We start from the raw sequence: 230,686 nt of genomic DNA on the forward strand, positions 1-230,686 counted from the left end.
AAAAGATCCGCCATGCCGCTGCGATCAGCCAGATCTAATTTAATAAATTCAAAATTTGAATTATTCGTCAGAAGCTCAAGACGGGATAATTTCAGATTAACGTCATAATAGTCATTGAGATTATCAATGCCGACGACCTGATGCCCCTCTTCCAGCAACCTTTTGGCCACAAAGCATCCAATAAATCCAGCAGCTCCTGTCACTAAAAACTTCATATACTCCCCTATAAAACTGGATTAATTGAGGCGCCACGGCCAATCGCGTAGTAAGTAAAGCCACGCTTAAGCAAACGCTCAGGGTCAAACAAATTACGACCATCGAAAATAACCGGATTTTTTAACGCGTCTTTTAACACGTCAAAATCTGGCGCGCGGAAGTTTTGCCATTCGGTACAAATGACTAAGGCATCGGCCCCATGAAGCGCTGCTTCTTTGGTTCCCATTAATTCTAAATCGTCACGATGACCATAGATGCGCTGAGTTTCATTCATCGCTTCGGGATCATAAGCCTTAATTTTTGCACCTGCCGCCCACAATTGCTCCATCAGCACCCGGCTTGACGCTTCGCGCATGTCATCGGTATTAGGTTTAAATGAAAGCCCCCACAATGCGAAGGTCTTACCCTGCAGGTCTTTACCAAAGTGGCGATAAATAAACTCAGGAAGCTTATATTTTTGCTGATAATTAACTTGCTCAACGGCTTGTAATATTTTCGGCTGGTAACCAATCTGTTCAGACGTGCGAATAAGCGCCTGAACATCTTTTGGGAAGCAGGAACCGCCATAGCCGCAGCCAGGATATATAAAGTGATAACCAATGCGGGAGTCTGAACCTATGCCCTGACGCACTTTTTCAATATCGGCACCCAGTAACTCAGCCAAATTAGCCATTTCATTCATGAAACTAATTTTAGTCGCCAACATACAGTTAGCGGCATATTTGGTCAGCTCGGCGCTGCGGATATCCATCAGGATCATGCGATCATGATTGCGGTTGAAAGGTTCGTAGAGTTCGCGGATAGGATCGATGGCGTTGGGGTTATCTGTCCCAATAACAATTCGCTCAGGACGCATACAGTCGGCAACTGCCGCACCCTCTTTCAAGAATTCTGGGTTGGAGATGACGTCAAATGCAATCTCACAGCCACGCGCGACTAAAGCAGCACTCATCACTTCGCGAACTTTATCCGCGGTGCCGACAGGAACGGTGGATTTATCAATCACCACTTTTGGCGATGTCATGTGTTCAGCAATAGTGCGGGCCACCGCGGTGACGTATTTCAGATCTGCCGAGCCATCTTCATCCGGCGGCGTACCCACGGCGATGAATTGGATCTGGGCATGGGCTACGCCCTCTTTGGCGTCAGTGCTGAAACGCAGACGCCCAGCTTCATAGTTTTGCTGCACTAGTGGGGTCAGACCTGGCTCAAAGATCGGGATTTGGCCATTCTTCAGGTTTTCGACTTTTTTCGCATCAACGTCAATACAGAGAACTTCATGGCCAACTTCAGCCAAAACCGCAGCCTGTACCAGTCCAACATAACCGATACCAAATACAGTAACTTTCATTGGAAAATTCCTAGCGTAAAAATTTTTAAGGGGATTCAGAACACCCGCTATTATTACTGCCGCGCAGTATAACAGGTTCGCTGTGTAGCGCGCCTTCAAAGGCATACCTTGGATGACAAAACAGCGGACTAGAATGAGAAAAACCAGAAAAGCAGGCGTTCAAAATCCATTATTTGGCTACTGAACAGGCTCTCAAAAGCAGTCATCTTTCTCCAGCCTGTTATTCAGTCGAAAGCATTAACCTTAAGCGGCCACCGGCGCCCCACACCTGACACTGGAAGGCATCACAGCGCTGGCTTATTTGATTCGAAAAGGTCGAGCCGGTGGTGCCCAAAGGCACGCCATTGCTCAATTGAATCTGATTACTGCCGGTATTTACGTTGGCATGCAGCCCGGCGCTCACCAAAATAAGGTTCTTTTGCTCGGCGTGATAATACCCCAACAGCAGCGGAAACTGACCTTCAAGTCGTGCCTGTTTGAACACTTGATTAACTTGTTTAAGCAGCGTTGACATCTGGGGAAGGCGTTGGTGTTGGTTACTCAGGTGCTCGCGCAATAAACCGTTGAAAATCGCCCGCAGCAGTAAAGCCGCCAAGACGCCGTTTTCTTTCGCCCGTGTCACATCGAGACAGTAAAAACCGAGATCTTTAGAAGAGAGAGCCGCGATGTCCAACACCAAACCGGCATTTTCGGCCATCGTCAGCTGGCGATAGTTAACCCGGCAGCCAGCCAAGGTTTGTTGCACCGGAGGCTGTAATTCTTGCAGCAGCCTTGCGGCTTCATTGGGGTTGCGACACAAGGCTTCCCAGTCATTCATCAGATCGCTTTTTTGCAAAACGTCGGAAGAGAAGAGTTTTGGATAGAGGCTAGTCAGCAAGGCATCGCGCAGCCGTTGGAGGTCATTGATTGGCTTTAGCAGCACGTCTTCCACGCCCAGTCTGAGCATGGTGGCGACGTCGGTCATTTTGTCAGTGGCGGAGATAACCAGCACGGGAATTTTGATCCCCTGCAATCTCAGGTTTTCAACAAACTCAATGCCGCCCATCTCTGGCATCGCCAAATCGCACAAAATCAGGTCCGGGGGATGGTCCTCTACCAGCTCAAGCGCATCAAGGCCGTTAACTGCTTCCGTGTAGGTTGCCCCCAACGAGCTCACGAACCCCGCCAGCACCGACCGGAAAACGGCTTCGTCTTCGACGATCAGAATGTGCTTGCTTGTAAGTGGCTTATCCATCGGGGTCCCCCTGCATATCTTCTCTTAATAGTGGCCCATAAAACCCGATTTTGCTTGTCAGAATTGTCAGATTCGTGCAAGGACGAGTTAATGACCGAGGAACAACCCTCAGTAAGTGCGTTGTCAGCCAGCGAGGTTGTTAGGTAACATATCGCCAACTTGCATTCAATAGCGCGCCTTGCGCTGCCAACGCCATTCAGGAGTTATTTTGTCACAGCCTTGCCCTTGCGGGAGCGGAGAAGTATTCGAAAAGTGCTGCCAGCCTTTTTTACTTAACGCCCAAATTGCCCCGACGCCTTCAGCCTTGATGCGCTCGCGCTACAGTGCTTATGCCATGCAAGACGCTGACTATTTGATTGCCACCTGGCATGCAGACTGCCAGCCAGAACGTTGGAGAGAGAGTCTCGAAGAGGGTTTTAAAAATACCCATTGGCTGGGGTTGAACGTCATCGACGCACAGCCGGGTAAGCAGGCAGATGAAGGTTATGTAGAATTTGCCGCTCGTTTTAAAGAGCCAGATACAGAAGAGATTCATTTAGTTCACGAGCGTTCGCGCTTTCTTCGCGTGAATGAACGCTGGTACTATATTGACGGAATTAAACCCCAGCCGGGCAGGAACGACAGCTGCCCCTGTGGTTCAGGTAAAAAATATAAGAAGTGTTGCGGTCGCTGATTCTGCCCGCACTATTTTAACGATATCCAGTAGACGCTTAGGACAGGATCCACACCCCCATGCCGCAACAAAATATACAAACTAAGGTATTACGCACCATTTGCCCGGATGCTAAGGGCCTGATCGCCAAGATCACCAACATTTGTTACAAGCATGAATTGAACATCGTGCAAAACAACGAGTTCGTTGATCACCGCACCGGGCGTTTCTTCATGCGTACAGAGCTTGAAGGGATTTTCAACGATAATACGCTATTGGCCGATCTCGACAGCGCGCTGCCGAAAGGCTCAGTGCGCGAGTTGCATAGCACCGATCGCCGTCGCATTGTGATTTTGGTGACCAAAGAAGCCCACTGTCTGGGCGATTTGCTGATGAAATCGGCCTATGGCGGTTTGGATGTTGAAATCGCCGCAGTTATTGGCAACCACGACACGCTGCAAACGCTGGTTGAGCGTTTTGATATTCCGTTCCACTTAGTCAGCCACGAAGGCCTGACGCGCGAGCAGCATGACAGCGCAATGATGGAGCAAATCGACCAATATCAGCCGGATTACGTGGTGTTAGCGAAATACATGCGTGTGCTGACGCCGGGCTTTGTACAGCATTATCCGCATCAGGTTATCAACATTCACCACTCCTTCCTGCCCGCCTTTATCGGCGCGCGCCCTTATCATCAGGCCTATGAGCGCGGCGTGAAAATTATTGGCGCGACGGCGCACTATGTGAATGACAGTCTGGACGAAGGTCCAATCATCATGCAGGACACCATCAACGTCGATCACACCTATACGGCAGAAGATATGATGCGCGCCGGTCGTGACGTGGAGAAAAACGTGCTGAGTCGCGCGCTGTATCGCGTACTCGCCCAGCGCGTGTTCGTTTACGGAAATCGCACCGTTATTCTGTAATTCGCCTAAATTGGCGGTGTTTTTTGTTCAGAGAAGCACCGCCAAGGGCAAAAAAACAACAAACGAACATTTTTAGCGGTTTCAGGGCTTTACACCGCAGTTTCATTTGGTATTATGCGCCCCGTTCACCGCAACAGCCGAAGCGTTGAATGCAGTATGTAGTAAACAATTCGAAATCCACGAATTTCGTGGTGGGGTTCCCGAGCGGCCAAAGGGAGCAGACTGTAAATCTGCCGTCATCGACTTCGAAGGTTCGAATCCTTCCCCCACCACCATCTTAAATACTCCTGCATTACCTCTCAAAAAAACAATCTAAAATAGAATACCGCACTGGGAAGGATGGAGAAGCTTCGATTGAAGGTTCGAGCCGAGCGAAGCGAGACAGCGTTGCGCAGCAACGACCCGAAGGGCGAGGCCAGCGGCCGAGTAATCCTTCCCCCACCACCATCTCCAAGCATCATGTCTGAGTTCCTTCTCGATAAAAAAACAATCTAAAACAACAACATTTATCTTTTATTGTTTTAATTCCAACCCTATTCTAGACCTTAAACCAAGCCTTCCCCCCTATCCCGAAGAGAAGACCTGATTCAATCCCTACCCGAGCTTAATTACCCGATCTGCCGTTTCTATGGTGGATGGCCGATGGGCGATGAAGATCCTGGTGATCTCCAGTTCGCTGATGGCCTGATTAATCTTGGATTCATTATCCAGATCTAAATGGCTGGTCGCTTCATCAAGGAACAGAATCGCCGGGCGACGGTAGAGCGCGCGGGCAATCAATAACCGCTGTTTCTGGCCGCCAGACAAGCTGTTGCCCAGTTCGCTGATCAGCGTTTCATAGCCCATCGGCATCTTTTCAATATCATCATGAATGTTGCAACGGCGAGCACAATCCACAATGCGCGCCTCATCCTTCTGCTCATCAAAGCTGGCAATGTTCTCGCCAATTGAACCGGCAAACAGCGTGTCGTCCTGCAACACACAGGCAATACAGCTGCGGTAATTGTTCAAACCGGCGGTAGTAATATCCATGCCGTTAATCAACACGCGGCCCTGCGTAGGCGACAGCAGCCCGGTCATTATCTTCATCAGCGTGGTTTTACCCTGCCCAGACGGCCCGACAATCGCCACGCTCTCTCCCGCCGCCACGGACAGGTTCAGGCCGTTGATTAATGGCGCGGACAGGCTGTCATACTGGAACACCAGGTCGCGCACGTCGAGGGACGCCGCCTCGCCGCCGCGCAGCAGTTCGCGCTCGGGCAGGCTCTTCTCGGTGTCGGTCAGCGCGATATCGGCGATACGATCGCGGTGCAGCGAAAGCATCCTCAGCTGTAAAACCATATTGAGCAGGTTGGCCGCGCGTTCGGAGAACTGCCCGCGATAGGTGTTGAAGGCGACAAACATCCCTAATGTCATATGGCCGTCAATCACCTGACTCGCCCCCAGCCACAGCAACGCCACCTGATCGAGAGTGGCAATCAGCGTATTACCGCCGGCAAACATCATCTCAAACTTAGTCTTGCGCACCGTGGCATTGGCGTTATCAATGTTCATATTGAGCCAGAAGTTGGCGCGCGTCTTCGACAGCCCCAGCGCCTTCAGGGTACTTATGCCATACAGGGTTTCCATAAAGTGGGAACCGGCACGGGCGCTTTTGACGATTTGCTCCTCGGACACCTGCCGATAGGCGTTATAGGTCGAAAGCCTAAAGATGACGTAAATCGCGGTGAAGCCAAGAATGACCCAAATCAGCCAGCCGCCGTACAGCACCATCATCACAATCAGGCCGATGGACATGATGCCGTCGATAATACTGTTGACCACGTTGGTGGTCAGCGTAGTGCGTAGCGTGTCGAGAGAGGTAAAGCGCGACTGAATATCGCCCAGTTTGCGCTTCTCGAAATAGTCCAGCGGCAGCTTGAGCAGGTGGTCAAACAGCCGCGCTTTCCACTGCACGTCAATCAGCGTACTCATCACCAAAGAGGTCCAGGCGCGCAGCATGCTCACGCCGGTGCGGAAGATGATGAAGAACAGCAGCCCGAGGCAAATCAGGGTCAGCAGGTCGGGGTCTTTGGCGGGGATCACGTGGTCCATGACCAACTGCATGCCGACCGGCAGTAGCAGGTTGACCGACTCAATCATCAGCGATAGGCAGAAAATCTTGGTCAGCGCGGGGATTAAGCCACTGACGTTGCCCATCATTTTGCGCAGATTCAGGCGAACGCGCGGCTTTTCCGAGGTAAAGCCGCTGTCCGGCCACAGCTCCAGCGCCACGCCGGTGAAATGTTCAGACACCTCGCGGATACCCAGCGAGCGCTGACCAAAGGCCGGGTCGTGAATAATCACTTTGCCCTGCTTCACTGCCACCAGCACCACGAAATGGTTAAGATCCCAGTGCAGAATGCAGGGGGTTTTCAGCGCATTCAGCTCATCAATGTCGAGCTTAAGGGCGCGAGACTTCAGCTCCACCGAGGTGGCAATATCCATCAGGGTGCGCAGGGTCGCGCCACGAGATGAAATGCCAAAACGCTGGCGCAGACTCTGCAAATCAACATGCTTGCCGTGATAACCGCAGACCATCGCCAGACAGGCCAAGCCGCACTCAGCGGCCTCGGTTTGGATGATTTGCGGGACTTTATGCCGGAAGCCGAAATGCAGACTGTTTGCCAGTTCGCGCACGTTATCGAGATTCATTGATCGGCCCCACCACACTTTTCTTCATGCTGTAATACGGAGATAGCATCCACTGATAGAGCGGGCGTTTTTCGAGGAACATCGTAGACTCCGCTTTCATGCCACTGGATAAATTGAGCGTTTCGCCATGCCAGTTGAGCTGGCTTTTATCTAAGGAAACAATCACTTTGTAATAAGGCCCGCTGACCGTGCCATTAGGGTTCTTCGGCGCGCTAGAGTAAGAGTTCAGCTCCTGCTCGGACACCGGCGCAGAGGAAACGGACTCCACTCTTCCGGGGAACTGGCCATATTTTTCAAACGGATAGGCTTCGTAGCGAATATTGATCTCCTCCCCCGGCTTGACGTAAGGCACGCTTTCATTCGGCAACCATGCCACCAGGAAGAAAGGTGAATTCTTGGCCGGAACCAGCTGCGCCAGACTGTCACCGGCATTGACCATCTGCCCCGGCGTCACGCTGAGTGAGGAGATCTTGCCGTCGGTCGGCGCGGTGATCAGCAGCGAGCCTTTAGCATCGGCCTCGGCCAGCTGGCGGTCTAAGTCATTGCGCTGCACGCCGTACTGCGAAATCTGGTTGTCGAAATCGGCGGCGCGGGTCACCAGCTCGCTGCGCAAGTTGGTTATCTGCAATGACTCTTGGATGGATTGCGTATTAAGGCTTTGGAAGGAGGTTTGCTGTTGATAGAACAGATAGCGCTGGTTATTCAGCTGATCGGTATTAATTAATCCCTTGCGCTGATACGCGCCATAGTTCTGCATGCTTTTTTTCATCGCATCCAGCCCTTGCTGTGCCGACGCTACCATGTCCTGCGACACCATGTGCGCCTTCTCATACTGCTCGAGCTGCTGCTGCAAATTGTCCAGCGTAGTGCGCTTGTTGTTTTGCAACTGATTGATGATGGTGTCTATCTGGTCACGCTGTTTATTAATCGCCGACAGCGTGGTGGTGCTGACATTACCTGCCTGGGTCACCCGGCTGACGTCAATCTGATACAGCGGCTGGCCCTTTTTGACCGTTTTGCCGGTTTCCACCATCAGATTAGTGATCACACCCTGCTCCGGACTGAATAAATTAATGCTATGAGGCTGGGTGATCACTTCGCCACTCACATTAATTCGGCGAGTGTAATTGGAGAAAATCAAGAAACTGAGCAGCGCGATAAGAAAGAGAGCAGTCAGCGAGGTGACCACCCAAACCGGCCACCCCGCTAACAGAAGTGCCTTACCGGCCCAGTGGTTCTGTTGATGTTCATTTACTTCTTTACGAAAGAGCATCTAGCTTAACCCTCAATGAACATGATGTTGAAACCTCTGGATAATGTTCATTGAAAGATAGTCAGGGGTGGGTTAAGTGGCAACTGTGATTCCTCTGAAATAGATGAATTTATTGATAAAGTTGACCTCTGCTTTATTTATCACCAATTTAAAAGTATCGGCTCTAATATTCAATCACGCTGCGTGAATATTTCCTTTGCTGATTATCTGCTAAGCAATAGCAAAATAGTTATATCAATCTAGGCTTTAAATAAACAAAAACTAAACAGGTTGATCAGCGGGAAATAGACATTTTCGCAATGCTCTCATCAGCTTATTTAATAATCACTAAGAATGATGAATGACGGATAAATATAAATATCAAAAAAAATAAAATTTTAATTATTTTAAAATCAAGAAATTACATAGATATTACATTTATGGAGATTATTCCTAATCCCCTCAGCCGCTGAGTGTCCTAGGCTTAAGTCACATGAAGACATGAGTACGAAACAAATATCTTTCTTACTCCTGTATTCATCGGATCTCAGGACGTCGGGATCTCAGTTTTCACAAACTAAGAGGATGACCCAAGATGAAACAGTTAACAGAACGTGACATTGAAATGGTTAATGGTGCTGGTTGGTCGGAAGATGTAAATAAATTTGCTGACCGCCTGTCAAACTTTGGTCAAAAAGCGGTAGATGATACCAGTAATGCGGTAAATAAGGCTTATGGCCAAATTTCAGACGCGCTGGGTAAAGCTAACGACTATCTGACCACCTAGTCTTGGCAGTAAAGAGTATCTAACCTAATAGCTCACAACCTGAGTTTATGATTGGGTTCATACAGGCGCTCACCTCGGTGAGCGCCTTCTTTTTGCCGCATCTTTTTTACCGAAAATCAATTAGCTACACCCCAACATTGCGCTTATCGGTTTTCACCATGCTAGCCTTCAGCTTGCCGATTAACTCACTGCGGAAATCTCCCAGCTTCGGCTTGTCCCCTTCCAGCCAAGGCAGCGGGCGGCAAAGCTCCATGGTCTTAATACCTAAACGGGCGGTCAGCAGCCCGGCACCAATCCCCTGCGCCGCGCGGGCCGAGAGACGAGCCGCCAAGTCCTGCGACATCCAGTCCATACCCACTTCGCGCACCAGTTCAGACGCCCCGGCAAAAGCGATATTCAACAGTACCAGTCGGAACAGGCGCAGGCGGCTGAAATAGCCCAACTCAATGCCATACAGCACGGCGATGCGATTCACCAGACGCAAATTGCGCCAGGCGATAAAGGCCATATCCACCAGCGCCAGCGGGCTGACGGCGATCATCAGCGCCGACTCGGCCGCCGAATTGCTGATTTCGCGCCGCGCCTGAGCGTCTAATACCGGCTGGACCAGCCGGGCATAAAGCTCAACCACTTCGCGATCATTCTGGGTTTCGTGCAGAGAAGCCTGCCAACGCTGCAAGGCCGGATGGCTTTTATCCAGCCCGGCCTGCCCGGCCAACTTCTCACAGAAAGCGCGCCCCTGCCCTAACCCATGGCTGTGCAGCAAATCGCGAGCAACGTCGCGCTCGTCGGCACGCTGGCGCAGGCGATACAAACGCCGCCATTCGGTGAGCAGTGAACCGACGCCCGCCACCACGATTAGCCCGCCCGCGGTGCAAGCCCCCAGCGCGACCCAATCCTGCTGGATCCATGCGGTATGCACCCACTGCACGCCCTGAGCTATCACGCTGACGCCAAACACGGCGGCGCCAAGACGCACCATTTTGCCCCACAGGCTGCGACGCGGCTTCAGCGCGCGGTTAATCACCGCCTCGGCTTCGCCCTCTTGCTGCTCAATCTCGGCTTCGCTGGAAACCGGCAGAAAGCGCTCGGCCTGAACGCCGTCAAAGGCCTGACCGGCGCGCAACACGGGCTGTTCCGGCTCCTTGATGCTCTGTTCGAAATCAATACGCGGTTTGATAGGTTCGCTCATCGCATTTTATCTCCCAGTAAAAACTCCATCACGGCGTCCAGCCGAATGTGCGGCAAAGGCGCGTCCACGCTGGTTTCGCGCGGGCGGAATTCATCAAAATGGAATCCCTGCTGCTGCCAAAATGCCGCGCCCGGCAGTCTGGCAGGCACTTCTCCGGGGAACACAGTGAGCGGCGCGCCGTCTTGCAGACGATGCCCCTTCAAGGCAGGCACTGACTGGCCCTGATATTCCACTATCCCGGTTTCGGTGGCCTGTACCGAGGCTAAACCCGCGCAGTCCATGCTGATGCCTTCAAAGGCGGCGTTCTGCCACGCCTCCTGCACCAATTGCTGGAGCAGCGACACCAGATTGGCATGCTGGTCGCCAGTAATATGGTCAGCCTTGGTGGCGGCAAACATCAGTTTGTCGATACAAGGATTGAACAGCCGGCGGAACAGCGTGCGCTTGCCATAGTGGAAACTCTGCATCAGCTGCGTCAGCGCCAGTCGCATGTCGTTAAACGCCTGCGGCCCGCTGTTTAAGGGCTGGAGGCAGTCCACCAGCACAATTTGGCGGTCGAAACGGACAAAATGGTCTTTATAGAAGCCCTTCACCACCGACTGGCAGTAATAGTCAAACCGCGCGCGCAGCATGCCCAAATTACTGTTCTTGTCGGCCTGCGCCAGCTGGGCGTCGCTGTACTTTTGCATTTCCGGCCACGGGAAGAATTGCAGCGCCGGTGCGCCGGCCAAGTCACCCGGCAGGACAAAACGCCCCGGCTGAATGAAGTGCAAACCTTCCTGTTTGCAGCGATGCAGGTAGTCGGTATAGACCTGAGCGATGGCCGCCAACTGGTTTTCGTCGGCCGGGGCCAGTGGGTCACACTGCTGACAGAGTTCCAACCAAGGCTTGGCCCATTCGGCGCGATCCCCTTGCAGCAGGCCCGCCATCTGCCGCGACCAGTCGAGATAGTTCTGCTCCAGCATTGGCAAATCCAGCAGCCATTCGCCAGGGTAATCGACAATTTCTAAATAGAGCGTGGAAGTATCTTTGAAGTGGCGCAGCAGCGACTCATTGGAGCGATAGCGCAGGGCCAGGCGGATTTCACTGACGCCGCGCGTCGGTGTCGGCCAGTTCGGCGGCGTACCGTGCAGCTGGGCAATGCCTTCATCGTAAGTAAAGCGAGAGATACCGAGATCGCGCTGAGGCACACGCTTGACGCCAAGCAGGCGCTCTTCGCGGGCGGCGGAGAAAAGGGGTAAACGTGCGCCGCTGTGTAGGTGCAGCAGCTGATTGACGAAGGCGGTAATAAAGGCGGTTTTGCCGCTGCGGCTAAGACCGGTCACCGCGAGGCGCAGGTGCCGGTCCATACCGCGATTGACCAGTGAATTAAACTCGTTTTGTAGTCTTTTCATTGCTCTCCGTGGCGTAGCGCCCAAATAACGCGGTCAATATTCTTTTGAACAGGGGCTCTAATAATAGTGCTAAAACATAACGCAGTGGACCTTTTCCTACCACGCCCAGGACGCGAGCGGCCATACCAGCAGGCACAAAAGTCAGTGCAATCATAACGGCGAATCTGAACACTTTCTTCAGCAGGCTGCGATTACCCGGCAGCGAGGAAGTCAGAGTACGCATAAATAAACTCCTTAGCGGGTGGAGGAAAGGGTCCGAAGCCGCACAAGGCCGCTTCGGCAAATAGGGGTGTTATAACTGGTGGAAACGGCTGCGAACGCCAAAGGTTTCCGAGGTCACGTAACGCTCAACCTGGCGCAAACGCTGCTCGCTGGCTTTCAATTCGCGGTCTGCTTCATCCAGCAAATTTCTTGGCGACGGCTGATTTTCATCATCAAACTCATGGGCCGGAGCCGGTTCAAGCACAAAGCACAGCACGATGTAGGCCACGACGGTAAACATAAACAGGCCGAAGAAAATAGACAGCACGGCCATCACGCGCAGTAACATCACCGGCACGCCAAGATAGTGGGCAAGCCCGGCCAGCACGCCTTTAAACACGCCCTCTTCCGGCACGCGGTACAACTTTCGTTCTGAAAGACTCTTCGCCATTATGACTGCCTCCAGCTTGGGTGCTCGGCATCCAGAATCTCTTCTAGCGCCTGAATACGTTCGCGCATGCGGCGCGCGTCTTGTGTTAACTGAGCGAGGTTTTGCTTCTCATGCTGGGTTAACTGATTGCCACTTTGCGATCGGTTGCTGTAGTGCAGCCACAACCAGATAGGTGCGACAAACAGCACAAAGATGGTCAGTGGAATGGCTAAAAACAGGAAGCTCATTGCATCTCCTTATGAGTCTTATTACTGCCGGGAACGACATTTATCCTGCAACAACCTGCCTGCGAACAGGCAGGTTTCTCAAGCGAATTACGCGTCCTGATTGCCTTGCATCTTAGCTTTCAATGCCGCGATTTGCGCACTGATTTCATCGTCAGCTTTCAACTCAGCAAACTGCTGGTCCAGTGACTTCTTTTTGCCGATGCTAACGCTTTCAGCTTCAGCTTCCATGTGGTCGATACGGCGTTCGAACTGCTCGAAACGCGCCATGGCTTCATCAATCTTGCCACTGTCTAGCTGGCGGCGAACGTCGCGTGAAGAAGACGCCGCCTGATGGCGCAAGGTCAGCGCTTGCTGGCGAGCGCGGGTTTCGGTCAGTTTATTTTCCAACTCACCAATTTCCGACTTCATGCGATCCAGCGTTTCTTCAACCACCGTCACTTCATTTTTCAGCGTGGCGACCAGATCAGCCAGCTTTTGCTTTTCAATCAGCGCGGCGCGAGCCAAATCGTCTTTATCTTTACGCAGAGCCAGCTCGGCTTTGTCCTGCCATTCGGCCTGTTGGGCTTCGCCTTGCTCGATACGGCGGTTGAGCTGTTTCTTTTCCGCTAAGGCGCGAGCCGAGGTAGAACGCACTTCCACCAGCGTATCTTCCATTTCCTGAATCATCAGGCGCACCAGCTTCTGTGGATCTTCAGCTTTGTCCAACAGGTTATTGATGTTGGCATTTACGATGTCAGCGAAACGAGAAAAAATACCCATAGTCAAAATTCCTCTTTGATTCTGTTGGCCTCCGGCAACTCCGGGCAACAAGTCTTAAAACGTCCGGCTACATGTTACCGGTGAATACTGCCAGCCATTCAAAACGACTGCGTGTAATACCTATATCAAATCCCGTGCCAACTTTTTTATTTCAATATCCATATGATTTATATCTATTTTTATTTTTAGATCGATTTGTGGTTATTTGACGTATGATTAAATTAACTAAAAATTAGTTTTTTTCACCACCCATTTTAGCCGCTAAATCACCGTACATGGAGAAATAATGACCGAGACCACCGACAACCTATTGGGCGAAGCCAATGCGTTTATCGAAGTATTGGAGCAAGTTTCTCAATTGGCGAAGTTAAATAAACCTGTGCTGGTCACCGGCGAGCGCGGCAGCGGCAAGGAGCTGATCGCCCACCGCCTGCATTATCTGTCTCCGCGCTGGCAGGGACCTTTTATCTCTTTGAACTGCGCCGCGCTGAATGAAAACCTGCTCGACTCCGAGCTGTTTGGTCACGAGGCGGGGGCCTTTACCGGCGCGCAAAAGCGCCATCTTGGGCGATTCGAGCGCGCCGACGGCGGCACCCTGTTTCTTGATGAGTTAGCCACCGCCCCGATGCTGGTGCAGGAAAAGCTGTTGCGAGTGATTGAGTATGGGCACTTGGAACGCGTCGGCGGCAGCCAGCCGCTACAGGTGGATGTGCGCCTGGTGTGCGCCACCAATGACGATCTGCCCGCCTTAGCCGCCGAAGGTAAATTCCGCGCCGACCTGCTCGACAGGCTGGCTTTCGACGTGGTCCAGCTACCGCCATTGCGCGAGCGCCAGCAGGACATCATGCTGCTGGCCGAGCACTTTGCTATCCAGATGTGCCGCGAGCTGTCACTGCCGCTGTTCCCCGGCTTCACCCCTCACGCGCAACACACCCTGCTAACCTATCGCTGGCCGGGCAACGTGCGTGAGCTGAAAAACGTGGTGGAACGTTCCATGTATCGTCACGGCAGCAGCGACGTCCCCCTCGACAACATTATTCTTAACCCTTTTGCTCGCCATAACGCGGCCTCTGAGGAGCCTGCACCTGAGACTTCCTCCGCCAGCGCTTTACCTACCCTGCCGGTGAATTTGAAGCAGTGGGTCAACACGCAGGAGAAGCAGTTAATTGAGCAAGCCTTGCAGCAGGCGCGTTTTAATCAGCGCAAAGCCGCCGATTTGCTGGATGTGACTTATCACCAACTGCGCGGAATGCTGAAGAAACATGATATTCAGGTGAAGGGCGAGGAGAACGGCTAAAAAGAGGCAAAAAAAAAGCCAGCACCCGAGCTGGCTAAGTAATACTGGAAGCAATGTGAGCAATGTCGTACCGATTAAGAGAGGCCCAAGCAGGTCTCCCTCAAGCGATGAAAGGATGATAATGGTTATCAGTATCGTCTGTAAAGTGGTTTGTTGAGAATTTTTCTCATTACCACACTAACCATGCAACTACTTGTTTCTTTTGAACTAATAGCCCTAATGTCCCTGTGGATCACCACTCAGGGAAGGGATCGGCCATTTCTAGCCATCTATCAATACCTTCCGCCATTTGCTCGACGCTCAACAGGCAGTCGTCGAGCCTTCGCACGATCTCTTCTTTATTAAGGTTCTGGCCGATAAACACAATTTCTTGGCGCATATCGCCGAAAGGCTCTTGCCACTTTTCCATAATATGGGAGCGGGTTTCTTCGTCTTGCGGCCAGTCGCGTTCGGGCAAAGCTTTCCAGAAGGTCCCGGCCAGACCATAGCGCGCGATGCCCCCGGCCTGACTCCAGTTCCCCGCGTGGCGCGGGCGAGTGGCAAGCCAGAAGAAGCCTTTGGAGCGCAATAAGGTGCCGCCGCCCCAGTCGCCGTGAACCACGCGATAAAACTTGTCGGGATCAAACGGGCGGCGCGCGGTGTAGACAAAGCTGCTGATACCGTACTCTTCGGTTTCCGGCTGGTGCTCGCCGCGCAGCTCTTTTAGCCAGCCCGGCGCTTGTTGCGCCTTGGCAAAATCAAAACGATGGGTGTTGAGCACGCGATCCAGCGGCAAGGTGCCCGGCGCAATCGGAATAATGTCAGCTTGTGGATTGAGACTTTGCAGCAGCGCAATCACTTCGCGCTGCTGGAAGCTGTCGAGCAGGTCGGTTTTGCTCACCAGCAGCACGTCGCAGAATTCGATTTGATCGATAAGCAGGTCGGTCACGCTGCGCTCATCATCTTCGCCGAGACTCTCCCCGGCCTCCTGCACGCTACGCGCCTCTTGATACTGCTGCATAAAGTTGACGCCATCGACCACCGTCACCAGCGTGTCGAGACGGGCAAATTTCGACAGGCTGTTGCCCTCTTCGTCTTCAAAGGTGAAGGTTTCAGCTACCGGCAATGGCTCAGAAATGCCGCTCGACTCAATCAACAGATAATCAAAGCGCCCGGTTTGCGCCATCTCGCGCACGGAAATCAGCAAATCTTCGCGCAGCGTGCAGCAGATGCAGCCATTGCTCATCTCCACCAGCTTCTCCTGCTGGCGGTCGAGGGTGATTTCATTGGAGACCAGCGCGGCATCAATGTTGACTTCACTCATATCATTCACGATAACCGCCACGCGCAGCCCCTGACGATTATTCAGAATATGGTTAAGCACGGTGGTTTTACCTGCGCCAAGAAAACCTGACAGCACGGTAACGGGTAATAACGCCATAAAGACCTCAGTAGAAATGAAGCAGGCCGAAACGGCTCAGCCTACCTCACGATGAATTGTTATATTATAACATTACAATTGACGCATAATTTCAAGGTCTTTATTTCACGCCCTTGCATCAAATTGCGTGAAGTCTCGACAGATCAACCGGAGTTTTGCGCAATGGATTGGGGAGGCTGGCAGAGTACGGTACACTTAAGGCATTGCTACTTAACATTGAAGCCCTTATGCGTCGTCTAACATTGTGGATGCTATTACTGGGTGGGTTCGCGAATGCGGCTGTTTCAGCCACACCGCCCGAACAGCCCCCCGTCACCAGCCCGCGCCCCGTGGTGCAAAACGCCGATATCCGCCAGAGCGGTTTCGTCTATTGCGTGAACGGCATGGTGAATACCTTTAACCCGCAGAAAGCCAGCAGCGGCCTGATCATTGATACCCTTGCGGCGCAGCTGTATGACCGGCTGTTAGACGTTGACCCTTATACCTACCGGCTGATCCCCGAGTTGGCACAGAGCTGGGAAGTGCTAGATGACGGCGCAACCTATCGCTTCCACCTGCGCAAAGACGTGCCTTTCCAGACCACGGCGTGGTTCACCCCGACGCGTAAAATGAACGCGGATGACGTGGTGTTCAGCACTCAGCGCATTATCGATCCGCAGAATCACTATCACAGTGTCAACGGCGACGATTACCCCTACTTCGACAGTCTGCAATTCGCCCACGCGGTGAAAAGCGTCAAAAAGCTGGATGACTACACGGTGGAGTTCCGTCTGAACAAACCGGACGCCTCTTTCCTGTGGCATTTAGCCACCCACTACGCGCCGATTTTGTCCGCCGAATACGCCGATGATTTGCAGAAAAAAGGCAATGAGGAGCAGATTGACCGCCAGCCAGTCGGCACCGGTCCCTTCCAGCTAGGGGAATACCGCACCGGACAATATGTGCGTCTGGCGCGCAATGGCCAATACTGGAAAGGCGTGCCGCGCATGGCGCAGGTGGTGATTGATATGGGCGTCGGCGGCACCGGGCGCCTGTCCAAATTGCTCACCGGCGAGTGCGACGTGCTGGCCTATCCGGCGGCCAGCCAGCTCTCTATTTTGCGCGATGACCCGCGCCTGCGGCTGACCCTTCGTCCCGGCATGAACGTAGCTTATCTGGCCTTCAATACCAATAAAGCGCCGCTCAACGATCCGCGCATTCGTCAGGCCATCGCGCTATCGATTAACAACCAGCGTTTGATGCAGTCGATTTACTACGGCACGGCGGAGACGGCGGCGTCCATTTTGCCCCGCGCCTCTTGGGCTTATGACAGCAATGCCACGGTGACGGAGTACAATCCCGACAAAGCCCGGAAAATCCTTAAAGATCTTGGTCAGGACAAACTCACTCTGCGCCTGTGGGTGCCGACCGTCTCCCAGTCCTACAACCCTAGCCCGCTGAAAACCGCCGAGCTGATTCAGGCGGATTTAGCGCAGGTGGGGATCAAAGTGATTATCGTGCCGGTCGAGGGGCGTTTTCAGGAAGCGCGCCTGATGGAGATGAACCACGACCTGACGCTGGCGGGCTGGGCGACGGACAGTAATGACCCGGACAGCTTCTTCCGCCCGATGCTCAGCTGCGCGGCAATTCGTTCGCAGACCAACTATGCTCATTGGTGTGATCCCGACTTCGATCAGCTGTTGCGCCAAGGGCTGCTGTCTCAACAGCTTTCCCAGCGCATCGAGTATTATCAGCAAGCTCAGCACATCCTTGAAGAGCAGCTGCCGGTGCTGCCGCTGGCCTCTTCTCTGCGCCTTCAGGCCTACCGCTACGACATAAAAGGGCTGGTGCTGAGTCCCTTTGGTAACTCCTCATTTGCTGGGGTATTCCGCGATATCGAAACCAAGGAAGCGCCATGATTATCTTCATTTTACGGCGTTTACTGCTGCTGATTATCACCCTGTTCCTGCTGAGCATGGTGGCCTTTAGCCTGAGCTATTTTACGCCGAATGCCCCGCTGCGCGGCGCATCGCTATGGGATGCCTACCACTTCTATTTCACTGGCCTGTTCCAGTTTGACTTCGGGGTGTCGAGCATCAACGGTGAGAACATCAGCACCCAGCTCAAGGCGGTATTCCCGGCGACCATGGAGCTGTGCGTTCTGGCCTTCACGCTGGCTTTACTCGTGGGCATTCCACTGGGGATCACGGCGGGCGTGATGCGCGGGAAATGGCCGGACGTGGCGATCAGCACCCTGGCCCTGCTCGGCTTCTCCATTCCGGTGTTCTGGCTAGCCCTGCTGCTGATGCTGTTCTTCTCGCTCCAACTCGGCTGGCTGCCCGTATCCGGGCGGCTGGATTTGCTCTATCAATTGAAGACGGTGACCGGCCTGACGCTGGTTGACGCCTGGCTTTCCGACTCGCCTTATCGCCATGAGATGATAGTCAGCGCCATTCGCCATATGATCCTGCCTATCGCCGCGCTGGCGGTGGCGCCGACCACCGAAGTGATTCGCCTGATGCGTATCAGTACCGACGACGTGCTGACCCAAAACTATGTCAAAGCCGCCGCCACTCGCGGGCTGTCGCGCTTCACCATTATTCGCCGCCACGTGCTGCACAACGCCCTGCCGCCGATTATCCCTAAACTCGGTTTGCAGTTCTCCAGCATGCTGACGCTGGCGATGATCACCGAAATGGTCTTTAACTGGCCGGGAGTTGGCCGCTGGATGATTAACGCCATTCGCCAGCAGGATTACGCCGCCATTTCCGCCGGGGTGATGATTGTCGGTAGCCTGGTGATTGTGGTCAACGTCCTGTCTGACATCCTTGGCGCATTAACCAACCCATTGAAACATAAGGAATGGTATGCCCTTCGATAATGTATACCGTGAAAAACAGATGCCAAGCCCGTTCCGCCAAATGTGGGGGATCTTCTATCGCGACACTTTGTCGATGATTGGCTTCTATGGCGTGTTAGGTTTGCTGTTCCTATGTGTTTTTGGCCACCTGCTGGCGCCTTATGCTCTGGACCAACAGTTCTTAGGCTCACAGCTGTTGCCGCCATCCTGGTCGCGAAACGGCAATGTGGCCTTCTTCCTCGGCACTGACGATCTGGGCCGCGATTTGCTGAGCCGTATTCTGACCGGCGCAGCGCCGACCTTTGGTGGCGCGGTGCTGGTGACCCTGGCGGCGGCATTCTTTGGCGTCATTATCGGCGTGCTGGCTGGCATCACCCGCGGGCTGAAATCGGCAATTCTCAACCATATTCTCGACACCTTGCTGTCTATCCCGTCGCTGCTGCTGGCGATTATCGTGGTGGCCTTTATCGGCCCGAAACTTGAACACGCCATGCTTGCGGTTTGGCTGGCGCTGTTGCCACGCATTGCCCGGACTATCTATAGCGCGGTGCACGACGAGTTGGAAAAAGAGTATGTCATCGCGGTGCGTCTGGACGGCGCTTCAACCTGGCAAATCCTGCGCTACGCGGTGCTGCCGAACATCGTGGCGGTGCTCGTCACCGAGTTTACCCGCGCCCTGTCCATGGCCGTGCTGGACATCGCCGCGCTGGGCTTCCTTGATTTAGGCGCGCAGCTGCCGTCGCCGGAATGGGGAGCCATGCTCGGGGATTCGCTGGAGTTGGTCTATGTCGCCCCATGGTCGGTGATGCTGCCCGGCGCGGCGATTTTGATCAGCGTGTTGCTGATAAACCTGCTAGGTGACGGTATGCGTCGGGCAATTAATGCGGGAGTGGAATAATGCCGTTACTCGATATCCGCAATCTGACCATTGAATTTATGACCTCCGACGGCCCGGTGAAGGCCGTTGATCGGGTCAGCATGACGCTCAGCGCGGGTGAGATTCGCGGGCTGGTGGGTGAGTCTGGTTCAGGCAAAAGTTTGATTGCTAAAGCCATCTGTGGTGTCACCAAAGATAACTGGCGCGTCACCGCCGACCGTATGCGTTTTGACGACATTGACCTGTTGCACCTGTCGCCGCGCGAACGCCGCCGCCTGATTGGCCAAAACATTTCGATGATTTTCCAAGAGCCGCAGTCCTGTCTCGACCCGTCCGAAAGCATCGGCAAACAGCTGATGCAGGCGATCCCCGGCTGGACCTACAAAGGCCGCTGGTATCAGCGTTTCGGTTGGCGCAAGCGCCGAGCCATTGAGCTGCTGCACCGCGTGGGCATTAAAGATCACAAAGACATCATGGCCAGCTTCCCCTATGAGCTGACCGAGGGCGAGTGTCAGAAAGTGATGATTGCCATCGCGCTGGCCAACCAGCCACGGCTGCTGATCGCCGATGAACCCACCAATGCCATGGAGCCAACCACCCAGGCGCAGATTTTCCGCCTGCTTTCGCGGCTCAATCAGAACAATAACACCACCATTTTGCTTATCAGCCATGACCTGCAAATGATGAGCAAATGGGCCAACCGGGTTAACGTGCTCTACTGCGGGCAGACGGTGGAGAGTGCCGTTTGCGAAGACCTACTGGTGGCGCCGCATCACCCTTACACCCAAGCCTTAATCCGTGCCATGCCGGACTTTGGCCGCTCGCTGCCGCACAAAAGCCGCCTGAACACCCTGCCCGGCGCCATTCCCTCGCTGGAGCATCTGCCAGTGGGTTGCCGTCTGGGGCCGCGTTGCCCTTATGCACAAAAGAAATGTATTGAGACACCGCGTCTGCGAGTGGTTAAAACTCACGCCTTCGCCTGCCACTTCCCGCTCAACATGGAGGAGCAATGATGGTTGAGACCCTGCTTGAAGTACGCAACCTGAGCAAAACCTTTCGCTACCGCACCGGCCTGTTCCGTAAGATGGACCTTGATGCCGTGAAGCCGGTGAGTTTCACCCTGCGCGAGCGGCAGACGCTGGCGATCATTGGCGAAAACGGCTCGGGCAAGTCAACGCTGGCGAAAATGCTCTCGGGAATGATTGAACCGACGGGCGGCGAGATCCTGATTGACGATCAGCCGCTGAACTACGGCGATTACCGTTTCCGCAGCCAGCAGATCCGCATGATTTTTCAGGACCCGAGCACCTCGCTCAACCCGCGCCAGCGCATCGGCCAACTGCTGGAAGCCCCGCTGCGCCTCAACGGCGAGCTGGACGGCCCGCAGCGCGAGCAGCGCATCAATCAGACTCTGCGCTTAGTCGGCATGCTGCCGGACCACGCCTACTACTATCCGCACATGCTGGCCTCCGGTCAGAAACAGCGTGTGGCGCTGGCCCGCGCGCTTATCTTGCAGCCAAAGGTGATTATCGCCGATGAGGCGCTGGCCTCGCTGGACATGTCCATGCGTTCGCAAATCATCAACATGATGCTTGAGTTGCAGGAGAAGCAGGGTATCTCCTACATCTACGTGACCCAGCATCTGGGCATGATGAAGCACATCAGCGATCAGGTGATTGTGATGCACGGCGGTGAAGTGGTGGAGCGCGGCAACACCGCCGAAGTGCTGGCCGCCCCGCTGCACGACCTGACCAAAAGGCTGATTTCCAGCCACTTCGGTGAAGCATTAAGTGCTGACGCATGGCGACGGGATGGTGGAAAAAGCTAGATTAAATTTCATTGCCAGTGAAATTAAGTCAAAATTTGGATTAAAAAAGAACCGGCGGTAGATTTTTACTGGCCGGTTTTTTTATTCTCTGCCAGCAGAGAACCCCGCCTTATGGCTTTCTGTCGCGATTCCTTAGCTTTCTATTCTTTTTAGCTATTATTTATCGCTTAACATTATTTTATATGGCAACGCGTATCAGCAAGGATAGGGTCTGAAATTTTGCCTCATGCAAAGGACCCGATCATGGAACAACAGCGCCGAGCCGTTCATAACGGCTGGTATCACGAAACACAATCCAGTCAGCATGGTCATTTGCCGCATGACCCGCACGCTGCTCTTGTGCAAGATCGTTTTCTTCTTGGGCTAGATGCCCAACTCGACCCATCACTGCGTCGCCTTTTTGCCGAACATTCTGGCCTGCTGGAAGCTTCTCGCGCTGCTTATGACGCGCTTTTTCCGGAAAAAGTCGTTTTATCGCGCACTGAAACGCTGTCACTTTATGACCGTTTAAGCAGTGCGCTCACCGTCGCTCAGGTCACGGGGGTACAGCCACTTTGTAGCCATTACGCTGCCCGCCTCGCCCCGCTATCCAGCCCTGATGCCTCCCGTGAAAGTAATATCCGCCAAACCCACATTACCCAGTTCGCTCGCCTCTTGGCGACGCATCCGACGCTTATCACCCCGCCGATGCTGGCCCAGCTCACCGAGGTTGGCCTGAGCACCAAGGACATCGTCACCTTTACCCAATTGATTGGCTTTGTCAGTTATCAGGCGCGGGTATTAGCTGTGCTGGGCGCCCTGCGCGGGCGCGTGGCCGCCGTGCTTCCCGGGTTCCCGGCACCGGAGAGTGGCGCGCAAAACGGCTTCTCTTTGACTTTGCGCCAATGGCAATCTCGCCTGCCAGAAGTGGATTTAGAAAAAGCTAACAAGTATCAGTTGGACGTGCTGGACCTGATCGCCCCTGACGCGCGCTCGTCGTCCTTCTACCGGCTTTTAGTGCAGGATGCCCCCTGTCTTAGTGAGTTTTCGGCCGTGTTCAATCACGTTATGCACGCGCGGGAGCAACATAAGGCCACGTGGCGCGAACTGGCGGCGGTCACCACTTCGCGCCTGAATGGCTGTTTATATTGCGCCAGCATCCATGGTCGTTTCTATCTTGAAGCGGGGGGTGAGAAAGGGCTTATTGAGTCGCTATTTGGCGCGGACAGCGATGTCGCCAAGGCCGGGCTTTTAGCTCTAAAAGCGCCGTCGGACGCCGCGCCGGAGCAAGTCTTGTTGCATACCACGGCGGCGTTAACGCGCACGCCAGAACGCTTTAATGTCGAAGCTCTACAGGCCCTGTCCGATGCTGGCTACAGTGCGGCGCACTCTCTGGATATTCTGCTGACCAGCGCCCTTTTCGCCTGGTCAAACCGACTGATTCAGACGCTGGGTGACACCACAGAGCAGCTTTAAGACTCCGTTTCATCCCCTCGCTATTTTTAAAGCTACCGGCAGAGTTTTAACCTGCAGGTAGCTTTTTTGTTACAGCCTTTTCCCTTCATAACCGCTATAAGTCGTATTAATCTTATTTCCTAGCGAAAATTTAGTGTTAAAAAGTGAAGTAGATCACATTACAATCGCCGCCGCCTTTGTAAAGCCCCACCCCACACAACCCCACAATTACAATAAACTGGCTATAAAACCCTATGCGGCGTTTATGCTTGGTTTATTCATTAAAAATCAAACACATTCACCATAAGAATTAATAAACCCCATACATTAGGTGGTGAAATTCTTAGTTTGTTATTTGAACGATATAATCATTTGAATCATGACAAAAACATAATTTTTAATTCTGCATAACATTTCGAACACAGTTTCATCAGCACGGGTCGGTTATATGTAACAGAACATGTCAAACTCCTTGCCTCGTTTACGAAGATAGGGAACATTACCCGCCGTCATCCCATCTTATAACAATGCAAAGGGTGCTTATTTCGCGCCACTTATGTGTCTCCTGTCGTTCAGGGCAGGGAGTGATAAACCGAGGTTCTAGTGTCAACAGCAAACAAAAACACATCCAAAGAAGAAAGCGTCAGTTTGAACGCTTTTAAACAGCCTAAGGCGTTCTACCTGATCTTCTCTATCGAGTTGTGGGAGCGTTTTGGTTACTACGGCCTGCAAGGGATCATGGCCGTCTATCTGGTCAAAATGCTTGGCCTAAGCGAAGCGGACTCCATTACCCTCTTCTCTTCCTTCAGTGCGCTGGTCTACGGTTTCGTGGCTATCGGTGGCTGGTTAGGAGATAAAGTTCTCGGCTCGAAACGTGTGATTGTTCTCGGTGCTATCGTGCTGGCGCTAGGCTACTCATTCGTTGCCTACTCTGGGCACGACATCTTCTGGGTCTATCTGGGTATGGCGACTATCGCCGTTGGTAGCGGTCTGTTTAAAGCAAACCCATCCTCATTGCTTTCAACCTGCTACGAAAAAGATGACCCGCGTCTTGATGGCGCATTCACCATGTATTACATGTCGGTGAACATCGGCTCCTTCTTCTCTATGCTGGCGACCCCTTGGTTGGCAGCGACTTACGGCTGGAGCGTGGCCTTCTCCCTGAGTGTGGTCGGTATGTTGATCACCCTGCTGAACTTCATGTTCTGCCGCAAATGGGTTAAGCGTCAGGGTTCTAAACCTGACTTCCAACCGCTGCAATTCAAAAAATTGTTGATGGTGCTGGTTGGGGTGGCAGCGCTGGTGTTTATCTCTAGCTGGTTGCTGCATAACCAAATGATTGCCCGTCTGGTGCTGGCAGTGGTGTCCGTGGGTATCATTATTGTCTTTGCCAAAGAGACTTTTGGTATGCAGGGCATTGCGCGCCGCAAAATGATTGTGGCCTTCATTCTGATGTTAGAAGCCATTGTGTTCTTCGTGCTCTATAGCCAGATGCCGACCTCTCTGAACTTCTTCGCTATTCACAACGTAAATCATGACCTGCTGGGCATTAACTTCCAGCCGGAGCAGTTCCAGGCGCTGAACCCGTTCTGGATCATGGTAGCCAGCCCGATTCTGGCAGCGATTTACACCAAAGTTGGCGACAAAATGCCAATGCCGCACAAGTTTGCGATTGGTATGGTGCTCTGTTCCTGTGCATTCTTGGTGCTGCCTTGGGGCGCAACCATGGCCAACGATCAGGGCATCGTCTCTGTTAACTGGCTGGTGATGAGCTACGCGCTGCAAAGTATTGGCGAATTGATGATTTCTGGTCTGGGTCTGGCAATGGTGGCACAGCTGGTTCCACAGCGCCTGATGGGCTTCATCATGGGTGCCTGGTTCCTGACCACGGCAGCGGCGGCGATCATTGCCGGTTATGTTGCAGGTCTGACTGCCGTTCCGGCGACTGACATCACAGACAGCCACGCTTCACTGGCGATTTACAGCCACGTGTTTATGCAAATCGGTATTGCGACCGGCGTGATTGCCCTGCTGATGCTGCTGACGGCTTCTAAACTGCATCGCATGACGCTGGATCGCGAAGATGATAACAAAGAGCACGAGTTAGAGGCTGCACGCTAAGCGACGTACTCTTTATGCAGATGGTTGACGAACGCCTCCCCAGGGAGGCGTTTTTTATTGTCTGCGCCTCAGCTCACATAGAAATCCGCCACCGCGCGGAACACCTGCCAGCGGTTTTTCTCCATCAGCATCATGTGCGTCGCCTCGCCGATTTCCACCCAGCGCCTTTCCGGCGACGAGGTAAAAGAGGTGAAGTAAGGCGTCATCAGCCGCAGCGGCACGTCGGCATCCCACTCGCCGTGAACCAGCAGCACTGGCCGGGTGATATCCTGCGGGCGATAAAAGGGTCGGTTCGCTCCCCAGTAGTCACGCACATCCTGAATCGTGCCGTTAACCGCGCGCAGCGTCGGCGGTTGGGTCTGCTGGCTTTGCGGATCTTCAGCCAGCGAGGCCGCTGCCCAGGCCTCAAACCAACCTTCTGGGATCAGGTCATGGCGATGCGCCTCGGGCGCGGCGTTGACCCAGCGCGGCCTGCTCTCGCCCACCGCCACTCGCCGATAGGCTCCCAGTTGCCCGCCTTCGTCCAGCCGCGAGCCCCCTTCGTTCACCCACTGTGGTGCCAGCACCACCAGCCGATTCACCTTGTCATTATTCTGGCTGGTGTAGACCGCCGCCACGCTGCCGCCCCACGACATGCCAAACACCTGTACTCGCTCCAAGCCCAGCTTTCTGCGCACCCAGTCCACCGCGCTGGCTAAGTCGCGCACGCCGGTTTCAGTCCCAAACAGCGGCGGGTTGTCGAGAGGCGGCGCGTCCATTTCCGCCGGGCGGGTAGAATGGCCGTAGCCGCGCACGTCGACGGCGTAGACATTCAGACCGCGCAGCGCCAGCGCATCCATAAAGGAGACGCCGTCCAGCCTGACGTCATACAAACTGCCGGAGGAGTAAGTCGCGCCGTGTACCATTACTAGGGTGTTGTCGGCGGTAAAGGCGTTTGGCGACGGCAGATATTTGTGGCGCAGGTGCAGGCTAATCCCCGGCGTGTCGCTATCAATCATCAGGGATTCGCTGTGGATCTCATCCACCCACGCCTGACTGTCTTGTTGTGATTTCATCTTGTTGTTCTCAGTGATTAGGCTTGAAGAAAAGTCCATTGGAAATCATTCCCCCGCTGGGTGATGCGCCCCACCGAGCTGTCGGCGAAGTGGGTTGAAAACCACGTCACCTGATTTTCAGCCGCGTGGCGCAGCGCCCACAGGCGCGAGGCCCGCGCTGGCCCATCGAAACCGCAGTACATTGAATTCAGCTCCGGGTAGTAAACCTGTAGCGGATGGTGCAGCAGGTCACCGGCGAAGAAGGCATCTTCCCCCTGTGACAGGATGCTGACCGACATATGGTCAATGCTGTGGCCAGGCGTGGGCGTATAGCGAATGCCCGCCAGCACTTCCCCGCCGCCCGGGGGCACCAGCTGGAACTGCCCGGCGTCGATAATCGGCTGCACGCTGTCGGCAAACACCTGCCGATTATCCACGACCGCCGGGCTATCACTTTCGGCATCGCCATAGAAATCAGCTTCGGTCTGCGAGAAGAAATAGGTGGCGTTGGGGAATGTCGGCTGCCACTTGCCGTCCACCAGACGGGTGTTCCAGCCCACGTGGTCAACGTGCAGGTGGGTCAACAGCACATAATCGACGGACTCCGGCGTCACCCCCGCGCGCTCCAGTTGGGCGAGAAAGTCAGTCTGTAAATGGTGAAAAATGGGTTTGTTCCCGCGCTCTTTATCATTGCCCGACGCCGTATCCACCAGCAGAGTAAAGTTTGGCGACTGCACCAGCCATGCGTGGGTGCTCTGGATAAGCTTTCCCGTGGTGAAATCGAAGTTTTGCGGGCTGAGCCATTCCCGGTGCTGTTCTAGCGCCTCGGGCTGCCAGTCACCGTTAAATAATACTTCAGGAGCCGAGCCGGTCAGGGTTAACTCATCAAGGCGGGTTATCTTTAAATCGCCGACGTGGAACACAGAGTTTGAACGTTTCATTGCATACCTTCACTTGTGGAGTCAGTAAAAGCATCGTATAAACAGTAGAACCATTACTCAAATCGATACCAAGCATGAAGACTATCGACCATTTCAATTTACGCAATTTTGACCTGAATCTGCTGATTGCTTTCGACGCGATGATGGAAGAACTCAACGTCACCCGCGCCGCCGCCCGACTGAAGATCCAACAGCCGGCCATGAGCCACGCCCTGAAAACCCTGCGCATGCTGTTTGATGACGAGCTGTTTGTCCGCGTCGGGCAAGTGATGAAGCCGACCTCGCGGGCGATAAGCCTCGCCAGCCGGGTGCGTTCGGTGCTGCAAAAGGCAGAAGATGCTCTGTCATTCAGCGAGCAATTCTCGCCACTCACCGAGCAGCGCACCTTCCGGCTAGGCTTCTCCAGCGAGCTGGAAGTGCACCTGCTGCCGGAGCTGATGGCGCATTTGCGCAAGGTGGCACCCGGCGTGCGGGTCATCGCCAGCTATGTCGGGCGGCAGACCCTGCACGGGCTGCTGGAGCGCGGGGAGATCGATTTGGCGCTGGGCTGCTTTGGCGAACAGGCCCAGTGGCATCGTAGTGAAGAGTTGTTCGCCGAACAGCTGGCCTGCTGCTTCAATCCAGAGCTGATGCCCTTCGGAACGCCTTTGTCGCAGCATGACTACCTCAGCCAGCCTCACGCGCTGATGTCTTTTTCGGGTAACCTGATGGGCTGCGTCGAGAATGCGTTTAACCGCGCGGGAGCCACGCTGAATGCGGTATTTTCGGCACAGAACTTTTTGGCGCTGCTCTCTTTTGCTCAGCATTCGCCAGTGTTGGTGACTCTGCCCAATCGCATCGCGCGCCGCTACTGCGCCATGTTCGGGCTGGTCTATTGTGAAGTGCCGCTTCAGCTTGAAGTCTTCCCAAATTCGATTGTCTGGCCGGTGAATGCCGAGAACGATCCGGCGCTAGAGTGGTTAAGAGAGCAAATAAGGGCCGTTAATCAACGAATTGAATCCGCTGACGTCATGTTACATTAATGCGATAATGAGACGTTTCTATCTGCGCTCGTCCCAGCAATAATTAGCCAAAGTCAGTTGCAATGTCATGTCGGATGCAGCGTTGCATCTTTTCTCCCAACGAATACCAGGAAGCCGTGATGGAAAAAAAGAATGTCCTGGATGAAGGGCGACAATTAAAACGACTTAATGCGGAAATTCGCCGCCAATCGCATATGCATAAATGGTTTGCCATGGTGGCGGCGTTAGATTGCGTGCTGGTTATTTTTTATGACCAAGATATGCGCAATATCGTTTTTTCCGCAGGCGTTTGTATTGTCTGCACCTATTTGTGGCTTAAAGGCCGCCGCCAGTCGCGCAAATATCGCCGCGAGTGGGACGAAAAGTATGGCCCGAAGCCATAGCACTTAAGTGGTTGTTATATCGCCATATATTATGCCGACCAGCGCACTTAAGTCGTGATTATTGATTGAAATAGTCAATTTCAAAACAAGCGTAATCTTCCTACAACAATGTAGGCAATAATCAGAATTCTTAACGATTTTTAGGTCACTCTTATTTTGCGTTGGTCTTATTAAACGCCACGATCTTTTCATTTTCCGTTCAGGGTTTTTAACTCATGTTTACTGATATTGCGATATGCCAGGCAGTTCTCGACGCGCTTACCGAAGCGACCGTCTTGAAAGATGATCAGCGCAAATTGGTCTTTCTTAATCAGAAAGCCTGTGAGTTATTTGGCCGGCGGCGTGAAGATCTTATTGGCCGCGACGTCTCCTTTTTCACCGAAGAAAATCAGTCGGCGCGCCAGCGAGAGAGAGATATTGAAGTGCTGACCAGCGGCATTAAAAACGTCAGCGAAGAGATGCTAATTGATGCCAATGGCAAAATTCGCAATGTATTGGTGCGCAAATCCCGCGTCACGCTGGAAAGCCGCCACTATATTTTGACCTCTATTATGGATATTTCATTGCAGCGCAGCTCAGAGGCGCAAATTCGCTATTTAGCGCGCCACGACGTGCTCACCGGCCTGCCAAACCGCACTGCCCTGAACGAAGATCTCAGCCAAATCGCCGCCCAGCGGATGTACCGCCCCGAGCCTTACGCCCTTTTTCTGCTCAATTTGAATGAATTTAATTACATCAATGACACCTACGGCTATCAGGCCGGGGACGCCATTTTGTGTGAGTTTGGCCAGCGCCTGCGCAATGAGCTTGGCAGCAGTGGCACGGTGTCGCGCATCGGCGGCGATGAGTTCGCTATTATTTTGCGCAATAGCCCGACCCATGAACAAGCCAATAATCTGGCGCTCGAGATTCTGGTGATGATGCGCCAACCCTTTAGTCTGACGCGCGCCAACCCGATGGTGACGCTCTCGCTGGGTATCGTCATGTTTGGTGCGGAAAATATTACCGCCGGTGAAATCATGCGCCGGGGCAATACTGCCCTGCTGGAAGCCAAGCAGCGCGGCAAAAATATGTTCTCGTTTTACTCCGAACTGCTGGATGCCAGCAGCGTGAGTAAGCGAATTATGGTCAAAGCGCTGGCGGAATCCCTCTCTCGCCAAGGGGATTTAACCTGCGTGTATCAGCCAATTTTGCGCAGTTCCGATGAGAAAGTGGTGTGCGTCGAAGCCTTGGCCCGCTGGAATCACGGCGTGCTGGGGGCCGTCTCTCCGGTGCAGTTTATTGCGCTGGCAGAGGAAACCGGGCTGGTTATCCAGCTGGGGGAAATCATTCTGCGCCAAGCCTGTCAGGATATTCTGAGCCTCAGCGAGCTGAATTTGGCGATTAACGTTTCCGCCGTACAGCTGGGCGAAAGCAATTTTGCCGACCGAATTTTGACCCTGCTGGAAGAAGAAGATTTCCCGGCCAGCCGCCTTGAACTGGAGCTGACTGAAACCTCGGTGATGAATGCTAACTGCACCAGCCTGACCCATCTGGTTGAACTGCGGAAAGCCGGGGTGAAAATCTCTCTCGACGACTTCGGCACTGGCTATTCCAGCCTCAGTTTGCTGAAAGACATTTCCGTGGATAGCGTGAAAATCGACCGTTCTTTTGTTCAGTACGTCACAGAAGTGAATGATACTGCGGCGATTGTTTCAGCCGTTTCCCAATTGGGAAATAAGATGAAATTAAACGTCATTGCCGAAGGCGTGGAAAATCAGCTACAGAAAACATTTTTAATATCAGCGGGATGCTCACATCTTCAGGGCTATTTGTTCTCTCGCCCGGTGCCCATCGAGGTACTGCGCAGTTTGCTGGATAGCTCACTAAATATGCAAAACGAATCCTGATATTAGCCTGACAAATAACTCAAAACCCGCGATAAATTCTTTCAATTGGCGTCGCCCCCCGATCTCCTGACATGATCGCGGGTAATAATCACGCCGTCGAAGGAAGTAAATCATGCCATCGTTTTCAGGTATTTGGGTTCCGCTAGTCACACCTTTCCATCAGGGAGATATTGATTTCCCCGCTCTGCGCAAGCTTTGTGTTCATTTGCTGAAACAGGGGGTGGATGGCGTTGTGGTTTGTGGCACGACCGGCGAATCCCCGATGCTGACCAAAGACGAGCAGCTGCAAGTCCTCGATACCGTGTTAGAAATCGTGCCGGGTCATCAGGTGATGATGGGCCTGTCAGGCACTCACCTGCCGACCGTCAGAGCGATGCAGGATGCCATTCAGCAGCGCCCTGTTGCCGGCGTCTTACTGCCAGCCCCTTACTACATTCGCCCGTCACAGGCCGCCCTCAGCGCCTGGTTTACCGAGCTGGCTAACCACTCCAGCGTGCCAATCGTGCTGTACAACGTGCCTTATCGCACCGGAATTCACCTCGAGCTGGCCACCCTGCGTGAACTGGCCGCCCACCCGCGCATTGTGGCAGTGAAGGACTGCGGCGGAAGCTGGGACCTCACCTTGTCGCTGATTGCCGACGGCCAGCTTGACGTGCTGTGTGGCGAAGACGCGCAGATCCTCGCGACCCTCAGCCACGGCGGCACAGGGGCGATTGCCGCCTCTTCCCATTTGTACACTGATGAATTCGTGCGTTTGGTGGAAGAGGTGAAATCCTCCGATCTGGCCGCCGCGCGTCAAACCTTCTTCACGCTGTTGCCGATGATTCGTTTAATGTTCAGCGCGCCTAACCCGGCGGCGATAAAATACGCGTTATCCCTCTCCGGCATGATGCACAACGAGCTTCGCGCCCCGCTGCTGCCCGCGCCGGAAAGCGTAGAACGCGCAGTCCGTGACCACTTAAATCAGCATTCTCGCTAACATCACGATTCTGTCACTGACATTTGTCAGCGGTAGATCTAGGATAGCGGCAGCTTTATTTTTCCCGCGGCGCTGAGCCTTTTTTCACCTCAGGCCGCGGGTCTGCATGCTACTCAAGGTAACCTCACGGAGTCACTATGAAACTTTATTACAAACCCGGCGCTTGTTCCCTTTCTCCGCATATCGTTCTGCGCGAAGCCGGCCTGGATTTCAGCATCGTCAAAGTTGATTTGGCGACCAAGAAAACTGAACACGGCGATGACTTTTTTGCCATCAACCCTAAAGGCCAGATCCCAACTCTCGAACTGAACGACGGCACCTTGCTGACCGAAGGCGTGGCTATCGTGCAGTATCTGGCCGACCAGAAGCCAGACCGCAACCTGCTGCCAGAGTTTGGCACTATTGCGCGCTACCACGCGCTGGAGTGGCTGAACTACATCGCTACCGAGTTGCATAAAGGCTTCAGCCCGCTGTTCAATCCGAAAACGCCAGACGAATTCAAAACCGTCACCCGCGAAGCGCTGATGAAGAAATTCGCCTACGTCAACCAAGAGCTGCAAGGCCAGCAATTCCTGCTGGGCGCGCGCTTTAGCGTGGCCGACGCTTACCTGTTCACCGTGATGGGCTGGGCCAAAGCGCTGAAGTTTGATTTGAGCGCCTTCACTGACTTGAACAGCTATCTGGATCGCGTTGCAGCACGTCCGGCAGTTGACGCCGCGCTGACCGCCGAAGGCCTGAAGTAATAGACTAAGCCTTAAGCGAAACGCAATAAAAAGCCCCGCCCAGTAAGCACTGGCGGGGCTTTTTTACAATTTAAACGCAGCGAGAAATTACAGCTTTACCGCCGCAAAATGGTGCTCTGGCGTGACCATCTTGTCTTGCGCTGCGACCACCTGAAGCTCATATTCGCCCATCGCATGGGTCGCTAACATCACCTCATAAACTGCGGCAGTGACGTGCTCCAAGGCTTTATCCAGAGCTTCGCCTTTCAGCAGGTTCACCAGCAGCAGGCCGCTGGTCAAATCACCGACGCCAACCGGCTGGCGCACGCCGAAATCCACCAGCGGGCGGTCGATGTGCCAGGCCTGATCGGCGGTCACCAGCAGCATTTCGAAACGATCGGTGTGATAACCCGCGCGGCTCAGATGCTTCACCAGCACGATTTTCGGCCCTTTAGCAATCAGCTCGCGCGCCGAGGAAACGGCCTCTTCGACGTTGTGCACCGCGTGACCACTGAGCAGCTCCAGCTCGAGCAGGTTTGGGGCAATAATGTCGCAGTTCAGCAAAGCCTGATTGCAGTGGAACTCCGCCACGCCCGGCGCCACGATGCAGCCTTTCTCCGGGTGACCCATCACCGGATCGCAGAAATACCACGCGTTGGGATTGGCTTCCTTCACCTGACGGACAATCTGTAAAATGCTCTGGCCCTGCTCCGGCGAACCGATGTAGCCGCTAAGCACCGCGTCGCAATCCTTCAGACGGTCGATATCGGCAATGCCCTGAGCAATTTCAGTGAGATGGCTGGCTGGCATCACGCAGCCGGTCCATTTGCCATACTGGGTATGGTTAGAGAATTGCACTGTATTGAGAGGCCAAACGTTTGCGCCCATGCGGCGCATTGGAAATTCTGCAGCACTGTTTCCGGCGTGTCCAAAAACGGTATGCGACTGGATAGAAAGGATATTTTTCATGTGAGGTCCCGATACTGACGTCATCGGCGGATGGCGCATATAAAGATGTTGAAACACGGCCTTTGGAATAGATAAAGGGGCCGTAAAGCCCCTTTTCTGACTGCTGCTCTCTTATTTCCAGATAAGCAGGCTGTAGTTCTTTTTACCACGGCGCATCAGGGCATAGCGGCCGAACAGGCGGTCACTGTCGCTGAAGCGGAACTCAGGATCGGTTTGCTTTTCGCCGTTCAGGGTGATGGCGTTGGAAGAGATCATAGTGCGAGCCTGGCCGCGAGAAGGCGCTAAGCCTGCAGCAACCAGCGCCTGTTGCAGATCGGCGTCAGCTTCCAGATTCACTACCGGCATGCCGTCTTGCTCCAACTGAGCCAGGTCAGCCTCGGTCATGTCGTTCAGCGCGCCGGAGAACAGGCTTTCGGTGATACGGCGAGCCGCCGCCAAACCTTCTTCACCATGAACCATGCCGGTGACTTGCTCCGCCAGCACGTACTGGGCGCGTGGCGCTTTGCCGCTGGCTTTGTCTTCCTCTTCCAGCGCATTGATCTCTTCAAGGCTCAGGAAGGTGAAGAATTTCAGGAAGCGATAAACGTCGGCGTCCGCGGTGTTGATCCAGAATTGGTAGAATTTGTACGGACTGGTTTTCTTCGGATCCAGCCACACTGCGCCACCTTCGGTTTTGCCGAACTTGGTGCCGTCAGACTTGGTGATCAATGGCACGGTCAGGCCGAATGCTTGTTGCTGGTGCAGACGACGGGTCAGGTCGATACCTGACGTGATGTTGCCCCACTGGTCGGAACCGCCGATTTGCAGCACCACTTTATGGCGGTTATACAACTCGGCAAAGTCATAACCCTGAAGCAGGTTGTAAGAGAACTCGGTGAAGGAGATGCCGCTGTCGTCACGGTTCAAACGCTGCTTAACCGCTTCTTTATTGATCATCTGGTTAACGGAGAAGTGTTTACCGATGTCACGCAGGAAGGTCAGCACGTTCATGCCGCCAAACCAGTCGTAGTTGTTAGCAGTGATCGCGCTATTTTCGCCACAGTTGAAATCCAGGAAAGGCGACACTTGCTGGCGGATTTTCTCCACCCACTCGTTGACCGTTTCGTTGGTATTGAGCTTGCGCTCAGTGGCTTTAAAGCTTGGGTCACCAATCAAACCGGTGGCACCGCCGACCAGCGCAACGGGCTTGTGGCCGTCTAACTGGAAGCGCTTCAGGCAAAGCAAAGGCACCAGATGACCCAAATGCAAGCTGTCTGCGGTAGGATCGAAACCGCAATAGAGTGCAATTGGCCCTTGCGCCAGTCGCTCTGCTAACGCTTGTTCGTCCGTCACCTGGGCAATGAGGCCCCGCTCTTGCAGTTGTTTAATCAAGTTGCTGCTTGCCATCAAAAACTCCATTAATTTTGTGCATCACGTCGATGCAACATCACGCCTGACATCATGCCGCGCATGTGCCCGTTCTCTCGCCTTTACAGGGGAATGGCATAGAATAAAGCGCCCGCGACGCGAGCGCTAGGATTTAGCATTTTTTTTCGTGGTTAAGGCGCGAGGCGGTCTACTTTCCAACCAGTTACCGGCTGGCCGGGGGCTGAAGCTGGTTCTCGCTGATAAATAAAGCGGTCATGCAGGCGATGCTCGCCCCCCTGCCAGAACTCCATGGAGTCAACGCTGACGCGGAAGCCGCCCCAGAAGCTCGGCAACGGCACTTCACCCTGACTGAACTTCTGCTTCAATTCGAGGAATTTGCTTTCCAGCACGCCACGGGCCGAAATGCGGGTCGACTGCTGCGACACCCAGGCGCCAATTTGGCTGTCCTTCGGGCGGCTGGCAAAATACTTCATCACTTCCAGCGTCGATAAACGCTCGGCGCGGCCAATCACCGCCACCTGACGGTCCAGCATATGCCAGGGGAACAGCAAGCTGATGTGGCTATTGTTGGCTAATTGCTGGGCCTTGCGACTGCCGAGGTTGGTGTAAAACACCAGCCCTTTTTCATCGTAATGCTTGAGCAACACGATGCGCTGATACGGCTGGCCGTTCTCGTCAACCGTCGCCACGACCATCGCCGTAGGGTCGGCGAGCTTGGCTTCACAAGCCTGCTTCAGCCAGTGTTCAAACAGCGGCAGAGGCTCGGCCGGTAAATCGCCACGACGCAGCCCGCCACGGGTGTATTCACGCCGCGAGGCTGACACATCAAATTCATTATTATCAGTCATATGAAGTTCTGTACGCGAGAAAGTGTAGTGGGGCTATTCTGCGCCTGACGCGTTGGGATCTCAATCACCCAACGCGTCAGTTAGGAGGGAATGCGGAGATTATTTTTGTACGCAGTCGTTAAGGATGATGTCATCGCCGCGCTGTACAAAGGCCTGCGGCCCTTTCGACCAGAAAGTGTAATGGCCGTCGCTATAGCGCGTGCCGGAGGCGGCGGCAACCTGTTTCAATTTAAGCTGATTGCCATCAAGCAGGAAATCGACCTGCTGCGCCGGTTTGTCCAGCGTGACGGTCAGCGGCGTGGTGCCGCACTGGTAGTGCAGTTGCTCGGTGGTGGCTTCCTGCTGATGGTGAAACTGGCTACAGCCAGCCAAGGTTAACGTCGCCAAAGCGAAAATCGCCTTTTTCATCCTGATGTTCCTCATGAGTCTCGATTTACTCCGTTTAGTACCACGCCTGACGGCGTAGCACATTGAGATTAAACCGATAACGTCATAAATCGCTCAGGCGAAGCCGCAGGCTTTAGCGCGGCCCCTTATTGGGCACGGGGTAAATCGCCCCCAGCACGGTTTCCTGCGATGCGCCGGTGACCGAGGGTAGATTGCCCGCCTTGCCCGACAGCGTGCGAAATGCCAGCCACGCGAAGGCCAGCGCTTCCATATCATCGCCGCTGATACCAAAGCTGTCGGTGGTGGAGACTTCGGTACCCGGCAGCATGGCTGACAGGCGCGCCATCACCAGCGGGTTGCGCGCTCCGCCGCCACAGACCATCAGGCGGTCGCAGCTTCCGGCCAGCTGCACCTGCTCGGCGATGCTCACGGCGGTCAGCTCGGCCAGCGTGGCCTGCACGTCTTCAGGAGCCAGCTCGTGAACCTTGCTGAGCTGCTTCTCCAGCCAGGCGATATTGAAGTACTCGCGCCCGGTGCTTTTCGGCGCCGGCTCGGCGAAATAAGGGTCCGACAGCATCTGCTGTAACAGCGTCAGGTTAACCCTGCCGCTGTTGGCCCACTCGGCGTTTTTATCATAAGGCTGGGCGCGATGACGCCAAATCCAGGCGTCGAGCAGCATATTGCCCGGCCCGGTGTCGTAGCCGCGAATTGGCTGGCCCGGCAGCAGTAAGGACAAGTTGGCGATGCCGCCAATATTCAAAATCATCCGGCGCTCGGTCGAGTGTGCTAACAGAGCCTGATGGAAAGCGGGCACCAAGGGCGCGCCCTGCCCGCCAAAGGCCATATCGCGGCGGCGGAAGTCGCCAATGGTGGTCACGCCGGTCATAGCGGCAATGCGATTGTTATCGCCCAGTTGCATGGAGAAGGTGGCGTCGCCCTTGGGCTGGTGCCAGACCGTCTGCCCGTGACAGCCAATCGCCGTCACCTCTTCGGCAGTGATCCCGGCCTTTTTCATCAAACCTAATACCGCCTCGCCAAATAACATGCCAAGTCGGGTATCCAGTTCGCCAACCTGCGCCAGCGTCACTTGCTGGCCCTGACACATACCCAAAATGGCGTTTTTCAATTCAAGAGGAATAGGATGAGAGTAGCTGGCCTGCTGCGCCACCATGCGCTCATCAATGGCGGCCAGAACCACGTCGACACCATCCAGACTGGTGCCGGACATCACGCCAATGTAGCGTCCTGATTTCATAGATAACATCCTCGAATCTCCCGTGAAAAGGCCAATAAAGGCGGCTCACTTAAATAAAAATATTACTGCGTCAACTTAACCAGAATTCATCTAGCAACGCTATGAGTTGAACAGGTTTTATTGCGCTATGTGATTGGTGTATTTGTTTTTTGTTAATCAGAGACTATTTTGGGAACCAACCGGAAATAAAAAGTGACTAACAGTGCAATTGACTCACCGACGGCCCGAATCCCAGACAAAGCTGTCTAAAACCTAAACCACCGTTTATTATTAGTTGAAGAGGCCTAATGTACTATGGGTCTTAAGTACCTTAGTCCTGGTTCGCTAAAAAGAAGACTCGACACCCTCGACAGGATGTTGAAATGTGGAATGCATCATCTACGCTATTGCTGGTTATATGATATGACGCTGCGATGACGTGACTTTAAACAGGAGCAATTTATGATTAAGCGTTTTCTGGCTGTCGCCCTTGCGGGTGTGACTCTTGCTGGTTGTGTCAGCGACAACACCGCCTCTGGCGATGTGTACTCATCCTCGCAGGCGAAACAAGTTCAACAAGTCTCTTACGGCACGATTCTGTCTACACGTGCGGTACAGATCCAAGGCGGCGATGACAGCAACATCATCGGTGCTCTGGGTGGTGCGGTTCTGGGTGGCTTCCTGGGTAACACCATCGGTGGCGGTGCAGGTAAAAGCCTGGCAACAGCCGGCGGTGCGGTACTGGGTGGCGTAGCAGGTCAGGGTGTACAGAGTACGCTTAACCGTTCTAACGGTGTTGAGCTGCAAATCCGTCGTGACGACGGCAGCACCATTCAGGTGGTACAGAAAGTCGGCCCAACCAAATTCAGCGTGGGCCAGCGTGTTAGCTTAGCCACCAGCGGCAGCACTGTGACGGTATCTCCAAGCGCCTGATAATATCGGCACGGAGTTAACCCAATAAAAAAGCCGGGAGTGAAAGCTCCCGGCTTTTTTTTTGGTTTGGCAACATCGTCGCATTACCAAAAAAGAGTGTGCTGTATGCAAAAATAAAACAGAAAGCCGTTTATTCAACGGCGGGTATTCGCGAATTATTGTGATTTACTTTGTAAAGAAGCGATGTTTTGTTCAAGGCGCGCCAACATTCCCGATAGCTGCTGGATATCCGCCGGGGACATGCCGCTGAGGATCTCTTTGCGCGTTGAATCAATCACTGACTCCATCGCATTGATGATCGGAGAGGCTTCCTCGGTCAATTTGATGCGTTTTGCACGGCGATCGCTGACGCACGTTTGACGGGTGATCAGTCGCTTTTCTTCCAACTGGTCGAGCGTTCTGACCAGAGAAGGCTGCTCAATACCAATGGCTTTTGCCAGCTGAATCTGCGACTGTTCAGGTGGTAACATGTTGATATTATGCAAAGTTACCCAATGAGTCTGCGTCAACTCCAGCGGTTTTAAGCGTTCATCTATCAACGAGCGCCACGCACGAACTAATCGTGCTAGATCTGATCCAAGGTTCGATTCCAATTATCCCCTCCTTATAATTAGCATGCTAAGATAACTCCCCAGAGTTTAGCCTAGTTTTCGGAATTTTAATCGTGTAATTACATTTCTATATATACTGGATCTTATTACCGTCAGTTAACGAGTTAGCTTCAACTCCCTGATTGACCTTGTTTATAACACAATCACCCGCAGAGATTAATATTGTGGATGCGCAAATCTTTCATACAGGCTACCCGCTCACGGATTTAGTCTTAGGGGCTTCGCTTTATTTCCCTCCGATCTTCAAAGCCATTTTACTGGGATTGCTTTTCTGGATTTTAATCCACCACCTTTTACGCGATTGGATCTATTCCGGCGAAGTGTGGCATCCGACCTTGATGGACTTATCTCTTTTCGTCATTTCTATTTGTGGTGCCCTGCTACTGCTGATCAACGAGTAAGAAAATGAAATTTAAAACGCTTAAATATTTCTCCACGGTGTTGGTCTTTGCGGTCGCTTTATGCGCGGGTTGGTGGATGTGGAATTACTACATGCAGTCGCCGTGGACCCGCGACGGCAAGGTGCGCGCCGAGTTAGTAGACATCACACCAGAAGTCTCCGGCCGAATTATTGGCATCAATGTGCATGATAATCAGCTGGTTAAGAGCGGTGACCTGCTGTTTACGCTCGACCCACAGCCTTTCCAGATAGCGCTGGATAACGCGCAGGCCGCGCTGGCCAAAGCCTCCGCCGACCTTGATAAAGCCAATCATGAAGCGCAGCGCCGCCGTGGGCTGGGTGCCGGGATTGTCTCAGCCGAAACGCTGGATGAGTCCAATATCGCCGCCAAGGCGATGAAAGCCCAGTATGAAGCCGCGCAGGCCTCTCTTGAGCAAGCCCAGTGGAATCTGAGCAAAACCAAGATCTTTGCGCCAACAGACGGCTATATCACCAATCTGCAAACCCGCCGTGGCAACTACGCCACTACCGGCACGCCGCTGGTGGGGCTGGTTGATACCCACTCCTTCTATATTTTGGGCTATTTCGAAGAGACCAAGCTGCGCCATATCAAAGAAGGCAGCCGGGCGAATATCACTCTCTATAACGGCGATATTCCGTTGCAGGGGGAGGTCGAAAGCATTGGGCGCGCCATCTATGACCAGAGCGTCGACCCGTCTGCCGACTTGCTGATGAATGTGAAACCCAACGTGCCTTGGGTCAGGCTGGCCCAGCGCGTGCCGGTGCGCATTAAGCTGCTCAATGTGCCCGCCAACGTGGTGTTAGTCGCCGGAACCACCGCCACTATTTCCGTGCACGACTAGGGCCGGTGACGTGAATCTCTCTTGGCTTGAATGGAAAAACACACCTTGGGGCAAAGCCACCGGCGGCCAGTGGCGCTACGCTCTGCGCAATTCGATCGCCATGTGCCTGTCGCTGTACATCGCCTTCGTGTTGCAGTTGGATGACCCTTACTGGGCGCTGACCTCCGCCGCCGTGGTGAGCTTCCCCACCGTGGGCGGCGTTATTAGTAAGAGCATTGGCCGGGTGATTGGCAGCCTGCTCGGCGCGTTGGCCTCGGTGCTGATTGCCGGACACTGCCTGAATGAACCTTGGTTATTCACCTTTGCCATCGCCGCGTGGCTGGGGCTGTGCACCTACGTTTCCAACCACTATCAAAACAACGTCTCCTACGCCTTCGCTCTAGCTGGCTACACCGCCGCCATCATCGCGTTTTCCACCGTTAACGTGACTGACACTGGCAAAATTTTCGACATCGCCCAGGCCCGCGTGTGTGAAGTGATCACCGGCATCCTGTGCGGCGGCTTTATGATGATGATCCTGCCGAGCACCTCCGACGGCGACGCCCTGCTCACTTCGCTGCGCAAGATGCATGCCCAGTTGCTGGATCACGCCAAACTGCTGTGGCGGCCAGATATCACCGAGCAAATTCGCACCTCGCACGAGGGCGTAATTGGCCAGATCCTCACCATGAATTTGCTGCGTATTCAGGCGGTTTGGAGCCACTACCGGCTGCGTCGGCAAAATAATCTGCTCAACTACCTGCTCCACCAGCAGCTGCGCATGACCAGTTACATCTCCAGCCTGCGCCGCATGTTGCTCAACTGGCCGCAGCCTCCCGAACATCTTTATGAAACGCTGGAAACCTTGATTGAGGCGCTGCGCGATCCGGAAAGCAACAAATACCAAATTGCCCGCATCCTCAGCCAAATCAAGCCGCACGACACCTCCGATTACCGTTATCAGGCGTTTTGGAAAAGGCTGCGCGACTTCTGCTGGCTCTATCTGCATAACGAGCGCTGGCTGCGTCGGGTGGAAAACACCAACGCGGCGCAGGTGGAGTTCTTGCAGCCGCCGCGCGCCAGCCGCCTCACCGAGCACACCGACACCTACGAGGCGGCTTATAACGGCCTGCGCACCTTCCTGTGTATCGTGATTGCCTGTGCGTTCTGGATGAGCACCCAGTGGAGCTCCGGCACCTCGGCGGTGGCACTGACCGCCGTCAGCTGCGTGCTCTACTCCTCCACCGCATCGCCAATTAGCAGCATTACTTTGCTGATTAAATCTCTGCTGTTGCTGTTTGTCGGCTGCTTCATTCTTAAGTTCGGGTTGATGATCCAGCTGAATGACTTCTGGGTGTTCTGCGCCTTTTTGCTACCGATTTTAGTCACCATGCAGATGATGAAATTGCAGTACAAAAAGTACGCCGGGCTGTGGGGGCAACTGCTGGTGTTCAGCGGTTCTTTTTTGGCGGTGACTAACCCACCGAGCTATGACTACGGCGCGTTTATCAATGATGGGATTGGCCGAATCGTCGGCGTAATGCTGGCAGGCGTGGCTTTCCAAGTGCTGCGACCAAGCTCGGATAAACGCAAAAGTCGGCGCATTATCCGCGCCCTGCGCCGGGACTTCATCGACCAGCTAAGTCGCAAGCCGCAGCTGAGCCATTTGCAGTTTGAATCGCTGATTTATCATCGCATCAACCAGCTCAATCAAAGTAAAGATCAGGTTTCGCGGACTTGGCTGCTGCGCTGGGGCGTGGTGCTGCTCAATTGCAGCCATATCGTCTGGCAGCTGCGCGAGTGGGAGATTCGCTCGGATCCGCTCTCTGCGGTGCGGGATGTCTGCATTCACTGCCTGAAAGGCATTATGACCGAACGCGGCGTCAGCCATACGGTGCTGGATTCAAGTTTGGCGGAGTTATCACGGATTAGCGAATCCTTGGCGCATCATCCTGATGAATCAGCGCGGGAACTGGCGGGGATTATTTGGCGATTGTATTGCTCGCTGTCACAGCTACAGCAGGCGATTTCTATCGAAGAAGTGGCGGCTAAGAATAATAGTCCACAGCCGACACAGGCATAACTCAGAGGCAATGGCGCTGTGGCAAAACGCCGCTACAGCGCCAAGGAAAAGCATTAATTAAGGTACATCGTAGCCCAAAGCCGCCTTGCGAATACGGAACCACTGCTGGCGCGTCATCTCCAAGGACAATGACTTCCACGCCGACTTCACGCGGTCGATTTTGCCAGAGCCAATAATTGGCAGCGGCTGAGACGGCAGGCGCAGCACCCACGCATAGACCACCTGCTCAATACTGTCCGCGCCAATCTCTTCGGCAACCTGTTGCAGCTCATCGCGCAGCGGTTGGAACTCAGCGTCGCTAAACAGACGGCCGCCGCCCAGACAGGACCACGCCATTGGCTTGATGCGCAACTGTTGGCAAAGATCTAAAGAGCCGTCGAGAATGGCTGGCTGATGGATTGGGGAGATCTCAAGCTGATTGGTCACTAGCGCGAACGGCAGGCGTGACTGCAACAGGGTGAACTGCGCCGGGGTGAAGTTCGACACGCCGAAATGCTTCACCTTGCCGCTTTTGTGCAAGCTGGTGAAGGCTTCTGCTACTTCGTCGGCATCCATTAACGGGTCCGGGCGGTGGATCAGCAACAGGTCCAGACGGTCGGTGTGCAGATTGGTCAGCGACTTCTCGGCGCGCTCAATAATGTATTGGCTGTCGGTGATGTAGTGGCCGATTTTATTCGCCGGGTCCGCCTTGGTGGCGATACCGCATTTGCTCACCAGCTCCATCTTTTCACGCAGCGCGGGCTTGAGGCGCATTGCCTCGCCAAAAGCCGCTTCACAGGCATAGCCGCCATAAATATCCGCGTGGTCCGCCGTGGTGATGCCCAGCTCAACGTGCTGTTCAATGAAGCTCAGTAGCTGTTGCGGGGTCATATTCCACTCCATCAGACGCCAGTACCCGCTAATCATGCGCGAGAATTCCGGGCCTTGGGTGGAGAGTAAGGTACGAGGATCCATGTTATTACCTCTATCGATAGGTTATTGAGTTATTAGTTGAAGACTGAATAGTTTAAGCATACAGAATTGCCAGCGGCCTGTATTGATCTCCGCCATGTGAGCAAGTTGAAAGGTGAGCTGGTGCTAAAAATTAAAAAAGAGTGGGTTGTTCGGGCTGGGCGTCGTCATCGGGTTTCTTGGCGGCGCGCTGCAAACGCAACAGGCGCTGATGACACAGGCGCAGCACGTGGCGCTTTTCAGTGTCCGTCATGGTCATCCAGCCAAAACGCTCTTCGCGACTGCGCAGGCAACCACGGCAGAAGCCGCGATTATCTGCCTGGCAGATACCACGGCACGGGCTGGGAATGTCAAAAAACTCTAACTGTTGAGCCACAGCGACTCCCTATCGAGCATTGAACTCTTATTGAAGACGCTTTAACGCTTTCCCGCAACCCCCATTTACACGTCGCCGGATTGCCCGGCGTCGCGCCAACGTGTCAAAATGTGCTCTACTCCACATTTAACATTGACCTAGACTGATCGGTCTAATACTCTCAGAAGCATGAACAAGATGACACATCCACATTGCGATACACGCGAACATTTGTTGGCAACCGGCCAGGAACTCAGTTTACGACTGGGCTTTAACGGCATGGGGCTGACTGAACTGCTGAAAAAGGCCGACGTGCCTAAAGGCTCGTTCTATCACCATTTCCGCTCGAAAGAGGCCTTTGGTGAGGCAATGATTCAGCGTTATTACGACAGTTATGATGCGCATCTGCTGGCTATGTTCAGCGCGCCGCAGGGGAATCAGCGTCAACATCTGCTGAACTATTACGCGCAGACTATTACCAACTTCTGCGCCAGCGAGAATCACAATGCCTGTCTGGCGGTGAAGCTTTCGGCAGAGGTCAGTGACCTGTCAGAGCCTATGCGCCATGCCCTTGAACAAGGCACCATTCGGGTGGTAGGTCGCTTAAAAGATGCGGTGGAAAAAGGCATTGCCGAAGGGTCGCTTCAGGTGCCGTTCTCCCCGGCAGCCACGGCGTCAGCGCTCTACTCTATGTGGCTGGGTGCGTCATTGCTGGCTAAGATCAAACGCTCTGTCACCCCGCTGGCTACTGCGGTAGAAACGATAGAAACGTTTTTGCAGGTTCCGAATAAGTCCTGATTGTCTTAAGACAGTCAGGGTAATGCGTCAACGGCGCGGTGAGTTGCCGCGCAGAAAACTTAATCAGGTCGAACTTTTGACCTCTTTTTTAAGATATGAATCAGACCGACCAGTCTATTACTGAGGAGTTTTAGAAAATGACCAAGCTTTTTACCCCGATTGTTGTCGGAAATAAAACCTTACCGAATCGCGTATTCATGGCTCCACTGACTCGTCTGCGTAGCATTGAGCCGGGTGATATCCCTACCCCACTGATGGGTGAATATTATGGCCAACGCCACACTTCAGGTTTGATCATCACTGAAGCGACTCAGGTTTCATTCCAGGCGAAAGGCTATGCTGGCGCACCGGGCCTGCATACCCCAGAGCAGACTGCTGCATGGAAAAAAATCGTGGCTGGCGTGCATGCTAAAGGCGGCCATATCGCCGTTCAATTGTGGCACACCGGCCGTATTTCGCACAACGATGTGCAGCCAGAGAACCAAACCCCGGTGTCGGCCTCGGCTATCAATGCCAACACCCGTACCAGCCTGCGTGATGCACAGGGCAACGCCGTTCGCGTTGACACCCCGACGCCACGAGCGCTGGAACTGAGCGAGATCCCAGGCATCATCAATGACTTCCGCCACGCTGCGGCCTGCTCTCGTGAGGCAGATTTCGACTACATCGAACTGCACGCCGCGCACGGCTACCTGTTGCACCAGTTCATGTCTCCGGCTTCTAACAACCGTACCGACCAGTACGGCGGCAGCATCGAAAACCGCACCCGCCTGACGCTGGAAGTGGTTGATGCCGCTATCCAAGAGATTGGCGCAGAGCGCGTGGGTATTCGTATTTCTCCACTCGGCCCGTTCAACGGTCTGGACAATGGCGAAGATCAAGAACAAGCCGCGCTGTACCTGCTCGATGAGCTAAACAAACGCAATCTGGCATACCTGCACATTTCTGAACCAGACTGGGCAGGCGGCAAGCCTTACTCTGACGAGTTCCGTGCAGCGATCCGCGCCCACTATAAAGGCGTGATTGTCGGCGCGGGTGCTTACACCGCAGAGAAAGGCGAAGACCTGATTGAAAAAGGTTTCATTGACGCCGTGGCGTTTGGCCGCAGCTACATTGCAAACCCAGACTTGGTTGAACGTCTGAGAAGCCATGCACCACTGAACGAACCACAGCCAGAGACTTTCTACGGCGGCGGCGCTCAGGGTTACACCGACTACCCGACTTTATAAAAACGGCGAGTCCGTATAAAACGAAGAGTAACTAACGGGTTGGTTTAAAAGCCATTAGTGCAAAAAATCGACCCTTGCGGCAGCCGCCCCTCCGGCTGCCGCTTTTTTTGCCTGAATAGCGAATATCAGTTAGTCTGTTATCTATTACTTACCCCTGCATTCAGAGGAATTTATGCGCTTACTTCATACCATGCTTCGCGTTGGCGACCTGCAACGCTCAATCAGTTTCTATACCGATGTTTTGGGCATGCGCCTGCTGCGTACCAGCGAAAATACTGAATACAAATACTCTCTGGCCTTTGTTGGTTATACCGATGAAAGCGAAGGTGCAGTGATCGAACTGACTTACAACTGGGGCGTCGAAAGCTATGATCTCGGCACGGCCTATGGTCATATCGCTCTTGGCGTAGATAACGTTGCCCAGACTTGCGAAGACATTCGTAAAGCCGGTGGTAACGTGACGCGCGAAGCCGGCCCGGTGAAAGGCGGTTCTACCATCATCGCTTTCGTCGAAGACCCGGACGGCTACAAAATCGAGCTGATCGAATCTAAACACGCGGGTCAAGGTCTGGGTCACTAATCCCGCCTTCCGCTATTAAGGGCGCATAAGCGCCCTTTTTTGTTGCCCTTTTTTCCTCCCCTCCTGCAACTGACAGAAAAATTTGTCATAATGCCGGCTGAATTCGATGAAGATAAGAAACTAATGGCCGAGAATAGTGACATTAACGCCCTGAGAGGCCGATTTCGTGGTTTTTATCCCGTAGTTATCGATGTTGAAACCGCAGGATTTAACGCCCAGACCGATGCGCTGCTAGAAATTGCCGCCATTACGTTAAAGATGGATGACGAGGGTTGGCTGGAGAGCGACGAAACGTTGCACTTCCACGTCGAGCCTTTCGAGGGTTCCATTCTGGTACCGGAGGCGCTGGCCTTTAACGGCATAGACCCGACCAATCCCCTGCGCGGCGCGGTGAGCGAATATGATGCGCTACACGCGATTTTCAAAGCCATTCGCAAGGGAATGAAAGAGCAGAACTGCAACCGGGCGATCATCGTGGCGCACAATGCCAACTTCGATCACAGCTTCCTGATGGCCGCCGCAGAGCGCGCCGGGCTGAAACGTAACCCTTTCCACCCTTTTGCCACTTTCGATACCGCCGCACTCAGCGGATTGGTGCTCGGGCAGACGGTGTTGGCGAAAGCCTGTATCAGCGCCGGCATGGTGTTCGACAGCAGCCAGGCGCACTCGGCGCTGTATGACACCGAGCAGACGGCCAAGCTGTTCTGTGAACTGGTAAACCGCTGGAAGCGTCTTGGTGGCTGGCCACTGCCGGTGGGCGATGAGACTGAAGCGCCGAGCGAGACAGACAGCCAAGCTGAATAAGTGGGCTTGGCGGAATTCGACAGATAAAAAAGAGCGGCTCAGATGGCCGCTCTTTTTATTTGCTCTGCTACTACAGCGGGAGCCTGAAATTACTCAGGTTGCTGCTCTTCAGAAGATTTGTATTTCTCAGCAGTTTCTTTGATCAGCTGCTGCAGCTCACCGCGCTGGTACATTTCAATCACGATGTCGCAACCGCCAACCAGTTCGCCGTCTACCCACAGCTGCGGGAAAGTTGGCCAGTTAGCATATTTTGGCATTTCAGCACGGATATCTGGGTTTTGCAGGATATCAACGTAAGCGAAACGCTCACCACAGGCAGAAAGAGCCTGAACCGCCTGAGCAGAGAAACCGCAGCTTGGCAGCTTAGGTGAACCTTTCATGTACAGAAGGATTGGGTTTTCGGAAACCTGCTTCTGGATCTTTTCAATAGTTGGTGTGGTCATTTCTTGCTTCCTCAAGCCAAAGCTGGCTGTCACGGTCATTACTCATTATGCGCAGGCTGCTTATGGGAACCCGCAGCCTTTGTCGCTTGTCTTCTATTGTAACGATGGCTGGCATGGGATAAAAACGCCATTTTTTGCAGGGTTTTTCTCCACTGCGCCATGCATTATTCAACTGCCTGTGCCATTTTTATTAAAATGACTTACAGGTCGCAAAAATAAACAGTCATTCAGAATAACATTTTTGCCGAACAAATTTAACTGCCGAATGAGCCATCTGCACGGCATAGAGCATTATTTCAACTCACTGAAATATGGTGCTTTTAAAACCGTTTAATGACTATTTTCTCAGCATTTAAAAAGCTATTAACTTTTTCTCACAATATGATCTAGAATCGAGGCATTTCGTGCTGTTTTGTCCGGTTCATTTGGGCAATACTCTGACATCTATGATGTTTAACTTTGGGCCAATATTGGTAACGACGCCATGCGTTTATTGATTACGCTTTCCGTACTGCTATTTACCCAGCTATTTCTTAATTTGGCGCACGCAGCGCCAAACGCTAACGTTTCCGCCGATCATAAGAAAAGCCACGTGAGTCAGGCTAAACCCGATGAGCGCCGAAAGCGAAAAGCCGTGGCCAAGACCAGTAAAAAGTCCAAGGCAGAGCCGGTAAAAGAAGAAAAAACCAAAACCACTAAAACGAAAGAATCGAAAGAAACGAAAAAGGCCGCACCGGCCAAGCTTGCTCACCATCAGCGAGCTGAAAAGAAAACCACCAAAGTCGCGTTACGCAAAACCGAAACCAAAAAAGAAAGTCGAACGCTGGCCAAGAACGAAACCAAAAAGAACGGCAAAAAAGCTTACGGGCGTCACCGAGGTGACAAAGACGTTCTGGCAAAAAACAGTAAACCCATAACATTAAGCGCCGCGCACAAAAAACGTTACCAACACGCGCAGCAAACAGCGATGACCAAGTTGATGCATCAGGTTGGCAAACCTTATCGCTGGGGTGGGACTTCACCGAATACCGGATTTGATTGCAGTGGTTTAGTGTATTACGCCTATAAAGATTTGATTCGCATTAAAATGCCGCGCACCGCTAACGAAATGTACCACCTTCGCGACGCGGCGCCGGTTAAACGCGGTGAACTGGAGAGTGGCGATTTAGTCTTCTTCAGGATCAGCAAGCGCGGCGCAGCAGACCACGTGGGCGTGTATCTCGGCAACGGCAAGTTTATCCAGTCACCGCGAACCGGTGAAGATATTAAAATCACCTCCTTGGGTGACGATTACTGGCAAGATCACTATGTTGGCGCGCGTCGCGTCATGACGCCTAAAACGATTCGTTAAGTCGGCCCCACCGCTAATCAGTCACTGAATAGCATTTAACGAAACGCTTATGAAATTGTTGAGTCAAATCCGAGCACAGCAAGACGAAAACAAAAAGGGCGATCCCAGTGATGGGGTCGCCCTTTTCTCTATTTGTTTAACGTTTCTAACTAGAACCGAACACGGTTTAACGCGCCTAAGCCCTACTCGCAATGAGAGGATTAGTGCATTACCGCCGTGAAGCTAAAGGCCAAAATCATTGCCAATGCGCCGACTGTCGTGATCAATGCGAATTTCAGATTGCTGTCCATGAAAACTCCTTGTGGATCAAATGCGGCCACGCCGTAAGCCATACAGTTTGTGTGCCAAAGCAGTTTCTCACAGTTTCCCGCTAAAATCTCGTGATCATTCCCTGCCTTAACAAGACTTTTTACTTCCCCTTTTCCGCGATATAAGAGAAAATTCGCGGTTACCACGCTGCGTGCCGGTCGATTCATCCCGATGTTCTTTCAGACAGCTGTCCTTTTCTGAAAAACCCACCAACGATTTCACTGCGCTTTTATTGTTCAGCAGTCAAATCCACGCAAGCAAACGATTAACATAATGCTAACGTGCCAGAGCACGTCGGTACAGGAGTCATTCTTTTCATGGCAACGATAAAAGATGTCGCAAAGCGGGCTGGCGTTTCCACCACTACCGTGTCGCACGTCATCAATAAAACACGTTTCGTCGCCGAAGAAACTAAAGCCGCCGTGCAGACTGCCATTAAAGAGCTGCACTACTCGCCTAGCGCCGTGGCTCGCAGCCTCAAGGTTAATAACACCAAGTCTATCGGCTTGTTGGCAACCTCCAGCGAAGCGCCCTACTTCGCCGAAGTTATCGAAGCCGTTGAAAATAGCTGCTTCGCCAAAGGCTATACGCTGATTTTATGTAACTCGCACAATAACCTCGATAAGCAACAAGCCTATCTGGCGATGCTGGCGCAAAAGCGCGTCGACGGCTTATTGGTGATGTGCGCCGAATACCCGGACGCCCTGTTGGACATGCTCGAAGAGTATCGCTCAATCCCAATGGTGGTGATGGACTGGGGCGAAGCGCGCAAGAATTTCACCGACAGCATTATTGATAACGCCTTTGAAGGCGGCTACATGGCCGGGCGCTATCTGATTGAACGCGGTCATCGCGATATCGGCGTGATCCCCGGCCAGCTGGCGCGCAACACCGGCGGCGGTCGCTTCCAGGGCTTCGTCAAAGCCTTAACCGAAGCCAATATTCCGCTGCGCGAAGAGTGGGTAGTGCAAGGGGATTTCGAGCCGGAATCTGGCTATCAGGCGATGCACAAGATTTTGATGCAGAAGCAGCGCCCGACCGCCGTGTTCTGCGGCGGCGACGTGATGGCGATGGGGGCAATCTGCGCCGCTGACGAAATGGGCCTGCGCGTGCCGCAAGACATATCGGTGATCGGCTATGATAACGTGCGAAACGCGCGCTACTTCTCCCCAGCACTGACCACCATCCACCAGCCGAAAGAGCGTCTGGGCGAGATGGCCTTCACCATGCTGCTCGACCGTATTGTCAGCAAGCGCGAAGAGTCGCAAACCATCGAGGTTCACCCGAAACTGGTTGAGCGCCGCTCAGTGGCCGACGGCCCGTATCGCGACTATCGTCGTTAATAGCGCGCCGCGAATAAAATAGTGAACCGACCAACGCCTGCTCCCATGCAGGCGTTTTTAATTGCGCAACCACTCCTGATTCATGGTTTCACTGTCGCCGAGATAGTCCAGCAGCCACGCCAGCGCGGGCGATTGATTGCTTTGGTCCCACGTCAGGCAGCAGGCGCTTTCCGGGAAATCCGTAGCCAGTTGCAAAACGCGAAGCTTATCCTGCTCAAGCCATTTATCCACCATATGGACGGGCATCATGCCGACACACAGCCCCGCGCACAGGCACTCAATGGCGCAGGTCCAGTCCGGCACCACCAGCCGACGCTGATTATCCAAGGTCCAGGTATCGCGCTTGGGTAAGCTACGCGAGGTGTCTTCCAGACATAGCGCGGGGTACTCTCGCAGCTGGTCGTCAATCAGCGGCGCGGGCAACGCCGCCAGCGGATGGCTCGGGCTGACCACGCAGTGCCAATCCATAAAGCCCATGTCGCGAAAGCTAAAACGCCCGCCGGTGGGCACCGCGCGGGTGGCGCCGATGGCGACGTCAGCGCGGCCATCAACCAGCGCGTCCCACACGCCGTTGAACACTTCGGAATGAATAATCAGCTCGGTGTCCGGGAAGGTGCGATAGAAATCCGTCACCAGCCGCCGCGCCCTTTCTGGCTTAACGATACGGTCAATCGCCACGCTGAGCTGGCCGCGCCAGCCGTTTGCCACCTGCTGGCACTGACGGCGGGTCGCCATCATTTTTTTGATAAGCAACCGCGCATCCTCAACAAAAACCTGCCCGGCCGGGGTTAATTCCACATCGCGGTGGCGGCGTTCAAACAGCGGCACGGCCAGCCACTGCTCGAGTTGGCGGACGGTATAACTCACCGCCGAGGGCACGCGGTGCAGTTCTGCCGCCGCCGCGCTAAAACTGCCGGTGCGCGCCACGGCGTCCACCACTTCTAACGAGTATTCTGACCACATTTCATTCGCCCTCGGCTTGCTTTCAATTTTTTTGATACATCACTGCAAATATTAGCGTTTCACAAGGGCTTTACCAAACACTTAAACTTCTAGGCGTTTTCCTGCAATTTTTGCCACCGCGTAATGTCATTGATACATCGCATTTAAGAAGAGAAAAATGAAACCCTCCTTTGGATTTATGCTCTACCTCGCCGGGCTGAGTATGCTGGGCTTTTTAGCCACCGATATGTACCTGCCTGCATTCAGCGCAATGCAAACCTCTTTAGTCACCACGCCGGGCCTGATCAGCGCCAGCCTCAGTATCTTCTTAGGCGGCTTTGCCATTGGCCAACTGGTCTGGGGGCCGCTCTCCGATCGCATGGGTCGCCGCCCGGTTCTGATTGCCGGACTGACCCTGTTCGCGCTGGGCTGTCTGGGGATGCTGTGGGTTGAAAATATTTATCTGCTGCTCGGTCTGCGCTTCCTGCAAGCCATCGGCGTGTGTGCTGCGGCAGTGAGCTGGCAGGCGCTGGTGGTTGATCGCTACTCGTCTGAAGTGGCGAAACGCACCTTTGCGACTATCATGCCGCTGGTCGCGCTCTCTCCGGCGCTCGCCCCGCTGCTTGGTGCATGGGTGCTTAACCATTTTGACTGGCAGGCCATTTTTGCCCTGCTGTTGGCCGTCGGCGTGCTGCTACTGGCCTTCTCTTTCCGCATTAAAGAAGCCAAAAAAGCCAGTGGCGAGAAAAAGGCTGACAACATCAGCTTCTTCCGCCTGATGGCTTCGCCAGCGTTTAGCGGCAACGTGATGATTTACGCTGCGTGTTCGGCAGGTTTCTTTGCCTGGCTGACCGGCTCACCCTTTATTTTGAGTGATATGGGTTACACGCCGGGAGTGATTGGTCTGAGCTATGTTCCGCAGACAATTGCATTTTTAGTGGGGGGCTTCGGCTGCCGTTTGCTGATCGCCAAAATTGACGGCAACCGCATTCTGCCTTGGCTACTGGCGGGTTACACCCTGAGCGTCGTGGCGCTTTATCTGGTGGCAACCCTCACTCACGCCACGCTAATCACCCTGCTCATTCCCTTCTGTTTAATGGCATTGGTGAATGGTGCGTGCTATCCAATTGTTGTAGCAAATGCATTAATGTCATTTCCTGCTAATACAGGCAAGGCTGCTGCACTGCAAAATACACTACAATTAGGTTTGTGTTTTGTTGCCAGCCTGTTGGTTTCCACTTTTATTGCCCTGCCACTTCTGGCCACGGTGACGGTAATGCTTGGCACCGTTGTCTTGGTTGGACTGGGATTTTTTATGGCCAAAAAAGGTGAGAAACAGGCGACTGCGGTAGCGGTAACTGCCGGAGGAGAATTATCGCGAAACGATGCTTAACATGCTAACGGATCGTCATAATTACCCTCTGTAACAATCACTTAAAGTATATGCTCGCCCCGCACGATTTATTATTGAGAATGCGGAAAGGCGGGCATATACTCAATCGAACCTAAAAAAATAACATTTTACCAAAACTTTTATCACAACTTGTTGTCGATGCGGGGAGTGCATCACACTTTATAAAATGGATTTTTCACCCATACTCTTAGTGGCAGTGGGTGTTCTTCTAATTATTTCCTCTGTTCATAGTCGCATATCAGACAAGGCGGATTAACCGTCTGTTCTCATAATGACCTGCATAAATTGCCTAATATTTTCTTGGCAGGTTAATAAGTCAGAAGAGAAAGTGATGGAGAAGCTATGAGTTCATCGTGTGTAGAAGACCTGAGTATTCAAGATAATCAATGGTATCGCATCGCCAATGAAATGCTCGGGATGGCCGATATCCAGATTAATGGTACTCGACCTTTTGATATAAAAGTAAAAAATCCTGATTTCTTTAAGCGTGTTTTACAGGAAGGTTCTTTGGGTCTGGGCGAAAGCTATATGGACGGCTGGTGGGAATGCGAGCGTCTCGATATGTTCTTCCAGCGGGTCATTAACGCCGGTCTTGAGACTAAACTCCCGCGCCATTTTAAAGATATACTCCGCATTGCAGCCGCACGGCTAACCAATCTTCAATCCAGAAAACGCGCCTGGATTGTGGGCAAAGAGCATTACGACTTGGGCAACGACTTGTTCAGTCTGATGTTAGACCCCTATATGCAATATTCCTGCGGTTACTGGAAAGAGGCAACAACTCTCGAACAGGCCCAGGAAGCAAAATTAAAAATGATTTGCGATAAGCTGCAATTGAAGCCGGGCATGCGCTTGCTCGACATCGGATGTGGTTGGGGTGGGCTTTCGGAATTCGCAGCGAAAAATTACGGCGTTAGCGTTGTTGGAGTCACAATCTCTGCTGAGCAACAAAAAATGGCACAAGAGCGCTGCAAGGGCCTCGACGTCACTATTTTGCTGCAAGACTACCGCGACCTGAACGATCAGTTTGATCGTATTGTGTCGGTGGGCATGTTCGAACACGTGGGTCCGAAGAATTATCAGACTTACTTCAACGTGGCGAAACGCAATATTAAGCCGGACGGTTTATTCCTTCTGCATACGATTGGTTCGAATAAAACCGACCTGAACGTTGACCCGTGGATCGATAAGTATATTTTCCCTAATGGCTGCTTGCCTTCCGTTCAGCAAATCGCGCAAACCAGCGAATCACTGTTTGTGATGGAAGATTGGCACAACATCGGGGCGGATTACGACAGGACGCTGATGGCGTGGTATGAACGTTTCCAGCAGGCATGGCCTTCTCTGGCAGAACGTTACGGCGATCGCTTCTACAGAATGTTTACTTATTATCTTAACGCCTGTGCCGGCGCCTTCCGCGCCCGTGACATTCAATTGTGGCAGGTGGTATTCAGCGCGCAAGGCGTCGAAGGCGGTATTCGTGTTCCACGCTAAGTGACAGACGAAAAAAAGCCGGACAGTGATGAGCTGCCCGGCTTTTTTATTGCGCTGTTTTTATTTTATAAATTAGTGCTCTTGCTGTTCGGCCAGCGCCTGAGCCGTGGCCATCGCGGCTTCGCGGCTTGCCAACACGCGCTCGACGGTGTCAACGATCGCCTGGGTCTGCGGGTCGATTTCAATATTGATTTTATCCCCCAGACGTTTCGCGCCTAAGGTGGTTCTTTGCAGCGTTTCAGGAATTAAATGCACGCAGAAACGGGTTTTGGTCACTTCACCGACGGTCAGGCTAATGCCGTCAATACCAATGAAACCTTTATGCAGCACATATTTCATTAAATCTTCGTGAGGCATGCGGAACCAGATTTGACGGTTATTTTCTGAGGTCAGGATTTTCGCCACTTCTGCCGTACAAATAATATGCCCAGACATTAAGTGGCCGCCGATTTCATCATCAAATCGCGCTGCGCGCTCGAGATTTACCTCCGCACCGGGCTGCAAATCACCCAGGTTGGTCAGGCGAAGCGTCTCTTTAACCAAGTCGAAGCTCACCAGATCACCCTTAACTTCCGTGACGGTAAGGCAACAACCATTGTGAGCAACCGACGCGCCAAGCTCGAGGTTGTCCAGCATATGGGCTGGCATTTTGACAACGTGGGTACGGAAGTTAGGTTTTTCATCGATGGACACTAGCGTTCCTGTGCCCTGAACAATACCGGTAAACATAGGTCATGCCTCATTAAATGCTTGTCTCTTATCCGTCAGTTTGCCGCAGAATTGAGGGAAAGCCAAATCAATGAATCTAAAATATCAACCCGATGTAAAAGCGCATTATTTAACTCGACATTAACAGCTTTATTGCTTAAAAAATCTTAAGATGTACAATCTTCGGGCTATTTCCCGCTATTTTAGCGTCATGTTTTCCATGACGTTTTCTTAATTTAATCACTGTCCAACGTGGTTGGAGTTTCGGCAATACAGCACGTGAAGCGCCCTTGGGAATGTTTACAGGAAATATTCCCCTCTCCGGCGTACGGCTCTCGACGCGATAACTTCAGGAACGAAGGATTAACCATATAAAGGTGTATACGTGCAGAAGTACCTTACAGAAGCGCGTGTCTTATTAGCGCTCGCTGTTCCCGTCATCTTTGCTCAAATTGCTCAAACCGCAATGGGCGTGGTGGACACCATCATGGCTGGCTCGGTCAGCGCAACGGACATGGCCGCAGTGGCCGTCGGTACCTCGATTTGGCTGCCGGCAATTCTTTTGGGTCATGGCTTGGTGCTGGCACTTAGCCCGACCGTGGCCCATCTCAACGGTGCCGGTCGACGCGATAAAATCGCCCATCAGGTGCAGCAAGGTTTCTGGCTGGCGGCAGGCGTGTCGGTGCTGATCATGGCCGTCATCTATAATTGCGAGCACATCATCGGCCTGATGCATAACGTGGATGAAGAGCTGAAAGAGAAAGCCATTGGTTACCTGCACGCCATTATGTGGGGCGCGCCGGGCTACCTGTTCTTCCAAGTGCTGCGCGTCCAGTGCGAAGGGTTGTCGAAAACCAAGCCGGGGATGATTTTTGGTTTTGTTGGGCTGATGGTTAACATTCCGCTCAACTATATCTTCATCTATGGTCACTTTGGCGCACCGGCGCTGGGCGGCGTAGGCTGCGGCGTGGCGACAGGCACCGTTTACTGGGTGATGTTCCTGATGATGCGTTACTACGTGAAGCATGCTTACTTCATGAAGGACATTGTTGCGCAGAGCCGTTTCGCCAAGCCGGATTGGGCCACCCTTAAACGCTTAACCTCGCTGGGCCTGCCAATTGGTTTAGCGCTGTTTTTCGAAGTGACGCTGTTCGCCATCGTCGCACTGCTGGTTTCTCCACTGGGCATTGTCGCCGTGGCAAGTCACCAGATAGCCCTGAGCCTCGGCTCGCTGATGTTCGTCATTCCGCTCTCTTTGGGCATGGCGACCACCATCCGCGTGGGTTCGCGCTTGGGTGAGTCCTCGGTGGAAGGGGCGCGCGTGTCGGCCCGTACCAGTATTTTCACCGGGGTGGTGATTGCCTGCTTCACGGCGTCTCTCTCGGTGATTTTCCGCGAACAGATCGCCGCGCTGTATAACGACAGCCCGGAGGTGGTGGCGCTGGCCTCCAGCCTGATGCTGCTGGCGGCAGTTTATCAGATCTCAGATGCCATTCAGGTGATCGGCACTGGCGTACTGCGCGGCTATAAAGACACGCGTTCTATCTTCTACATTACTTTTGTTGCCTACTGGGTGCTGGGGCTGCCGATTGGCTACACGCTGGGTCTGACCGACTGGGTAGTGCCGCGAATGGGGCCAAGTGGTTTCTGGTGGGGCTTTATTATCGGGCTGACCTTCGCGGCGGTGATGGTGTCGCTGCGGATTCGCTGGATCCAGAACCAATCTTCATTCGTCATTTTGGATAAAGCGCGCCGATAATCTGCTTTGCAGCACAACCTAGCCGCCGGACAACCGTTTCCGGCGGCTAAGCTGCCAGCATTAATGTTTAAAAAATCAACGCAATGAACATTAGCGCACCACTCAGTCACAATATCGTCGTAAAATGTTTTTTTTCCCTTGCCAGTCATCGGGTAGGTCGCTAATATTCGTCCCCGCTGCCGCACTGGCAGACAGAAAACGATGCGTCCGTAGCTCAGTTGGTTAGAGCACCACCTTGACATGGTGGGGGTCGGTGGTTCGAGTCCACTCGGACGCACCAAATTCTGCGCAGTACCTGTTTCATCAGATGTGCGTCCGTAGCTCAGTTGGTTAGAGCACCACCTTGACATGGTGGGGGTCGGTGGTTCGAGTCCACTCGGACGCACCAGATGAACACTCCTTCTCTTCCTAATCTTGCAGTGACTTCTTCGTATTCAAATCCCAACATTGTTCAATTTCAGTATTAGATCCTAGAACCCAAGCCACTCGTTAGCCTTTATCCTGCTCAAAATAGTACCTATAGTGATTTCTCCCCTGCCCGTTTCGGCGATTTGCGCAACGAACGCCTCTCAGATGCCAGAAGCTTGCGCAGCGTCATGTTTTTTATTTTGTTTCCCGCCGCTTACCCCCTATAATACGCACCGTCTCTTCGATTGAATGGTTTCAGCCCCTTGATCTGTCGATATCGTACGTATAAAAGCAGCACCTTACCCAAGACGATGATTAATCGTACAGAAAGCCATGCCTTGGCTGAACTTTACACACCATTTCTTCTCCAGTCGCCTACGCTTAGTATTGTTTTGAATCAACCAGGCACCACCCAAATTTCTCGTGGGCAGCAGCGCTGCCGGGCGAACATATTCCCAATCCATCACAACTTGTAGATAAAATCGTCATGAAAAAGACCAAAATTGTTTGTACCATCGGCCCAAAAACCGAATCTGAAGAAATGCTGACCAAACTGCTTGATGCAGGCATGAACGTTATGCGTTTGAACTTCTCTCACGGTGATTACGAAGAACACGGTCAGCGCATCAAGAACATCCGCAACGTTATGGCTAAAACTGGTCATAAAGCGGGCATCCTGCTGGACACCAAAGGTCCAGAAATCCGCACCATGAAACTGGAAGGCGGCAAAGACGCTGCGCTGGTTGCTGGTCAGACTTACACCTTTACTACTGACCAATCCGTGATCGGTAACAGCGAGCGCGTAGCGGTAACTTACGCTGGTTTCGCAGCAGACCTGAAAATCGGTAACACCATTCTGGTTGATGACGGCCTGATCGGTATGGAAGTGACCAACGTCACTGAAACCGAAGTAACCTGTAAAGTGCTGAACAACGGCGACCTTGGCGAAAACAAAGGCGTTAACCTGCCGGGCGTTTCTATTGCTCTGCCAGCTCTGGCTGAAAAAGACAAACGTGACTTGATCTTCGGTTGCGAGCAAAACGTTGATTTCGTTGCAGCTTCTTTCATTCGTAAACGTTCTGACGTGCTGGAAATTCGCGAACACCTGAAAGCACACGGTGGCGAACACATCCAGATCATCTCTAAAATCGAAAACCAAGAAGGCCTGAACAACTTCGACGAAATCCTCGAAGCTTCTGACGGCATCATGGTTGCTCGTGGCGACCTGGGCGTTGAGATCCCAGTAGAAGAAGTTATCTTCGCGCAGAAGATGATGATTGAGAAATGTAACCGCGCGCGTAAAGTCGTTATCACTGCGACCCAAATGCTCGATTCCATGATCAAAAACCCACGCCCTACTCGCGCAGAAGCGGGCGACGTGGCTAACGCCATCATCGACGGTACTGACGCAGTCATGCTGTCTGGCGAAAGTGCGAAAGGGAAATATCCGCTGGAAGCCGTGACTATCATGGCAACCATCTGTGACCGTACCGACCGCGTGATGCAAAGCCGTATCGACGGTCAGAATGAAAACCGCAAACTGCGCATCACCGAAGCCGTTTGCCGTGGTGCCGTTGAAACCGCTGAGAAGCTGGACGCGCCTCTTATTGTTGTCGCAACTAGCGGCGGTAAATCAGCCAAAGCCGTGCGTAAATACTTCCCACACGCCACTATTCTGGCTCTGACCACTAACGAAGTGACCGCACGTCAACTGATCCTGACTAAAGGCGTGATCACTCAGCTGGTCAAAGAAATCGCCTCTACTGACGACTTCTACCGTATCGGTAAAGAAGCTGCGCTGGAAAGCGGTCTGGCTCAGAAAGGTGATGTTGTGGTGATGGTTTCTGGCGCGCTGGTTCAGAGCGGCACAACCAATACTGCATCGGTACACGTTGTCTAATTAGAAAAGTGACATCGCTTTCTGCCAAAACGCCGCGTAATGCGGCGTTTTTTATTGGCTGCAATGTAAATAATTAGACAAGACAGTAAAAACAGCTAACAAATAAATGGGACAAGTCTCATGGAATCCGGCTGTTTTCGCTGCATTTTTTAACTTTTTCGCAAAAAAAGATGCTTCTTTGAGCGAACGATCAAAATAAAGCGATTGCGAGCAAAAATTTATTCTCATTAGAAAAAGGTTTGTGTAATACTTGTAACGCTACATGGAGATTAACTTAATCTAGAGGGTTTTATAATGAATCGCACTAAACTGGTACTGGGCGCTGTAATCCTGGCTTCTACTATGCTGGCTGGTTGTTCAAGCAATGCTAAAATCGACCAACTGTCTTCAGACGTTTCTACTCTGAACTCTAAAGTTGACCAACTGAGCAACGACGTGAACGCAATCCGTTCTGACGTTCAAGCAGCTAAAGACGATGCAGCTCGCGCTAACCAACGTCTGGACAACCAAGCTCACGCTTACAAGAAGTAATATTACTTCAATAGTTAAATGGCGCACTCAGTGCGCCATTTTTTTTGCCTGTCGTTCAGCATCTCTCCGCTCCCCTCTTCCACACCTGACATTCCCCGTCTAAATACCCTTAAAACTCGCCACAGCGCCTTCTACCAGACGAACATAAAAAAAGGAGCTGGTATCAGCTCCTTAATATGCAATGCCTCTATGGGCCGTACAGCGCGATTATTGGTTATCGGCGGTCTGGTAAGACTGAACCTGAGTAATAGAAGCACTTTGCGGCTGGGGGACTTGTGATGACGGCGCTTCTTGCGCTGAGTCAGCATCAGTGCCGTGACTCACAATCACCGGCATACCCGAGCGGCGCTCGATGGCCTGCTTCACCACATCTTCATTAGTCTCTTTGTTCTTGATGAACTTCTTCTCTGCGGCGGTCAGCGCAATCGGCTTGGTCTGCGGATCGTCCTTGTCGGTGTGCGACAGCGGCTGGTGCACCTCGATATAACGCTTACCGTCCGGCTCAACCGCCACTTTGATTGGCTGATTGATTATCTGCACGCGCGTGCCTTTCGGCACCATGTTGAACAGCGCTTCGATATCGTCCGGACGCAGGCGGATACAGCCCGAGCTGACGCGCATACCGATACCAAAGTTGGCATTGGTACCGTGGATCAGATATTGCCCGGTGCCCGCGGACAGGCGCATGGCGAACAGCCCCATCGGGTTATCCGGCCCGGCTGGCACCATGCCCGGCAGCTTAATGCCGTCTTTCAAGTAAGCTTTACGGATGTTGGCGGTCGGTGTCCAGGTTGGATTGGGGATCTTCTGGCTGACCGAAGTCACCATTTCCGGCGTATTACGCCCTAATTGGCCAATACCTATTGGCAGCACGATCACCTTATCCTCCCCTTTCGGGTAGTAATAAAGGCGCAGCTCGGCAAGGTTTACCACAATGCCTTCGCGCTTGGTGTCGGGAAGCAGCATCTGCGATGGAATGGTCAGCACCGTGCCCGGCTTCGGCAAATAAGGGTCGGTGCCCGGGTTGGCTTCCAGCATTCCAATCAAACCAATCTGATATTTGGCGGCTGCCGCTTCGAGAGGTTTGCCATCGTTTGGCACAACGTAGGTGGTGTTCTCACCGATAAGGCGGCTGTTATCCGGCGGCAGCGGATATTCTGCGGCGTTGGCCGCGCCGGTTCCGGCTGTTAGATAGCCAGCGAATAACATCCCCATCAGGGGTAATACACGTTTCATACTCATTCCTACTGATGATTATCGTAAGGGTTGAAACCCGATGCCAAGGCAGGTGCGCAGGCATCAACTTCCTGTTGAGTTTTAATAGTAGCAATGCCTGAAGTAAAGGCAATTAAAACGCTTAAAATCAAAGCGTTACAAAAGCTCGACGGAATGAAAATTAAGGCAAGAGAAGCGTTTTAAGCAGCTGAATTATCAGAATTAAATGGCAAGAGAGGATGGGAGAGGAAGAGAAATAACGTTGCTCATTAGCAGAACATTCCTAACGAGCAACGTGTCGTGATTAGCTCAATTGCTGGGCATTAGCACGAATAGCGCGGATCATCGCTTCAAGCCCTTGCGAGCGTGAAGGCGTAAGATGCTGGCTCAACTCAAGGGCGGTGAAGAAAGGACGCACGTCCAGTTCCACCACTTCCTGCGCTGTCAGACCTTGGTACAGGCTGAAGACAATCGCCAACAGCCCTTTAACGATGGCCGCATCGCTATCACCCGCGAAGCTCAGCTCACCCGCCTCGTTAATCTGCATTACAATCCAGACTTGGCTTTGGCAACCGGAGATCAGGTTTTTATCTTGGCGATGTTCATCGGCCAGCGCGGGTAATTGTCCACCCAGTTCAATCACGTACAGGTATTTCTCTTCCCAGTTCGGGCACCGGGAAAAGTTTTTCACTAATTTGTCTTTATCTGGCAAAGCCATAAAAATAGATCCTGATAATAGACTGCGGGTTAACCCAGCAGACGATGAATGCGTTGCAGCCCGGCGACTAAGCGATCGACTTCTTCGCGAGTATTGTACATGGCGAGCGACGCCCGGCACATGGCCGGCACACCGTAAAATGACATCAATGGCATGGCGCAGTGGTGGCCGGTACGGATAGCAATACCGTATTGGTCAAGGAAGCTGCCGACATCGTAGGCATGGTGCTTGCCCAAGTTGAAAGCGATTACGCCGGAGCGAATTGCCGGGCCATAGATGACAATATCAGGGATCTGAGCCATAGCTTCGAGTGCATAACTCATCAGCGACTGCTCGTAATCATGGATCTCAGCAATGCCCAGGTCAGTGACGTAGCTCATTGCCGCGCCCAGCCCCATGATGCCAGCCGTGTTTGGCGTACCCGCCTCAAAGCGCCAAGGCGCTGCGGCAAAGGTGGTGCCTTCGGTTAGGCTGACGTGTTTGATCATCGAACCGCCGCCTTCCCACGGTGGCATTTGATCAAGCAAGGCTTTCTTGCCATACAAAATACCAATGCCGGACGGCCCGTAGAGCTTGTGACCAGACCAGACATAGAAGTCGCAATCCAGCGCCTTCACGTCCACGGTGTGGTGCATCACGGCCTGCGCGCCATCAACCAATACCGTCAACCCGGCCGCTTTCGCCTGAGGAATGATGGTTTCGATTGGGTTCACCGTGCCCAGCACGTTAGAGACGTGGGCCAGCGCCAGCAGCTTAGTGCGCGGCGTGATCAGGGTTTCCAGCTCAGACAGGTCCAGCTCGCCGTTTGGCGTTAAGTGCCAGACGTCGATATGCAGATCGCGCTCTTTCGTCAGCATCTGCCATGGAACGATGTTCGCATGGTGCTCCATCTCAGTGATGATGATGCGATCACCGGCGTGCAGCAACGCGCGGCCAAAGGTGTTGGCGACCAGATTAATGGCTTCGGTCGAACCTTTGACGAACACGATCTCTTCGGCAGAAGCCGCATTGATGAACTCTGCCGCTTGCTGGCGGACATTTTCCATCTGCTCGGTGGCTTCAGCACTTAAGGTATGAATGCCGCGGTGAACCGCGGCATAGCCATGCTGGTAGAATTCAAGCTCGCGCTCGATAACCTGATGGGGTTTCTGCGCGCTGGCCGCGCTATCAAGGTAGGCCAGCGGCTGGCCGTTAACTTCGCGGCTCAGCAGAGGGAAATCGTTACGAACTCTTTCCAGAGGAAAACTCATTACTCACCTCGATTTAGTCGGCCAGCAATACGGGCAATGACTACATCGCGCAGGGTTTCGTTTTTGATGGCTTCGGTCAATTCCGCCGCGAAAGCAAAGATAATCATATGCTGTGCGTCCTGGCCGCTGATACCACGCGCGCGCAGGTAGAAAAGCTGTTCGTCATCGATACGGCCCACTGTCGCACCGTGGCTACATTTCACATCATCGGCATAAATTTCCAACTGAGGTTTGGTGTCCACTTCAGCCTGTTTGCTCAGCAGCAGGTTGTTGTTGGTCATTTTGCCGTCAGTTTTCAGCGCGTGTTTTGCCACTTTAATCATGCCGTTAAACACGGCCTTGGCGCGGTCACGCACGATCACTTTATGCAGCTGATTGCTGTTGCAATAGCCTTTGTTGTGTTCGAGATAAGTACGGGTATCGGCAATTTCTGCGTCAACTGGCAATACCAGACTGTTGATGTCCAGATTGCTGTTTTCACCGTTAAGCTGCGCGCTGGTGTTGTTACGGGTCAGACCCGCACCCAGCAAGAAGCTGTGGCTGGCAACGCGTGCGTCACGGCCAATCACTAAATCATTGTGCGAGAAGTGGAAGCTCGCCTGGCTTTCAAAAGCAAGTTTGTAGTGAGTGAAATCCGCGTTGTCGCCAACGTTAACCGTCATACGTGAGCCGGTGAAATGACCTTTGTCACTCAGGCTGACGTAGTGCTCGATCACTTCAGCATTGGCGCCGCTTTCAATCGCCAAGTGGTAGCGATGGTGAACGGTATTAATCTCACGAGCCTGCTCGCGACCGCTGCTGACGTGCAGCAAATAGAGCGGTTTATCTGCTTGCTTACCAGCAGGTAAACGCACAGACAGGCCGTCTTGCGCCAGACTTTCGGTCAGGTGCAGGAAGACTTCTGACTCAATCGGCTCAGGCAAAGTCTGCTGAACGGACGGGCTCAGTTTTTCAATTTCAAACGCGCCAGTTTGCACATCGCTAAGGTCAGCATCAAAGCGACCATCGACGAACACCAGGCGGTAAGCATCCAGCGGCAAAGCCAGCGCCTTTAACTCTTCAGCGCTCAACGCCTGTGGCTGCGGAGCAAAGAATTGATTACCGAGCAAAGAGGAAACCGGAGTGTACTTCCAGTTTTCAAGCTTGGCGTGTGGAAAACCGATACGCAGAACTTGCTGCCAGTGCGCATGCGCGTGGGCAGAGTTCTCGCCGCCTGCGCTTTCGAACAGGCGATACAACTGTTGCATGGCGTGCGAACTGCCCGCCGCAGGTACGTTACTCTTGGTCTGTAAGCCAGCCATAACCCTGCTCCTCTAACTGTTTAACCAAGGTAAAATCGCCGGATTTAACAATGCGGCCCTGCCACAAAACGTGCACGTAGTCAGGCTTGATGTAGTCGAGGATACGCTGGTAGTGGGTCACGATAACGAATGAACGTTTGCCGTCACGGAGGCTGTTAACGCCGTCAGAAACAATTTTCAGCGCATCGATATCCAGACCTGAGTCGGTTTCATCAAGGATACACAGATTTGGCTCAAGAGCCGCCATCTGCAGGATATCGTTACGTTTTTTCTCACCGCCGGAGAAGCCGACGTTGACAGAACGGGTCAGCAAATCTTCTGGCATTTTCAGCATGGCAATTTTTTCTTCGATGAAATCAGCGAAGTCAAAACGGTCCATGGGTGCCTGACCGCGGTACTTGCGTACGGCGTTAACGGCGGTTTGCAGGAAGAAGTGGTTGGTGACGCCAGGGATCTCAACCGGGTACTGGAAGGCCATGAATACGCCTTCGCCTGCCCGCTCTTCTGGGTCCAGGTCCAGCAGGTCTTTACCGTTGAATTCAACAGTACCGTCGGTGACTTCGTAGTCCTCGCGTCCGGCCAGCGTCGCGGAAAGCGTACTTTTACCGGAGCCGTTCGGGCCCATAATAGCGTGCACTTCCCCTGGTTTGATCTCGAGATCAAGCCCTTTAAGAATTTCCTTTTCTTCGACACGGACTTTTAAATTCTTGATGCTTAACATACGTATCCTTGAGTTTGCGCCTGCGCGCTCATAATTCTGTGGTTCTTTCACTGGTTCAGTCGTTCAATTTCCAGCGCTCGTCTAAATCGTCTTCTCACGGGAAAGAAGTGGGTGGACGAGCGGGAAAAGCGTCAGTTCTCTTTATATAGCGTTGTTATATAAGAGAAAGAGAATCACCCGACGCTGTGCTCAAGGCTGATAGCCAGAAGCTTCTGGGCCTCAACGGCAAACTCCAGCGGCAGCTCAGAGAAGACATCCTTACAGAAGCCATTAACAATCATCGAAATCGCATCGTCTTCGCTGATACCGCGTTGTAAGCAGTAGAACAGCTGGTCGTCGCCGATTTTCGAGGTGGTTGCTTCGTGCTCAAGCTGGGCAGTGTTGTTGCGCACTTCCACATAAGGGAAAGTATGCGCGGCACTGTCTGGGCCGATAAGCATGGAGTCACACTGAGTAAAGTTACGGGCATTCTCAGCCGTTGGCAGAATCTTGACCAGACCACGATAGCTGTTCTGGCTGTGACCGGCAGAGATACCTTTAGAGATAATGGTCGACTTGGTGTTTTTACCAATGTGGATCATTTTGGTACCGGTGTCGGCCTGCTGCTTACCGCTGGTCAGCGCGACAGAGAAGAATTCACCGATTGAGTTATCCCCTTTTAGGATAACGCTCGGGTATTTCCACGTGATCGCGGAGCCAGTTTCAGACTGAGTCCAAGACATTTTTGAACCTGAACCTTCACACAGTGCGCGTTTGGTCACGAAGTTCAGTATCCCGCCGCTGCTGTCTTTACTGCCGGAGAACCAGTTCTGCACGGTGGAATATTTCACTTCGGCATCTTTGTGCAGAATGACTTCAACCACCGCCGCGTGCAGCTGATAGGTGTCGCGCACCGGGGCAGAACAGCCCTCGATGTAGCTCACGTAGCTGCCTTCGTCGGCAATCAGAATAGTACGTTCGAACTGACCGGTTTTCGCCGCGTTAATACGGAAATAAGTGGACAGTTCCATCGGGCAGCGCACGCCTTTTGGTACATAAACGAAAGTACCGTCAGAGGCCACGGCAGCATTCAGTGCAGCAAAGAAGTTATCTTGCGCAGGCACCACGGTACCGAGGTACTTGCGCACCAAGTCCGGGTATTCATGAATGGCTTCGCCGAAGGAGCAGAAAATCACGCCGGATTCAGACAGTTTTTCACGGTAAGTGGTGGAGACGGAAACGGAGTCGAAGATTGCATCGACCGCCACTTCTTTGCCTTCACGAACCGGAACACCGAGCTGTTCGAACGCTTTTTCTACTTCGCTGGTCAGGTAATTTTTGCCGTCAACTGCAGGCACGCCCAGCGAATCTGCTGGAGGCTGCTGCGTGGCACCCGGCTGAGAACCACAGGTATCATCACAGCTGCCGCAGGAAGGTGCGGAGTAGTAGCTGTAATCCTGATAGTCGAGCGGCGTGTAATACGCTTTCAACCAGTGTGGCTCTTCCATTTTCAGCCAAGCATGATAAGCCTGCAGACGGAACTCCAGCATCCACTCAGGCTCATTGCGCTTCGCGGAAATGGCACGCACCACATCTTCGTTGATGCCAGATGCTAATTCATCGGTTGCCAGCTGAGTGAAGAACCCTTCCTTGTATTTCGTCTCCTCGCCGACCCAAGACTGCACATTGTCTGGAATTTCTACGTTGCTTCGTGACATGTTGGTTACATCGCTTCGTTTACAATAATGTTAGACACCAAAGCTCTCGCCACACCCGCAGGCATGTTGAGCTTTAGGATTATTGAATTTAAATATCTGATTCAGTCCTTCGCGGACGAAATCCACCTCGGTGCCATCAATGAAAGGCATTGCCTTCAACGGGATGAACAACTTGGCACCATCGTGTTCAAACACCAGATCATCGCCGGCTGGCTGCTTAGTCAGATCGAGGACATACGCGAATCCCGCGCAGCCTGACTGCTTCACAGAGAGCTGTAGCCCTTTAACTTCTGGATCTTGGTTGATGAGCGTTTTGACCTGCTTAGCCGCAGAGTCAGTCAACGTCACACCTTTCCAAATGTTCTCATCTAAAGAGAACGTGCCGACTGTTTCAGTTTGCATCTGTCCTACCTCATCGTTTCAGGGTCATAGACAAGACCTATTGTGCCTATTCTAGTGATAACAGGTATCACTTCAACCTCTTGTTTTAAGAGGGTATAGCGATTTAGCGTGAGGAACTTCACTCTACGCTTACGCTTTCCAAGGCTGGCCGCTGGCGGGTCTTCAACACCGCGACCATCAACTAATTGAATAAGTTGTCAATTTTTTGTTAAAAAAAATCTAATTGCCGATTTTCAATCGAAAAAAATAATGTTCCTGATCACTATTATAAAACATTCATCGGAAATACCTATTTATGAATTCGTTCTTTTATAGTCAGGAAATGCCTTTTTTCGCCCCCATTTCCGCACTTTTAACAGGGATATTCCGCTTATTTATAGGTCTACAAATCGACAAATAAAAATCCACTGGCTGATTGATCACCCGCCGCTTTGCAAATATGATAAGTTCCACTTTGATAATGGTTATCATTCACAAAATTGGACTGCTGCTAATGACTCAATCGGTTAATGCATGGCTGCAAACTAAAATCGACGAATACAAATTCAGCGTGCGTGATGCCACGGTAGATTTTTATATGGCGGAAGCCGCGCTGCAAAGAGTTGATGCCGAAATCAGCCAGCTCAAGCGCTTCAACAGTATCTGTCTGGACATGGCGAACATGTGCCTGCAAAACGGTGATGACCACAGCTACCTTCACGCGCTGTGTAAATTACATAACCGGCTTATTTTAGAAATAAATACCGCTCACCGTAATGAGCTATTCCGCGTGCAGAGTTATCACTTTGCCCGCCATACGTTAAAACTGATTTGTCACTATTATGCCATGATGGGCATCTGGGACAAAGCGACAGCCTTTCAAACTGACTTTGTAAAACGCGTCCCCTTTCAGCTTTAGCGTCAATTCAATCAATTAGCCCCATGGCTTGCCGCCAATAAAAAAGGCAGACATAGCGAAATATGTCTGCCTGATGCACATCTATTAACATTTCAGTCGATCAATCGATGATCATCGTGGTTAGCCGCGAAATGCAGCACAGCCTCTCCTGCTCGTCGAAAATCTCAATCTGCCACACCTGGTTACGCCTGCCGGTGTGCAGTGCGCGGCACACGCCCTTCACCCTGCCCTTGGTTGCCGAGCGCAGGTGGTTGGCGTTGATCTCGACGCCCACCACTTTCTGCTCGCCCTCGCTGCACAGGTAGCCCGCCATCGAACCCATCGACTCCGCCAGCACCACGGAAGCGCCGCCGTGCAACAGGCCGAACGGCTGGGTGGTCCTTTGGTCGACAGGCATGGTGGCCTCAAGGTGGTCGTCAGCCAGCAGCGTGAACTCAATGCCCACGTGCCCGACCATGCAGCCCTGCCCGCTGGCGTTTAGCGCCTCAAGGGTGGTTTGCCGTTTCCACAATGTCATAGGGTTTCCTTTCCGTTAAGGGATCATTTCCAGCAAGGCTTGCAACGGATGGCGCAGCCCATTGCCTTCAATACGTTTTACCTGACTGCGGCACGAATAGCCGGTCGCCAGACAGCGCTGGCGCGGCAGACGCTGTAAGGATTGGTGCCATGACAGCTCGTAAATACCTAGCGAGTTTTGGATATTCTTGCTCTCGTGGCCGTAAGTCCCCGCCATGCCGCAGCAGCCGACGCTGACGTTTTCCAGCTTGGCGCCGTAGCGGGCGAAAATATCCCCCCACTGCTTGCCGCTGGTTGGCAGCGCCGTGCTTTCCGTACAGTGGCCGAACAGATACCAAGACTCGCCGCTTTGCTGCTGCTCCGGGCGGTCCGCCAGCAAGGTGCTCAGCCACTCGTGGACCAATTGCACCTCAAACGAGCCGCGCGCTTCGCCCAGGATCTCTTTGTATTCATCGCGATAGCAAAGCACCAAGGCAGGATCGACGCCCACCAGCGGCATGCCCAACTGCGCCACGCGGTTGAGGAAGATGGAAGTTTTCTTGGCGGTTTTGGCGAAACGCTGCAAGAAGCCTTTGATGTGCTGCGCCTTGCCGTTCGGTGAAAACGGCAGCAAGACGGGCTTCAAGCCCAGCTTCTCTACTAGCCGCACGAAATCGGCCACCACCTGTGCATCGTAATAGCTGGTGAAGGGGTCCTGCACAATCAGTACATACTGGTTGCGCTGGGCAGGACTAATTTTCTCCAACTGCTCCAGCGTCATGGTGGTCGCGTTATGCCCCAGCAGCTGTTGGCGCAGGGTTGGCGTAGATAGCAGCGGCAGATCGACCATGCCGATGCTTTTGCGACTCATCTCTCGCACCCAAGGCTGGCTAAAGAAGAAGTTGAACACCTTCGGCGCCTTCGCCATCAGCGGCGTATAGCTTTCCACTCCGGCGACCAAATGGTCACGCATCGGGCGCAGATAGCGCGTGTGGTAGAGCTGCAAGAAGCGCGAGCGGAAGCCCGGCACGTCGATTTTTATCGGGCACTGGGTCGAGCAAGCCTTACAGGCCAGACAGCCGGACATCGCCTCTTTCACTTCATGAGAGAAATCGTACTCGCCCTTATTGGCATGCCAGGTATTGCGCGTCCGATCGATAAGCCCGCGGAAGCTCATTCCTTGCTGCGGCAAGGCATTTTCCAGCGCCAGCGGATCTACGCCCTGCTCTGCCAGCAGACGCAGCCATTCGCGCACCAGGCCGGCACGGCCTTTCGGCGAGTGAATGCGGCTGCCGGTAATTTTCATTGACGGGCACATCGGGCTTTTCACATCAAAGTTAAAGCACAGGCCGTTGCCGTTACACTCCATCGCGCCACGGAAGGACTGGCGAACCTCGAGAGGAATGCGTCGATCAAAGGTGCCGCGCTTGACCGCGTCCACTTTCATCATCGGCTCGTCGTTGTCTAAAGGCGCACAAATCTTGCCGGGGTTGAGCCGATTGTCCGGGTCGAAGACCGATTTAATGCGGCGCAGCTCGTGGAACAGCTCTTCGCCGAAGAAGGCCGGGCTGTATTCGGCGCGGAAGCCTTTACCATGCTCGCCCCACAACAGGCCGCCGTATTTGGCAGTTAACGCCACTACTTGGTCGGAAATCTGCTTCAGCAGGACTTCTTGTTGCGGGTCACACATATCCAGAGCCGGGCGGACGTGAAGCACCCCGGCGTCGACGTGGCCGAACATACCGTAACTCAGGTTATGACTGTCGAGCAGCGCGCGGAATTCAACAATATAGTCAGCCAGATGCTGCGGCGGCACGCAGGTGTCTTCGGCAAACGGCAGCGGCTTGGCCTGCCCTTTGGCATTCCCTAGCAGGCCGACGGCCTTTTTGCGCATATTGTAAATACGCTCAATGCCTGGCAGGTCGGCGCAAATCTGATAGCCAATCACCCCGGCTTCGCCGTCGCTGATTAAACTGTCGAGGCGTTCACAAAGCGATTCAACCTGACGCTCGATCAACACGCCGTCATCACCTGCGAACTCGACAATATTCAGCCCCTGCATGTCTTTGCCGGGGACGTCGGTAATGTAGTCACGCACGGTGTGCCAGACGATATCTTCCCGCGCCAGATTCAGCACTTTGGAGTCGACCGTTTCCACCGACAGGGCATTGGCCTCAACCATCAGCGGCGCATTGCGCAGCGCGGAGTTGAAAGAGTCATATTTAATATTGACCAGACGGCGCACTTTCGGGATTGGCGTGATGTTCAGCCGCGCTTCGGTGATAAAGGCCAGCGATCCTTCTGAACCCGTGAGGATGCGAGTCAGGTTGAAGTTTTGCAGGTCGTCGCTTAATACGTGGCGCAAGTCATAACCGGTGAGGAAGCGGTTAAGTTTGGGGAATTTTTCGATAACCAGCGCGCGGTTGTCGCGGCAGCTATCTAACACGGTGCGATAAATCCGACCAATCACCGAATTCTCTTCACCCAGCTTGTCAGCCAGCGCCGTCGGCATGGAGGTGGTGTCGAGCATCTCGCCGCCAATCACAATCGCCCGCAGCCCGAGAACGTGGTCTGAGGTTTTGCCATACACCAGTGAACCCTGACCCGAAGCGTCGGTGTTGATCATGCCACCCAGCGTCGCGCGGTTACTGGTCGACAGCTCAGGGGAGAAGAAATAGCCGAGTGGGCGCAAATAGTCATTCAGCTGGTCTTTAATCACCCCCGCTTCAACCTTCACCCAGCCCTGCTCGACGTTAACATCTAGGATGCGATTCATATGACGGGACATATCAACCACAATTCCCCGGTTTAACGACTGGCCGTTGGTGCCAGTACCACCGCCGCGCGGGGTGAATACCAGAGATTTAAAACGCTCCTGCCCGGCGAGACGCGCCAATAAGGCCACGTCAGAGGTCGCCATCGGGAACAGCACGGCATCCGGCAGCAGCTGATAGACGCTATTGTCGGTCGCCATCGTCAATCTATCGGCGTAGCTGGTTGTCACATCGCCGGTGAACCCGTCTTTTTTTAACGCTTCCAAAAAATCGAGCACCAGTTGAATGACGCCGGGTGCCTGTGAAATCTGTGGGATCATTTATTTCGACTCTATTTTGTTGTTGTTTGCCGGGCCCTGTTCATTACCCAACATAAAAACTAACATACTTCGTTTTCACGCGCTTCGTCTGCGTAAGGTTGACTATAATCATCCACCGATAGCGCCTGCACGCACAGATGTCTGGCGCAACAAAAAGTGCGATCTATTGTCCAAAAATGAAGAAATGCTCCATGCTTATCCAGTTATGAAAAGCAGTATTTGTCCGTAATATGTGGGCTTAAGCCTTGTTTTTACTATGAGAACCAAGAATGAATCTCCCGATGAAGCGTTATGATTTACCTCAAATTATGTTTGGGGTGCTGTTTATTGCTCTGATGACGGTGGCCAGTATTTGGGTTGTTCAACCCTTTATTTTAGGCTTTGCTTGGGCTGGCATGGTGGTTATCGCCACCTGGCCGTTAATGATCAAATTGCAAAGATTGCTCTGGGGTAAGCGTTTTCTGGCGGTGATAGTGATGACGCTGCTGTTAATTCTGCTTTTCGTTTTACCTATCGCGCTGCTGGTCAGCAGCGCGATAGAAAATGGTACACCACTGGTCGAACTCGCCAGCAACCCTTCAAGCCTACATATGCCGGACTTTAAATGGCTACAGGCTATCCCGCTGGTTGGACACAAGCTCTACAGCGGCTGGCACTCGCTGATTAACGGCGGCGGTAGCGCGTTGATGGGTAAGGTTCAGCCATATGTCGGTCAGACTGCCTCGTGGTTTGTCACTCAGGCCGGGCATTTGGGGCGCTTCATCGTCCACTGTTCTCTAATGCTTCTATTCAGCGCCCTGCTTTATAGCCGTGGCGAACAGGTTGGCATGGGCATCCGCCACTTTGCCATCCGCCTGGCAGCCGATCGCGGCGACGCGGCGGTTATCCTTGCGGGTCAAGCCATCCGTGCTGTCGCGCTGGGCGTAGTAGTCACCGCGATTGTCCAGTCCGTGCTGGGCGGAATTGGTTTGGCTATCGCCGGTATTCCTTACGCTACCGTGCTGACTGTGGTGATGTTCGTCTGCTGCGTAGCGCAAATCGGGCCACTGCTGGTGCTGATCCCGGCAATCGTCTGGCTGTACTGGACCGGCGACAATACCTGGGGCACCGTGCTGCTGGTGTGGAGCTGTGTGGTGGGTTCACTCGACAACGTACTGCGTCCGGTCCTCATCCGAATGGGCGCTGACTTACCGATGCTGCTGATTCTGTCAGGGGTTATCGGTGGCTTGTTCGCCTTCGGCATGATTGGTCTGTTTATCGGTCCGGTCGTTCTGGCAGTCTCTTATCGCCTGATTTCCTTATGGGTTAACGAAGCGCCAGAACCTGAGAAAAACGTCGATCAGGTGGTAAAAGCGCTCGACGAGTAAGACTTAAAAACGCCGCCTGCACGCGCTTTAACCAAGCGTTTTGCAGGTGGCATTTTCTCTTCTTTTACCCCCTCGCAATAAAATTTCCGCGCAATTTCTCTTTGGCATTTTTCTCATTCATAAATCCAGTTAATTAGTTAACTATCGAAATAATTACTATTAAGAGTATTCTTACAGACTGAAAGACTATGCAACCCTAGTATTGTTAACAGTTTGGATTTCAACCTCCTGATTTATATGTAAGCTTTCCCCTAGCTGGCATAAAACGAAATTGCTGTGTGTAGTCTTTGCCTGTCTCCAATGACGGGCCTTTTTTTGTCCATCATTCAGCAAATCGCTCGAAAAACCCTCCTCTTATTTACCCCCACTGATCCCTTATTTTGGCTCTTTGGCCATAAAAAAAGCCGTGGCTTAGGGCCACGGCTTATAAGTGTTGGGAGTTCAGCAATACTTGCCGATTATTTCTTTTCTGCCAGCGCCAGCCAGGTTTGCACTACGGTGTCTGGGTTAAGGGACAAGCTGTCGATCCCCTCCTCCATTAACCATTGCGCGAAGTCCTGATGGTCAGAAGGCCCCTGCCCGCAGATACCCACGTATTTGCCCTGTTTCTTGGCGGCTTTAATTGCCATCGACAGCAGTGCCTTGACTGCCTCGTTGCGCTCGTCAAAGAGTTCAGACACCACGCCAGAATCTCGGTCAAGGCCCAAAGTCAGCTGGGTCATGTCGTTAGAGCCGATTGAGAAGCCGTCGAAGTGCTCGAGGAATTGCTCAGCCAGCAAGGCGTTGGAAGGGATCTCACACATCATGATCACTTTCAGGCCATTTTCGCCACGTTTCAGACCTTGCCGCGCCAGCTCGGCCACCACGGCTTCAGCCTGCGCCACGGTACGCACAAACGGGATCATCACTTCAACGTTCGTGAGATCCATATCGTTACGCACTCGCTTCATGGCTTCACACTCGAGGGCGAAGCAGTCGCGGAAGTTGTCCGACACATAGCGGCCCGCGCCACGGAAGCCCAGCATCGGGTTCTCTTCGTGTGGCTCGTACTTCTCGCCACCCACCAGATTGGCGTATTCGTTAGACTTAAAGTCAGACAGACGCACAATCACGCGTTTTGGCCAGAAGGCAGCGCCAAGGGTGGCGATCCCTTCCGTCAAACGCGCCACGTAGTATTCACGCGGGCTATCGTAACCTTGAATAAGCTTGCTGATCTCTTCCTGCAATGCCGGTTCCTGCTGGTCGAATTCCAGCAAGGCTTTTGGATGCACGCCGATCATGCGGTTGATGATGAACTCAAGACGCGCCAGCCCCACCCCTTCATTCGGCAGACAGGCAAAGTCGAAGGCGCGGTCAGGGTTACCGATGTTCATCATGATTTTCAGCGGCAGCTCTGGCAGTTCGTTAACTTCCGAACTTTGCACGCTGAAGTCCAGCTCATCTTCGTAGACATAGCCGGTGTCGCCTTCGGAGCAAGATACCGTAACTTTCTGGTTCTCTTTTAGCCTCTCAGTGGCGTCGCCGCAGCCTACCACCGCCGGAATGCCCAGTTCACGGGCAATAATAGCCGCATGGCAGGTACGCCCGCCGCGATTGGTGACAATCGCCGAGGCTTTCTTCATGATCGGTTCCCAATCGGGATCGGTCATGTCAGTGACCAAAATGTCACCGGCTTTAACATGGTGCATCTCGCTGATGTCATGGATGATTTTCACCGGACCCGCGCCAATGCGATGCCCGATAGCACGCCCTTCCACCAGCACTTTGCTGCTGCCATTGAGCTGGTAGCGCTCCATCACCTGCCCGTTAGAACGGACGGTCTCTGGGCGTGCCTGTACAATGTAGAGTTTGTTATTGTGACCATCTTTGGCCCACTCGATATCCATCGGGCGGCCATAGTGTTTTTCAATTAATAATGCCTGACGCGCTAACGCCTGAATCTCTTCATCGGTCAGCGAGAAGCGATCGCTTAGCTCAGCGGGCACATCTTCAATCTGCACCTGCTTGCCGTGCTCTTGGCTGTCGGCATAGACCATGCGGATCTTTTTTGACCCCATGGTGCGGCGCACGATGGCCGGTTTGTTTTTGGCAAGCGTTGGTTTGTGGACGTAGAACTCGTCAGGGTTCACCGCGCCCTGCACCACCATCTCGCCCAACCCGTAGGCGGAAGTGATGAACACCACCTGATCAAAACCGGACTCAGTATCAATGGTGAACATGACGCCTGCGGCGGCCAAATCGGAACGCACCATGCGCTGAACCCCGGCGGATAGCGCCACGCCGCGATGGTCATAGCCCTGATGCACGCGATAAGAGATCGCACGATCATTAAATAAGGATGCATACACGTGCTTGATAGCCGTCAAAATGGCATCAAAGCCCTGCACGTTAAGGAAGGTTTCCTGCTGGCCAGCAAACGACGCGTCTGGCATATCTTCGGCAGTGGCGGAAGAGCGCACGGCGAAGGAGGCGTCTTTTTCACCTTCAGACAATTGCTGATAGGCTTGGCGAATATCTTTTTCCAGCTCTGGCTGGAAAGGTGTTTCCACAATCCACTGACGGATCTGCGTGCCGGCTTTGGTCAACTGGGCAATGTCGTCCACATCAATGCTATCGAGCAAATCGTGGATGCGCGTGTTGACGCCGCTCTGGTCCAAAAAGTCATTAAAGGCTTTTGAACTGGTCGCAAAGCCATTGGGTACGGATACGCCCAAATCAGACAGATTGGTGATCATTTCCCCCAAGGACGCATTCTTACCCCCGACCTTGTCAACGTCGTTCATACCTAACTGGTTGTACCAGATAACATTGCGTAAATCGGGTTCGAGATTGGCCATGAAACAATCCTTTCTTAATTTCAATAGGCTGCTGACGAATAAGCAGACTAATAGTTGATGTACGGAAATTGGCGTATTACTGAAAAACGGTCAGTTATTTCAGACTAGCATAGAGAACAATAATCTTTGGACAGGTGAATCGATCCAGCAACTGAAACTATTTCTGTTTAAGAAAATTCCAAAGCTGACACCATCCAGCTTGCTGTAGAAAACCAGTAATTCCTTACAAATCAGGAAGACATGCAACACATCCTCCTCTTGCCAACAACCTTACGCCTAATGCTGAAGCTCTGCTGAAGCAAATCAAAACTCTGCGTAACACCTCGGAAAAAATAAAATGTCATTTCATTTTTCTCAGTCAATTTGCGCAATATCTCGCAAAGTTTGCGCAATAAAATTCTTCTGCTTTTTATTTCCACCCAATAAGACTATTACTGTTTATCTAATGCGAAAGATAAATGAAAATGCTGGCTGAGCGAGCTTGCCGAATTAACGAAATTCAGGAGTTTGATGTGGATAGATGTGTATTTTACATTTCGGATGGTACTGCCATTACGGCGGAAGTGTTGGGGCACGCGGTCCTTTCTCAATTTCCGGTTAATGCGACAACCTTCTCGCTGCCCTTTGTGGAGAATGAAGGGCGAGCCAAGGCCGTCTGCCAGCAAATCAATGATATCTATGCAAAGACCGGCGCTCGCCCGCTGGTCTTTTATTCCATTATCTCGCGCGAAGTGCGCGATATTATTGCCAGCAGCGAAGGCTTTTGTCAGGACATCGTGCAGTCATTGGTTGCGCCATTGCAAAATGAGCTAGGCGTTGAACCTACGCCCGTTGCCAATCGCACTCACGGCCTGACGGCCAGCAACATCACTAAGTATGACGCCCGTATCGCGGCCATTGACTACACGTTGGCCCACGATGACGGCATATCACTACGCAATTTAGATCAGGCTCAGGTCATTTTGTTGGGCGTATCACGCTGTGGCAAAACCCCCACCAGCCTCTATTTAGCCTTACAGTTTGGTATTCGCGCGGCAAACTACCCGTTTACCGCCGATGACATGGACAACATTCAGCTTCCTCCGGCCCTTAAGCCTCATATGCATAAGCTGTTTGGCTTGACCATCAACCCGGAGCGCCTCTCCGCGATTCGTCAGGAACGCGTGGAGAACAGCCGCTATGCTTCGCTGCGCCAATGCCGAATGGAAGTGTCAGAAGTTGAAGCCCTGTTCCGCAAAAATCAAATACGTTATCTGAACAGTACAAACTATTCGGTAGAAGAGATTTCGGCCAAAATAATGGACAGTTTCGGCATGAGCCGCCGGATGTTTTAAGGGCTTTTAATGACGTAGACGGCATAACCTGCCGTCTACAGTTGAAATCATCTAGTTTTGCGTTATTGTGATCGCCATCACTTCCCGGTATTCCTGCCGTAGCGAAGAAACACATTTCGAGAATCACATGTCACAAACAGATGAACTGCGTACGACGCGCATCGACAGCCTGATCACACCTCAGGCACTGGCGGAAAAACTGCCAGTTTCCTCGTCGGTCGCCAACAGCGTGACAACGTCACGCAAGCGAATTGAACAGATAATTTCCGGTGAAGATCCCCGTCTTTTAGTGGTCGTCGGCCCCTGCTCTATTCACGATATCGAAGCTGCCATTGACTATGCCGGGAAGCTCAACGTTCTGCGTGAACGTTATAAAGACCGACTGGAAATCGTCATGCGCACCTATTTTGAAAAACCGCGCACCGTGGTCGGCTGGAAAGGATTGATCTCCGATCCCGAGCTGAACGGGACTTTCCGCGTCAACCATGGCATCGAGCTGGCGCGCAAAGTGCTGTTGGCGGTGAATGAGTTGGGAATGCCCACGGCCACTGAGTTCCTAGATATGGTGATCGGCCAGTATATTGCCGACCTGATTAGCTGGGGAGCCATCGGCGCACGCACCACCGAGAGCCAGATTCACCGTGAAATGGCGTCAGCTCTCTCTTGCCCGGTAGGCTTTAAAAATGGCACTGACGGCAACACGCGCATCGCCATCGACGCGATCCGAGCTTCTCGCGCCAGCCATATGTTCCTCTCGCCGGACAAAACCGGGCAGATGACTATCTACCGCACCTCGGGCAACCCTTACGGCCACGTGATCATGCGCGGCGGTAAGACGCCAAACTACCACGCGGCCGACCTACAGGAAGCCTGCCGCAATCTGGCCGAGTTCGATTTGCCTCAGCGTTTAGTGGTCGATTTCAGCCACGGCAACTGCCAGAAGCAGCACCGCCGCCAGTTAGACGTCGCTAAAGACATATGCCAGCAGATTCGCGCGGGTTCAACCGCCATTGCCGGTATCATGGCGGAAAGCTTCCTTGAAGAAGGCACCCAGCCGATTGTCGCAGGTCAGCCTCTCACCTATGGCAAGTCGATCACTGACCCTTGTCTGAACTGGGAAGATACTGAGACCTTAATCAACATGCTGGCCGAGGCGGTGGATAGCCGTTTTTGATAGTTATCCCAATTATCTGCGCTAAGTCACGCAAAAGGGCAACGCAGGTTGCCCTTTTCAATGAGCAAATTTTATCCCCACGGTAGAATATCTTTCGCCCCGTCCGCTGATTTTCCTCACAGTTTTTACCTTTCCCCTCCCCTAAATAGGGTTAACCCTCAGATAACTGACGATTTAACATCAGATTTCTCTTGATGTGTTGTGTCAATGATTTGATAATGATTCTCACATTGATATTAATTGCTATTAACATCTGTAACTATGAATGACAAAACTCAACCCATTTCGCCTCATGCTATCGGCAACTCGCCACTGGATAGCCATGGGGAAAATACCGAGGGTGCAATCTGCATTTCGAGTGCAGATCTGCTGGGTGATGCTGGCGTAGCGACCATTATCCATCAAGGGCAACGCTACCAACTGCGTCAGACCAAGGCCGGAAAACTGATACTGACTAAATAACCGGTTTACCCTTTTAACTTACCCGCCAGCCACCCAGGTCTAAGGATCAAGGCAGCCAGCAAATCTTATTGATATGTGAAAACATACGGAGAATTGCCCCATGCTTCATTCCCTTACCACACGGCTGCGTTTTTCAACTTTGAGCCTGGCGATTGCCTGCGCTCTGCCGATGGTAGCCCAAGCCGACACCACGCCAGTCACAGCAAAAAACAGCAAAGGTAGTACTGATACCAGCAAGAAAGTGTCTGAAGACACCATGACCGTTGCTGCCACAGGCAACCCGCGCGATAGCTTTGAAGCCCCTATGATGGTGACCGTCATTGATGGCACCAGCGCGGAAAGCCTGACTTCCTCTTCTTCCGCCGACATGCTGCGCCGCGTTCCGGGCCTGAGCATTTCCGGCACAGGTCGTACGAATGGGCAAGACATCTCGCTGCGCGGCTATGACCGTCGCGGCGTACTGACCCTGGTCGACGGCATTCGTCAGGGGACCGACACCGGCCACCTCAACAGCACCTTTATTGATCCGGGCTTGATTAAGCGCGTAGAAGTGGTGCGCGGCCCGTCGGCCTTGCTGTACGGCAGCGGCGCACTGGGCGGCGTAGTCTCTTATGAAACCGTTGATGCCGCTGATTTGTTGATGCCGGGACAGGACATGGGTTATCGCGTATTCGGCACCGGCGCGACGGGCGACCATAGCCTTGGCATGGGTGCCAGTACCTATGGCAAAACTGATAATTTCGACGGTTTGCTCTCTTTCGGCACCCGCGACGTGGGTGATATCAAGCAGAGTGACGACTTCAATGCGCCTAACGATGAGAACATCGGTAATGTGTTGGCGAAAGGCACCTGGCAGCTCGACCCGGCCCAGTCTCTGAGTGCAAATCTGCGTTACTACAATAACAACGCGAAAGAGCCAAAAAACCCGCAAACCCCGGCAGTCTCTAGCGGCAACGTGTGGACCGATCGCTCAACCATTCAGCGCGACGCCCAGCTGAGCTACAACCTGAAGCCGGAAGATCAGAACTGGCTCGATGCCAAAGCCACTGCTTACTATTCGGATATCAATATCAATGCGCGCCCTGAAGGCACGCCGGAAGAGAAGCGCAAGCAAACTACCAAGGGCGCTAAGCTTGAAAACCGCTCTCGGGTCTTCACCGACAGCTTTGCCGCCAACTTGCTGACTTACGGCACCGAGGCTTACAAGCAAGAGCAGACGCCGGGCGGCGCGACCACCAGCTTCCCGCAGGCGGATATCAACTTTGCTTCCGGCTGGTTGCAGGACGAAATCACCCTGCGCGACCTGCCGGTTTCCATTCTGGCCGGCACTCGTTATGACAACTATCGTGGCAGCAGCGACGGCTATGCGGACGTTGACGCCGACAAGTGGTCATCCCGTGGCGCATTAACCGTTAACCCGACCGACTGGCTAATGGTGTTCGGCTCCTACGCGCAGGCCTTCCGCGCCCCAACTATGGGCGAAATGTACAACGACTCGGTGCATTTCAGCATCCCAATGGGCCGAACCACCATCGTCAACAATTGGGTGCCGAACCCCAATCTAAAACCTGAAACCAACGCCACGCAGGAATACGGCTTCGGTCTGCGTTTCAACGACCTGATGATGGCCAATGATGATTTGCAATTCAAAGCCAGCTACTTCGATACCAATGCCAAGGATTACATCACCACGGCGGTAAACATGAAGCTTGGCGTTGGGCGCACCGGGCCTTACTGCATCGATTGCAGCACCTACTCCACCAATATCGACCGCGCCAAGCTGTGGGGTTGGGATGCCATGCTGAGCTACAAAACTGATCTGTTCTCATGGGACGTGGCCTACAACCGTACTCGCGGTAAAGATGAAGCCACCGGCGACTGGATTGACAGCATCAACCCAGACACCGTGACCAGCAGCCTCGACGTGCCTATCGCGCAGTCCGCCTTCTCCCTCGGCTGGGTGGGCACCTTTGTAGAACGCTCAACCCACGTCAATACCGGCACGGCGCAGCAGGCGGGCTACGCCATCAATGACTTCTATGTGAGCTATAAAGGTCAGGACAGTTGGAAAGGCATGACCACCGCCGTCGTGCTGGGCAACGCCTTCGACAAAGAATCCTATTCACCACAGGGCATTCCACAAGACGGCCGCAACGCTAAGTTGTTCGTCAGCTATCAGTGGTAATGGCACTGTAAGGCACCCCTAAAATCGCCCGGCCTCGTTCCGGGCGCTATCAATAAAAAAAATGAGGAGAGAGCAATGAGTTCATTAAATTACCAGAGTTATCTGCAAGCTAAAGAAGCGAATCCGGGCAAGTATGCTCGCGATCTGGCGGAGATTATGGGGATCAGCGAAGCGGAACTGACCTCCCTGCGCGTTAGCCATGATGCGGGTCGTATGGACGTTGATGCCAGAACCTTACTGACCGCCCTTGAAAAAGTCGGCGTGACCAAATCCATCACCCGCAATGAGTTTGCCGTCCATGAGCAAATGGGCCGCTATGAGAACCAGCACCTGAACGGCCACGCCGGTCTGATCCTCAATCCGCGCGAGCTGGATTTGCGACTGTTCCTTCAGCACTGGCAGCATATTTTCTGCATGACCGAGAGCCACCCGAAAGGCGACCGTCATAGCATTCAATTCTTTGATGCTCAGGGCAACGCGGTGCACAAAGTCTATACCACCGACGAAACCGACATGGACGCGTGGCATGCGCTGATTGCGCAATATCGCAGCGCTGAAAACCTGGCTCTTGAGCTGGTTCCTGCGGTGAAGGCCGAAGTGAAAACGCAAGCCGCCAGTGGCGATATCGACAGCGAATGGCGCGCCATGACTGACGTTCACCAGTTCTTCCAGTTGCTGAAACGCCACAACCTCAGCCGCCAGCAGGCATTCAAGGCCGTTGGCGATGACCTGGCTTATCGCGTGGATAACGGTTCATTGGCAAATATCCTCGAAGCCGCCCGCGACCAGCAGAATGAAATTATGATTTTCATCGGCAATGCGGGCTGTGTGCAGATCTTCACCGGCCAGATCAAAAGCGTCCGCCCGCACGGTGAGTGGATCAACATCTTCAACTCGCGCTTCACCATGCATCTGATTGAAAGCGCCATCGCCGAAAGCTGGGTGACCCGCAAACCGACCAAAGACGGTTTTGTCACCAGCCTTGAGCTGTTCGCAGCAGACGGCACGCAAATCGCGCAACTTTACGGCCAACGCACCGAAGGCCAGCCAGAGCAGAACCAGTGGCGTGAACAAGTGGCCGCACTGAGCAGCGAGGGCGTCGCAGCATGAAACGTCGGTTGAGTGCATGGGCGATCGCGCTGGCCGGGGCCTGTTCCCCACTGGCGCACGCGGCAGAGCGTTTGGTGAGTATTGGCGGCGACGTGACTGAAATTGTGTATGCGCTAGGCGCAGGCGATGAAGTGGTGGCGCGTGACAGCACCAGTTTGCATCCCGAGCAGGTAAAAAAGCTGCCGAACGTCGGCTATATGCGCCAGCTTAACGCGGAAGGCATTTTGGCGATGAAGCCAAGCGTAGTGCTGAGCAGCGAGCTGGCCGAGCCTTCTCTGGTCTTGCAGCAGGTAGCGCAGAACGGCGTCAAAGTGGTACGCATCCCGGGCAATACCACGCTGGACACCGTGCCGCAAAAGATTGAAGTAATTGCCGATGCCCTCAACCGCCAGCAAGAAGGCGAGAAACTGATTGCCACCTACCGCCAGAAACTGGCGGTAGTGCCTAACAGCCCTCTGCCAGTGAAAATACTGTTCGTGATGAATCACGGCGGCACCAATGCTTTGGCCGCCGGTCAGAATACGGCCGCAGATGCCATGATCACCGCCGCTGGTGCGCAAAACGCCATGCAAGGTTTCTCCCGTTATCGCCCTCTCGCGCAAGAAGGCATTATTGCCAGCGCGCCAGACATTTTGATGGTAACCACAGACGGCGTGAAGTCGCTGGGCGGCCTTGAACAAGTGTGGAAATTACCCGGCGTTGCCTTAACGCCCGCCGGTAAAAACCACCGCGTGCTGGTCCTTGACGATATGGCGCTGCTCGGTTTTGGCCTCGAAACGCCCGACGTATTGATTAAAATTCGTCAGGCTGCGGAACAGGTAAAATAATGAGCACCATGACCACCCTCGCCCACTCACGCGTCAGTACCCCGGTGCGGGTACTGGCGGGTCTGGCGATCATCCTGCTGATCTTAGCCGCCATCGCCATGAACGCCGGGGCGCTCTCCGTGCCACTGCGCAGTTTATTCAGCCGACATATGGATGACGGGCTTTGGCAAATATGGGTGACCATCCGCCTGCCCCGCGTGCTGCTGGCGGTGCTGGTAGGCTGCGCGCTGGCTTGTTCGGGCGCGGTAATGCAAGGGCTGTTTCGCAATCCGCTGGCGGACCCTGGCCTACTTGGCATCAGCAGCGGCGCGGCGCTGTTTGTCGCCATGTCCATTGTGCTACCCATGTCGCTGCCGCCAATCATCGCGCTTTATGGGCAGATGTTCGCTGCCTTCGCGGGCAGCGTGGTGGTGTCGGTGATTGTGTTTACCCTCAGTCGCTTCGGCCACGGCAATTTGTCCCGGCTGCTGTTGGCCGGTATCGCCATCAACGCCATCTGTGGCGCTATGGTTAGCGTGCTGACCTACGTCAGTGATGACCAGCAGCTGCGCCAGTTCTCCCTGTGGATGATGGGCAGTCTGGGGCAGGCGCAGTGGCCGACGCTGATTGTCGCGGCAACCCTTATTCTTCCAGCCTGTGTTGCGTCCTTCTTGCTGTCGCGTCGCCTGAACCTGCTGCAGCTGGGCGATGAAGATGCCCATTACCTCGGAGTGAATGTTCGCCGCACCCAGCTACAACTGCTGTTGATTAGCGCCCTGCTAGTGGGTGTCGCCGTGGCGGTGACTGGGGTGATTGGCTTTATCGGGCTGGTTATACCTCATCTACTGCGTCTAAGGGTGGGTGCGGATCATCGCTGGTTGTTACCCGGCTCGGCTCTCGGCGGCGCCTGTTTGCTGCTGCTGGCGGACACGCTGGCGCGAACGCTGGTCGCCCCGGCGGAAATGCCCGTCGGGCTGTTAACCAGCCTGATTGGCGGCCCCTATTTCCTATGGTTGATTTTGCGTCCGGGGACACCGCGATGAGCCACTCTCAAACCAGCCTGCGCGCTGAAAACCTGCGGCTCACCGCCGGGCCGCGCTGCCTGATCGATGATGTTTCGCTGCAACTCAATAGTGGTGAAGTGGTGGCGTTGATCGGCCCCAACGGCGCGGGCAAGTCCACCCTGCTGCGTTTACTCACCGGCTTCTTACAGGCCGATGCAGGGTATTGCGAATTAGCCGGGAAAGCCCTCTCCGACTGGGCACCGCAGGAGCTGGCTCGCAAGCGCGCGGTGATGCGCCAAAGTAGCGAGTTAGCCTTTAACTTCAGCGTGCGCCAAGTGATTAACCTCGGGCGCGCCCCCCACGGCAAGGGGCATCACGCGCAGGCGATGCAACAGGTGATGGAGCAAACCGACTGCCTGACGCTGGCGGACAGAGATTACCGCGAGCTGTCCGGCGGCGAACAGCAGCGAGTGCAGCTCGCCAGAGTGTTGGTGCAGCTTTGGCAGCCGACCCCCACTCCGCGCTGGCTGTTTCTGGATGAGCCAACTTCGGCCCTTGACCTCTATCACCAGCAGCACACCTTACGATTGCTGCGCAGGCTGACTCGCGAAAGCCCGCTGGCGGTATGTTGCGTGCTGCATGATTTGAACCTCGCCGCGCTCTACGCCGATCGCATTGTGCTGCTGCACGAAGGCAGAGTGGTGGCCTCCGGTACCCCGACGGACGTGCTAACCGCCAAGACGCTGGGCCAGTGGTATCACGCGGATCTCGGGGTGAATTTGCATCCTGAAAGCCCTGTTCCTCAGGTGTTTTTGCGCCAATAGCCGACTCGCCAAAGTATGAATATAAAAAGGGTTCAGCATGCTGAACCCTTTTTTATGGCGACTTGCCCGCAGATGTTAACTAGAGCAGGAAACCTCCAGATGCTTGCCCCAGTCCGGCGGCAGCGCGGCCATGGCGTCATACTGCGGCGCATCGCTGTAAGGATCTCGCAGCGCCTGATGCAGTTGAGACAGCACGCTGATGTCGTCGTGCTCGGCGCGCTCAATCGCCTGCTGCGCCAGATAGTTACGCAAAATCACCCGCGGGTTAGATTGCTTCATCGCCTGCTGACGCTCGGCGTCGCTTTGCTCTTCCAGCTGTAGGCGTTGGCGATATTGCTGATACCAACTGTCGAAGCCTTGACGGTCGATAAACTCATCGCGCAGCGGCGACAGCGACTGTTGCTGCTCCACCTCACTCAGCAGGCGGAAGGTGCGGGTGTAGTCCCGCCCCTCTTTCGCCATCATGCTCAGCAGCCCGGTCAGCAAATCATTGTCCTGTTTATTTTCAGTGAAGAACCCAAGTTTGCCGCGCATCAGCTGACCGTACGCCTTCATCAGTGCAGGCTCATAGGCATTTACCGCCCCTTGCAACTGCTCGGCGCTCATCAATCCCGACAGCGTCTGGGCCAGACGGTGTAAGTTCCAATAAGCCACCGCCGGTTGGTTATCAAAGCTGTAGCGCCCCTGATGGTCGGAGTGATTACAGATGAAATTCGGCTGATAGTCATCGAGGAAGCCATAGGGGCCGAAGTCGATGGTCAGGCCGAGGATCGACATGTTATCCGTGTTCATCACGCCGTGGGAAAAGCCGACGCTCTGCCACTGGGCAATCAGTTTTGCCGTGCGCTCCACCACCTCTTGCAGCCAAAGCGCGTAACGCGTCGACGGGTCGCTTTCGCTCTCCAGCAGGTGCGGCCAGTGGTGGGCAATAACATAATCCGCCAGCTGTTTCACCTGGTCGGGCTGCTTGCGATAATAGAAATGCTCGAAATGGCCGAAGCGGATATGGCTTTCCGCCACGCGCATCAGCATCGCCCCGCGCTCTGCCTGTTCGCGAAATACCGGCTCATCGCTGGTCACGATAGTCAGCGCGCGCGTTGTCGGAATGGAGAGATGATGCAGCGCCTCGGACGCTAAAAACTCGCGAACCACCGAGCGCAGCACCGCGCGGCCGTCGCCCATGCGGGAATACGGCGTCAAACCGGCACCTTTTAAATGCCAGTCAAAGCGGCGGCCGTCAGCCAGCACCTGCTCGCCGAGCAGAATGCCGCGCCCGTCGCCAAGCTGCCCGGCCCACACGCCAAACTGATGGCCGCTGTAGACCTGCGCCAGCGGCTTCATGCCGGGGAAGAAGGCCTCGCCCGTCCAGAATGGGCGGTGTTCGGCACTAAACAGACTTTCATCCAGCCCCAATTCTTGGGCCAGAGGTTCACTGTGATAGAGCAGTTTTGCGCCTTGCAGCGGCGTCGGTTGCAACTCGGTATAAAAACCCGCCAGCTGGTCCGCATAGTGGTGTTCAAACTGTGGCATAAATCCCCCTTTCTTTCAGTGTAGAACTGCCTGCGGGTGATTAACACGGAGTAAAAACAGGGAGATTAGGCTCCGGCAGGCAAAGAAAAACCCAGTAAAGCCTAATTTACTGGGTTTGGACGCATCTTATCTTTGATGATGGCGTTGTCTATTAATGAAATTGAGGGGGGCTCTCGAGCAAGGTGTCCAGCGCGGCGGCTTCAACACCCGGCCAAAGCATGCCCTTCATGCCCTGAACCTCAGTTTTATTTAACGCCTCAAAATACTCGCTACTGTCTAAGCCGTCGATCACCACATTGCGGCAGAATCTATTAAGATTTCTTAACAATGAGGGCAAAATAATGGTGAAATTTTCGCCTTGGTATAACTCCCAGAACAACGCCCTATCCAGTTTTACCCAGGTGAAAATATGGTCGAAAATCGGTGCCATATTGGCATTACCCGATCCCATTCCATCGAGCCAAAGGGTGAAATTATTTTTCAATGCCACTAATTGGGCATTCTTTTTGCCAGCAGAGAGTTGTGGAAAAGACTCATTGATACTGAGATGAATAAAGCTCAACTGCTTAAATTCATCACGTAATTCATCATTATCAATAATAATATTGGCTAACTTTTCTTCTACAGAAATATTGAGGATCACCTGATTTTTCTCAAACCAGGACGCATGTTCTTTTGCAAAGGCCACTTGTTCGGACAAAAAACGAGAGAGTTGCTGTGTGTTTAATAAGTTCAAAACCAGTTCAGTCGGCATAATAAGCTTGCTGTCTGTGCTCGCAAAACGACAAATTAATTCAACGGCTAATAGTTTGCCCTTGTTTGAATATATCGGCTGGCACAAATAGTTGCTGCTAAAGGCCGTATCGAATTGTATTTTCATTTTTTTCCAAAACATCAACGGCACTACACATTGATTAATAACTTTGTTGTATACCAATCAAACCAGAATGATGTTCTGACTCTATCAGCCGGTAATCACTCTTATTATCGATACCAAAAAAGTGCCTGTCTGGTGTTAAGTCTGCTGCTAAGTTCCCGCTTTACATCATGAAACTGATTTTAGAATTATACCCCCATATAACAGTCTGTTTATAAATGTTAGGGGGATGAAACAGGGCGTTACACTTCAATCTTATCGTTAGCGAACATTAAGCGCAACTTAGGAAATGAACCCTCTTTTAGTGAGTTGCTCAGCAAAAAGAAGGCTTATTAGAATGATTGTTTTTTACTGAATGCAGCTGACCAGCCACCGCTGCAATTCACTTAATTCTGCCTGAAGGGCCGGATAGCGCTGAATGATGCGTCGGCAGACGTTTTCTACCTCGGTGGGACGATACGGCGTATCAACCAGTTCAACCGCCAATTCGTTCAATGGCGCGGGGTGTAGGCTGTCGGTAAACACCTGCGCACGGCTGATATGGCCTTTTAATACATCAAAGTGGATATCCACGCCGCCCCAAACAAAACGCTCATTGAGCAGATGGCTAAAGGCCGGCGCTTTGCCGAAATTCCATTCCCAACTGCTCTGTTTGGCGAACTGTGCCTCGAAGCCGGGTAGATCCGGGAAAACATCAGGAGAGATGATTTCCGGCTCCACTTCCACGCCGTACCAATCAAAGAATGAGTCAATAATGGCGTCACACACCTGCTGATGATTTACCTCAGGAATTAACTCATTGAGATTAGCCACCCGCGAGCGCACCGAAGTGATGCCCTTGGCTTGCAACTTTTTTGGGTCAGGATTGAGGTAGTCGGCCAGACGGCTGAGATCGGCGCTGAGCAGCAGCGTACCGTGGTGGAAACCGCGATCCTGTGTCTCTTTATAGGCTGAGCCGGAGATCTTGCGCTCGCCGTCCGCCGTTTGCGCCACCAGATCATTGCGGCCTGAGGCACTGGCATTGACGCCCAGCGCGTTCAACGCATTGAGGATAATGGCGGTGGAGACACTTTTGTCGTATTCCGGCTTGCCGGCCATAAAGGTGAAACAGGTATTGCCTAAGTCATGAAACACCGCCCCGCCGCCGCTGCTGCGACGCGCCAGGCGAATCCCATCCTGCTCCATCCGGCGAGTATTGCACTCCTTCCACGGGTTTTGGGCCTGCCCGATGACCACCGTCTCGGCATTACGCCACAGAAAGAGAATCCGCTGGCTGGTCATCTGCCGGAAAATACAGTCCTCAACGGCAAGGTTAAACCAGGGATCATAAGAGTCGGAAAGCAGCAATCTGATAGGTTTCATCACGTTTCATCCTGAAAGAGTTTCACCCGATGATATCAGCAAAAAAGCCGATCAAATACGCAGAGCCTGCGAGGGAATAGACAATAAACGTCAAAAGATACCGCGAAATCTTCCACAACATTCCGCAAAATCATTCGAGTTGCGTCAAGGCGGCAACCGAGCGAAGCCATCTGGAGCCGTTCTCAGAATTCCGCTAAACCATTCGCGTTGTATTAAGGCGGCAACCGAGAGAAGCCCGGGAGTGGCCCCCAAAGAATTCCGCAAAATCATTCGAGTTGCGTCAAGGCGGCAACTGAGCAAAGCCTAGGAGCTTACACAAGTAAGTGACTTGGCTTTGTGAGGACAGCCAACGCAGGAGCAGCTTGAAGGATGAAGCGGAATTTTAGATGCGACGAGCCTGCCAATACACCTTTCGCCAATAAACATTATTTAGCGATGATCGCGTCACACCCTGACTGGTGGAGGCGTGAATAAACTGGTCGCCGGTGTCGTAGATGCCGACGTGCAGGCCGTTTTCACCACTGCCTGTTTTGAAGAACACCAAATCTCCCGGCATCAGTTCGTCTCGGGAGACTTTAGTGCCAATTTCAGTTTGCGCGCTGGTGGTGCGAGGTAACACCATGCCGAAGCGATCGCGGAAAGTGCGGAAGACAAATCCAGAACAGTCGACGCCGCTAGGTTGCAGGCCGCCGTAGCGATAAGGCGCGCCCCGCCACTGGCTGAGCTGATCGTTGAGCTGCGCCACCACGGCAATGGAGTCGGATAACTTGCCGCTCGGCGGCGGCGCGTGGCTACTACAACCATTGAGTACCAGAACAGCTAATACCAGCAGAGAATACAAGGTTCCGGTGGTCCAACGCATGGCAGTCCTTCCTTTCGGGATGACGGTCAAACGATATCAACAGGCAGAACGGTCCCTGTCAGATGTCGCCTTGCTCTAAGAGCAGGTTATTAGAGGATAAAAAGAATCTAACGCTATTTTATCCGTCATCCAATCGAAAATCGCAAATTCATTGGAATTTATCGCTTTCAGTGTGGCTGCTCGCTCGGCTTGCTGTGGATTAACCAGACGCCAAACATCACCAGTATCCCGCCGCAGGTTTTCAATAAATGGACGTTTTCATTGAACCAGGGCAGCGTTACCGCAGCCAAATAGACCAACGCATAGCTTAGGCTGAGCAAGGTATAGGCGCGGTGCAACGGTAAAATTCGCAGCGCGAAGAACCAGCAGAGCATGGAAAAGGCATAACACATGATGCCAATTGTCACCGCCGCCAGTGCCGTCAGGTTATTGAAAATAAAAGAAAGTCGCAGCTCTGACAGTGAGAACAACGGGATTTGCACCATTCCCCACTTCAATAAGAGTTGGGCGAGCGTCACCAGCAGCAGGCTGCCGACGCCCCAGCTGTATCCACGCTTGGTATCTGCCCGGGTCATGCGTTAATACTCATTAAGGCTATCCCCAGCATGATGAACCCGACGCCCAACCAGTGGCGGCGGTCAACATGCTCTTTGAAAATCCAGCGCGCGCACAGGGTGATCAGCACGAAATTCAGGCTTAACATGGGATAAGCAATGCTGAGAGGAATTTGTTGCAGCACGCGCAGCCAGAACAACATGGCCAAGCCGAGTAAGGCAATAGCCAAGATGAACCAGCGTATGGCAGGTTTGAAGGAGTCGCCGCCGACCTGTGCCGCCTGCTTCTGACAAAGCTGCCCGGCACAGGTCAGTATGCTGACCACTAAGACGAAGAAGTAACCAGTCATGGCAACTTACGGTAGAAGAGTAAGGCCAGACGATTCATCTGCACTCGCTGGTCGGCCTGCGGCAATTCAGACGTCGTGCTGATTTTGCTGTCGAGTTTGATCACCACTGAGACATCCCCCTGCTGGCGAGCCGCTTGCAGCCACGCCGGGAAGTTTGCAGCACTGATGTAATGCCCTTCCGCGTCGGGATAGCCCAGGCCGTATTCCACTTCGCCCTTCTCGTCATACATCAGAATGTCGCTGCGCTTGAGGGTCCAGGCCAGGCCTGTCGCCACGCCAACGTTATCCGCCAGAACATAACGGCTATGCTGAAGTAAGGCAAGATTGGTATCCATAAAGGCCTGTGGCTGCTTGGAATCCACCACTTTTTGCGGGATCGCCTGTCCCACTAGCAGCGCCAACACCACCGGGCAAACGGCGGCCCAGTACCAGCGGTCACGCAGCGAGGTCAGGCTCAGCGCCCCGGCCAAAGCCCAAGGCACAAAGCACAGAATGCCGATGGCAACGCGCGAGTGCTCTTCTGGCGTATACACCGGTTTGATGTGCAGAGGCGTCAGGCCGGAAATCGCCACCACGGCCAACACGGTGATAACACCAAAAATTATGTTAATAATGCCGTTGGCTTTTAGCGCACGCAGCCTGCCGGAGAGGCGGATCTGCTCAAGGTGATCGGCCATCAGCAGCGCCAGCGGCGCAAAGCACGGCAGGATGTATGTCGGCAATTTGCCTTTCGCCACGCTGAAGAAGATCAGTGGCATCAAGGCCCAGCTTAGCAGGAAGAACAGCTCCGGGCGCATCACGCGTTTGGTCCAGCCGCTGATTAATGCCCCCGGCAGCAGCCCCATCCAAGGTAAAGCCCCTAAGAACAGCACCGGAATGTAGTACCAGAACGGCGCTTTATGCTGGGCATTCTGCTCGGCGAAGCGCTGAATATGTTCCACCCAGAAGAAGTAGTTCCAGTAGTCAGGCTCGCGCAGAGCAATCGCCAGCACCCATGGCAGGCTTAGCACTAGCGCACTCAGTACCGCCAGCGGCCCCCAGCCAAACAGGGTTTTGAAGCGTTGTTCACGAACAATGATCGGCAGTACGGCAATAACCGGCAGCGCCAGCGCCAGAAAACCTTTGGTCATAAAGCCCATACCGCAGGCCAAACCGAGGGCGATCCAGCTGCCGACTTTTTGCTTAGTGGTGACGGCCTGCATACAGAAGTAGCTGGCAACCATCGCGGCGGTCATCCACAAGGTGATCATCGGGTCGAGAACGCTGTAGGTTCCGATGCTGAACACCAGTGTGAAAGAGAGATAAATCAGGGCAGCAATGCATGCCTTCTGGCGGTTACGCCACATCAGCATCGCCAGCCAGCCAATCAGCAAGGTGCTGAGCAGCGTACAAAAGACCGAGCCGAAACGTACGGCAAAATTGGTTTCGCCGAAGATCATCTGGCTAATATTGTTGAACCAATAGCCCGCCACCGGCTTTTCGAAATAGCGTAATCCCAACAGATGAGGAACCACCCAATCGCCGCGCTGCAACATTTCGCGGCTGATTTCGGCATAGCGCGTTTCATCAGGCTGCCACAGTAAACGAGTATTCAGAGGCACTAAATAGACCAGCGCGAAGAACACTAACAGTACGGTGCTCCACACACCTTTGTACGCTTTGGACATCAGGAAAGACCTTCTTTCTGGCAACCTAACCACCCTTCCCGTCCTGGGAAGGTTGAACGAACGACGCGGCCCACCGGCAAGGTGCTCAGGTCAGCGGGCAGTAACTCGCCCATGGCGCAGAACTGAATGCCTTCTTGCGCAGCGCGCGTCAGTAAATCGTCAAACATGTCTGCTAGCGACATCCCTTCCACTTCGGCGTGGATGGTGTACACCGGCACGCCATCGTCTTGCTTAATGGCGTTCAGAATAAAATCATTAAAGGTCGCGGTGGTCACCTCACTGCCGATCACTTCGTCATACGTCGGTAAAGTGACAGGTATTTGCACCGTGCCCGTTTGGCCGTTTTCCAATAAGGGCAGGAAGGGAAACTTACCCCGACAGTCGCTGTTGTAGCGAAAACCAAAGGTCTGTTTCACATCAATAACCCGTTGGTCAGCGCGCCAGCCCGCCACCGCAGAGCAATCAACCGGGCGTCCGATGCTGCGCTGCAAAGCATCAAGGCCGAGGCGAATTTGCTTCTCCAGCTGTGGCTTTGACCATTTGCCGACTTTCGCCTGCCACCCTTGGTGATCCCACGCGTGCAGCCCCACTTCGTGGCCCTGCTCGGCAGTCTGTTTCATCAATGGCGCGAAATCGCGATAGATTTGCTTACCCGGCCACGCCGTGCCCGCCAGCAAAATATCCAGTCCGTAAAGGGAAGCGGCATTGGAGCGCAGCATTTTCCACAGAAAGCGCGGACGCAAAAGGCGCCATAAATGACGCCCCATATTGTCCGGACCTACGCTAAAGAAGAAGCTGGCAGTAACATTGTGCTTCGCAAGAACTCGCAGTAACTGAGGGACACCCTTTCGGGTGCCGCTCCAGGTATCGACATCAATTCGTAATCCGACTTTTTTCATGCAGCCTTACCGTTATGCCTGATTGTTGTCTGGATTAACCGAACGCAGGAAGAAATCGAGGGTTTTTTCGACGGTTTTATCCATCGCGATTTCAGGGGTCCAGCCCAGCAAACGCTTGGCATTCTTGATGCTAGGCGTGCGGTGCTCAACGTCCTGATAACCTTTGCCGTAGTAAGTGCTGCTTTCCACGGATTTGAAACCGGCAAACGGCGGGAACTGGTCACGCAGTGGGTGAGCTTCAAAGCTACGCAGCAGCATCTCGGCCAACTCGCGAATACTGGCTTCGTTAGTTGGGTTACCGATGTTGATGATTTGGCCATCACAGCGATCTTCTTTGTTCTCAACGATGCGGAACAGAGCCTCGATACCGTCAGTGATGTCGGTAAAGGTACGTTTTTGCTCGCCACCGTCAACCAGCTTGATGGGAGAACCTTCAACCAGGTTGAGGATCAGCTGAGTAATGGCGCGTGAGCTGCCGATACGGGCTGCATCCAGGTTGTCCAGACGCGGACCCATCCAGTTAAATGGACGGAACAGGGTGAAGCGCAGCCCCTCTTTCACGCCGTAAGCCCAGATAACGCGGTCCAGCAGCTGCTTAGACACCGAGTAGATCCAGCGCTGTTTGTTGATTGGGCCAACAATCAGGCGAGAAGTATCTTCGTCGAACTCTTTATCGTCACACATGCCATACACTTCAGAAGTGGATGGGAAGATGATGCGTTTTTTGTATTTCACGCAGTCACGAACGATTTTCAGGTTCTCTTCGAAGTCCAGTTCGAACACGCGCAGTGGGTTACGGGTGTATTCGATTGGCGTTGCGATCGCCACCAGCGGCAGGATCACGTCACACTTCTTGATGTGATACTCGATCCACTCGGAGTGAATGCTGATATCGCCTTCAACGAAGTGGAAGTGCGGGTTATCCATGAAGCGGCTCACGGCATCAGAGCTGATGTCCAGACCGAAAATTTCATAGTTATCTTCGCGCAGCAGGCGCTCGCTCAGGTGGTTACCGATGAAGCCGTTAACCCCTAAGATCAGCACGCGAGTACGGCGTTTCATCACAGCCGTTGGCAGCGAGCTGAGTTTAACGTCAGGCATGATGCCCAGTTCCAGCGCCAGGCGAGAACCTTGAACGTAGAGACCGGATTCACTCTGGCCCGCCAGAATTTCCAGCGCGCCTTCGCCACAAGCCACTACCAGCGGATCGCTGGACAGCACGGTGCCCGGCTGTTTGTCGTGGGCGGTGGCCAGCGGACGTGAACGCCAGATAGTCATTTTACGCTGACCGAGGTAGGTGAAAGCACCCGGGTAAGGTTCGGTCACGGCGCGGATCAGGTTATTGATTTCAGTCGCAGATTTGTGCCAGTGGATCTCACCGTCAGCGGCGGTACGGCGGCCGAAGTAGCTCGCTTGAGACTCATCTTGCGGGGTCAGCGTCACGTTGCCCTGCTTGATTTTTGGCAGGACGTCGGTCAACAGCACTTTTGCCGCGTCACGCACTTTGGCGTGCAGCGTCAGCGCGATATCGTCGCTGCTGATTGGCACAGCAAGCTGGCCCACGATGTCACCCGCGTCAGGGCGTTTAACCATCTTATGCAGGGTCACGCCTGTCTCGCTTTCGCCTTTCAGCAGCGCCCAGTTAACCGGCGCGCGGCCACGGTAGCGAGGCAGCAGAGAGCCGTGCAGGTTGAAACCGCCCAGCGGTGCCAGCGACAGCACTTCTTCGCTGAGCATGTTGCGGTAGTAGAAGGAGAAAATCACGTCGGGCTGCAATTCACGGATACGATCAACCCACAGAGGGTGATTCACATCTTCCGGTGCATAAACCGGCAGGTTCAAACCCGCGCCCACGCGGGCTACGGAAGAGAAAAAGTTATTTTCGTCTGGCGAATCAGTATGAGTAAATACTGCTTGTACGTCATAACCCGCGTCAACTAAGGCCTGAAGCCCCACGCAACCAATATCATGGTAGGCAAATACAATCGCTTTCATTACTCTTCTTCCTGGCTGTTTTCGTCAGAACGTATTCCAACGACTTTTTGAACAAAATAACGGGGACGCGCACGAACATCGTTGTAGATACGCCCGATGTATTCACCGAGTAATCCCATACCCACGAACTGTGCACCAATAAACATAAATAAGACGGCAAAGAGCGTGAAGACGCCTTCAGCGGCCCAAACTGGACCATGAATCAAACGCATGAGGATCAGGAAGACCGCCAGCACGAATCCAAACAGCGCGATGGCGCTGCCCACAACACTGAGCATACGCAACGGTGTGGTGGTCAAACAGGTGATTAGGTCGTACATCAGGTTGATGAGTTTCATCAGGCTGTACTTAGAATCGCCGAATTCGCGTTCTGAGTGCTGCACCGGAATTTCCACCGTTTTGCGCGCAAAGGTATTGGCCAAAATAGGAATAAAGGTGCTGCGCTCGTGGCAGTGCAACATGGCTTCGATGATGTGACGGCGGTAAGCACGCAGCATACAGCCGTAGTCACCCATAGATTTGCCGGTGGCGCGTTGGATCATCATGTTGATGAGCTTTGAGGCGGACTTGCGGAACCAGGAGTCTCGGCGATTAGCACGCACGGTACCCACCACGTCATAACCTTCTTCGGCTTTGGCCACCAGACGCGGGATCTCTTCCGGCGGGTTCTGTAAGTCAGCGTCCAGAGTGATAACCAAATCGCCCGATACATGGCTAAAACCGGCCATGATCGCTGAGTGCTGGCCGTAGTTACGGTTAAGCAGCACCGCAACGACGCAGTTTTCAGGGACTTCAGCCGCTTCGGTCAGCATTTCAGCTGAACGGTCGCTGCTGCCATCATCGATTAAAATGATTTCATATTTTTGAGTCAGTTGGCGGCACGCTGCTTGGGTACGCGACAGCAATGCTGGAAGACTCTCTTCTTCGTTATAGACCGGAATAACGATCGAAACTTTACGAATGGGTTCAAATTGCGCCACTACTGCTTCTCCAGAAGTGAAAAAAGGGCTGCAACAACGCGATCAACATCGCTGTCCTGCATATCGGGGAACAGAGGCAAGCTGCACAGGCGCTCGGTGTTCCATTCAGTATTCGGCAGGCTAAGTTCTGGATAACGCTCGCGATAATACTTTTGCGTGTGGGCCGCACGGAAATGTAGTCCGGTGCCGATACCCTTGGCTTTTAAACGCTCCATCAACTGGTCGCGGCTAAAGCCCAAACGATCGGTGTCGACGCGGATCATAAACAGGTGCCAGGCGTGCAGGTGCGGGTAGTCAGGGGATTTCATAGGGATGAACGGTGAACCCTGCAGCTTCTCTAAATAGAGATTCGCCAGCTCGGTGCGTCGGGCATTGATCTCAGGCAGACGGCGCAGTTGCACCACGGCAATCGCGGCCTGAATGTCAGAAAGATTGTATTTGAAGCCCGGCTCAATCACTTCGGCCTGCGGCTTACGCCCCTGCACCTCACGATCAAAGGCATCGACCACCAGACCATGGAACTTAAGCGCGCGCACTTTGGCTGCCAGCTCGTCGTCGTCAGTGGCCACTAAACCACCCTCGGCGCAGGTCATGTTTTTAATGGCGTGGAAAGAGAAAATGGCCGTGCCCTGCGAGCCCACCCAGCGATCGCGATAACGCGTGCCTGCCGCGTGCGCTGCATCTTCTACAATGGCGATGCCGTGCTGTTTAGCCAGAGCGTAAATAGGGTCGAGATCCAACGGGGCGCCCGCGTAATGCACAGGAATAATCGCTTTGGTGCGTGGGGTAATTGCCGCCGCGACGTCGTCTGCGTTGATCATTAACGTATCAGGGTCAACGTCAATCATAACCGGCTCTGCACCAAGCAGAACAATCATGTTCAGGGTCGAAACCCAAGTTTGAGAAGGGGTGATGACTTCATCGCCAGGGCCAATGCCCAAGGCCATCAGGGTGACGTGCATCCCCCCCGTTGCCGATGCGACGGCGATAGCATGTTTACATCCGAAGGTCGCCGCAAAATCCTGTTCGAGCTGGTTCGCCTGTGGCCCGGTGGTGATCCAACCAGAGCGCAGAACCTGACTCACAGCCTCAATTTCTTCCTCACCCATTGACGGGCGAGAGAAAGGCAAAAAATTTTCCATGACACTATCCCAATCCCAAAGAGGTAATAACTCAGTTCAGACTCTAAAGCGGTTTGATTTAACAATAATTAAACGCCGAGCCGAAATAATCGGAAACATTGCCAGCACAAGCTTAATTTAACCTTAAGGCGCGTCAAGTTATCTGTAAAGAAAATAGGAAAAATGTGAATCAACCGATATATTCGATAATGAATAGAGTAATTATTTCAGTCACATAGCGGGAATTATTAAGAATTCTGAAAATTAAATACGCTATTTCTTAAGACTCAGCAGGGAAAATTATTGTTAGCCCGCGATCTATTATTGGAGAGCGATAATATTGTAAACAAGCATTACTTAAATAATAAGTTTGTCATATTAAGATGAATTAATGTGCAATAACGGCAGGGACCGCGCTCAGCCAGCGCTGATTTCCAACGTTATGCATTTGAAAATCCACGCTAAATACTTCAGAAAGCCTTTGAGGCTGCATAATGTCTGTACATTCTCCTGACGCCACCACCTGCCCCGCTTTCATCAGCCAAACCCGGCGGGCATGGTGCAAGCTATGGTTGAGGTCATGGTCGCTCAGAATGGCAATTCTGCCACTGGCGCAATAGTGATCGATAAGGCCGTCCAGTGCTTGCTGTTGAGCCACATCAAGGCTATTGGTCGGCTCATCCAACAATAAGAGTTGGCTTTGCGGATTGAGCGTCGGCCAGACCTGTAACAAAGTCGCCGCCAGCCTGACCCGCTGCCATTCACCGCCAGAAAGCCGTGTTACCGCGCGCTGGAGCTTATCATCTAAATGCAACTCGCGGGTTAAAAGCGTGATAGTGCCTTCGACCAATTTAGCCTCGGCCATGGCGGGCTGATGCAGGGACAAATACTGGAACACCGGCATCATGGATATCGGTGCAGACTGCTGACACAGATACCCTCTCCGCCTTGCCAATTCTGCCCCGGACAGGGTATCTAAAGGTTTTCCTGAAAGGCTGACGCTCCCTGCTCCCTGCAGCAAGCCCGCCATGCGGGCCAACAGGCTGCTTTTCCCCGCGCCGTTCGGCCCGATAATGTGGACGCGGCTTCCCGCCTCCACTTGAGTGGAAAAAGCCCGCAGCCGCTCGGCTACGCTCAGGTTATTGCATTCCAGCATCAGCGTTTCGGCCCCAAAGTTACTTGGCTAATGCTTGTTTAACGGCGTCAACCAGATGGGCATCTTCTGGCGTCATGTCTGGCGCGAAACGCTGGATAACCGTGCCATCGCGGCCAATCAAGAATTTTTCGAAGTTCCAGAGAATGTTGCCTGGCTGCGCCGGGGCGCGACCTTTGCTGGTCATACGCGCCAAGAACTCGCTACCCTCTGGCTCTACGGCCTTCGGCTGGGCAGAGATCAAAGCCTTATACAGCGGGTGACGGTTCTCGCCATTCACCTCAAGCTTGCTGAACATCGGGAATTTCACGCCAAACTGGGTGGTACAGAAGCTGTGGATCTCTTCTTCCGTGCCCGGCTCTTGCGCGCCAAACTCATTACACGGGAAGCCTAAGACTGCAAAACCTTGATCGTGGAACTCTTCATACAGCTTTTCCAGTCCCTCATACTGCTTGGTCAGGCCGCACTCGGAGGCCACATTCACCACCAGCAGCACGGAGCCTTTAAACTCGCCCAGGGTGGTTTTTTCGCCATTAATTTTCTTCAGTTCAACGTCAAATATTGCATTACTCATGATTATTTCCCGTTATGATTTGCAGGTTTAGTGACTCGTTTTTGAAATCTATTCGGTTTTCTCAGCCAGATCTAAGCAGTAGCCAGATAAACAGCGGCGCACCCAGCGTGGCGGTAACAACGCCAATTGGCAGTTCGGTCGAATAAAGTGCGATGCGCGCCAGCACGTCGGCGAGCAGCAGCACGCTGCTCCCGGCTAAGGCGCAAGCAGGTAATAAATGTTTTTGATCGGTGATGCCACACAGCCGCAATATATGAGGGATAACCAAGCCAACAAAGCCAATCACCCCGGCCAGCGCGACGCTCAGCCCCACCACCCAGCCGACGGCGAGCACCAGCAGGTTGCGCCACACGGCGACGGGTAAGCCTAATTGCTGCGCCTGCGCTAAGCCTAGCGACAGCAGATTCAGCGATTTACCTTGGGCACTCATCCATATCAGAGCAGGAAGTAACATCAGCCCCAGCCAATATTGCCGCCAGTCTACCCCGCCGAAGCCGCCCATCATCCAGTACATCAACTGGCGTAAATCCAGATTACTGCTGAAGTAGACCGACCAGGTCATCACGGCGCTGCACACGATGCCAATAGCAATGCCAACCAACAGCAAACGGGCATTTGCTAACAGCCGTTTGCTGGCGAAATAGAGCAGGATGAAGGTGGTGATCAGCGCCCCGGCGATGGCGGCCAGGCTTAAAATCCAAACGGGAGTTAACCCATTGCCCAGCATCACGCACAGCACCAGCGCCACGCCTGCGCCGTTGGCAACGCCCAGCAAGCCTGGCTCGGCCAGCGGGTTTTCAAACAGCGCCTGCATCACCGCCCCGGCTACCGCCAGCGCACTTCCGACCAGAATCACTGCCAGCGCGCGAGGTAAACGCAGTTGCCAGACAAACAGCTGGTTTTGAGCATCAAACCATTCACTCGGCCAAAGCCACTTCTCACCGGCGCACAGGCTGAAAATAAACACCAGCAGCAGAAAGCCCCCAAGCCCTCCTAGCCGCGCATAGGCGTAGCGACGCTGTTGGGACTCAAGCTGGCGAAAGGTGGGATTGTGGTTTAGCAAAGAGACATTATCCTGAGGCGATACACGGCACTCGGCCATCAATAAGTGAAAGCTATCCTACCGATATTAGTCGCTTAGCTCTATAGCCGCCTGCACGACGGCCTATGCTTTTTCTTTAGCAGATAAAAACCAATAAAAAAGCCGATAACTTAATCAGGTTATCGGCTTTAATGGCGATTCGCTCAGAGTGTGCGAATTAGGCGTTCAGCAGCTTCTGCCCCGTGCTGTCGACCAGCGCCAGCAGCACCTGAATGTCTTCCAGCGTCACGGTTGGGTTCAGCAGAGTCAGTTTCAGGCAGGTTACGCCATTTGACTCAGTGACGCCCACATTGGCGCGGCCAGAATCTAACAGCGCATCACCAATGCGTTGGTTCAGCAGTGCAACCGCTTCGTCGCCCGCACCGGCCAACTGCTCTGGACGGTAACGGAACAGCACGCTGGCTAACTGCGGCTTCATCACCAACTCAAGAGAAGGCTGCTCGGTAACATACTGAGCCACTTCCTGAGCCAGCGTCACGCCGTGGTCGATGATTTCGGCATATTGCTTCTGACCCAGAGCTTCCAGACCCATCCACAGTTTCAAAGCGTCGAAACGACGGGTGGTCTGCAAGGATTTGGACACCAGGTTCGGCACGCCCTGCGCTTCATCGAATTCAGAGTTCAGGTAAGCCGCCTGATAACGCATCAGTTCGTAATGACGAGCTTCTTTCAGCAAGAACGCGCCACAGCTGATGGTCTGGAAGAACTGCTTGTGGAAGTCCAGAGTAATGGAATCCACCAGCTCAATGCCGTCCAGATAGTCGCGATACTTCTCGGACAGCAACAGCGCGCCGCCCCAGGCTGCATCGACGTGAACCCAGATCTGCTGCTCGGCAGCCAGCTCGGCAATAGCACGCAGCGGATCGATAGCGCCCGCATCGGTGGTACCTGCGGTCGCCACGATAGCCAGAACCTGTTCGCCGTTGGCTTTCGCCTGCGCCAGCTTGTCGCGCAAATCGTTAAGATCCATGCGCGCAAACTCATCGGTTTTCACTAAGGTCACGGACTGATAGCCCAGACCCAGCAGCGCCATGTTTTTCTGCACGGAGAAATGGGCATTCTCAGAACAGAAGACTTTGATTTTACGCAGATTGCCGACTAAACCATCCTGCTGGATGGAGTGGCCCTGACGCGCGAAGAAGGCGTCGCGCGCCAACATCAGGCCCATCAGGTTACTTTGGGTACCGCCGCTGGTGAATACACCGGCGTCGCCAGCCTGATAACCGACTTGGGTGCGCAGCCATTCAATCAGCTTCATCTCAATGATGGTGGCTGACGGGCTTTGGTCCCAGGAGTCCATGCTCTGGTTGGTGGCGTTAATCAACACTTCCGCAGCTTGGCTAACCACCAGACTTGGACAATGCAAATGCGCAACGCACTGTGGGTGATGCACGGACAGACTGTCTTTTAAGAAATACTCGATCGCACGTTCAATCGCTGCCTGATTGCCAAGGCCTTCAGGGTTGAAATCCAGCGTGATGCGTTCACGTAGTTCAGCGACAGTTTTGCCCTGATACATTTCAGGCTGCTGTAGCCACTGCACCACGGCCGCGCTGCTCTGCGCAATGGCCTGCTGGTAAGCCTCGGTGCTCTGCACCGAGGACGCCAGAATTGGGTTTAACTTGGACATCGTGTTCAACTGCTCCATTTAGACAGGCTTGATGCCAGCGGCTAACAAGGCCTGTTCAAATTTATCCAAGAATACGCCCAGCTCTTCGTTAGTGATCAACAGAGAAGGCAACAGGCGCAGAACGCAACCGTTACGGCCGCCGCGTTCCAGAATCAAGCCTGCTTCGAAGCATTTTTTCTGTAGCAATGCGGACAACTGGCCGTCAGCAGGGTAGCAACCCATGTGGTCCTGAGGCTCGTTTGGCTTAACAATCTCGATACCCATCATCAAGCCCAGACCGCGGACATGACCAATCACCGGGTAGCGTTTTTGCATTTCGGCCAATCTTTCTTTCAGCCATTCGCCCTGCGCAGCCACTTTGTCAGCCACTTTCTGGTCTTTGAGGATCTTCAGCGTGGTCAGGCCGGTAGCCATCGCCAGCTGGTTGCCACGGAAAGTCCCGGTATGGTGGCCCGGCTCCCACGCATCAAACTGCTTCTTGATACCCAGAACGGCCAATGGCAGACCGCCGCCCACGGCTTTCGACATCACGATGATGTCTGGCTCAATGCCAGCGTGTTCGAAGGCGAAGAACTTACCGGTACGGGCAAAGCCAGCCTGAACTTCGTCGAGGATCAGCAGAATGCCGTGCTCTTGCGTCACTTTGCGAATGCGCTGCAACCACTCAACCGGAGCCGGGTTAACCCCACCCTCGCCTTGAACAGCTTCCAGAATGACCGCCGCAGGTTTGCGCACGCCACTCTCAACGTCATTGATCAGGTTTTCGAAGTAGTAGGTTAATGCTTTCACGCCAGCATCGCCGCCGATACCCAGTGGGCAGCGGTACAGGTGCGGGTAAGGCATAAACTGAACTTCTGGCATCATGCCGTTAACCGCTTCTTTCGGAGACAGGTTACCCGTCACCGCCAGCGCACCGTGGGTCATCCCATGGTAGCCGCCAGAGAAACTGATCACGCCGCTGCGGCCAGTGTGTTTCTTAGCTAACTTCAGCGCAGCTTCAACCGCATCGGCACCCGATGGGCCAGTGAACTGCAGGCAGTACTCTTTACCCTCTCCCGGCAACAGCGACAGCAGGTATTCTGAGAACTGATCTTTCAACGGCGTTGTCAGATCGAGAGTATGTAACGGCAAGCCGCTGGTAATGACATTTTGTATGCTTTGCAACACATCCGGATGGTTATGTCCTAAGGCTAGCGTTCCCGCGCCAGCAAGGCAGTCAAGATATTGATTATTCTCAACATCGGTGATCCAAACCCCTAGGGCCTTCGCAATTGCAAACGGCAATTTGCGTGGATAGCTCCTAACATTCGATTCAAATTCAGCTTGTCTCGCTAAATAGGCTTCATTGTTTCCGTTTAATGAATTCGCACCAAAATTATCAATACGGACTTTATCCGTCATCATATCTCTCCTACAACTGGGGGTTATCGCTAACGCCAAAGTTGAATAAATGAATAAAAAATCAATCACAGTGTGTAAAACGCGGCCAATATATGGCTTTTTACTCCTCGGCTCAATAATTTATTTTGTTAAGGTTTGTTTATAATTTTTATCATAGGAATCAATAAATTGGCCGTTAATTGACCATGTTAAATCTGATAACGCGCTGAGGCGTCCATCCAACGGCTATAAAAAGGCATTTCAATCAGCAAGATGGCGGCCTTAAAGGGTTTATAACTCAGGGATTAAAATGGGGATTTGAGAGGAAAAGCGGGAGAAAAAAGCACAAAAAAGCATCTTTTGTAGCCGGTAGGGCGTACCGGCTAAGTGATGAGAGATTAACCTCGAGGTCCCTGTGGCGGAAGTGGCTGATGATTATCATCGCGACGGTCGTCAGGATGCGGCCTGCCGTGGTCATAGGGCTGGCCGTGTTGATAGTGAACAGGTCTTGGCGGCGGGGGCGGTGCTGGCTGCCAACGGTCGCCGCGCCAGTACATCCCGCGATTGTTACGCTCGCCGACATAATGCCCCTGATGAGCATGCCACCACTGAGGCGCTCGCCAGTCGTAGCCGTCCCAGTAGTATCCACGATGGTCTTGGTCGCCAATGTGCAGCGTCACCCCCGGCGTGTTGATATCAACCACCACGTTGGCCTGCGCAACCACGGGTAAGGCCAGTACACAGCATAAGAGTAAGAATGATTTATTCACGGTATCCGCCTTATTAGTTTGCGTCGTGCTCAGGGCAAAACTTATAACAAGGGGAATAAATTAGGCTATCGGATAACAGGAGTTTTGCGGTTAACTTTCTTCTTGCTTACTCAATTAAAACAAATGTATCTCACGGGAAATAAATCATTAAATCGCCCATGGATAACTCGACAAATATTATAGTGGCCTTAACAGATCTTAACGTTAGCCTGACAACAATCTGATGACTATCTATTTATACTGAGAGCGTTTATTCAGATAAAGGATATTTCCATGCGTAGAATATTAGCTTTCGTTGGCATCACTCTGGTTGTCATAAGCCTGAGCGGCTGCATCTTCCCCGGCCATTACGACCACGGCGGCTACCATGGTGGTTATCATCGCGGTTACTACGGGCATCCTTATTAGTAGTATTTTTTATTAGGTCATTACTCACTGGCATGAGTAATAAACACAATAATTATTTTTCATCAAGGGACTTCGGTCCCTTTTTGTTTGTTTGATTTTTTATTTCTTCAGACCAGCAAACAAATTTGAATAAACGATCAAGGCCGATGAAATTAATCTATCAGACTATTCCTGAAGGCTAAAGCCTCTTAACGTTATTTTTTCAAACTCTAATTAAAATCTTTAAAAATGGCAGTCAAGAAAAAGAAGGATGTGGACTTTGACAGGTAAAGCATAAAAAAAAGGCCGCTTTCGCGACCTTTTTGTCCAACTCACTTACTCTTTTGGAGTGGCATTCTCAACCCGGCTTTTCAACTTCTGCCCCGGACGGAAAGTCACCACACGGCGCGCCGTGATAGGAATATCTTCGCCGGTTTTCGGGTTACGTCCCGGACGTTGGTTTTTGTCACGCAGATCGAAATTGCCAAAACCAGACAATTTAACTTGTTCGCCATTCTCCAAAGCGCGACGCACTTCTTCGAAAAACAGTTCGACCAGGTCTTTGGCATCCCGTTTGCTAAGCCCAAGCTTCTCAAACAGGTGTTCTGACATTTCAGCTTTAGTAAGCGCCATAGGTTCAATCCCTCAAGGATGCTTGGAATCGCTGTTTTAGAGCCTCTACGCATTTTGCAACGGTAGCGGCGATCTCCTCTTCTTCCAGTGTACGAGCGGTATCCTGCAATACCAGACTGATGGCCAAGCTTTTATAGCCTTCAGTCACGCCCTTCCCACGGTACACGTCAAATAAGTTTACGCCAACTACCTGATTTGCGCCAACTTTCTTACACTCTGCCAAAATATCGTCTGCGGCAACGTTTTCAGCCACGACAACAGCGATGTCACGACGGTTAGCTGGGAAGCGAGAAACCTCCTTCGCATCAGGCAGCACGCGGTCTGCGACCTTATTCCACAGCATTTCGAACACCACTGTGCGACCGTTCAGATCCAGCTTACGTTCCAGCTCTGGGTGTACTACACCAATAAAACCAATACGTTCGCCGCGTAAATAAATTGCTGCACTCTGTCCCGGATGCAGTGCTGGATTCACTTCAGCTTTAAACTGAACGTCATCCAATTTGCCGGTAAGCTCAAGAATCGCTTCAAGATCACCTTTCAAATCGTAGTAGTCAACCGCCTGACGCGCCAGATCCCAATGCTCTTCATTTTTGTTACCTGCGATCACACCAGACAGCATGACGTCCTGACGGATACCCAAATCAGCTTGTGTATCAGGAACAAAGCGCAGGCCACTTTCAAAAATACGCACGCGGTTCTGCTGGCGATTCTGGTTATAAACCACTGAAGTCAGCAGGCCAGTCCACAGAGAAAGACGCATGGCTGACATTTCTACCGAGATTGGGCTTGGCAGAATCAGGGCTTCTTCGCCCGGATGCAGCAAATTCTGAATTTTCGGATCAACGAAGCTGTAGGTGATCGCTTCCTGGAAACCGCGATCCACCAGCAGATTTTTCACCCGCTTCAGGGACAAATCGGCTTCGCGATGCTTGGTCATTTCCAGATTAGCCTTAACCGGCACGTCAGGAATGTTGTTGTAGCCATACACGCGGGCCACTTCCTCGACCAAATCTTCTTCGATTTGCATATCAAAACGCCAGCTTGGCGCAACCGCCGTCCAGCTTGCGCCGTGATGCTCTACTTTGCAGCCAAGACGAGTCAGGATGTCGGTAACCTGTGTGTCTTCAACGTGATGACCAATCAGGCGATCCAGTTTTTCACGACGCAGCTCAATAGTGGCCGCTTTTGGCAGGTCTTTTTCAGAGGTGACATCGATAACCGGTCCAGCCTGACCACCACAAATCTGCAGCAGCAGCGCAGTGGCGCGCGCCATGGCTTTGAATTGCAGCTGTGGATCAACACCACGCTCGTAGCGATGGGATGCATCAGTATGCAGACCCTGACGGCGGGCGCGGCCGGTGATGGACAGCGGGTTGAAGAAGGCGCTTTCGAGCAGGACGTCCTGCGTCTCTTCGTTTACACCGGAGTGCTCACCACCGAAAATGCCGCCCATGGCTAAGGCTTTCTCGTGGTCAGCAATCACCAGCGTGTCGTCATTCAGCTTGGCTTCGGTGCCATCAAGCAGTGTCAGCGCTTCATCTTTCTTCGCCAGACGCACAACGATGCCGCCCTGAATGCGATTGAGGTCGAAGGCGTGCATTGGCTGGCCAAGTTCCAGCAGCACGTAGTTGGTGATATCAACCACTGGGTCAATGGAACGAATGCCGCAACGACGCAGCTTTTCACGCATCCACAGTGGCGTATCGGCTTTAACATTGATGCCTTTAACTACGCGGCCAAGATAGCGCGGGCAGGCTTCGGTTGCCTGCACGTCAATTGGCAGCACGTCGCTGATGGTAGCAGCAACAGGCGACATATCCGGCTCGTTCAGAGCGAGCTGGTTAATCACCGCGACGTCGCGCGCCACGCCGATGATGCCCAGACAGTCGGCACGGTTTGGGGTCACGCTGATTTCAATGGTGTTGTCATCCAGTTTGAGGAATTCACGGATGTCAGTACCGATAGGCGCGTCCAATGGCAGCTCAATGATGCCGTCATGGTCGTCGGAAATGCCCAGTTCGGAGAAGGAGCACAGCATGCCCTCTGAAGGCTCACCGCGCAGTTTGGCGGCTTTGATTTTGAAGTCGCCCGGCAATACCGCGCCGACGGTGGCTACAGCAACTTTCAGACCCTGACGGCAGTTCGGGGCGCCACAAACGATGTCGAGCAGGCGATCGCCGCCGACGTTGACTTTTGTCACGCGCAGTTTATCGGCGTTAGGATGCTGGCCGCACTCGACCACTTCACCCACGACAACGCCGTTAAAGGCACCCGCGACAGGCTCAACGCCGTCGACTTCTAGCCCGGCCATGGTGATCTGGTCGGATAATGCTTCGCTGCTGATGGCTGGGTTTACCCATTCACGCAACCAAAGTTCGCTGAATTTCATGTGATATTCCCGCCTTACTTAAACTGTTTGAGGAAACGCAGATCGTTTTCGAAGAAAGCGCGCAAATCGGTTACGCCATAGCGCAGCATGGTCAGACGCTCCATGCCCATACCGAATGCGAAGCCCGAATAGATTTCTGGATCGATACCTACGTTGCGCAGCACGTTTGGATGCACCATCCCGCAACCCAGTACTTCCAGCCATTTGCCGTTTTTGCCCATGACGTCAACTTCAGCGGAAGGCTCGGTGAATGGGAAGTAAGACGGGCGGAAACGAATCTGCAGATCAGCTTCAAAGAAGTTATTCAGGAAGTCGTGCAGCGTCCCTTTCAGGTTGCTGAAGCTAATGTCTTTATCAACGATCAGCCCTTCCATCTGGTGGAACATCGGGGTGTGAGTCTGGTCGTAGTCGTTACGATATACGCGGCCCGGCGCAATAATGCGGATCGGCGGCTGCTGGCCTTTCATGGTACGAATTTGTACGCCAGAGGTTTGGGTGCGCAGCAGACGGGTAGCGTCGAACCAGAAGGTGTCATGGTCGGCACGCGCCGGGTGGTGGCCTGGAATATTCAAGGCGTCGAAGTTGTGATAGTCATCTTCGATTTCAGGGCCGGTGGCGACAGAAAAACCTAACTCACCGAAGAAAGTTTCAATACGGTCAATGGTGCGGGTCACTGGGTGTAAACCGCCATTTTCGATACGACGGCCCGGCAGTGAAACGTCGATGGTTTCTTCTGCCAGACGGGCGTTCATCGCCGCTGACTCAAGCTCGTTCTTACGCGCATTCAGCGCTTCCTGAACTTCTTGCTTCGCCTGGTTAATGACTGCACCTGCGGCTGGACGTTCTTCAGCAGGTAATTCGCTCAGCGTTTTCATCTGGAGCGTAAAATGGCCCTTCTTACCCAAATATTCGACGCGCACTGTTTCTAATGCGGCAATATCCTGAGCACTCTCTACGGCGGCCTTGGCACTGGCGACCAGTTCTGCGAGATGTGGCATTGCTTTCCTCTTCTTCTGGCTTATATGGCCGGATGTGAAATAACCGGTAATTTATCAGGGGCGCGCGTTAAGCCCTGAACCTTAGTAAATAAAGAACAGATACAAAAAAGCCTCCACGAGGGAGGCTTAGGCGCTACTTTTCGTTTCTTCTCTTACGCGCGAAAGCCTTCCTGAATCAGGCGCTAAAGTAAAAAAAGAAACGGAAAATAGCAGTGTTCATGCTTGCGTTACCTTGTTGATGCTCAGCTTGCTGGCGTTATTGTCACACTGTGAGATGACAACTTGACTGATTATAAACAAAAAAGAGGGAGCAAGCTCCCTCTTTTTAGCTGACTTACGCCAGAGCTGCTTTCGCTTTTTCTACCAGTGCGCTGAACGCGAACTTATCGAAAACTGCGATATCAGCCAAAATCTTACGGTCAATTTCAATAGAAGCTTTTTTCAAGCCGTTAATGAATTTGCTGTAAGACATGTCGTTCTGACGAGCTGCTGCGTTGATACGCGCGATCCACAGCTGACGGAACTGACGTTTCTTTTGACGACGGTCACGGTAAGCGTATTGACCAGCTTTGATAACAGCCTGGAATGCAACACGATATACGCGCGAACGGGCACCGTAGTAACCTTTCGCCTGCTTTAAAATTTTCTTGTGACGTGCACGTGCAATCACACCACGTTTTACGCGAGCCATATGCTCTCCTGAGTATTATTCTTAATTAAAAAAAGTGTATTTATGCGTACGGCAGACATGCAGAGACCAGACCCAAATCGTTCTTGGATACCAGGCCTTTTGGACGCAAGTGACGTTTACGCTTAGTAGCTTTTTTGGTCAGAATATGACGCAGGTTAGCGTGCTTACGCTTAAAACCACCGTTAGCGGTTTTTTTGAAGCGTTTAGCGGCGCCACGTACTGTTTTGATCTTTGGCATTTTAAATTCCACTTCGCATTGTTAATTACATGAATCAGAAAGGCGAACTAAACCCACGCAGCGCAAGCACTGCGCGGGGGAAGTTACTTGGAAGCCTTACTGTTTCTTCTTAGGTGCGAGCACCATGATCATCTGACGGCCTTCGATCTTCGTAGGGAAGGATTCGACAACGGCCAATTCAGAATCTTCACACAGGTCTTTACGGACGCGGTTAAGCACTTCCATACCGATCTGTTGGTGCGCCATCTCACGCCCACGGAACCGCAGGGTGATTTTGGCTTTATCGCCATCTTCCAGAAAGCGAATCAGGTTGCGTAGTTTGACCTGATAGTCGCCATCATCGGTACCAGGTCGGAATTTGATTTCCTTAACCTGAATAACTTTTTGCTTCTTCTTCTGCTCTTTGGTCGACTTGCTCTTCTCGTAGAGGAATTTGCCGTAATCCATGATTCGACAAACTGGCGGTTCGGCATTCGGACTGATTTCTACTAAATCGACGCCCGCTTCCTCAGCTTTTTCAAGAGCTTCATTCAGACTGACAATACCAATCTGCTCGCCATCGACGCCGGTGAGGCGAACTTCTTGCGCGCGAATCTCTTTGTTAATGCGATTAGGACGCGCCGGTTGAACTCGTTTTCCGCCTTTAATACTTTATTCCTCCAGTTGATGAAGACTTCTGCTGCGGATTTCCGCCAGCAGTTTGTCAACGACTTCGCTAACGTCCATGCTTCCCAAGTCTTTTCCGCGGCGGGTACGAACGGCAACTTTGCCTGCTTCGACCTCTTTATCGCCACAAACCAACATATAAGGGACACGGCGTAGCGTGTGTTCGCGAATTTTAAAGCCAATCTTCTCATTTCTCAAGTCGGCTTTAACGCGAATGCCTGCATCTTGCAGTTTTTTAGTTAATTCTTCGACATAGGCAGCTTGTGTATCGGTAATATTCATTACCACAACCTGAACCGGAGCAATCCACGTTGGGAAGAAACCTGCATACTCTTCGGTAAGAATACCGATGAAGCGTTCCATAGAGCCCAAAATTGCTCGGTGAATCATTACTGGCACTTGACGGTCGTTGCTTTCGCCGATGTAAGACGCGTTCAAGCGACCCGGTAATGAAAAGTCGAGTTGCACGGTACCACACTGCCACGCACGATCCAAACAATCATGCAAGGTGAATTCAATTTTCGGACCATAAAACGCGCCTTCGCCCGGTTGATATTCGAATTCAATCTTGTTTTCAGTCAGTGCAGCAGCCAAGTCATCCTCGGCTTTAGTCCACATTTCGTCAGTACCGATGCGCTTCTCAGGACGGGTGGAAAGTTTCACCACAATCTTTTCGAAACCAAAAGTGCTGTACATGTCGTAAACCATGCGAATACAGCTGTTTACTTCGTCACGGACCTGCTCTTCAGTACAGAAGATGTGCGCATCATCCTGAGTAAAGCCACGAACGCGCATCAGGCCGTGCAATGCGCCAGATGGCTCATTACGGTGACAGCTACCGAACTCAGCCATACGCAATGGCAGGTCGCGGTAAGATTTCAAACCTTGGTTGAAGATCTGCACGTGGCCCGGGCAGTTCATCGGTTTGATGCAATACTCACGGTTCTCGGAAGAGGTGGTGAACATCGCGTCTTTATAGTTATCCCAGTGACCTGTTTTTTCCCACAGTACGCGGTCCATCATGAATGGACCTTTGACTTCCTGATAGTCGTAAGACTTCAGTTTCATGCGCACGAAGGCTTCCAGCTCGCGAAAGATAGTCCAACCGTCGTTGTGCCAGAACACCATGCCTGGCGCTTCTTCCTGCATGTGGTACAGGTCAAGCTGCTTACCAATTTTACGGTGGTCGCGTTTGCTGGCTTCTTCAAGGCGTTGCAGATAAGCATTTAACTGCTTCTTCTCAGCCCACGCGGTGCCGTAGATGCGTTGCAGCATTTTGTTTTTGCTGTCGCCACGCCAGTAAGCACCGGAGGTTTTCTGCAGTTTGAAGTGATGGCAGAAACGCATATTTGGCACGTGCGGACCGCGGCACATGTCGACGTATTCTTCATGGTGATACAAGCCTGGCTGATCATCATGACTGATGTTCTCATCCAGAATTGCCACTTTGTATTGCTCGCCACGGCTTGCAAAAGTATCGCGCGCTTCCTGCCAGCTGACTTTCTTTTTAATTACGTCGTAATTCTTTTCAGCCAACTCGTGCATACGCTTTTCAAGCAGATCGAGGTCTTCCTGAGTCAGCGTGCGATCGATATCAACGTCGTAATAGAAACCGTTGTCGATAACTGGACCAATGGCCATTTTGGTGTTCGGCCACAATTGTTTGATTGCGTGACCTAACAAGTGCGCACAGGAGTGACGCAGGATTTCCAAACCGGCTTCGTCTTTGGCAGTGATGATCGCTAACTGTGCGTCCTGAGTAATGAGATCCGTTGCATCAACCAATTCGCCATTTACGCGGCCAGCGATACAGGCTTTCGCCAGACCTGGACCGATATCAAGGGCGACATCAAGGGGAGAAACGGGAGCATCAAACGAACGCTGACTTCCGTCAGGAAGAGTAATAACTGGCATGTTAATTCCTTATCTACAGTGGTGCCCCACACGACAGAGCACATATAGAAAATATTTGGGTTTAAATTCATTTAGTTAGTTACGCTATTCAGCTCTACTTTGCCGAATACATGCACCTGTAAGGCCCCGACTTCATTGCCTCAAGATGCGACGTAAAAAACGCCAGCCAGTGTAACATTCGTAAAGCGCAGTTTTCCAGCAACCTTGGTTGCTTAATGGTGCTATTTTTCGTGTAATTATCTGCACAGCACTCATATTGAAAGGATGTTGAAAATGGATGGAAAATCATGACCGAAATTGCCCAATTATTTAAAGCCGTCGGACTGGGCTTAGTGATTCTGTTGCCGCTGGCTAACCCCCTGACCACTGTCGCGCTGCTGCTAGGTCTGTCGGGCAATATGACCACGCAGGAGCGCAACCAGCAGTCGCTGATGGCCTCCGTCTACGTGTTCGCCATTATGACCGTGGCGTTTTATGCCGGTCAGTTGGTGATGAATACCTTCGGGATTTCCATTCCGGGGCTGCGTATCGCCGGGGGGCTGATTGTCGCCTTTATCGGTTTTCGCATGCTATTTCCTCAGCCACACGCTGAAGAGAAGACCATGGTGGAGAATAAAACCGAGGAGATGAAGAAGCAGGACTCGCCGAACATCGCCTTTGTACCGCTCGCCATGCCAAGCACCGCCGGGCCGGGGACCATTGCGATGATCATCAGCAGCGCCTCTGCCATCAAAGACGGCGTGGATTTCCCTGAGTGGGTGATTGCCGTTGCGCCAGTGCTGACCTTCTTCCTCATCGGCCTGATCCTGTGGCTCTGTTTAAGAAGCTCTGGGGCGATTATGCGTCTGGTGGGGAAAAGCGGGATTGAAGCGATTTCGCGTCTGATGGGGTTCTTGCTGGTGTGTATGGGCGTTCAGTTTGGCATTAACGGCATTCTGGAGATTATTTCACACTACCCGCCAGCAGCCTGATTGCGCTGCTGACGGATAGAATGAACAGTGCTTATCTCATGGCCAGATAAGCGTTGTTCACTTTCCACAGGTAGCGAGGGGCCTGCGGAGCCGGGTGTTTTTGCTGCACGTGTTCATAGAACTGTTGTGGCGTCATCTGATTAATCTTGGCTACAGCGTAAGTTCTGTCGCTGGAGAAGGTTCTCAGTAGTGCCCCTGCACCGTTTACATAAGCCACTGTTGTTGCATAACGCCGCGTTTGTGGGTCGCTGATACCCGCCAACTGTTGCTGCAACATGCTTAGGTAAGCTGTACCTAAATCGATATTCACCGCGGGATCTTTCAACTCATGGGTGCTGGGTTGCCCGTAGCGCCCTTTCATCCGGTAAGCATCACGCCCTGCCGTCGATGCTTTTAACTGCATCAGGCCAATCGCGTTAGACTTACTGACCACCGTCGGATTGAAACCTGACTCAACCTGAATAATCGCCTTTACCAATGTTTCATCAACACCATAGGTATTTGCTGCTTGGTGTATCACGCTGCCGTAAGGTCCTTGGTGCATCATGGACGTATCCGGTAATGCGGCCGGCGGATTCAGAAAGTGAGTCCGTTGTACCGGCGTTTCTTTAGCGCAACCCGCTAATAAAAGCGCGGCCATCAAATAAAGAATGTTTGGTTTCACGTTATGCCTCTCGCGACTTTGACGAAAGCCAGCATATACATCTTCTTCGCACACCTGAATATATTTTTAGTCTATGCTGAATAATGTTCTGTTAAACAAAGGTATTAGGAAAGAGTCGATAAGATAATTCTGCTTATATATGCACTATTAGCGTCACTAATTCCTAATTTCATATTCTCTTTGTAACAAACAGATGAAGCAGATCACGCGTATTTACTTCACAACCTGATTTTGCTGTGGGCCAGATCGGGTTTTTCAAGTGAGAAAGACGCTAACTTAATGAATAATCAGGCCAGTCAGAAGGGGTGATTCCATGTGGCAAGCCGTTAATCGTTTGTTAAGTGAACATCTTGGTAGCGCCGAAATCCGTGAACGGGTTGAGCTTCCCGGGGGTGAAATCCACCCAGCGTGGCGACTCAGTTATGGAGACAGGGATATCTTCGTGAAATGTAATTCACGCGAGATGCTGCCCATTTTTGCCGCCGAGGCTGACCAGCTCGCCCTACTCGCTCGCAGTAAAACGGTGAAAGTGCCTGAAGTGTATGGCGTTGGCAGTGACCGTGATTACAGCTTCCTCTTACTTGAATATCTCCCTCTTAAACCCCTGGATCAGCACAGTGCTTACCTGCTAGGCCAGCAGCTGTCGGCCCTGCACCAGTGGAGCGAACAACTCCAGTTCGGGCTTGATTTTGATAACGAGCTGGCAACACTGCCCCAGCCCAATAGCTGGCAAAAACGCTGGTCGAGCTTCTTTGCCGAGCAGAGAATTGGCTGGCAGTTACAGCTAGCCGCCGAGAAAGGCATGGTGTTTGGCAATATCGAAGACATCACGGAAAAGGTTCGCGCCCGGCTGCATAACCACCAGCCGCAGCCCTCTTTGCTGCACGGCGACCTGTGGCCGCACAACTGCGCTTTATCCGAGGGTGGTCCGGTAATTTTCGACCCGGCCTGCTACTGGGGAGATCGCGAATGCGATTTCGCCATGCTGCCTTTATATCCCAACGTCCCCAGCTATATTTACGATGGATATCAAAGCCGTACTCCCCTTCCCGACGATTTCACCCTTCGCCAGCCGGTTTACCAATTATATTATCTGCTCAATCGCAGTAATCTTTTTGGCGGTCAACATCTGGTGGTGGCGCAACGGGCAATTGAACGATTAATGCAGAGCGACGGGGCATAATAAAAGAGCCTGAATCTATGACGGATTCAGGCTCATTTTTTGCCGCTTAATACTGACCTTGCGAATTAATTCTCAGGCAATTAAACCTAATAATTTGAGAATGAAATAGGCAATCACTGCCAGAATAATCGGCAGGATATAAAGTGGGAAATATTGCACAAAAATCGTGTGTCGAGGTAAGACGATGCGCTCTTCGATTTGCTGCTTAGTGCGCCCTTCGCCCTCTTTCGCCTGCTCCAAAATCAGCTGATCCTGAATGCCTTCGCGAATATGTTTAACCTGGCGTGACATGCGCGCACCTGAAGCCTGTAGCGCCAGACCGACAAAAATCAGCCAGTAGATAATAAAGAACACGATGTTAGCCGTGGTGAGGCCCTGCCCGAGCACCGGAACCGGCGAGTTGTACCAAAACATATTCAAGAACGAGGTGTTGAAACGCACCATATCGACCATGACATGGACGAAATCCAACATCACCGCGTTAATCCCCTGCTGGGCTTTACTGTGCTCATAGACAAAGTTCAGCAATGAAATGATGGTCGACAGTAATGCGGGAATGAAAACCACCCAACCCAAGATCCGCTTTAGTACGGCAACGCGCCCGGCCTGTTGATACGTCATGAATTCCCCTTGTGAAGACGTCTCAGATATCGACTAAGTCTACCCGCAGATTAGGAATGTCGCCCACTGTTTTAATGGCTTAGACACAAAGTCAGACAATATTTCCGTTTCCCGGGCGCGATGTATCTGACTTCTGCCCTGAGCCAACGAGTGATAGAGTGGCGAAAACCTCAACCATGGAGAGAAAAACAATGGCGTACTCGCGTCCTATTGCTGCGGCAATATTTGATATGGATGGTCTGCTGATCGACTCTGAACCCCTGTGGACACAGGCCGAGCTGGATATTTTTGGCGATTTGGGATTAGACCTATCGCAGCGCCATTTGCTGCCTGACACGCTGGGTTTGCGCATCGATCAGGTAGTGCGGATGTGGTATCAGGCCATGCCTTGGCAGGGGCCGACGCAGGAGGAAGTGACGCAGCGCGTGATTGCTCGCGCCATCGAACTGGTGGAACAGACCCGCCCGCTGCTGCCCGGCGTCACCCACGCCTTAGAGTTGTGCCGCGATCAGGGGCTGAAAATTGGTTTAGCTTCGGCTTCTCCGCTGCACATGCTGGATAAAGTGCTCGAGATGTTTAACCTCACCGGCTACTTCCAAATCCGCGCCTCCGCCGAGCACCTGCCTTACAGCAAGCCTCACCCTGAAGTCTATATTCAGGCAGCCGGCCAGTTGCAGGTTGACCCGCTGAACTGCGTCACGCTGGAAGACTCCTTTAATGGCATGATTGCCACTAAGGCCGCCCGCATGCGATCCATTGTGGTGCCGGACCATGAGTTCAGTGAAGACCCGCGCTGGGCGCTGGCTGACATTAAACTCTCCTCCCTTGAGCAGCTGCGCGCCGAGCATATTCGCTAAACATAATAGTTTTACAGAAAGTCCGCGCGCTTGGGTGAAAAGGTGTCAATCAGCACACTGCCTTGCTCAAGCGCCACCACGCCGTGCATCTCGTGCTTCACCGCCCGGTACGCATCCCCGACGCCCAGGATCTTCTTCTCGCCTTCTATCTCCACTTCAAAGCTGCCCGCCGCCACATAAGCAATCTGGTCGTGAATATCATGCTTGTGCGCCACGCCAATCGCCCCTTTATCAAAGTGCACCGCGACCATCATCAGGTCATCGCTCCAGGTCATGATTTTGCGTTTCACGCCGTGCCCAAGCTCTTCCCATGGGGTTTCTTCATCTATAAAGAACGTTTTCATCGCAGCGCCTTTTGGTAGGAATTAAAGAGGGAAAGCGAGCCTAAACGGCTCAAACCTGAAAATCATTCTACTCGCCCTTCTCTAAGGCTCGAGGATCAGTTTCGATAATCTTGACCTCCCTCATAAAATAAATAAAACATCATTTCATTTTTATTGAATTCATATGCCAATGACTTTATGCTGCACAGACCAAGGACGAGCCGGCGGTTTGATCTTTGTGGTGATGTCACTGCCACGCGTCACCTCAGTCAGCGCCGACAACTCCTTCCTTCATTGCACTTACCACGCACGAGAGGCACCGACATGCAAGTCCGTCAAAGCATCCATAGCGACCACGCCAAACAGCTCGACACCGCGGGATTACGTCGCGAATTTCTGATTGAGAAAATCTTCGAAAAAAACAACTACACCATGACGTACAGCCATATCGACCGCATTATTGTCGGCGGCGTGATGCCGATTGATGCCAAGGTGTCGGTGGGTGACGAAGTGGGCAAGCAGCTTGGCGTGAGCTATTTCCTTGAGCGCCGCGAATTGGGGGTGATCAATATTGGCGGGCCGGGCCTGATAGCTGTCGATGGCACCACCTATGAGATTGGCAATGAAGAAGCCCTGTATGTCGGCAAAGGGGCGCGAAACGTTGAGTTCAGCAGCCTCGACCCGGCCAAGCCCGCCAAGTTCTACTACAATAGCGCGCCGGCCCACACCACCTTCCCGAACAAGAAAATCACGCTGGCCGAGGCTTCTCCGCAGACCATCGGCGACCCAGCCACTAGCAACCGTCGCACCATCAATAAGTTTATCGTTCCTGACGTGCTGGAAACCTGCCAGCTGACCATGGGCCTGACCAAGCTTGAGCAAGGTAGCCTGTGGAACACCATGCCGTGCCACACCCACGAGCGCCGGATGGAAGTCTATTTCTACTTTGATATGGACGACGAAACCGCCGTATTCCACATGATGGGCCAGCCGCAGGAGACGCGTCATCTGCTGGTGCACAATGAACAGGCCGTGATCTCCCCGAGTTGGTCGATTCACGCCGGGGTAGGCACCAAGCGCTATACCTTTATCTGGGGCATGGTGGGTGAGAATCAGGTGTTTGACGATATGGACCACGTGAAGGTCAGCGAACTGCGCTAATCGGCCAGCAGAGATATCTTTCGGCCGAGCGCCGTTGTTAAAAGAGAAAAGAATATGATCCTTAATGCATTTGATTTGGCAGGAAAAGTCGCGCTAGTGACCGGCTGTAATACCGGGCTTGGACAGGGTATGGCGATAGGTTTGGCGCAGGCGGGCTGTGATATTGTCGGCGTCAATCTGAGTTCACCCGATGAAACCGCCGAAAAAGTGACGGCGCTGGGCCGCCGTTTTCTGGATCTTCGCGCCGATCTGGGCAGCATCGAGGGTATCCCGGAGCTGATTGAAAAAGCCGTCGGCGAGTTCGGGCATCTGGATATTCTGGTCAACAACGCCGGGATTATTCGCCGCGAAGACGCCATTGAGTTCAGCGAGAAGAACTGGGATGACGTGATGAACGTCAACAGTAAGACGCTGTTCTTTATGTCGCAGGCCGTGGCGCGCCAGTTCATCAAACAGGGCCACGGCGGCAAGATCATTAATATCGCCTCCATGCTCTCTTATCAGGGCGGTATTCGCGTGCCGTCCTACACGGCGTCAAAAAGCGCGGTGATGGGGATCACTCGCCTGATGGCTAATGAGTGGGCCAAGCACGGCATCAACGTGAATGCCATTGCGCCGGGCTATATGGCGACCAATAACACCGAGCAGCTGCGCGCCGACGAAGGCCGCAGTAAAGAGATTCTGGAGCGTATTCCGGCGGGCCGTTGGGGCGTGCCCGAGGACGTGATGGGGCCGGTGGTCTTCTTGGCGTCAAAAGCCTCTGACTATGTGAATGGTTACACCGTGGCGGTTGATGGCGGCTGGTTGGCGCGTTAAGCTGTAAAATTAGTCGAAAAAAGACGTCTAAAATGGCGTCTTTTTTATTATATTTCAAATAGTTGACAATTCGTTACAGGGTAACTCTTCCCTGATTGTGACAGTTTCACTTATACTGGATAAAATAACAGTTATTAAGTTCGGAAGCGTCATGACGGCGGAAGGCCATCTCATATTTTCAATCGCCTGTGCGGTATTCGCCAAAAAAGCACAGCTCTCTCCCGAGCTGGCGCACGGGGACTGGTGGCATATTATCCCAGCCTCGCTGCTGACGTCACTGCTGCCCGACATTGATCACCCAAAATCGCTAATAGGCCAGCGCCTTAAGTGGGTTTCCGCGCCCATTGCCCGCGTCTTTGGGCATCGGGGGTTCACCCATAGCCTGTTAGCGGTGGTCGGCGGCATTTTCCTGATGCGTACCCATTTCCCCCATGATTGGGTGATCCCTATCGACGCTTTCCACGCAATGATTATCGGCTACCTCAGCCATATACTGGCGGACATGCTGACCCCTGCCGGAGTACCTCTGCTGTGGCCCTGCCGCTGGCGTTTTCGCCTGCCGCTGATTAATAGCCAGAAAGGCAACCAGCTGGAGCGCACATTATGTTTACTCTTGGTGGGCTTCACCCTGTTCTGGCCCGACTGGACGCCCATTATTGGTGCAATCAAGCCGGAGTCATTTAGCAAATTATTGAACCTGATCACCTAAAAATGCGCAGAAAACAACCGCAAAAGGCATATTTAAGCCGTTTTTAGCTCATAAAGTTATAAAGCATTCTTTTTGGATATAAATCCCCCTCCAAATGAACTGTTATTCTATGCCCCAACGCTATGGGATGGTGCATTCCCCGCATTGGGGACATCAAAAAGCAAAACATAATTAGAAATTTGGAGATCTGGGTATGAATCTTCCGCTCGTGATTAACGTGGTGGTCTTCGTCGCCCTCCTTCTACTTTTGGCGCAAACCCGCCACAAGCAGTGGAGTTTGGCAAAAAAAGTACTGGTCGGTTTGGTGATCGGTGTGGTGTTTGGTCTGGCATTGCAGCTGATTTACGGCTCTGACAACCCAGTACTGAAAACCTCTATTACCTGGTTCAATATCGTCGGGAATGGTTATGTGCAGCTGCTGCAAATGATCGTTATGCCGCTGGTATTTGTGTCCATTCTGAGTGCGGTTGCCAAGCTGCATAACGCCTCTTCACTGGGTAAAATCAGCTTCCTGACTATCGGCACGCTGCTGTTCACCACGCTTATCGCAGCCTTGGTAGGTGTGTTTGTCACCGGCCTGTTCGGCCTGACCGCGGACGGTCTGGTGCAGGGTGCTCAAGAAACGGCTCGTCTCTCTGCGCTGCAAAGCAACTATGTGGGTAAAGTCGCTGACTTGACCATGCCGCAGCTGATCCTGTCCTTCATTCCGAAAAACCCGTTTGCCGATTTAACTGGCGCAAGCCCGACGTCGATCATCAGCGTGGTTATCTTCGCTGCCTTCGTTGGCGTTGCTGCCCTGCAACTGGTTAAAGATGACCAAGAGAAAGGCCCGCGCGTGCTGGCGTTCATCGACACTCTGCAAGCCTGGGTGATGAAACTGGTTCGTCTGGTGATGAAGCTGACTCCATACGGCGTGCTGGCCCTGATGACCAAAGTGGTTGCCGGCTCTAACGTGCAGGATATCGTCAAGCTGGGTAGCTTCGTGGTGGCGTCTTACTTGGGTCTGGCCATCATGTTTGTGGTTCACGCGGTGCTGCTCTCTTTCACCGGCATTAACCCAGCGAAATTCTTCCGCAAAGTATGGCCGGTGCTGACGTTTGCCTTCACCAGCCGTTCTAGCGCTGCTTCTATTCCGCTGAGCGTTGAAGCGCAAACCCGTCGTCTGGGTATTCCTGAATCAATCGCCAGCTTCGCGGCGTCCTTTGGTGCCACCATTGGTCAAAACGGCTGTGCGGGTCTGTATCCGACCATGCTGGCGGTGATGGTTGCGCCAACCGTGGGCATTAACCCGTTTGACCCAATGTGGATCGCCACCCTCGTCGGTATCGTGACCCTCAGCTCTGCCGGTGTTGCTGGCGTGGGCGGCGGTGCAACCTTCGCGGCGCTGATCGTGCTGCCAGCGATGGGCCTGCCGGTAACGCTGGTTGCCCTGCTGATTTCAGTCGAACCGTTGATTGATATGGGTCGTACCGCGCTGAACGTCAGCGGCTCAATGACTGCCGGTACCATCACCAGCCAGTTGCTGCGCCAGACTGATAAGTCCGTATTGGACGCCGATGAGAACGCCGAACTGGCTCATCGCTAATTCAGTATTGACCCACTAGCCCCATAAAAAAGGCCGCGACGAATAACGTTGCGGCCTTTTTGTATTTCAGACACTTAGTGCTTAAAACGCGGTTTCCAGCGCATCCGTGACGCAGTAGTTGTCATCCACCAGCGGCAGGTAGCGCCATTTATCAAAGGCGGTGCATGGATGGGAAATGCCGCACCCGACCCAATCTCCCGGCTGGAGCTTCTCATCCTCCGGCAGCAGCAAATAGGCATGCTGGTCGTTCACGTCACTGATAGTCAAATGGCTGGCCGCGCGCGGCTCGCTGCCATCGGCATTGCGGATCCACAGCGGGTTTGGCAAATCTTGGTCGAAAGGCACGTCGCGACGGCCAAAATCCACAAAAGCCAGTCCCGGCTCGGGGCGAGACAGCACCCTGCCCCAGATTTCCAATGACGCTTCGAAATGGTGGGTTGCGCCCGGCTGGGCAAAAGGCGCAATGCGCGAATAAAGGCCGCTGTCGTGTGCCATGTAGGCACCCGAGCGGATCAGCGGCGTGACCGGCAGAGGCAAGCTTGCCGCCGTGAAGCAGGCCGTCACCACGTCAAACCACGCCCCGCCCCCCGCGCTAAGAATAATGTTGTCACTGGCGAACAGCTGCTTGTCGGCCAACCGCGCCGCCGTGGCAATCATCATTTCGCAATAGGCTTTCACTCGCGCAATGCCCGCCGCGTCGCGCCCTGCGCCCAGTGCGCCTTCATACCCCGCCACGCCGACCAGCCTCAGCTGGCTGCTGGCGGCAATGGCTTCGGCGATGCTAACTGCCTCCTCCTGCGACCGACAGCCGGTACGGCCGCCACTCACCGACATCTCCAACAGCACGGAGATCTGGCTGTCACCCAGATTCTGCTCCAGCAGCTTCACGCCTTGCAGCGAATCGACATAACAGAGGAAGCCGTGGTCGGGATGATCCTGCTGCCACTGGCCGATCCAGCGGATCCCCGCCGGGTCCACCAGCTCATTGGCTAAAAACACGTTGCGAATGCCGAACTGGCGCAGTGCACGCACCTGAGCCGGGGTTGCCGCCCCCAGCCCCCAAGCCCCGCCTTCGCTAATGGCACGGCGAAGCACGCCCGGCGACATCGAGGTTTTGCCGTGCGCCGCCAGCATCACGCCATTCTCCCGGCAGAAAGCCGCCAGCTGGCGCAAATTATTTTCTAACGCCGACTGCTTCATGATCATCAGTGGCGAAAAGACCTTATCGCTACTTAGTACCGCCGTGCCCTGTGGCAGAGGGGCATCGCCCGCGCCCGCTACTGATTTAAAGCGCGGCGCGGCCTGCTGTGGGTCAAGCTGGCCGTCGGCCCGCAATGGAAATTGAACAGACATGCTTCCTCCGATTAGTGCTCAAGCACGCGGGATAAGAATTGCTGGGTACGCTGATTTTGCGGATTAACAAAAATCTGCTCCGGGGTGCCCTGCTCGGCAATCACGCCTTGGTCCATAAACACCACGCGGTCGGCGGTTTTACGCGCAAAGCCCATCTCATGGGTCACCACCACCATGGTCATACCCTCGCGGGCCAGACTGCGCATCACTTCCATGACTTCGCCCACCAGCTCTGGGTCGAGTGCCGACGTGGCTTCATCAAAGAACATGATTTTGGGTTCGACCGCCAGCGCACGGGCGATCGCCACGCGCTGCTGCTGGCCGCCGGAGAGCTGGGCCGGATAATGGTGTGAACGCTCGGACAGGCCGACGCGCGCCAGCGCCGCCATGCCGCGCTTGTTGGCTTCGGCCACGGAGAGCTTTTGCGCCTTAATCAGCGCCAGCGTGACATTGCCCAGCGCGGTTTTGTGTGGGAACAGGTTGAATTGCTGGAACACCATGCCGACGTGGCCGCAGATCTCGCGGGAGCGCTTCTTGTCATGCAGCGGCACATTGTTGACCCAGATTTCGCCACCGTCGGCGGTTTCCAGACCACTCATGATGCGCAGCACGGTACTTTTCCCGGAGCCAGAAGCACCAATCAGCACCAGCACCTCGCCCAGTGAGACGTCCAGACTGATCTCTTTCAGCACTTGGGTTGAGCCGAAGGATTTCGTCACATTATTCAGCATAATGGCGGGTTTACTCATGATAACTGACTCCTGGTTTGATGATGTTGAACCCAACGGGAAAGCGGGAAACAAACCGCGAAATAGAGCAAGGAAACAAGGCCGTAAATCACCACCGGCTGGCCGACGCGGTCAACAATCGCCTGACCTTGGTGCATCAACTCGGACATGCCAATCATGCTGACAATCGACGTATCTTTAATCAGAGAAAGATATTGGCCGACGAGCGGCGGCAGCACGATGCCACGGGTTTGTGGCAGAACCACGCTCATAAAGGTTTGGCGTTTTGACAGACCAAGGATCCATGAGACTTCCCACTGGCCTTTCGGCACGGCTTCAATCCCGCCGCGAAACACTTCGGCGATATAAGCCCCTTGGTAAATACTCAGGCCCAGAATGCCCGCCGCAAACAGGTTGATGTCATAGCCGAAGTAGGCCACGCCGAAATAGATAAACATCAGGGTTATCAGCACCGGCGTGCCGCGAAACAGCTCGGTATAGAGCACGGCGATCTGCTTGGCTATCGGCAGATTACTGGTGCGCAATACCGCCGCCAGCAGGCCGAGCAAGGTGCTGCCGATAATAGCCGCCACCGAGAGCAGTAAGGTGATCCCCAAGCCTTGCAGCAGAATGGGCAAAGAACTGGTGATTAAATCACTCATGAGGTTTTCCCTCCTTTCGCGGTGTGGGTCAGCCATTTCAGTGGCTGCCGCCATGTGGCTCTTTTACTCGAGGTCACCAGCGCCGGATGGAATAACTTCCGCCCCGCCACACTCCCCAGCCACGAGAAGATATTGCTAAACAGCAGATAGATGACCGTCACGATGCTGAAGGTCTGGATATAGAGCAACGTGCGGGCGTTAATCACCGTGGCCGTGCCGGTCAGTTCCGGCAGCGCGATGGCCGACAGCAGCGAAGTACCCAGCAGCAGCTGGATCAGGTTGTTAATGATGGCTGGCCATACTGCCCGCGCGGCCTGGGGCAGCACCACGCTGATAAACACCTGACTTTTCGGAACGCCCAGCACCCACGCGGCCTCTAGCTGGCCTTTCGGCACTGACTGAATACCCGCACGGAAGGTTTCTGACAGATAAGCTCCGACGTTAATCCCCAGCGCCAACACGCCTGCGGTGAAGGCACTCATGGTGATGCCCATGGAAGGCAGGCCGAAGAAAATGATGAATATCTGCAACAACACCGGCGTGTTACGGATAAATTCGACATAGCAGTGGCTTATCCAGCGCACCACCGCCAGACGGGATGACTTCGCCAACGCCGAGATAAGGCCCAACGATAAGGCCAGCGCAAAGGCGAGAATAGTGACTTGCAGGGTCAGCCACGCGGCGGAAAGAAACGTATCGCCATAGCGCCACAGGGTTAGCCATTGATAACTCATGGTCCTACTCCTTCGAGTGGCGCGGCATCAACTGCCGCGCCCTTTACTATCAATATTGTGGATTCAGCGGGTAGCGAGGTTTGCTGCCAAACCATTTCTGATACAGCGTGGCGTTGTCGCCAGAGGCGTTAATCTCGAAGAGGAACTCATTCAAATAGTTAGCCCACACCTGATCGCCCTGTTTCACGGCAAAGGCGTTGTACTCAAGAGGCACCAGCGCCTCATTGGTCACGGCCAATGTAGGGTCGAGCTTGGCCTGATACGCCAGGAAGTTGTTATCTTCAATCATGGCGTCGGCCTGACCCTGTTTCACCGCCAGAATGGCAGCCTGCGAGGAGTCATATTCCTGAATATTGACTTTAATACCCAGATTGCGCACTTCATCGCCGTTGGTTGAGCCTTTCACCGTCGCGATAGTTTTACCCGCCATATCATGGGCAGATTGAATACCGCTATTTTTGCGCACCAACATCGCCTCGCTCGCCACCACGTAAGGGTTGGTGAAGGTAATTTCTTTAGCGCGATCAAGATTGCGCGTGAAGTTACAGAACACCACGTCGACTTTATTGGTTTGCAGGTTTGGAATTCGGTTGGCGCTGGTGGTATTGACCATTTCCAGCTTAACGCCCATCTCTTTGGCGAGGGCTTTGGCTAAATCAACGTCATAGCCGTCCGGGTTATTATCTTTATCGTAAAAACCGAATGGCGCGAAACTCAGGCAGTCGCCAACGCGCAGCGTGCCGCGCTGAAGCACGGTTTGCAGGGCAGATTGCGGCGCAGCGCCGGCTGCTTTTTTATCGTCGGTCGGCGTACAGCCTGCCAGAATGAGCAATGCCAAGGTGGTGGCAGCGGCTTTGACACTTACTTTCAGCGATGTTGTATTCATTTTTTCTCTCTTTATGTAAATGGAGACTGATATGAAAAATAATTTCACAGAAAAATGAAAAGCAGGTGAGAATAAATACTGTCCCGGTGCGGTCGTAGTATTAAATAAATCGATAGCCAAATTTAATTGAAATAATTATTTACGATCAGAGCGGAAGCATTTCATATCCACTTCTACTTTACAGTCCACAACTAAATCTTGAACGCTACAAATACGGGCTGGAGGATTACCTTTAAATATCTCACTGAATACTTTATTAAATGAACTGAAATAGCGCGCGTCAGTTAATACCGCCGTGACGTGAACCACATCTTCTACCTGATAACCGGCTTCGCGCATGATGGTTAAGCAGTTGTCGAAGGCCAGTTGGGTCTGTTCAATGATGCCACCCTCGACGACTTCGCCGTCAAGCATCGGCGTCTGGCCGGAGATATATAACCAGCCATCGGCCTCTACGGCCCGTGCGAAGGGGAGTTTCTGGCCGCCCGTGCCTGTTCCACCTTCTACACCGTAACGTTTAATCGCCATGCATTACTGCTCCTGTGTGGGAAAATGCTGTGCCTGCATCGACACATCAATCGTCCGATATACTGGACATCAATCTCTGATATCGGACAACTTCAGATTTGCATAGGAAATGAGCTTTTGCAATATGCACTGGATTAATTAGTTTTCGGCGATGTGTTCTGCGTCTCATAAATAAAACTTTCACACTGCGCCTCTGGATGAGAATGTGATCTTTATCTTATTTCTTCTGCCGCCATTAATTGCAGCGCGCTAAAATGGGGCACCAAAATAGAACAGGTTATTTCTCTTTAAATAGATATCAGGATTAATTCTTTAACGCCGGGGATGGGTTAAATTCATCGGGCCGTGTATGATGCGTTTAATATATTCCGTCCGCACCATTACCACAGGGGAGTTGGCTTATGCCAGATGAGAAAGTATCGCGGGCGCGCGGTGTTGACAGGGTTATCGATATTTTTCGCCAATTGCATATTGCCGGCAGGCCCATGGCGATGCGGGATCTGATTGAAGCGACCGGGGCTCCACGCTCGAGCGTCTATGACTTGGTGAGCCTGTTGGGTGACGCTGGCCTGCTGGAGTTAGATGCCGACGGCGCGGTATTTTTCGGCCGCGAGATGCACTATTACGGTGCAGACTACATGGCGCACAATGACCTGATCCGCCGGGCTCATCAGTTGATGGTAGAGATTGTGGCACGCCATGGAGAAACCGTTCAACTCTGTATGTTGGAAGGCAATAAATACACCGTGGTGCTCTCAGAAAGTAACGCGCATCCGTTCAAAATCACCTCAGATATCGGCGTGCGAGTGCCCATTACCTGGACAGCGACCGGGCGCTTGCTGCTGAGCAACTGGTCGGATAGCGATATTCTCAAGCTGATCCCGGAAGAAGACTACCAGCTCGCCAATGGTCAGATCCTGGATAAACAGACCTTTCTCAACGAGATCCACTACGCGGGGCATTTGGGATATTGCATGACGGAAGGCCTATCAGAGAGCTTTACCTGCTGCATGGCCGCGCCGATTCGCTCTCGCGGGGGGCAGGCGGTGGCCGCCATCTGCTTTATGGTCAGTCGCGACACGCCAGAGGAGCGCCGCCAGATGCTGCTGAAAGAGCTGATCGACGCCGGGCGTAAGCTCTCTGACTTAACCTAATTTCCCTAGTGGGTGGCCGTCTCCCCTAACCTGGTTTAACACGAGTTAGGGGAGCCAGCGGATTAGAACGGGTAGTCGTGGTAGCCCAGTTGCTGGGAGATGTTGCGCGCCGCGGTGTGCAGCATGCTGACATAATCGTTTTTGCTCTCTTCAGAGAAACGAATGGTCGGGAAAGAGATACTCAAACCGGCAGTCACCACGCCGAAACGGTCAAACACCGGCACGGCGATACAACGCAGCCCCTGCTCCTGCTCTTCAATATCTTCGCCAAAGCCCTGCTCGCGAACCTTCACCAGCGCGTTACGCAGCGCGTCCGCATCAAGCAGCGTGTTTTCGGTACTGCGGGTAAATTCCATTTCTGACAACAATGAATCCACTTCGCTTCGCTCACCCCACGCCAGCAGCACTTTACCAATGGCGGTGCTATGCAGCGGGTTGCGGCGACCAATGCGAGAATGCATCCGCAGGTTGTACATGGAATCGATTTTATGAATATAAACGATGCCAATGCCGTCCTCATCCAGTGCGCCGAGATGAATGGTTTCGCGGGTTAAGCGAGACAGCTCGCGCATTTGAATATCCGCGCTACGAATAAGATCGACGTTCTGCAACGCCTTCGCGCCCAGCTCAAATAACTTCAAGGTGAGAGAATATTTCTCCGACTCGCCTTCCTGAGCCACATAACCTAGCGATTTCATCGTCTGCAAAAAGCGATAGACGGTACTTTTCGACATCATCACGCGTTGCGAAAGTTCAGTAATACCAATCTCTCTTTCTTCTCCCAGCGCCTGCAAAATGCCAAAAACTTTCAGAACTGAGGAGACGGAATCCGGTTGTTTATCAAGATCTGCGTTAGCCATAACTCTCTTACCTGCCCGCTTTAGTTTTGTTTCAAAAAAAATAGAACACAGTTTTCATTATAATGGCAAGCTTTTGAGAACCGCAATCATCCAGAAGAAAAGCTGAGGTTTGGCGCTAAATATTTCATAACTTTTCTTACAATATTACTAAGGATTCATAGTAATCGCGGTTGGCACTCCAGAGTCATTAGCGTGATAATATTTCCTCTTATTATTACCCCTAATGCCGACACTCATTCATGACACTCACGCCAAATGACGGGCTTCCCGTTCCTCAACGCTATGGGGCGATTCTGGCTATCGCTCTCGGCATTACCGTTTCCGTGCTCGATGGCGCGATTGCCAACGTGGCACTGCCGACCATTGCGAAAGATTTGAACGCCAGCCCGGCATCTTCGATTTGGGTGGTCAATGCCTACCAGCTCGCAGTAACGATTTCGCTGCTGTCGTTGGCGTCATTGGGGGATATTTTTGGCTATCGCCGTATTTATCAGACCGGATTGTTAGTTTTCAGCATTACCTCGCTGTTTTGCGCCCTGTCGGACTCGCTGACCACCCTGACTATTGCGCGCATCTTACAGGGGTTTGGCGCTGCGGCGATCATGAGTGTTAATACCGCGCTGATCCGCATCATTTACCCCCAGCGTTTTCTCGGGCGAGGAATGGGGATCAACGCCCTGATTGTCGCCGTCTCATCTGCCGCCGGGCCGACCGTGGCGGCGGGGATTTTGTCGATTGCGTCTTGGCAGTGGCTGTTTGCTATCAACCTGCCGATTGGTATCGCCGCGCTGGCGCTGGGGGTGAAGTTCCTGCCTGCCAACAGCACCAAAAGTCAGGGCCAGCGTTTCGACTTCACCAGTAGCCTGATGAACGCCCTGACCTTCGGTCTGCTGATCACCGCCATCAGCGGCTTCGCTCAGGGGCAAAATCGCCTGTTGGTGCTGGCTGAAGTGGTGGCGATGATGATCATCGGCTGGTTCTTCGTGCGCCGCCAGCTGTCGCGCCCTTTCCCACTGCTGCCGGTCGATTTGCTGCGCATTCCGATTTTCGCTATGTCGCTCGGCACCTCGCTGTGCTCATTCAGCGCGCAGATGCTGGCTTTCGTGTCGCTGCCGTTCTTCTTGCAGAATACGCTGGGGCTGGATTCTGTCTCCACCGGCCTGCTGCTCACCCCGTGGCCTCTCGCTACCATGGTGATGGCACCTATTTCTGGCCGTCTGGTCGAGCGCTTCCATCCGGGAATGCTCGGCGGTATCGGGCTGATTGTGCTCTCCTTCGGCCTTTATTCAATGTCGATGCTGCCTCATGACCCGTCAAATCTGAACATCGTGTGGCGCATGTTTATCTGTGGTGCCGGATTCGGTCTGTTCCAGTCGCCAAACAACCACACCATTATTACCTCCGCGCCGCGTAACCGCAGCGGCGGAGCCAGCGGCCTGCTTGGCACCGCGCGCCTGCTCGGCCAGACCACCGGCGCGGCGCTGGTAGCCCTGATGTTCAACCTGTTCCCGGACCATGGCACTCACGCCTCGCTGATCCTTGCCGGCACATTGGCGGGCGGCGGCGCGCTGGTCAGCTTTATGCGTATGACCCAGCAAACGGCCAGTCAGAAGGAAGCGGCGGAGAAATCTTAACCGTGCAGGTTCAACAATCCCCAGACATAAAAAAACCCGGCCACCTGAGCCGGGTTTTTCTTTAGCGAGTCACCTACAGTTATTACTTGATGTACTGGCCGCTGCGTAACGCTTCGATACGCTTATCCAATGCCGGGTGCGACATGAACAGCTCGCTGAACGACTTGGACTTACCGTTAATGCAGAACGCCATCATGCTGCCCGCCTCTTGCGGCTCATGGCTGGTTTTCAAACGCTGCAGCGCGGCAATCATCTTCTCGCGGCCAACCAGTTTAGCGGAACCGGCGTCTGCGTAGAACTCACGGTGACGCGAGAACCACATAGTAATGATGCTGGCCAAGATACCGAATACCAGTTCAAGCACGGTGGCAACCGCGAAGTAAATCATCGGGTTACCGCCGTTGCTCTCTTCCCCATCACGGTTGCCGGAAAGGAAACCAGACGCCACCTGAGCAATCAGGCGAGAAATAAAGATAACGAAGGTATTCACGATACCCTGAATCAGCGTCATGGTGACCATGTCGCCGTTGGAAATATGGCTGATCTCGTGGGCGATAACCGCTTCGGCTTCGTCCTGGCTCATGCTTTGCAGCAGGCCGGTACTGACGGCAACCAGAGATGAGTCACGGCGTGCGCCGGTAGCAAAGGCGTTGATGTCCGGCGCGTGATAAATCGCCACCTGTGGCATGGCAATGCCCGCCTGCTGAGACTGGCGACGCACGGTTTCAACCAACCAGCGCTCGGTTTCGTTACGCGGCTGTTCGATGACTTCGCCGCCAACCGAACGTAACGCCATCCATTTAGACATCAGTAAGGATACGAAGGAGCCACCGAACCCGAACAGACCGGCCATGATCATCAGACCTTGCACGCTGCTTGACTGAATGCCCGTAAGGCTCAGCACCAGACCGAAAATCAGCATGACCGCCAGGTTAGTTAACAGGAACAACCCTATACGCATCATAAAATGTCACTTCCTCATTGTTGTTTCGTTTTTTATTGTCAGGTGAAAATCGACAAAACTCATCGACCTGCCTAGATCCTATGGGCTTATGGTGCAGATTCAAGAGTCGGACGCCGTTATGCCCATAAAATCACAATACTTTACAAATTGCAGCGTTTGCTCTCATTTATTTATCCACAATTGTGCATATTCACAACGCCACGGGTTCGCTGCGGCTCGCCCCGTTGCTTGATCACAGGTAATAAAAAAGCGCACCGGAGTGCGCTTTTCGTGTCGACCGAAGTCAGGACTTATTTGCTGGTAGCCGGGGCTTTATCGCCCTGCTCTTTCAGTAGCTTAGCCAGTTCAACGGCAATGTTGTCAGCTTCATCAAGGTACGGGTCTGGAGCGACATAATCTTTAGGTAACTCATCCAAAGATTTCAGCGGCTTCTTACCTTCACGTTTGAAACGTTCGTTCAGACGAGCCAGGCGCGTTGCATCATCCTCTTTGTCTTCTTTATCACGCTGGGCGTAGTTCAGAGAGACGGTATCACGCTTGTCTTTCAACGCTTTGTAGCGCGCGATATCTTGCTGGATGTACTGGAACTCTGGGTCTTTGGCGATACGTGCATCGTGATCTTTCAGCAGTTCAGGTACGAAAGGTTTCAGATCGCCGGTCTTGGTGTAGGTGGCAGCACTGATGCTATCCCACGGCAAGGCGTTATCTTCAAACTTCTCGCCTGTTTCAATCGCTTCAATCCCGGTAGGCATCAGAATGTCAGGGGTTACGCCCTCACGCTGAGTACTGCCGCCGTTGATGCGATAGAACTTCTGAATGGTGTACTGAACAGAGCCCAGCGCAGGCCACTCAGGGCGCAGCATCTGGTCATAAATACGGTTTAGAGAACGGTATTGCTGCACAGTACCTTTACCGAAGGTCGGTTCACCCACAATCAGAGCACGGCCGTAATCCTGCATTGCAGCGGCAAAAATCTCTGACGCAGAGGCGCTGAAGCGGTCAACCAGCACCACCAGCGGGCCTTTGTAGTAAACAACGCCGTCGGTATCGCTATCCTGACGAATGCGACCATTGTTATCACGCACCTGCACGACCGGGCCGCTTGGAATAAACAGGCCAGACAGGGACACGGCTTCGGTCAATGCACCGCCGCCGTTAGTACGCAAATCGATAACCAGACTACTGACATCCTGCTTGGCCATTTTTTGCAGCTGCACTTTAACATCATCAGTCAGGCCAACGTAGAAGCCCGGGATATCCATCACGGCGACTTTTTCGTTTCCGACTTTCTTGATGGTCATCTTAACGGCGCGGTCTTCCAGACGGATTTTCTCGCGGGTCAAAATAACAGTACGGGTTTTGGTACCTTTACCAGCAGGCAGGATTTCGAGACGAACTTTACTGCCCTTCGCGCCTTTGATCAGAGCGACGACGTCGTCGAGACGCCAGCCAATCACATCAACCACGCCTTTGCTGGTGGCTACCTGTCCAACGCCGACGATACGGTCACCCACTGCGATAGCTTTGCTTTTGGCCGCCGGGCCGCCTGCTACCATCGAGTTGATCACGGTGTAATCATCGTCGCCTTGCAACACGGCACCAATACCTTCCAGAGACAGGCTCATTTCAGTATTGAATTGCTCGGTGCTGCGTGGAGACAGATAGTTAGTATGTGGGTCGATTTCATGCGCGAAGGCATTCATCACCAACTGGAAAACATCTTCGCTGTTGCTCTGGGTGAGGCGCTTCATCGCAAAACGATAGCGTTTCGTCAGCACATCACGAATTTCCTGATCGGTCTTCCCGGTCAGCTTGAGGTTCAGCTCGTCATATTTGACTTTGGCATCCCACAGACTGTCCAACTCGGCTTTATCTTTCGGCCAAGGGGCTTTTGCGCGATCAAGATTGATGGTGTCGTTGCCCGTGAAATTCATTGGGCGCGCCAGCACTTCCAACGCATAGGTATAGCGTTCGAAACGGCGTTTTTGAGCCAGATTGAACAACGCGTAAGGCGTATTCAGTTGACCCGTTTTGAGTTCCTCACCCAGCGTGCTGCGTTTATCAGCGAACTGAGCTACGTCGGAGGCCATCAAAACGTTATGGCCATAATCGAGCATGTTGAGGTAACGGTCGAAAATCTTAGCGGAGAAATCTGCATTAAGGTCAAATTGACGATAATGCGAACGGGTAAAGCGTGCCGTAACACGCTCGCTTACCGTTGCGTCCTGAGGCTCTTGTGTCAGTTGCTTGAGCTGGTCGATAGTTACCGGGGCACTATCGTTCGCATAACTGGTGTTAACCAGACTGGCTCCTGACAACAAAAGACCTGCAATAACGCTTAATCTGACAAATTTGTTCATGCCTGAGTTGGCCTCCGTATCAGAACTGCAAGTGTTCTGCGCGCACGATCATCGCCAGACCCGTAGAGAGCTGAACTCGAACACCGTCTTTGGCAATTTCCAAAACGGTGGCGTCCATAGCACTCTGACCGGCTCTCACTTTGATCTCTTGGCCAATTTGCAGTTTTGAGATATCTGTGACTGGCACCTGACGCGGTTCACGTTTTTCCTCACGCGGTGGGCGAGGTGCACGTGGTTTGCGATTTTCTTGACCAGCTACAGCAGCAGGCGCGTTTTCACGGCGCGGCGCAGGTTTTTTAGCAGCCGGACGTGGACGACGTGGTTCGGCTTCACCCGCTTCACGACGCTTAGCCTGTTGTTCAGCACGTTGTGCTTGAACACGAGCTTTCGCTTCTTCTAATTGTTTACGGGCATGTTCGACGTGCTGTTCTTCCAGCTCACCACATGCATTACCGTCAAGGTCAACGCGCTGTGCGCCAACTTTAACGCCGTACAAATAACGCCAGCTTGAGGTATATAGACGCAGAGCAGAGCGCAGCTGAGTTTTACTCAGATTCTCTTCGCCTTGCACGCGCTCGACCAAATCCGCAAAAATACCGATCTTTAAAGGACGAGCTTCGCCTTCGGCGCTAAAACAGAGCGGGAAACGCTCGGCCAAAAAGGCAATGACTTCTTTACTACTGTTCAACTTAGGTTGATTTTCCATGAAATTTCCTGATTACAACGGGTTTGCCAACCGGCGCAGGCATGAACAGGCGTCATTATAATGACGCCACCGTTAAATGCCACGTTATCCGTAGATCAACTTGCGATCAGATTGACATATTTTGCTGCATCGCTGTTTTGCAGATGCTGGCAAAGCCCGGCAACTAACTCTGTCAGCCCTTGTTCATCCGCTTCGTCGAAGCGTTGATAGACGGTGCTATCGATGTCCAGGACGCCAATCACTGTGCCATTAACGCTAATCGGTAAGACGATTTCTGCGTTACTTGCTGCGTCACAGGCGATATGCCCGGGGAACGCATGCACGTCACCGACGCGCTGCACGGCGTTTTCAGCCACGGCAGTCCCACAAACGCCCTTTCCTACCGGGATGCGCACGCAGGCAATTTTGCCCTGAAAAGGTCCAAGCACCAGTGTGGAACCATCCATAAGATAGAATCCAGCCCAGTTAACCCCTTCAAGACGCTCATAAAGTAAGGCGCTGGCATTCGACAGAGTAGCAATAAAATTGTTCTCTCCGGCGATAAGCGCGTTCAGATCACGTTTTAATTCCGCGTAGAATTCTTGTTTATTCATGTAATAACCAATAATGACCCAAGGGCAGTCAGCCGATATGTTGTGCTTAACCCATATAAAATAAGCATTAAATACTCATCTGAACAAGGTTAATCCTATGTCACTTCAAAAAGACTGACCTACAATGACTGTTTGCCGACCGCATAATACGTTATTTTGTTAAAAATACCTGACAGATCTTAACATCCCTGCCCTGTAGAGCATTTCAGGGTAAGTACAATGATAACAACAGGCAAATCTACACTCAGGCTCTATGAAAATACGCACATTGTCAGGACCTTTACCGCAGGCACGCTATCAGCGTTGTAATGAATGCGATTACCTCTTTTCTATTCCTGACCTGAAGAAAACGCAAACTGCGCATTGTCCGCGCTGCAATGCCAAGGTGGAAAAAGGCCGGGTCTGCTCCCTGTCGCGTCTCATTATTATCGCCATTAGCATCTTGGTGCTGATGCCGTTCGCCTTCACCGAGCCATTAATCAGCATCCGTCTGCTGGGGACCCGCATTGATGCCAGCCTGTTCGAAGGTATCTGGCAGATGTCGAGCCAAGGCTCGCCGCTTACCGCCAGCATGGTCGCCTTCTGTACCATTGGCGCGCCGGTCACTTTAGCCGGTTCTATCCTTTATCTGCACTTTGGCAGCCGTTTGGGGATGAACCTCAAGCCGGTGCTGTTGATGCTCGACAGGCTTAAAGACTGGGTGATGCTCGACATCTATCTGGTCGGCATGGCGGTGGCTAGCATCAAAGTGAAAGAGTACGCCGACATCGACGTTGGCCCGGCGCTGTTGGCTTATCTAATGATGACCGTGCTGGTGACGCTGACGCTGATCAACCTGAATATCGAGCAGCTTTGGGAGGAGTTCTATCCGCAGCCGCGCCCGAAAGGTCAGCCCTCCACCTTTAAGCTCTGCCTGTCGTGCAAATTTACCGGCCACGCCGATGACAAAGGCCGCTGCCCGAGGTGCCACGTGCCGATGACGGTGCGTTACAAACATAGCCTGCAGAAGACCTGGGCGGCGCTGATTGCCGCCATGGTGTTCCTGTTGCCGGCGAACCTGATGCCGATTTCGATTATTTATCTCAATGGGCAACGCACCGAAGACACGATATTCTCCGGCGTGGTTTCACTGGCGACCTCCGGCAACGTGCCGATTGCCGCCATCGTCTTTATTGCCAGCGTTCTGGTGCCTTTCACCAAGGTTATCGTGATGCTGACTTTACTGTTGAGTATTCATTTTAAGGCGATTCAAGGATTGAAAACGCGGATACGCTTACTGCGGGTAGTGACCTGGATTGGTCGCTGGTCGATGCTTGATCTGTTTGTCATTTCCTTGATGATGTCGTTGGTTAACCGTGACCAACTGTTGTCATTTACAATGGGACCGGCGGCCTTCTTCTTTGGGACCTCCGTGATCCTTACAATACTTGCCGTAGAATGGCTTGATAGCCGCTTGATTTGGGATGCACATGCAACAGGAAACGCCGAATACACCGACTGAAGCGCGGGTTAAAAACAGACGCCGGATATCGCCTTTCTGGCTTCTGCCTTTTATTGCCTTATTGATAGCGGGCTGGCTTATCTACAGCAACTATCAGGAAAGAGGCACCACCGTTACCATTGATTTCCAGTCTGCCGCCGGGATTGTCGCGGGGCGAACCCCTGTGCGCTATCAGGGGGTGGAAGTCGGCACCGTCGAGTCAATCAGTCTGAGCAAAGACCTGCGCACCATCATGGTCAAGGTCAGCATCAAGAGCGACCTGTCGGACTCCTTGCGCGATGGCACCCAGTTCTGGCTGGTCACGCCTAAGGCCTCACTGGCCGGGGTTTCTGGTCTGGATGCCTTAGTTGGCGGTAACTACATCGGCATGATGCCCGGTAGCGGCAAAGAGAAAGATCACTTCGTCGCGCTGGATACGCAGCCGAAATATCGTCTGAATACCGGCGAGTTAATGATTCATCTGCACGCGCGGGATCTTGGCTCCCTGAGCAACGGCTCGCTGGTTTACTACCGTAAAATTCCGGTGGGTAAAGTTTATGATTACGATATTGAAGCCGGAAACGATGGCGTCACTATCGACGTTCTGATTGAGCGCCGTTTCGCCCATTTGGTGAAAGACACCAGCCGCTTCTGGAATGTCTCCGGCTTTAAAGGCGATTTCAGCCTCAGCGGCGCGAAAGTTGAGATGGAAAGCCTCGCCGCGCTGGTCAACGGAGCTATCGCCCTCGACTCGCCGATTGATGGCAATTCGGCCAAACAAGAGCAGTCCTACGAGCTATACCCTGATTTGGCGCAGAGCCAGCGCGGGGTAGAGATCGACCTCGACTTACCCAACGGCGACGGGCTGAAAGAGGACCGCACCCCACTGATGTACCAGGGTTTGCAAGTCGGTACCCTGACCAAAGTGACCCTTCAACCAGACAACAAGGTAACGGGGAAACTCACGGTTGACCCGTCGGTGATTGACATGATGCGCACCGGCACGCGCATTGAGATGAATAGCCCGAAAATCAGCCTGAGCAATGCCAAGCTGAGCCAACTGCTGACCGGCAACACGCTGGAGCTGATCCCGGGCGAAGGCCAGCCGCAGAAGCACTTCACCGTGCTCGACAGCAATCAGCGCCTGCTGCAAGACCCGGGCGTTTTGCAAATTCAGCTTAATGCCCCAGAAACCTTTGGTATTGATGCCGGACAGCCGGTGATACTTCACGGCATCGCCGTCGGCCAAATCCTTGACCGCAAAATGACCGATGAAGGCATTGTGTTTAACATCGCGATAAAGCCTGAATACAAAGGGCTGTTGCACAAAGACAGTAAATTCGTGGTCAACAGCCGCGTTGATGTCAAATTAGGCATCGACGGCATGGAAGTGCTAGGCGCCAGTGCCCAAGAGTGGGTTGACGGCGGCGTGCGCATTATTCCGGGCGGTAAAGGCGAACCGGCGAAAAAATACCCGCTCTTCAGTAACGCTGAAAAAGCCGCCGAAGGCATTCAAGGGGAGCAGCCGGGCGCCACGCTGACGCTCACCGCCAAGAGCCTGCCGGACGTGCAGGCGGGTTCCGTGGTGCTGTATCGCAAATTCCAGGTTGGGCAAATTGTGGATGTCACGCCAAAAGCCAACGACTTTGACATCGACGTCTATATCCGCCCTGAATACCGTAAGTTGCTCACTGACAAGAGTATTTTCTGGGCCGAGGGTGGCGCGAAAGTACAGCTGAATGGCAGCGGATTGACCGTCCAAGCTTCGCCGCTCGACCGCGCGCTGAAAGGTGCGATCAGCTTCGATAACAATGAAGGCGTCACGCTGAGCAAAGGCGCGAAACGCGTATTGTATGAGTCAGAAACCGCCGCGCGCGCCGTAGGCAGCCAAATCACGCTGAATACTTACGACGCCAGCAAGCTCTCTGCCGGAATGCCAATTCGCTACCTAGGTATCAACATTGGTCAGGTTGAGTCGCTGAAGCTCGAGTCGAAACTGAATCAAGTCTCAGCCAAAGCCGTGCTCTACCCTGAGTATGTCGACACCTTCGCCCGCATGGGGACGCGATTCTCTATCGTTTCACCGGAAATTTCCGCCGGCGGGGTTAGCAATCTCGACACCCTGTTGCAGCCTTACATCAATGTGGAAGCAGGCAAAGGCCCGGCCTCGCGCACCTTCGACCTGCAAGAATCGACCATCACCGATTCCCGTTACACCGATGGCTTGGGCATCGTGATGGATGCAGCCGAGGTAGGTTCGCTGCAAATCGGCACGCCAGTGCTGTTCCGCGGTATCGAAGTGGGCACCGTGACCGGCTTCTATCTGGGCGCGATGGCTGACCGGGTTAACGTCACGCTGCGTATCAGCAAGAAGTACCAGTATCTAGTGCGCGACAACAGCGTGTTCTGGCTGGCTTCGGGCTATAACCTGCAGTTTGGGCTGACCGGCGGAATGCTGAAAAGCGGCACCTTCCAGCAGTTCATTCGCGGCGGTATTGCTTTCGCTACACCGCCGTCCACGCCGGTGGCACCAAAAGCCGGAGCGGGCCGCCACTTCCTGCTTAATCCCGAAGAGCCGAAAGATTGGCAGAAATGGGGCACGGCGATCCCGAAAAACTAAGTTTCGCCGCGTGATGTGATAAGGCCGCCTTCGGGTGGCCTTTTTGTTGCTGCACCGCGCCTCGTCGGAACATGGTAAACTTGCGCCAATTTGATTTTCCGTTTCCTCTGCGACGAGACCTTCCTTTGTCCAAACCAACTCAATTTGTGGCGAAATTGCCACCCGCGTTCCTTGATGCAACCCGTGAAATCATGCCAGCCTCTCTGAGCATGGACGACTTTATTGCCGCCTGTAATCAGCCGCTGCGCCCCAGCCTGCGGGTTAACACGCTAAAAATCAGCGTCGACGACTTCCTTGCGCTGGCAGCCAGCTACCAGTGGGAGCTGACGCCGGTGCCGTGGTGCGCCGAAGGCTTCTGGATTGTCCGTCAGGGCGATGATGAAACCCGTCTGGGTAACGCGCTGGCGCACCTCGCCGGGCTGTTTTACATTCAGGAAGCCAGCTCCATGCTGCCGGTGACTGCCCTGTTTGCCAACGACACCCAGCCGACGCTGGTGATGGACGTGGCGTCTGCGCCCGGCTCTAAAACCACGCAAATCGCCGCGCTAATGAATAATCAGGGCGGCATCGTCGCCAACGAATATTCCGCCAGCCGCGTGAAGGTCCTGCACGCCAATATCAGCCGCTGCGGCGTGGCAAACACCGCCCTCACCCATTTCGACGGACGGGTGTTTGGCGCGGCGCTGCCAGAAACCTTCGACGCCATCTTGCTCGACGCCCCCTGCTCGGGCGAAGGCGTGGTGCGTAAAGACCCGGATGCCATGAGTAACTGGTCACCAGAGAGCGTGGTCGAGATTGCCGCCACCCAGCGCGAACTGATTAACAGCGCCTTCCACGCCCTGAAGCCGGGCGGCACCTTGGTTTATTCCACCTGCACCTTGAACGCGCAGGAAAATCAGCAGGTCTGCCAATGGCTGTTGGATGAATATCCAGATGCCGTGGAAGTCGAGTCGCTGGCCGACCTGTTCGACGGCGCGCAGAAGGCGCTGACCGCCGAGGGGTATCTGCACGTTTTCCCACAAGTTTATGACAGCGAAGGCTTTTTCGTTGCACGCCTGCGCAAAACGGCTTCGATTGATCGCCTGCCAACGCCGGGCTACAAAGTGGGGAAATTCCCCTTCTTCCCTCTGTCGCGCAAAGAGAGCGCCGAGGTGGTCGCCGCAGCGCAAAAGTCCGGCATTGTTTGGTCCGACCAAGAGATTGCCATTTGGGAGCGAGATAAAGAGCTGTGGCTTTTCCCACGCGTGCTCGAGCCGCTGTTCGGCAAAGTGCGTTTTTCGAGGATTGGCATGAAGCTGGCTGAGCGTTTCTCCAAAGGCTTCCGCTGGCAGCATGAAGCCGTCGTCGCGCTGACCACGGGCTCTGGCGATAGCCAATTTGCCCTTGACGATGAGCTGGCACAGGCGTGGTTCCGGGGCGTGGATATTTACCCGCCCGACTCTCCAACCCGCGATGAATGCATCGTGACCTGGCAGAATCAGCCACTTGGGCTGGCAAAACGCATCGGCAGCAGAATAAAAAACAGCTTACCGCGTGAACTGGTGCGCGATGGTGCTATTCGCCCTCATAAGTGAGCATTAGTCCACCATTAATAGCACTGAGCTATTAGCAAAACTTGAGTTATTTTTAAGGCGCTCGTCAATTACAATTAACTTATTTGATTGACGGGCTTACGTATATCCTCAATTTTTTGTTGGAATTAGTAGTAGGAATATTCCTAATCAGGCATGTATTATTGCGCTCATGAATGACACTTCTGGAAATATTATTTCCAGATATGAAGCATATAGCCCGTGTCGAGTAAAGTTTTGCCAGTCGGAGAAGTATCATGGCGGATGAAATACAGTTCCAGTCAGCAGAAGGTCATCTTCTGCGAGAAATGGCCAGCCTTCGCGATATCATTGACAACAACTCTGACTGGATCTGGGAAGTCGATACTCAAGGCAGATACGTTTTTTCCTCGAATAAATGCCAAGAGTTCCTCGGCGTGCCGCCTGAACATGTGTTGGGTAAAACGCCTTTTGACTTCATGCCGGCCGACGAGGCCATCCGCGTCAGCGCGCAGTTTGCCGCGATTGCCGCTCGCCGCGCCCCTTTCGGCGGCTTGCTGAATAGAAATATTCGCGCCGACGGCAGTGAAATCATTCTTGAGAGTAGCGGCATACCGCTGTTTGATTCAGCAGGTGAATTCCGCGGCTATCGCGGCATCGACCGCAACCTGACCAATCTCGATCAAGCCCCCGGACAGCGCCTATTCCAGCTGGAAACTATTTATTCCAACGCCCCCGTTGGCCTGTGCTTTATCGATTTGCAGATGCGTTATGTGACGGTCAATGACGCAATGGCTAACATCATTGGCCTGCAGCCTTATGAGGCCATTGGCCGCCGAGTCGGCGTGTTTCTGCCGGGTCTTGCCCCTTTGCTGACCAACGCGCTTGAGTTGGCTCAGCGCAATGAGGCTACGCCCGACCGCGAGTTCTCGCTGCCCGGCAACAATCAGATTTTCTTTGTAAGAATTAAAGCGGCTTATGATGTCCAGAATCAGCTGAGCGGCCTTTCCGTCGCCATGACGGATATCACCAGCCTGAAACGCATGGAGCGCGCGCTGCGTGAGAGCCAAGAGCATTATCGCAACATGGTGGAGCTGAACCCACAGATCCCATGGACCGCCGACCCTTCCGGCCTGCTTAATGACGTCAGTTCGCGCTTCCAGCGCATTACGGGCATGACGCGACAGGATATTCTGGCGGATAAATGGATCCAGAGTATGCACATTGAAGACCGCCGAAGCGCAGTGCAAACCTGGGAACAGTGCCTGAAAACGGGTGCGCCGCTGGATATCGAAGTGCGGTTTTGTCATGTCGATCGCGGCTGGAACTGGATGCGCATCCGCGCGGCGGCAAGCTATGCGCCCGATGGCTCCATTCAACGCTGGTACGGCACGGCAGAAGACGTTCACGAACGTAAACTGCTGGAGCTGAAACTGGTGAAAGCCAATCGTCGATTGGAAATCCAGGCCCGCACCGATCCTTTAACCAAACTGCCTAATCGCCGCGAATTTAAAAAAGTGCTCAGCCACGAGTACATGCGCGCTAAACGTAACAATAGCCCGCTGACGGTGGTGATGATTGATATCGACTACTTTAAGAATTTCAATGACCACTATGGCCATTTGTCCGGTGACGCCTGTCTGCGACTGGTTGCCCGCACCCTGCGAAAAGCGCTGAAACGCAATACGGATGTGATCACCCGTTTTGGCGGCGAAGAGTTTGCAGCTATCTTGCCGGATACCGATTTAAAAGGCGCATGGATCGTGGCGCGTCAAATCATGGAAGCCATTGAAACGCTTGGCATTAAGCATAGCTTCAGCGAGTTCAATCGCGTCACCATTAGTCAGGGTATTGCTACGTTTACGCCACGGGAAAACCCGGACATTGACGATCAATCGGATATCGTCAGCGCGGCAGACCAAGCCCTCTATATTTCCAAAAATAATGGCCGCAACCAAATTAACGCCATGCCTATCTCTGCTCGCCATAACCTCCTTTAATTAACAGATAAAAGTGTGACTCTATCAGAGATATATTTTGTCGAATGAGTCACACTTCCGCCTCATTACATTCATCTTGAATTGCCAATATAATAAAAGTAGTGATACCGTCCTCGCGTAGAAAATGGATTGTTACTGCAAACGCAGGCAAAACCTAAACCTCATGAATTATTCATTAAAAGAATAAATTCGTGGTTTAGGTTTTTTTTTGCATTTAACACCACCGTTCTTTCAATTATATATTTTTACATATACATCAGGGATGCAGCATATGAATAAATTATTTATTACCTCAACCTCTATGGCTCTTTTACTATTAGCTTTACCACCCTGTCAGGCTCAAGGATGGGAAAAGGGTAACTTTCATTCTGAGAAAATAGATCTGCCTTATCAGCTTTATACTCCCGAAAAGACCTCCCCTTTATTGCCCTTAGTGATCTATTTACACGGTACCGGGCAGGCAGGCACTGATAATCAAGCGCAACTTTATCAAGGGGAAAATATTGGGCCAGATTATTTCACCAGCCCCGCCAACCAGTCACTGCAGGCCACCTACGTGTTAGCCCCACAAACCCCGATGGCCATCCGCTGGGCCAGCACCACTTTGGCCGAGTATGACTTTATGAAAACGCCGATCACTGCCTCGATGGAAAATTTATTGGCGCTAATTGATAAAACCGTTGCCCAGTATCCCATCGATAAAAACCGGATTTATTTGGCAGGCCTGTCCCGTGGCGGTCAAGGCGTTTGGTATGCGGCATTGCTACGCCCCGAATATTTCGCCGCTATCGTCCCAATTGCCGGAGCAGGCAGCCCGGAGTATGCGCGGAAATTAATTAAATTGCCGGTCTGGGTATTTCACGGCACCGACGATCAAGTTACCGATGTGAATTACAGCCGCAGTATGGTTGATAGCATAATTAAACTCGGGGGCAGCACGCGCTATATCCGTTACAGCGAAATAGAGGGCGGCGATCACCAATCCTCTTGGTTAACCGCCCATCAAAATAGTGATTTATGGCAGTGGATGTCTAAGCAAAATAAAAGCAATCACACTTCACCCGTTATTACTAAGTAACAGAGTCGACTAATAAGGAGAGCCGTATGTATCTAAGGACGCATAAATTAAATGCTTTTGTACTTTGTATGACCTTCATGAATCCACTTTGTTATGCGGATGATAATGAAATTCCGGCAATTGAAGATAAAGCCGCCAAGCCCTGGGCTTCGAAAACGCTAGGTTTTGAACCTTCTCCACAGGAGGGACTGCTAGGGGATTGGCTGGGGGTGAAACCTGCATTGAAAGACCACGGATTCAAATACACCCTCGGCTACCTGAGTCAAAGCGCCTACAACATTGATGGCGGCTATGACCAAAGCGGCAAGCTGGCGTATATCGACCAGTTCTGGCTGATGTTCAAACAGGATTTAGAAGCCTTAACCGGCATTCCGGACGCCACCATTGACGGCAACATTGTTAACCGCAACCACGACTCCAACCTTACCCGCGATCGTACTCAGGACCCGCGCAGCGGCTTTACCGATATTGCTCAGGAAAGCTGGGGCGGCGGTTCGATCACGCGTCTTGGCTGGCTGACCTTTAGCCGAAGCTTTATGGACCGTAAACTCAGCTGGCGGGTTGGCTTAATGAATAAGCAGCTCGATTTCGATCAAATCATTCCCTGCGATTTTCAAACTCTCGGGCTATGTGGTGGCAAGTCCGCCAGTGGCGGCATGTGGTACAACTGGAATGTTCACTACTGGGGCACCTCGCTTAAGTACAAGTTTGATAGCGGCATTACGCTGAAAACCGGTTTGTATGAACAAAACCCCGAAACCAATAGCCGGGGCCATGCCTGGAGTATCTCGACCACCGGCAGCCGTGGGGTGGTAGTCCCACTGGAAGTCGAATGGCGTACGCGGGCCATCAACCAACTCCCCGGTGCCTACAATCTCGGGGTTATTTACACCAATGCCGGCCAGAGAGATCTCTATAAAGGCAAAAATGGCGGCCCCGGCGCTACCGATCCCGATGGCTATGATGAGATCCAGCAGAACTGGTATCTCTATGCAGGCCTTAACCAGCAAGTTACCCAGCACGAAAGTGATGCAGACCGCGGTATGAGCGTCTACGCCAGCCTTGGCCTTGCCGATCAACGCGCCTTGCCGATGCACTACAAAACCTCAGTGGGTTTGCGTTATCGCGGGCTATTTGATGCTCGCCCAGAAGATATGATTGGTTTGGGTATTGGGCGTTATGTCCCAGGGGACCGTCTGAAAGACAATCGCCGCTACCTTAACCAACTGAGCGGCGTCACGGATGTGAACTCGCCACAATATCGTCCAGTACCGGGCGTTTCGCTAACGGGTGAGGTTTTTTATCGCTGGAAACCTATTCAATGGCTTGAGCTGCAACCCGGCGTGCAGTATTGGCACAATCCGGGCGGCGTTAAGCAGACCTCTGACGCGTGGATCGGTGCCTTAAAAGCCGTGGCCTACTTCTGATCTCCCCTTCCCTCAGGCCAGCAATCTGCTGGCCTGATTTGGTTTAATTTCCCCGAGCTAGAAAATTCTTATGGCGCTTTCAATCCGCTCAGCTATTCTCAATATATGGCCTCAACTGGTCATACCTCCTCTTGCGCATTCTAACCTTCACCAGTTAAGGAGTACCTTATGGGGAAATCAGTAATACGAATCGGTAGTTATGAAATAGATGACGCGCAGTTATCTACGCCTGAAGCCAAAGGCGGGGACAAGGTTTTCATTCCCTGTAAATCGGACCCGGATTTATGTATGCAGCTGGATGCCTGGGATGATCACACCAGCGTCCCAGCCATTCTCGATGGCCGACACTCGGTGCTGTATAAAGAAAAATACGATAAAGAAAAAGATGAATGGATTATGCGTCTTGAATAAAAAACATGGCGAACGGCATTCAGTTCGCCATGTTTCATTGTTAGAAGTCAGCGCTGTTACAGCTGATTATTAGAAGGTTTCCACCAACGCAAATTTCATTAATAACAATGGCATATTTGGTGAAAACAGATCGTACTCCTCAAAGAAACGCTGATGCTCTTTACGCCAGTAAGCCAGCGTTCTATCACCTTCGCCCTCCTCAAAAGCATGCTGCTCAGTGACTAAATCGAATGGCACCTGCTTCACTTCTGTCAACTTTACGGCACAAACCGGATTGTTACGGCCATCGACGACAACGAAGATTTCGCCCGCTTCTGGCTCCGGCTCATCATCAAGATTGGCGCAGGTTGCGGTCTTCACGCCATCGATAACTAGCTTCGCCATTGCGTCTGCCTGAGCCTCGGTATCGCCAAAAGACCAACGCTCTGCGGCTATGTATTTTTGTGGGATTTGAGGGATCATGTTTTATCCTTTTTCATTAAAGGGTGCGCGTTAAACGTACACATTATTTTTTACTTTCGGCTGCTGGAGCAGTGCAGGTATTGGGAAGCTCCGCTGGCCATTGGCGCGTGCTGCCTGCGCCGTACAACACGTGTATGCCACATTCAATATCCACCCGCGCCAAAGGTTTGCCACTGGTGTCTAGCATCATTGATGTATCACCGGTAGAAACAATGGCCACGCCGCTGTCGAAAGCAGAAACCGCGTCAAACACTGGAGGAATAACAAAGTGTCCCGCCGCGTTAATAAAGCCGTAGTGGTGGTCCACCTTGGCGAAGGCCAAATCATTTATCGGTAATCCAAGATCGGCATAGCTGACGTCAGGCAACACTTTACCCTGTCCATCAATCCACACCTTTTGTCCGTCGTCACGCGTCAGGACTGCACGACCATTGCTGATGACACTGGCTCTGCCCTGTACCGCCAAAGCTAACTTGCCGGTGTTATCAACATAGCGCGTAGTGGCAACATCATCCTGAGCATCATAAGAAATCGGCATATCGCTGGCTAACGGCCAGTGCCACTGCCCCGCAGGCATCTGCGCCACGCGGATACCCGCGTTATCAATCAGTTCGGTACCCTGCTCGCTGCTACGCAAAGCCCGGTCTTTCACAAAAGCAGAGCTTTCCGTCGTCAACGCGGGTTCGATTTGCCAAGCGCCCTGTGCCGACAGATAGCCCTCTTGCGGCTGGCGAGACAGCTTTATCCAGTCGCCCACGGCGGTGATTTGCGTCTGTTGCTCATGCAGTTCGACATTGGCCTGACTGCTCAGCAACCAAGACTGCCCGCCCGTCGCCGTCGCCAAAATGCGCCCATCTTTGAATTGCGTGACATCAAGCCCGGTGGTCGGAGCAATACGCTGCTTGATATCGGTCCCTATAATCGAGGCTAAAACCGAGGTTTCAGGTTGGTCAGCGACCACAGGCTCAGTAAGCAACCAGAGCGCGGGATTGATGCGCTCGGCTTTGGCATACTTAGCCTCAACCACCAGCTTACCGCTCTGATCAACTAGCCCCCACAGGCCGTTTGGCAATTGCACAGCGGCCTGCTGACCGGCGTAGGTATCGACATTTTTATAAGCTGGCGAAGAGATAACCTGCTGGCTGAGGACGTCGTAAATCCCCCAAAGAGCACCTTCAGATGCCGTCTCGCGGAAACGGAACCAGCCGTTACCGATAGACTCAAGCTCAAAGGCATCAGGCAGATTGAAATGCTTGCCGTTGGTATCAATGGCGGTCAGTTTGCCATTCAAAAAATCCAACGCGTAACCCTGTACGAATGGCGAGATATTGTCTTCGGTCAGCGGAACACGCACTTTCCCCTGCTCATCGACGATGCCGGTACCCTGCGCGGTTTTCACAATAAATTGCTGGGAAATATCACCTTTCGGGTCAGCAGTGACTTCGGCTGCGGCGGGCTGAATGTCCAGCCACTTGCTATCAATCTGCAATGAACCGTCGGCACGCATAAAGCCTGCGCCGGTTTTTGAAGAGGAGTCAGGGCGAATCAGGGCGATTGGCGCCGTCTCGGACGCGGCGTTACCGCGCAATGGCTCAAGACGGTAACCTTCCAGAGCAGAGTTGTTCTTCTGGCCAATTAGCGCCTTGCCGTTGCTATCCACGATATTGATAACTTTTCCCTGCTCGTTTTTAAGCCACAGGTTGCCGATAATTACGTCGCTGTCAGCAATTTGCCCAAGCCAGGCCACATTTTGCGCGCCGCCAATCATGCCGCCAGAGGCGGAGATAATGGCATTCACCTTCGGTGAGCCATCTTTGACGGTCAGCAGGAAATCCCCCGTATCTTGAATCAGCGGCACACTTCCCACAGGCAGGCTCAAGATGGCTTTTTTACCCGGCACATAGACGTCAACCGACTCTTTCCCCTGAGCCGACAGAACATAATTGCCCTGATAGATCAACGAATTCGCTTGCTGTTGATCAAAAGATGCCACCACCGCGCTGCTGTTATCCAACAGTTTTACGTCATCCGCCGTTTGTGCCAGCCAAAACTCTGGCGTCACGGCTTTAACGGAGAGATATTTTTGCGTATCCGTAGTGCCATCGGCGCGAATCAGCGTGATGCCATCATCGCCAGTCGCTAAGGCTAAACGCTGATTATTGGCATCTAACTGAATGTTTTTAAACTGAGGTTTAAGCCGCCACTCGAGGTTTTGATCTGCAATACCAAAGCCCTCAATGCCGCGCGCGATAAACAGCTGGTTTTTACCAAACGGCTGCAAAATTTCCATCTTATCGCTGGCAACGTGGCGCGACTCGTCGGGGGCGAGAAGCACTGTTTTATAGTCCAAACGCAGACGCGCAGGCTCACCATCGCTTAACGCCGCCGTATCCACCAAGTCATCTAGCGGCTGGCCGACTTGGCCACCTTTACGATCGATAATTTGCGCTTTGCCATTGACCTTCACGACGGCCAAACCTGACTGGGTAAAGTTCTCTGCCTGGTCGAAAGTCGGTTTGATTATCCAGTTACCGCTGGTGTCGATGAATCCCCATTTCCCCTCTTGTTCGACTTTCGCCGCACCAAAGTGGAAATCGCCAACACTATCGAACACCGGCTTAATAACCAGCTGGCCTTGAGCATCAAGGAAGCCCCAACGGTTGCCAGTTAGCGTGGCTGGCGAAGGCGAAGCGGCGGGCTGAGGTTCAGAGGCGGCAGGCGGGTTCGCAGCCCCCTCTGGCTGGGCCGGATTTTCGACTAAGAGCTGTTGGGCTGCGGGCAGTTGAACCGCCGCGCGACCTTCACGAACATTGCGAATGCAGAGATTTTGCGTTGCAGGCAAAGCGAGCTCTGCCAGATGCGAGGCATCCGCCGGGTTAGCGTCAGCAAAACAGGCATTACTTGGCTCGGCCATAGCCGGATAAGCAACCCCGACCATAGCCATCATACTGCCAGTATAAAACGCGCCGCGAATCGCCGCGCGCAGGGAAATACGGCCAACTCTGTCGGTCATTGACCACTCCCATTGGCGCAAGTCACCGGCTTCAGCGGCCAGAACTGGTGCCCTTTGGCATCAGTAATGATGCGCTGATTACAGTGCACTTCGAGCTGCGCCAGCACGTTTCCATTAGTATTAAGCAACTGCGCCTGACCTTTCATTCCTGCCCATGCACGCTTTTCACTAAAGTCTTCAGCCCATTCAAACTCAGGCACCACGGCAAAGCGCCCGGCCAGATTGATATAACCAAAGTTCGCACCATAGGTCGCCTGTTTCATGGCTTTCGCCAGGCCATCATTCATGCCGCCAATCTTGTCGAAATAGGAGCCGATCACTTTCTTGCCATTCGAGTCAATCAGGCCGAAAAGACCGTTAGTGTCTTTAAATGGCACCGTCCCTTCGCTGGCGTCGTTGACCTGCACGCTGCTTAGCCCTGGATAACGCTGAACTTCGTGACCTGAGTTATCAAACAGCACCGTTTCGCCGGTGGCATTATCATTGAGCACCAACCGTGCCATCGAGGAGAGAGGTTCAGCTGCTTCAAAGCCTTCGAGCGGCTCGCCACCCGAAGTATCAATCAGCATGACATGATTATCGCTGACGGCACTGGCCCAATCCTGTGGCTGAACAAAATTCAGCGCGGCGGAATAGAGAGGCTGAACTTGCCATTGGCCCTGACTATCAATGGCGCCGAAGCGCGGGCCAAATCCAAGCAGCACCCACTCGTTATCGATATTAACGGATGAAGGGATAATTGCCTTGCTAACCGCAGCGCGCCCATCGTTGTCGATTAAAGCAACACCGCCCTCGGCAGGCTGTACCAGCCAATGTTCTTTGCCCACGTTTAGCGGCTTACCAAGCAAGTTGCTGGCGACCGACTGTCCATTAGCGGCATTAAACAAGCTGAAATGCTGCTGAGTGTTCGCTGCATCATTCGGCTGGTCATCGTCGGAGATGCTAAACATGGCATCGCCAATATATTGTGGCTTGCCTGAGCGTTCTTGGTCAGGAGCAATCGCCCATTGGCCGGCGCGGTTAATCACGCCCCAGCCGCCATCGGCTCTTGCCACGGCATAACCCTCTTTAAAGTCATCGACTTCAAAGAACTGCGGTGCGGCTAATACACTTTTGCTTTGGATATCCCACAGGCCCCAGCGTCGGTCTTTACCTTCGCCTTCCGCCGTCAGCAGTACGCCGGAACTAATACGCTGACCGCTCTGCAAAATGTTGTCTGGCGCATCAATGACGTTGCCGTGACTATCGATAATGCGTTTGCTTTCAGGCTTATTGTCTTCAGTCGTCGCCCAGCTGTAATCACCGGTGAAAGGGGTAATTTGCGCGAAGGTTGGCTGAATCGCCCATTTGCCATCGGCATCAATGGCGCCCATTTTATGATTCTCGGTTTGCACCAACAGCGGCGCATGGCGAATATCGCCTTCAATGCTGGCCCACTGCGGATCGGAGAACACTTCGCCTTGCGACGTTAAGATCGCGACAGATTTTTTGGCGTCATTCGGTTTGAGCAGTGCCCAAGGTAACCCCTGTGCTTGTGCATTTTGCTCGCCATTACCATTGACTAACTCATGGGCACCTAAAGGCTGAACCTGATAATCACGCAGTGCATTCAGCACGGAATCCGCCAGAAGACCGACGCCATTACTGTTATAAACCTGCACAACTTGAGGCGTTTTACCCTCATTTTGGCTAACCCACAGGTTGCCATTTTGCAGCAGTAACTGCGGCTTGGTGGCTTTAACATTGACGATTTGATTCTGTGGGCCGATAAGGGTTACCCCTTTGCTGCCTTTAGCGACTAACCAGTCGCCCCAGTCTTGCAAGTCTTCAGCCTGATCGGCGGCAAGATCCTGAACTTTCTCCAGGGTACTGCTGAGCAGTTGATGACCGCCGTTATCAGTGGTGACTAACCAACTGCCTGATTTCAGGGCATGTACGGCTTTGTATTTTTCTTTGCTGACCGCAACGCCTTGTTTATCAAGGAATGCCCAATCAGTTTTATCTTTTACAGCAATAATATCGCCATTGAGCACCGGCGCATTGCGTGTTTTCAATACCATTGGATCAACGGCCCATTCGCCATTCTGATCAAGATATCCCCAGTAGCCGCTGTCGGCAGTATCACGCTTCTGAGCTGGAATCAGTCCTAACTGCGGCTCTTGAAGCGCCATCACGTCATCGGGTAATGCGAGGGATTTGCTAGTCTCAGCATTCCACAGCGCAGGGGGAACCTGAGTCTGAACGCTCGCCAGCGCCTGTCCTTTGACAAAACCTTCGCTGTCCAGCGATGCACCAAATGGCAGGGTCTGAATCACCGCGCCTTTGCGGTCAATCAGCGCCAGACGATTATCGATGACCACCAACGCAGTACCGGCGGCATTAAAATCCGTCGCGCGGGTAAAGCGAGGTTCAATCACCCAGTGGCCTTTCTTATCTATATAGCCAAAGAGATCGTCTTTCTTCGCCGCGGCAATATCATTAGAGAAGCCGCTGACTTCGCGGAACTGAGGTTCAATGACCATATGGCCGGTGAGATCAACATAACCCCACAGCCCTTGGGCATCGCGCGAGGCGCCCATCAAGACCGGAGATAAACCTTGTTGGAAAGGCAATTGGCACTTTTCAGCGGTTTTGGAATTACTGCACGCCCGCAACCAGGCATCGTCTGCGTGGGCCGGCAAGCTAAAAGTAACATTCAGAACTATCGCTAAGGCGCTGAAGTTTCTGAGATGTTTGAGTGTGTCGGAGCAAATCATCCGATTCCCTTATGACAAGATAATAAGAAAGTTTAGCGCACATAACCCTGATGATTTCGCTAGTGACGCGTTAAACGGTAAAAATCCGTGAATAATCAAGTTCAATGGTACTTACACGCTACGGCGTACAGGGTGTCAGCTTGTGAGATAAAAAGCAGCTATTTTATTGCCTCAACCCGCATGAATACACTTAATAACGGCACTTCTGCCTGAAAACTCAACGTTATTTTAGGATTTATTTTCGCGTTGCTTTTGCACATTTATGGATTGAACACTTCCCAGCTGAAAATGTGGACATAAAAACCTCTATTTACACCTTTCCAGCGTTCGGCGATGTGCAATTTCCTTCTGCACAATCGTAGAAAAAACCGCCACCGGCGTCTATCTCCGATTCACCCGTTTCCAAGAAACCTCGTAAAAAATATTAACCGTTACATCAGTTACATAGCGTTATTAGATTGAACATTCCAACAATTAAAAAAGAGTCGTAATAGCTCAGTTTACTTATTGCCATCCCCCCAACCAGACTGCATTCTGTATTTCGAGCATCACCGCCGTTCGGCCCCAAGCCGATCTCTTTTTCATCAGACTGAATGACGCCATGAATAATAAAAATTTTTGTACCGTGGCCGACGTGGCCGACCTTGAGACTGGCCTACGTGAGATTCGCCAGCACCTGCATCAGCACCCGGAACTCTCCAACGAAGAGGCCAAAACTGCCGATTTCGTTGCCCAAGAACTCAGCCAACTCGGTTATCACGTCACCATGGGCGTGGGCGGGCACGGCGTCGTTGGCACCATGAAACGTGGCACGGGCAGTCGCAGCATAGGCATTCGTGCGGATATGGACGCCCTGCCCATTAATGAAGAGACCGGCGCGGCCTATGCCAGCCAGACTTCCGGCGTGATGCATGCCTGCGGCCACGACGGCCACACCACCATGCTGTTAGGTGCCGCCAAACAGTTGGCTCGCAGCAAAAACTTCTCTGGCACGGTGCACCTTATCTTCCAGCCAGCCGAAGAGATTGGTTTCAACAGTGGCGCGCAACGCATGCTTGAGGAGGGCCTGTTCGAGCGCTTCCCTTGCGATGCGGTCTACGGGCTGCACAACCATCCGGGCTATCCGGCAGATAAAATGATGTTCCGCGCCGGGCCATTTATGGCGGCGTGTGACACGGTGAATATCACCATTTGCGGCAAAGGCGGCCATGCCGCGCGCCCACATATGACCGTAGACCCTATTCTGGTCGCCAGCAGCTTGGTGGTGGCGCTGCAAACCGTGGTTTCGCGCAATATCGATCCGAACGAAACCGCCGTCGTCACCATTGGTTCGCTGCACGCCGGCCACGCGTCTAACGTCATCCCTGAGACTGCACGCATTGAAATGAGCGTGCGCTCTTTCGACGCCGAAGTGCGCAAAATTCTTGAAGAGCGCATCCGTTCTTTAGCCGAGCTGCATAGCGCGGGCTATGGCGCGGTGGCGGAGATTGAGTATGTGTCAGGCTATCCGGTGCTGGTCAACCACGCGCAGGAAACTGCCTTTGCCTTAGAAGTGGCGAAAGAGCTGCTTGGGGAAGAGAACGTGGTGGATAACTTACCGCCGATTTCCGGCAGCGAAGATTTTGCTTACTTCTTGCAGAACAAGCCGGGCTGCTTCTTGCGTCTGGGTAATGGCAATAGCGCGGTGCCGCACAACCCGGCCTATGATTTTAACGACAACAGCCTGACCATCGGCGCGGCTTACTGGACGCGTCTAGTGGAGCGCTACCTAACTGAGAACCTTGACTAAACCATAAGGTTAGCGGCAAAAACCAAACCAGCGCATGCCTAAGTGGAAGTGGTTGGCGTGCGCTGCGTTATAGTCTGGCCCAATGGAGTTACCAAAGTAAGGGCAGCTGCGATTGAACATATCACGGATAAAACTGCCGCTGGCGTCATCCTGCTTCCAAGCTTTCAACACCGTGATGTTTCTGCCATCGGCAAGCCGGAATCCCGCAACATCCAAAGCTTCCGCCGTGGCATGCTCGCTTAGCCGCCCTTCTGCACGATGATAAACATTGCGACAGGCATAGCTGCCGAGATGGTCAATGCGAGTTAACCCAGCGCCCAGTTGTTCTTCAGCCTGAGGTTTCGCGACCTGCGAAACAAACATCGCGCTACTCAGCGCCAATCTGCAACTCGCCAGAAAGCTTGAGCTTAAAGAAACAGAACCGAATTTCTGCACCCTCACCGGAGACTCTAACGGGCAGTTCCCCTGCGTGCTGGCAACTCGCGTGAAAGTAATCGCCCCCTCCTGTTCCGCGCTATCAAGCACTGCCAAACAAGCCTCAGGATCATTGTCCAACCGACGGAGTTTGTACTTGGTAATAACATTCGGCGGATCGTTAACAGACAACGGCGTAAAAGGGTTATAGCGCGAAGGCACCCTTTCCGTGATCCAAGGCGCCGCATACAGCAGAGCGACCAAGACAATGATCAGAACAACCACATACTTCATCAGCAGGGTCCTTATGGTTGTGGGTTTGGTGTATAGCTAGAAGGGTGAGTTTTGGGGTAATTTTAGTGTATAGGTGGGGTTTGTGGGGAAATGAATAGCCCGGACTTTTTTTAACTCCCGATGGTTTGACCAAAAATTTGTTACGGCGATAAATGCCACTGGAATTAAGTTTAAAGATAGCCCACCTACTTTTCATGAAATTAGGAGTCTAGACGGCAGGTTGTACGAGATGGAGAAAGGGAGGGAATTTGCGATGAAATTGCTGGGCATAAATCTGAAAAAGTGACAGCCAAGTGATTCGATACCAGAGGGAAAGAATACGCAATTCTGTAAAAGACCGAATACAGAATTTCGTGTGATTTTCGTTTTTCCTGAAAATAACTCTTTAAAATCAATAACCAAAAAAAAGACCGAATACGATTCCTATATTCGGTCTAGGGAAATGGCTCTTGGGAGAGAGCCGTGCGCTAAAAGTTGGCATTAATGCAGGCGGTTAAGCCGTACAACTTAAAGCGTAGTTGAGAGTTGCTCGTTTTCCAATCAACTTGTAACCAAGTGATAATAACTTCGCTAAATTAGTTGCTCTTTGTGATAACAATCTCAAAACAGAGGTGAAATTGCTGGCATAGAGCAGGGCTTTAAGACTTAGCAAAGGGTCTCGGCTTTGGCAATGAATGGAGCGAGGCTCATTTTCTGGCCTGGGTTTTTCGGGTCGTCGAGCAGGATCTTATCCAGCGGCACGGCCTGTACTTTGTGGCTCTTCACCTGCTCGCGCGCGACATCGTTCAGGGGATACTGCGCCAGCGTGCTGTCGTTAATCACATACAGCGCCTTGCCTGCACGGCATTGCAGCATGACTTCTTCGCGGGTGAATGCCCAATCTTTGCCATACTGGAGACGTGAAACCGTCACTAGCTCAGGCGCGGCGAAGCTGCTGGCTGAAACAGCGAGCAGCAGAGTGGCAAGGAGTGTTTTCCTCATGGCTTTTTCCTTTATAACTAACTTTAAAACGTGATCACGCCGAAGCGAGTCGCCCTTCCCCACTATCTAATTTAGAACGGTGACAGCGTGGCAAACCAGCTGACCAGCAGCATCACCACTAGCGATAGCACTAACTCAAGCTTGGTGGCGGAAGCCAGTCGCTGATAGGCCAACTGCGGCTGGGTCGGGATCAGCGGAACTAACCGATAGCGATTAAATATCGCCACGCCGGTCATCACCATCACCAGCGCGATTTTCACCAGCAACAGCTGGATATAGCGCGACGACAGGTCGGTAGGCAGGCGTTGCAAAATAATGGCGCTGTTGAGTATCCCGGTGAGGATCACCAGCGCGACCGCCACGTGCCCGCAGGTTGAGAAGCGAATGAGCGTCGCTATGGCGTAAGGCCGCGTCTCGTCCCGTTCGGTGTAAAGCAGGCAACCTAACAGTGGCAGTAAGCTACCGAACCAGTAGGCGGCGCTTAGCAGGTGCAAGGTGTGATTACCGCGTTGCAACAGGCCCAGCGCGCCTTCGTTCATGGCCGCGTGACCAATCAGTGCCTGGCTGAACAGCAGGCCGGTGCTGGTTAAGAACATCAGCATCACCCGCCCCGGCAGCCAGTCCATCAGCCACACCATCAGCGCAATCGCAGTGAGTAACAGGTGCCAGCGCCAGACCTCACCAAAGGTGGTGGTCAGCACCAGTAACCAGACATTGAGGTTTAAACAATCCTCAAGGCCGTTGCCCATCAATCCAGCTTGAATCGCCAGCATGCCAACCGCCGTTAGCGCGGCGACCCCGACCGAAAGGGTCATCAGGCGATGATTCTGGTTAAGCAACCCTGTTGCGAATCCTTTCGGTGCCAGCAGTCCCGTCATCACGCTGATGCCAAATATCTGCATCACCGCGGCAAAATGGAAAAACCGGCACAGAACAAACAAAGTGGCCAGAGTCATGGCTTATTGCACCGTGAAACTGTACTGCCCCTCAGTTTTGTGGCCATCCACTGAAACGACGTGCCATGAAACGGTGTATTTCCCCGCGGTCAGTGGCGCATTCAGAGGCACGATGGCCTGAGTCTTGTCGTTGGCCGCCAGAGCCAGTTTGCCCGTCTCGATAGCTTTGTTGTCAGGGCCGCTCAGCGCGACCTTGCTGAAATTAGGTTCAATCCCTTCGCTGAAGCCCAGAGTCAGCTCGGTGGGTGCAGATTTAAGGGTGGTATCGGCAGCCGGGGTTTCAGTTTTCAAGTGAGCGTGCGCCAGAGCCTGTTGTGACATAAGACCTAAAGCAAGCACCGCGGAAGTAGCCAAAATACGGCAGAGAGAAGAGGATTTTTGCGACACAATTTTTCCTTAGCTTTCTGGTTGAGGGATTTTAACGCCGCAACTTTAGCGCAAAGTCGCCCTGCAAGTCTGTCAAATTTAAGGGATGGTTTAGGGAATCGTTAAGCAGAGCCGAAGTTTGGCACTTTTTGCCCCAAGGCAAAAACAAAAAAACCGCAGCGCTATCAGGTTGCCCTGAAGCTTACTGCGGTTTATTACCAGACGTTTGACGACGAAGTAATTAGGCTGATGGACCTTGGTTGACCATGCCTTTCAGATCTTTGTCGACAAAGAACAGACCATTGCCGGTGTTGCTAACCAGTCCCAGTTTATCCAGAACAGATTTGAACAAGGTTTCTTCTTCATGCTGCTCTGCCACGTACCACTGCAGGAAGTTGAAGGAAGAGTAATCTTTCAGCGTCATAGCCAGGTCAGCAAGTTCATTGATTTTGGTGGTGATGTGCTGCTCATGCTCGTAAGTCTGCTGGAAGACGTCGGACAGTGACTCAAACTCCACCGGCGGCGCGGCAATCGCACCCAGCAGTGGCAGAGCGCCGGTGTCGCTGACGTATTTGAACAGGCGGTGCATGTGTTCCATCTCTTCCTGCGAATGTTGCATCAGGAAAGCGGCGGCGCCTTCAAAACCTTTATCGCTGCACCATGCGCTCATTTGCAGATATAAATTGGCAGAATAGAACTCAAGATTCAGTTGTTCATTCAACTGATCGATCATTTCTTTTTTAAGCATAATAGCTCCACATAAATTGGCGAGTAGCAGGATGAATTCATTATTTTCACGCATTATGCCGATCGTAGAACAAAATAAAAACACCTTATTCACAATAATAATGATATAAATAAAGAAAATATATAATCCATTGATAAACAACGAATTATAAATCTCACTCAAATCTTATTGAGAATTATTCACAGCGAATCAAAATATTAAAAGAGAATCATTCTTATTCTTTATTTATTTCTTTTTAAGCTATTTCCCGCTTTATTTTCGAAAATAATTAAGAATGATTCTTATTACCTGAAATTAATTAGCAGATTAAAAATGGGCTGTGAACATTCACCCAACGCGCTGGGTCGAGTACAATGCGCGCCAAGGCTCGCTTTGGGGAAAATCAATGAACAAGAATTTGGCTGATCTGAGTAAAGAAGAGATGGATAAGGTGAACGTTGATTTAGCCGCGTCTGCCGTGGCGTTCAAAGAGCGCTACAACATGCCGGTGGTGGCGGAAATGGCCGAGCGCGAGCAACCGGCACATCTGCGGGATTACTTCCGCGAGCGCGTGGCGCACTATCGCGCAGAGTCGCACAAATACTCACGCCTGCCGTACGAACCTAAGCAAAAGTAGCCTTAAGCTCGGCCAGCAGGCGCGGGTTGAAGCCTTAAGCGTGGGCGAAACGCTCGTTGGCGCGAATCAGCTGGTCGAGAATGCCCGGCTCGTCAAACGAGTGCCCCGCCCCTTCAATGATATGCAGGTCAGCTTCCGGCCAGGCCTGCGCCAGATCCCACGCATTCTGCACCTGACAGGCCATATCATAGCGCCCGTGAATGATAACCCCCGGAATATGCCGAATACGCTCGACGTTCTTCAGCAGCTGATCGTCACCGTCTAAAAAGCCCATATGGGTGAAGTAGTGATTCTCAATGCGCGCGAACGCCAGAGCAAAATCATCTTCGCCAAAGGATGCCGCGTCTTCTGTTGGTAGTAGCGTGACCGTCTCCCCTTCCCACAGGCTCCAGATTTTTGCTGCTTCGAGCTGCACGGCCCGGTCCTCGGAGGTGAGGCGTTTACGGTAAGCCGCCATCACATCCCCCCGCTCTTCTGGCGATAAAATCGATAACATGCGCTGCCATTTGTCAGGGAAGAAGCGCGACGCGCCTTCCTGATAGTACCAATGCAGCTCCTGCTTTCTCAGGGTGAAGATGCCGCGCAGGACGATTTCACTGACGTGCTCGGGATGGGTCTGGGCGTAGGCCAGCGCCAGCGTCGCGCCCCAAGAACCACCAAACACCAGCCACTTATCCACGCCCGCCATTTTGCGCAGACGCTCAATATCTTCGACCAAATGCCAGGTAGTGTTGTTGTCCAGACTGGCGTGAGGTTTGGATCGCCCGCAGCCGCGCTGGTCAAACAGCATGACGTCGTAATCGTTGGGATTAAACAACTGGCGATGAACAGAGGAACAGCCGCCGCCCGGCCCGCCGTGAATAAACACCGCCGGTTTGCCCTGCGGATTACCGCTGCGCTCCCAATAAATCTGGTGACCGTCGCCGGTGTCCAGCATCCCGCTGGCATACGCCTCTCTTGGCGGATATAAACCTTTCAATTTCGGCATGGCGTTTCCTGTTTTTTGAGGTCCAGAATATCAATTTCTCATTTACGCTTTCTCATAACAGCGCATCAGGCTAACCCGGTCAATCAACAACATGTTGTTAACAATAAAAAAATGCATTTTTTCTATCAGTCGCACAGTAATTCAGCGCGGTTGTATAAAGAAACAGCATCACGCCGCGAAAAATTCCCTGCAAGATAAGGAGAAAAAACAATAACTCGCATAGAAACATGCCGTTGAGCGAAACCTCGCCGCCCGCTATTGCAAGTTGAGCGAATTAAGCAGTAAATAGGTGAGCAACCCAATCCACTAGCTTTAGAGAGGCAAGCCACCATGAGTAAAGGAATGGATAGCAAAAAGAATGCGAAGAAGAAGCCGCTGAAAACGCCAGCTGAGAAAAAAGCTGATAAGAAAGCCAAAAAGGCAGCCGCTTAACGGTTTCTTGAGTCATTTAAGTTACACCGTTTCGTATTGACACAAACCCGCTGATAGCGGGTTTTTTTGTTTATTTACCCTCTGCGTCAGCGCCATCACCGCTATCTGCTGGCATGTTGTTCTCCGCACAGGGCCATCCGCAGAAAAGTGCGGAGGGTTGGTCAGGGGCCACCTATCCTTTACACTTTGATCATTGAGAAGCTTGCTCATTAATAAGAACCAAACAGGAGAATCGGTATGACATTCCGGGTAATTGATACGGAAACCTGTGGCCTGGACGGCGGCATTGTTGAAATCGCCACCGTTGACCTGATCGACGGCGAGATCGTGCAGCCGATGAGTGATCTGGTGAGCCCAGACAGGCCGATTAGCCATGAGGCGATGGCCATCCACCACATCACTGAAGAGATGGTCGACGGCAAACCGCGCATCGCGGCGGTCATCGGCAAGTATCACGGCAGCCAGTATTACGTGGCGCACAACGCGGCTTTCGATCGCGGCGTGCTGCCTGAGATGCACGGGCAGTGGATTTGCACCCTGAAGCTGGCACAGGCGCTCTATCCGAATATTCGTTACAGCAACCAGTATCTGCGCTACGCCCTGAAGCTCGACGTCACCGTTCCCGAAGGCCTGTACCCGCACCGCGCGCTGTATGATTGCTATGTCACCGCCGCGCTGCTCAAGCGAATTATTGCCGATTCAGGCTGGAGCGCGGAGAAAATGGTCGAGATAAGCAACCGCCCGACCCTGCTGCGGACGCTGAAATTTGGTAAGTATCGCGGGCAGAAGATTGAAGATATCGCGCTGCAAGACCCGGATTATCTGCGCTGGATGTTGAAGTCGATTAAAGATTTAAGCGGCGATATGCGCTTTAGCATTGAGCATTTTCTGGAGAAGTAATAAGAACTTGCTGACGTCACGCGGCCCTTTCATTGCGAAAAGGCCGCGCTATTAACTCATAGAATTACGACTTTCCCGCCAGTGCCAGAACAAAAGCATATTCCAGCGCAATGTCTTCGTAAGCCTTGAAGCGCCCCGACTTGCCGCCGTGGCCGGAATCCATATCGGTATACATCAGCAGCTGGTTATCGTCAGTTTTCAACTCACGCAGCTTCGCCACCCACTTGGCCGGTTCCCAGTATTGCACCTGAGAATCATGCAGGCCGGTGGTCACCAGCATATTCGGGTAATCCTGCGCCTTCACCTGATCGTACGGGCTATATTGCAGAATATAGTCGTAGTAGGTTTTGTCATTCGGATTGCCCCACTCGTCATACTCGCCGGTGGTCAGCGGGATAGACTCGTCGAGCATGGTGGTCACCACGTCAACAAAGGGTACCTGCGCGACTATGCCGCGATATAACTCCGGGGCCTGGTTAATCACCGCGCCCATCAGCAAGCCGCCGGCGCTGCCGCCCATGGCATAAACCTGACTGGCTTCGCCATAGCCCTCGGCCACTAGTTCTTTGGTGACGTCGATGAAGTCGTGGAAGGTGTTCATCTTATTGAGCAGCTTGCCGTTGTCATACCACTGCTGGCCCAGCTCTGCGCCGCCGCGAATGTGTGCCAGAGCGAAGACAAAGCCGCGATCCAACAGACTCAGGCGGCTGCCGCTAAATGCCGGGTCCATACTGCTGCCGTAAGAGCCGTAGCCATAAACCAGCAGCGGGTTGCTGTTGGGTTTGAAGGTATCACGGCGGTATACCAGCGAAACCGGCACTTTCACGCCGTCGCGCGCGGTTACCCAAACGCGCTCGCTGCGGTAGTTGGCCGCGTCGAAATCTTTCACTTCCTGCTGCTTCAATAGCCTGCGCTCGCCGGTGTCCAGATTCAGCTCAAACAGCGAGCTTGGCGTGGTCATTGAGGAGTAGCCATAGCGCAGCAGCGAGGTGTCCGGCTCTGGGTTGTAGGCCAGCCAGGTCACATAGGTCGGGTCATCAAAGCTTAGGGACTTCTCTTCACCCGTCGCCCAGTGGATCTGGCGCAGGTTGGTCAGCCCCTGCTCGCGCTCTTCCACCACCAGCCAGTCGCGGAACAGGCTAAAGCCCTCCAGCATCACCGCCTCGCGCGGGGCGATCAGCGTCTGCCAGCTGGCTTCGTTGTTATCGGCGCTTTTGTATAAACCGAAGTTTTTACCGTCTTTTGGCGCGGCGATGTCGCGGTTGGAGCGAATGTAGAAATGGCCCTGATAGTGGTCCAGCCCGTATTCGTGGTCTTTACGGCGCGGGACGAATACCTGCGGCTTGGCCTGCGGGTCGTTGGCGTCTAGCAGCAGCACTTCGGAGGTGGTGGTGCTGTCGAGATGAATAATCACATACTGGTCGGAGGTGGTTTTATCCAGACCGACGTAGAAAGTGTCATCCTTCTCTTCATACACCAGTTGGTCGTTTTTCGGATCGGTGCCGACGGTGTGGCGGTAAACCTGATATGGCAACAGCGTCTTTTTATGTTTACGCACGTAATACAGGGTCTGGGAGTCGTTGGCCCACTCGCTGCCTGCGGTGTTCTTCAGCAGGTCATCGTTCCAGCTCTCATCCTGCAAATTCTTGATGCGAATGTCATATTGGCGACGAGAGAGGAAATCTTCCGAGACGGCCATCAGCTTGTTGTCCGGGCTGATATCCAGACCGCCCAGCGTGTAGAACTCGCTGTCGCTGGCGCGCTCATTGCCGTCAATCAGCGTCTGCCACTGCTCGCTCTCGGCGGCTGGCTGGCGCAGATAGATCGCGTATTCATTGCCCGGCTCGTAGCGGGTCTGATAGCGATAGCCGTGTTTGACATAAGGTACCGAGTGGTCCTGCTGCGCGATGCGCGCCACCATCTCTTGATACAGGGTTTCGCGCAGCGCCTGATGGGGTAACAGCGCCTGTTCGGTATAGGCGTTTTCCGCCTGCAAATAGCTCAGCACGTCGCTGTTGGCGCGGTCATCGTCACGCAGCCAATAGTAATTATCGACACGGTCTTCACCGTGGATGGATAGCGTTTTAGGGCGTTTTTCAGCCTTTGGAGGTGTGATCATCAGGCTTTCTCTCAATATTCTTGAAGGTTTATGCAGAGTGACAGGTTTATTTTGCGAAACCAAGCATTAAGCGGGTAAGCGAGGTGGGGAGCAGGAAACAGCAAGAGTAAGCGCCGTCGAGCAAGGTGCCGAGGCGCTTTAAGCAGAATTAGTGCGGCGTGCCGTAGGTGATCTGGCCAATCTGGCAGTTAAGCGTTACCGGATAGGTTTTCTCAGCGCGATTACCGCGCGCTTTCACCGGAACGCTCCAGTTGGCGCTATCACCCGTAATACTGTCGGGGGAGATCCACACCACCGGCGTTGAGGTGCCGAGCAGTTTTTTATCTTCGTCCCAACGGGTAATACGGTTTTGCAGAAAATCACGTTTTACCAGAGCGGCCACTTCATCCTTGCTGGCATTGTTGCAAGGCGCGATGGTTATGGTGCGACTTTGCTGCTCCGAGGTCTGCGCGGCCTGCGCTGCGCCACTCAATCCTGCTACTGCCACCACTGCGCTAAGAATTAATTTGTTCACGTTTCGCCTCCCGAATGCGGATTCTGTCCCTGACCGAACGCTGCATTAAGCGATATCCTTGCTTAATGCAGGGTCATATTTAACAGGCACATGTTAATCTATGACAAGATCATAACACAACGTTAACATGGCGGCGGCGCGAACTTATTTCTCGGCTGCTGGCTTATCGCAGGATAATGGCTTTGCAGCTTTTGCCTTTGATTTTGCCTTCCTGCAAGCGTTGCAGGGCTTTCTTGGCGCTTTTCTGGCGAATCGCTACATAGGCGTGAACCGGGAACATATCGATTTTCCCCACTTCTGCCGCCGTCAGCCCGGCATCACCGGTCAAGGCACCGAGAATATCGCCGGGACGGATCTTGGCTTTGCGGCCGCCGTCAATGCACAGGGTGGCCATTTCTGGGTCCAGCGCCACTGGCGTTGCCGACATGACCTGCGCGGCAGGCTGCCAAACCACGGCCTGACGGGTGTAATCTTCCAGCGCGTGAACGCGCACCATTTCCTGCGGCGTGACCAGACTCACCGCCAAGCCGCTGGTGCCTGCACGGCCCGTACGGCCTACGCGGTGGACGTGGACTTCCGGATCAAACGACAGCTCGTAGTTGATCACCAGACTCAGCTGTTTGATGTCCAAACCGCGCGCGGCGACGTCGGTTGCCACCAGCACGCGGCAACTGCCGTTGGAGAAACGCACCAACACACGATCGCGGTCGCGCTGTTCCAAATCGCCATTTAGCGCCAGCGCGCTAATGCCCTTGCCTGCCAGTGCTTCGTAAATCTCCTGGCAGTCGCGCTTGGTGTTACAGAACACCACGCAGGAAGCTGGCTGGTGCTGATACAGTACCGCCGTGAGCAGCGCCAGACGCTGGTTGCGGTCAGTTTCGATGAACACTTGTTTGATGTCGGCAATGTCATCTTCGCCTTCAATTTCAACTTTCACTGGCTGACGCTGGAATTTGTTGCTGATGCGCTCGATGCCTTCCGGATAAGTGGCGGAGAACAGCAGGGTTTGGCGATCTTGCGGCGCGTAGCTCACTACGTCTTCGATATCTTCGTTAAAGCCCATATCCAGCATGCGATCCGCTTCGTCCAGCACCAGTACTTTCAGCTGATCCAGCTTCAGCGTGCCTTTACGCAGGTGCTCCTGAATACGGCCCGGCGTGCCGACGATGATATGCGCGGGATGCACCAGAGACTCAAGCTGAGGTCCGATGGCCTGGCCGCCGCACAGGGTCAAAATTTTAATGTTCTGGGTGAAACGCGCCAGACGGCGCAGCTCTTTGCTGACCTGATCGGCCAGTTCACGGGTTGGACAGAGCACCAGCGACTGGGTCACGAATTGCCCGACGGTGATTTTATCCAGCAGCCCGATGCCAAACGCGGCCGTTTTACCGCTGCCCGTTTTGGCTTTGGCGCGGACGTCCTGCCCTTGCAGGATAGCCGGTAAAGACGCGGCCTGAATGGGGGTCATTTCGGCATAACCCAGCTCGGACAAGTTAGATAGCTGCTCGGCGGGCAGTGGCAGGACGGAGAATGAATGCGTGCTCAAGGCGATAACTCTTTATATAAGGCAGAAAATTGGGGGGCAGCGACGGAAAAAACGGCGCCATGATTTGGGCTAAATGATAACAGAGAGACGGCCTGCCCGCCTTACTCAGCGAACGTCATGCACAAAAAAACCCGCACTAGGCGGGTTTTTCATGCTGTGCAGCGACAGATTGTCTGTCACTGCCCCGAGGTCAAGACGCTCAGGCGTTTTTGCTGTAAGACTTACAGTGCAACAACGTTAGCAGCGGACGGGCCACGTGGGCTGTCCTGAATGGTGAACTCAACGTTCTGACCTTCGGCCAGCGTTTTGAAACCATCGCTGTTAATTGCGGAGAAATGCACGAAAACGTCTTTAGAACCGTCGGCCGGAGTGATGAAACCGAAACCTTTGCTTTCGTTGAACCACTTGACCTGACCAGTTAACTTACTCATTTTTATATCCTTTACTATTTTAAAAGCATCCGCCTCGATCGCGAGTGCAGTGATATTAACGCATATTCAGCCGCCTCACGCAAATCGCACTCTTTGCCGCGCAATCGTTTTCGTCGCCTTTTTTTTCCGTTATAATGCGCCCGAACTGCTCACAGGGCGGCGAATTTGGCCTATGAATGCGCCATCAGCACACCTTTTCAACCACCACAGATCTGGGTACGAAGCTATGTTAACCATTGGTACTGCACTGCGCACCGGCGCGACTCGCGTCATGTTATTGGGTTCCGGCGAGTTGGGTAAAGAAGTCGCCCTTGAATGCCAGCGTCTTGGTCTGGAAGTGATTGCCGTTGACCGCTATGCCGATGCTCCCGCCATGCAGGTTGCCCATCGTAGCCACGTGATCAACATGCTCGACGGCGAGGCGCTGAAGCAGGTTATTGAGAGCGAACGCCCTGATTTCATCGTGCCTGAGATTGAAGCTATCGCCACCAGCATGCTGGTCGAATTAGAAAAAATGGGCCACAACGTGGTGCCGACCGCCGAAGCCACGCGCCTGACTATGAACCGCGAAGGCATTCGCCGCCTGGCCGCTGAAACCCTGAAGCTGCCAACTTCTACTTATAAATTTGCCGACGATGAAGCCGCTTTCCGCGCCGCCGTCGATGAAATTGGCTATCCGTGCATCATCAAGCCGGTAATGAGTTCCTCCGGCAAAGGCCAGAGCCTGATCCGCAGCGAAGCGACATTACAGCAGGCGTGGGACTACGCCCAACAGGGTGGTCGCGCCGGTGGCGGTCGCGTGATTGTGGAAGGTCTGGTGAAGTTTGATTTCGAAATTACCCTGCTGACCATCAGCGCGGTGGACGGCATTCACTTCTGCGCGCCAATCGGCCATCGTCAGGAAGATGGCGACTACCGCGAATCCTGGCAGCCGCAGCAAATGAGCGAGCTGGCGCTGCAACGCGCCAAAGATATCGCCGAAAGCGTGGTGAAAGCCTTGGGTGGCAAGGGTTTGTTCGGGGTTGAGCTGTTTATCTGCGGCGATGACGTGGTGTTCAGCGAAGTCTCCCCGCGCCCTCACGATACCGGCATGGTGACCCTAATTTCTCAGGACTTGTCAGAGTTCGCTCTGCACGTGCGCGCCTTCCTCGGCCTGCCGATTAGCCAGATTCGCCAGTTTGGCCCGTCGGCTTCTGCGGTGATTTTGCCTGAGCTGACCAGCAACAACGTCACCTTCAGCGGGCTGGAAAATGCTTTAGTTGGCTCGAATCAGGTTCGTCTGTTCGGTAAGCCAGAAATTAGCGGCAAACGCCGTCTGGGCGTGGCGCTGTCTATCGGCGACAGCGTGGAAGAAGCCGTCGAAACGGCCAAGAAAGCCGCGGCGGCGGTGGTGGTTAAGGGCTAAACCTTTTTCTGCTGATGTTTAATGCAAAAAAAACCGGGCCTGCGAAGAACCCGGTTTTTTTATCTCTTGCGCCCGGCTTCTCAGCCCGGCTCGGCATTATTCGTCTTCGTCATCAAAAATAACGGTAACGCGATCGCCCTGATGCTTGGTGCGGATTTCATCCGCCACCGTGGCAATGGCTTCGCCGCTGCTCATGCCGTCGGCCATCAATTGGCGGATACGGTCGGCGGCCTGTTCCTGTTCGCTATGTGAAAGTGAAGGCATACCTGTCAGCATGGGAGTGTCCTGTTTCTGGGTCATGAGGGAAATACGGTCAGCAATGTCGCCATTCAAGCGCCACTACAACGTGAAGGACCGCCAGTATACTCCTTCTTGCTGCATTGGCCTATGCAGCTTTCAGGGGCGTAAATCTATGTTAGGATCGCCCCCTGTTCCAGCCCATTCGTCAGACATCGTGAAGCCATCCATGCAGCCTGCCCAGACTTACCGTTTACATACGCTCCCTTACCATCCTGACGCCCTGCTGACGCGGTTCGCGCCGCTCTCTGCTCAGCCGTGGGCCATGCTGCTGCACTCCGGCTCGGCGGATCACGCCCATAATCGCTTTGATATTTTGGTCGCCGATCCGTTGATCCGGCTGACCACCCGTGGCGACAGCACGGAGATTGCCAGCGCGACAGGCACTCAGGTGAGCGACGCGGATCCTTTTCTGCTTATAGAGCAGCAGTTGCAGCACTCAGGGCTGCGGGCCGAGTCTCGTGAAGACTTGCCGTTTCTCGGCGGCGCGCTGGGGCTGTTCGGCTATGATTTGGGCCGTCGGATAGAAAGCCTGCCGAGCATTGCCGCGCAGGATATTCGGCTGCCCGACATGGCGGTAGGCATTTATGACTGGGCGCTGATTGCCGATCACCACTTGCAGCGCCTAACGCTGGTGTGCCACGGCGACATTCAGCAGCGTCTGGCTTGGCTTGAATCTCAGCCCCCGGCGGCGGAAAGCAGCGAATTTACGCTGCACGGCAACTGGCAGGCCAACATGAGCCGCGAGCAGTATGGCGCGAAGTTCCGCCAGATTCAGGAGTACCTGCACAGCGGCGACTGCTACCAAATCAATCTGGCGCAACGTTTTTCCACCCGCTATTCCGGGGACGAGTGGCAAGCCTTCCTGACGCTGAACGCCGCTAACCGTGCCCCCTTCTCAGCCTTTATTCGTCTGCCGGACAACGCTGTGCTGAGCCTCTCGCCGGAGCGTTTCCTGTGGCTGGAGAACCAGCGCGTGCAGACGCGCCCGATCAAAGGCACCCTGCCGCGCTTAGCCGATCCGCAGGCCGATGCCCAACAGGCGCTGCGCCTCGCGGCGTCAGAGAAGGATCGCGCGGAGAATCTGATGATTGTCGATTTGCTGCGTAACGACATCGGACGCGTCGCTACGCCCGGCAGCGTCCGAGTGCCGGAACTGTTCGTGGTCGAGCCATTCCCGGCGGTACATCACTTAGTCAGCACCATCACCGCCGACCTCCCGGCGGCGTGCCACGGCAGTGATTTATTACGCGCCTGCTTCCCCGGCGGCTCTATTACCGGCGCGCCAAAAGTCCGCGCCATGCAGATTATTGAGGAGCTGGAGCCGCATCGCCGTAACGCCTATTGCGGCAGCATCGCCTATATTAGTTGTTGTGGCACGATGGACAGCAACATAACTATTCGCACGCTATTGACCGAGGGCGATCACATTTATTGCTGGGCGGGCGGTGGTATTGTGGCGGACAGCGTAGAACAGGCGGAATATCAGGAGACTTTCGACAAAGTGGCCCGAATTCTGCCCCAACTGGGAGAACCTAAGCATTGATGAGCCTTGAAAAAGCGACCGAGATGCCGCGTTATTCACCTGCGGTAGAAGAGTTCGTGCGCCGTTTCCAACTGCAACTCCCGGCCTCGGCGCCAGCCAAGGTGACGGGGAAACGTCAGGCGGCGGTGCTTATTCCGATCATCTGCCGCGAGCAGCCGACGCTGCTGCTCACCCGCCGCTCTGACCGCCTGCGCAAGCACGCCGGGCAGGTCGCCTTCCCCGGCGGCGCGGTGGATGCCTCGGACTCTTCTATTATCTTCACCGCGCTGCGTGAAGCTCAGGAGGAGGTGGCCATCCCCTACGGCGACGTCAACGTGCTCGGCACGCTGGCCCCGCTCGACAGCAGCACGGGTTTTCAGGTCACGCCGGTGGTCGGGCTGCTGCCGGTAGATGTGCCGCTGCACCCCTGCGAAGACGAAGTGGCCGAGCTGTTCGAGATGCCGCTGGAAGAGGCGTTTAACCTGTCGCGCTATCACCCGCTGGATATCCATCGCGCTGGCACTCACCATCGCGTTTACCTTTCCTGGTATCAGCAGCAGTTCGTTTGGGGGCTGACCGCCGCCATTATTCGCCGTCTGGCGGAGCAAATTCGCGCCTAATCCCCTCTTTTGATGTGGCCATAATTTACACATTGGTCACATTTCGGCATCAAATTACTTTATTTCATGCGAAAAAAGCCACTTTAGGTCACAGGGCCTTTTACACTGTGTGTTAAGTCCGGAATAAAACTGCGATAATCCACTGCTAAAGATTAATTAAACAGTAAATCTATCCGGGCATGATGCACATGACAGTGCCATCGGCCAAAACAGGAGTATTCAACGTGATTAGCGTTTTCGACATGTTCAAGGTCGGTATTGGTCCTTCCAGCTCCCACACGCTGGGGCCGATGAAAGCGGGCAAACAGTTTGTGGATGACCTGCTCGAAAAAGGCATGATGGCCGACGTCACTCGCGTTGCGGTAGATGTCTATGGCTCGCTGTCGCTGACGGGTAAAGGACACCATACTGATATCGCCATTATCCTCGGGTTAGCGGGCAACAAGCCTGACACCGTGGACATTGATGGCATTCCGCACTTCATTCGCGATGTCGAGCAGCGCCGCCGTTTGCCGCTGGGCGACACCCACCACGAAGTCGATTTCCCGCAGGACACCGGCATGGTGTTCCGCAATGAAAATCTGTCCAAACATGAAAATGGCATGCAGATCCACGCTTTTGCGGGCGACAAGCTGCTGTACAGCAAAACCTACTACTCGGTCGGCGGTGGTTTTATCGTCGATGATGAGCATTTCGGCCAGCCGGTACTGGATCAGGTCACCGTGCCTTACGCCTTTAACTCGGCGAGCGAAATGCTGGCGAAGTGCAAAGAGACAGGCCTGTCGCTGTCTGCGCTGATGATGAAGAACGAGCTGGCGCAGCACAGCAAGCAGGATATTGAGCTGTATTTCGAAAATATCTGGCAGACCATGAAGGCCTGTATCGATCGCGGGTTGAACACCGAAGGCGTGCTGCCGGGGCCGCTGCGCGTGCCGCGTCGCGCTCCTGCCCTGCGCCGGATGCTGGTGTCCAACGATAAGCTCTCCAATGACCCGATGAACGTCATTGACTGGGTGAATATGTTCGCGCTGGCGGTCAATGAAGAAAACGCCGCCGGTGGCCGCGTGGTGACGGCGCCGACCAACGGCGCCTGCGGAATCGTGCCGGCGGTTTTGGCCTATTATGACCAGTTCATCGAATCCGTTAGCCCAGACATCTATTTGCGCTACTTCCTCACCTCCGGCGCTATCGGTATTCTGTACAAGATGAATGCCTCTATCTCCGGTGCGGAAGTGGGCTGTCAGGGTGAAGTGGGCGTGGCCTGCTCAATGGCGGCTGCCGGTCTGGCGGAACTGCTCGGCGGTAGCCCGGAGCAGGTATGCGTGGCGGCGGAAATCGGCATGGAACACAACCTCGGCCTGACCTGTGACCCGGTAGCCGGGCAAGTGCAGGTGCCTTGTATCGAGCGTAATGCGATTGCATCGGTGAAAGCGATTAACTCGGCGCGTATGGCCCTGCGCCGCACCAGCGAGCCTCGCGTTTCTCTGGATAAAGTGATCGAAACCATGTACGAAACCGGCAAAGACATGAATGCCAAATACCGCGAAACCTCGCGGGGTGGTTTGGCCATCAAAGTACAGTGTGATTAACCTGCCTCAACGCTGATAGTTACCCCGGCCGCCCTCGGTTTTATGCAGTAATACCGAGAGGCGGCCGCATGAAATCTGCCCTTCAGTAAACTCCACAGCCATTTGTTCTCTATTAACAGAAACCCCCTGTAATATCAGGAAAAACTCATTTCACCCTCTTGCATTCTCCGCGGCTGCTACGGCATTCTGCGTTATTACTGAAACACGTGTTACGTCAGCTATTCTGGTTCACCAACCCATAAAACGAATAAGCCGCTATCTTCGATGGTGGACATGATAAGGGCATTCATCCGTGACAACGTCACTTTCGCGCATTTTGTCGGAATTTGAGGAGCAGTAGTATGCCTTTTTCACCGATAGCGCTCGCAAAATATCGCTCCTACCGCGTGGCCTTCGCCGCCGCGATTGGCCTTTTCGCCCTGATCATGACGCTAGGTATTCGCATTTGCGAACAGAGCCGGGCCATCAGTTTGAATCAGCAGCGGCTGGCAAATCACACAGTGCAAAAACTGGAGAACCTTCTACAGCCTGCAACAAAAGTTTCGTTTGGCGACTTTATCGTGGCGGGTACCGGCTGCGCTCAGCAGCAAATCGGTTTGCAGCGCGCCGTGGCGAGAATTCAAACCCTGCGCGCCATTGCCTTGGTGGTAAATGGCAAAATCGTCTGTTCGAGCCTCGCGGGTGCGCTACAGGTGGACTTCAACCAGCTACTGCCCGAACTGGCGTTAGGCAACAAGCGGGTGCAGCTGCGCTACTCGATCATGACGCCAGAAAGCATCCCGACGCTGGTGCAGTGGCAGCCGTTAGAAAACGATAATCGCAACGGCGTGCTGTTTGTCTATAACATCGGCATTCTGGGGAATTTCCTGCTAGAGCCGCAGCCGCCTTACGCCAATCGCATCGTGCTTAACGTGCTCAATCAGAGCCTGGAATACGACAAAAACCACATTGTGCCGCGCAGCAAGCTCGGCGGTGATGAAGTGGTGCAGGCCTATTCCACCCATAATGATTTCTCCATTTCGCTGTATGGCGATACCGCCACCACCATTGCCTGGGGCGACCTCCCTTCTCACCTGCCCCTATCACTGCTTATCAGCCTGCTGGTCGCCATCGCCACCTATTTGCTGTCCGCCAGCCGCCTCAGCCTGGGTTATCCGATTAGCCATGCTATCTCCCACCGCGAGTTTCAGGTCTATTGCCAGCCAATCATAAATAGCGCCAATGGCACCTGCGTCGGGGTTGAAACCCTGATGCGCTGGAAGAACCGCCGCCAGGAGTGGGTGTCGCCCGAGCTGTTCATCCCGCTGGCCGAGCAGCATGGGTTAATTATTCCGCTGACGCGCTACCTGCTGCGACAGGTGAGTGAGAACCTGCACCTTTTTCCGCCACGCGAAGACTTCTACATCAGCGTCAATGTCGCTGCGCAGCACTTCCACAATATGGAAATCATTGATGACGTCCGCGATCTCTGGCTTTCCGCCAAGCCCGACGTCTCGCTGATGCTGGAGCTGACCGAGCGCACCCGACTGCAGGAGCTGAGCGCGCAGCATATAGCCAAGCTAAAAGCCATGGGAGTGATGCTGGCGATTGACGATTTCGGCACCGGACACAGCTCGCTGAGCTACCTCAAGGCACTGAATCCTGACGTGTTGAAGATTGACCGCGCCTTTACCGCTTCCATTGGCACTGACGCCATTAACGCCACGGTGACTGACACCATCATTACGTTGGCCCATCGCCTGAAGCTGAAACTGATTGCCGAAGGGGTGGAGACGCTGGAGCAGGCCAACTACCTGCGCGAGCGTCAGGTGGATGCGCTACAGGGTTTTTACTTCGCCCGTCCGATGCCGATAGATATCTTCCCGCAGTGGCTTGAACGCTATGAGCAGAACAATCAGCTGGCCGCGCCATTTTCCTTCTAAGGAGGATTTTGGGCTGGGCAGAATAGAAAACGGCGACCGAAGTCGCCGTTTTTATTGCTGAATCACCCTGACAGGTTATTCGGCCTCGTGCCAATCATGCTCAGATTTAATCTTGGTTATCTTCACGCGCTCAATACGGTACTCGGCGAGTTCGATAATTTCGAATTTCAGCGGCGGGATCTCAATGATTTCCCCCACTTCAGGCATCTGTCCCGACTGGGCTAACAGCAGACCGGCCAACGAGGCGTAGTCGTCAGTTGGGCTGACCAGCTCGTAGGTGTCGAGGATCTGCTGCAAGAGGTGCAAATCGGTGCCACCCTTGGCAATCCAGCCGTCGCCATCGACGACCACGTCTGGGGTTTCATCCTCGTCCGGGAACTCACCGGCAATGGCTTCCAGCACGTCCAAAGGCGTGACCAGCCCTTGCACCACGCCAAATTCATTGCTGACAATCACCAAACGGCCTCTCGCACGGCGCAGAACCGACAACAGGTTGATGACGTCGATAGTTTCCGGCACCACGATTGGCGCAGTCTTTTCGGCAAAGGCGACAATGTTTTCGCCGTTTTCCAACGCCACCAGCAGGTCTTTAGCGCGCACCACGCCAATCACGTCATCCAGCGAGTGGCGACAGATTGGGAACAGGCTGTGCGGCGTGTCCAGCAGCTGCATGCGGATTTCCGCCGGAGAGCGTTCGCAGTCGACCCACGAGATATCCGCGCGCGGCGTCATGATGCTGCGCAGAGAGCGCGAAGCCAGCGTCAGGACGCCGCTAATCATGTGGCGCTCTTCTTCGGCGAAGGTTTCTTGGTTCGGCAGCGTCTGACGTTGATCGTCTTCTTCTTCATGACGGTGGCTTTTGCCCCCCATCAGGCGATGGATCGCCTCGGCCGTGCGTTCACGCATTGGACGATTCGACTGGCTCTTGAGGAAGTTGCGACGCGCGATTTGGTTGAACAATTCGATAAGAATCGAGAAACCAATGGCGGCGTACAGGTAACCTTTCGGAATATGGAAACCAAAACCTTCCGCAATCAGGCTCAGACCAATCATCAGCAGGAAGCTCAGACAGAGCACCACTACCGTCGGGTGATTGTTCACAAAGCGCGTTAGCGACTTGGAGGCCAGCAGCATCACGCCCATGGCGATCACCACCGCGGTCATCATCACTGCAAGGTTATTCACCATACCGACGGCGGTGATCACCGCGTCGAGGGAGAATACCGCGTCGAGCACCACTATTTGCGCCACCACCGACCAGAAACTGGCGTAACCGCGGTTATTACCGCCGTGGCTTTGCTGCCCTTCCAACCGCTCATGCAGTTCAGTCGTGGCTTTGAATAGCAGGAATATCCCCCCCAGCAGCAGGATCAGGTCGCGCCCGGAGAAACTAAATTGCGCGATGCTGAACAGCGGCGTGGTGAGTTTCACCATCCATGAAATCAGTGACAGCAGGCCGAGGCGCATAATTAGCGCCAGTGACAGGCCGATAATACGGGCCTTGTCGCGCTGCTTTGGCGGCAGCTTGTCAGCCAGGATGGCGATGAAAACCAGGTTGTCGATGCCGAGAACAATTTCCAGCACGACCAGTGTCAGTAGACCGACCCAAATCGATGGGTCCATTAAAAATTCCATATTAGGCCCCGTGATTCACAGAATGAGAAAAAAGACGCAAGACGTTCCCGCCAGAGCTGGTCCGGTGGTTGAGATCAGTGGTGATCTGAGTAAACGATTTCAATGCGGCATTAATCCGACCTGAATAGGCGAAATTGCCGGAATACTGAGAAAAGAAGGAAAAAGAGGATAAGTGACGTCGGTGACAGTCCATAGGGAGGGCTGAGGCCCGATACTCCTGTGCAATTATTGGGAAAGCAACTCTATCAGGAATCATTTATTCGGAAAAGAATGTTTTTGGCTCCAGAGTATTCCACTTCCACTATGCTGTTTTTGTATGCAATGACATAACTCATTCATCATACGTCGTTCAATAGCAGACAGTCGTCACATAATTTATTTTTTCACACACTAAAATAAATCCGGTCGCACAACCTGTTGAGGTTCTGCAATGCACGCTTCTTGTTGTTTATCAGAAATTAAAGACTGAAAAGCACGAAGGTTCTGAGTCATCTCTCAATGGACCGCGCGCAAGAACAGCAACATTCGTCACGGGTAACAAAAGTGTCGAATTTAATGAGCACCCACACTTATGTGCATAACCTTAAGGGTTAACAGAGGAGGTAGCGAGTGAGTATTGCTATTATCATCGGCACGCATGGGTCAGCAGCCGAACAGCTGCTGAAAACGGCGGAAATGATTTTAGGCGAACAGGATAACGTCGCCTTTATTGATTTCGTTCCCGGCGAAAATGCTGAAACATTAATTGAGAAATACACGGCAAAACTGGGTGGACTTGATACCAGCAGCGGCGTGCTCTTCTTAGTAGATACCTGGGGTGGCAGTCCGTTTAATGCCGCCAGCCGAATTGTCGTCGACAAAGAGAATTATGAAGTGGTCACTGGGGTGAATATCCCTATGCTGGCGGAAACCTTCATGGCGCGTGACGACAACCCTTCGTTTGCTGAACTGGTCGCCATTGCGGTGGAAACCGGGCGTGTTGGCGTGAAAGCGCTGAAAACTCCTGAACCAGAAACAGAAACAGCCGCTGTTCAACCTGTGGCTTCGGCACCTAAAGCGGCCGCGCCAGCGCGTCCAACAGGCCCGAATGATCACATGAAAATTGGCCTGGCTCGCATCGATGACCGTTTAATTCACGGTCAGGTTGCGACACGCTGGACCAAAGAAACCAACGTTAACCGCATCATCGTCGTCAGTGACGAAGTAGCCGCCGACCATGTCCGTAAGACATTGTTGACGCAGGTTGCTCCTCCTGGCGTGACGGCGCACGTCGTCGATGTGGCTAAAGCCATTCGCGTTTACGACAACCCAAAATATGCCGGCGACCGCGTTATGCTCTTATTTACCAACCCGACAGATGTTCTGCGCGTTGTTGAAGGTGGGGTAAATATTACGTCGGTTAACATTGGTGGTATGGCATTCCGTCAAGGTAAAACTCAGGTTAATAACGCCGTTTCCGTCGATGAAAAAGATATTGAAGCTTTCAAGCAATTGAACGCCAAGGGTATCGAGCTTGAGGTGCGTAAAGTCTCTTCTGACAGTCGCCTGAAGATGATGGATCTCATTAATAAAATGAATTAATAAACTCAGCGAATTAAAGCGACAGATTTTTAACAAATAATCTGTTTCTGATGAGCTTATTTTACTCAGAGTCCTTTTGTCATAGGAGAAGTGCAATGGAGATCACCACACTACAGATTGTGCTGATATTTATTGTTGCATGTATTGCGGGGATGGGTTCCATCCTTGATGAATTCCAGTTCCACCGTCCTTTAGTGGCTTGTACCTTAATCGGTTTTGTTCTTGGTGATGTTAAAACCGGGATCATCATCGGTGGTACGCTGGAAATGATTGCCCTTGGCTGGATGAATATCGGTGCGGCAGTAGCGCCCGATGCCGCCCTCGCCTCCATCATTTCAACCATCCTGGTTATTGCCGGTGGTCAGTCGGTTGGCGCGGGTATTGCCCTTGCTATCCCACTGGCAGCGGCGGGTCAGGTTCTTACCATCATCGTTCGTACCATCACCGTTGCCTTCCAGCACGCGGCTGACAGTGCGGCAGAACGCGGCAACCTGCGCGCTATCTCCTGGATCCACGTTTCGGCGTTGGTACTCCAAGCGATGCGTATCGCCATCCCTGCCGTGATCGTTGCCGTGTCTGTTGGTACCGAAGTGGTTCAGGAAATGCTGGCATCTATCCCTGCTGTTGTGACCAACGGTCTGAACATTGCGGGCGGTATGATTGTGGTCGTCGGTTATGCGATGGTCATCAACATGATGCGCGCCGGTTACCTGATGCCGTTCTTCTACCTCGGTTTCGTCACCGCTGCTTTCACCAACTTCAACCTGGTTGCCCTGGGTGTGATTGGTGTGGTTATGGCAGTGCTGTACATCCAGTTGAGCCCGAAATACAACAAGTCTGCGCAAGCGGCTGGGCCAGCACAGGGTGTTAACGATCTCGATAACGAATTAGATTAAGGGTGAGAGAAATGGTTGATCAAACTGCAGTTAGCCAAACTCCTGAAAAGAAACTAACGCCAGGCGACATTCGCGGTGTGTTCATGCGTTCGAACCTGTTCCAGGGTTCATGGAACTTTGAACGTATGCAGGCACTGGGTTTCTGTTATTGCATGGTTCCGGCCATTCGTCGTCTCTACCCAGAGAACAACGATGATCGTAAAGCGGCCATCAAACGCCACTTAGAGTTCTTTAACACCCATCCTTACGTTGCGGCACCTGTTCTGGGCGTAACGTTGGCGATGGAAGAGCAGCGTGCCAACGGCGCACCTATCGACGACGCGGCCATCAACGGCCTGAAAGTCGGTCTGATGGGTCCATTGGCTGGCGTGGGTGACCCAATCTTTTGGGGTACTGTTCGCCCGGTATTCGCCGCCCTTGGCGCGGGTATCGCGATGAGCGGCAGCCTGCTGGGTCCACTGCTGTTCTTCGTCCTGTTTAACCTTGTACGCCTGCTGACTCGCTACTACGGCGTGGCATATGGCTACAAAAAAGGTGTCGATATCGTTAACGATATGGGCGGCGGCTTCCTGCAAAAACTGACCGAGGGGGCGTCAATTCTCGGCCTGTTTGTCATGGGGGCCTTGGTTAACAAGTGGACGCACGTCAACATACCGCTGGTGGTGTCGACCATTACCGACCAAACCGGTAAAACCACGGTGACTACCGTTCAGACCATTCTCGACCAGCTGATGCCGGGTCTGGTTCCACTGCTGCTGACCTTCGGCTGTATGTGGCTGTTACGCCGTAAAGTTAACGCCTTGTGGATCATCATTGGCTTCTTCGCCATTGGTATCTTCGGTTACTGGATTGGCCTGTTAGGCCTTTAAGTAATCACTAAGCCGGGGGAGCCTATCCCCCGGCTTTTTTATGCTTTCACGCTGGAGAAGTTTGCATGTCCCTCACTGATATCGTCCTCGCCGTCTTCGCCCTTCTGCTTCTGGCCTACGCCATTTACGACGAATTCCTGATGGGATCTAACAAAGGGAAAACGCTGCTGCGCGTCAACCTGCGCCGCCGTAACAAGATTGATTGCATTATCTTTATTGGCCTGCTGGCCATCCTGCTTTATAACAATGTGAATGCTCAGGGCACACCGATCACCAACTACTTATTAATAGGTCTGGCGCTGATTGCTTTCTATATCTCGTTTATCCGCTGGCCAAAAATGTTGTTTAAATCGACAGGCTTTTACTACGCCAATGCATTTATCACCTATGACCGAATCAAATCCATGAATCTCTCAGAGGATGGCGTTTTAGTGATCGAACTGGAACAACGCAAGCTGTTAATAAGGGTGAGCCAGTTAGACGACTTGCAGAACATCTATAATCTAATGATTGAAAATCAATAAGTTACGTAATTTATGCTATTGGCTATATTTAATAGCATTATATTTAAATAACGCCAATTACCCGTAGAGTTGTTATTGATGTTTAATTCCACAATTTGTGAGTTTATTATCCAATCAATATGATCAGTGCGGGTACTTAATGAAAATCATTATCTTTGAGAATGCTAAACCCTAAATTATTTGTTGTTGTTATCAATTAAAATATTATGTTAAGGTTGCGCCGTCATTTGGGGAGTAGCCGGTTTTTGCATCCATTGTCTTGCACAATAGATGTGAAAACGCTCGTATCAACATACTCGTTTTGAAATAAAACGTGGTGCGAGCAGCCGTGAGGTTGGCGAGACCATAGACGCGTAGCTCCGTCGTAAGGTTGGGGGTGGGTTACGTGTATATGGAAACACCCGGCCGAGGTAACACTCGTGAACTTATCCGCAACACTGATTCTGGCTTTCGGCATGTCGATGGACGCATTTGCGGCGTCGATAGGCAAAGGCGCCAGCCTACACCGCCCTCACTTTCGTGAAGCACTGCGCACCGGTTTAATCTTTGGCATCATTGAAGCTATCACCCCGCTGATTGGTTGGGGCATTGGCTTGGTCGCCAGCAAATATATTATGGCGTGGGACCACTGGGTCGCCTTCACCCTGCTGTTCATTCTGGGCGCGCGCATGATTCTGGAAGGTTTGAAGAATAAACAGCAGGAAGAGGCCACCGCGCAAAGCCGCCACGGCTTTTGGATTTTGGCCGCCACCGCCATTGGCACCAGCCTAGATGCTATGGCCATCGGCGTCGGCTTGGCTTTCCTGCAGGTGAATATTATCCATACCGCGCTGGCTATCGGGCTGGCCACCACCCTCATGGCGACCATCGGCATTCTCTTAGGACGCTTTATCGGCCCGCTGTTAGGGCGCTGGGCCGAAGTGCTGGGTGGCGTGGTGCTGATTGGTATTGGCTGCAACATCCTGCTGGAGCACTTAGGCTATCTGAGCTGAGAAGCCTATTAGGCGCGGCGATGCACTCTAATGAGGAAGTCGGTTTCACAGGAGAACGACGTCTCAGCCAGCAACGCCGCTTTAACTTCTTCGGTGGCCCGCCACGCAAAGGGCGTCATCTGCAATAGATCAAAAGCTTCGGCACCCTTCAACTTCATTGGATACGCCAGCGTCTCCTGACTCACCCGCTCAAAGCCTTCCAGCCGTTCATCCAACTCGGCGTGCAGTTGCACTTGCGAATAGATAAGCCCTTTCAGCTGGTATAAATGACGCGGCCCCGGCGCGACGGTCAGCACCAGCCCGCCGGACTTAACGGCGCGATATAGCTCTTCTGCCTTGCACGGCGCATAAATACGCAGCACGGCGTCAAGCGACTGGTCGGCAAACGGCAGGCGGTGGCTCGACGCTACGCAAAAGTTCACCTCACGATAGCGTTTGGCGGCGTTGCGAATGGCCACTTTGGCGACGTCCAAACCATACACCTCGATCCTGCGCTGCTCGCTCAAACGACGCGCCACCTCGGCGGTGTAATAGCCTTCACCACAGCCGATGTCCAACAGCGTCGAGGCCTCTGCCGGCAGCGCCTCGTTCAGCCGCTGCGCCACAAGATCGCGCAAAGGCTGGTAATGTCCAGCGTCGAGGAACCGGCGGCGCGACTCCATCATCTCCGGGCTGTCCCCCGGCTGCTTCGAACGCTTATGCTGTACGGGCATCAAATTGACATAGCCTTCTTTGGCATGATCAAACTGATGATTTTGCGGGCAGCGCCACTGGCGATCGTTAAGCGTAAGTAACTGATGGCAAAGAGGACATTGATAACTCATGAAGATCCTAAAGGGAATTCGCGGTGCCCGCAGGCAGAATGCCGCCAAGTCTAAAGAACGCACCCGAGAGTTGCAACCGCTGGCATGGAAAGGAAAAACCCAGCTACACTGAGCCTTCGACGTTTTACTTATTTGACGTGGTTTATATGACTGACATTTCGGCGTTACTCAGCCAGATACCTGGGATCCGCCACGGCTTCGGCGGCAAGCGCGCTCTAATCCCCGAGATTTTAGCCGAGTTTGAACCGACCCGGCCGCAGAAAAAGCAGGTCCACGGTACCCGCATCGTGGATATCATCCAGCCCGCCCAGCCCTGTGGCGAAGCTGACGGCTTCTATACTTCCCATCCCGGCATTCTATTAACCGTGTTTAGCGCCGACTGCCTGCCGCTAATTTTCAGCCGTCGGGACGGTCGCCGCGTGGGCGTGGTGCATGCCGGTTGGCGTGGGCTAAAGGCGGGCATTATTGAGAAAATGGCCGAACGCATTAATCAAGACGGCAGCGTGGAGGATTGGGTGGTATCAATCGGCCCGGCGGCGCGCGCCTGCTGTTATGAAGTCAGCCAAGAGCTGGTGGATGAGTTTTTGCGCGACCTGGACCTGCCGCCCGCGCTGATCTCCCCTTCCCCGCGCCATCTCGACTTAGCGGCCATTGCTCAGGCCAAGCTTGAGTATTTAGGCTTTGGCGCCATTGACCATTCCGGCGGCTGCACCATCTGTAGTACCGAGCTGGACGGTAGCTATACCTACACCAGTTTTCGCCGCAACACCCACCAGCGGGCCAAAGACCCAACGCATCCGGGGATCAGTGGTCGCAATCAGCAATCGGGCATTATGATTTTGCCTGAGTGACGCGGCCTCAGATCGCAGATACAAAAAAACCCGCACATGGCGGGTTTTTTTCACAGCTGATGCTGCTTAGACTGGAGTTACATCAACAGCAGATGGGCCTTTCTGGCCATCTTGAATTGAGAACTCAACGTTCTGGCCTTCAGCCAGAGTTTTGAAGCCGTTGCCCTGAATGGCAGAGAAGTGTACGAATACGTCTTTGCTGCCGTCAGCAGGAGTGATGAAACCGAAGCCTTTAGACTCGTTGAACCACTTAACCTGACCTTTAATCTTTGCCATCTTGAGTATTTCCTTTGGATTGTTTAAAGCCGCCTATTGGCGTTACATAGACAAACTAGAGTCGTTACTGCTTGAGGCACTAAGATATAAATCGGCAGAGAAGCAGCGTTCAACGATAACGTTTTTACTCAAGTCTTCTTTACTGAAAATGCCACACATATACAGAACCGTACCTCGTTTTACCCATATGCGTTATCACATAAACTGATTTCGATGGCAAGCCATTTTTAATCAGTGATGGACGTGTCGCACATATTTGAGCCGGTTAAAGCCGGTAGCCGTTTGGCTAAGCTGAAATATGTTGATAGACATGCTTTTTTCTGCTTAACAGGGAAGCCTGTCTTTGATTCAAAACAATAACGACTAGCCCTGATTATTGCTCATTTAATGGCGATCGGTAAGCGTAAAAGACAACTTTATTTGAATTTTTATCTTTTAAGATATGCCATGAAGTACTGAGAGGACTGCGCCGCAACGCTCGTTACTGATTGGTTATGCATTCACCAAAATGGGCGCACTTGAAGACCGTGGTGCATTTCATTGGTTCGCCCGTAATCTATTGCACCGCAAGCGAGCAAACAATTTTATTACAACTAATAACGCTGCCTTATTAGTTGGAATAATTTCAGCCTCCCATAGCGCCATGGTCAATATGGCAATAGCGCCTGTTTCTAGTATTTAACATTATGATGAAATAATAATGACCGGATGGTTAAATTACTGTTGATTATATAACCACAGTTAATTTAAGTATGTTTAAACTCGAAACTGGATTTCTATTTTAATAAACCCTTTACAGTGATCGTCATCACGATTCCATTTTCTATTTGGGTAGAAAACGAGAGCTAAGAGACATTTTCAGCGTTTCACCGGTTTTAGCCTCTGCCCGGTAGGCGGCTCGGCAGCAAGGCGCTGGGCCTATGGCGATGTTATCGGGCGGGGGAAATGACCATCAGCCATGACGGGAGGATAGCCTCCCGTCAATAAGCGTTAATACTGTACCTATTTCACTCAGGCAGAATGCTCTGCCCAATTTTCAAGGGATAAAAACGCGCGGCGATTTCTGCATTGTTTTGCGTGGCCTGGGCTAATTCCTGCAAAGGCTCATCCAAAGATTCATCCGCTAATTCAAACACCCCCCAGTGAATTGGCACGGCTTTGCGGCATTTTATTTCTGCGAACACCTCTACCGCCTGCTGCGGGTCCATATGCTGCGCACTCATGAACCATCGTGGTGCATAGGCGCCAACTGGGATCGCCGCCAGATCGAAAGGCCCCAGCTTATCGCCAATAACTTTGAATTGATTGCTATAACCACTGTCGCCGGAGAAGTAGAAACGCAGGTCGGCGCTGGTGACCACCCAGCCACACCAGAGCGAGCGATTTCGGTCCCACAGGGTTCTCATACTCCAGTGGCGGGCGGGCACCGCGTGGAAAGTCAACCCGCCAAAGCTGTGCTCCTGCCACCAGTCCAGCTCGGTGACGTGGCGCGCACCCTGGCGTATCAGCCAACGCTTCATGCCCAGCGGCACAATAAACGCCAGCTCGGGGAAGCGGCGCAGCAGCCGTTTAATGGTCGGCTTATCCAGATGATCGTAGTGGTTGTGCGACAGCAGCACATAATCGATGTGCGGCAAATCCGCGACGTCGGCGCTCACCGGCGTCTTACGTTTTGGGCCGTAGAATTTCAACGGCGAGGCACGAGCAGAGAGCACCGGGTCCATCAGCACGGTTTTCCCCGCAATCCGTAACAGCAGGCAGGCATGGCCGAGGAACCACAGGCGATCTTCGCGGCCGCTAAACTCGGCCTTCTGCCACCACTGGGAAATAAAATGCTCATAGCCACGGCGCGGCGGCTTGGGTAACTGCTGCTCTTTGCGCTCGCGCTGCCAGCGCTTGAGATCGCCGTCCTGTCGATTATGAGGTTCAGGATTGGTAAACCCTTCCGGCGTATGGTGCGGCTTAGACGCATCATAATAGGGATTTTTAATAGCCATAACGTTCCTTCAAATTACGCAGACAGCTTACTTATGGGAAGTAAAAACCGCGATGAAAGCTAGCCTCATCGCGGTTTGGGTGTGAATAAACAGTAGTATGTACAAAGTTTTACTGCAACATCCGTGACAGGACTTTACTCAGGCAGCTTCTGCACAAAGTTTGGTGAGATTTCTGGCTCCAATCATAAGGGTAGCAACGTAAGATTGCCGGCGGGTAACCACTTCTACCGCCACACGAGAGTCTTTGTATTTGATGAGGTACGTTGAGGGCCAGCCCTGGCGTCGCGTGCCGTAGGCTTTTTCATGACTATCGATGGCTGCATGGGCAACCACCAAATGGGAGAGATTTTTATCACCTTTAATGATGCGCTTCATAATGGACTCCGCCTTAGACACAACTGTCAAAATGAGGAAACATTAATCACTTGATACGCATCGCTTCGCGCGATGCTTATTCGAATCACTTCTTTGCAACTTTGTTACAGAATGAGTATCTCTGCGCTTTTTATTGCGCGCAAGTTTTACTTAACAAGAAACAAACCATCGCAGCACGCAGTGGTCGGTGACTATCGGCATGCCAATGCCCCTGCTCGCTTTGGATTTGCGCGGACCAGCGGGTATCTCCCGGCCGTTCAGTGGCATTAAGGCTAATTTTATTGGCACAAATAATCGGCCAGGCATCGGAAGGGTTGTTGCAGTAGTCTTTACCTTTGACGCCGCCGTAGGGATACCATTTGTCAGGCTCTTCGCCCGTCAGTAAGGCAATATTGTGGTTCAGCTCGCTGTCGTTCTCTTCAGACCATTTAATCATCGTCATTCCATCGGGTATCGTTGTTGCCCTGAGACTACGACAGAAATAAGACAGTTTTATGAAAGCCAAATCGGAAACAAAGAAAAGCCCGCAGGTAGTAACACCGGCGGGCTTGGGTGAGATCAAAAGCATCAATCCAAACGCTTATCTTTCGGGGATAAAGCCCCGCAGGCTGAGCACGGAATCCTCTTCCTCAGGCTCTTGAGGGGTTGGCCCTTTAACCTGCGCAGCAAGAATTTTTAACAGCTCCGTTTGTTGGCGCTGCTGTTCAGCGATTTCCTGTAAAAGCTGAATTTGCTGATTAGCTCTGACGCTGGCGCGGTTAACCACAAACCACAGCAGCAAAAATAGCAAAATAAACAAAACACACAGCACCAATGAGGCCAGGCTGGATTGGCCCATTGCGAGATCGAACATTGACAACCCTACAGCTAAATTTTAACGAGCACGTATCTTACCATTCCGCTGAAAGCTGGGAAGAGCCCATCCCAAAAACTCGCCATTTTTAGCGGTCTGGGCGGGAAAACTACCAGGGGATGAAGGATGTCACCGCGCAGACACCGAGTTCAAAGTTTCCACCTTGATCGCAGTAGCTGTTCAATGCCAGAAGATAGAGCGCGATGCAGATAACCAAGAGAACTAAAATCAGGCTAAGTTTCTTCAGGTTAAAGAAAGATCGTTTCGGTTTTATGGTCGGTTTCTTCCGGTTGGTATCGGGTTTATCAGAGCTCAACGTCAGCATCCAACACTTAATGATTCATAAAGTGATGCTACGCCACGAACCTTAAACAAAATATTAACAACCCCGCCCCTATCCACATAAGCAGCACATATTACTAAGTCAGAAGCATTGATTCTAGGAATACACTGTATTTTTACACTGCCCATAGCGACGGGATCCTTCTTACATCTATACTTATCAACACCCTGAGACTCCTCAGGGAGTACAAAAAGGAAGGCAGCAAATGGGTGCGATTAAAGCCATTATTGTTTTGGTGATTATTTATGCAATTTTTCTCTTCTCAGGTTATGGCGTTACCGTGGGAAGCAGCGAAAATGCGGCAGGATTGGGCCTGAAGTGTCAGTATTTAACGGCGCGAGGTATTGTTGATTCACAGTATCTGCATACCGATAGCGGCATCGTTGGCGTGGCCAAGTGCCCGATATTCAAGCAAATAGATGAAGTGGTCGACAAAAAATAGTCGCGCCGTACAGCGAAATAGCGTTAATAGAATGCCCACCAAGGTGGGCATTTTTTTGCCTGACGCCCATCAACAGCCTGACGACTAGCTGTCGTGCTTGGTGAATTTCAGGTCAATCAGCGCGATAGCTTTTTCGATGGCGCGCTTGGTGACGGGATCCGCGCCCGCCGGATGGCGTGAAAAATCGATGCTTTTCAGCTGGTGCGACATCTTGTCGCGCACTTCGGTCGGCGCAATAACGTCAATCACATCCAAAATCTGCTTAATGACCAGCTGACAGGCGACTAAGTCAGACGCGTACTCTTGTTCTTGGGTTAAAAGCTCGGACATGGGAATTCCTCTTGGCATGCACGCAATGTAGGCGCACTTGGCTAAAAAATTTGGCCGCCAGAATAGCATGTCGCGTCACTTATTTTATCCTGACGGTGCTCATCTGCGTTGAGAATGAGCGGAATGTTTAAATTCTCAGCAATCAGGTCAGCCCGGCTGTGGTTATCGCTGCATATCTTCTATGCTTGATGAAGCGGAGCAAAAAGGAGAGGTTATGTTCGCGCTTGTATTGACCATTTGCTATCTCGGTGGTGGCTGTGATGATCTGGCTATCGATGCCTTTGATACCAAACAACAATGCATGGCCGCTATGCGCCAGGAGGGTTTGCGCCACGCCGGATGCTACCCATTGGAAGATTTTATCGACGGCTACTATCTGCCCGCCCGAGAGAATGCTGACTTTTAGAGGGTGATCACACTATATTGTCCTGTTCTTGTAACAGCTCTAACATAAATCTGACATATGTATTGCCAAACGTATCAGCCAAAGGTATGACTATCCTGTTACTTATTGATATTTAACTATATTAACAGGACAGGAGATGGCAATGATGCAGCAAAAACGTAACGCGATTTTCAAGCAGATCCCTCTGGCACTCTTAATTTCCAGTACCTTCCTTTCCTCAATTCCCGCTCAGGCAGCACAAGTGCCCGCAGGCGTGGAATTGGCCGCTAAACAAGAAATTGTGCGTAACAACGGCAGTGAACCGGCTTCTCTTGATGCCCACAAAGTCTCCAGCGACGTTGAATTCAACATCATCGCCGACCTGTTCGCCGGGCTGGTAAGCATTGATGATCAAGGTAATCCTCACCCCTCTCTGGCGGCTAGCTGGGATAATAAAGACAATAAAGTGTGGACCTTCCATCTGCGCCCTGACCTGAAATGGTCCGACGGTTCGCCAATCACCGCCGAAGATGTGGTATTCAGCTGGCGCCGTTTAGTAGATCCCACCATCGCCTCGCCGTATGCCACTTACCCAAGCAGCATGCATATTCTCAATGCCGCGGACATTACCGACGGTAAAAAGAAACCTGACACTTTGGGCGTGAAAGCCCTCGACGCGCACACCATTGAAGTGACGCTGGACCAGCCGATCTCCTACTTCCTCGGCATGGCCGCGCACCCAACGCTGTTCCCACTGCCGGAAGCCGCAATCAAAAAATTTGGCGATAAGTGGACCCAGCCGGGCAATTTAGTCAGCAGCGGCGCCTTCAAGCTCGATAGCTGGACCGTTAATGAACGCGTCGTTTCCGTGCGCAACCCGAATTACTGGGACAACGAACATACTGTTGTTAACAAAGTCACCTACCTACCGATTGTTTCCGGCACCGCCGACGTCAACCGCTATAAGGCCGGTGAAATCGATATCACGAGTACCGTGCCTGAAATCCAATTCACCGCGCTGAAAAAACAGCTCGGCTCACAGGTGCATGTCGGCCCTAAACTGGGCGTGTATTACTACTCCCTCAATACCACCCGCCCGCCTTTCAACGATGTACGCGTTCGTCAGGCGCTCAATCTGGCATTGGATAAGGACATTATCGCCAATAAGGTGTTGGGACAGGGGCAAAAACCCGCATGGGCCGTGGTGCCGGATAACACGGGCGGCTTCGAGTTTAAGAAAAATAAATATCAGCAGATGACCCAGGAGCAGCGCGTCGCCGAGGCGAAAAAACTGCTCAGCGAAGCAGGCTATGGCCCTTCCAAACCTCTAAAATTCAATCTGTTGTACAACACGTCGGAATCTCACCAGCGTATTGCTATCGCCGCCAGTTCGATGTGGAAGAAGAATCTGGGCGTGGATGCCACCCTGCAAAACCAAGAGTGGAAAACCATGCTCGACACCAAGCGTCAGGGTAACTATGACGCAATACGCTATGCCTGGATCGCCGACTACAATGAGCCATCCACGTTCCTGAATACCCTGCGCACCGGCGACAGCGAGAACTCCTCGAAATTCAGCGACGCCGCCTATGATAAAGCGCTGGACGACGCCCTGACGGCGAAAGACAAAGCCCAGGCCGGCGAGTTCTACCAGCAGGCTGAAGACGTGCTGTCGGAGCAGGTTCCGGTTATCCCGTTGTACCAATATGTCAGCGCCAAACTGGTGAAACCTTTCATTGGCGGTTACGACAATAAGAGCCCGCTGGGTTACATTTACACCAAAGATTTGTACGTGATTAAGCACTAATTTTTCACTGCCGTTATCCGGCGGCGCAGTGGCTTTAAGGCCGCTGCACCGCCGGACTTCACTTCTCCCTCCTGCTTATGCCCATCGCGAAAAGTTCATATTTCTCCCTACATCGGGGCTTGCCTCATCGCGTCCAGATGTTAGATTGGAGAAAAATCACACAGCGGGAGGAGAGATGAAATTATCGGAAAGTGAAATCCAACCCCTTTGGGATGAGGTTTCACGAATTATTGGCGATGCGGTGATCCATTTGCATCATCGGGGAGAGTATTTGAGCAATGACGCGCTGGTCGGCTATCTCGACGGTCAACTGGGCAGCACGCAAAATGTAAAAAGCCGCATCCTGTTGGGCGCGGCTATTAATATGTTAAAGGCCAATCGGGTGAGAAATTAACTCAGGCAGACTGCACGATCTCGGGGGTTAAGGTGCGCAGGCACTTGTCTAAGACCACATAACTGCCTTTCTCGCCGTACAGATAGCCATTCATCACCATCCAATTCAGCGTGGCTTCAAAGTCGATAATCAGTTCGCGGCCGTCAAGGCCCGGCTCTTCGACCCTTTCGCCCTGCTCATCGACAAAGAAATAGTCATAGTTCGGCACGGCGGCAAACATGCTGCTCGGCGGTTCTTCGTTGGCTTCTTTATCCAGCGTCCAGCCGGTTCTGCTTGCGCCAAACTCACCGTTTCGCAAAGCCTGATTCACGACTTCAAGAGAATCAAACTCAACCGCCCTGGGTAAGGCGTTAATTAGCGCCGCCCTGCTTAACTTATAAAACAGAATGAAATTTTGCATTTTGCCTCTACTCCACACACAAAACGCCCGACCACGCACGTGGACAGGCACTGAAATGAGAAGATCACTATTGAAGGGGCGCAGTTTATCTATTCCCTCTCATTACCGCGAGAGAAGGAAGGAATAAACTGCGCAATAACGTGGCATCCGGCCCTATTTAGACTGTGCAGCACGTCCTTGCGCAAACAGGAAAATCCGCTGAGTGATGTCATCAGCCCCCAAAATATTGCCTTTCTGCTCCAGATTGGCGCGGGCGTAAGCAATATCATGGGCCTGATCCACCATCATAATCACTTTATCGCGGGTCTCTTTATCCAGATTTCCCAGCAATGTGGTCAGGATGGCTTGATAGGCGTTGGAGGCATAAGTCAGCTGCTTTTCGCGCTGTTCGAGTGCCTCAATGCGGGCTACCAGAGACTGCAAAAGGTCATGTTCAGACATAGTGATATCCTTCTGTTCTGGTGAAGGCGACCCAGCGGAATATGGAACAAGCAGGTCATTGCACTGAGCCTACCGATAAGTTTAGCAGAGCGTGCAAAAGTGCTGATAAAACTGTTTACATTCCCGCGCCAGCCCGTCCGATGATTAAACCAATATTCAACCGTTTAGCATCTCATTTCGCGGCGTTGCCAAGCTGTAACTATGTCCCCGCCCGGCCAAATTCCTACAACGCTCGGGCCGTGCGGCTTGCAGAGGCGCTTCGCGAGTGACTCCGCCAAACAGGTAACAAATGCAGCAACTGGTTACAGATGCCCCCATAGAATATCGGGGCGCGATGTGACATTTTCAGCGCAGGTTTTGCCTTCATTGTTGACGTGGTGAGATGAATTTATGACAAGAAAAACGATTTACACTCTGGCACTGACCATGATGTTGTCGGTCAGTACACTGGCTCATGCAGAAGGCTGTCTGAAAGGGGCAGCGGTGGGCGCAGCGGCCGGGCACCTTAAGCACCATGCCGTATTGGGTGCCGTGGCGGGCTGTGCTGTCGGGCATCACTTAGCCGCCAAGGCGAAGGAAGAGAAGGCGCAGACGGCGGCCAATAAATCTTAAAATTCAGGGAGCTTCGGCTCCCTGATTATTTTCCACAGTCGCGTTCTGCTACAGCTGAATGGTCTCGAAACGGCCATCCAGCAGCGGCTTGCAGAGGATCTTGTAGCCGTCGCTGTCAAAGTAAGTGGAGACTTTTTGCAGACTCTCCTCATCTTGCAGCGAATCCACGGTGCCGAGATAGAACCAATCCTGAATAATATGGTACTGGGTGAAGTTCGCCCCTTTCTCAACAATGGCAATGCGTCCCGGCCAGTTCCAGCAGTGCAGCCGCAACGACGCCAGCGACGCTTCCAGACGCTGTTGATGCGCGTCCAGTGATTCCGCGCCACAGCATGCCCCGGCGCAGCGCTTCAGGCTGTAACGAAAACAGGCGCGATTTTTAGCCAGCTTCTCAATGCCCAAAATGCCATAACAGAGCTTCTGCTCATCCGCCAACTGCCGCAGCTTTTCTAACGCCACGGTGCGATTGGCAAACAGCCCAAACAGCCCCGGCGTGCTGGAGAAGTCGATCTCTTTGGCATAAGCCACCGCCACCTTGCCCTCTTGAATATGCAACGAGCATAGCTGTTTGGAACGCCGCAGCCTTTTATTAAATAGCGGCTGCTGCTCCTTAATCATCCGCGCCTCGGTCAGCAGCGCGCCCAGCTCCCCTGCCGTTTCGACAAAGGAGATATGGGTGGTCTGGCGCAACATGCGGGCTTCGTCTTTCGCGCGAAAATGGGACATCACGCGAGTACGAATATTGACGCTTTTGCCGATGTAGAGCGGCATCTGCTCGCTCACACCGTGAAAAATATAAACGCCGGGAGAAGAAGGCAACTGCGCCAAATTATCTCGCAGATGCTCAGGATATTGGTAAATTTCAGCGGCAAACTCGCTGCGGGACAAATTCCTCAAACGTTCTCACTTATCTCTGTATTGCCATTAGGACGACACAATCACACGGTTTCGCCCTTCCTGCTTGGCAAGATACAGGGCTTCGTCGGCCTTTTTCAATACTTTCTCTGCGTGATTTTTGCTCGACACCCCCGCGGCCACCCCGAGAGAGATAGTGATTTTATCGATATCCACCACGTCCATTTCAGCCACCATACCGCGCAAACGCTCGGCGATTTGCGCCGCTACGTCCAGCCCGGTGCCCGGCAGTACCATCAAAAACTCCTCGCCGCCGTTGCGACAAAGAATATCGCTCTCACGCGAACTGGCGCGGATCTGCTGGGCAAGCTGCTTAATCACCTCATCGCCCACATCGTGACCATAGGTGTCGTTAACCTTTTTGAAGTGGTCGATATCTAGCGCGATCACCGAGAAGCTCAGCTTCATCTGCTGAATATATTCCAGCGCCGTCGCCAGCCCGCGCCGGTTAAACAGCCCGGTCAGTGGATCGGTTTGTACCTCAAACTTCAGCTTGCCGATTTTCTTTTGCAGCAGGCTGATGCCCACCAGCAGGGCGCGTTTCAACTGCGTCACTTCGAAATACCAGTCCGGGATCATGCGAATATTATTGGAAACGTCTGGCTTATCCATCTCATTGGCGCTACGAGCCAGCTGGCGCAGAGGCCGGGCAATCAGCCGCGAAAGCAGCCACACGCAGAGCAGCGTCACCAGCGCCAACGGCGTCAGATGGCGCAACACTTTAAACATCAACCCCTGCAACGGCTTGAGGGTGGAGTCAGTCGGGCGCAGCGTCACGATTTCCCAGCCGGTCGAGGGGACCTGCGCATAGCCCGCTAACACGGCTTCGCCGGTGTAATTCTCCATCACCAGACTGCCGTTACCGGCTTTTTTCACCGCATCGGTGATGGGCCGTGGCGGTAACACTTTGCCCACGTTGTCCATATTGGGGTGGTAGAGCACGCGCCGGTCGCTGTCGATCACCGCGATATAAGAGCCATCGCGATAATAGTGTTCGCCCAGCAGCTCGTTAAGAATGCTCTTCTGCTTGAGATAAATGGTGCCGCCGATATAACCACGATAGCGGCCATCGGCGGTGACAATCGGCGTAGAGATATTGATAACCAAATTATTGGCAGCGGAAATATAGGGCTTGCTGACCAGAGGCCGCCTCTTCTTCAGCGCCTCGACCGAGCCTGGGGTGGAGATGGTGCGCCCCATCAGCTGCAAACTGTCTGGCGACGTAGCGCGGATCAGCCCGTGGGCATCGGTGATCACCACCGAGTTAAAGCTGTCGCTCTGGTATTTGAGACGGGCAGTTTCAGCCTGCAAAATCGCCGGATCGTCAAAATGCTCGGCGGCAATACGGCTGCTGTAAAACAGCTGTTTTTGCATGCTGCGGATAAACAGTTCCGTGCTCGCGGCAAGCTTGGTGGCGTATACCCGATTGGCTTCCAGCGTGTTATCAATCAGCAGTTGGCGCTGCACGCTATAGCTGGCGTAGAAACTGTTAGCCAGCGTCACGAAGGCACTTGTCACGGCCAAAATCAGGATCAGACGGCGAAGATCGAGACGGAAAAAGGCGCTGAAAAAGGATGAGAGTGACAAGAAAATAGCCCTTGTGGAAAAAGTGGCTCATGTTTACCACTGCCCGTTACGCGGCACAAGGAGGACGCTGGAAAAATCCTTGAAATTAGCAGATAGGAGCAGGAAATAGACTTAGCGCAGGCGATAAAAAAGGAGCCTTAAGGCTCCTTTCTCATTCATTCCAGCAAATTACATGTTGGAAATGATGTCGTCGCCGAACTCGCTGCATTTACGCAGTTTCGCGCCGTCCATCAGACGCTCGAAATCGTAAGTCACAGTTTTGTTAGCGATAGCGCCTTCCATACCTTTAACGATCAGGTCTGCGGCTTCGAACCACTCCATGTGGCGCAGCATCATTTCTGCGGACAGGATGATGGAACCTGGGTTCACTTTATCCTGACCTGCGTACTTAGGTGCAGTACCGTGGGTTGCTTCGAACAGTGCGCAATCGGAACCGATGTTAGCACCCGGTGCGATACCGATACCGCCAACCTGCGCCGCCAGGGCGTCAGAGATGTAGTCACCGTTCAGGTTCATACAGGCGATAACGTCGTATTCAGCCGGACGCAGCAGGATCTGTTGCAGGAATGCATCAGCAATCACGTCTTTAATGATGATGTCTTTGCCGTTGTTTGGGTTCTTGATTTTCACCCATGGGCCGCCGTCAATCAGCTCACCGCCGAATTCTTCACGTGCCAACTGGTAACCCCAGTCTTTGAACGCGCCTTCGGTGAACTTCATGATGTTGCCTTTGTGAACCAAAGTCAGGGAATCACGATCGTTGGTGATGGTGTATTCGATAGCCGCGCGAACCAGACGCTTGGTGCCTTCTTCAGAACAAGGCTTGATGCCGATACCGCATTCTTGTGGGAAGCGAATTTTCTTCACGCCCATTTCGTCTTGCAGGAACTTGATCACTTTGTCTGCTTCAGCAGAACCGGCTTTCCACTCGATACCCGCGTAGATGTCTTCGGAGTTCTCACGGAAGATAACCATGTCGGTGTCTTCTGGACGTTTAACCGGGCTTGGAGTACCGGTGTAGTAACGAACCGGACGCAGGCAGATGTACAGGTCAAGCTGCTGGCGCAGGGCAACGTTCAGGGAGCGAATACCGCCGCCGACTGGGGTAGTCAGTGGGCCTTTGATAGCCACGCGGTAATCACGAATCAGGTCCAGAGTCTCTTCTGGCAGCCATACGTCTTTACCGTACAGTTCAACCGATTTCTCACCGGTGTAGATTTCCATCCAGGAAATTTTGCGTTCGCCGTTGTAGGCTTTTTTAACCGCCGCATCCACAACCTTGATCATGGCTGGGGTCACGTCAACGCCAATACCGTCGCCTTCAATGAACGGGATAATAGGATTATTAGGAACGTTCAGTTTACCCTGGGCGTCAACTGTGATCTTCTTACCTTCAGCCGGAACAACTACTTTGCTTTCCATTAACCTCTCCTTCGAGCGCATTTTTGTTAAAAATTTGTAAGATGCGGGTCGATATTACTTCAATAATCGCCCCGCGCCAATCCGAAACGGTTTTCACGTATAATGCGCCAATTATCTTTTATCTCAATGTCTGTGAGAACAATGTCTGTTAAAAATCACCACGTTAAACGTTTCAGCAAGCGGCCTGACAGGGTTCGTCCCGAACAAAACGCGCCACGAAAAGTGCTATTGTTCAATAAACCTTACGATGTGCTACCGCAGTTTACTGACGAAGCCGGACGCGCCACGCTAAAAGACTACATCTCATTAACAGGTGTCTACGCCGCAGGCAGGCTGGACCGCGATAGCGAAGGTTTACTGGTGCTGACCAACGACGGCAAACTGCAAGCCGCGTTAACTCAGCCGGGCAAACGCACCGGCAAAGTCTATTATGTGCAGGTGGAGGGTGAACCCGACGATGGGGCGATTACTGCCCTGCGTTCAGGCGTGGAGCTAAAAGATGGCAAAACCCTGCCAGCGGGCGTGGAGCTGGTGGCCGAGCCTGAGTGGCTGTGGCCGCGCAACCCGCCAATTCGCGAACGCAAAGCGATCCCAACCCGCTGGCTGAAAATCACCTTATATGAAGGTCGCAACCGACAGGTGCGCCGCATGACGGCCCACGTCGGCTTTCCCACTTTACGTCTGATTCGTTTTAGCATGGGCGAGTACCAGCTTAGCGACTTACAGCCCGGCCAATGGAAGGAGATTACTGATGTTTAAACCCCACGTTACCGTGGCCTGCGTGGTGCAATCGCAGGGGCAGTTTTTGATTGTCGAAGAGACAGTCAATGGCAAAGTGACCTGGAACCAGCCCGCCGGACACCTTGAGGCAGACGAAACGCTCTTTAGCGCGGCGAAACGCGAACTCTACGAAGAGACGGGGATCCACGCCGAGCCGCAATCCTTCTTGAAATTGCACCAGTGGCAAGCGCCCGACGGCACGCCATTCCTGCGTTTTGCCTTTGTGATTGATTTGGACCAGCAGCCTGCCACCGCGCCGCAGGATAGCGATATCGACCGCTGCGTGTGGGCCAGCGCGGAAGATATCCTCAGCTCGAAACAGCTGCGTTCGCCACTGGTGGCGGAAAGTATTCGCTGTTACCAGCAGAGCGCACGCTACCCTCTCGACCTGCTGGCCAATTTTAATCTGCCGAACTAGCTCAAACAGCCATCCACGGCTGATGGCCTGAGGCACCAAACGACGGTGCAGCAGGCCGCCTGACGTGCTAAAATCCCGCGCTTAGTTTTTAGGTAGTACCCTCTGTCCGGTCCGGAGTGACTTTTTGTTGCGCGCGGCCTTCATCCTCGTGTGACCTTCTGGCAGTGAAATGTCAGTCAAAAGCGCCACCCGTCGGGCAATTTATTTATGCAATTCGGTAAAATCATTCGGAATGACAATGTCTGAAGACAACAGCCAGAAAAAAGTGATCGTCGGAATGTCCGGCGGTGTCGACTCCTCCGTATCGGCCTATTTGCTGCAACAGCAAGGCTATCAGGTGGAGGGCCTCTTCATGAAAAATTGGGAAGAGGACGACAATGAAGAGTATTGCACCGCAGCCACTGACCTTGCCGACGCGCAGGCAGTCTGTGACAAGCTGGGCATCAAGCTGCACACCGTCAACTTTGCGGCGGAATATTGGGACAACGTGTTCGAATTATTCCTCGAAGAGTACAAAGCGGGACGCACGCCAAACCCGGATATCCTGTGCAATAAAGAGATTAAATTCAAAGCCTTCTTGGAATTTGCCGCCGAAGATTTAGGGGCTGATTTCATCGCTACCGGCCACTATGTGCGCCGCAAGGACTTTGACGGCATCAGCCACCTGCTGCGCGGCACCGACGGCAATAAAGACCAGAGCTACTTCCTCTACACCTTAGGCACGGACCAAATCGCCCAGAGCCTGTTCCCGGTGGGTGAGCTGGAAAAACCTGAAGTGCGCCGCATTGCCGAAGAACTGGACCTGATCACCGCCAAGAAGAAGGATTCCACCGGGATCTGCTTCATCGGTGAGCGCAAGTTCAAAGACTTCCTCGGCCGCTACTTGCCCGCTCAACCCGGCCCAATCAAGAGTGTTGATGGTCAGGATATGGGACAGCATCAAGGCCTGATGTATCACACCCTCGGCCAACGTAAAGGTCTGGGCATTGGCGGCCAGAAAGACGGCGGCGAAGATCCGTGGTACGTGGTGGATAAAGACGTGGCGAACAACATTTTGTACGTCGCGCAGGGCGGTGAACACCCGCGCCTGATGTCAGTGGGCCTGATTGCTCAACAGCTCCACTGGGTGGATCGCAAAACCCTGACCGACCCGCTGCGCTGCGTGGTGAAAACCCGCTATCGCCAGCAGGACATCCCTTGCACCGTCACGCCGCTGGGCGAAGATCGCATCGACGTGCGCTTCGACGCGCCGGTGGCGGCAGTGACGCCGGGGCAATCGGCGGTGTTCTACATCGATGAGATCTGCCTCGGTGGCGGTATCATCGAGCAGCGCCACCCGCTGTAACGCAGTAAATATCAATTCGGGACGCCAATGCGTCCCGAATTTTTGACCAGAATATGCCCGTAAATCTGCACTTATTCCGAACTGGGTTTAAAAAGGATTTTATGGCATGATCTGCGGCTCAGATTCGGCCAGCCGGTTGGTGTCCGAACAACGCTTACAGGAGTAGACGTGGCTAAAAATTATTATGACATTACGTTGGCATTGGCCGGAATGTGCCAGTCAGCACGTCTGGTGCAGCAATTAGCCCATGAAGGGAATTGCGCGCAGCATGAAATGTCAGTGTCGTTGCGCAGCCTGCTGGAGATGAATCCGGCCTCAACGCTCGCGGTCTACGGCAATAATGAAGCCAATTTGAAAATGGGTTTAGAAACGCTGCTTGGCGTGCTCAACGCTAACCGTCAGGGGCCGGGCGCGGAATTAACCCGCTATGCGCTAAGCCTGATGGTGTTAGAGCGCAAACTGAATGCCAATAAAGCGGCGATGAACAAGCTTGGCGAACGCCTCGATCAGCTCGACCGTCAAGTAGCCCATTTCGAACTTGAATCTGAGACGATCATCAGCTCACTGGCGGCGATTTATGTCGATATCGTCAGCCCGGTCGGCCCGCGCATTCAGGTCACGGGTTCACCTACCATTTTGCAAAACCCTCAGGTTCAGGCCAAAGTCCGGGCCGTGCTGCTGGCGGGTATCCGCTCAGCCGTGCTGTGGCAGCAAGTAGGCGGTGGACGCCTGCAACTGATGTTTTCCCGTAATCGCTTGTTTGAACAGGCGAAAAATATTTTAGCTCATTGTTAAGACCAGGAGTTGCTACCGATGGAATTATCCTCACTGACCGCCGTTTCCCCCGTTGATGGACGCTACGGTGATAAAGTCAGCGCGCTGCGCGCAATCTTCAGCGAATTTGGCCTGCTGAAATTCCGCGTGCAGGTTGAAGTACGTTGGCTGCAAAAACTGGCAGCGTGCGCAGAAATCAAAGAAGTTCCTGCTTTTGATGCTGACGCAAACGCTTTCCTTGACCAGTTGGTGGCAAATTTTGCTGAAAAGGATGCTCAACGCATCAAAGACATCGAAAAAACCACTAACCATGACGTTAAAGCCGTTGAGTATTTCCTGAAAGAAAAAGTCGAAGCGATCCCTGCCCTGCACGCGGTGTCTGAGTTTATCCACTTCGCCTGTACTTCTGAGGACATCAACAACCTGTCCCACGCGCTGATGCTGAAAACCGCTCGCGAAGAGGTGATTGCTCCTTACTGGCTGAAAATCATTGATGCCATTAAAGGCCTGGCGCACCAGTTCCGCGACATCCCGCTGCTCTCCCGTACTCACGGCCAGCCTGCTACGCCATCCACCATCGGTAAAGAGCTGGCTAACGTCGCTTACCGTATGGACCGCCAGTACAAACAGCTGCAACAGGTTGAAGTGCTGGGCAAAATTAACGGCGCGGTCGGCAACTACAATGCCCACATCGTGGCTTACCCGGAAGTAGACTGGCATAAATTCAGCGAAGAGTTCGTCACCTCGCTGGGCGTGACCTGGAATCCGTACACCACCCAAATCGAGCCGCACGACTACATCGCCGAGCTGTTTGACTGCGTGGCGCGCTTCAATACTATCCTGATCGACTTCGACCGCGACATCTGGGGCTACATCGCTCTGAACCACTTCAAACAGCGCACTATCGCTGGCGAAATCGGTTCATCCACCATGCCGCACAAAGTGAACCCAATCGATTTCGAAAACTCCGAAGGTAACCTCGGCCTGTCTAACGCCGTGCTGCAACACTTGGCGAGCAAACTGCCAGTTTCCCGCTGGCAGCGCGACCTGACTGACTCCACCGTGCTGCGTAACCTCGGCGTGGGCTTGGGCTACGCGCTGATTGCCTATCAGGCCACCATGAAAGGCGTGAGCAAGCTGGAAGTGAACGAAGCCAATCTGGCCTTCGAGCTGGATCACAACTGGGAAGTGCTGGCTGAGCCGATCCAGACTGTGATGCGCCGCTACGGCATCGAAAAGCCTTATGAGAAACTGAAAGAGCTGACTCGCGGTAAGCGCGTTGACGAAGCCGGAATGCACAGTTTCATCGACGGCCTGCCACTGCCTGAAGAAGAGAAAGTGCGCCTGAAAGCCATGACGCCGGGCAACTACATTGGCCGCGCGGCGAAGATGGTTGACGAGCTGAAATAGCTTTTTGCCTTCACATAGCGCAAATCAGTGATATCAGGCGACCTGCGGGTCGCCTTTTTTGTTATAGAATAGAAACCATTACTAGAATCACGCTGGCTACAGGAAAACTGCGGTTTATGAGCACGGACACCAACCAACGCCTACTCGAGCTTCTCAAACAAAACCTGGCCGCCGCCGGGACGCAGCCGCTTTATCTCTGTTTTAGCGATGTTGTCGCGCAGGCGATCAAAGAGGGAATTCTGGCTGAAGGGGATTTTCTACCCAGTGAGCGTCAGTTCACCGAAGAGCTGGGGATCTCGCGCATCACGGTGCGCAAGGCACTGGCGAGGCTGGAAGAAGCAGGCAATATTGGGCGTTCGCGCGGTTACGGCACCTTTATTAAAAAGGCCGGCGAGGCCAAACTCTCTTATTCGCTGGCCGATGTGAAAGGCTTCTCGCGCGAAGTAATGCTGCAGGGCCGTAAGCCTGACACTCTGTGGATCAGCCGCGAAAAGGTGCCCGCCGACGCACTGGTCGCCAGTAAATTAGCCATCACCGAGCGCACGCCGGTCTATCGCCTCAAGCGTATTCACTATATTGATACGCGCCCGATGTCCGTCGCCCTCTCCTACGTGGTGGTGGACGCCATTGCCGACGTGCAGGATATCGGCGTTTCGCTCTACGACTATTTTCACCGCAATAACATCGAGTTAGGCGCGCTGCAAAGCCGCGTCAGTGCCGCCATGTCTGACGACGAACTGATGCAATCGCTCCAGTTGAAAACCCCGATGCCGATCTTAATCATTCGCCAAACCCTGTTCGATGGGCAAAACCGCCCCATCGAGTACAGTGAAAGCTTCTGTCGCAGCGACATGTACGAATTTATCAGCGAGGATTAATCCTCGCGGCTCATCTCATCGGCGAGCTGGGCCAGCGTCGGCGCACAGTCGCCGCCCGGCTTAGACACCACGTAGGCCGCCACGCAGTTCGCCAGCATCATGCTCTGCCAGTGACTTAATCCCAGGGATAGCCCCGCCAGCAGCCCGGCGCAGTGGCTGTCGCCCGCGCCAATGCTGTCCACCATGGTCACTTTGCGCGGCGCAATCCAGCCGTGGTCGCTTTCTCCGCCAAAGTAGTAACTCCCCTTCGCGCCGCAGCGCAGCACTACCAGTTCGCCGGTTTTGCCGTGCAGCTGGCGGCAGAAATGCTCTTCGTCGTCGCGATAGCCGAGCAGGCCCGCTTCGCGCTGATTGAGGGTCATGATCACCCCCGGACGCAGCAGCCCGTCGATGAACTCTGGCGACATGGTGTCGAGACGCGGGCCTAGGTCCAGCACCACGCGCACCTCGGCGGGCAGCGCCTGCATCCACGCCACCAGCACCCCGCCCTGTTTGGCGCCTAGCTGATAGCCGGAGAGATACACCAGCCCGCTGGTCGGCGTGCGGTTCTCCAGCCACGCGGTCTGCCACTGGTTCTCGACGCCGTCGATGGAGATAAAAGTGCGTTCACCGTCGGGTTCCACCAGCGCCAGGCACCAGCCGTTATCCGCGCCGCCGACCTGCAAGTCAGACTGAATGCCGCGCTGGGCCATTTCATCACGCAGGCGTGTGGCCCACATGCCCTCTCCCAGCGGCAGCAGGTTGTGGCTGTTGATCCCCAGCTGTTTCAGGCCGAGGGCGATATTCAGTGCACAGCCGCCGAGGTGAAACCCCGACACGCTGGCAGCGGTGTCGCCACCGCGCTCCGGCAGAGCATCGGCGTGCGCCACCATGTCCATTACCGCCGCGCCGACCACCGTCACCCGGCACTGCTGGTGCCAGTTCCCCTGCATCAGTGTGTGAAGCAGTTCGCCGTGCTGGTTGCTCATGCCGCCCCCTCAGCGCGCTGGCGGAAGCGCAGGAAGGCGCTGCTGTAGGTGGTCATATCCAGCGGATTGACGCGTTTTAATTCGGCAAGGTACTGCGCGTCGAAGGCGTCAATGCCCTGCAAGGCGCCGCAGATCGCCGTCGCCATTGCGCCGATGGTGTCGGTATCTCCACCCAAGTTGGCGCACAGCACGGCGCAGCGGTTCGGGCAGCCTTCGGCCAGTTCAACCATGGCGATTGCCGCCGGAACCGACTCAATGGTGCTCACTCCCGCGCCCACCAGTTGGTAAACCTGCTCGGAAGCCCGCTCGCTGCCGGTGGATTTCGCCACTACCTCCAGCGCCAACTCGATACGAGCGGCCAAAGAGGCGCTGAAGGTGGTGCTCTGGCGGGTCTGGGCGTATTTGGCAATGTCCGGCAACGCCAGTTTAATCTCCGCCCAGCTCGCTCCTTCAATTGCTTTGGACACCGCCCAGGCAATCACTACGGCACCGGCCACCGCGATATCAGACTTATGGGTCGGGCTGGAAGCCAGCCACACCTGTTGGCAGAAGTGCTCCAGCGGCGCAGAAGGCAGCACGCAGCCCAGTGGCGACACGCGCATCGCCGCGCCGTTGGTCACGCCGTTGTTCTCCAGCTCACTGATTGCCACGCCCTTCTTCTGCTCGGCCAGCGCCAGCTTCGAGCTTGGTCCCAGAATGTTTTTGTTAAAAGCGTCAAAGCCGTCCACCCAGCGAATGACGTTGCGGGCAATCAGCTCCGGCACCACTTCGCCATCGGCTTCAATCAGGGCATCGGCCAGCGCCAGCGCCATGGAAGTGTCGTCGGTAAACTGCGCGGCGGTGAAGTAGCAGGCAGCGTTGTTTTCAGCCGGGCCATCAAGAAAACGGTCAATCCAGCCAAAATGCTTTTTCACCCGTTCACGCGGCCAAAGCTCTGACGGCATACCCAAGGCGTCGCCCAGCATTTGCCCATAGAGCGCGCCAAGAATGCGGTTTTCGCGGGTTATCTGTTGCATCTGTTATCTCCATAAATAGGACCATTGGCGAGCAGCGCGCCCGCCAGAGAAATCATTAAAATCAAGAACGTGCCAGTGTTACCGGTTCAATCGTTTTGCTGCGCTCGCGGAAGAACAGCAGGAATAACAGCATCACCGCGACCACCATCGCCGCGCCAACGCCCCACACGGCGAACCAGTCGAAGGTCATGCCGTTGCGCGGCGTAGTCAGGGCGAAAGTGGTCATCGCGCGGCCCCCCAGCCAGTTGCCGATAAAGCTGCCCAGCCCTTGGCAAATCAGGGTGATCAGCCCCTGTGCCGCGGTGCGCATGTGCGCCGGGGCTTTTTTATCGACATAGATATAGCCGGTGACGAAATAGAAGTCGTAGCTCACGCCGTGCAGCAGGATGCCGAGGAACAGCATGCTGTAGCCCCACACGTCCTCGGTGCCGCCGTAGATAAAGAAGATGTAGCGAATGGCCGCCGTGATGAAGCCGAGCATCAGCACCTTCTTAATGCCGAAGCGTTTGAGCAGCAGCGGCAAGGCCAGCAGTGCAAAAATCTCCGAAACCTGACCCAGCGTCATCCAGCCGGTGGCTTCATTCAGCCCGACCTGCGTCAGATAGCCGTTGGCGAACTGGTAGTAAAACGCCAGCGGCATGCAGAACAGGAAGGAGCACAGCGCGAAAATCGCGAAAGAACGGTCTTTCAGCATCGCCAGCGCATTCAGGCCAAACAGCGCCTTGATATCCACCGGGCCACTGCCCTTGGCCGGCGTATCCGGCAGCCAGAAGCTATAAAGCCCCAGCGCGATAGAGGCCGCGGCGGTCAGCCACAGCGGCAGGTTGGTATCAGAGATATTGCCCATACCGAGCATCGGTGGCAGGACAAAACCGATGAACAGGCCCGAGGCAATCCAGCCCAAGGTGCCCAGCACGCGGATGCGCGGGAACTCTTTTTCGGGGTCGCCAATATTGGCGAACGCGATGCTATTAGTCAGCGCCACGGTAGGCATGTAGGTGATGGCATAGACCACCAGCAGCGGGAAGAAAGAGGAGAATTGGGTTTGCAGCGCGATGAAACACATCAACGCGCCCCCTGCCAATAAGAGCCAGGCGAGAACCTTTTGCGCGGCAAAATAGCGGTCAGCGATAACCCCTACCAATACCGGCGAGAGAATAGCGGCGATGGCGGTGCTGCTATAAGACCAGGCGATTTCAGATGGGCTAAAGCCCAGTTTATTGAGGTATTGCCAGAGAGGCACAAACCACGCCCCCCAGATAAACCATTCAATAAACATCATGACGGACAGCTTCAGATGGGTACGTTTCATTATTATATCCTTGCTGAATGAGACACCTTTAGCACGAATCTCAGGTCGGCTACAGGCAGATAAAGGCATCTATCAGATACCTTTATAATACCTTAATAATACATTTAAAATCTTACCGCGATCTTTCTCACATTTCCTGTCATCACTCCTGAGGGGCGTTTATAATTGGTTTAGCTTTCATTTAAGTTACCCCCCGTCGTGTTTATCTGGCGTTGAAGCAAATGTTTCTGGATACGTTAGAGTTGTGTCACGATTTATCCTCGAGATTTCAGCCAAATGGGCGTAACAATGCCTCTTACTCGCGCTAACAACCTCGGGATCACTATGCAAATATTGGCCGGGGTTCGTTGTACCCTGCATTAAAAAGGAGTTGTTATGCGAATTCTGGTTGTCGAAGACAATGCGCTGCTGCGCCATCACCTCTCGGTGCAAATGCGCGAAATGGGCCATCAGGTTGATGCTGCTGAAGACGCCAAGGAAGCCGACTACTTTTTGCAGGAACACGCGCCGGACATCGCCATCGTTGACCTCGGCCTGCCCGGTGAAGATGGCCTGAGCCTGATCCAACGCTGGCGTAGTCATCAGGCAAAATTGCCGATTCTGGTGCTGACCGCCCGCGAAAGCTGGCAGGACAAAGTGGCCGTGCTGGAAGCGGGTGCTGACGATTACGTCACCAAACCTTTCCATTTGGAAGAGGTTATCGCCCGCATGCAGGCACTGATGCGCCGCAACAGCGGCCTGGCGTCACAGGTGATCACCCTCGCACCTTTCCAGATTGACCTGTCGCGCCGCGAACTCACCGTCAGCGAACAGCCGGTCAAGCTGACCGCCTTTGAGTACACCATCATTGAAACCCTGATCCGCAATGCCGGTAAAGTGGTCAGCAAGGACTCCCTGATGCTGCAATTGTATCCTGATGCCGAGCTGCGCGAGAGCCACACCGTTGACGTATTGATGGGCCGTTTACGCAAAAAATTGCAGGCTGAATATCCTACCGACGTGATAACCACCGTGCGCGGTCAGGGTTATCGTTTCGACATTCGTCCGTAACGCCGTCGAGCACACTTTTATGAGATTTCGCAAAGGAAAGCCCTTCTCACTGCGCTCGCGTTTTATGGTCGCCACCGCTGGCGTGGTGCTGGCGCTGTCACTGGCTTACGGGCTGGTGGCGGTGGTCGGCTATATGGTCAGCTTCGACAAAACCGCCTACCGCCTGCTGCGCGGTGAAAGTAATCTGTTCTTCAGCCTTGCCCAGTGGCGCGATAACAAGCTGACAATCAATGTGCCGCCAGATTTGGATCTCAACTCGCCAACCTTAGTCTTTATCTATGACGACAAAGGCAACCTGCTGTGGGCCCAGCGCCGCGTGCCGGAGCTTGAGACACATATCGACAAAGAGTGGATGAACAAGCCCGGTTTCTACGAAATCGACACGGACACCCAGGTCAGTAGCGAGGTCATTGGCGATAATCAACAAGCCAAAGACAAGCTGAAAAATTATGACGACACTGACGCCAACGCCCTCACCCACTCCATTGCGGTAAATACCTACTCGGCCACCTCGCGCCTGCCCGCGCTGAATATCGTGGTGGTAGATACCATCCCGCAAGAGCTACAGCGTTCCGATTTGGTGTGGGAGTGGTTCAGCTATGTGCTGATCGCCAACTTGCTGCTGGTTATCCCGCTGCTGTGGCTGGCGGCCTACTGGAGCCTGCGGCCCATTAAGGCGCTGATCCGGCAAGTGGCTGAGCTGGAAACCCACGAGCGCGAAGCCTTGGATGAAAACCCGCCGAGCGAGTTGAAAGGCTTGGTGCGCAATCTTAATACTCTGCTGCACGGCGAGCGCGAACGCTATGACCGCTATCGCACTACGCTGGCGGATTTGACCCACAGCCTGAAGACGCCGCTGGCAGTGTTGCAGTCCACGCTGCGCTCTCTGCGTAACGGCAAACAGATGACTATTGAACAAGCAGAACCCGTGATGTTGGAGCAAATTAGCCGCATTTCGCAGCAAATTGGCTACTATTTGCATCGCGCTACGCTGCGTTCCGAGCACAACATTTTGGTGCGCGAAGTGCATTCGGTGCCGGGCCTGCTTGACAGTTTATGTTCCGCCTTGAATAAGGTGTATCAGCGCAAAGGCGTGGTGCTGACGCTGGATATTTCGCCAGAAATCACCTTTATTGGCGAGAAAAATGACTTTATCGAAGTGATGGGTAATGTCATCGATAACGCCTGCAAATACTGTCTGGAATTTGTAGAGATCAGCGCCGTGTATGCCGAAAAACAGCTGGTGATCCTGATTGAAGATGACGGTCCCGGCATTCCAGAAAGCAAACGCGAAGTGATTTTCCAGCGCGGCCAGCGCGCTGATACGCTGCGCCCCGGCCAAGGTTTAGGCTTATCCCTGGCCAGTGAAATTATTGAGCAATATGACGGCCAGATTATTATTGGCGACAGCCCACTCGGCGGTGCCAGCATGCGGGTTTGTTTCGGTAAGCAGCACGACGTGGACAACGATTAAGCTTTCCCCCGGCAATTCGTCCGAGTTGCCGGTTATTAATGAAATTTGCAGGCGATTGCCCAATGCAGCCGCCTCGCCTTCCGTTATAATCCTCTCAGTGACTCTCATTTACGCCATGGAAAACATTTATGGATTATCAACTCGACTTGGACTGGAATGACTTTTTGCAGCGTTATTGGCAAAAACGTCCGGTGGTTCTTAAACGTGGCTTCAAAAACTTCATCGACCCTATCTCTCCAGACGAACTGGCCGGACTGGCGATGGAGAACGAAGTCGACAGCCGTCTGGTCAGTCATGAAGACGGTCGCTGGCAGGTCAGCCACGGGCCTTTCGAAAGCTATGATCACCTGGGTGAAAATAACTGGTCGATTCTGGTTCAGGCGGTTGATCATTGGCATGAGCCCTCTTCCCACCTGATGCGTCCTTTCCGCCATATTCCTGACTGGCGTATGGATGACCTGATGATCTCCTATTCAGTGCCGGGCGGCGGCGTTGGCCCGCATCTGGACCAGTATGACGTGTTTATCATTCAGGGTACCGGCCGCCGTCGCTGGCGCGTTGGGGAGAAAATCCCCATGAAACAGCACTGCCCGCACCCGGATTTGCTTCAGGTTGAGCCGTTCGAAGCCATTATTGATGAAGAGCTGGAGCCGGGCGATATCGTCTATATTCCGCCGGGCTTCCCGCACGAAGGCTACTCGCTGGAACATGCCCTGAACTACTCGGTCGGTTTCCGCGCGCCGAACGCCCGCGAAATGCTCAGCGGCTTTGCCGACTATGTGCTCTCCCGCGAGCTTGGTAGTAAGCGTTATGGCGATCCGGAGCTGGTTGAGCGCGAGCACCCGGCGCAAATCCTGCCAAACGAGCTGGACGGTCTGCGCAATATGATGCTGGAGCTGGCGGGCGACCCCGAGCACTTCAACAGCTGGTTTGGCGAGTTTATCTCCCAGTCGCGCCACGAGCTTGACTTAGCGCCGCCGGAGCCGCCTTATCAGGCCGGTGAAATTTATGAGCTGCTGGAATCGGGCGAAACCTTGCAGCGCCTCGGCGGCCTGCGCGTGTTGCGCATCGGCGACGTGTGCTACGTCAATGGCGAAGCTATCACCACGGAGCAAGTTGCCGCCGCTGACGCCTTAACGCGTCACCTGACGGTAACTCGCGAGATGCTAGGCGACGCGCTGGATGACCCGTCATTCCTCGCATTGATCTCTGCTTTGGTTAACAGCGGCTACTGGTACTTCAATGATTAATCGTTGAAGTTAGCCATATAAAAAAGGGTGCGTATCCTCGCGGAGCGCACCCTTTTTGTTTCGCCCTGCTGAAAAGCAGAGTTAGCTTTTGGCGTTCTTGGCCGTCAGTTCGGCAATACGCATCACCACGCTGACCGCCTTCTCCATCCCCTCCAGCGTGACAAACTCATGCTTGCCGTGGAAGTTGTAGCCGCCGGTGAAAATGTTCGGGCAAGGCAGGCCGCGGAAGGAGAGCTGCGCGCCGTCGGTGCCGCCGCGAATTGGCTTCATCAGCGGTTCGATTTCACAATCAATCATCGCCTGTTTGGCAATTTCAATGATGTGTGGATGCTGCGCCACTTTGTCGCGCATATTGTAATAATGGTCATCAAGAGTCACCTCGATATAGCAGTCGCGGTGCAGCCCTTCGCCCACCAGATGAGCGATATCGATGATTTTCTGCTTACGCGCTTCAAAGTTCGCCTGATCGAAATCGCGAATAATGTAGTGCATTTCGGCGCGTTCGACCGAGCCTTTCATCGACGTCAGATGGTAGAAACCTTCGTAACCTTCTGTTTTTTCAGGTGTTTCATCAGCTGGCAGTTCGGCATGAATTCGTACCGCCAGCGACAAGGCGTTGACCATCACCCCTTTGGCGCTGCCGGGATGGACATTATTACCGACAATTTTGATGGTCGCCGAGGCGGCGTTGAAATTCTCAAACTCCAGCTCCCCGACGCCACCGCCGTCCACGGTGTATGCCCATTGGGCGGCAAAAGCCGGGACGTCGAAAGACTGCGCGCCCTTGCCGATCTCTTCGTCTGGGGTAAAAGCAATGCGCAGCGGCCCGTGCGGGATCGCGCTATTTTTCAGACGCGCCATGGCGGTAACGATAGTGGCGATGCCTGCTTTATCATCCGAGCCGAGCAGGGTTTTGCCATCGGTGGTGATCAGCGTCTGGCCCAGCAGCTGGTGTAGCACCGGGAACATCACCGGCGAAAGCACTTCGTCGCCGTTACCCAGCGCAATATCACCACCGCGATAATTTTCAACAATTTGAGGATTGACGTGCTTCGCCGTGAAATCCGGCGCCGTGTCTAAATGAGAGATAAAGCCGATAGTCGGCACAGGCCAGTCGACATTGCCAGGCAAGGTTGCCATCACGCAGCCTTTGTCACTGAGCGTGACCTGATCAAGGCCGAGTGCAATCAATTCTTTCTGAAGTTCACGCGCCAGCTTCAACTGCCCTTCCGTGCTAGGCGTGTGTCGAACGTTGACCTTCGATTGGGTATCAAACGAAACGTAGTGTAAGAAACGATCAAGCAACTTATCCATAATTAGGTATCCTCTAGCGACCGAGTTTTATTATGCGCAGCATGAATACCTCGGATATTGCGTCAGGTCAGTTTTCACCGAGTTTAGCCAATGAAGTCTTCTGCTCAGACGCAATTTTAGCAAAATGGAATGACAGACGAAAAAAAGCCCGGCTAGCGCCAGGCGTTTTCTTGTTTGGTCAGGAAGGCATGAATAAACTCAGGCACCACCTGACTGGCAAGGCCATACTTGCGTTCATCAAACTGGCTCTCCACCTGACTTGGCTCGAGATTCAGCTCAATGGTGTAAGCCCCGCCCATCTTGGCTTCGTGGACAAATCCCGCCGCCGGATAGACATGGCCCGAAGTGCCAATAGCGATAAAGAAATCCGCTTTCGCCAGCGCCTGATAAATCTCATCCATGCCAATAGGCATTTCGCCGAACCACACCACGTGCGGGCGCAGCGGCGCGGGGAACTGGCAACAGTGGCATTTGTCATTCACCGACAGGTCGCCCGGCCAGTCGAACACTTGACCGGAGTGGGTACAGCGCACTTTGAGCAATTCACCGTGCATATGCATCACGCGCTTGTTTCCGGCGCGCTCGTGCAGGTTATCGATGTTCTGCGTCACCAGCATAAAGTTATCGCCCAGCGCGTCTTCGAGCGTGGCTAAAGCGTGATGCGCCGCGTTGGGCTCAATCTCGGCGTTTTGCAACTGCTGGCGGCGAGCGTTGTAGAACGCCTGCACCAGTTCAGGATCGTTGCGATAGCCTTCCGGCGTCGCCACGTCCTCGACCTTGTGCTCTTCCCACAGGCCGTCGGCGGCGCGAAAGGTGCGGATGCCAGACTCAGCGGAGATCCCCGCCCCGGTCAGCACCACAACAAAAGGCCGCTTCAGCGATGCGGCGGCCATATTGTCTCGATGGAAAATATTTGAGCGAAAACGTTGGTGCCGTATGCGCTTGTTTTTGCGAAATCGACACAGACGATGGCGTGTGCGCATATGTGCTCCTGCTCTTGGAAACTTAGGTAAATCTTCTAACGCCTACTTTTAACAGTAGACGTCTTGGTATTACTGTCCGCCACTCAACACGCGCGCAGGATCTATCCGGCTGGCTCGTCTCGCTGGATACCAACTGGCCAGCAGGCTCAGTACCAGTGCGGTAAACAGTACGCCCGCTACGTCAATCCAGTGTAGCTCCGACGGTAAAAAGTCGATGAAATAGATATCGCCTGACAGGAACTTATGCCCGGTGAAGCTCTGCAATGCATTAATGATGTTGGTCAGTTGGAAGGAGGCGATAACCCCCACCACCACGCCAACGATGCTGCCCACCAGCCCGGAAAGTAAACCGTACCAGATGAACACCGCGCGAATAAGCCCGTCTTTGGCACCCAGCGTGCGCAAAATCGCAATATCGCTACTTTTATCTTTTACCGCCATCACCAGCGTAGACACGATATTGAAACATGCCACTCCGATGACTAACACCATCGCCATATACATAATGGCGCGAACCATCTGAATATCGCGATACATGTAGCCGTAAGTGCCAATCCAACTGCTGATGTAGACATAAGCGTGGGTCACTTCGCCCGCATCTCGCACCAGCTTTTGCGCGGCAAATACGTCATTAACTTTGATATCAATCCCGGTGACGCTGCTGCCCATTTCCTGATACTGCTGGGCATCCGCCAGCGGCACCATGGCAAAGCTGTGGTCCAGCTGGCCGCTGAGTTGCAGGATACCGGTAACGTGCAGGCGAATGCGCTTAGGCTGCAACAGCTTCATTTCAGGGTCGCTGTTCGGCACCATCACGGTGACCCAGTCATCCTGCTTCACGCCAATGGCATCCGCCACGCCTTTACCCAGAATCAGCTGCTGTTCACCGGCTTTAAAGTTTTTCCAGGCATCGCCCTGCACGAAGTTTGGCGCAGCGCTGACGCGTGATTCCTGCTGCGGATCCACCCCTTTCAGCTTGATGGCGCGCAGCTTAGCGCCGTGCTCAATCAGGCCGTTAAATTCAATATAAGGGGCGGCGGCGGCAATGCCGGGCACTTTTTCTACGCGCTCCAGCACGCCCTGCCAGCCATTGAAAGGCTGATTAACCGGGCGAATTTCACCATGCGGCACCACGGCAAGAACGCGCTCTTTTAGCTCACGTTCAAAGCCGTTCATCGCGCTTAGACCGACGATCAGCACTGCCACGCCAAGGGCGATACCCAGCGTGGAGATAACCGAAATCAGCGACACCATGCCGCTACGGCGACGCCCGCGACTAAAACGCAGGCCAATTAATAGAGAAAAGGGAATAGCTGACATTACTTCGCTCCCAGCAGGGTCGAGTCCTGTTGCAGCTTGCCGTCACGCATCTCCAACTGGCGATTCATCCGTTTCGCCAGTTGCAGGTCATGGGTGACCACCAGAAACGCCGTGCCCTGACGGACATTCAGCTCGCCGAGCAGGTCGAAGATACTATCAGCGTTTTTCTGGTCGAGGTTACCGGTTGGCTCATCGGCCAGCACCAGCGACGGGCTGTTAACCAGCGCGCGGGCAATGGCGACGCGCTGACGCTCACCGCCGGACAGTTCGGACGGGCGGTGTTTGCTGCGGTGCTGTAAGCCCACCGCCGCCAGCATCGCCATGGCTTTCTCTTCCACTTCGGCCTTCTTGCCTTTGCCAATCAGCAGCGGCATGGCCACGTTTTCCAACGCAGTGAAGTCCGGCAGCAGGTGGTGGAACTGATAGATAAAGCCCAGCTCGCGGTTACGCAGCTCGGCCTTGGCGGCAGAAGACATGGTGTTAAGCGAGGTGTTTTTGAATACCACGTCACCCGAGGTTGGCGAGTCTAGCCCGCCCAGCAGGTGCAGCAAGGTACTTTTACCCGATCCCGAACTGCCGACGATGGCCATCATTTCGCCCTGTTGAATGGCGAAAGAGACATCGCGCAGCACGTCGGTGTGCATTTTGCCTTCCTGATAGGTCTTACAGAGGTTTTCGCACTGCAATAAGATTCCGCCCTGCGACGATAAAATGTTACTCATAACGTAAAGCCTCTGCGGGTTGGGCGGCAGCTGCGCGCCACGAAGGGTAAAGCGTAGACAGTAGAGCGATGACCATGGCGACCAGCGCGATGACCACGACTTGCATAGGTTCGATATCGACCGGCAGTGAGCCGCCGTCCAGCATCAGGCCAAGAGCTGGCATAATGGTGTTGAGCTGGGTCGCCAGCACCACGCCAAGCACGGCACCGAGCAGCGCGCCGATGATCCCGGCACTCGCGCCCTGCACCATAAATAGCGCCATAATCTGGCGACGGGTCAGACCCTGAGTTTTCAGAATCGCCACTTCGCCCTGCTTCTCCATCACCAGCAGGCCGAGAGAAGTAATGATGTTAAACGCGGCGACTGCCACAATCAGGCTGAGCAGCAGGCCCATCATGTTCTTCTCCATGCGCACGGCCTGGAACAGCTCGCCGCGACGCTCGCGCCAATCTTTCCACTCGGTGCCCTGCGGCAAGGTTTGGGTGCTCAGGTTATCCACATCCAACGGCTGGTTGAGGTAAAGACGCCAGCCGGTCACGTTGCCTTTCGGATAGAGCATCAGGCGCGAGGCATCCTGCTGGTTAACCAGCATCTGGTAGCCATCTACTTCACTGTTCGCAGCAAAAGTGCCCGCCACGGTAAACAGGCGCTGGCTTGGAATGCGACCCATCGGCGTGAACTGGCTGACGCTGGTGACCATCAGGCGCAGCTGGTCGCCGCGTTTCACTTTCAACTGTTGTGCCAGCTGATCGCCAAGAATGATGTTGTACTGACCGGGTTGCAGCACCTGTTGATTGACCGCCACCATGTAGTTCGACAGCGGATCTTTTTCCTCAGGATTGACTCCGAGCATCACGCCAACGGCGACGCTACCCGGGCTTTGCAGCACCACATCGCCAGTGGTGAAAGGCACGGCGCGGTTAACGCCTTTCAGTCCGGCGACGGCGTCATGGTTGATTTTCTGCGGATCCAGCGAACCCTGTGCTGTGGTGACTAACGCCTGAGGCATCAGACCCAGAATGTTGTTTTCCAGATCCTTCTCAAAACCGTTCATAACCGACAAGACAGTGACCAGTGCCATCACCCCGAGGGTGATACCAATAGTAGAAAGCCAGGAGACAAACCGCCCAAAGCGGTCTGAAGCACGTCCGCGCATATAGCGCAGACCTATGAATAACGCGACAGGTTGATACATGACATCCGTATTAAGTGCGTGGCGAAGACAAAAGTTGTCAAGGATAATAAAGGCTCGCTTGGCTTTATGGAACCATAATACCTAAAGTAATCGGTTAAACCTTTAAGCTTTCTGCCCAAAATAATTCGGGTTGACCCCGATTAGGAGCACGTCGCAAGATACGCTCTGTAAATCAGGTCCCTATGGCCGCCGACAACGAGATAACAACACTGCCTATGCCTCAAGATCATCGTTATTCTTTGCCTGAACGCGCTGGTGACACCCGAGTTCTGGGCCAACTGACTGGCTCAGCCTGCGCGCTGGAATGTGCCGACATCAGCGAGCGCCATGCAGGTCCGGTGATGCTTATTGCGCCCGACATGCAAAATGCCCTGCGCCTGCGCGATGAAATTCAGCAGTTCACCGACCTGAAAGTGATCAATATTTCCGACTGGGAAACGCTGCCATACGACAGCTTCTCGCCGCATCAGGAGATAATCTCCTCGCGCCTTTCCAGCCTGTACCAGCTGCCGACCCTCGAACGCGGCATCATTATTCTGCCGGTCAACACGCTGATGCAGCGGGTTTGCCCGCACGAATTCTTGCACGGCCACGCACTGGTGATGAAGAAAGGCCAGCAGCTCTCCCGCGACAAACTGCGCGCCCAGCTCGAACAGGCGGGGTATCGCAGCGTCGATCAGGTGATGGAGCACGGCGAATTCGCCACCCGCGGCGCCCTGCTCGACCTCTACCCGATGGGCAGCGACGAGCCTTATCGCATCGACTTCTTTGATGATGAAATCGACAGTCTGCGCGTGTTCGACGTCGATACCCAGCGCACGCTAAGCGAAGTGGAGCAGATTAACCTGCTGCCGGCGCACGAATTCCCGACCGACAAAAACGCCATCGAGCTGTTCCGCAGCCAGTGGCGCGAAAAGTTCGAAGTGCGCCGCGACGCTGAGCACGTTTATCAGCAAGTCAGCAAAGGCACCTTCCCGGCGGGGATCGAGTACTGGCAGCCGCTGTTCTTCAGCCAGCCTTTAAGCACGCTGTTTAGCTATCTGCCAAAAAACACCCTGCTGCTGAATACCGGCGATTTAGAAGGCGCAGCCGAGCGTTTCTGGCTCGACGCCAACCAGCGCTACGAGAGCCGCCGCGTTGACCCAATGCGCCCGCTGCTCGAGCCTGAAGCCCTGTGGCTGCGGGTGGATTCCCTGTTTAGCGAGCTGAAAGCGTGGCCGCGCATTCAGTTAAAAACGGAAGAGTTGCCGAAGAAAGCCGCCAATACCAACCTGAGCTATCAGGCCCTGCCGGATCTGTCGGTTCAGCCGCAAAACAAAGCGCCGCTGGACAATTTGCGCCGCTTTAATGAGTCGTTCAGCGGCAGTCTGGTGTTCTCGGTTGAAAGCGAGGGACGCCGCGAAACACTGCAAGACCTGCTGGCCCGTATCAAGCTTAACCCGACGCTGATCACCCGCATTGAGCAGGCCGCCACGGCGGGCCGCTACATTATGATTGGCGCCTGCGAACGCGGTTTCCTCGACAGCGACAAACAGCTGGCGCTGATTTGCGAAAGCGATCTGCTGGGCGAACGCGTCGCCCGCCGCCGTCAGGACAGCCGCCGCGCCATCAACACCGACACGCTGATCCGCAACCTCGCCGAGCTGCGCCCCGGCCAGCCGGTGGTGCATATGGAGCACGGCGTCGGTCGCTATCAGGGCCTAACTACGCTGGAAACTGGCGGTTTCACCGCCGAATACCTGATCCTGACCTATTCGGGCGAAGACAAGCTGTACGTGCCGGTTTCCTCCCTGCACATGATCAGCCGCTACGCCGGTGGCGCGGATGAAAGCGCCCCGCTGCACAAACTGGGTGGCGAAGCATGGTCGAAAGCGCGGCAAAAAGCCGCCGAGAAAGTGCGCGACGTCGCCGCCGAGCTGTTGGATATCTACGCCCAGCGCGAAGCCAAAAGCGGTTTTGCCTTCAAGCATGACAAGGAGCAGTACCAGCTGTTCTGCCAGAGCTTCCCGTTCGAAACCACGCCGGACCAGGCGCAGGCTATCAACGCCGTGCTCACCGACATGACCCAGCCGCTGGCGATGGACCGTCTGGTGTGTGGCGACGTCGGCTTCGGCAAGACCGAAGTGGCGATGCGCGCCGCGTTTCTGGCGGTATCGAATAACAAGCAGGTGGCGGTGCTGGTGCCAACTACCCTGCTGGCGCAGCAGCACTTCGACAACTTCCGCGATCGTTTTGCCAATTGGCCGATTCGCATTGAGATGATGTCGCGCTTTCGCAGCGCCAAAGAGCAAAACGCGGTGCTGGAGCAGGCTGTGGACGGCAAGGTGGATATCATCATCGGCACCCACAAGCTGTTGCAGAGCGATTTGCACTGGAAAGACCTCGGCCTGCTGATTGTCGACGAAGAGCACCGTTTCGGCGTGCGCCACAAAGAGCGAATTAAGGCGATGCGCGCCGATGTGGACATCCTGACGCTGACCGCCACCCCTATCCCACGTACGCTGAATATGGCGATGAGCGGCATGCGCGACCTGTCGATTATTGCCACGCCACCGGCGCGCCGTCTGGCGGTGAAAACCTTCGTGCGTGAGTACGACAGTCTGGTGGTTCGCGAGGCGATTCTGCGCGAAGTGCTGCGCGGCGGGCAGGTTTACTACCTGTACAACGATGTTGAAAACATTGAAAAAGCCGCCGACCGGCTGGCCGAGCTAGTGCCGGAAGCGCGCATTGCCATTGGCCACGGCCAGATGCGCGAACGCGACCTTGAACGGGTGATGAACGACTTCCACCATCAGCGTTTTAACGTGCTGGTCTGCACCACGATCATCGAAACCGGTATCGATATTCCGAGCGCCAACACCATTATCATTGAGCGCGCCGACCATCTCGGCCTGGCGCAGCTGCACCAGCTGCGCGGTCGCGTCGGCCGTTCGCACCATCAGGCTTATGCCTACCTGCTGACGCCGCCGCCAAAAGCCATGTCTACCGACGCCCACAAGCGCCTGGAAGCCATTGCGTCACTGGAAGATCTTGGCGCAGGCTTCGCGCTGGCGACCCATGATTTGGAAATTCGCGGGGCCGGTGAGCTGCTGGGTGAAGGCCAAAGCGGCCAGATGACCAGCATCGGCTTCACGCTGTACATGGAGTTGTTGGAGAACGCCGTCGAGGCGCTGAAAGAGGGCCGCGAGCCGTCGCTGGAAGATTTAACCACCAGCCAAACCGATGTCGAAATGCGTATGCCGGCCCTGCTGCCGGAGGACTTCATCCCTGACGTCAACACTCGCCTGTCGCTGTACAAACGCATCGCCAGCGCCCGTAGCGAAGGGGAAGTGGACGAGCTGCGCGTTGAGCTGATTGACCGTTTTGGCACCCTGCCGGACGGCGCGCGCAACCTGCTACACATCGCCGTGCTGCGCCTGAAGGCCAAGGAGCTGGGCATCAAGCGTATTGAGGGCAATGAGCGCGGCGGCTTTGTGGAGTTCAGCGAGAAGAACCGCGTCGATCCGGGCTATCTGATTGGCCTGTTGCAGAAACAGCCGCAGGTATATCGCCTCGACGGGCCGACCAAGCTGAAGTTCATGATTGACCTGACGGACCGGCCAAAGCGTTTGAAATTTGTTGATGATCTACTGGAAGCCTTTAGCGAGCATCTGGTTTAACCGCTAAAAGCTTCACCCAAAGCCTGTGTCAGCCAATGCTGCCACAGGCTTTTTTATGCCTTTCTCGGTGAACAACATCATCGGTCAAAACCCTTTTTTAAGAATTCATTTACACTAACCGTGTATTTTAGACTCCAGCCAGCAAACCAAGGGATTAGCAGTGATAGGGATAATTTTACTGGCTGCCGGTAGCGCCAGCCGCTTCCGCGCCGCCGGAGGCCAAGGTAATAAGCTCAACGCCAGCCTGCCGGGCAACACATCAAGCCTCTTCGCCACGACCTTACAGCAGGCGCTGACCAGCGGATTGCCGGTGCATGTCGTCACTCGCCCTGACAACCAACAGGTGCAGGCCGAATGCGCCAAGGCTGGCGTGACCACCACCCTGCTCGACAGCGCCGGAAGTGGCGACTCCATTGCCGCCGGGGTAAAGGCTACCCAGCACTGGTCCGGCTGGCTGGTGCATCTCGCCGACATGCCTTTCGTGCCCGCCGCCCTCTTCCTGCGCGTCTCTCAGGCGTTGCAAAAAACCTGCACTGCACGCCCTTACTGTCAAGAGCAGCCGGGCCATCCGGTCGGCTTTAGCAGCATGCTGCGCGACGAGCTGCTTGCCCTGCGCGGCGACGCGGGCGCTCGCGAACTGCTGAAGAGATACCCCGCGTTGGCCATCGCCGCCGACGGCCCTACGACCTTCATCGATATCGATCTTCCCGCCCAGCTTGGTAACGCGCTTTAGACAGGAATTCTCATGCAACACCTTGATATTCAGGTTATTGAACGGGCAGGAGAATGGCTCCAGCAGCAGCCTGTGTGGCTGTGTACCGTGCTTACCACTTATGGATCTTCCCCGCGTGCGCCCGGCGCGCTGATGGCAGCGACTCGCGATGGCTCCTACTGCGGCTCGCTCTCCGGTGGCTGCGTGGAAGATGATTTTTTACAGCGCATTGCCGAGGGCGAGTATCTGGCGGCCAGTCAGGTGATTCGCTATGGCGAAGGAGGCATGACGCCCAATGTCGCCCTGCCCTGCGGCGGCTCGCTCGACGTGCTGGTAGAGTATCTTCCCGCCTCGGATTCAAGCCGAGAGTACCTGTCGCGCATGGCGCAGGCCCTGCGCGGGCACTACGCGCTGAATAAAACCCTGACGCTGCCGCAGGCTTGCGACCATCTGGCGCTGACCGGCTACCACAGCCACACCAAGGTCAGCCGACAGGGCAATAATATTCAGCTACATATTGCCGCCGCGCCGCGCCTGCTGATCGCCGGATTATCCAGCGTGGCCCTTTACTGCGCCGATTTCGCCTGCGCCTTGGGGTTCGAAGTGGTGGTGTGCGAATGCCGTGAAGAGGTGCTGGAGAACTTCGCCTCAATGCTGAAAGCCGATGTGAAGTTCGAACACAGCTTCCCGGCGAAATACCTTGAGGAACAGGGTTGCCACGCCAATACCGCCATCGTGGCGCTAACCCACGACCCGCGAATGGATGATTTAACGCTGATGGAAGCCGTGAACACGCCAGCCTTTTATATTGGCGCTATGGGTTCACAGCTTAACAGCGCCCGCCGTCGGGAAAGGCTACGCAATATTGCACAATTCGCTCCTGAAGATTTCGAGCGGCTGCACGCCCCCGTCGGGTTAAATATCGGCAGTAAGACCCCGGCGGAGATAGCGCTGGCAGTGATGGCCGATATTGTGAAACACAAAAACGGCACGGCCTGAAAACAAAAAAGCCTGAAGCATTTGCCCCAGGCTTTTTTCTGCGTCGAACGGCGTGCTATTAGCTGCGGGTAAGCTGCAACTGGCCGCTTTTGTCCAACGGGATTTGCGTGCCTGGATCATGGTCCATACGCACTTTGCCTTGCTGGTTGCCGATTTTATAGGTCACGTCATAACCCAGCATTTTTTCTGACTTGTCGTAAACGGTGTTACAACGCTGCTGCTGAGTGGTGTAAGTGTCACCTTCCTGCATGCTGCTTTGGACTCGGTTACCGGCGTATCCGCCGCCCAGTGCGCCCGCGATGGTCGCAACATCACGACCGCGACCGCCACCAAACTGGTGACCCAGTACGCCACCGGCGACCGCACCCAGTACGGAACCGGCAATCTGATGCTCATCCTGCACAGGGCGTCTGTGGGTAACAGTCACGTTACGGCACTCCTGGCGTGGAGTTTTCAGCGTTTCTTTAATCGGCGTCGCGCTGAGCACTTGTGCATACTCTGGGCCAGATGAAAAAACATTCATACTTGCGACAGCTGCAATACCGAGCGCAGCCGCTACACCAATACCTACGCCAGCTAACATTGACTTGTTCACAGGACATCCTCCTGAAATGTTACCACGCATTTTGTCTCCCGCTGCCGGAGTGGCTGACGCTGTACGCCAGCGTCAAGAGACAGAACCTCAAAGGGCTAAGCCGCTAGGTTGAGGGATCGGCGTGCGTGAATCGCCGTCTGTAAACAATGCAAAGTCTGCACAATGTTTCCTATTCCGACAATAAGACTCAGGGATGAAAAGGGCGGGTTTATAAGGCAGAAATGCTTGTTTAGGAGAATTCTTAGCTAGCGAAGGGATTTATATAACATCTTATGCTGAATTGAACCGACTGGCTGGCAAAAAGAAAAAAGCCTGTTAATACAGGCTTTTTGATTCATCAGTGCTTAAGGCCGTGCCCTACAGCATTAATGCAATTTCAGGCGCGGGCGAATCACTTTGTTTATGCCGCCCACCAGCATCATTAGGCCGGTTTTGGTGTAGCCGTGCAACGCTATCTGGTGCATACGATACAGAGAAACATACACGATACGCGCCAGACGCCCTTCGACCATCATCGAGCCTTTCATTAGGTTGCCCATCAGGCTGCCGACGGTGCTAAAGCGCGACAGGGAGACCAACGAGCCGTGGTCTTTATAGACATAGTCTTTCAGGCTATGGCCGTTGCGCTGCGCCATGATGTTGTCGAAGCAGCGCGACGCCATCTGGTGAGCAGACTGCGCGCGAGGAGGCACGAAGCCGCCGCTCTTTTGCGGGCATGACGCGCAGTCGCCTATGGCGAAGATGTTCGGGTCGCGAGTGGTTTGCAGCGTTGGCTCAACCACCAGCTGGTTGATACGGTTGGTTTCCAGCCCGGCGATATCTTTCATAAAGTCCGGTGCTTTGATCCCCGCCGCCCACACCATCAGGTCAGCGTCGATAAACTCGCCGTCTTTAGTGTTCAAGCCATTGGCATCGGCACTGGTGACCATGGTTTTGGTCAGCACGCGCACGCCAATCTTGGTGAGTTCCTGATGCGCCGCCGCAGAAATGCGCGGTGGCAGTGCAGGAAGAATACGCTCGCCCGCTTCCACCAGTGTGACGTTAAGCGCCTGATTATCCAGACCTTCAAAGCCATAGCTGTGCAGCTGTTTCACCGCGTTATGCAGCTCGGCGGACAGCTCAACGCCGGTCGCCCCGCCGCCGACAATGGCGATATTCACCTTCTTCTGCTTGTCAGGGTTTGCAGAGAATTTGAGGAACAAATTGAGCATTTCGTTGTGGAAACGGTGTGCCTGATGCGGGTTGTCCAAGAAGATGCAGTTCTCTTTGACGCCCGGCGTGCCGAAGTCGTTTGAGGTACTGCCCAGCGCCATGACCAAAGTGTCATAGGCGATATCACGCGCTGGCACCAGCACTTCGCCGTTCTTCTCGTCGCGGATCTCAGCCAGCTGTAGGGTCTGAGCCTCGCGATCGATATTGATCAGAGAACCAATCTGGAAGTTAAAACCGTGATTCCGCGCATGGGCCAGATAGCTCAGGGCATCCACGCCGTCATCCAGACTGCCGGTTGCTACTTCATGCAGCAAAGGTTTCCATAAATGGCTGTGGTTGCGATCCACTAAGATGATTTCGGCTTTCTTCTTACGGCCCAGTTTATGGCCCAGGCTTGTCGCCAGCTCCAATCCACCCGCTCCGCCGCCAATAATGACAATTTTCTTCATAGTAGCAGTCAAATGACCCCCCTCAAATGTGAACCAATTGTTATCTAAGAGTAAAATTAATATCCTTAGATTACATAGGGTTGGCTTAAGTTAATTCGGTATCTTTCCCGAGAATAACACGCGTGGTGATTTGGTCATACCAAAATTGACCTACATCAATTTAAATTCATTTGGCTAATTTTAGTTACGAAAATGGCACGGCTTTTGACCGTTTTTAATCAGGGAGTTAGCGCGCAGAAAGGCGAGAAAAAAGTCCTGCCTCAGTGGCAAGTTTAGGGGAGTTTGGTCAGGCAAAAAGTTAAAAAACGGCTGCAAATGTTATTCGCTGGCCGTTTTTTTGTTACTCGTCGCAAACTCAGGCGAGGTTTTTGAAGGCTTTGATGCGTTGCAGGTGTGGCGAGATGTCTTTGAATTTGTGGCCCTGCTTGTCGTCCCAGACAATCTCATAGTAATGGTGCAGCGCGCTGGCGCTTTCATTGCTATCGAGCACGCCATCCTCGCGGGATAAAATCACCAGACAGCGATCGCGGTTTTTCTCGCGAAAATCGCTGACGCACTTGGTGGCGATGTCCAGATACTCTTCCGGGCGGTCGATTTTGCCGGTCATATTATCCTGCGGCGCAAGGTTCGGGTTGAACATCACCTGACGAATCCCGCACAGGAAGCCGATACGCTCGGCCCAGAAACCGCCCAGCCCCACGCCGCAAATCAGCGCCCGCTGATCGCCGGATTGCTGAATGGCTTTATCCACTTCTTTTAACAAATGCTGCATGTCGTGACGCGGATGCAGCGTGCTGTAGCTGATGAACCGAACGTCCGGGTCGATAAACTGGAGTTGCAGCACCTTTTCATGGTTGCCGGGGCTGGTTGAGTCAAAGCCATGCAAATAAATGATCATCGTTTTCCTCGTCCTGACTGTGCGTTGATTAGATTAGCGAGCCGACTGTTTATGCTCCTGCCAGCGGGCGTCCAGCGCGGTGAGTTCACGGTTGGACTGCTGCCAGCGGCTGGAATTTAACAAATCGCGGCGCGCATCTTTCCCACTGTACTTGCCCCGATGGTACAGGCCAGCCACCTTGTCTGCTTTGACCGGAGACAGGTTATCTAACACGCTCACGGCTCCCTGACGATTGTTGCAAACCAGAATCATGTCGCACCCGGCATCCAGCGACGCCTGTCCGCGCTCGGCATAGCTGCCCATGATCGCCGCCCCTTCCATCGACAGGTCGTCGGAGAAGATAACACCGTTGAAGCCCAGCTCCTGACGCAAAATCTGCTGCAACCAGTAAGGAGAACCACTCGCCGGACGCGGGTCAGCTTGAGTATAGATAACGTGAGCGGGCATCACCGCATCGAGCAGCTTTTTCTCGTTGAGCTGGCGGAAAATCGCCATGTCGTGTTCGCGGATGACTGACAGCGGGCGGTCGTCGCGCGGCGTCTCTTTGTGCGAGTCAGCACTCACCGCGCCATGGCCGGGGAAGTGTTTGCCGGTGACTTTCATCCCCGCGCTGTGCATGCCGAGGATGAACTGTTCGGCCATCTCCAGCGCTTTTTGCGGTTCGGCGTGGAATGAGCGTTCGCCGATAGCGGCGCTGATATGACCGATATCCAGCACCGGCGCGAAGCTGATATCAATATCCATCGCAATCATCTCAGACGCCATCAGCCAGCCCGCTTCCTGCGCCAGACGCTTGCCTTCGTGCAGCTCGTTGATTTCAGCAAAAGACTGCGCGGCAGGAATGCGTGTAAAGCCCTCGCGGAAACGCTGTACCCGACCACCCTCTTGGTCGACCGCCAGCACCAGACGCTCTCTGGATGCTTCGCGGATTTGGCGAATCAGCTCGTGCAGCTGGTCCACGTCATGGTAGTTACGGGTAAACAGAATCAGGCCGCCAACCAGCGGGTGTTGCAAAATCTCGCGCTCTTCAGCATCCAGCTCATAGCCGGCAACGTCTAACATTACTGGGCCCACGTCGTTTCTCCTTTATTTATTATGCTTGCTACCGGGAATGGCGCTGGTGAATAGGCTCTCACGCAGCGGCTGCGCCCAGTCTGTAAATAGCCGATCGCCGGTCTGCTGCCAGCGAACTTCAAACCACATCAACATTAAGTACTCTACCCACGGCGTCCAGCGGCGAATTTGCTGCTGAAGACGCCGGGTCGCTTTATTGCCGCCATAGCCGCCAGCGGCAGCATAAGCTTGTAGAAAATATTGCTGCTGCTCGCCGCTCCAGCCGTTGCCGCGAAACAACGCCGCCAGCTCTAAGGCGACGTCGCCGTCGGCGGCGTACTCCCAGTCAATCAGCCGTAGCCCCTGCTCACCGTCCACCAGATTGCCGGGGTGAATGTCCATATGCATCACCGCCAGCTTCAATGGCTGTGGCTCGGGCTGGCGCATAAAGCGCTGGTGCAGGCGCAGCCACTCGGGAGTCAGGCGCGAACGGTCAATTTGTTGCCAATAGCGGGAAAATTGCTGGTGCAGTTGCAGCCGATGCCCACTTGGCGGCAGCCGCTGTAGCGCGACGACCCTTTGGCTTATGCGCTCCACATTATGCGGACTAGAAAAAAATCCCGGCGCGCAGGGTTCGCCATTCAGCCATGTCACCACTAACCACGGTGGGGAGATGAGGCGGGTTTGTGGCGCTATATTCAAGGGGGAAACATGACGCAGCAGGTCGTGCTCGCGGCGGCGATTCACTCCCAGCGCGGCTTTATCAGCCGACTGCATGCGCGCCAACAGCGTTTGGCCCACCGTCTCGATTTTCCAGCTTTCGCCCGTTAACCCAGCCACAGGACTTAAATGACAACCGGCGGAAAAGACCGCCGGAAGTTGTTGTGCTAAGCGCTGCTCGAGTGAGGCCTTAATGCTGGACGGCACCGTTGCCCGACCACACAATTTCGCCACTCGGCACGGTCATCATCTGCATTTTCAGCGTCGGTGACTTCACGTCGCCGGTCACCGTGCTGTAGAGCACGTACTGGGCGTTAACGTAGCGCGCCAGACCGATGGCCTTGCTGCGCGAACCCAGACTGTCGTCAACCGACAGGCCTAACGCCTGCTTGGCGCTGGCTAACTGGGTATCAGGAACCACCTGGAATTTGTTATTGGTGGCCAGCGCATTGTGCAGCGCCGCCGTGGCGTTGGCTACCTGCAGAGAGCCGTTGGTGCTGTTTTTCACGCTGTCGAGCAGCAGCACGCTACCCGCCTGAACGCCGTCGGCCTGCAGCATTTTCGCTACCATCGGTTGAACGCTGGCATTCCAATTAATGGTCTGCTCTTTCGGCGGCTGCGGCACGGTTTCTGGCGGCGGCGGCACTTCAGTTTGCGGTTTCTCTGGCTCAACCGGTGTGACTGGCGCGGTTGGCTGCTCAGGCTGCTGCTGCTGTTTGTTTGGCAAGGTACAACCACCGAGGATCAGGGCGGCAAAGGCCACCATGAGGAAATACTTTTTCATCAACCTACTCCGTAGAGGAAATTAAAGGTAGAGGTGAACACGCACCCTGTAGGCATCGAGATTGCCGTTCAGGGAGGAGATGGTGAGATCGCTATTGGCCGGAACGGTAATGGTTCTGGCTTCGGCAATAGGCAGTAAATCCAGCCCCTGCTTGTCATACCAATAGAAACGGTAGTGCAAGGTCACGGCGTGAGGCTGGCTGTTGCTCAGCACGCTGCTGGCTTGTTTACGCCCACCGACTTCGGAAATAGACGGCGAGCTTGGGATGATCCCCGCCGTCAGCACCGGCGATTCCATGATGACGGTCTGCTGATTGTTTAGTGCAATATGCGGGTCACTGCTACAACCCATCAGTAATACAACGGGTAACAACGCCATCAAAAAACGCATGGTACTTCCTTTTAACAAAGGGCTTTATGAAAACAAAGCGTTATGGACGCACCAACATCGGGCCAAGCTTACGGCCGCCAACCAGATGCATATGAATGTGATAAACCTCCTGACCACCATCGCGATTGCAGTTCACAATCAGGCGATAACCGTTTTCAGCAATGCCCTCCTGCTCGGCAATTTTAGCCGCGACGGTCATCATGCGGCCCAGCGCGGCTTCATGCTCGGTGGTCACGTCATTCATGGTCGGGATTAACACGTTAGGAATGATCAGGATATGGTTGGGTGCCTGAGGAGCTATGTCGCGAAACGCGGTGACTAACTCATCTTGATAAACCACGTCCGCAGGGATCTCACGGCGGATAATTTTGCTGAAAATTGTCTCTTCGGCCATCTTGCCACTCCTTATCTTAGTCAAAAGCAATGCCACCAGTATGAGTGACAATTTCTATTCCTTTCAACCTGATTACGCTTTTTAAACCTCAATTGGCTTAGAAAGCGCCATCCCTAGCCCGAAATGCCGTTTTGCCCGATAACAGACATGAAAAAAGGAGGCCGAGGCCTCCTTTTCTACTCCTGCTCACCGCTAATCCGTGGATTAGTTGTTGCGCATGTATTCGTCCATATCCGTTTTCAGGTTATCAGACTTAGTACCGAAGATTGCCTGAACGCCCGAACCCGCGACGACCACGCCTGCTGCACCCAGTTTCTTCAGGCCAGCCTGATCCACTTTGGAGACATCAGCCACGCTAACGCGCAGACGGGTGATGCAAGCATCAAGGTTAGTGATGTTCTCTTTACCACCGAACGCCTGAACCAGAGAAGCGGACATTTCTGAGCCACCCTGAGCAGATTGTTCGCTGCTGCTCTCTTCGCGACCTGGTGTCTTCAGGTTCAGTTTCACAATCAGGAAACGGAAGATGCTGTAGTAAACGATGGCATAGATGATACCCACCACAGGGAACAGCCAGATACGGCTGCTGTTGCCGCTCAGCACGATGAAGTCAATCAGACCGTGTGAGAAGCTGGTACCGTCACGCATACCCAACAGGATACAGATTGGGAAGGCCAGACCTGCCAGAATCGCGTGGATTGCGTACAGGATTGGTGCCACGAACATGAAGGAGAATTCGATTGGCTCGGTGATACCGGTCAAGAATGAAGTCAACGCAGCGGAGATCATGATGCCGCCAACTTTAGCGCGGTTTTCAGGTTTCGCTGAGTGCCAGATAGCGATCGCAGCCGCTGGCAGACCATACATTTTGAACAGGAAGCCACCAGACAGTTTGCCCGCAGTTGGGTCACCCGCCATGTAGCGAGGGATGTCACCGTGGAACACCTGACCGGCTGAGTTCACGTATTCACCGATTTGCATCTGGAATGGAACGTTCCAGATATGATGCAGACCGAATGGAACCAGAGCACGCTCAACCACGCCGTAGATGCCGAAAGCAACCACTGGGTTCTGGTAAGCCGCCCATTGGGAGAAGGTCTGGATAGCCGTACCCACTGGTGGCCAGATGAAGGACAGCACCACGCCCAGGAAGATAGCAGCCAGGCCGGAAATGATTGGGACAAAGCGTTTGCCCGCGAAGAAGCCCAGGTACTCAGGCAGCTTGATGCGGTAGAAGCGGTTGAACATGTAGGCTGCAATCGCACCTGCAATGATACCGCCGAGAACGCCGGTGTCTGCTAAGTGTTTAGCGGCAATTTCTTCCGCCGGTAAGTGCAGTACCAGTGGCGCAACCACTGCCATGGTTTTCACCATGATGCCATAGGCTACTACCGCCGCCAGTGCAGAAACACCGTCGTTGTTAGTAAAGCCCAGTGCTACACCGATGGCGAAAATCAGCGGCATGTTGGCGAAGACTGAACCACCAGCTTCGGCCATAACGTGGGAAACGATCATTGGCAGCCAGCTGAAGTTTGCCGACCCGACGCCAAGCAGAATACCTGCGATTGGCAGTACGGATACTGGCAACATCAGCGATTTACCCACCTTTTGAAGGTTTGCAAACGCGTTCTTAAACATAATTGAGTGTGCTCCTGAGTAATGATGCTTTAGATACTTCTCACGGCGTCCGCTTATATGAGTCCGCAAACTGCCGCGTTGCAAGGTTATGAAAACCCTTGACGTTCAGGGTGTCTAAGCACCCCTTTGAATTTTTACGAAGGGTAAAATAATTCCCTTTTTTAATGTTTGATGGCAGTCACGTTTTATTGAAAAAAGACGGCAAGTGCGTTTAAAAATGAGACATTCGTTAAAGAAAATCTCAAATTAGTCGCGTTAAGCAGCCTAAAACGGATGTGCACATTACCCGTTCAGGCCATTAATTACGAGCCGTAAAATAATTCCAGTGAATGTGACTGCTTTTTAAGGCTAGCTCAGGGAGGAAGTGTTGAGATGTAAAAGGCGTGAAAAGTTGGCGGTTGTGGCTTCAGCCAGAGCGTCCAGACTCACCCCTTTCAATACGGCCATATACTCAGCCACGTCGCGAACATAGGCTGGCTGGTTCTCTTTACCACGGTGCGGAACCGGCGCCAGATAAGGCGAGTCGGTTTCAATCAGCAGGCGATCCAGCGGCACATAGCGAGCCACTTCGCGCAGCTGTTCGGCATTACGGAAGGTGACAATCCCTGAGAAGGAGATATAAAAGCCCAGATCCAGTAAGAACTCCGCCGTCGGCAGGTCTTCCGTGAAGCAGTGCAGCACGCCGCCGCACTCACCGGCTTTCTCATCGCGCAGGATATCCAGCGTGTCCTGTCGCGCGTCGCGCGTATGCACAATCACCGGCTTGTTCAGCTCGCGGCCCACGCGGATGTGATGGCGGAAAGACTCTTGCTGCAAGGCAATCTGCTGCTCTTCTTTCTGGTAGAAGTAGTCGAGGCCCGTCTCACCCATGGCAACCACTTTCGGGTCCGCCGCCAGCTGGCGCAGCTCGTCGAAATCATAACCACCATCAATGTTCAATGGGTGTACGCCGCAGGAAAACGCCACTTCCGGGCGATCGCCAATCAGCTGGGTCATGGCACGGTAGCCCGGTAAAGTGGTCGCCACCGCCAGCATAAACTTCACGTCACGCTCACGGGCTTTTTCTACTACTGCATCCACGCCGCTGTGCAGCTCGTTGTAATCCAGACTGTCGAGATGACAATGGGAGTCGACTAAAAACATAATATTTAACTCTTTACGATGGTTTTGGCAGGTCAGCGCGCCGATGAAATGACGCGCTGCTGAATAATCTTTCGGACTTAATTAGCCCAGCAGCTGTTCCCACTCGAGCAATTGCTCGGTGAGGATAAGCTCCCGGTTGACGCCAGTAATGGTCAGCAACTGCTGGCGGCAGTGCATCCAGCCCTGCACGCTTTTCTGCAATGAATCATTGGTTTGCAGATGGGCAATCTGGCTAATCAAATTCTGTTGGTCGTGATTGATGATGAACTGTCCGGCGTTTTGCTGCCATTTAATGGCGTCGAGCAGCAGTGAGCATAGCCACTGCACGCGCTCGCCGACGTCATCATGATTAAGCTGCGGCAGCAATGAGAGCATATCCCGCTGCTGGCAGCTTTCGGCCAACTGCTGGCACAGCGCCACTCGCTGCTTCCAGCGCTCGGGCTGCAACAGCGCCTGAGCCGATAGCGGCGTACCGTTGCCAAGCCTGAGAGCAGTTTTAATAGCTACCGGATCGGCGCTCAGTTGGCGATTGAGCCACTGCGCCGCCAGATTTTCGTCTGGCGTCGCCAAATGCCAATACTGGCAGCGGCTGCGCAAAGTCGCCAGCAGGCTGGCCGGTTCGGTGCAACCCATCAGGAAATAGGTTTTCACCGGCGGCTCTTCCAGCGTTTTCAACAGCGCGTTGGCCGCCGCCTCGGTCAGCAACTCGGCGTCGGGCAGCCAGACCACTTTCGCCCCACCCTGCTGAGAATAGTTGTAGAGCGTTTCAATCAGTTGACGGACGGGATCAATACCGAGCGAATTCTTGCCTTTTTCTGGCGTTAACACGTGCCAGTCAGGATGGTTTCCGGCAATCATCAGTTGGCAGCTGTGGCAGGTACCGCAGCTTTTCTCGCCGTCTTGATGCTGGCACAGCAACCAGCGGCTCAGTCCGTAAACCAGAGCGTCCTCGCCCATACCGCGCGCCGCGTGCATCAGCAAGGCATGGTGGCCCCGGCCAGATTGGTATTGGCTCACCAGTTGACGATAAGGGGCGCTCAGCCACGGATACCATGTCATTGCGCTTCGCCCTGCTGCTCGGCAAACCACTGTTGCAAAGTCTGCTGAATAGAGGCCGTGACCTGCTCCAGAGGCTGCGAAGCGTCAATGGTTTTGATCCGCGAGTCTTGCGCTACCAGACTAAGGTAGCGCGCGCGCGTCCGCTCAAAGAACGGCAGAGCCTCTTTCTCAATGCGATCCAGCTCGCCGCGCGCGCTGGCGCGTTGCAAACCAATTTCAGGCGGCAAGTCGAGATACAGCGTCAGATCAGGACGGAAGTCCCCCAGCGAGATATCACGCAGCGAGCGCATCAGCTCAGGGTCGATGCCACGACCGCCGCCCTGATAAGCTTGCGAAGAGAGGTCATGACGATCGCCCACCACCCAGGCTCCACGCGCTAAGGCGGGCATAATAACGGTTTCCACCAACTGCACGCGGGCGGCGTAGAGCATCAGCACTTCGGCTTTCACCGTCGGCTTGTCGTCGTCAACGCCGCGTTTAAACAGGTCGCGCAGTTTTTCAGCCAAAGGCGTCCCGCCCGGCTCGCGGGTGAAGACAATCTCCTCGACGCCGAGTTGGCGAAGTTGGTTTACCACGACGTCGCGCGCCGTGGTTTTACCGGCCCCTTCCAGACCTTCAATAACAATAAACTTACTTTTCATTCTTATTTTTCAATGCCTCGCGATACACACGCACCGCTTTATTGTGATTTTCGAGGTTAGTCGTAAAGGTGTGGCCGCCTTTGCCGTCAGCCACAAAATAGAGGTAATTGGTCGTTGCCGGATGAGCCGCGGCTTCGATCGAGGCTTCGCTCGGCATCGCGATTGGCGATGGCGGCAAACCAGAAATTACATAGGTGTTGTAAGGCGTCGGCGTCTCCAGATCTTTACGGCTGATGTTACCTTTGTAGCTCTCACCCATGCCGTAAATCACCGTGGGGTCAGTCTGCAAGCGCATGCCAATGCGCAAACGGTTGATAAACACCGAAGCCACTTCCGCGCGCTCCTCTTTGACCGCCGTCTCTTTTTCAATAATAGACGCCATGGTCAGCATATCGGTTGGCGTTTTATAAGGCAGTGAATCAGCCCGGCCTTTCCAAATAGTGTCTACCGTCTTCTCCATATGCTGGTGAGCGCGCTTGAGCAGAGACAGGTCAGTCATGCCCGCGGTATAGAGATAAGTATCAGGATAGAGCCAGCCTTCGGCGTTTTTGGTGTCGGTCATGCCCAGCGCGGCGGCAATTTCTTCGCCGGTTTTGCCACTCAATTCATGTTTGAGATAGCCCGCGTTATCCAGCACTTTCATCCAGTCGCTGAGTTTAAAGCCTTCCACCAGACGCACGCTAAACTGCGCCTCTTTGCCACTTCTCAGTAATTCGAGCATTTGGCGAACCGTCATGCCTTTTTCAAAGCGATAGGTCCCAGCTTTGAAATTACTCAGCTCCGGCTCAATGCGCAGCAGCCAAGAGAAGTAGGGATTTTTTTGCATTATCTGGTGCTTCACCAGGAGGGTTTCCAGCACCACGCGGCCCGTACCGGCAGGCAGAGTAAAGATAGTCTCACTACTGACATTGATCGGGCGATCGCCAAAAGTTTTCACTTTATGGTAACCAAAAGCCAGCGCAGCAAGCAGAATGACGATAATAAGAGCAGGGATTTTGAGTTTTTTATTCTTCATAAATGTTCACTTCTGATGCGCTGGTTTAACAAACCTGATGTAAAAAGTCGTTCAAGGTTGACGACGTAAAATGCCAATCTTCAACCTGACGCACCGGCATAAAGGGCATCAGGGCATTACAAATAATCACTTCGTCTGCATCGCTCAGGGTCTGTGGCGGCTCTGAAACAACAGAAACGCTAAACTGGCCACTTTGCTCAAGCAACGCAATAATATGGTTACGCATCACGCCAGACACCCCTGACAGTGACAGATCGGGGGTAAAAACCTTCTCCCCTTTGCGCCAGAAAAGATTGGCGGCACAGCATTCTACCAGCATCCCGGCGGTATCAACCACTAGTGCCTCTTGGGCATCTGTTTGGTCAAGGTGAAGACGTACCATCACCTGCTCGAGGCGGTTAAGATGCTTAATACCGGCTAACAGCGGGTTTTGGCTGAGCGCCACTGGGCTAAGGGCCAGTTTAATGCCTTGTTCGCGCCATGCGTGATAGTGCGCCGGATAATCAGAGGTGGAGATAATTCGCGTCGGCGAGATACAGCCTTGAGGGCTATAGCCCCGACCGCCTACTCCGCGCGTGACCATCACCTTGAGCACAGCTTCGTCGCGCAGGCTGGCGGCGTGGACCATTTCGGCCTCGAGCAATGCCCAATCCACGCCCGTAATCATCAAACGCTCGGTCGCGGCTTTTAGCCGGTCGAGGTGCGCTGACAGCAGCTTTACCTTCCCCTCTGAGATATGGGCCGTTGTAAAGCTGCCGTCGCCAAATTGCGCAGAACGGTCGCCTGCTGGCAGTAAATTGGTCGAGACACCGTTAATCCACATTACTTACTCCCGCTGTGACGCTTGTGAGCCAGTCCCCTGCGAAGCCTGAGGCAGTTCGCTTAGCCTATCAAGTAGAGCATTCCGACTTTATACCGCGAGTATCAGATAACAAAAAGGCCCGAATATCGGGCCTTTCAGACATCTTCAACAGGCTGGAAATATCCCGTCAGACCTTACGGAAGACCAATGAACCATTGGTGCCGCCAAAGCCGAACGAGTTACACAGCGTGTATTCCATATTGCTTACCTGACGAGCTTCGTGCGGCACAAAGTCCAAATCACAACCTTCATCGGGGTTATCCAGGTTGATGGTTGGAGGCACAGCCTGGTCACGCAGCGCCAGCAGGGTAAAGATGGATTCAACCGCGCCCGCCGCGCCCAGCAGGTGGCCGGTCATAGACTTGGTCGAACTCACCAGCACGCGCTGTGCATCAGCACCAAACACCGATTTAACGGCCTGTGCTTCGGCTTTGTCCCCGGCGGCGGTAGAGGTACCGTGCGCGTTGATATAGCCAATTTTAGAGGCGGCAATGCCAGCATCGCGCAACGCATTTTCCATCGCGAGAGCGGCGCCAGCGCCATCCTCAGGAGGAGAGGTCATATGGAATGCGTCGCTGCTCATACCAAAACCAACGATTTCAGCATAAATCTTCGCACCGCGCTTTTTCGCGTGTTCGTACTCTTCCAGCACCATAATGCCAGCGCCATCGCCAAGTACGAAACCATCACGTTCTTTATCCCACGGACGGCTCGCCGCCTGCGGATTATCATTACGCGTAGATAAAGCACGTGCAGCGCCAAAACCGCCAACGCCCAATGGGGTACTGGCCTTTTCGGCACCGCCGGCTAGCATGACGTCGGCATCATCATAAGCAATGATTCGCGCGGCATGACCAATATTGTGAACACCAGAAGTACAAGCTGTGGCAATTGAAATGCTCGGTCCACGTAAGCCAAACATAATGCTCAGATGACCGGCAATCATGTTTACGATAGTGGAAGGAACGAAAAATGGGCTAATTTTGCGGGGTCCGCCGTTAACCAATGAAGTATGGTTTTCTTCGATTAGACCGAGACCGCCAATACCTGAACCTATTGCCGCACCAATTCGCGGGGCGTTTTCGGCAGTGACTTCAAGCCCAGAGTCTTGCATCGCTTGGATGCCGGCAGCAATGCCGTACTGGATGAAGGCGTCCATTTTGCGGGCATCTTTGCGCGAAATGTACTCTTCACAGTTAAAATCTTTTACTAAGCCAGCAAAACGCGTTGCAAAGGCACTAGTATCAAAATGGTCGATTAGGCTAATGCCACTCTGACCGGCAAGGAGAGCGTTCCAAGTGGACTCTACAGTATTGCCGACAGGAGACAGCATGCCAAGTCCAGTCACTACAACTCGACGCTTAGACACGTTGTGTCCTCCAGGGAGGGAAAATTGATACGGTGGGTCAGAAAAAACTTAGGCGGTCGAATGACCGCCTAACTATCTAAACTAAAAGCAGATTAGCTTACTGCTGGCTAGCGTTGATAAAATCAATAGCTGCCTGAACAGTGGTGATCTTTTCAGCTTCTTCGTCAGGGATCTCGGTATCAAACTCTTCTTCCAGAGCCATAACCAGCTCAACGGTGTCGAGAGAATCAGCGCCAAGGTCGTCTACGAAAGACGCAGCATTAACTACTTCTTCCTGTTTAACACCCAGCTGTTCAACGATGATTTTCTTAACGCGTTCTTCGATAGTGCTCATACTCTTAAATTTCCTATCAAAACTCGCTTTCGCGATGGTTTTCGTAGTGTATAAAATGTTGAAAAAGATGCAACTAAATCCCGGCTGGTCAAACCACGAATTTGCTCTATTTTGCGGTTTTTACCGCAAATAACGCAAATAGTTTCGTAATTTTTAAATCATGTACATGCCGCCATTGACATGTAATGTTTCACCAGTGATGTAGCTGGCCTCATCAGAGGCTAAAAAAGCAACTGCGCTAGCAATTTCTTTGGCATCACCCAACCGGTTGGCTGGAACTGATGACAAAATGCCTGCGCGTTGATCATCTGTCAACGCCCTTGTCATGTCCGTCTCAATAAAGCCGGGAGCAACGACGTTGACAGTAATGCCGCGTGAAGCCACTTCACGCGCCAAAGACTTGCTAAAACCGATTAACCCGGCTTTAGCTGCCGCGTAGTTCGCCTGCCCTGCGTTACCCATAGTCCCAACAACAGAACCAATTGTAATGATCCGGCCAAAACGCTTTTTCATCATAGCCCGCATTACTGCTTTTGACAGCCGAAATACTGAAGTCAGATTCGTATCAAGAATATCCTGCCACTCGTCATCTTTCATTCGCATGAGAAGGTTATCACGTGTGATACCGGCATTATTAACTAAAATGTCAATTTCGCCAAATTCAGCTCGAATCGTAGCCAATGTTTGTTCGATCGATGCAGAATCAACCACATTCAGGGCGATGCCCTTGCCGTTTTCACCTAAATATTCGCTAATTGCAGCCGCGCCGCTTTCGCTTGTTGCAGTACCAATGACTTTCGCGCCACCGGCAACCAACTTTTCTGCAATAGCACGACCAATGCCACGGCTTGCGCCTGTGACGAGGGCAATTTTACCTTCGAAGCTCATGATGTTCCTCTTATTCTTGTTCGAGCGCAGCAGTCAGGCTGGCAGTATCATTTACGGCCGCTGCTGTTAAAGTATCAACAATACGTTTAGTCAGGCCGGTAAGAACTTTACCTGGTCCAACTTCAACTAAATGTTCAACGCCCTGCGCTGCCATGAATTCGACAGATTCAGTCCAGCGAACCGGGTTGTAAAGCTGACGAACCAGCGCGCTGCGGATAGCTTCAGGCGACGTTTCAACTTTGACATCCACATTGTTCACAACCGGATATTGCGGCTCGCTAAAAGTGACGTTCTCAAGCGCAACGGCCATTTTATCGGCAGCAGGCTTCATCAGCGCACAGTGAGACGGCACGCTAACAGGCAGAGGCAGTGCGCGTTTTGCACCGGCGGCTTTACAAGCAGCACCCGCGCGCTCAACGGCTTCTTTATGCCCGGCGATAACCACTTGGCCCGGAGAGTTGAAGTTCACTGGGGAGACTACCTGCCCCTGTGTCGACTCTTCACAAGCTTTGGCAATAGCGTCGTTGTCCAGGCCAATAATGGCGGACATCGCGCCAGTGCCTTCTGGCACGGCTTCTTGCATCAGTTTCCCGCGCAGTTCAACCAGCGAAATAGCCTGTTTGAAGTCCAGCACGCCAGCACAAACCAGAGCGGAATACTCGCCCAGACTGTGACCGGCGAGATAAGCAGGCTTCGCGCCATTGCTTTGCTGCCATACGCGCCAGATAGCGACAGACGCCGCCAGCAACGCAGGCTGGGTCTGCCAGGTTTTATTCAGTTCTTCTGCAGGCCCCTGTTGTACCAGTTCCCACAAATTGTACCCTAGCGCAGATGAAGCCTCTGCAAAGGTTTCCTCAACAATCGGATGCGCAG

The 230,686-nt window shown here is 53.4% G+C and carries 219 protein-coding genes, 3 tRNA genes, 2 other RNA genes, 1 pseudogene, 1 riboswitch and 1 other annotated feature (2 of these 227 only partly in view); of the genes and pseudogenes, 95 read left to right on the forward strand and 130 right to left on the reverse strand.

What is annotated here, in order from left to right; translation table 11 throughout:
* The 3 genes from V2154_RS11570 to rssB form a co-directional block, all read right to left on the reverse strand.
* Positions 1-215: the start of an NAD-dependent epimerase gene (locus tag V2154_RS11570; RefSeq protein WP_353502374.1), read on the reverse strand. 793 nt of this gene lie to the left of the window's left edge; 215 of the gene's 1,008 nt are visible here — the first part of the coding sequence; its start codon is at positions 213-215; its stop codon lies off the left edge, out of view.
* Between the two features lie 8 nt (positions 216-223).
* Positions 224-1,567, reverse strand: coding sequence for a UDP-glucose dehydrogenase family protein (locus tag V2154_RS11575; RefSeq protein ID WP_353503984.1), 1,344 nt, complete (start codon positions 1,565-1,567; stop codon positions 224-226).
* A 220-nt stretch (positions 1,568-1,787) separates the two neighbouring features.
* A complete protein-coding gene (rssB, locus tag V2154_RS11580) occupies positions 1,788-2,801 on the reverse strand; it encodes a two-component system response regulator RssB (RefSeq protein WP_353502375.1) in 1,014 nt (337 codons plus the stop codon).
* A gap of 208 nt (positions 2,802-3,009) precedes the next feature.
* On the opposite strand from rssB, the gene V2154_RS11585 reads away from it, so the two are divergent.
* The 4 genes from V2154_RS11585 (at position 3,010) to V2154_RS11600 (ending at position 4,829) form a co-directional block, all read left to right on the forward strand.
* A complete protein-coding gene (locus tag V2154_RS11585; RefSeq protein WP_353502376.1) occupies positions 3,010-3,474 on the forward strand; it encodes a YchJ family protein in 465 nt (154 codons plus the stop codon).
* 59 nt (positions 3,475-3,533) lie between these two features.
* Positions 3,534-4,382 carry a formyltetrahydrofolate deformylase gene (gene purU / locus V2154_RS11590; RefSeq protein ID WP_034791047.1) on the forward strand — a complete coding sequence of 283 codons (849 nt, stop codon included), beginning with the start codon at positions 3,534-3,536 and terminating at the stop codon, positions 4,380-4,382.
* A gap of 190 nt (positions 4,383-4,572) precedes the next feature.
* Positions 4,573-4,657: transfer RNA gene (locus V2154_RS11595), tRNA-Tyr, on the forward strand.
* A gap of 43 nt (positions 4,658-4,700) precedes the next feature.
* A non-coding RNA gene (locus tag V2154_RS11600) (RtT sRNA) lies at positions 4,701-4,829 on the forward strand.
* 147 nt (positions 4,830-4,976) lie between these two features.
* Here the strand turns inward: V2154_RS11600 and V2154_RS11605 are convergent.
* Positions 4,977-7,076 carry a peptidase domain-containing ABC transporter gene (locus tag V2154_RS11605; RefSeq protein ID WP_353502377.1) on the reverse strand — a complete coding sequence of 700 codons (2,100 nt, stop codon included), beginning with the start codon at positions 7,074-7,076 and terminating at the stop codon, positions 4,977-4,979.
* Positions 7,063-8,349, reverse strand: coding sequence for an HlyD family secretion protein (locus V2154_RS11610; protein ID WP_353502378.1), 1,287 nt, complete (start codon positions 8,347-8,349; stop codon positions 7,063-7,065). The genes V2154_RS11605 and V2154_RS11610 overlap by 14 nt, the downstream gene beginning before the upstream one ends.
* Before the next feature lie 574 nt (positions 8,350-8,923).
* Here V2154_RS11610 and V2154_RS11615 point away from each other — a divergent pair.
* Positions 8,924-9,115: a chemotaxis protein gene (locus tag V2154_RS11615; RefSeq protein ID WP_353502379.1), complete on the forward strand. Its 192-nt coding sequence runs from the start codon at positions 8,924-8,926 to the stop codon at positions 9,113-9,115.
* 124 nt (positions 9,116-9,239) lie between these two features.
* Here the strand turns inward: V2154_RS11615 and V2154_RS11620 are convergent, their stop codons facing one another.
* The 6 genes from V2154_RS11620 to pspA all read right to left on the reverse strand — a co-directional run bounded on the left by V2154_RS11620 (position 9,240) and on the right by pspA (position 13,339).
* The gene (locus V2154_RS11620; protein ID WP_353502380.1) at positions 9,240-10,307 is read right to left on the reverse strand and encodes a TIGR01620 family protein; all 1,068 of its coding nucleotides are present in this window, start codon (positions 10,305-10,307) and stop codon (positions 9,240-9,242) included.
* A complete protein-coding gene (locus tag V2154_RS11625) occupies positions 10,304-11,701 on the reverse strand; it encodes a YcjX family GTP-binding protein (protein ID WP_353502381.1) in 1,398 nt (465 codons plus the stop codon). The genes V2154_RS11620 and V2154_RS11625 overlap by 4 nt, the downstream gene beginning before the upstream one ends.
* On the reverse strand, positions 11,676-11,924 hold the full coding sequence (locus V2154_RS11630) for a phage shock protein PspD (RefSeq protein ID WP_353502382.1): 249 nt from the start codon (positions 11,922-11,924) through the stop codon (positions 11,676-11,678). Before V2154_RS11630 ends, V2154_RS11625 begins: the two co-directional genes overlap by 26 nt.
* A 69-nt stretch (positions 11,925-11,993) precedes the next feature.
* Positions 11,994-12,353: an envelope stress response membrane protein PspC gene (gene pspC / locus V2154_RS11635; RefSeq protein ID WP_353502383.1), complete on the reverse strand. Its 360-nt coding sequence runs from the start codon at positions 12,351-12,353 to the stop codon at positions 11,994-11,996.
* A complete protein-coding gene (gene pspB / locus V2154_RS11640) occupies positions 12,353-12,580 on the reverse strand; it encodes an envelope stress response membrane protein PspB (RefSeq protein ID WP_034791064.1) in 228 nt (75 codons plus the stop codon). Before pspB ends, pspC begins: the two co-directional genes overlap by 1 nt.
* A gap of 87 nt (positions 12,581-12,667) precedes the next feature.
* Positions 12,668-13,339: a phage shock protein PspA gene (gene pspA / locus V2154_RS11645; protein WP_034791066.1), complete on the reverse strand. Its 672-nt coding sequence runs from the start codon at positions 13,337-13,339 to the stop codon at positions 12,668-12,670.
* Between the two features lie 286 nt (positions 13,340-13,625).
* Here pspA and pspF point away from each other — a divergent pair, with 286 nt between their 5' ends.
* On the forward strand, positions 13,626-14,636 hold the full coding sequence (pspF, locus tag V2154_RS11650) for a phage shock protein operon transcriptional activator (protein WP_353502384.1): 1,011 nt from the start codon (positions 13,626-13,628) through the stop codon (positions 14,634-14,636).
* 232 nt (positions 14,637-14,868) lie between these two features.
* Here pspF and zigA read toward each other — a convergent pair whose 3' ends face one another.
* The gene (gene zigA / locus V2154_RS11655; protein ID WP_353502385.1) at positions 14,869-16,056 is read right to left on the reverse strand and encodes a zinc metallochaperone GTPase ZigA; all 1,188 of its coding nucleotides are present in this window, start codon (positions 16,054-16,056) and stop codon (positions 14,869-14,871) included.
* Between the two features lie 227 nt (positions 16,057-16,283).
* Between zigA and sapA the strand changes: the two genes are divergently transcribed.
* The 7 genes from sapA to dtpA all read left to right on the forward strand — a co-directional run bounded on the left by sapA (position 16,284) and on the right by dtpA (position 25,155).
* Positions 16,284-17,954, forward strand: a complete 1,671-nt coding sequence (sapA, locus tag V2154_RS11660) for an ABC transporter substrate-binding protein SapA (protein WP_353502386.1) — start codon at positions 16,284-16,286, stop codon at positions 17,952-17,954.
* Positions 17,951-18,916, forward strand: a complete 966-nt coding sequence (sapB, locus tag V2154_RS11665) for a putrescine export ABC transporter permease SapB (RefSeq protein ID WP_353502387.1) — start codon at positions 17,951-17,953, stop codon at positions 18,914-18,916. Before sapA ends, sapB begins: the two co-directional genes overlap by 4 nt.
* Positions 18,903-19,793 carry a putrescine export ABC transporter permease SapC gene (sapC, locus tag V2154_RS11670; RefSeq protein WP_353502388.1) on the forward strand — a complete coding sequence of 297 codons (891 nt, stop codon included), beginning with the start codon at positions 18,903-18,905 and terminating at the stop codon, positions 19,791-19,793. Before sapB ends, sapC begins: the two co-directional genes overlap by 14 nt.
* Complete coding sequence (gene sapD / locus V2154_RS11675; protein WP_353502389.1) at positions 19,793-20,785, forward strand: putrescine export ABC transporter ATP-binding protein SapD; 993 nt, start codon at positions 19,793-19,795, stop codon at positions 20,783-20,785. Before sapC ends, sapD begins: the two co-directional genes overlap by 1 nt.
* Positions 20,785-21,600: a putrescine export ABC transporter ATP-binding protein SapF gene (sapF, locus tag V2154_RS11680; RefSeq protein ID WP_034791080.1), complete on the forward strand. Its 816-nt coding sequence runs from the start codon at positions 20,785-20,787 to the stop codon at positions 21,598-21,600. The genes sapD and sapF overlap by 1 nt, the downstream gene beginning before the upstream one ends.
* A 243-nt stretch (positions 21,601-21,843) precedes the next feature.
* Positions 21,844-23,055, forward strand: coding sequence for a CMD domain-containing protein (locus tag V2154_RS11685; protein ID WP_353502390.1), 1,212 nt, complete (start codon positions 21,844-21,846; stop codon positions 23,053-23,055).
* A gap of 582 nt (positions 23,056-23,637) precedes the next feature.
* Positions 23,638-25,155 (forward strand): dipeptide/tripeptide permease DtpA, encoded by a 1,518-nt coding sequence (dtpA, locus tag V2154_RS11690; protein ID WP_353502391.1) that lies wholly within the window; start codon positions 23,638-23,640, stop codon positions 25,153-25,155.
* Between the two features lie 68 nt (positions 25,156-25,223).
* Here the strand turns inward: dtpA and V2154_RS11695 are convergent, their stop codons facing one another.
* Positions 25,224-26,210, reverse strand: a complete 987-nt coding sequence (locus V2154_RS11695) for an alpha/beta hydrolase (RefSeq protein WP_353502392.1) — start codon at positions 26,208-26,210, stop codon at positions 25,224-25,226.
* A 17-nt stretch (positions 26,211-26,227) separates the two neighbouring features.
* Entirely contained in the window at positions 26,228-27,130 is a 903-nt protein-coding gene (locus tag V2154_RS11700; RefSeq protein WP_353502393.1) for an MBL fold metallo-hydrolase, read from the reverse strand.
* A 74-nt stretch (positions 27,131-27,204) separates the two neighbouring features.
* Between V2154_RS11700 and V2154_RS11705 the strand changes: the two genes are divergently transcribed.
* The 5 genes from V2154_RS11705 to gstA all read left to right on the forward strand — a co-directional run bounded on the left by V2154_RS11705 (position 27,205) and on the right by gstA (position 32,146).
* Positions 27,205-28,152, forward strand: coding sequence for a LysR substrate-binding domain-containing protein (locus tag V2154_RS11705; protein WP_353502394.1), 948 nt, complete (start codon positions 27,205-27,207; stop codon positions 28,150-28,152).
* A gap of 119 nt (positions 28,153-28,271) precedes the next feature.
* On the forward strand, positions 28,272-28,535 hold the full coding sequence (locus tag V2154_RS11710) for a hypothetical protein (RefSeq protein ID WP_353502395.1): 264 nt from the start codon (positions 28,272-28,274) through the stop codon (positions 28,533-28,535).
* A gap of 215 nt (positions 28,536-28,750) precedes the next feature.
* A complete protein-coding gene (locus V2154_RS11715; protein WP_353502396.1) occupies positions 28,751-30,424 on the forward strand; it encodes a sensor domain-containing protein in 1,674 nt (557 codons plus the stop codon).
* A gap of 112 nt (positions 30,425-30,536) precedes the next feature.
* The gene (dapA, locus tag V2154_RS11720; protein ID WP_353502397.1) at positions 30,537-31,403 is read left to right on the forward strand and encodes a 4-hydroxy-tetrahydrodipicolinate synthase; all 867 of its coding nucleotides are present in this window, start codon (positions 30,537-30,539) and stop codon (positions 31,401-31,403) included.
* A gap of 137 nt (positions 31,404-31,540) precedes the next feature.
* Positions 31,541-32,146, forward strand: coding sequence for a glutathione transferase GstA (gstA, locus tag V2154_RS11725; RefSeq protein ID WP_353502398.1), 606 nt, complete (start codon positions 31,541-31,543; stop codon positions 32,144-32,146).
* Positions 32,147-32,233: 87 nt separating this feature from the next.
* On the opposite strand, the gene pdxY is transcribed toward gstA, so the two are convergent.
* From pdxY to anmK, 5 genes are all read right to left on the reverse strand, one after another.
* Positions 32,234-33,094, reverse strand: a complete 861-nt coding sequence (gene pdxY / locus V2154_RS11730; RefSeq protein WP_353502399.1) for a pyridoxal kinase PdxY — start codon at positions 33,092-33,094, stop codon at positions 32,234-32,236.
* A 111-nt stretch (positions 33,095-33,205) separates the two neighbouring features.
* Positions 33,206-34,480, reverse strand: a complete 1,275-nt coding sequence (gene tyrS / locus V2154_RS11735; RefSeq protein ID WP_353502400.1) for a tyrosine--tRNA ligase — start codon at positions 34,478-34,480, stop codon at positions 33,206-33,208.
* Positions 34,481-34,632: 152 nt separating this feature from the next.
* Positions 34,633-35,310, reverse strand: coding sequence for a pyridoxamine 5'-phosphate oxidase (pdxH, locus tag V2154_RS11740; RefSeq protein ID WP_353502401.1), 678 nt, complete (start codon positions 35,308-35,310; stop codon positions 34,633-34,635).
* A 99-nt stretch (positions 35,311-35,409) separates the two neighbouring features.
* On the reverse strand, positions 35,410-35,718 hold the full coding sequence (locus V2154_RS11745) for an MliC family protein (protein WP_353502402.1): 309 nt from the start codon (positions 35,716-35,718) through the stop codon (positions 35,410-35,412).
* A 112-nt stretch (positions 35,719-35,830) separates the two neighbouring features.
* A complete protein-coding gene (gene anmK / locus V2154_RS11750; RefSeq protein ID WP_353502403.1) occupies positions 35,831-36,952 on the reverse strand; it encodes an anhydro-N-acetylmuramic acid kinase in 1,122 nt (373 codons plus the stop codon).
* A 441-nt stretch (positions 36,953-37,393) separates the two neighbouring features.
* Here anmK and V2154_RS11755 point away from each other — a divergent pair, with 441 nt between their 5' ends.
* Entirely contained in the window at positions 37,394-37,864 is a 471-nt protein-coding gene (locus tag V2154_RS11755; RefSeq protein WP_034791109.1) for an outer membrane lipoprotein, read from the forward strand.
* 155 nt (positions 37,865-38,019) lie between these two features.
* Here V2154_RS11755 and slyA read toward each other — a convergent pair whose 3' ends face one another.
* The gene (slyA, locus tag V2154_RS11760) at positions 38,020-38,457 is read right to left on the reverse strand and encodes a transcriptional regulator SlyA (RefSeq protein ID WP_353502404.1); all 438 of its coding nucleotides are present in this window, start codon (positions 38,455-38,457) and stop codon (positions 38,020-38,022) included.
* A gap of 182 nt (positions 38,458-38,639) precedes the next feature.
* Here slyA and V2154_RS11765 point away from each other — a divergent pair, with 182 nt between their 5' ends.
* Genes V2154_RS11765 through V2154_RS11775 form a run of 3 tightly spaced genes read left to right on the forward strand, consistent with a single transcriptional unit; the run spans position 38,640 to position 41,800 of the window.
* Complete coding sequence (locus V2154_RS11765; protein ID WP_034791113.1) at positions 38,640-38,876, forward strand: DUF1656 domain-containing protein; 237 nt, start codon at positions 38,640-38,642, stop codon at positions 38,874-38,876.
* A 4-nt stretch (positions 38,877-38,880) separates the two neighbouring features.
* Positions 38,881-39,738, forward strand: coding sequence for an efflux RND transporter periplasmic adaptor subunit (locus tag V2154_RS11770; RefSeq protein ID WP_353502405.1), 858 nt, complete (start codon positions 38,881-38,883; stop codon positions 39,736-39,738).
* A 10-nt stretch (positions 39,739-39,748) separates the two neighbouring features.
* On the forward strand, positions 39,749-41,800 hold the full coding sequence (locus V2154_RS11775) for an FUSC family protein (protein ID WP_353502406.1): 2,052 nt from the start codon (positions 39,749-39,751) through the stop codon (positions 41,798-41,800).
* 57 nt (positions 41,801-41,857) lie between these two features.
* On the opposite strand, the gene V2154_RS11780 is transcribed toward V2154_RS11775, so the two are convergent.
* Together V2154_RS11780 and V2154_RS11785 are read right to left on the reverse strand one after the other, a co-directional pair.
* Positions 41,858-42,754: an aldo/keto reductase gene (locus V2154_RS11780; RefSeq protein WP_353502407.1), complete on the reverse strand. Its 897-nt coding sequence runs from the start codon at positions 42,752-42,754 to the stop codon at positions 41,858-41,860.
* A gap of 130 nt (positions 42,755-42,884) precedes the next feature.
* Positions 42,885-43,127, reverse strand: coding sequence for a DUF1289 domain-containing protein (locus tag V2154_RS11785; RefSeq protein ID WP_034791122.1), 243 nt, complete (start codon positions 43,125-43,127; stop codon positions 42,885-42,887).
* A gap of 168 nt (positions 43,128-43,295) precedes the next feature.
* Between V2154_RS11785 and V2154_RS11790 the strand changes: the two genes are divergently transcribed.
* The 4 genes from V2154_RS11790 to rnt all read left to right on the forward strand — a co-directional run bounded on the left by V2154_RS11790 (position 43,296) and on the right by rnt (position 46,517).
* Entirely contained in the window at positions 43,296-43,904 is a 609-nt protein-coding gene (locus V2154_RS11790; protein WP_353502408.1) for a TetR/AcrR family transcriptional regulator, read from the forward strand.
* A 137-nt stretch (positions 43,905-44,041) separates the two neighbouring features.
* Positions 44,042-45,133, forward strand: a complete 1,092-nt coding sequence (locus V2154_RS11795; protein ID WP_353502409.1) for an alkene reductase — start codon at positions 44,042-44,044, stop codon at positions 45,131-45,133.
* Between the two features lie 172 nt (positions 45,134-45,305).
* The gene (gene gloA, locus V2154_RS11800; protein WP_353502410.1) at positions 45,306-45,713 is read left to right on the forward strand and encodes a lactoylglutathione lyase; all 408 of its coding nucleotides are present in this window, start codon (positions 45,306-45,308) and stop codon (positions 45,711-45,713) included.
* Positions 45,714-45,803: 90 nt separating this feature from the next.
* Entirely contained in the window at positions 45,804-46,517 is a 714-nt protein-coding gene (gene rnt / locus V2154_RS11805) for a ribonuclease T (protein ID WP_353502411.1), read from the forward strand.
* An 89-nt stretch (positions 46,518-46,606) separates the two neighbouring features.
* Here rnt and V2154_RS11810 read toward each other — a convergent pair whose 3' ends face one another.
* Positions 46,607-46,960, reverse strand: a complete 354-nt coding sequence (locus V2154_RS11810; RefSeq protein WP_353502412.1) for a Grx4 family monothiol glutaredoxin — start codon at positions 46,958-46,960, stop codon at positions 46,607-46,609.
* A gap of 484 nt (positions 46,961-47,444) precedes the next feature.
* On the opposite strand from V2154_RS11810, the gene V2154_RS11815 reads away from it, so the two are divergent.
* On the forward strand, positions 47,445-48,311 hold the full coding sequence (locus V2154_RS11815; protein WP_353502413.1) for a C40 family peptidase: 867 nt from the start codon (positions 47,445-47,447) through the stop codon (positions 48,309-48,311).
* 200 nt (positions 48,312-48,511) lie between these two features.
* On the opposite strand, the gene cydH is transcribed toward V2154_RS11815, so the two are convergent.
* Positions 48,512-48,787: a cytochrome bd-I oxidase subunit CydH gene (gene cydH, locus V2154_RS11820; protein ID WP_353502414.1), complete on the reverse strand. Its 276-nt coding sequence runs from the start codon at positions 48,785-48,787 to the stop codon at positions 48,512-48,514.
* 150 nt (positions 48,788-48,937) lie between these two features.
* On the opposite strand from cydH, the gene purR reads away from it, so the two are divergent.
* On the forward strand, positions 48,938-49,963 hold the full coding sequence (purR, locus tag V2154_RS11825) for an HTH-type transcriptional repressor PurR (RefSeq protein WP_034791139.1): 1,026 nt from the start codon (positions 48,938-48,940) through the stop codon (positions 49,961-49,963).
* A gap of 57 nt (positions 49,964-50,020) precedes the next feature.
* Here purR and punR read toward each other — a convergent pair whose 3' ends face one another.
* On the reverse strand, positions 50,021-50,926 hold the full coding sequence (punR, locus tag V2154_RS11830; protein ID WP_353502415.1) for a DNA-binding transcriptional activator PunR: 906 nt from the start codon (positions 50,924-50,926) through the stop codon (positions 50,021-50,023).
* Between the two features lie 157 nt (positions 50,927-51,083).
* Here punR and punC point away from each other — a divergent pair, with 157 nt between their 5' ends.
* Together punC and cfa are read left to right on the forward strand one after the other, a co-directional pair.
* Positions 51,084-52,298 carry a purine nucleoside transporter PunC gene (gene punC, locus V2154_RS11835; RefSeq protein ID WP_353502416.1) on the forward strand — a complete coding sequence of 405 codons (1,215 nt, stop codon included), beginning with the start codon at positions 51,084-51,086 and terminating at the stop codon, positions 52,296-52,298.
* A gap of 363 nt (positions 52,299-52,661) precedes the next feature.
* Complete coding sequence (cfa, locus tag V2154_RS11840) at positions 52,662-53,813, forward strand: cyclopropane fatty acyl phospholipid synthase (RefSeq protein ID WP_353502417.1); 1,152 nt, start codon at positions 52,662-52,664, stop codon at positions 53,811-53,813.
* Between the two features lie 72 nt (positions 53,814-53,885).
* Here cfa and V2154_RS11845 read toward each other — a convergent pair whose 3' ends face one another.
* Positions 53,886-54,542 (reverse strand): riboflavin synthase subunit alpha, encoded by a 657-nt coding sequence (locus tag V2154_RS11845; protein WP_353502418.1) that lies wholly within the window; start codon positions 54,540-54,542, stop codon positions 53,886-53,888.
* Between the two features lie 364 nt (positions 54,543-54,906).
* On the opposite strand from V2154_RS11845, the gene V2154_RS11850 reads away from it, so the two are divergent.
* From V2154_RS11850 to V2154_RS11870, 5 genes are all read left to right on the forward strand, one after another.
* Complete coding sequence (locus V2154_RS11850) at positions 54,907-56,280, forward strand: MATE family efflux transporter (RefSeq protein WP_353502419.1); 1,374 nt, start codon at positions 54,907-54,909, stop codon at positions 56,278-56,280.
* Between the two features lie 203 nt (positions 56,281-56,483).
* Positions 56,484-56,560, forward strand: a tRNA-Val gene (locus V2154_RS11855).
* A gap of 31 nt (positions 56,561-56,591) precedes the next feature.
* A tRNA-Val gene (locus V2154_RS11860) sits at positions 56,592-56,668 on the forward strand.
* A 507-nt stretch (positions 56,669-57,175) separates the two neighbouring features.
* Positions 57,176-58,588: a pyruvate kinase PykF gene (pykF, locus tag V2154_RS11865; protein WP_353502420.1), complete on the forward strand. Its 1,413-nt coding sequence runs from the start codon at positions 57,176-57,178 to the stop codon at positions 58,586-58,588.
* Between the two features lie 294 nt (positions 58,589-58,882).
* Positions 58,883-59,119 carry a major outer membrane lipoprotein gene (locus V2154_RS11870; protein WP_013576093.1) on the forward strand — a complete coding sequence of 79 codons (237 nt, stop codon included), beginning with the start codon at positions 58,883-58,885 and terminating at the stop codon, positions 59,117-59,119.
* A 207-nt stretch (positions 59,120-59,326) separates the two neighbouring features.
* Here V2154_RS11870 and V2154_RS11875 read toward each other — a convergent pair whose 3' ends face one another.
* From V2154_RS11875 to sufA, 7 genes are all read right to left on the reverse strand, one after another.
* Positions 59,327-60,355 carry a L,D-transpeptidase family protein gene (locus V2154_RS11875; RefSeq protein WP_353502421.1) on the reverse strand — a complete coding sequence of 343 codons (1,029 nt, stop codon included), beginning with the start codon at positions 60,353-60,355 and terminating at the stop codon, positions 59,327-59,329.
* Positions 60,356-60,638: 283 nt separating this feature from the next.
* A complete protein-coding gene (gene sufE / locus V2154_RS11880; RefSeq protein ID WP_353502422.1) occupies positions 60,639-61,052 on the reverse strand; it encodes a cysteine desulfuration protein SufE in 414 nt (137 codons plus the stop codon).
* Between the two features lie 29 nt (positions 61,053-61,081).
* Positions 61,082-62,302, reverse strand: a complete 1,221-nt coding sequence (gene sufS / locus V2154_RS11885; RefSeq protein WP_353502423.1) for a cysteine desulfurase SufS — start codon at positions 62,300-62,302, stop codon at positions 61,082-61,084.
* Positions 62,302-63,603 (reverse strand): Fe-S cluster assembly protein SufD, encoded by a 1,302-nt coding sequence (gene sufD, locus V2154_RS11890; RefSeq protein WP_353502424.1) that lies wholly within the window; start codon positions 63,601-63,603, stop codon positions 62,302-62,304. Before sufD ends, sufS begins: the two co-directional genes overlap by 1 nt.
* The gene (gene sufC / locus V2154_RS11895) at positions 63,578-64,324 is read right to left on the reverse strand and encodes a Fe-S cluster assembly ATPase SufC (RefSeq protein WP_353502425.1); all 747 of its coding nucleotides are present in this window, start codon (positions 64,322-64,324) and stop codon (positions 63,578-63,580) included. The genes sufD and sufC overlap by 26 nt, the downstream gene beginning before the upstream one ends.
* A 173-nt stretch (positions 64,325-64,497) precedes the next feature.
* Positions 64,498-66,021: a Fe-S cluster assembly protein SufB gene (sufB, locus tag V2154_RS11900; RefSeq protein ID WP_034791151.1), complete on the reverse strand. Its 1,524-nt coding sequence runs from the start codon at positions 66,019-66,021 to the stop codon at positions 64,498-64,500.
* 30 nt (positions 66,022-66,051) lie between these two features.
* Positions 66,052-66,423, reverse strand: a complete 372-nt coding sequence (gene sufA / locus V2154_RS11905) for a Fe-S cluster assembly scaffold SufA (protein WP_353502426.1) — start codon at positions 66,421-66,423, stop codon at positions 66,052-66,054.
* 493 nt (positions 66,424-66,916) lie between these two features.
* Here sufA and V2154_RS11910 point away from each other — a divergent pair, with 493 nt between their 5' ends.
* The gene (locus tag V2154_RS11910; protein WP_034791153.1) at positions 66,917-67,321 is read left to right on the forward strand and encodes a hypothetical protein; all 405 of its coding nucleotides are present in this window, start codon (positions 66,917-66,919) and stop codon (positions 67,319-67,321) included.
* A 100-nt stretch (positions 67,322-67,421) separates the two neighbouring features.
* Here the strand turns inward: V2154_RS11910 and menI are convergent, their stop codons facing one another.
* Together menI and ydiJ are read right to left on the reverse strand one after the other, a co-directional pair.
* Entirely contained in the window at positions 67,422-67,838 is a 417-nt protein-coding gene (gene menI / locus V2154_RS11915; RefSeq protein WP_154145951.1) for a 1,4-dihydroxy-2-naphthoyl-CoA hydrolase, read from the reverse strand.
* A 15-nt stretch (positions 67,839-67,853) separates the two neighbouring features.
* The gene (gene ydiJ, locus V2154_RS11920) at positions 67,854-70,910 is read right to left on the reverse strand and encodes a D-2-hydroxyglutarate dehydrogenase YdiJ (protein WP_353502427.1); all 3,057 of its coding nucleotides are present in this window, start codon (positions 70,908-70,910) and stop codon (positions 67,854-67,856) included.
* 269 nt (positions 70,911-71,179) lie between these two features.
* Between ydiJ and ydiK the strand changes: the two genes are divergently transcribed.
* Together ydiK and rprA are read left to right on the forward strand one after the other, a co-directional pair.
* Positions 71,180-72,277 carry an AI-2E family transporter YdiK gene (gene ydiK, locus V2154_RS11925; protein ID WP_353502428.1) on the forward strand — a complete coding sequence of 366 codons (1,098 nt, stop codon included), beginning with the start codon at positions 71,180-71,182 and terminating at the stop codon, positions 72,275-72,277.
* A 208-nt stretch (positions 72,278-72,485) separates the two neighbouring features.
* An RNA gene (gene rprA / locus V2154_RS11930) (antisense sRNA RprA) lies at positions 72,486-72,596 on the forward strand.
* Between the two features lie 139 nt (positions 72,597-72,735).
* On the opposite strand, the gene ppsA is transcribed toward rprA, so the two are convergent.
* Positions 72,736-75,114, reverse strand: coding sequence for a phosphoenolpyruvate synthase (gene ppsA, locus V2154_RS11935; protein WP_353502429.1), 2,379 nt, complete (start codon positions 75,112-75,114; stop codon positions 72,736-72,738).
* A gap of 512 nt (positions 75,115-75,626) precedes the next feature.
* Between ppsA and ppsR the strand changes: the two genes are divergently transcribed.
* From ppsR to V2154_RS11975, 8 genes are all read left to right on the forward strand, one after another.
* Positions 75,627-76,448: a posphoenolpyruvate synthetase regulatory kinase/phosphorylase PpsR gene (gene ppsR / locus V2154_RS11940; protein WP_353503985.1), complete on the forward strand. Its 822-nt coding sequence runs from the start codon at positions 75,627-75,629 to the stop codon at positions 76,446-76,448.
* Between the two features lie 127 nt (positions 76,449-76,575).
* On the forward strand, positions 76,576-77,622 hold the full coding sequence (locus tag V2154_RS11945) for a 3-deoxy-7-phosphoheptulonate synthase (protein WP_353502430.1): 1,047 nt from the start codon (positions 76,576-76,578) through the stop codon (positions 77,620-77,622).
* Positions 77,623-77,883: 261 nt separating this feature from the next.
* Complete coding sequence (hemP, locus tag V2154_RS11950) at positions 77,884-78,084, forward strand: hemin uptake protein HemP (protein ID WP_353502431.1); 201 nt, start codon at positions 77,884-77,886, stop codon at positions 78,082-78,084.
* Between the two features lie 100 nt (positions 78,085-78,184).
* On the forward strand, positions 78,185-80,269 hold the full coding sequence (locus tag V2154_RS11955; RefSeq protein ID WP_353502432.1) for a TonB-dependent hemoglobin/transferrin/lactoferrin family receptor: 2,085 nt from the start codon (positions 78,185-78,187) through the stop codon (positions 80,267-80,269).
* A gap of 75 nt (positions 80,270-80,344) precedes the next feature.
* The gene (locus tag V2154_RS11960; protein WP_353502433.1) at positions 80,345-81,379 is read left to right on the forward strand and encodes a hemin-degrading factor; all 1,035 of its coding nucleotides are present in this window, start codon (positions 80,345-80,347) and stop codon (positions 81,377-81,379) included.
* Complete coding sequence (locus V2154_RS11965; protein ID WP_353502434.1) at positions 81,376-82,206, forward strand: heme/hemin ABC transporter substrate-binding protein; 831 nt, start codon at positions 81,376-81,378, stop codon at positions 82,204-82,206. The genes V2154_RS11960 and V2154_RS11965 overlap by 4 nt, the downstream gene beginning before the upstream one ends.
* Positions 82,206-83,228 (forward strand): FecCD family ABC transporter permease, encoded by a 1,023-nt coding sequence (locus V2154_RS11970; protein ID WP_353502435.1) that lies wholly within the window; start codon positions 82,206-82,208, stop codon positions 83,226-83,228. Before V2154_RS11965 ends, V2154_RS11970 begins: the two co-directional genes overlap by 1 nt.
* On the forward strand, positions 83,195-84,013 hold the full coding sequence (locus V2154_RS11975; RefSeq protein ID WP_437342001.1) for a heme ABC transporter ATP-binding protein: 819 nt from the start codon (positions 83,195-83,197) through the stop codon (positions 84,011-84,013). The genes V2154_RS11970 and V2154_RS11975 overlap by 34 nt, the downstream gene beginning before the upstream one ends.
* 75 nt (positions 84,014-84,088) lie before the next feature.
* Here V2154_RS11975 and V2154_RS11980 read toward each other — a convergent pair whose 3' ends face one another.
* From V2154_RS11980 to V2154_RS12060, 17 genes are all read right to left on the reverse strand, one after another.
* Positions 84,089-85,543 carry a protein adenylyltransferase SelO gene (locus V2154_RS11980; protein WP_353502437.1) on the reverse strand — a complete coding sequence of 485 codons (1,455 nt, stop codon included), beginning with the start codon at positions 85,541-85,543 and terminating at the stop codon, positions 84,089-84,091.
* Positions 85,544-85,694: 151 nt separating this feature from the next.
* Positions 85,695-86,423, reverse strand: coding sequence for an EAL domain-containing protein (locus tag V2154_RS11985; protein WP_353502438.1), 729 nt, complete (start codon positions 86,421-86,423; stop codon positions 85,695-85,697).
* Between the two features lie 345 nt (positions 86,424-86,768).
* Positions 86,769-87,782 carry a lipoate--protein ligase gene (gene lplA, locus V2154_RS11990; protein WP_353503986.1) on the reverse strand — a complete coding sequence of 338 codons (1,014 nt, stop codon included), beginning with the start codon at positions 87,780-87,782 and terminating at the stop codon, positions 86,769-86,771.
* 382 nt (positions 87,783-88,164) lie between these two features.
* Positions 88,165-88,644 carry an NlpC/P60 family protein gene (locus V2154_RS11995; protein ID WP_353502439.1) on the reverse strand — a complete coding sequence of 160 codons (480 nt, stop codon included), beginning with the start codon at positions 88,642-88,644 and terminating at the stop codon, positions 88,165-88,167.
* 167 nt (positions 88,645-88,811) lie between these two features.
* Positions 88,812-89,219, reverse strand: a complete 408-nt coding sequence (gene arnF / locus V2154_RS12000) for a 4-amino-4-deoxy-L-arabinose-phosphoundecaprenol flippase subunit ArnF (protein WP_353502440.1) — start codon at positions 89,217-89,219, stop codon at positions 88,812-88,814.
* A complete protein-coding gene (arnE, locus tag V2154_RS12005; protein ID WP_353502441.1) occupies positions 89,216-89,548 on the reverse strand; it encodes a 4-amino-4-deoxy-L-arabinose-phosphoundecaprenol flippase subunit ArnE in 333 nt (110 codons plus the stop codon). Before arnE ends, arnF begins: the two co-directional genes overlap by 4 nt.
* Positions 89,545-91,215, reverse strand: a complete 1,671-nt coding sequence (gene arnT, locus V2154_RS12010; RefSeq protein ID WP_353502442.1) for a lipid IV(A) 4-amino-4-deoxy-L-arabinosyltransferase — start codon at positions 91,213-91,215, stop codon at positions 89,545-89,547. The genes arnE and arnT overlap by 4 nt, the downstream gene beginning before the upstream one ends.
* Positions 91,215-92,114: a 4-deoxy-4-formamido-L-arabinose-phosphoundecaprenol deformylase gene (arnD, locus tag V2154_RS12015; RefSeq protein WP_353502443.1), complete on the reverse strand. Its 900-nt coding sequence runs from the start codon at positions 92,112-92,114 to the stop codon at positions 91,215-91,217. Before arnD ends, arnT begins: the two co-directional genes overlap by 1 nt.
* A 12-nt stretch (positions 92,115-92,126) precedes the next feature.
* Positions 92,127-94,109 carry a bifunctional UDP-4-amino-4-deoxy-L-arabinose formyltransferase/UDP-glucuronic acid oxidase ArnA gene (gene arnA / locus V2154_RS12020; protein ID WP_353502444.1) on the reverse strand — a complete coding sequence of 661 codons (1,983 nt, stop codon included), beginning with the start codon at positions 94,107-94,109 and terminating at the stop codon, positions 92,127-92,129.
* Positions 94,109-95,089: an undecaprenyl-phosphate 4-deoxy-4-formamido-L-arabinose transferase gene (gene arnC / locus V2154_RS12025; protein ID WP_353502445.1), complete on the reverse strand. Its 981-nt coding sequence runs from the start codon at positions 95,087-95,089 to the stop codon at positions 94,109-94,111. Before arnC ends, arnA begins: the two co-directional genes overlap by 1 nt.
* A complete protein-coding gene (arnB, locus tag V2154_RS12030; protein WP_353502446.1) occupies positions 95,089-96,231 on the reverse strand; it encodes a UDP-4-amino-4-deoxy-L-arabinose aminotransferase in 1,143 nt (380 codons plus the stop codon). The genes arnC and arnB overlap by 1 nt, the downstream gene beginning before the upstream one ends.
* A 367-nt stretch (positions 96,232-96,598) precedes the next feature.
* Entirely contained in the window at positions 96,599-97,366 is a 768-nt protein-coding gene (gene btuD / locus V2154_RS12035) for a vitamin B12 ABC transporter ATP-binding protein BtuD (protein WP_353502447.1), read from the reverse strand.
* Between the two features lie 19 nt (positions 97,367-97,385).
* Entirely contained in the window at positions 97,386-97,937 is a 552-nt protein-coding gene (locus V2154_RS12040) for a glutathione peroxidase (protein ID WP_353502448.1), read from the reverse strand.
* A gap of 61 nt (positions 97,938-97,998) precedes the next feature.
* Complete coding sequence (gene btuC / locus V2154_RS12045; protein ID WP_353502449.1) at positions 97,999-99,000, reverse strand: vitamin B12 ABC transporter permease BtuC; 1,002 nt, start codon at positions 98,998-99,000, stop codon at positions 97,999-98,001.
* Between the two features lie 196 nt (positions 99,001-99,196).
* Positions 99,197-100,669 (reverse strand): pyridoxal phosphate-dependent decarboxylase family protein, encoded by a 1,473-nt coding sequence (locus V2154_RS12050; RefSeq protein WP_353502450.1) that lies wholly within the window; start codon positions 100,667-100,669, stop codon positions 99,197-99,199.
* Between the two features lie 18 nt (positions 100,670-100,687).
* Positions 100,688-102,070 carry a diaminobutyrate--2-oxoglutarate transaminase gene (locus tag V2154_RS12055; RefSeq protein ID WP_353503987.1) on the reverse strand — a complete coding sequence of 461 codons (1,383 nt, stop codon included), beginning with the start codon at positions 102,068-102,070 and terminating at the stop codon, positions 100,688-100,690.
* Between the two features lie 377 nt (positions 102,071-102,447).
* On the reverse strand, positions 102,448-102,819 hold the full coding sequence (locus tag V2154_RS12060) for a DUF2502 domain-containing protein (RefSeq protein WP_353502451.1): 372 nt from the start codon (positions 102,817-102,819) through the stop codon (positions 102,448-102,450).
* A gap of 273 nt (positions 102,820-103,092) precedes the next feature.
* Here V2154_RS12060 and V2154_RS12065 point away from each other — a divergent pair, with 273 nt between their 5' ends.
* Positions 103,093-103,227 carry a hypothetical protein gene (locus tag V2154_RS12065; RefSeq protein WP_353502452.1) on the forward strand — a complete coding sequence of 45 codons (135 nt, stop codon included), beginning with the start codon at positions 103,093-103,095 and terminating at the stop codon, positions 103,225-103,227.
* Positions 103,228-103,542: 315 nt separating this feature from the next.
* Here V2154_RS12065 and ihfA read toward each other — a convergent pair whose 3' ends face one another.
* The 8 genes from ihfA to thrS all read right to left on the reverse strand — a co-directional run bounded on the left by ihfA (position 103,543) and on the right by thrS (position 110,738).
* Complete coding sequence (ihfA, locus tag V2154_RS12070; RefSeq protein WP_004717732.1) at positions 103,543-103,839, reverse strand: integration host factor subunit alpha; 297 nt, start codon at positions 103,837-103,839, stop codon at positions 103,543-103,545.
* A gap of 4 nt (positions 103,840-103,843) precedes the next feature.
* Positions 103,844-106,231 (reverse strand): phenylalanine--tRNA ligase subunit beta, encoded by a 2,388-nt coding sequence (gene pheT, locus V2154_RS12075; protein WP_353502453.1) that lies wholly within the window; start codon positions 106,229-106,231, stop codon positions 103,844-103,846.
* Between the two features lie 14 nt (positions 106,232-106,245).
* Positions 106,246-107,229, reverse strand: coding sequence for a phenylalanine--tRNA ligase subunit alpha (gene pheS / locus V2154_RS12080; RefSeq protein ID WP_353502454.1), 984 nt, complete (start codon positions 107,227-107,229; stop codon positions 106,246-106,248).
* Positions 107,230-107,329: 100 nt separating this feature from the next.
* Positions 107,330-107,454, reverse strand: a sequence feature (Phe leader region).
* The gene (gene pheM, locus V2154_RS12085; protein ID WP_133845469.1) at positions 107,405-107,449 is read right to left on the reverse strand and encodes a pheST operon leader peptide PheM; all 45 of its coding nucleotides are present in this window, start codon (positions 107,447-107,449) and stop codon (positions 107,405-107,407) included. Its footprint overlaps the feature before it by 45 nt.
* Before the next feature lie 109 nt (positions 107,455-107,563).
* The gene (rplT, locus tag V2154_RS12090) at positions 107,564-107,920 is read right to left on the reverse strand and encodes a 50S ribosomal protein L20 (protein ID WP_034791189.1); all 357 of its coding nucleotides are present in this window, start codon (positions 107,918-107,920) and stop codon (positions 107,564-107,566) included.
* Between the two features lie 40 nt (positions 107,921-107,960).
* Positions 107,961-108,158 carry a 50S ribosomal protein L35 gene (gene rpmI / locus V2154_RS12095; RefSeq protein WP_013576135.1) on the reverse strand — a complete coding sequence of 66 codons (198 nt, stop codon included), beginning with the start codon at positions 108,156-108,158 and terminating at the stop codon, positions 107,961-107,963.
* A gap of 96 nt (positions 108,159-108,254) precedes the next feature.
* Positions 108,255-108,806, reverse strand: coding sequence for a translation initiation factor IF-3 (gene infC / locus V2154_RS12100; RefSeq protein ID WP_013576136.1), 552 nt, complete (start codon positions 108,804-108,806; stop codon positions 108,255-108,257).
* Positions 108,807-108,809: 3 nt separating this feature from the next.
* Positions 108,810-110,738 (reverse strand): threonine--tRNA ligase, encoded by a 1,929-nt coding sequence (gene thrS, locus V2154_RS12105; protein ID WP_353502455.1) that lies wholly within the window; start codon positions 110,736-110,738, stop codon positions 108,810-108,812.
* A gap of 287 nt (positions 110,739-111,025) precedes the next feature.
* Here thrS and V2154_RS12110 point away from each other — a divergent pair, with 287 nt between their 5' ends.
* Positions 111,026-111,709 (forward strand): MarC family NAAT transporter, encoded by a 684-nt coding sequence (locus V2154_RS12110; RefSeq protein ID WP_353502456.1) that lies wholly within the window; start codon positions 111,026-111,028, stop codon positions 111,707-111,709.
* A gap of 31 nt (positions 111,710-111,740) precedes the next feature.
* Here V2154_RS12110 and V2154_RS12115 read toward each other — a convergent pair whose 3' ends face one another.
* Positions 111,741-112,373, reverse strand: coding sequence for a transglycosylase SLT domain-containing protein (locus V2154_RS12115; protein WP_084674100.1), 633 nt, complete (start codon positions 112,371-112,373; stop codon positions 111,741-111,743).
* A 313-nt stretch (positions 112,374-112,686) separates the two neighbouring features.
* On the opposite strand from V2154_RS12115, the gene V2154_RS12120 reads away from it, so the two are divergent.
* A complete protein-coding gene (locus V2154_RS12120; RefSeq protein WP_353502457.1) occupies positions 112,687-113,556 on the forward strand; it encodes a fructosamine kinase family protein in 870 nt (289 codons plus the stop codon).
* A 72-nt stretch (positions 113,557-113,628) separates the two neighbouring features.
* Here V2154_RS12120 and V2154_RS12125 read toward each other — a convergent pair whose 3' ends face one another.
* On the reverse strand, positions 113,629-114,177 hold the full coding sequence (locus tag V2154_RS12125; RefSeq protein ID WP_353502458.1) for a YniB family protein: 549 nt from the start codon (positions 114,175-114,177) through the stop codon (positions 113,629-113,631).
* A gap of 191 nt (positions 114,178-114,368) precedes the next feature.
* On the opposite strand from V2154_RS12125, the gene hxpB reads away from it, so the two are divergent.
* Entirely contained in the window at positions 114,369-115,034 is a 666-nt protein-coding gene (hxpB, locus tag V2154_RS12130; protein WP_353502459.1) for a hexitol phosphatase HxpB, read from the forward strand.
* An 11-nt stretch (positions 115,035-115,045) separates the two neighbouring features.
* Here the strand turns inward: hxpB and V2154_RS12135 are convergent, their stop codons facing one another.
* Entirely contained in the window at positions 115,046-115,378 is a 333-nt protein-coding gene (locus V2154_RS12135; RefSeq protein WP_034791198.1) for a cupin domain-containing protein, read from the reverse strand.
* 303 nt (positions 115,379-115,681) lie between these two features.
* On the opposite strand from V2154_RS12135, the gene kduI reads away from it, so the two are divergent.
* The 4 genes from kduI (at position 115,682) to V2154_RS12155 (ending at position 119,628) form a co-directional block, all read left to right on the forward strand.
* Positions 115,682-116,518 (forward strand): 5-dehydro-4-deoxy-D-glucuronate isomerase, encoded by an 837-nt coding sequence (gene kduI, locus V2154_RS12140; protein WP_353502460.1) that lies wholly within the window; start codon positions 115,682-115,684, stop codon positions 116,516-116,518.
* Positions 116,519-116,572: 54 nt separating this feature from the next.
* The gene (kduD, locus tag V2154_RS12145; RefSeq protein WP_353502461.1) at positions 116,573-117,334 is read left to right on the forward strand and encodes a 2-dehydro-3-deoxy-D-gluconate 5-dehydrogenase KduD; all 762 of its coding nucleotides are present in this window, start codon (positions 116,573-116,575) and stop codon (positions 117,332-117,334) included.
* A gap of 151 nt (positions 117,335-117,485) precedes the next feature.
* Positions 117,486-118,043, forward strand: coding sequence for a metal-dependent hydrolase (locus V2154_RS12150; protein ID WP_353502462.1), 558 nt, complete (start codon positions 117,486-117,488; stop codon positions 118,041-118,043).
* A 193-nt stretch (positions 118,044-118,236) separates the two neighbouring features.
* Entirely contained in the window at positions 118,237-119,628 is a 1,392-nt protein-coding gene (locus tag V2154_RS12155) for an L-cystine transporter (RefSeq protein ID WP_353502463.1), read from the forward strand.
* An 81-nt stretch (positions 119,629-119,709) separates the two neighbouring features.
* On the opposite strand, the gene V2154_RS12160 is transcribed toward V2154_RS12155, so the two are convergent.
* The 6 genes from V2154_RS12160 to V2154_RS12185 form a co-directional block, all read right to left on the reverse strand.
* A complete protein-coding gene (locus V2154_RS12160) occupies positions 119,710-120,981 on the reverse strand; it encodes an alanine racemase (RefSeq protein ID WP_353502464.1) in 1,272 nt (423 codons plus the stop codon).
* Between the two features lie 11 nt (positions 120,982-120,992).
* Entirely contained in the window at positions 120,993-121,730 is a 738-nt protein-coding gene (locus V2154_RS12165) for an amino acid ABC transporter ATP-binding protein (protein ID WP_353502465.1), read from the reverse strand.
* Positions 121,727-122,371, reverse strand: a complete 645-nt coding sequence (locus tag V2154_RS12170; RefSeq protein WP_353502466.1) for an amino acid ABC transporter permease — start codon at positions 122,369-122,371, stop codon at positions 121,727-121,729. Before V2154_RS12170 ends, V2154_RS12165 begins: the two co-directional genes overlap by 4 nt.
* Positions 122,368-123,105: an amino acid ABC transporter permease gene (locus V2154_RS12175; protein ID WP_353502467.1), complete on the reverse strand. Its 738-nt coding sequence runs from the start codon at positions 123,103-123,105 to the stop codon at positions 122,368-122,370. The genes V2154_RS12170 and V2154_RS12175 overlap by 4 nt, the downstream gene beginning before the upstream one ends.
* A gap of 49 nt (positions 123,106-123,154) precedes the next feature.
* Positions 123,155-123,991: an ABC transporter substrate-binding protein gene (locus V2154_RS12180; RefSeq protein WP_353502468.1), complete on the reverse strand. Its 837-nt coding sequence runs from the start codon at positions 123,989-123,991 to the stop codon at positions 123,155-123,157.
* Positions 123,992-124,126: 135 nt separating this feature from the next.
* Entirely contained in the window at positions 124,127-124,519 is a 393-nt protein-coding gene (locus tag V2154_RS12185; RefSeq protein WP_353502469.1) for a RidA family protein, read from the reverse strand.
* A 401-nt stretch (positions 124,520-124,920) separates the two neighbouring features.
* Between V2154_RS12185 and V2154_RS12190 the strand changes: the two genes are divergently transcribed.
* Complete coding sequence (locus V2154_RS12190; RefSeq protein ID WP_353502470.1) at positions 124,921-125,673, forward strand: IclR family transcriptional regulator; 753 nt, start codon at positions 124,921-124,923, stop codon at positions 125,671-125,673.
* A 62-nt stretch (positions 125,674-125,735) separates the two neighbouring features.
* Here V2154_RS12190 and kdgR read toward each other — a convergent pair whose 3' ends face one another.
* Positions 125,736-126,533 (reverse strand): DNA-binding transcriptional regulator KdgR, encoded by a 798-nt coding sequence (kdgR, locus tag V2154_RS12195; RefSeq protein WP_034791220.1) that lies wholly within the window; start codon positions 126,531-126,533, stop codon positions 125,736-125,738.
* Between the two features lie 239 nt (positions 126,534-126,772).
* Here kdgR and V2154_RS12200 point away from each other — a divergent pair, with 239 nt between their 5' ends.
* The gene (locus V2154_RS12200; RefSeq protein WP_353502471.1) at positions 126,773-128,167 is read left to right on the forward strand and encodes an MFS transporter; all 1,395 of its coding nucleotides are present in this window, start codon (positions 126,773-126,775) and stop codon (positions 128,165-128,167) included.
* 82 nt (positions 128,168-128,249) lie between these two features.
* Here V2154_RS12200 and htpX read toward each other — a convergent pair whose 3' ends face one another.
* The 4 genes from htpX to V2154_RS12220 form a co-directional block, all read right to left on the reverse strand.
* Positions 128,250-129,131, reverse strand: coding sequence for a protease HtpX (gene htpX / locus V2154_RS12205; protein WP_353502472.1), 882 nt, complete (start codon positions 129,129-129,131; stop codon positions 128,250-128,252).
* Positions 129,132-129,421: 290 nt separating this feature from the next.
* Positions 129,422-131,491, reverse strand: coding sequence for a carboxy terminal-processing peptidase (gene prc / locus V2154_RS12210; protein WP_353502473.1), 2,070 nt, complete (start codon positions 131,489-131,491; stop codon positions 129,422-129,424).
* A gap of 19 nt (positions 131,492-131,510) precedes the next feature.
* Positions 131,511-132,197: an RNA chaperone ProQ gene (gene proQ / locus V2154_RS12215; RefSeq protein WP_034791228.1), complete on the reverse strand. Its 687-nt coding sequence runs from the start codon at positions 132,195-132,197 to the stop codon at positions 131,511-131,513.
* A 95-nt stretch (positions 132,198-132,292) separates the two neighbouring features.
* Complete coding sequence (locus tag V2154_RS12220; RefSeq protein WP_185690162.1) at positions 132,293-132,790, reverse strand: GAF domain-containing protein; 498 nt, start codon at positions 132,788-132,790, stop codon at positions 132,293-132,295.
* A 253-nt stretch (positions 132,791-133,043) separates the two neighbouring features.
* On the opposite strand from V2154_RS12220, the gene yebS reads away from it, so the two are divergent.
* The 7 genes from yebS (at position 133,044) to V2154_RS12255 (ending at position 143,356) form a co-directional block, all read left to right on the forward strand.
* Entirely contained in the window at positions 133,044-134,291 is a 1,248-nt protein-coding gene (gene yebS / locus V2154_RS12225; protein ID WP_353502474.1) for a membrane integrity lipid transport subunit YebS, read from the forward strand.
* Positions 134,260-136,890, forward strand: coding sequence for a PqiB family protein (locus tag V2154_RS12230; RefSeq protein ID WP_353502475.1), 2,631 nt, complete (start codon positions 134,260-134,262; stop codon positions 136,888-136,890). Before yebS ends, V2154_RS12230 begins: the two co-directional genes overlap by 32 nt.
* Positions 136,891-137,015: 125 nt before the next feature.
* On the forward strand, positions 137,016-138,464 hold the full coding sequence (rsmF, locus tag V2154_RS12235; protein WP_353502476.1) for a 16S rRNA (cytosine(1407)-C(5))-methyltransferase RsmF: 1,449 nt from the start codon (positions 137,016-137,018) through the stop codon (positions 138,462-138,464).
* A gap of 254 nt (positions 138,465-138,718) precedes the next feature.
* The gene (locus V2154_RS12240; protein ID WP_353502477.1) at positions 138,719-140,440 is read left to right on the forward strand and encodes a sensor domain-containing diguanylate cyclase; all 1,722 of its coding nucleotides are present in this window, start codon (positions 138,719-138,721) and stop codon (positions 140,438-140,440) included.
* Between the two features lie 271 nt (positions 140,441-140,711).
* Positions 140,712-141,518: a carboxylesterase family protein gene (locus tag V2154_RS12245; protein ID WP_353502478.1), complete on the forward strand. Its 807-nt coding sequence runs from the start codon at positions 140,712-140,714 to the stop codon at positions 141,516-141,518.
* Between the two features lie 77 nt (positions 141,519-141,595).
* A complete protein-coding gene (locus V2154_RS12250) occupies positions 141,596-142,945 on the forward strand; it encodes a carbohydrate porin (RefSeq protein WP_437342033.1) in 1,350 nt (449 codons plus the stop codon).
* A gap of 168 nt (positions 142,946-143,113) precedes the next feature.
* Entirely contained in the window at positions 143,114-143,356 is a 243-nt protein-coding gene (locus tag V2154_RS12255; RefSeq protein ID WP_034791239.1) for a DUF1480 family protein, read from the forward strand.
* Positions 143,357-143,425: 69 nt separating this feature from the next.
* On the opposite strand, the gene V2154_RS12260 is transcribed toward V2154_RS12255, so the two are convergent.
* The 3 genes from V2154_RS12260 to V2154_RS12270 are packed head-to-tail and all read right to left on the reverse strand — an operon-like array spanning position 143,426 to position 149,410.
* A complete protein-coding gene (locus tag V2154_RS12260) occupies positions 143,426-143,815 on the reverse strand; it encodes an ASCH domain-containing protein (protein WP_353503988.1) in 390 nt (129 codons plus the stop codon).
* Positions 143,816-143,861: 46 nt separating this feature from the next.
* On the reverse strand, positions 143,862-146,831 hold the full coding sequence (locus tag V2154_RS12265; RefSeq protein ID WP_353502480.1) for a WG repeat-containing protein: 2,970 nt from the start codon (positions 146,829-146,831) through the stop codon (positions 143,862-143,864).
* Positions 146,828-149,410, reverse strand: coding sequence for a WG repeat-containing protein (locus tag V2154_RS12270; protein ID WP_353502481.1), 2,583 nt, complete (start codon positions 149,408-149,410; stop codon positions 146,828-146,830). Before V2154_RS12270 ends, V2154_RS12265 begins: the two co-directional genes overlap by 4 nt.
* A 778-nt stretch (positions 149,411-150,188) precedes the next feature.
* Between V2154_RS12270 and V2154_RS12275 the strand changes: the two genes are divergently transcribed.
* A complete protein-coding gene (locus tag V2154_RS12275; RefSeq protein ID WP_353502482.1) occupies positions 150,189-151,376 on the forward strand; it encodes a M20 aminoacylase family protein in 1,188 nt (395 codons plus the stop codon).
* A 9-nt stretch (positions 151,377-151,385) separates the two neighbouring features.
* Here V2154_RS12275 and V2154_RS12280 read toward each other — a convergent pair whose 3' ends face one another.
* A complete protein-coding gene (locus V2154_RS12280; protein ID WP_353502483.1) occupies positions 151,386-152,084 on the reverse strand; it encodes an extensin-like domain-containing protein in 699 nt (232 codons plus the stop codon).
* 116 nt (positions 152,085-152,200) lie between these two features.
* Between V2154_RS12280 and V2154_RS12285 the strand changes: the two are divergent.
* Positions 152,201-152,370, forward strand: a pseudogene (locus V2154_RS12285) (tyrosine-type recombinase/integrase); the annotation flags it as partial.
* 359 nt (positions 152,371-152,729) lie between these two features.
* Here the strand turns inward: V2154_RS12285 and V2154_RS12290 are convergent.
* The 4 genes from V2154_RS12290 to ftnA form a co-directional block, all read right to left on the reverse strand.
* Positions 152,730-153,065, reverse strand: a complete 336-nt coding sequence (locus V2154_RS12290; RefSeq protein WP_353502484.1) for a YebY family protein — start codon at positions 153,063-153,065, stop codon at positions 152,730-152,732.
* A gap of 71 nt (positions 153,066-153,136) precedes the next feature.
* Positions 153,137-154,021, reverse strand: a complete 885-nt coding sequence (copD, locus tag V2154_RS12295; RefSeq protein ID WP_353502485.1) for a copper homeostasis membrane protein CopD — start codon at positions 154,019-154,021, stop codon at positions 153,137-153,139.
* 3 nt (positions 154,022-154,024) lie between these two features.
* Positions 154,025-154,411 carry a copper homeostasis periplasmic binding protein CopC gene (gene copC, locus V2154_RS12300; RefSeq protein ID WP_128124476.1) on the reverse strand — a complete coding sequence of 129 codons (387 nt, stop codon included), beginning with the start codon at positions 154,409-154,411 and terminating at the stop codon, positions 154,025-154,027.
* A 217-nt stretch (positions 154,412-154,628) separates the two neighbouring features.
* Positions 154,629-155,135: a non-heme ferritin gene (gene ftnA / locus V2154_RS12305; RefSeq protein ID WP_034791262.1), complete on the reverse strand. Its 507-nt coding sequence runs from the start codon at positions 155,133-155,135 to the stop codon at positions 154,629-154,631.
* 385 nt (positions 155,136-155,520) lie between these two features.
* Here ftnA and V2154_RS12310 point away from each other — a divergent pair, with 385 nt between their 5' ends.
* Complete coding sequence (locus tag V2154_RS12310) at positions 155,521-155,751, forward strand: DNA polymerase III subunit theta (protein WP_353502486.1); 231 nt, start codon at positions 155,521-155,523, stop codon at positions 155,749-155,751.
* A 34-nt stretch (positions 155,752-155,785) separates the two neighbouring features.
* On the opposite strand, the gene pip is transcribed toward V2154_RS12310, so the two are convergent.
* Complete coding sequence (gene pip, locus V2154_RS12315; protein ID WP_353502487.1) at positions 155,786-156,739, reverse strand: prolyl aminopeptidase; 954 nt, start codon at positions 156,737-156,739, stop codon at positions 155,786-155,788.
* Positions 156,740-157,408: 669 nt separating this feature from the next.
* On the opposite strand from pip, the gene exoX reads away from it, so the two are divergent.
* Entirely contained in the window at positions 157,409-158,071 is a 663-nt protein-coding gene (exoX, locus tag V2154_RS12320) for an exodeoxyribonuclease X (protein ID WP_353502488.1), read from the forward strand.
* 64 nt (positions 158,072-158,135) lie between these two features.
* Here exoX and V2154_RS12325 read toward each other — a convergent pair whose 3' ends face one another.
* From V2154_RS12325 to cspE (V2154_RS12340), 4 genes are all read right to left on the reverse strand, one after another.
* A complete protein-coding gene (locus V2154_RS12325) occupies positions 158,136-160,190 on the reverse strand; it encodes a S9 family peptidase (RefSeq protein WP_353502489.1) in 2,055 nt (684 codons plus the stop codon).
* A gap of 148 nt (positions 160,191-160,338) precedes the next feature.
* Positions 160,339-160,704 carry a protein YebF gene (yebF, locus tag V2154_RS12330; RefSeq protein WP_353502490.1) on the reverse strand — a complete coding sequence of 122 codons (366 nt, stop codon included), beginning with the start codon at positions 160,702-160,704 and terminating at the stop codon, positions 160,339-160,341.
* A 163-nt stretch (positions 160,705-160,867) separates the two neighbouring features.
* Positions 160,868-162,250, reverse strand: a complete 1,383-nt coding sequence (dbpA, locus tag V2154_RS12335; protein WP_353502491.1) for an ATP-dependent RNA helicase DbpA — start codon at positions 162,248-162,250, stop codon at positions 160,868-160,870.
* Between the two features lie 221 nt (positions 162,251-162,471).
* The gene (gene cspE, locus V2154_RS12340) at positions 162,472-162,681 is read right to left on the reverse strand and encodes a transcription antiterminator/RNA stability regulator CspE (protein WP_034791273.1); all 210 of its coding nucleotides are present in this window, start codon (positions 162,679-162,681) and stop codon (positions 162,472-162,474) included.
* Between the two features lie 226 nt (positions 162,682-162,907).
* Here cspE (V2154_RS12340) and purT point away from each other — a divergent pair, with 226 nt between their 5' ends.
* Complete coding sequence (gene purT, locus V2154_RS12345; protein ID WP_353502492.1) at positions 162,908-164,086, forward strand: formate-dependent phosphoribosylglycinamide formyltransferase; 1,179 nt, start codon at positions 162,908-162,910, stop codon at positions 164,084-164,086.
* Positions 164,087-164,182: 96 nt separating this feature from the next.
* On the opposite strand, the gene V2154_RS12350 is transcribed toward purT, so the two are convergent.
* On the reverse strand, positions 164,183-164,362 hold the full coding sequence (locus V2154_RS12350; protein WP_034791275.1) for a YoaH family protein: 180 nt from the start codon (positions 164,360-164,362) through the stop codon (positions 164,183-164,185).
* A 190-nt stretch (positions 164,363-164,552) separates the two neighbouring features.
* Between V2154_RS12350 and pabB the strand changes: the two genes are divergently transcribed.
* From pabB to V2154_RS12370, 4 genes are all read left to right on the forward strand, one after another.
* On the forward strand, positions 164,553-165,929 hold the full coding sequence (pabB, locus tag V2154_RS12355) for an aminodeoxychorismate synthase component 1 (RefSeq protein ID WP_353503989.1): 1,377 nt from the start codon (positions 164,553-164,555) through the stop codon (positions 165,927-165,929).
* The gene (locus V2154_RS12360) at positions 165,929-166,528 is read left to right on the forward strand and encodes a CoA pyrophosphatase (RefSeq protein WP_353502493.1); all 600 of its coding nucleotides are present in this window, start codon (positions 165,929-165,931) and stop codon (positions 166,526-166,528) included. The genes pabB and V2154_RS12360 overlap by 1 nt, the downstream gene beginning before the upstream one ends.
* Positions 166,529-166,752: 224 nt before the next feature.
* Entirely contained in the window at positions 166,753-168,117 is a 1,365-nt protein-coding gene (locus V2154_RS12365; RefSeq protein ID WP_034791278.1) for an L-serine ammonia-lyase, read from the forward strand.
* 341 nt (positions 168,118-168,458) lie between these two features.
* A complete protein-coding gene (locus tag V2154_RS12370; protein WP_353502494.1) occupies positions 168,459-170,039 on the forward strand; it encodes an EAL domain-containing protein in 1,581 nt (526 codons plus the stop codon).
* A 75-nt stretch (positions 170,040-170,114) separates the two neighbouring features.
* Here V2154_RS12370 and V2154_RS12375 read toward each other — a convergent pair whose 3' ends face one another.
* Positions 170,115-171,674, reverse strand: a complete 1,560-nt coding sequence (locus V2154_RS12375; protein WP_353502495.1) for a TerC family protein — start codon at positions 171,672-171,674, stop codon at positions 170,115-170,117.
* Positions 171,675-172,283: 609 nt separating this feature from the next.
* On the opposite strand from V2154_RS12375, the gene manX reads away from it, so the two are divergent.
* From manX to mntP, 5 genes are all read left to right on the forward strand, one after another.
* Positions 172,284-173,255, forward strand: coding sequence for a PTS mannose transporter subunit IIAB (manX, locus tag V2154_RS12380; RefSeq protein WP_353502496.1), 972 nt, complete (start codon positions 172,284-172,286; stop codon positions 173,253-173,255).
* A gap of 95 nt (positions 173,256-173,350) precedes the next feature.
* Positions 173,351-174,151, forward strand: coding sequence for a PTS mannose/fructose/sorbose transporter subunit IIC (locus tag V2154_RS12385; protein WP_034791285.1), 801 nt, complete (start codon positions 173,351-173,353; stop codon positions 174,149-174,151).
* An 11-nt stretch (positions 174,152-174,162) separates the two neighbouring features.
* Positions 174,163-175,020, forward strand: coding sequence for a PTS mannose transporter subunit IID (locus V2154_RS12390; protein WP_353502497.1), 858 nt, complete (start codon positions 174,163-174,165; stop codon positions 175,018-175,020).
* Between the two features lie 65 nt (positions 175,021-175,085).
* Positions 175,086-175,544, forward strand: a complete 459-nt coding sequence (locus V2154_RS12395) for a DUF986 family protein (RefSeq protein ID WP_353502498.1) — start codon at positions 175,086-175,088, stop codon at positions 175,542-175,544.
* 216 nt (positions 175,545-175,760) lie between these two features.
* A riboswitch (yybP-ykoY riboswitch) is annotated at positions 175,761-175,953 on the forward strand.
* A gap of 10 nt (positions 175,954-175,963) precedes the next feature.
* The gene (gene mntP / locus V2154_RS12400) at positions 175,964-176,536 is read left to right on the forward strand and encodes a manganese efflux pump MntP (protein WP_353502499.1); all 573 of its coding nucleotides are present in this window, start codon (positions 175,964-175,966) and stop codon (positions 176,534-176,536) included.
* Between the two features lie 8 nt (positions 176,537-176,544).
* Here the strand turns inward: mntP and rlmA are convergent, their stop codons facing one another.
* Positions 176,545-177,360 (reverse strand): 23S rRNA (guanine(745)-N(1))-methyltransferase, encoded by an 816-nt coding sequence (gene rlmA / locus V2154_RS12405; RefSeq protein WP_353502500.1) that lies wholly within the window; start codon positions 177,358-177,360, stop codon positions 176,545-176,547.
* Positions 177,361-177,506: 146 nt separating this feature from the next.
* On the opposite strand from rlmA, the gene pgeF reads away from it, so the two are divergent.
* Positions 177,507-178,211 (forward strand): peptidoglycan editing factor PgeF, encoded by a 705-nt coding sequence (pgeF, locus tag V2154_RS12410; RefSeq protein ID WP_353502501.1) that lies wholly within the window; start codon positions 177,507-177,509, stop codon positions 178,209-178,211.
* Positions 178,212-178,277: 66 nt separating this feature from the next.
* Here the strand turns inward: pgeF and cspE (V2154_RS12415) are convergent, their stop codons facing one another.
* From cspE (V2154_RS12415) to mgrB, 7 genes are all read right to left on the reverse strand, one after another.
* Positions 178,278-178,487, reverse strand: a complete 210-nt coding sequence (cspE, locus tag V2154_RS12415) for a transcription antiterminator/RNA stability regulator CspE (protein WP_353502502.1) — start codon at positions 178,485-178,487, stop codon at positions 178,278-178,280.
* A gap of 42 nt (positions 178,488-178,529) precedes the next feature.
* Positions 178,530-178,646, reverse strand: a complete 117-nt coding sequence (locus V2154_RS12420) for a DUF2627 domain-containing protein (RefSeq protein ID WP_353502503.1) — start codon at positions 178,644-178,646, stop codon at positions 178,530-178,532.
* 848 nt (positions 178,647-179,494) lie between these two features.
* Positions 179,495-180,484, reverse strand: a complete 990-nt coding sequence (locus V2154_RS12425; RefSeq protein ID WP_353502504.1) for an MBL fold metallo-hydrolase — start codon at positions 180,482-180,484, stop codon at positions 179,495-179,497.
* A 138-nt stretch (positions 180,485-180,622) separates the two neighbouring features.
* Positions 180,623-180,859, reverse strand: a complete 237-nt coding sequence (locus tag V2154_RS12430; RefSeq protein WP_353502505.1) for a DUF4060 family protein — start codon at positions 180,857-180,859, stop codon at positions 180,623-180,625.
* Positions 180,860-180,989: 130 nt separating this feature from the next.
* On the reverse strand, positions 180,990-181,295 hold the full coding sequence (locus V2154_RS12435) for a phage protein NinX family protein (RefSeq protein ID WP_353502506.1): 306 nt from the start codon (positions 181,293-181,295) through the stop codon (positions 180,990-180,992).
* A 144-nt stretch (positions 181,296-181,439) separates the two neighbouring features.
* On the reverse strand, positions 181,440-181,712 hold the full coding sequence (locus tag V2154_RS12440; protein WP_353502507.1) for a YebO family protein: 273 nt from the start codon (positions 181,710-181,712) through the stop codon (positions 181,440-181,442).
* A gap of 109 nt (positions 181,713-181,821) precedes the next feature.
* Positions 181,822-181,944 carry a PhoP/PhoQ regulatory lipoprotein MgrB gene (gene mgrB / locus V2154_RS24910; protein ID WP_437342034.1) on the reverse strand — a complete coding sequence of 41 codons (123 nt, stop codon included), beginning with the start codon at positions 181,942-181,944 and terminating at the stop codon, positions 181,822-181,824.
* 316 nt (positions 181,945-182,260) lie between these two features.
* Between mgrB and V2154_RS12450 the strand changes: the two genes are divergently transcribed.
* A complete protein-coding gene (locus tag V2154_RS12450; RefSeq protein ID WP_034791302.1) occupies positions 182,261-182,497 on the forward strand; it encodes a YobH family protein in 237 nt (78 codons plus the stop codon).
* 84 nt (positions 182,498-182,581) lie between these two features.
* On the opposite strand, the gene V2154_RS12455 is transcribed toward V2154_RS12450, so the two are convergent.
* Positions 182,582-182,827, reverse strand: coding sequence for a DUF2766 family protein (locus V2154_RS12455; RefSeq protein ID WP_034791303.1), 246 nt, complete (start codon positions 182,825-182,827; stop codon positions 182,582-182,584).
* Positions 182,828-183,041: 214 nt separating this feature from the next.
* Between V2154_RS12455 and V2154_RS12460 the strand changes: the two genes are divergently transcribed.
* The 3 genes from V2154_RS12460 (at position 183,042) to V2154_RS12470 (ending at position 185,413) form a co-directional block, all read left to right on the forward strand.
* Positions 183,042-183,233: a YdfD/YebW family protein gene (locus V2154_RS12460; RefSeq protein WP_353502509.1), complete on the forward strand. Its 192-nt coding sequence runs from the start codon at positions 183,042-183,044 to the stop codon at positions 183,231-183,233.
* 142 nt (positions 183,234-183,375) lie between these two features.
* Positions 183,376-185,019 carry an ABC transporter substrate-binding protein gene (locus V2154_RS12465; protein ID WP_437342002.1) on the forward strand — a complete coding sequence of 548 codons (1,644 nt, stop codon included), beginning with the start codon at positions 183,376-183,378 and terminating at the stop codon, positions 185,017-185,019.
* Positions 185,020-185,194: 175 nt separating this feature from the next.
* Positions 185,195-185,413 carry a hypothetical protein gene (locus tag V2154_RS12470; protein ID WP_353502510.1) on the forward strand — a complete coding sequence of 73 codons (219 nt, stop codon included), beginning with the start codon at positions 185,195-185,197 and terminating at the stop codon, positions 185,411-185,413.
* Between the two features lies 1 nt (position 185,414).
* Here V2154_RS12470 and V2154_RS12475 read toward each other — a convergent pair whose 3' ends face one another.
* Both V2154_RS12475 and V2154_RS12480 read right to left on the reverse strand, forming a co-directional pair.
* Complete coding sequence (locus V2154_RS12475; RefSeq protein WP_353502511.1) at positions 185,415-185,813, reverse strand: hypothetical protein; 399 nt, start codon at positions 185,811-185,813, stop codon at positions 185,415-185,417.
* 153 nt (positions 185,814-185,966) lie between these two features.
* Entirely contained in the window at positions 185,967-186,254 is a 288-nt protein-coding gene (locus V2154_RS12480) for a hypothetical protein (RefSeq protein WP_353502512.1), read from the reverse strand.
* A gap of 390 nt (positions 186,255-186,644) precedes the next feature.
* On the opposite strand from V2154_RS12480, the gene V2154_RS12485 reads away from it, so the two are divergent.
* Positions 186,645-186,866: a hypothetical protein gene (locus V2154_RS12485; RefSeq protein ID WP_353502513.1), complete on the forward strand. Its 222-nt coding sequence runs from the start codon at positions 186,645-186,647 to the stop codon at positions 186,864-186,866.
* 48 nt (positions 186,867-186,914) lie between these two features.
* Here the strand turns inward: V2154_RS12485 and cho are convergent, their stop codons facing one another.
* The 3 genes from cho to icd form a co-directional block, all read right to left on the reverse strand.
* Positions 186,915-187,763, reverse strand: a complete 849-nt coding sequence (cho, locus tag V2154_RS12490) for an excinuclease Cho (RefSeq protein ID WP_353502514.1) — start codon at positions 187,761-187,763, stop codon at positions 186,915-186,917.
* Positions 187,764-187,790: 27 nt separating this feature from the next.
* Entirely contained in the window at positions 187,791-189,368 is a 1,578-nt protein-coding gene (locus V2154_RS12495; protein ID WP_353502515.1) for a sensor domain-containing diguanylate cyclase, read from the reverse strand.
* A 168-nt stretch (positions 189,369-189,536) separates the two neighbouring features.
* The gene (gene icd / locus V2154_RS12500; protein WP_353502516.1) at positions 189,537-190,790 is read right to left on the reverse strand and encodes an NADP-dependent isocitrate dehydrogenase; all 1,254 of its coding nucleotides are present in this window, start codon (positions 190,788-190,790) and stop codon (positions 189,537-189,539) included.
* A gap of 102 nt (positions 190,791-190,892) precedes the next feature.
* Here icd and rluE point away from each other — a divergent pair, with 102 nt between their 5' ends.
* The 6 genes from rluE to V2154_RS12530 all read left to right on the forward strand — a co-directional run bounded on the left by rluE (position 190,893) and on the right by V2154_RS12530 (position 196,395).
* Positions 190,893-191,549, forward strand: a complete 657-nt coding sequence (rluE, locus tag V2154_RS12505; RefSeq protein ID WP_353502517.1) for a 23S rRNA pseudouridine(2457) synthase RluE — start codon at positions 190,893-190,895, stop codon at positions 191,547-191,549.
* Positions 191,542-191,988 (forward strand): NUDIX hydrolase, encoded by a 447-nt coding sequence (locus V2154_RS12510; RefSeq protein WP_353502518.1) that lies wholly within the window; start codon positions 191,542-191,544, stop codon positions 191,986-191,988. The genes rluE and V2154_RS12510 overlap by 8 nt, the downstream gene beginning before the upstream one ends.
* A 238-nt stretch (positions 191,989-192,226) precedes the next feature.
* Positions 192,227-193,333: a tRNA 2-thiouridine(34) synthase MnmA gene (mnmA, locus tag V2154_RS12515; protein WP_353502519.1), complete on the forward strand. Its 1,107-nt coding sequence runs from the start codon at positions 192,227-192,229 to the stop codon at positions 193,331-193,333.
* A gap of 168 nt (positions 193,334-193,501) precedes the next feature.
* The gene (hflD, locus tag V2154_RS12520; protein WP_353502520.1) at positions 193,502-194,128 is read left to right on the forward strand and encodes a high frequency lysogenization protein HflD; all 627 of its coding nucleotides are present in this window, start codon (positions 193,502-193,504) and stop codon (positions 194,126-194,128) included.
* Between the two features lie 18 nt (positions 194,129-194,146).
* Complete coding sequence (gene purB, locus V2154_RS12525) at positions 194,147-195,517, forward strand: adenylosuccinate lyase (RefSeq protein ID WP_353502521.1); 1,371 nt, start codon at positions 194,147-194,149, stop codon at positions 195,515-195,517.
* Between the two features lie 116 nt (positions 195,518-195,633).
* Positions 195,634-196,395, forward strand: coding sequence for a GntR family transcriptional regulator (locus tag V2154_RS12530; RefSeq protein ID WP_353502522.1), 762 nt, complete (start codon positions 195,634-195,636; stop codon positions 196,393-196,395).
* On the opposite strand, the gene V2154_RS12535 is transcribed toward V2154_RS12530, so the two are convergent.
* The 3 genes from V2154_RS12535 to V2154_RS12545 form a co-directional block, all read right to left on the reverse strand.
* Positions 196,392-197,363 carry a PfkB family carbohydrate kinase gene (locus V2154_RS12535; RefSeq protein WP_353502523.1) on the reverse strand — a complete coding sequence of 324 codons (972 nt, stop codon included), beginning with the start codon at positions 197,361-197,363 and terminating at the stop codon, positions 196,392-196,394. The two genes, V2154_RS12530 and V2154_RS12535, sit on opposite strands and share 4 nt — an antisense overlap.
* Complete coding sequence (locus V2154_RS12540) at positions 197,360-198,379, reverse strand: ADP-ribosylglycohydrolase family protein (RefSeq protein WP_353502524.1); 1,020 nt, start codon at positions 198,377-198,379, stop codon at positions 197,360-197,362. Before V2154_RS12540 ends, V2154_RS12535 begins: the two co-directional genes overlap by 4 nt.
* A 61-nt stretch (positions 198,380-198,440) precedes the next feature.
* Positions 198,441-199,691, reverse strand: coding sequence for a nucleoside permease (locus tag V2154_RS12545; protein WP_353502525.1), 1,251 nt, complete (start codon positions 199,689-199,691; stop codon positions 198,441-198,443).
* Positions 199,692-200,066: 375 nt separating this feature from the next.
* Between V2154_RS12545 and phoP the strand changes: the two genes are divergently transcribed.
* The 3 genes from phoP to V2154_RS12560 all read left to right on the forward strand — a co-directional run bounded on the left by phoP (position 200,067) and on the right by V2154_RS12560 (position 203,465).
* Positions 200,067-200,741 (forward strand): two-component system response regulator PhoP, encoded by a 675-nt coding sequence (phoP, locus tag V2154_RS12550; RefSeq protein WP_353502526.1) that lies wholly within the window; start codon positions 200,067-200,069, stop codon positions 200,739-200,741.
* A 19-nt stretch (positions 200,742-200,760) separates the two neighbouring features.
* Positions 200,761-202,215, forward strand: a complete 1,455-nt coding sequence (gene phoQ / locus V2154_RS12555; RefSeq protein ID WP_353502527.1) for a two-component system sensor histidine kinase PhoQ — start codon at positions 200,761-200,763, stop codon at positions 202,213-202,215.
* A gap of 128 nt (positions 202,216-202,343) precedes the next feature.
* Positions 202,344-203,465, forward strand: coding sequence for a ribosomal protein uL16 3-hydroxylase (locus V2154_RS12560; protein ID WP_353502528.1), 1,122 nt, complete (start codon positions 202,344-202,346; stop codon positions 203,463-203,465).
* Between the two features lie 81 nt (positions 203,466-203,546).
* Here the strand turns inward: V2154_RS12560 and pepT are convergent, their stop codons facing one another.
* The 5 genes from pepT to lolC form a co-directional block, all read right to left on the reverse strand.
* Positions 203,547-204,779, reverse strand: coding sequence for a peptidase T (gene pepT, locus V2154_RS12565; RefSeq protein ID WP_353502529.1), 1,233 nt, complete (start codon positions 204,777-204,779; stop codon positions 203,547-203,549).
* 152 nt (positions 204,780-204,931) lie between these two features.
* Positions 204,932-205,762, reverse strand: a complete 831-nt coding sequence (gene cobB, locus V2154_RS12570) for a Sir2 family NAD+-dependent deacetylase (protein WP_353502530.1) — start codon at positions 205,760-205,762, stop codon at positions 204,932-204,934.
* Between the two features lie 69 nt (positions 205,763-205,831).
* The gene (gene lolE, locus V2154_RS12575) at positions 205,832-207,082 is read right to left on the reverse strand and encodes a lipoprotein-releasing ABC transporter permease subunit LolE (RefSeq protein WP_353502531.1); all 1,251 of its coding nucleotides are present in this window, start codon (positions 207,080-207,082) and stop codon (positions 205,832-205,834) included.
* A complete protein-coding gene (lolD, locus tag V2154_RS12580) occupies positions 207,082-207,804 on the reverse strand; it encodes a lipoprotein-releasing ABC transporter ATP-binding protein LolD (RefSeq protein WP_034791345.1) in 723 nt (240 codons plus the stop codon). The genes lolE and lolD overlap by 1 nt, the downstream gene beginning before the upstream one ends.
* Positions 207,797-208,999, reverse strand: a complete 1,203-nt coding sequence (lolC, locus tag V2154_RS12585; RefSeq protein ID WP_353502532.1) for a lipoprotein-releasing ABC transporter permease subunit LolC — start codon at positions 208,997-208,999, stop codon at positions 207,797-207,799. Before lolC ends, lolD begins: the two co-directional genes overlap by 8 nt.
* A 215-nt stretch (positions 209,000-209,214) precedes the next feature.
* On the opposite strand from lolC, the gene mfd reads away from it, so the two are divergent.
* From mfd to V2154_RS12600, 3 genes are all read left to right on the forward strand, one after another.
* Positions 209,215-212,658, forward strand: a complete 3,444-nt coding sequence (gene mfd, locus V2154_RS12590) for a transcription-repair coupling factor (RefSeq protein WP_353503991.1) — start codon at positions 209,215-209,217, stop codon at positions 212,656-212,658.
* A 160-nt stretch (positions 212,659-212,818) separates the two neighbouring features.
* Positions 212,819-213,391, forward strand: coding sequence for a nucleotidyltransferase family protein (locus V2154_RS12595; protein WP_353502533.1), 573 nt, complete (start codon positions 212,819-212,821; stop codon positions 213,389-213,391).
* Between the two features lie 12 nt (positions 213,392-213,403).
* Positions 213,404-214,369 carry an XdhC family protein gene (locus V2154_RS12600; RefSeq protein WP_353502534.1) on the forward strand — a complete coding sequence of 322 codons (966 nt, stop codon included), beginning with the start codon at positions 213,404-213,406 and terminating at the stop codon, positions 214,367-214,369.
* Between the two features lie 58 nt (positions 214,370-214,427).
* Here V2154_RS12600 and V2154_RS12605 read toward each other — a convergent pair whose 3' ends face one another.
* The 18 genes from V2154_RS12605 to fabD all read right to left on the reverse strand — a co-directional run.
* Positions 214,428-214,964 (reverse strand): glycine zipper 2TM domain-containing protein, encoded by a 537-nt coding sequence (locus tag V2154_RS12605; protein ID WP_034791349.1) that lies wholly within the window; start codon positions 214,962-214,964, stop codon positions 214,428-214,430.
* A gap of 365 nt (positions 214,965-215,329) precedes the next feature.
* A complete protein-coding gene (locus V2154_RS12610; protein WP_353502535.1) occupies positions 215,330-216,637 on the reverse strand; it encodes an NAD(P)/FAD-dependent oxidoreductase in 1,308 nt (435 codons plus the stop codon).
* A 343-nt stretch (positions 216,638-216,980) separates the two neighbouring features.
* Positions 216,981-217,523, reverse strand: coding sequence for an alpha/beta hydrolase YcfP (ycfP, locus tag V2154_RS12615; protein ID WP_353502536.1), 543 nt, complete (start codon positions 217,521-217,523; stop codon positions 216,981-216,983).
* A 33-nt stretch (positions 217,524-217,556) separates the two neighbouring features.
* Positions 217,557-218,597 carry a beta-N-acetylhexosaminidase gene (gene nagZ / locus V2154_RS12620; RefSeq protein ID WP_353502537.1) on the reverse strand — a complete coding sequence of 347 codons (1,041 nt, stop codon included), beginning with the start codon at positions 218,595-218,597 and terminating at the stop codon, positions 217,557-217,559.
* 12 nt (positions 218,598-218,609) lie between these two features.
* Complete coding sequence (locus tag V2154_RS12625; RefSeq protein ID WP_437342003.1) at positions 218,610-219,503, reverse strand: phosphotransferase; 894 nt, start codon at positions 219,501-219,503, stop codon at positions 218,610-218,612.
* Complete coding sequence (gene lpoB / locus V2154_RS12630; protein ID WP_353502539.1) at positions 219,487-220,080, reverse strand: penicillin-binding protein activator LpoB; 594 nt, start codon at positions 220,078-220,080, stop codon at positions 219,487-219,489. The genes V2154_RS12625 and lpoB overlap by 17 nt, the downstream gene beginning before the upstream one ends.
* A 21-nt stretch (positions 220,081-220,101) precedes the next feature.
* A complete protein-coding gene (locus tag V2154_RS12635; RefSeq protein ID WP_353502540.1) occupies positions 220,102-220,470 on the reverse strand; it encodes a YcfL family putative periplasmic lipoprotein in 369 nt (122 codons plus the stop codon).
* 40 nt (positions 220,471-220,510) lie between these two features.
* Positions 220,511-220,864, reverse strand: a complete 354-nt coding sequence (hinT, locus tag V2154_RS12640) for a purine nucleoside phosphoramidase (protein WP_353502541.1) — start codon at positions 220,862-220,864, stop codon at positions 220,511-220,513.
* A 204-nt stretch (positions 220,865-221,068) separates the two neighbouring features.
* Positions 221,069-222,502, reverse strand: coding sequence for a PTS glucose transporter subunit IIBC (ptsG, locus tag V2154_RS12645; RefSeq protein ID WP_353502542.1), 1,434 nt, complete (start codon positions 222,500-222,502; stop codon positions 221,069-221,071).
* 348 nt (positions 222,503-222,850) lie between these two features.
* Positions 222,851-223,645: a metal-dependent hydrolase gene (locus tag V2154_RS12650; RefSeq protein ID WP_353502543.1), complete on the reverse strand. Its 795-nt coding sequence runs from the start codon at positions 223,643-223,645 to the stop codon at positions 222,851-222,853.
* A gap of 81 nt (positions 223,646-223,726) precedes the next feature.
* A complete protein-coding gene (gene holB, locus V2154_RS12655) occupies positions 223,727-224,704 on the reverse strand; it encodes a DNA polymerase III subunit delta' (protein ID WP_353502544.1) in 978 nt (325 codons plus the stop codon).
* Positions 224,701-225,345, reverse strand: coding sequence for a dTMP kinase (tmk, locus tag V2154_RS12660; RefSeq protein ID WP_353502545.1), 645 nt, complete (start codon positions 225,343-225,345; stop codon positions 224,701-224,703). Before tmk ends, holB begins: the two co-directional genes overlap by 4 nt.
* Positions 225,335-226,360 (reverse strand): endolytic transglycosylase MltG, encoded by a 1,026-nt coding sequence (gene mltG / locus V2154_RS12665; RefSeq protein WP_353502546.1) that lies wholly within the window; start codon positions 226,358-226,360, stop codon positions 225,335-225,337. The genes tmk and mltG overlap by 11 nt, the downstream gene beginning before the upstream one ends.
* Positions 226,361-226,385: 25 nt before the next feature.
* Positions 226,386-227,183, reverse strand: coding sequence for an aminodeoxychorismate lyase (gene pabC / locus V2154_RS12670; protein WP_353502547.1), 798 nt, complete (start codon positions 227,181-227,183; stop codon positions 226,386-226,388).
* Positions 227,184-227,349: 166 nt separating this feature from the next.
* Entirely contained in the window at positions 227,350-228,591 is a 1,242-nt protein-coding gene (fabF, locus tag V2154_RS12675) for a beta-ketoacyl-ACP synthase II (protein ID WP_353502548.1), read from the reverse strand.
* A gap of 97 nt (positions 228,592-228,688) precedes the next feature.
* Complete coding sequence (acpP, locus tag V2154_RS12680; protein WP_015690190.1) at positions 228,689-228,925, reverse strand: acyl carrier protein; 237 nt, start codon at positions 228,923-228,925, stop codon at positions 228,689-228,691.
* 153 nt (positions 228,926-229,078) lie between these two features.
* Positions 229,079-229,813 (reverse strand): 3-oxoacyl-ACP reductase FabG, encoded by a 735-nt coding sequence (gene fabG, locus V2154_RS12685; protein WP_034791377.1) that lies wholly within the window; start codon positions 229,811-229,813, stop codon positions 229,079-229,081.
* A gap of 10 nt (positions 229,814-229,823) precedes the next feature.
* Positions 229,824-230,686, reverse strand: the 3' portion of a protein-coding gene (fabD, locus tag V2154_RS12690) for an ACP S-malonyltransferase (protein ID WP_353502549.1). Its footprint extends 70 nt past the window's final position; only the last 863 of its 933 coding nucleotides appear in the window; the start codon falls outside the window, past its right edge; its stop codon occupies positions 229,824-229,826.

The sequence above is a fragment of the Ewingella sp. CoE-038-23 genome, assembly GCF_040419245.1.
In the GTDB taxonomy this organism is placed as follows: Bacteria; Pseudomonadota; Gammaproteobacteria; order Enterobacterales; family Enterobacteriaceae; genus Ewingella; species Ewingella allii.

Coding starts and splice junctions, on each gene's coding strand:
- pabB (WP_353503989.1), top strand. CDS start 164,553: ATGCAGCCTGCCCAGACTTACCGTTTACATACGCTCCCTTACCATCCT.
- V2154_RS12155 (WP_353502463.1), top strand. CDS start 118,237: ATGAATCTTCCGCTCGTGATTAACGTGGTGGTCTTCGTCGCCCTCCTT.
- V2154_RS12250 (WP_437342033.1), top strand. CDS start 141,596: ATGAATCCACTTTGTTATGCGGATGATAATGAAATTCCGGCAATTGAA.
- pabC (WP_353502547.1), bottom strand. CDS start 227,183: ATGTGGATTAACGGTGTCTCGACCAATTTACTGCCAGCAGGCGACCGT.
- V2154_RS12465 (WP_437342002.1), top strand. CDS start 183,376: ATGATGCAGCAAAAACGTAACGCGATTTTCAAGCAGATCCCTCTGGCA.
- rpmI (WP_013576135.1), bottom strand. CDS start 108,158: ATGCCAAAGATCAAAACAGTACGTGGCGCCGCTAAACGCTTCAAAAAA.
- V2154_RS12165 (WP_353502465.1), bottom strand. CDS start 121,730: ATGAGTAAACCCGCCATTATGCTGAATAATGTGACGAAATCCTTCGGC.
- tmk (WP_353502545.1), bottom strand. CDS start 225,345: ATGAAAAGTAAGTTTATTGTTATTGAAGGTCTGGAAGGGGCCGGTAAA.
- V2154_RS11910 (WP_034791153.1), top strand. CDS start 66,917: ATGACTCAATCGGTTAATGCATGGCTGCAAACTAAAATCGACGAATAC.
- V2154_RS12325 (WP_353502489.1), bottom strand. CDS start 160,190: ATGATCACACCTCCAAAGGCTGAAAAACGCCCTAAAACGCTATCCATC.
- V2154_RS12545 (WP_353502525.1), bottom strand. CDS start 199,691: ATGAAACGTACCCATCTGAAGCTGTCCGTCATGATGTTTATTGAATGG.
- kduI (WP_353502460.1), top strand. CDS start 115,682: ATGCAAGTCCGTCAAAGCATCCATAGCGACCACGCCAAACAGCTCGAC.
- rluE (WP_353502517.1), top strand. CDS start 190,893: ATGCGCCAATTATCTTTTATCTCAATGTCTGTGAGAACAATGTCTGTT.
- V2154_RS12065 (WP_353502452.1), top strand. CDS start 103,093: ATGCGTAGAATATTAGCTTTCGTTGGCATCACTCTGGTTGTCATAAGC.
- V2154_RS12150 (WP_353502462.1), top strand. CDS start 117,486: ATGACGGCGGAAGGCCATCTCATATTTTCAATCGCCTGTGCGGTATTC.
- yebS (WP_353502474.1), top strand. CDS start 133,044: ATGAAAATACGCACATTGTCAGGACCTTTACCGCAGGCACGCTATCAG.
- V2154_RS11610 (WP_353502378.1), bottom strand. CDS start 8,349: ATGCTCTTTCGTAAAGAAGTAAATGAACATCAACAGAACCACTGGGCC.
- V2154_RS12170 (WP_353502466.1), bottom strand. CDS start 122,371: ATGAGTGATTTAATCACCAGTTCTTTGCCCATTCTGCTGCAAGGCTTG.
- ihfA (WP_004717732.1), bottom strand. CDS start 103,839: ATGGCGCTTACTAAAGCTGAAATGTCAGAACACCTGTTTGAGAAGCTT.
- thrS (WP_353502455.1), bottom strand. CDS start 110,738: ATGCCAGTTATTACTCTTCCTGACGGAAGTCAGCGTTCGTTTGATGCT.
- V2154_RS12395 (WP_353502498.1), top strand. CDS start 175,086: ATGTCCCTCACTGATATCGTCCTCGCCGTCTTCGCCCTTCTGCTTCTG.
- V2154_RS12370 (WP_353502494.1), top strand. CDS start 168,459: ATGCCTTTTTCACCGATAGCGCTCGCAAAATATCGCTCCTACCGCGTG.
- V2154_RS11615 (WP_353502379.1), top strand. CDS start 8,924: ATGAAACAGTTAACAGAACGTGACATTGAAATGGTTAATGGTGCTGGT.
- V2154_RS12540 (WP_353502524.1), bottom strand. CDS start 198,379: ATGCAACAGATAACCCGCGAAAACCGCATTCTTGGCGCGCTCTATGGG.
- V2154_RS12270 (WP_353502481.1), bottom strand. CDS start 149,410: ATGGGCGCCTCGCGCGATGCCCAAGGGCTGTGGGGTTATGTTGATCTC.
- punR (WP_353502415.1), bottom strand. CDS start 50,926: ATGTGGTCAGAATACTCGTTAGAAGTGGTGGACGCCGTGGCGCGCACC.
- purR (WP_034791139.1), top strand. CDS start 48,938: ATGGCAACGATAAAAGATGTCGCAAAGCGGGCTGGCGTTTCCACCACT.
- sapB (WP_353502387.1), top strand. CDS start 17,951: ATGATTATCTTCATTTTACGGCGTTTACTGCTGCTGATTATCACCCTG.
- phoQ (WP_353502527.1), top strand. CDS start 200,761: ATGAGATTTCGCAAAGGAAAGCCCTTCTCACTGCGCTCGCGTTTTATG.
- arnF (WP_353502440.1), bottom strand. CDS start 89,219: ATGACCCGGGCAGATACCAAGCGTGGATACAGCTGGGGCGTCGGCAGC.
- V2154_RS12275 (WP_353502482.1), top strand. CDS start 150,189: ATGAATAATAAAAATTTTTGTACCGTGGCCGACGTGGCCGACCTTGAG.
- V2154_RS11795 (WP_353502409.1), top strand. CDS start 44,042: ATGACCAAGCTTTTTACCCCGATTGTTGTCGGAAATAAAACCTTACCG.
- V2154_RS12440 (WP_353502507.1), bottom strand. CDS start 181,712: ATGTTCGATCTCGCAATGGGCCAATCCAGCCTGGCCTCATTGGTGCTG.
- sufS (WP_353502423.1), bottom strand. CDS start 62,302: ATGAGTTTTCCTCTGGAAAGAGTTCGTAACGATTTCCCTCTGCTGAGC.
- V2154_RS11815 (WP_353502413.1), top strand. CDS start 47,445: ATGCGTTTATTGATTACGCTTTCCGTACTGCTATTTACCCAGCTATTT.
- V2154_RS12240 (WP_353502477.1), top strand. CDS start 138,719: ATGGCGGATGAAATACAGTTCCAGTCAGCAGAAGGTCATCTTCTGCGA.
- V2154_RS11875 (WP_353502421.1), bottom strand. CDS start 60,355: ATGAAACGTGTATTACCCCTGATGGGGATGTTATTCGCTGGCTATCTA.
- V2154_RS11945 (WP_353502430.1), top strand. CDS start 76,576: ATGTCACAAACAGATGAACTGCGTACGACGCGCATCGACAGCCTGATC.
- V2154_RS11630 (WP_353502382.1), bottom strand. CDS start 11,924: ATGCGTACTCTGACTTCCTCGCTGCCGGGTAATCGCAGCCTGCTGAAG.
- V2154_RS12175 (WP_353502467.1), bottom strand. CDS start 123,105: ATGAGTTATCAATGGCTAACCCTGTGGCGCTATGGCGATACGTTTCTT.
- V2154_RS12375 (WP_353502495.1), bottom strand. CDS start 171,674: ATGGAATTTTTAATGGACCCATCGATTTGGGTCGGTCTACTGACACTG.
- V2154_RS12055 (WP_353503987.1), bottom strand. CDS start 102,070: ATGACGGATAAAGTCCGTATTGATAATTTTGGTGCGAATTCATTAAAC.
- gloA (WP_353502410.1), top strand. CDS start 45,306: ATGCGCTTACTTCATACCATGCTTCGCGTTGGCGACCTGCAACGCTCA.
- mltG (WP_353502546.1), bottom strand. CDS start 226,360: ATGAAGAATAAAAAACTCAAAATCCCTGCTCTTATTATCGTCATTCTG.
- cfa (WP_353502417.1), top strand. CDS start 52,662: ATGAGTTCATCGTGTGTAGAAGACCTGAGTATTCAAGATAATCAATGG.
- V2154_RS12255 (WP_034791239.1), top strand. CDS start 143,114: ATGGGGAAATCAGTAATACGAATCGGTAGTTATGAAATAGATGACGCG.
- V2154_RS12425 (WP_353502504.1), bottom strand. CDS start 180,484: ATGGCTATTAAAAATCCCTATTATGATGCGTCTAAGCCGCACCATACG.
- V2154_RS11995 (WP_353502439.1), bottom strand. CDS start 88,644: ATGCGTTGGACCACCGGAACCTTGTATTCTCTGCTGGTATTAGCTGTT.
- acpP (WP_015690190.1), bottom strand. CDS start 228,925: ATGAGCACTATCGAAGAACGCGTTAAGAAAATCATCGTTGAACAGCTG.
- purT (WP_353502492.1), top strand. CDS start 162,908: ATGTTAACCATTGGTACTGCACTGCGCACCGGCGCGACTCGCGTCATG.
- lplA (WP_353503986.1), bottom strand. CDS start 87,782: ATGAAACCTATCAGATTGCTGCTTTCCGACTCTTATGATCCCTGGTTT.
- V2154_RS12160 (WP_353502464.1), bottom strand. CDS start 120,981: ATGTCTGTTCAATTTCCATTGCGGGCCGACGGCCAGCTTGACCCACAG.
- hxpB (WP_353502459.1), top strand. CDS start 114,369: ATGGCGTACTCGCGTCCTATTGCTGCGGCAATATTTGATATGGATGGT.
- V2154_RS12385 (WP_034791285.1), top strand. CDS start 173,351: ATGGAGATCACCACACTACAGATTGTGCTGATATTTATTGTTGCATGT.
- proQ (WP_034791228.1), bottom strand. CDS start 132,197: ATGGAAAATCAACCTAAGTTGAACAGTAGTAAAGAAGTCATTGCCTTT.
- phoP (WP_353502526.1), top strand. CDS start 200,067: ATGCGAATTCTGGTTGTCGAAGACAATGCGCTGCTGCGCCATCACCTC.
- V2154_RS12125 (WP_353502458.1), bottom strand. CDS start 114,177: ATGACGTATCAACAGGCCGGGCGCGTTGCCGTACTAAAGCGGATCTTG.
- menI (WP_154145951.1), bottom strand. CDS start 67,838: ATGACATTGTGGAAACGGCAAACCACCCTTGAGGCGCTAAACGCCAGC.
- pdxY (WP_353502399.1), bottom strand. CDS start 33,094: ATGAAAAATATCCTTTCTATCCAGTCGCATACCGTTTTTGGACACGCC.
- V2154_RS12420 (WP_353502503.1), bottom strand. CDS start 178,646: ATGTGTGGCATTTTCAGTAAAGAAGACTTGAGTAAAAACGTTATCGTT.
- V2154_RS11770 (WP_353502405.1), top strand. CDS start 38,881: ATGAAATTTAAAACGCTTAAATATTTCTCCACGGTGTTGGTCTTTGCG.
- V2154_RS11575 (WP_353503984.1), bottom strand. CDS start 1,567: ATGAAAGTTACTGTATTTGGTATCGGTTATGTTGGACTGGTACAGGCT.
- copD (WP_353502485.1), bottom strand. CDS start 154,021: ATGACTCTGGCCACTTTGTTTGTTCTGTGCCGGTTTTTCCATTTTGCC.
- ptsG (WP_353502542.1), bottom strand. CDS start 222,502: ATGTTTAAGAACGCGTTTGCAAACCTTCAAAAGGTGGGTAAATCGCTG.
- ydiJ (WP_353502427.1), bottom strand. CDS start 70,910: ATGATCCCACAGATTTCACAGGCACCCGGCGTCATTCAACTGGTGCTC.
- sufE (WP_353502422.1), bottom strand. CDS start 61,052: ATGGCTTTGCCAGATAAAGACAAATTAGTGAAAAACTTTTCCCGGTGC.
- dapA (WP_353502397.1), top strand. CDS start 30,537: ATGCCATCGTTTTCAGGTATTTGGGTTCCGCTAGTCACACCTTTCCAT.
- pepT (WP_353502529.1), bottom strand. CDS start 204,779: ATGGATAAGTTGCTTGATCGTTTCTTACACTACGTTTCGTTTGATACC.
- sapF (WP_034791080.1), top strand. CDS start 20,785: ATGGTTGAGACCCTGCTTGAAGTACGCAACCTGAGCAAAACCTTTCGC.
- V2154_RS12475 (WP_353502511.1), bottom strand. CDS start 185,813: ATGCAAAATTTCATTCTGTTTTATAAGTTAAGCAGGGCGGCGCTAATT.
- pheS (WP_353502454.1), bottom strand. CDS start 107,229: ATGCCACATCTCGCAGAACTGGTCGCCAGTGCCAAGGCCGCCGTAGAG.
- V2154_RS12135 (WP_034791198.1), bottom strand. CDS start 115,378: ATGAAAACGTTCTTTATAGATGAAGAAACCCCATGGGAAGAGCTTGGG.
- sufA (WP_353502426.1), bottom strand. CDS start 66,423: ATGCAAACTGAAACAGTCGGCACGTTCTCTTTAGATGAGAACATTTGG.
- sapA (WP_353502386.1), top strand. CDS start 16,284: ATGCGTCGTCTAACATTGTGGATGCTATTACTGGGTGGGTTCGCGAAT.
- tyrS (WP_353502400.1), bottom strand. CDS start 34,480: ATGGCAAGCAGCAACTTGATTAAACAACTGCAAGAGCGGGGCCTCATT.
- V2154_RS12310 (WP_353502486.1), top strand. CDS start 155,521: ATGAACAAGAATTTGGCTGATCTGAGTAAAGAAGAGATGGATAAGGTG.
- lpoB (WP_353502539.1), bottom strand. CDS start 220,080: ATGAAAAAGTATTTCCTCATGGTGGCCTTTGCCGCCCTGATCCTCGGT.
- V2154_RS12290 (WP_353502484.1), bottom strand. CDS start 153,065: ATGAGGAAAACACTCCTTGCCACTCTGCTGCTCGCTGTTTCAGCCAGC.
- V2154_RS11960 (WP_353502433.1), top strand. CDS start 80,345: ATGAGTTCATTAAATTACCAGAGTTATCTGCAAGCTAAAGAAGCGAAT.
- V2154_RS11755 (WP_034791109.1), top strand. CDS start 37,394: ATGATTAAGCGTTTTCTGGCTGTCGCCCTTGCGGGTGTGACTCTTGCT.
- btuD (WP_353502447.1), bottom strand. CDS start 97,366: ATGCTGGAATGCAATAACCTGAGCGTAGCCGAGCGGCTGCGGGCTTTT.
- ppsA (WP_353502429.1), bottom strand. CDS start 75,114: ATGGCCAATCTCGAACCCGATTTACGCAATGTTATCTGGTACAACCAG.
- V2154_RS12220 (WP_185690162.1), bottom strand. CDS start 132,790: ATGAATAAACAAGAATTCTACGCGGAATTAAAACGTGATCTGAACGCG.
- pykF (WP_353502420.1), top strand. CDS start 57,176: ATGAAAAAGACCAAAATTGTTTGTACCATCGGCCCAAAAACCGAATCT.
- V2154_RS12635 (WP_353502540.1), bottom strand. CDS start 220,470: ATGCGTTTTTTGATGGCGTTGTTACCCGTTGTATTACTGATGGGTTGT.
- V2154_RS12600 (WP_353502534.1), top strand. CDS start 213,404: ATGCAACACCTTGATATTCAGGTTATTGAACGGGCAGGAGAATGGCTC.
- V2154_RS12530 (WP_353502522.1), top strand. CDS start 195,634: ATGAGCACGGACACCAACCAACGCCTACTCGAGCTTCTCAAACAAAAC.
- pspC (WP_353502383.1), bottom strand. CDS start 12,353: ATGGCGAAGAGTCTTTCAGAACGAAAGTTGTACCGCGTGCCGGAAGAG.
- icd (WP_353502516.1), bottom strand. CDS start 190,790: ATGGAAAGCAAAGTAGTTGTTCCGGCTGAAGGTAAGAAGATCACAGTT.
- arnT (WP_353502442.1), bottom strand. CDS start 91,215: ATGTCCAAAGCGTACAAAGGTGTGTGGAGCACCGTACTGTTAGTGTTC.
- V2154_RS11975 (WP_437342001.1), top strand. CDS start 83,195: ATGGTTGATTTTGCGTCCGGGGACACCGCGATGAGCCACTCTCAAACC.
- arnB (WP_353502446.1), bottom strand. CDS start 96,231: ATGGAAAATTTTTTGCCTTTCTCTCGCCCGTCAATGGGTGAGGAAGAA.
- V2154_RS11870 (WP_013576093.1), top strand. CDS start 58,883: ATGAATCGCACTAAACTGGTACTGGGCGCTGTAATCCTGGCTTCTACT.
- sapD (WP_353502389.1), top strand. CDS start 19,793: ATGCCGTTACTCGATATCCGCAATCTGACCATTGAATTTATGACCTCC.
- lolD (WP_034791345.1), bottom strand. CDS start 207,804: ATGAGTAACATTTTATCGTCGCAGGGCGGAATCTTATTGCAGTGCGAA.
- mnmA (WP_353502519.1), top strand. CDS start 192,227: ATGTCTGAAGACAACAGCCAGAAAAAAGTGATCGTCGGAATGTCCGGC.
- V2154_RS11965 (WP_353502434.1), top strand. CDS start 81,376: ATGAAACGTCGGTTGAGTGCATGGGCGATCGCGCTGGCCGGGGCCTGT.
- gstA (WP_353502398.1), top strand. CDS start 31,541: ATGAAACTTTATTACAAACCCGGCGCTTGTTCCCTTTCTCCGCATATC.
- exoX (WP_353502488.1), top strand. CDS start 157,409: ATGACATTCCGGGTAATTGATACGGAAACCTGTGGCCTGGACGGCGGC.
- V2154_RS12120 (WP_353502457.1), top strand. CDS start 112,687: ATGTGGCAAGCCGTTAATCGTTTGTTAAGTGAACATCTTGGTAGCGCC.
- V2154_RS12360 (WP_353502493.1), top strand. CDS start 165,929: ATGAGCCTTGAAAAAGCGACCGAGATGCCGCGTTATTCACCTGCGGTA.
- V2154_RS12230 (WP_353502475.1), top strand. CDS start 134,260: ATGCAACAGGAAACGCCGAATACACCGACTGAAGCGCGGGTTAAAAAC.
- purU (WP_034791047.1), top strand. CDS start 3,534: ATGCCGCAACAAAATATACAAACTAAGGTATTACGCACCATTTGCCCG.
- V2154_RS11605 (WP_353502377.1), bottom strand. CDS start 7,076: ATGAATCTCGATAACGTGCGCGAACTGGCAAACAGTCTGCATTTCGGC.
- V2154_RS11705 (WP_353502394.1), top strand. CDS start 27,205: ATGAAGACTATCGACCATTTCAATTTACGCAATTTTGACCTGAATCTG.
- V2154_RS11685 (WP_353502390.1), top strand. CDS start 21,844: ATGGAACAACAGCGCCGAGCCGTTCATAACGGCTGGTATCACGAAACA.
- V2154_RS11955 (WP_353502432.1), top strand. CDS start 78,185: ATGCTTCATTCCCTTACCACACGGCTGCGTTTTTCAACTTTGAGCCTG.
- V2154_RS12535 (WP_353502523.1), bottom strand. CDS start 197,363: ATGAGCAACCAGCACGGCGAACTGCTTCACACACTGATGCAGGGGAAC.
- kdgR (WP_034791220.1), bottom strand. CDS start 126,533: ATGGCTAACGCAGATCTTGATAAACAACCGGATTCCGTCTCCTCAGTT.
- V2154_RS12265 (WP_353502480.1), bottom strand. CDS start 146,831: ATGACCGACAGAGTTGGCCGTATTTCCCTGCGCGCGGCGATTCGCGGC.
- arnD (WP_353502443.1), bottom strand. CDS start 92,114: ATGAAAAAAGTCGGATTACGAATTGATGTCGATACCTGGAGCGGCACC.
- V2154_RS12040 (WP_353502448.1), bottom strand. CDS start 97,937: ATGAGTAATGCAATATTTGACGTTGAACTGAAGAAAATTAATGGCGAA.
- pspF (WP_353502384.1), top strand. CDS start 13,626: ATGACCGAGACCACCGACAACCTATTGGGCGAAGCCAATGCGTTTATC.
- V2154_RS12470 (WP_353502510.1), top strand. CDS start 185,195: ATGAAATTATCGGAAAGTGAAATCCAACCCCTTTGGGATGAGGTTTCA.
- V2154_RS12350 (WP_034791275.1), bottom strand. CDS start 164,362: ATGCTGACAGGTATGCCTTCACTTTCACATAGCGAACAGGAACAGGCC.
- V2154_RS12485 (WP_353502513.1), top strand. CDS start 186,645: ATGACAAGAAAAACGATTTACACTCTGGCACTGACCATGATGTTGTCG.
- lolC (WP_353502532.1), bottom strand. CDS start 208,999: ATGTATCAACCTGTCGCGTTATTCATAGGTCTGCGCTATATGCGCGGA.
- hinT (WP_353502541.1), bottom strand. CDS start 220,864: ATGGCCGAAGAGACAATTTTCAGCAAAATTATCCGCCGTGAGATCCCT.
- V2154_RS11620 (WP_353502380.1), bottom strand. CDS start 10,307: ATGAGCGAACCTATCAAACCGCGTATTGATTTCGAACAGAGCATCAAG.
- V2154_RS12650 (WP_353502543.1), bottom strand. CDS start 223,645: ATGTTTTTAGTCGACTCCCATTGTCATCTCGACAGTCTGGATTACAAC.
- V2154_RS11700 (WP_353502393.1), bottom strand. CDS start 27,130: ATGAAACGTTCAAACTCTGTGTTCCACGTCGGCGATTTAAAGATAACC.
- rlmA (WP_353502500.1), bottom strand. CDS start 177,360: ATGAGTTATCAATGTCCTCTTTGCCATCAGTTACTTACGCTTAACGAT.
- anmK (WP_353502403.1), bottom strand. CDS start 36,952: ATGAAATCAGGACGCTACATTGGCGTGATGTCCGGCACCAGTCTGGAT.
- V2154_RS12560 (WP_353502528.1), top strand. CDS start 202,344: ATGGATTATCAACTCGACTTGGACTGGAATGACTTTTTGCAGCGTTAT.
- holB (WP_353502544.1), bottom strand. CDS start 224,704: ATGACATGGTATCCGTGGCTGAGCGCCCCTTATCGTCAACTGGTGAGC.
- V2154_RS12050 (WP_353502450.1), bottom strand. CDS start 100,669: ATGTCCAAGTTAAACCCAATTCTGGCGTCCTCGGTGCAGAGCACCGAG.
- V2154_RS11985 (WP_353502438.1), bottom strand. CDS start 86,423: ATGAAAATACAATTCGATACGGCCTTTAGCAGCAACTATTTGTGCCAG.
- pdxH (WP_353502401.1), bottom strand. CDS start 35,310: ATGACTGATAATAATGAATTTGATGTGTCAGCCTCGCGGCGTGAATAC.
- ftnA (WP_034791262.1), bottom strand. CDS start 155,135: ATGCTTAAAAAAGAAATGATCGATCAGTTGAATGAACAACTGAATCTT.
- V2154_RS11810 (WP_353502412.1), bottom strand. CDS start 46,960: ATGACCACACCAACTATTGAAAAGATCCAGAAGCAGGTTTCCGAAAAC.
- rplT (WP_034791189.1), bottom strand. CDS start 107,920: ATGGCTCGCGTAAAACGTGGTGTGATTGCACGTGCACGTCACAAGAAA.
- rssB (WP_353502375.1), bottom strand. CDS start 2,801: ATGGATAAGCCACTTACAAGCAAGCACATTCTGATCGTCGAAGACGAA.
- V2154_RS12460 (WP_353502509.1), top strand. CDS start 183,042: ATGTTCGCGCTTGTATTGACCATTTGCTATCTCGGTGGTGGCTGTGAT.
- ydiK (WP_353502428.1), top strand. CDS start 71,180: ATGAATCTCCCGATGAAGCGTTATGATTTACCTCAAATTATGTTTGGG.
- pip (WP_353502487.1), bottom strand. CDS start 156,739: ATGCCGAAATTGAAAGGTTTATATCCGCCAAGAGAGGCGTATGCCAGC.
- V2154_RS12435 (WP_353502506.1), bottom strand. CDS start 181,295: ATGATTAAATGGTCTGAAGAGAACGACAGCGAGCTGAACCACAATATT.
- V2154_RS11980 (WP_353502437.1), bottom strand. CDS start 85,543: ATGCCACAGTTTGAACACCACTATGCGGACCAGCTGGCGGGTTTTTAT.
- V2154_RS12390 (WP_353502497.1), top strand. CDS start 174,163: ATGGTTGATCAAACTGCAGTTAGCCAAACTCCTGAAAAGAAACTAACG.
- sufD (WP_353502424.1), bottom strand. CDS start 63,603: ATGGCTGGCTTACAGACCAAGAGTAACGTACCTGCGGCGGGCAGTTCG.
- cspE (WP_034791273.1), bottom strand. CDS start 162,681: ATGAGTAAGTTAACTGGTCAGGTCAAGTGGTTCAACGAAAGCAAAGGT.
- V2154_RS11710 (WP_353502395.1), top strand. CDS start 28,272: ATGGAAAAAAAGAATGTCCTGGATGAAGGGCGACAATTAAAACGACTT.
- arnE (WP_353502441.1), bottom strand. CDS start 89,548: ATGACTGGTTACTTCTTCGTCTTAGTGGTCAGCATACTGACCTGTGCC.
- V2154_RS12450 (WP_034791302.1), top strand. CDS start 182,261: ATGGGTGCGATTAAAGCCATTATTGTTTTGGTGATTATTTATGCAATT.
- htpX (WP_353502472.1), bottom strand. CDS start 129,131: ATGATGCGTATAGGGTTGTTCCTGTTAACTAACCTGGCGGTCATGCTG.
- hemP (WP_353502431.1), top strand. CDS start 77,884: ATGAATGACAAAACTCAACCCATTTCGCCTCATGCTATCGGCAACTCG.
- V2154_RS11625 (WP_353502381.1), bottom strand. CDS start 11,701: ATGAAAAGACTACAAAACGAGTTTAATTCACTGGTCAATCGCGGTATG.
- sapC (WP_353502388.1), top strand. CDS start 18,903: ATGCCCTTCGATAATGTATACCGTGAAAAACAGATGCCAAGCCCGTTC.
- cspE (WP_353502502.1), bottom strand. CDS start 178,487: ATGGCAAAGATTAAAGGTCAGGTTAAGTGGTTCAACGAGTCTAAAGGC.
- sufB (WP_034791151.1), bottom strand. CDS start 66,021: ATGTCACGAAGCAACGTAGAAATTCCAGACAATGTGCAGTCTTGGGTC.
- V2154_RS12190 (WP_353502470.1), top strand. CDS start 124,921: ATGCCAGATGAGAAAGTATCGCGGGCGCGCGGTGTTGACAGGGTTATC.
- pheT (WP_353502453.1), bottom strand. CDS start 106,231: ATGAAATTCAGCGAACTTTGGTTGCGTGAATGGGTAAACCCAGCCATC.
- ycfP (WP_353502536.1), bottom strand. CDS start 217,523: ATGATCATTTATTTGCATGGCTTTGACTCAACCAGCCCCGGCAACCAT.
- V2154_RS12280 (WP_353502483.1), bottom strand. CDS start 152,084: ATGAAGTATGTGGTTGTTCTGATCATTGTCTTGGTCGCTCTGCTGTAT.
- mfd (WP_353503991.1), top strand. CDS start 209,215: ATGCCTCAAGATCATCGTTATTCTTTGCCTGAACGCGCTGGTGACACC.
- kduD (WP_353502461.1), top strand. CDS start 116,573: ATGATCCTTAATGCATTTGATTTGGCAGGAAAAGTCGCGCTAGTGACC.
- pspB (WP_034791064.1), bottom strand. CDS start 12,580: ATGAGCTTCCTGTTTTTAGCCATTCCACTGACCATCTTTGTGCTGTTT.
- V2154_RS11745 (WP_353502402.1), bottom strand. CDS start 35,718: ATGAAAAAGGCGATTTTCGCTTTGGCGACGTTAACCTTGGCTGGCTGT.
- V2154_RS12180 (WP_353502468.1), bottom strand. CDS start 123,991: ATGAATACAACATCGCTGAAAGTAAGTGTCAAAGCCGCTGCCACCACC.
- V2154_RS12110 (WP_353502456.1), top strand. CDS start 111,026: ATGACCGAAATTGCCCAATTATTTAAAGCCGTCGGACTGGGCTTAGTG.
- prc (WP_353502473.1), bottom strand. CDS start 131,491: ATGAACAAATTTGTCAGATTAAGCGTTATTGCAGGTCTTTTGTTGTCA.
- V2154_RS11790 (WP_353502408.1), top strand. CDS start 43,296: ATGAACAAGATGACACATCCACATTGCGATACACGCGAACATTTGTTG.
- V2154_RS12510 (WP_353502518.1), top strand. CDS start 191,542: ATGTTTAAACCCCACGTTACCGTGGCCTGCGTGGTGCAATCGCAGGGG.
- pgeF (WP_353502501.1), top strand. CDS start 177,507: ATGACTGACATTTCGGCGTTACTCAGCCAGATACCTGGGATCCGCCAC.
- V2154_RS12455 (WP_034791303.1), bottom strand. CDS start 182,827: ATGTCCGAGCTTTTAACCCAAGAACAAGAGTACGCGTCTGACTTAGTC.
- lolE (WP_353502531.1), bottom strand. CDS start 207,082: ATGTCAGCTATTCCCTTTTCTCTATTAATTGGCCTGCGTTTTAGTCGC.
- V2154_RS11695 (WP_353502392.1), bottom strand. CDS start 26,210: ATGAAATCACAACAAGACAGTCAGGCGTGGGTGGATGAGATCCACAGC.
- pspA (WP_034791066.1), bottom strand. CDS start 13,339: ATGGGTATTTTTTCTCGTTTCGCTGACATCGTAAATGCCAACATCAAT.
- V2154_RS12245 (WP_353502478.1), top strand. CDS start 140,712: ATGAATAAATTATTTATTACCTCAACCTCTATGGCTCTTTTACTATTA.
- V2154_RS12185 (WP_353502469.1), bottom strand. CDS start 124,519: ATGGCGATTAAACGTTACGGTGTAGAAGGTGGAACAGGCACGGGCGGC.
- sufC (WP_353502425.1), bottom strand. CDS start 64,324: ATGTTAAGCATCAAGAATTTAAAAGTCCGTGTCGAAGAAAAGGAAATT.
- cydH (WP_353502414.1), bottom strand. CDS start 48,787: ATGAATCGACCGGCACGCAGCGTGGTAACCGCGAATTTTCTCTTATAT.
- V2154_RS12200 (WP_353502471.1), top strand. CDS start 126,773: ATGACACTCACGCCAAATGACGGGCTTCCCGTTCCTCAACGCTATGGG.
- punC (WP_353502416.1), top strand. CDS start 51,084: ATGAAACCCTCCTTTGGATTTATGCTCTACCTCGCCGGGCTGAGTATG.
- purB (WP_353502521.1), top strand. CDS start 194,147: ATGGAATTATCCTCACTGACCGCCGTTTCCCCCGTTGATGGACGCTAC.
- V2154_RS12480 (WP_353502512.1), bottom strand. CDS start 186,254: ATGTCTGAACATGACCTTTTGCAGTCTCTGGTAGCCCGCATTGAGGCA.
- V2154_RS11845 (WP_353502418.1), bottom strand. CDS start 54,542: ATGTTTACCGGTATTGTTCAGGGCACAGGAACGCTAGTGTCCATCGAT.
- V2154_RS12430 (WP_353502505.1), bottom strand. CDS start 180,859: ATGAAGCGCATCATTAAAGGTGATAAAAATCTCTCCCATTTGGTGGTT.
- V2154_RS11780 (WP_353502407.1), bottom strand. CDS start 42,754: ATGGATCCTCGTACCTTACTCTCCACCCAAGGCCCGGAATTCTCGCGC.
- rnt (WP_353502411.1), top strand. CDS start 45,804: ATGCCGGCTGAATTCGATGAAGATAAGAAACTAATGGCCGAGAATAGT.
- V2154_RS11970 (WP_353502435.1), top strand. CDS start 82,206: ATGAGCACCATGACCACCCTCGCCCACTCACGCGTCAGTACCCCGGTG.
- cobB (WP_353502530.1), bottom strand. CDS start 205,762: ATGCGCACACGCCATCGTCTGTGTCGATTTCGCAAAAACAAGCGCATA.
- zigA (WP_353502385.1), bottom strand. CDS start 16,056: ATGGCGTTATTACCCGTTACCGTGCTGTCAGGTTTTCTTGGCGCAGGT.
- arnA (WP_353502444.1), bottom strand. CDS start 94,109: ATGAAAGCGATTGTATTTGCCTACCATGATATTGGTTGCGTGGGGCTT.
- V2154_RS11715 (WP_353502396.1), top strand. CDS start 28,751: ATGTTTACTGATATTGCGATATGCCAGGCAGTTCTCGACGCGCTTACC.
- fabG (WP_034791377.1), bottom strand. CDS start 229,813: ATGAGCTTCGAAGGTAAAATTGCCCTCGTCACAGGCGCAAGCCGTGGC.